Consider the following 223083-nt stretch of genomic DNA (forward strand, 5'->3'; position numbering starts at 1 on the left):
GGCGTCGAAACTGCGCTGGAAGTGAAGGTTGGAGGATGAATGCATGAGGTGATCACGGATCTCGTGCCACGCGAAGGACATTGGACGCCTGCCTTGCGGCCAGGCGTCCGGCGCCTTCTCGTGGCCAGGTCAGGACGTCGCGCGTCTCTGCGATTTCAGGGGATTGGGTGAATGCGCGCGTCAGCGCGCGGGCGCGGTCGCGTTGTTCAGCGTGCCGCAGCCGCGGCAGGTGGCCTGAACCGGGAAGCCCACGAGATACTCGTGCCCCCGCGCGAAGCGCAGGTGCATGCGGCCGTCCCGGCAGACGCCGAGCAGCTTGTCACAGCGCGTGCAGCGCCATTCCGAGTTGTGGTTGGTGGGCTTGGTCTTCGCGGTGCCGGACCAGCTCGTCGGGGCTGCCTGGCGCGAGGGGAAGGGAGTCGGCATGGAAGTGCTCCTCTGATCGATGGAGCACTCCCATTGGCCTGAGGAATCGGAGCCCGTCAGACCCCCCAATCGGAGCCGGATCGGAGCCAGCTGTCAGATTGCGATCTCCCACGGCCCCTTGGCGCCAAGACTTCTCAGAAAGTTCGCCTTCAGCTTGTCCCACAGCGGCTGCTTGAAGATGTTCGACAGGGACTGGTCTTCAGCGATTCCCTTGACAAGATCCTTGGTCGACATCGGCGTCGGGCCGTTGTTGTGGGCATCGACCAGCCGCTGGATGATCTGGATGCGGTTTTCGCCCTTGATGTCGATGGTGCCTTTCCCTGGCACGAAGAGGGTCGCGATATCATCGCCGCTACGGGTGAGTCCGACCGTCATGCCTCCACGGGCCAATATCCGATGTCGCCGGAACACGGACCGGAGCTTGTCTGCGACCAACGCGATTTCGGCTTGCTTGGTGTCGATCTGATCAACAAGTGGCGTCAGAACATTGGCCGCCAGGCACGGTCCAGGAGCGGTGCCGGCCTGCAGAACCAGTCCAATACCGAGGTTGTGGCGCGCCCGAAGTTCCGTATCGACGGCAGACCGGACCCTCTCCCGGTCGAGACCACGCGCAAGGTAGATCGGAACATCGCCGCCATCGATACTGAGCGTTCCAAGGTAGAGGAGATGATCGGTCAGCTTCTCGATGGCGGGCGCATCGAGCGCCTTTTCGAGACTTTCCTTCAGGTGTTGCGCGACCCAGCCGTCACGCACCCGATAGATCCTGTAGCGATCCGGGTTGCCCGCAGACGTCGCCTGTCCCTCAGTGACCTTGAGGTCGGCCACCTTACGGTCTTCTTCCTCCGCATCTCCCTTCTCGATACGAACGACCACTTCGGCTGCCACCGGGCCGACCTCGTCTTCATCGTCGATCAGGTCGTCGCCTTCCCAGCCGGCCGGCACGAGGAAGCCCAGATCGTTCAGCAGGCCAGGATCGACACCGCGAGATTGGAGCCATGCGCCGGTGACCCTGTCAGCTCCGATATCCCATATGGCCAGCAAGGCGGGCATGACAGCCATGCTCTCCTCATCGCCCGGTGCACGGCCATCACGGAGGATGTTCCAGTGTCTGAGCAAGCGATGCCCCAGAACGCGCTCGAAAGGGTCGTCGATGCTGAGAAGGCTGCTCGTGTTGCGGTCGGTGAGCGTGAAGTTGAGGGTTTGCGCCTCATCTCGTCCCGCGCGGAAATACCGGACCGCAATCTCGACGAAGCGGATTGCGAGCGCCCGCTCGAAGATCCTCGGAAGGCCCGGATGGCTGTCGATGATCTCTGAGATGTCCTGGTCGATCGTGGTGGAAAGCGAGAGGCGGTTGGCGAGATTGCCGATGCTGATGTCAGCGCGGATCACCTGCGCGCGGTCGATCACCACGTCGTCAAGTTCCGGCGGTTCAAGATCGAGCCCCTGCAGGAACTGCGAAATGTCGTAGGCCTGAAAGTCGACGGGCTGGTTGGAGTAAGTCTGCTCGAGGGCAGTCTCGATGAAGCGTTCGGCAACTGTGTGCCTGAGCTTTCGGTTGCCTGCGCGGACATGGACCCGCCCAGTCGATGGCGTATAGACGATCATCGCCTCTCCAGGCGGGCGGAAATAGATGCTCGACCGATTGCCATCGTCATCGATCTCCCGAACGCTCGTGGGGGGATCGGGATGGAACAGCAGGTACATCTCCGCCGCCGGTTCATCGCCGTCCTCGGGGATGTCGAACTTGTCGATGCTGTAGCCGTCGCCGCGATCGAGACGCTTGTTGAGGTCGACCAGAAGCTCGTCGAGCAATGCACTGCCGGCGTCGGGGCCCCCATCGACCGAAGGCTCGGCCATGAAGGTCTGGTAGTGCTTGTCGTAGCGCCGGTAGAGACGCAGGTGCAGGCTGTTCTCCGCCGCTTCAAACAAGCCGTGTTCGTTGGCGTAAGCCCACAGGCTTCGCGCGAGCTTGTCCCGCCGGTTCAGAAGTTCCTTGGCGCGCTCGGGTTCGAGCGTGGTCTTGGCGAGACCTTCGAGGACATACTCGCCACGGTCGCTTGCGATTGTGACGATCCGGGCAGCTTCAGCTTCGAGAGGCCCCAGCCGGTCCTTCTTTTCCTGGGGCAGCATATTTCTGGCAACCGACGGACCGTCCGGATTCTCGGGGTCGAACCTGTAGGGCCCAAGCCAGCTCAGCCTCTCGAAAGCCTTGCTCTTGAGGAATCCGGACAGCAGTTCCGGCTCTGCATCGTCGAATAGCCGAGAAAGATTGGGGCAAGTTCTGGCCGGGGCGCGTACCATATAAATCTCCGAAAATACTGAGCTGAACTATAGATCGCGACCGTAGTGCCTAGCTCGGGGCTCGACACCGCGACGTCGCCTCAGGGGGCCGAGTTGACTAACACCACCCTCCCGGGCCGAGAGAATCGTTAGGGCAAGATTCACGCGCGCGTCCTCGATCAGCGCCGAAATACGGGGACCGATCGGGCTTGCTTTGCACGGCATGAACTCACCTCATCGAACAACTGCTCTCGCTTGATTCAACTCCCGATGATCATGGACAAATCCGTGATCGGCAAGCCCTGATGTTCCCTTCCTGTTCGCATTCACTCATCTCGTTCAGCTGAGATGTCCCGTCGGGGGCGGCTGGGTGGCTTTTGATCGGTAACGACACCACCGAACACGGCTGCCGAGACATGAAACGCCCGAACCCGCTCCCTCCCGACCAGATGACCGCCTCCGAGCGCCGCGCCGAACTCTGCGGCCTGCTGGCGCTCGGGCTGGTTCGGCTGCTCGGGCAGGATGGACGCGAAGTATCTGACAATACTGGAGAACGTTGCCTACACTATCCCGACGACCAATGCCGTCATGCAACTCCAACTCACCGGAGAAACGCATGACGAAGCCCGATCCCATCCCCGCGCGCCTGGCCGCGCTGAAGTCCATGTCCGTCACCCAGTTGAAGGCGGAGTGGCAGACGATCTTTGCCACGGCGGCGCCAAACAATAGTCGGGCGTTCCTCGAGAGCCGGTTGGCCTACCGCATCCAGGAACTGACTTATGGCGGTCCTGATCGCGAAACCCGGCGCATGCTGGACCTGCTAGCCGACGAGGTCGGCGGCACCCTGACACGCAAGAGCCAGATCGCCGATCCTCGCAATCCCGTGGTCGGCACGAGGCTGATCCGAGAATGGAACGGGGTAGAGCACACGATCACGGTCTTGCGGGACGGATTCGAGTGGCAAGGGCGACCGTACAAATCCTTGTCCGCGATTGCGCGGGCGATCACCGGGACGCGCTGGAATGGCTACCGCTTCTTCGGGTTGCGCGAACGAAAGCGGGGGAATGATTGATGGATCAGCGTCCAAATCCCGTCCGCCGCCAGCGCTGCGCTATCTACACGCGCAAGTCGTCCGAGGAAGGGCTGGAGCAGGAGTTCAACAGCCTGCACGCCCAACGAGAGGCCTGCGAGGCCTACATCGCCAGCCAACGCTCCGAGGGCTGGGTGCTGGTCCGCGATCAGTATGACGACGGCGGCATCTCGGGCGGGACGCTGGAACGGCCCGGCCTCAAGCAGCTTCTGGCCGACATTGAGGACGGCCTGATCGATGTGGTGGTCGTCTACAAGATCGACCGCCTGTCGAGGTCGCTGATGGACTTCTCGAAGCTGGTCGAGGTCTTCGACCGCAACGGCGTGACTTTCGTGTCGGTCACGCAGTCCTTCAACACCACCACGTCCATGGGGCGCCTGACGCTGAATATCCTGCTCAGCTTCGCGCAGTTCGAGCGCGAGGTCACGGCCGAGCGCATCCGGGACAAGGTCCGCGCCTCCCGCATGAAGGGCATGTGGATGGGCGGCTATGTCCCGCTCGGGTACGATGTGAAGGACCGCAAGCTCGTGGTGAATGAAGACGAGGCTGCCACCGTGCGGGGCATCTTCGAGAGGTTCGTCGAGGTCGGATCAGCGACCGTGCTGGCCCGCGAACTGCGCCGCAAAGGGCTCCGCAACAAGCAGGGCACCTTGGTCGACAAGGGATACCTCTACAGGGTGCTGATGAACCGCGTCTATCGCGGCGAGGCGGTCCACAAGGGCAAGGCCTATCCCGGCGAGCATCAGGCCATCATCGACGAGCAGCTGTGGGATCAGGTCCATGCAATCTTGCGGCAGAATCCGCGAAAGCGCGCCAACAACACCCGCGCGCAGGCGCCAGCGCTGCTCAAGGGGCTGATCTTCACGGCCACGGGCTCCGCCATGACCCCGAGCAGCACGAAGAAGGGCGCGCGGCGATACCGGTACTACGTCTCGATGGACGTCATCAAAAACCGCGAACCCAGCGATGAAGGCATCCCGCGCCGTCTTCCTGCCGACCTCGTGGAAGCGGCCGTGGTGACCGAGTTGCGGCGGGTGATGCGCGCGCCCTCGATCACGGCGCAGGTCATCGCCCACTTGGCGCGCGAGGGTCACGTCTTCGCCGAGGCCGACGTGATCTCCGCGCTGCAGACGTTCGATGACGTCTGGGCCCAGCTGTTCCCTGCGGAGCAGACCCGGATCGTACAGTTGCTGGTGCGCCGGGTCACCGTCACGTCCGAGGGGCTGGTGATCGATGTCCGGACCGACGGCGTCTCGGGCGTCATGCGCGACATGATGGCGCCACGAAAGAAGGTGGCGGCGGAATGATGAAACCCGACGAGTCCATCCAGATCTTCGTGCCGCTCAAGGTTCGCAAGCAGAACGGGCGGCCGAAGATCATGCCGCCCGCCACCTATCTGCCCAGCGAAGACCGAACGCAGGATCCGCATATCCTGCGCGCCATTGGTCGGGCGTGGGGCTGGCGGCGGCGGATGGAGGCTGGCGAATTCAACACGGTCACCGATCTGGCGAAAGCCGTGGGGCTTGCCGAACGCCATGTCAGCCGACAGCTGCGGCTCGCCTATCTCGCGCCAGGTGTCCTCAAGCGACTGGTCTACAAGCGCGAGGTGCCCGCCGTGACCCTGTTGAAACTGACCGACGTCGCGGCCCTGCCATGGCACGAACAGCCGGGGCAGGTGTTCGACTGAGCCTCAGTGAAAGCTCGCCTGAAACGTCGTCGCGGACAGCGAGACATGCGCGTCCAGCGGCGGGTGCAGTTCGAATGCCTTCGGCTCGCGTGAGAAATTCCACAGCCGGAACAGGCGCCATTCCGACCGGCGCTCCTCGGCCACGGCCAGCTCGTTGCGGGTGATGTGGAAGGGCGTGCGCTCCCATCCGTTCGTCGTCTTGACCTCGATCAGCCGCGGGAACCCGTCCGGAGCGAAACTCGCAATGTCGTAGCCCGCGCCGTCGCCATCCTCCTCCGACACCCAGCGCACCTTGCGCGCCAGATCGTCACGTCCTGCCGTCCGCAATGCCGCGCGCTCATGCGCCAACAAATGCTCCTCGCCCGCGCGCCCGAGGGCCCGGTTGCGCTCGTCCCGGCCCGCCACGTCGAACTTGCGGGCGATGTGCAGCATCTGCTCAAGTTCTTGCGGCGGCGGCTGGTTCGACAGCGTCGGCGGCGGACCCACCCAGATCTGCGCCGCCTCGCGCAAACCGCCTGCGGGTTGCAGGCCAGGTTGGCGCCCGAGCCAGGCCGGGTTCAGCGCCAGCCACCGCGCCACGGCATCCACCAAGGTCATCTGGAAGTTGAACGCGGGCTTGTAACCGGGGATCCAGTCCTCGCCGAGCCCCTTCAGCACCGCGCTGATATTCTGGTGCTTGAACTCGACGGACCCCTCGGACCGGTCGTTCAGGAGCGGGAGGAGTGCGCGGCGGTGTTCAGCCTTGCTGTAGCGGCGCCCGGAGATGTCATCGGCCAGCATCGCGAAGTAATCCGCGACGATGAGGTCATTCTCTTCATCCGTCCAGGGCCCGTTCGACATTGCGCCAGGCTATGGGCGCGAAGTCTGTTTGTCATCAGAGACTTCCGGCAGGGATCTTGCTGCTGTCGCCGGCCCATGCACCAGCGCACCGGCCCGGTTGATCGGCCGCCACGGGGCCGTCCTTCTGACCGCCCTGCGCCTTCGTGTCGGTCTCCGTCACCGGATTATCTCGCGAACGGGGCGACCCCATGAACCCGGCAACCCATTGGAAATGCGAGGATGTTTTGCGCCGTCCTGTGGCCGTCGAGGGGCGCTCGAAGAGAGACGCAGGCCATTCGGAGACCCATTCTACGTCAAGCGCCCGGTCTCCGAAGGGCGGACGGCCCTGCCAACGCCCTTTGAAACAAAAAGAAAAAAGGCCCCAATCGGGGCCCTTGGACGGATTCAGCATTTGAGTGTGGCGGATGGGGTGGGATTCGAACCCACGGTACGGTCTCCCGCACGCCGGTTTTCAAGACCGGTGCCTTAAACCACTCGGCCACCCATCCGTCGCGCCCGTAAACCAGAAAGGCGCGCCGGGATCAATTTGAAAATGAAATTGCTAAAAACTGCGAACACAAGGGGAACAGGCGCTTTTCAATCCGCCCGGCCGGGTTTAATGTCGCGTCCATGACAACATGGATCGAAGATGAGGCGGAAGCCTTCGCACCGGAGCGTCGTCCACTGTCGCAGCAGGCGATGGCGCCGCGGCCGACCGACTACCTGGACGGGCTCAATCCAGACCAGTTGGCGGCTGTTGAGGCGCTCGACGGACCGGTTCTCGTGCTTGCGGGAGCAGGAACCGGGAAGACCCGGGCGCTCACGACGCGGATTGCGCATCTTCTGAACACCGGGCGCGCCCGACCGAACCAGATCCTCGCGGTAACCTTTACCAACAAGGCCGCGCGCGAGATGAAGACCCGCGTCGGGCAGACGGTGGGCGGCGTGGTGGAGGGCATTCCCTGGCTCGGGACCTTTCACTCCCTGTCCGTCAAAATTTTGCGGCGCCATGCCGAAATGGCCGGGTTGAAATCCAACTTTACGATCCTCGACACCGATGACCAGCTTCGCCTCCTGAAGCAGCTGATCGTGGCGGAGGGCATCGACGAGAAGCGATGGCCGCCCAGGCTTCTTGCCTCGCTGATCGACGGCTGGAAAAACCGGGCGCTGACCCCGGAGAAGGTTCCGGCCTCCGAGGCCGCAGCCTTCAACAACCGTGGTACCGAGCTCTACGCCATGTATCAGCAGCGGCTGCTGACGCTGAATGCCTGTGATTTTGGTGACCTGCTCGTGCATGTGGTTGGCATATTTCAGGCGTTTCCGGAGGTTCTCGAAAAGTATCAGGACTGGTTCCGCTACATCCTCGTGGACGAATACCAGGATACCAATGTGGCCCAGTATCTCTGGCTGCGGCTTTTGGCGGGCGGGCATAAAAACATCTGCTGTGTGGGCGATGACGACCAGTCGATCTACGGCTGGCGAGGCGCAGAGGTTGGCAACATCCTACGGTTCGAAAAGGATTTTCCGGGCGCGAAGGTAATCCGTCTGGAGCAGAATTACCGGTCGACCCCGCATATCCTGGCCGCAGCTTCCGGAGTGATATCCAGCAATGAAAAGAGGCTTGGCAAAACACTCTGGACCGATCTGAACGCGGGCGAAAAGGTGCGTCTGATCGGCCACTGGGACGGAGACGAGGAAGCCCGGTGGATCGGCGAGAAAATCGAGGCGCTGGAGAGAGGCACACGCGGGTCCGATCCGGTGTCCCCCGATGGCATTGCCATTCTGGTGCGGGCATCCTTCCTGATGCGGGCCTTTGAGGACCGGTTCCTGACGATCGGCCTGCCCTATCGGGTCATAGGTGGACCCCGGTTCTACGAGCGCCTCGAAATCAGGGACGCAATGGCCTACTTCCGGGTAGCGGTCAGCCCGGATGACAGCCTGGCGTTTGAGCGCATCGTGAACAAGCCCAAACGCGGATTGGGTGACAAGGCGGTTCAGACAATCAACAATGTGGCACGGCAGCACGGCGTCGGCCTGCTTGAGGCCGCACGGATGATCGTTGAGGAAGGCGGCCTGGCCACGCGGGCGCGCAACGCCCTGAAGTCAATGGTCGACGGGTTCGATCGCTGGGGCGCACTCGTCCGCGCCGGGGAAATTCCCCACACGGATATAGCGGAACAGATTCTGGACGAGAGCGGCTACACGGACATGTGGAAAGCCGACAAGTCGCCCGACGCCGCCGGACGTCTCGAAAACCTCAAGGAGTTGATCAAGGCTCTGGACGAGTTTGAGAATTTGCAGGGATTTCTGGAGCATGTCAGCCTCGTCATGGACAACGAACAGGATGACGGCGCTCCCAAGGTATCGATTATGACCCTCCACGCGGCCAAGGGGCTGGAGTTTCCCTGCGTTTTTCTGCCTGGCTGGGAAGACGGCCTGTTTCCCTCCCAGCGGTCCATGGACGAGAGCGGCCTGAAGGGCCTCGAGGAGGAACGCCGGCTGGCCTATGTGGGCATCACCCGGGCCGAGAGACTGTGCACCATTTCTTTCGTTGCCAACCGCCGGGTCTATAATCAGTGGCAGTCCCAGATGCCGTCCCGGTTTATTGACGAACTGCCGGAGGAGCATGTCGAGGTCCTGACGCCACCGGGCCTCTACGGCGGTGGCTTCGGCGCGGCGGCCGTGTCCTCCCGACCAACCGGCCCCAGCCTTGCCGATGCGGCAGCCAAAGCGGACGCCTACAATTCACCGGGCTGGAAACGGATGCAGGCCCGGGCCGGAAACCGGCCGGTTTCCCAGCCAAAGGAGACCCGCAACACGGTCATTGACGCCGAGGCACTGCCAGCGTTCGAAGTCGGCACGCGCATCTTCCACCAGAAATTCGGATACGGCACCGTCACCGACATAGAGGGCGACAAACTTCTGATCGATTTCGAAAAAGCCGGCCCAAAACACGTGGTCTCACGGTTCGTGACGGCAGCGGACGACGTGCCGTTCTAGAACAGCGATCAACATCGACGCATGGGACTCGATTGCCGTCAGGCTCTTTCAGCCGCGGCCCTGCGACCGTTGCGTTTTACGGTACGCTTCGCCGCCGCTGATGCCCGGATCTGACCCCTTAGGGTGGTTCGCATCCAAAGCAACCCAGGCAAATTCAGGGCAAACGCGGACCGGAACACAAGAAAATCGATGATCTCCAGCGCAAGCCCGCGATCAATCCAAACGAGATCCTCCAGAAGAAAGTCCTTTTTGGCCACCGGCTTGGCACCACGGCGCTCCAAACGGGCGTAGTCGAAATCCGGAAATTCGATCCCGTATTCATCGCGAAGCCACAGCGGATCGTCACGACTGAAGTCCACCAGGTCAGCGACGCCTGGTTTCAAACGCGGTTTCCCGGCCTCTAAAATACTGTCGGCCTTTGCCAAAGCCCTGATGAGCAGCTTGGTATCGGGGGTAAATATGTCATCGCGGCTTGCGTGGAAACGCGCCCTGTAGCGCGCCAGAATGTCCATGGACTCGGCACTTAGCGATTCGTTGACAAACTGCCCACGGTCGAGACTGTCCGCAGCTACATCAAAGTCACTCAAATAATGATGGCAGAAGTCATCGACCACACTGCCGTTCACCATCGAGTTTCTGTCAAACAGATGAACGGTCACCGGCCTTCCCGTACACTGTGACCACCCGTTGAGCACGCTACGATAGGATGGAGCACGGGGTTTTTTGATCCTGTGCGATCCCTTGAATTTCTGTTGAAGCGCGGAAAGAAAATGCTCCGAAGGCTTCCGCAGCCATGCAACAAGCTCAGGGTCCGGGCCAAGTTTGCTCAGGACGTCCCGCACCCGGGCATACCTGCCTCCATCGATCCGGCGGAACAGGGATTCGCTCGAATAGATCACGCAATCCGGTTGATGTCGTGCGACCTGTTCCTGATATCCAGCAATTTGCGTATCCAGGCACCTTGACATGCTTTTCCGCCTGAACAGCCCCCGGTTGCGCATGTACCGTGGCATCCCGTCATCCTCCAGCAAGGACGCTGCCAGTAATGCGTGATTGGTGAATGGCCCGGGAAAATCATTTCGGGGATACAGGATCGAATGGCCGAGCAGATATTCTCGCGACCGGTACAAAGCGGTCTGCAGAGCAGTCGTTCCTGTTTTCGGCATACCGATGTGAATGATTGATTTCATTGCAACCCGACACGAATTCCCCACATCACAACATGCAATGCGAATGAGCCCACGTTCAAGCAGGATCGAAAGTAAGGGTCTTAGCCCTAAAACGCAGCCACCGCGGAAATCATGACGGTATTGCCTTTAATGCGGTTTTTGGCCTCAACATCGTAAAGCCACTTCCCAATCACGCTGACCGGTGTATCGCCGACCGTGAAGGATTTCATGATCGCCGGGCCAATACCCACTGAGCGGCCGCGGAAACCATTGGCGGGCACCGCGCCGGGATCGCCCTCGTCATCGGTGATCTGCTCAAACCAGTAACCGTTGAGCGCGATGGCTGTCGTAGGAGAGATATGACGTCCGGCCAGCCAGTCGAGCTGAAACTCCGCTCCACTGGTATAGTTGGTCTCCGGGTTTTCCATGTTCCAGGTCATTCCAACCGTGGTCGAAAACTCCCAGCCCAGGTCCTGGTCGAGGTACGTGTATGACACGGTCGGGTTCACCGACCAGTAGTTCCGGCCCAGATTAACACTCCGCTCCGCATCGTAGTCGCCCCAGGGGGCAAACACGCCCAGATCAAACGTCGTGTTGTGCCGGTCCTGCGACCAGTTCAGGCGCACGGGAACCAGATAGGGATCGCACCAGCCGTCAATGTCGCTGGACATGTCCATGTCACCGAGCGGCGTCGACACCAGCGCGTCGACTTCCATCCCGAACGTATAGGGCAGAACGAGTGCCGCGCCGTAGCGGGCCCCAAATATCTCGGCATCCGAGTAGTAGCCGACCTTCAGAAGATTGAGCCAGATTTCCTGATCCGCCTCGGCGGTGGCGACACTGTTCATGCCAATCGCATCGGCATCGCCGTCGAACAGAAAAAGGTCGTTTCGAACGATCACGCTCTTGTTCGTTGGCCATTTGGCAACGAGAAAGTCCCCGTAACTACCGGGAAAATAGTGGCTGCTGCCCCCCTCGCCCGCTTCGGCCCTGGGAAGTATTGCGATCATGGCGCCCAGAACAACTGCTGCGGGTTTTAGGGAGAAGTTCATGCGATCCTCTGGCAGTTGGGCTCTGGACTGTTTTCAACCAGTGCGCAGTGTTTGTCGTTTCCCGGTTGCCGCGGTGAACAACCTATGCGATTAAGTCGCTCAAATACGCGACAAATGCAATGTTTTCGGTTGTATTAGCGTTAAAATAATCCCGCCTGCGTTGTATTGAGGCCATACCCCGCCGCCTGCCTCAAAATGCAACAGGCTATGAAATTCCCCAATCGCTCCCACTCCTGTCCCGCTGCGCAACTCGGGGCTTGAACGCGGTTGGCGTCCGCACCAGGTTAGCGGTGTGGAAGCTATTTCCGTTTCCGGATAACCGGCGGAAAACTCATACGAAGACAGACAGGGCGGGAACAAACGTGAGATTGAACTGGAAACAACAACCTGGAAGCCAGGGATTTTTTGCGGTCACGGCACTTGTCGTCGCTGCGGCAAGTCTGGCAGCGGCGTCACCCGCCTTCGCACAGTCCAAGGTACGCTGCTACGGCGTGGCCCTCGCCGGAGAAAACGAGGGGCTGGACGATCGCAGGGACGAGGGCTCCAGCACGGTTGATTACCAGGGCAATGCCTGGGTCATGGAAGATCCCGCAAAATGCGTGCGGATTGCCCTGCCCGTGCAGCCTGACGGCACCCCACGGCGCGGCGCGCTCGAACCGCTCGAACGGGATCAGGGCTCCTGAAGCGGAACGGTCAGCCTAGCGAAGATTGAGGCAGGACACTGGATCCTGGGTTTTTCGGCCCAGCACGAAGGCATCGTCACGACTTGCATCCTGTGCCCGCGCAAACATGTTAAGCGCGGGACTGAAGGGTGAACGGGCCTCCTCACCGGACATGGACTGGGCCTCTCCTAAGACCTCACCGTAGAACCCGTCGGGCACGTGCCCCAGACGCCCCTGCGCCTGCCCGGCCCAGACGCCGGCAAGACAGTCGGCCTGCAGCATGTTGGCGCGGTTTTCCTCGCTGCTGTTCCTGCCGGACAGAAGCGAATCCTGAACATGGCGGGCATAGACACGGGCCACAACCAGCGCGGTTCCCATCTCGCCACGCTCCTCAAGCTCACCGCGCAGACCGCTCATGAACACAAGATCGAACCCGGCCGTGTTGTCCAGAGGACAGTAAAATGGTCCCGAAGCCGGCACGGCCCCCGCACATGGCGAAGGCTGAACGTTGGAATAGAGAATCTGCTCCGGCCGTTTGAGCGGCTCAAGACCCTGTTTATCAAACCACCGCGCCCAGCTGCGCTCATTGTCATCAAACACGACGCCGATATAGCGCCCGACCGATTCCGCCTGCCCCGCCGAAAGCTCCTGCATGGGTTCAACTTCCAGCGCACGGAAAAAGAATCCCGCGGCACCAATGCCCAACGCAACCGCGGCCGTCAGAATGACAAGCAGCCGCGACGATCTTCGGTTCGACAACCCGCGAATGCCGGGCATATCAGTCATGTGGCAACTCTCTCAATTTGCGACCGGTGCAGACCGGAAACAGGGGATTCTGCTTCTTGACGAACACCGCCGGACGTGGTCGTACCAAGGCATTATCCGGACAAGGTGTGAATGAATTGCTACGCGGACTGTATAACTGGACGATTTCGCTCGCCGCCACGCCATACGCCTTGTGGGCACTGGCCATTGTCAGCTTCATCGAGAGCTCGGTCTTTCCGATCCCGCCGGATGTCCTGCTGATCCCGCTCATAATCGCGAGGCCCCACCGGGCCTGGCTCATCGCCGGGATATGCACCATCTCCTCGGTTCTCGGCGGAGCATTCGGCTACTACATCGGCTACGGTCTCTTTGAACAGGTCGGCCGGCCCGTGCTGGAATTTTACGGCAAGGACGCCCGATTTGCGGAGTTTTCAGCAACTTACAATGAATGGGGCGCCTGGGCGGTTCTCGTCGCGGGTGTCACTCCCTTCCCGTACAAGGTCATCACGATCCTGTCCGGCAGCACCGGGCTGAACTTTGGCGTCTTCATGGTTGCAAGCCTGATCGCCCGCGGCCTGCGTTTCTTCGTCATTGCAGCTTTGCTCTGGAAATTCGGGGAACCCATTCGTGATTTCATCGAGCGTAGGCTCGGTCTTATGTTCACCCTCTTCGTCATCGCGTTGATCGGCGGGTTCGCAGTTCTGGGGTTTATCCATTGAACGGGTTTCAGCGAAGAAGTCTCGGCGCCGCTATTGGCTCCCTCATACTGCTGCTCGGAGCCTTTGCGTTTCAGTATATCGGCGGTATGGCCCCCTGTCCTCTGTGCATCACGCAGCGCTGGCCCCATGCGGTGGCAATAGCCCTTGCGGTGCTGATCGTTCTTCTCCCCGTGCGCTTTTTCGCCCTGCTCGGCGCGGGCGCGATGTTTGTTGGCGCAGGCGTCGCGGCCTGGCACACCGGGATAGAGCGTGGCTGGTGGAAAGGCCCGGAAAGCTGCACCGCTCCGGATGCGTCCAACCTGAGCTCCGGAGAGCTGCTCGACCGTCTGATGCAGACACCACCGGTCCTCTGCGACCAGATCGCGTGGGAGATGTTCGGCCTGTCCATGGCGAGCTGGAACGGTCTGGCCAGCCTGATCCTCGGGTTTCTGTGGCTTCGGGCCTACGCCTCGAGTTCCGCATCCCAGTAAAGGAAGTCCATCCAGCTCTCGTGCAGATGGTTCGGAGGAAATTTCCGACCCACATTCTGCAGGAAATCCGGCGTCGGACGCACCGGCTTGCGGTTCAGGCTCATACCCGCCTGACGCAGGGTTTTAGACGCCTTGTGCAGATTGCACGGACCACAGGCCGCAACCACGTTTTCCCATGTGGTGCGACCACCACGGCTGCGCGGGATCACGTGATCGAAGGTCAACTGGTCCTTCGCACCGCAGTACTGACAGGTGAACTCATCGCGCAAAAACAGGTTGAAACGTGTGAAAGCCGTTGATTTTGCGGGTTTAACAAATTCTTTCAGCACAACCACGGAGGGGATTTTGATCTCCGTCGAGGGCGAATGCACCGCGGTGTCATATTCGGCCAGCACCATGACCCGGTCGAGGTACTTGGCCTTGACCGCCTCCTGCCACGTCCAGAGCGACAGCGGCAGATAGGAAAGTGGTCTGTAATCCGCGTTCAGAACAAGCGCGGGATGATCCCTGAGACCAGCGGGCTGTCGGATCAGCCCAGGGGTATTGGAGCTCTGAAGCATGTGTACTCCCGTAGCAGGGGCGGGATCGGGACACACAGCCTGGATGGTTTTACCGTCCTGCCCATAAATCCACTATATCTCGCCTTCCGTACCAAACAAGCCCCTGGATAGGGGCGCAATTTGAAATTATCGCAACGCTATTCGACGCGATGCACAATTTTATGACAAACAGCGCACTTTAGCCCCCTATCCTGGCAACTCAATACCCAGCTTCATCGCGCAGAACTGAAGAGCCAAACCCAGCCCGTCCGGGGCAATTCCGTGCGCCGTGCCTTTTGAAATGTGGGTGTAGGTCTCGACCTCCAGCCTGGTCAGCGCATCCGCCGCCTCCGGCAGGCTGGACACCGGCACCACCGGGTCCGCATCGCCATGGATCAACAGAACCGGCGGCTTCGACACGATTTCAGCCGCGAGGTTTTCCGGATTCAGAAGCCGTCCGGAAAACCCGATCACACCAGCAAAGGGTTTGGCCCGGCGCGGTGCCACATGCAGCGACATCATCGTGCCCTGACTGAACCCGAGAAGAATGGTCCGTTCCGGCGGCATCCCCGCCGCCTCGACCCCGTCAAGATAGCCGTTCAACAGATCAAAGGATTTCGCTGCTGACGCCGCCGCATCAGCCGGGTTCGATCCATCCATGTGCGGTATCGGAAACCACTGATACCCCATGGGATTGTTCACGCAGCGTTCCGGCGCATTCGGCGCAACAAACCGCGTGTTCGGCATGTGTGGGGCCAAAGGCTCCGCAAGACCAATCAAATCATTGCCGTCAGCCCCATATCCGTGGAGCAGGATGACCAGGCTGTCCTCCTGCCCGGACGCCGCCGCCCGCTCCGGTCCCGTGAGTTCCGTCATCGTATTCCTTCCCGTTTGTGTTCAATATGGTACCAGGCCCAAAGCAGCCGCGCGGCCACCGATCGCCATGGCGACCAGGCAAGGCTCATTTCCCGCAGCACCTTCTCGGTCGGCCGCCCGTCGAGGTCAAAAAGACTGCGCGCCGCCTGCTGCAGCGCCAGATCCCCCGGTGCGAAAACATCCGCGCGACCAAGGCTGAACATGGCGTAAATCTCCGCCGTCCAGACCCCGACCCCCTTGATCCGCACCAGCGTCGCGATGACCTCCTCAGTCGGCAGGTCCCGCAACCCGTCAAAATCCACACCGCTTTCCGCAATGGCTCTGGCATAGGCGATTTTCTGACGCGACAGTCCGCAGCTCCGCAGGTCATCATCCGTGCAGTCCCGAACCGCTCCCGCGCTCGTTGCCCCCATCGCCTCGACCCGGCCCCAGATCGACCGCGCCGAAGCGGTCGACACCTGTTGACTGACAATCGCGGAAAAAAGCTCGGCAAACCCGTCCGGTTTCCGTCGCAGGGGCAGAGGCCCGGTACGTTCAAGCGCCATCGCAAACCGCGGATCAAGACGGGCCAGCCAGGCGGCACCTTCCGCCACATCCGCGTCCGTCTCAATGATCCGTCCTGGCAACGCATTCTCCCTGCTGCCCTGCAGCAAATGCGGAAACCCCACGGATGGCAAGGGTTTCGGACGGAATTGTAATGCACACAATTGAATATCTTGGAAAACCCGTTCCCCGGGGATAGAAGCGGCTCATGACCACTGCCGATCTGCCCTCTCCCGGTCAACGGAACACCGCCATCCGCAATGTCTGGGTGCTTGCAGCCGCGCAGATGCTGCTCGGCAGTCAAATGCCAATCAACTTCATTCTCGGCGGTCTCGCGGGACAGATTCTCAGCCCGGTTCTGTGCTTTGCCACTCTGCCCATCACCCTGATCGTATTCGGCTCGATGGCCTCGGCCCCGGTCATATCATCCGTGATGCAGAAATACGGCCGCCGGGCCGGCTTCCTGATCGGCGCCGCCGGTGGCGCGACCGGGTCCTGTCTGTGTGCCCTTGCCCTCTGGGTCGGATCGTTTTGGCTGCTTCTGGCCGGGTCGCTCCTGAGCGGCCTCTACATGTCAGCACAGGGCTTTTACCGCTTTGCCGCGACCGACGGTGTGGATGACGCCTTCAGGCCCAAAGCCATTTCATGGGTCATGGCCGCCGGACTGGCCTCCGCCATCATCGGGCCACAGCTCGTCAAACTCACCACGGATGCCCTGGCCCCGGTTCCCTTCGCCGGCGCTTACCTTGCGGCCGCCGGTCTCAACGTGGTCGGCGCAGGTCTCTTTTTCCTTCTGCACAGCCCCAAACCACCCCGCCCCACGGCCGACAGTCCTAGGGCGCGCGGCTATCTGGAGCTTATCCGCACCCCACATATCGCGGTCGCCATGATATGCGGAATGGTGGCCTACGCACTGATGAACCTGGTCATGACCTCGACGCCGCTTGCGATTGTGGGCTGCGGATTTGGCACCTCCGACGCTGCCGATGTCGTCAGCGCTCACGTTTTGGCCATGTTCGCACCCTCCTTCTTCACCGGGCACCTCATCAACCGGTTCGGTGTCGAACGCATCATCGCGGTGGGTCTCGTGATCCTCATGGGGGCTGGCATCGTAGGACTTTCCGGCGTGGAACTGTCGGATTTCTTCATCGCCCTTGTCCTGCTCGGAATAGGCTGGAATTTCGGCTATATCGGCGCAACGTCCCTTCTGACGGCGCACCACCGTCCCGAGGAGCGTGGAAGGGTTCAGGGCATGAACGACTTCTTCGTATTCGGCTGCGTCGGCATCGCCTCCCTCACTTCCGGCGGCCTGATGAACTGTTCCGGCGGCAACGCGCAGACCGGCTGGCAGGCTGTGAATCTGGCGATGATTCCAATGCTTACACTGGCCGGCGCCTCACTGGTCTGGCTGGCCATTCGGGTAAAGCAGTCGCGGGTCTAAACCCCTCCAAGGGTCACCAGCGACCGCTCGCGACCGTCCACAACAGCCCCACGCGGGCGCGAAACTCCGAGACCTCCAGCCCCTCGGTCATCACCGCATCGGGCTTCGCCACGGCCATCGACAGCCGTTTTTCCGCAAGCCATCCAGGCGCGAGCGCGGCAATGGCCGTGTCTGGAACCACCCCACGCTTGACCCGCGCCCGCCGGATCGCCTCACGCCCCGACGCCGCCAGATCACCAATCGACACGGAGCTCGGCAGCGGGTTGCGCTGGCGGTTCTCCAGTTCCGGAAGAGCCCGCAAAAACGCCGCCACCCCTGCACCCCAGGCAAAATCGCGCACCGTCAGCAACGCCTCATCCGACGCCCCAAGATGGCTCGCGGCCAACACCATCAAATGCCCATAACTGCGGTGAACGTAGCGGTCGACATTACTTCGGTCGTCCAGCGTCTCCACACCCGCATCGACGAGGCGCGCCTTGATCATCTCCTGCACCAGAGCTTTGGGAAGGTCCGCATCCCGGATCACCCGCGCGAGCGGCTCCACCACCTCATGCCGTCGGGGGGTATTTCCGGCGTAAATTTCCTCAACCGCATCCGTCCACCATTGCAGCCGGATCTGCGCCAGCATTTCCTCCGACGCGACCCAGGGCGCGCGGGCGATCTCCAGGTTGAAGCCATAAAGCGCAAGCAGCCCGGCACGTTTGTCCTCCGGCGCGGCCGCGACGGTCCGCCACCGGTCCGGATCGCCCCGCTCGACCAGAGCCTCATAGTCGGTTTCGCTCATTCGGCCGGGATGGATTTTGGCCTGCCCAGAGCCGGGGCCCCGTCGTGGACCAGTTTCCACACAACGGCATCCTGAAGTGCCTGGAAACTCGCATCGACAATATTGGCCGACACACCCACCGTGGACCAGCGCCGGCCACTGCCCTCCTCGCTGTCGATCAGAACACGGGTCACCGCATCCGTGCCGCTGCCGGTAATACGAACCCGGAAATCCACCAGCTTCATGTCATCAATATGGCTCTGATACGGCCCCAGATCCTTGGCCAAAGCACGGTACAGCGCATTGACCGGTCCCTGATCCGCGCCCGAAACCGGGTCATGGCTCTCGGAGACATTCATGGCCCGCTCGTCCCCGAAACGCGCCGCCACCACGGCCTCGGACACCGTCACCATCTGCCCCAGGGCGTTCTCCCGCCGCTCAACCATCACGCGGTAGCGTTCCACATGGAAAAACTGCGGCAGCCGGTCCAGCAGGTGCAGCGCCAGAAGCTCAAAACTGGCCGAAGCCTCGTCATAGGCGTAGCCGTGATCCTCGCGCTCCTTCACCTGAGCCAGGATTGCGGCAAGGCGCTCATCGCCAGGCGCCACCTCAATGCCCGCCTCCATCAGACGCTTGCGCAGGTTCGACTGCCCGGCCTGGTTCGACATCGGCACGATACGCTCATTGCCGACCACCCCTGGCGGCACATGCTCATAGGTACGTGGATCCTTGAGAATGGCCGAGGCGTGCAAACCCGCCTTATGGGCAAATGCCGAGGCCCCCACATAAGGCGCCGCCGGGTTCGGGACGCGGTTCAGAATACCGTCCAGCGTGCGCGACAGCTTGGTCAACTCACCGAGGCGTTCCCGGCTTACCCCAATCTCATATTTCGAGGCATAGGGCTCCTTTAGAAGCAGCGTCGGAATCAGGCTGACCAGGTTGGCATTGCCACACCGCTCGCCCAGTCCGTTCAACGTCCCCTGAACCTGCCGCGCCCCGGCATCCACGGCAGCCAGAGAATTGGCTACGGCATTTTCCGTGTCATTGTGGGTGTGAATGCCAACATGGTCGCCGGGAATTCCAGCCGCAATGACCGCCGCCGTCACCTCCGCCACCTCATGCGGCAGGGTACCACCATTGGTGTCACACAAAACCACCCAGCGCGCGCCAGCCTCATACGCCGCCTTCAGGCACTCAAGCGCATAGCCCGGATTGGCGCGGTATCCGTCGAAGAAATGTTCCGCATCGAACAGCGCCTCACGGCCAAGGCTGACGAGGTGCGCCACGGAGTCGCGGATGTTGGTGAGGTTTTCCTCCAGCGGAATGCCCAGCGCCGTCTCAACGTGAAACTCATGGCACTTGCCAACGATGCAAACCGCCGGCGTGCCCGCATTGACCACACCCGCCAGCACGTCATCATTCGCAGCCGACCGCCCCGACCGCTTGGTCATGCCAAAGGCGGCAAATGTCGCCCGCTCCAGCCTTGGCGCTTTTTCAAAAAACGTGCTGTCGGTCGGATTGGCTCCGGGCCAGCCACCCTCGACATAATCAATTCCCAGCGCATCCAATGCAGTCGCCAGGACGGTTTTGTCCTCAGCCGTAAAATCCACACCCTGCGTCTGCTGTCCGTCGCGGAGTGTCGTGTCGTATATGTAAAGGCGTTCGCGGGTCACAACGGCAACCTCCGGTCATTAACCCCGACCAGGGTCGCCTGAGCGCGGCGGCTCTTTCGCGTTCCTGACGCGCACTCACACAACCTAAAGGCGATTATATCCGCGGATATATTTCCTCGAACCGTTGAAAATCCAGCCGGATTCAATTCCATCCACATCACAGGCCCTCCAGTTTTGAGAGGTCGAATTTGGGACCGAGGTCCCAAACCGGTCCCTCCGGCGTGTCCTTGACTACCACTCCAGCGGCCGCAAACCCGTCGCGCAGGGCGTCGGCGCGTGCGAAATCCCGGTCGGACCGTGCTTGCGTCCGAGCAGCCAATAGCTCCTCAATACGCGCGGCAACGGCGTCTCCGGCGTCCGGCGCAGCGGCCCACTCCCCGAGCGTTTCATCAAGAATCCCCAGGAGACCGGCGGACGCCTTGAGATCCGCCGCATTGCCACCCGCCGCGAGGCGGTGCAGTTCGGCCATGGCTCCGGGCGTGTTCAGGTCATCACCCAGTGCATCGAGCACCGCAGGTGCGACATTCCCGGCGGCCACACCATCCGTCATCTTGCGCCATTTGCGCAGGGTTGCCTCGGCATCGACCGCCTTCCTCGCCGTCCAGTCCATCGGCTTCGAGTAGTGCGTACCGAGGAACACGAAACGGATCACCTCACCCGGAATGCCCTGATCCAGCAGGTCGCGAACGGTGAAGAAATTGCCCAGCGACTTGGACATTTTCCGGCCCTCGACCTGAAGCATCTCGTTGTGGAGCCAGACATTGGCAAAACCGCCCTCCGGATGCGCGCAGCGGGACTGGGCGCATTCGTTTTCGTGGTGCGGGAATGTCAGGTCGTTGCCACCCCCGTGAATGTCGAAACTCTCCCCGAGCAGGTCGAACGCCATGGCGGAGCATTCGATATGCCACCCCGGACGGCCATGGCCCCACGGGCTGTCCCAGCCGGGCTGATCACCGGTTGAGGGCTTCCACAGCACAAAATCCATCGGGTCGCGTTTGTAGGGGGCCACCTCCACCCGCGCACCGGCCTTCATGTCATCAAGCGACCGGCGGGCAAGTGAGCCGTAGTTGCCATCGGACGTGACATCGAACAGCACATGGCCCTCCGCCTCATAGGCGTGGCCGCGCTCGATCAGGGTTTCAATCATCGCAATCATCTGCGGAATGTATTCCGTCGCCCGTGGCATATGCGTCGGCGTCAATGCGCCCAGCGCGCCCATATCGTCGAGATACCACTGGATCGTCTCGTCCGTGATGTCGCGGATCGGCCGCCCGGTCTCGGCCGCACGCGTGTTGATCTTGTCGTCAACGTCGGTGAAATTGCGCACATAGGTGACGTGATCCGCGCCGTAGACATGGCGCAGCAGACGAAACAGCACATCGAAAACCACAACAGGACGCGCATTGCCCAGGTGGGCGCGGTCATAAACCGTTGGTCCGCAGACATACATGCGCACATCGCTGGGATCGATGGGACTGAACGCGTCCTTGCGGCGGGTTCTGGTGTTCTGAAACCTGATCTTTGTCATGTGTCCTACATCCGGCTTGCGCGCGGCGGGCTATCACATGTGTCCGGGGATGGGAATGCAGAAGCGCGCCGCGTGACTGGTGTCAGCAGCAAATAATGGAAATCGCGCGAGTGGTCTGCCTGTTCATGCCAAAGCTTATGGGCCAAAGCCGCATGGCAATCAAGTCTCCCGTGAGGCCTTGCCGCTTGCCAAACCGGCGGCGGTTGGCGAAGGTCGCGTCCAAACAACCGGGGGACACAACCATGCGCCACGATCCAGGACCCGTATTCCGCGCCCTGCACAAACCGGGCAATCCCTTCATTCTCGCGAACGCCTGGGATGTGGGATCGGCGCGGGTGCTTGCCGGTCTCGGGGCGGAGGCCATTGGAACCACCTCCGCCGGGTTTGCCTTCACGCGGGGTCTGCCGGATGGCGCCCGCATTTCTCTTGAGGAGGCGCTCATTCACTCCGCCGACCTTGTGGCCGCCACGAACCTGCCCGTGAGCGGGGACCTGGAGAACGGATATGCGGACGCACCGGATGGCGTGGCCCAAACCGTCAGGCTCGCCTGCGAGGCCGGTCTGGCCGGTGCCTCGATCGAGGATATCCGCCTGCCCGGCGCGGAGGCCTATGACTTCGACCTCGCGGTTGAGCGTATCAAAGCCGCCGCGGCGGAGGCGCGGGCCCTGCCGCGGGATTTCGTTCTTTTGGCCCGGGCGGATGGTGTAATGACCGGCGCCTATGACCTTGATGAGGCCATTCGGCGCATTCAGGCGTTTGAGGCGGCCGGAGCCGATGCGGTCTATATTCCCGTCCTGCCCGACGCGGCGGCAGTGAAACGCGTCTGCTCCAGCGTTTCGGTGCCGGTCAACGTGCTGGCGGTGGAGGCCGTTGCGCAGATGGGCCGCGACGCGATTGCGGAGGCCGGGGCCGCCCGCATCAGCCTCGGCTCGGCGCTCGCCCGCGCAACCCACAGCGTGCTGGTCTCGGCGGCGACCGCCATGCTTGAGACCGGCAGTTTTGGAGAAATGTCCGACACCGTTCCGGGGTCACGGATTGATGAACTCCTCAAACGCGGTGTGCGCGGCTGAGCACTCAAAAATCAGGGATTTCTTCTGGTCACTGCACCCGTTTGGGTGCAACATTTGGCCGACCCAATCATTACCGGAAGCACCATGCCTGTTATCAACAGTATTGCTGACAATGCCACCGCCATCGCGGAATTGCGGCGGGATCTGCACATGCATCCCGAGATCATGTTCGAAACCCACCGCACCAGCGCGCTGGTGGCGGAGAAGCTGCGGGAATTCGGCTGCGATGAGGTGGTAACCGGCCTGGGCCGAACCGGCGTTGTGGGGGTTATCCGTGGCCGGGAAACAGGCTCGGGGCGCGTGATTGGAATGCGTGCCGATCTGGATGCCCTGCCCATAGTTGAGGAAACGGGCCTTAAACACGCGTCGAAAACGCCCGGTGCGATGCATGCCTGCGGACATGATGGCCATACCTCGATGCTGCTGGCCGCGGCTGAATACCTCTGCGCCACGCGGAATTTCGACGGCACGGCCATCGTGATTTTCCAGCCCGCCGAGGAAGGTGGTGGCGGTGGCCGGGAAATGGTTGAGGACGGGCTGATGGAGCGGTTTGGCATCCAGGAGGTTTATGGGATGCACAACATGCCCGGACTTCCGGTCGGCAGTTTTGCCACCCGTGAGGGTTCGATCATGGCAGCGTCCGACGATTTCACCATCCATGTGCGCGGGAAAGGCGGCCATGGTGCCCTGCCCCATCTCTGCGTTGACACGACGCTGATCGCCAGCCACATCATCATCGCACTCCAAAGCGTCGTATCGCGCAACACAGATCCGATGCAGTGCGCCGTGGTCTCCGTCACCAATATCTCGACCGACAGCACCGCCACCAACGTCATCGCGGAAAACGTGGAAATGAGCGGCACGGCCCGGAGTCACGACCCGGAGGTCAAGAAGATGCTGGAAAAGCGCATCGTCGAGATCGCAAAGACCACCGCCGCGGCATTCGGGGCTGAGGCCACGGTCGAATACCGGCACGGCTATCCCGCCACGGTCAACACGCCCGATCAGACCCGGTTTGCCGTGGACGTGGCCTCTGAAATCTCGGGCGCTGCGAATGTGGAGCCGAATTTCCCCGCGGGCATGGGCTCGGAGGATTTCTCCTTCATGCTGAACGAGCGGCCCGGCACCATGATCTTCATCGGCAACGGCGACAGTGCAGCCTGGCACCATCCGAAGTTCGACTTCAACGACAACGCCATTCCCTATGGCGCGTCCTACTGGTCACGACTCATAGAAAGATCAATGCCAGCGGGAAGTTAGGGCTGGTCTTCGTCCTGGATGCGCCATTCGGGAAGATTGACAAACGAGTTCTTCAGCGCCTCGCTCCAGGCATCCGACATGGCCGAGAAGTTGGGATCACCCGGCTCAATCCGCTCGCAATAGCCAACCAGGTGCTGGTCGCGCGGGATCACCGCGAGATCGAGCGGCATGCCAACCGAGAGGTTCGAGCGCAGTGTGGAATCCATCGACAGGAGCGCAGCCTTGCGGCCGTCCTCCAGCGTCGTCTCGGGTGTTACAACCCTGTCGAGGATCGGTTTGCCGTATTTGTGTTCACCGATCTGAAGGAATGGCGTGTCGGCGGTGGCCTCGATGAAATTGCCTTCGGGATAGACGAGGAACAGGCGCATCTGACCGCCCCGCCGCTGACCCGCGAGCAGGATCGTGGCCGATGCGGACTGGTTCATGCTGCCCATCAGGCCGCCGATAGAGACGCTGACCTCGTTGAGGGTTTTGCCAACGATCTCTGCCGCGGCGAGCATGCTGGGCGCCTTCATGACGCACTGGTCCGGGGAGGCGTCGGGATCCTCCATGCGGTGGCGCAGTTTAGCCATCACGGTCTGTGTCACCGACAGGCTTCCGGCCGTCAGCATGACGATGGCCCGCTCGCCCGGATCCTCGAACACATACATCTTCTTGTAGGTGGAGATGTTGTCTATACCAGCGTTTGTACGCGTGTCGGACAGCATAACCACCCCCGCGTTAAGGAGCAGACCAACACAGTACGTCATACGCCAATTTTCTCCGGAACCACTACTGCTGTGCGGACACCATGACCGAAACGTCCATGGCTTCCCCACCTCCTCCACGCGATACACCACGAATCGGGGCGGCTTCAATAGAATCCCGCCCCGAGCTCAGACGAATGTAGCGGTCGTCGGGGCAGCATTCATTGGCGGGGTCAAAGCCGATCCAGCCCAGACCGTCGATAAACAGCTCCGCCCAGCCGTGGCTGGCCTCCTCCGGCGCGCCATCGGCCCCGGACAGAAGGTACCCCGTCACGTAGCGGGCCGGCATACCGGCGAGGTGGGCCATGACAATCATCGCATGGGCATGGTCCTGACAGACGCCTTCGCCCTTTTCCAGTGCCTCGCTCGCCGTGGACTGCGCATCCGTGGCCCCCGGCGTGTATTTGATCGAGGCCGTCACGGCGGCGGCGATGGCATGGGCGCGGGCCAGGTGATCGCTTCCGCTGATATCGGCGACCGCGTCCTCCAGAAGGTCTTCGAACTGACGGGAGGACTGGGTCAGGGATGTCGGCTGAAGAAACACCCGTGGCGAGGTGATCTCGCGGTGGTTCTTCAGAATGCCTGAGGTGTCATTGGTCTCAACAACACCGGTCACGACGATCTCGATCCGTTCGACCGGGCCTTCCACGGTCATTGTGGAGATGTGGTTGCCCGAGCCGTCCACGAAATCCGCACCGAATTCAGCACCTTCCGCCGCAATGTCCCATTCGATCACCCTCTGGGAGGCGGAATCGGACGGCGTCAGACGGTGACACTGGGTTACGAACCGCATCGGAGCGTCAAATTCGTAGACGGTCGAATGTCTCACGTTAAGACGCATTACTGTACCCCAAAGAGATAGCTGTCGGCGACGCTCTGACCGAGGGTCGCGTTGTCGTTGATGAACCGGGTCAGAAACTCGTGCAGGCCTTCCTCAATGACATGATCAAGCGTCGTGGTGGACAGTTCGGTCAGCATTTTCTGAAGGTTGCGGCACGCGGGCGATTCCGAGCCGTAGGCAGCGGAGAGTCGGTCCAGATGCAGTCCAACCCGGTTGGCGCTGAACAGGAGCGACCGCGGGCAGGCCCGATTGAAAATCAGAAAATCGGTGATTTTGCGCGGGCTGTATTCGCTGCCATAGGACCAGTGGAAAGACCGGAAGACCGAAAGCGACCGCAGAAGCGTCGACCACTGATAGGTGTCCACACCGCCCCCGACCGTGTCCGTGGTCGGCAGGAGGATATAGTATTTCACGTCCAGAATACGCGCGGTGTTGTCGCCCCGCTCGATATAGGCGCCGAGATTGTAGAAATCGTAGCCATCATTCTGAAGATGAGTGCCTTCGGTTTCCCCGCGGAAGAGCGCGCTCTGACGTTTGGTCCAGTCGCACAGTTCCGGCAAAGCCAGTTCCGAGCGTGGGGTCCGTTCGAGTTCCCGCAGTTCCAAATATGCGGAATTGAGCGCATCCCACATACTGGTGGTCAGCGCGGTCCGGACCGCCCGGCCGTTCTGCCGGGCGTTTTCCAGACAGGATATAATGCTCGACCCGTTGTCGCGGTCGAAAAACATCCAGGATTCCACATCCCGCTGCTTCACCTCGCCGCTGCCGTATTTGTCGCGGAAGCCGGCGGATGATCCGGCCGCCACAACGAGGGATTCCCATTCGTTGCGGTTGCCCGCGCCCGTCGAGGGCATAAGCGACATCCGGTATCCGACCTCAAGCAGCCGGGCCATCGTTTCCGAGCGTTCCATGTAACGCCCGATCCAAAACAAGTTCTCTGCCGTGCGGCTGAGCATGTTACCCCCTCAATCCGCCAGTACCCAGGTGTCCTTGACCCCGCCGCCCTGACTGGAATTCACCACCAGCGAGCCTTCGGTCAGCGCGACACGCGTCAGGCCGCCTGGCGCCAGATGCACCTCCTTGCCAACGAGGCAGTAGGGGCGCAGGTCCACGTGCCGCGGCGCGATGCCCTCGTCGACGAATGTCGGACAGGTGGACAGCGCAAGCGTCGGCTGGGCGATAAATTCCTCGGGTTTCGCGCGAATGCGGTCGGCGTAGTTGCTGACCTCCTCCGCCGTGGACCTCGGCCCCACCAGCATTCCGTAACCGCCCGAGCCGTGCACCTCCTTGACCACGAGGTCCTTGAGGTTCTCTAGGACGTATTTGCAGTCGTCGGGATCCGCACATTTGTAGGTCTGGACGTTGTTCAGGATGGGCTGCTCGCCGAGGTAGAACCGGATCATCTCCGGAACGTAGATATAGACCGCCTTGTCGTCGGCCACGCCCGCACCTGGTGCCGAGGCAATGGCCACGCCGCCCGAACGGTATACGTTCATGAGGCCCGGAACACCAAGCATGGAATCCGGCCGGAAACACAGGGGATCAATGAAGCTGTCGTCAATGCGGCGATAGATCACATCAACCTTTTGCGGGCCCTGGGTGGTCCGCATGTAAACAAAATCACCCTTAACAAAAAGATCCTGACCCTCGACCAGTTCGATACCCATCTGGTCCGCGAGGAAGGAATGCTCGTAATAGGCGCTGTTGAACGAACCCGGCGACAACAGAACGCTGACCGGATCCCCCTCGGTCTTGCGCGGTGCAACGGAGGCCAGTGTGCGTCGGAGCAGATTCGGATAGTTGTCCACGGGTGCGATACGCGCGGTCCGGAAAAGCTCCGGGAACATGCGCATCATGATCTCGCGGTTTTCCAGCATGTAGCTGACACCCGACGGTGTGCGGCAGTTGTCCTCAAGAACAAAAAACTCACCCGGGCCGGTACGCACGAGGTCGATGCCCACGATGTGACTGTAAACGCCGGCCGGGGGATCAATTCCCACCACCGCGTTCTCATAGGCCTCATTGCGGTAAACCAGATCGGCCGGGATAATTCCCGCGCGGATGATTTCGCCGCGATGGTAGACGTCGTGCAGAAACGCATTGAGCGCGCGCGCCCTCTGCTTCACGCCCCTTTCGAGTTTCCGCCACTCCGGTTCGGTGAACACCCGGGGCATCATGTCGAACGGGATCAGACGTTCCGTGTCCCCGCCCTCGCCGTAGACGGCGAATGTGATGCCGATGCGCCGAAAAAGGGCCTCGGCCTCTTTTTTCTTCTGGAGCAGCACCTCGGGTGGTGTGTTCTTTACCCACTGGTCGAGCTTTTCGTATGCCGGGCGTATGGCATCGCCGTCATACATTTCGTTGAAGTTTCGAATCCGCCTTCCCCCTGACTTTGTCGCGAGTTCAGTAAATTTGCTCGGAGCATACATTGCAATACGCGGTCAGCGGGAAAAAGTTCCGAATCCGGCAATGATCAAAAAACAGGCAGAGATTTCGTTAACGATGGCAGGCAGTGCAGCTGTCGGATTTAAACCGGTTTGAGGGAATGCCGGTTTGCATCCTGAGACCTGTTGTGGTTAGATTTTTGTCAAATGGGCCTAACGTCCAGACATTAAACAGGGAATCAGCATGACAGCCAACAGTGGCAACGACGCCTTTGTGGTATTTGATCATGTTCAGAAGAGCTACGACGGTGAAACCCTCGTCGTAAAGGACCTTAATCTCCAGATCGGAAAAGGTGAGTTTTTGACCATGCTGGGCCCGTCGGGCTCGGGAAAAACGACCTGTCTGATGATGCTTGCGGGGTTTGAGACCGCGACGCATGGCGAGATCCTTCTGAACGGACGGCCCATAAACAACATTCCACCGCATCAGCGCGGTATCGGCATGGTGTTCCAGAGCTACGCCCTCTTTCCTCACATGACGGTTGAGGAAAACCTCGCCTTCCCCCTCGAGGTGCGCGGAATGAGTGCCGCGACACGCGAGGAAAAGGTCAAACGGGCTCTTGAGATGGTTCAGATGGGTGAGTTCGGCTCCCGCCGTCCGGCCCAGATGTCGGGCGGGCAGCAGCAGCGCATCGCCCTGGCCCGCGCCCTGGTGTTCGAGCCGGATCTCGTTCTGATGGATGAGCCGCTTGGCGCGCTCGATAAACAGCTTCGCGAGCATATGCAGTATGAGATCAAGCATCTGCACGAGCGGCTTGGCATCACCGTTGTCTACGTGACCCACGACCAGTCCGAGGCCCTTACCATGTCGGACCGAGTGGCGGTGTTTAATGACGGGATCATCAAACAGCTTGCCACGCCGCAGGACCTCTATGAGCGCCCCGACAACAGCTTCGTGGCGCAGTTTATCGGTGAAAACAACAAACTGCCCGCCAAGGTGGAATCGCGCGAGGGCGATATCGTCACTGTTGCCCTGCCGTCGGGCAAAGCCTGCCAGGCGCTTGCCGTCAACTGCGGCGGCACGGGATCTGACACGCTTCTGTCCATCCGGCCTGAGCGGGTGAGAATCGGCGCGGCCGAGGACGTAAATTCGACCGAGGGCAAAGTCCTCGAACTGATTTACCTCGGCGACCACATCCGGTGTCGGCTGAATGTGCACGGGAACGAGGAATTCGTGGTAAAGGTGCCTAACTCCTCCGACGCGGGCCAGCTTTCGGTGGGGGAAACCACCCGCGTCACGTGGGCGCCCGAGGATGCCCGCGCGCTGGACATGCTGTAAATCTGGACCTGAATAGTCCCGACCGGAGTTTGGCGGGCCACCGGCCGCCACTCCAGAACAACCAAACTGAATAACCAACTGCGGAGATGATACCAAAAATGTTGAAATCCACCCTCCTACTGACGACCGCCCTGACCGGTCTTGCCATGGCGGCAAAGGCTGACATCACGGTCATGTCCTGGGGCGGCTCTTATGCCGTTTCGCAGGTAGAGGCCTACCACAAGCCGTTCACTGCGGAGACCGGCATCGGCGTAAACTCCGTGGATGCGGACAACCCGGCAACCCCGATCAAGGCGCAGGTTGAGGCTGGCAACGTGACCATCGACGTGGCTGACGTTGAGTATTCCGACGCGATCCGTCTGTGTGACGAGGGCCTTCTGGAGGAACTTGACACCTCGATGCTGCCCCCCGCCCCGGATGGAACCCCGGCCGAGGAAGACTTTATTGAGGGTGCGCTGACCGACTGTGCGGTGGCAAACATCGTCTGGTCCACCATCTATGCCTACAACACCGAGAACGTCGACGGCACGCCGACCACCATGGCGGATTTCTTCGACCTTGAGGCATTCCCGGGCAAGCGCGGCCTGCGCAAGACGGCGAAAGCCAACCTCGAAATGGCGCTGATCGCGGATGGCGTTCCCGCTGAGGAGGTTTATGACCTGCTCGAAACCGATGAGGGAGTGGACCGCGCGTTCGCCAAGCTCGAAACCATCAAGGACGACGTGGTCTGGTGGGAAGCCGGCGCGCAGCCGCCGCAGCTTCTGGCCGATGGTGAGGTCGTGATGTCCACCGCCTATAACGGCCGTATCTTCAATGCCGCCGTTGCCGAGGATCAGCCGCTTGAGGTTGTCTGGGACGGTCAGATCCTCGATTTCGACCTCTTTGTGATCCCGAAAGGTGCACCGAACCTTGAGGAAGCGAAACAGTTCATCGCCTTTGCGACCGACACCGAGCGGCTTGCCGCACAGGCCAGCTGGATCTCCTACGGTCCCGCGCGTCTGTCCTCCGGCCCGCTCGTTGGTCTCTATTCCGACGGCGAGACCGAAATGGCGCCGCACATGCCCACGGCTGAAGCCAATCTGAGCAATGCCCTGGTCAACGATTTCGAGTTCTGGGCTGACCGTGACACCGATCTGAACGAGCGTTTCAACGCCTGGCTCGCCAACTGATCACCTGACTGCCATGTGGAGCCCGGCCGGGCTCCACATATCGCCCGACCGAGCGGAGAGAGATACGGATGGCAAACCTGGCGGACGCGCGGGGCAACGGCCCGGCACCCACACTGACCACCGCGGATGGCAAGCCGCTCCGCGAGGCGCTGGCAAAAGCGGAACGGCACGCACGCAACCGCGCGTTTTTCCTCGTACTTCCCCTGCTCCTCTTCATTCTCATCACTTTCGTGGCCCCCATCGCGCAGATGCTGCACCGGTCGGTCCACAACCCCGCTTTTTCCGACAACATGCCCAATCTTGTGGCTTGGTTTGAGGAAAACCCCGAAGGCACCAGCCCTGATGAGGGCGGGTGGGATGCCCTGGCGCAGGACCTGATCCTCGCCCGAGAGAACAAGACCGCCGGCCTCGTCGGCACCCGCGTCAACTATGAACTCTCCGGCACGCGGTCGCTGTTTACCAAAGGCGCACGCAATGCCCGCAAGCTTGAACCGCCCTACAGGGAAGCCATTCTCGACCTCGACGAGGACTGGGCCGACCCGGCTCTGTGGCAGGTCATGCGCGGCGCGTCGTCGGCCTACACGTTCAATTTCTACTACGCGGCCGTGGACAAGACCCTCGATCAGGACGGCAATATTGTTGATGTGGACGAAAACCGGAAGGTTTACGTCAAACTCTTCACCCGCACGCTGATCCTGTCGCTGCTGATCACCTTCCTGACATTCATTCTGGCCTATCCGATCGCGCATCTACTCGCGACCCTGCCGCTGCGGTATTCCAACCTGCTGATGATCTTCGTGCTGCTGCCCTTCTGGACATCACTCCTTGTCCGTACCACCGCCTGGATCGTGCTGCTGCAAAGCCAGGGTGTGGTGAACGACTCGCTCGTCGCGACGGGCATTATTGATGACGAGAGCCGCATCCAGATGATCTACAACCAGACGGGTACGATCATTGCCATGACGCATATCCTCCTGCCCTTCATGGTGCTGCCGCTTTATTCGGTAATGCGGCCAATCAACCCGTCCTATGTCCGCGCGGCCCGTTCGCTGGGCGCCACAAGCTGGACCGCGTTCCGGCGGATCTATTTCCCGCAGACGATCCCAGGCATTGGTGCGGGCGCCCTGCTGGTCTTCATTCTGGCGGTTGGGTACTACATCACGCCCGCACTTGTTGGCGGCTCGGACGGTCAGCTGATCTCGAACCTGATCGCGTTCCACATGACCAATTCGCTCAACTGGTCCATGGCCGCGGCGCTTGCGACCATTCTGCTGACCGGCATTCTGTTGCTTTACTGGCTCTATGATCGGCTGGTAGGTATCGATAATCTGAAACTGGGGTGAACCGACATGGCTCTACCATCACATGCATCCACCCTGGAGAAGGTCTGGCACTACGCCTATCTGGTGATCTGCGGCCTGATCTTCCTGTTTCTGATTGCCCCGATCCTGATCGTCATACCGCTCAGCTTTAACGCCGAGCCCTATTTCACCTTCACGGAGAAAATGCTGGCGCTGGACCCCACCGGGTATTCGGCGCGCTGGTATGACCTTCTCCTGACCTTTGGCATGGAGAACCCCGATGGGCCGCGCACCGGCAGCTGGTGGGCGGATGTCTGGAGCAACGCGCACTGGGTCAATGCCGCGAAGAACTCGATCATTATCGGCTTTTTCTCCACGATCCTCGCCACCTGTCTCGGCACCATCGCGGCACTTGGTCTGTCGCGTCCGGAAATGCCGTATCGCCGGGCGATCATGGCGGTTCTGATCTCACCCATGATCGTGCCGATCATCATCACCGCTACCGGCCTGTTTTTCTTCTATTCGATGACCGGCCTGGCCAATTCCTATTTCGGGATCATCCTGGCCCACGCGACACTCGGCATTCCCTTTGTCATAATTACGGTGACCGCCACGCTGGTTGGGTTTGACCACTCCCTCACCCGGGCCGCCGCCAGTCTGGGCGCGACACCGACCCGGACCTTTTTCCGTGTGATCATGCCGTTGATCCTGCCCGGCGTGATCTCCGGGGCGCTTTTTGCGTTCGTGACATCCTTTGATGAGGTGGTCGTCGTGCTCTTCGTGGCGGCCCATGACCAGCAGACCATTCCGCGCCAGATGTGGAACGGCATCCGCGAGCAGATCAGCCCGGCCATTCTGTCCGTGGCGACAATCCTCGTGATCATTTCGATCCTGCTCCTTACGACAGTGGAACTGCTGCGCCGCCGGTCGGAGAAACTGCGGGGCGTAAGCCCGGGATGACCGCGATCACGGCAGGCCCCGTGGTCGAGGGGTCCATCCCGCATGATCACGACGTAAACGAGGACGGCGAACTGATCGCCTGCGTGGTCTGTGACGCCCTACATACCGTGCCGACCATTCCACCGAAGGCGGCCCTGCGATGCGTCAGGTGCGGCAACGTCCTGCTGCGCTCCCCGGGCCCGGCGCTCGACCGCATTCTTGCCAGCGCCTTCACCACCGTGATCCTCGTTGTATCCGCGCTGTTTTTCCCGTTCCTTCAGATTTCGGCCAGCGGCTTCACCAGCGCCACGACCCTTGTCGAGACGGCTTTCGCCTTCAAGGGAGGGCTGACAACGCCGCTTACGTTCGTTCTGATTTTCACCATCATCGTCCTGCCGATCATCCGGGCACTGGCCCTGACCTGGGCGGTCATGCCGATCCGCCTGAACCTGCGCCCCCTTCCCCAGACCAAGGCCGCGTTCCGGCTCGCCAACCTGCTCCGGCCTTGGTCTATGATCGAAGTGTTTATCGTTGGCGTCGTTGTTGCCCTTGTCAAAATCGGTGGAATGGCCAAGGTGGGTCTGGGTTTGGCATTCTGGGAACTGCTGCTGATCCTGATAATCGTGATCCTTGAGGCCACCAGCCTCTGTGAAAAGACCATATGGCGCATTCTGGAACGGAAAAGCAGGTACTGACAGCCCGCGATGCGGGCCTGCTGGGCTGTGGCACCTGCGGGCGCGTTTCACCAAAAGGCACCACGGTCTGCCCGCGTTGCGAGACGCCGCTCCATTCCCGCAGACCCGGAAGCATCGAGAAGGTCTGGGCCTGGTGGTTGGCAGGCATTTTCGCATATATCCCGGCCAATTTATACCCGATGCTCCGCACAAGCTTTCTCGGACGGGAGCAGGATTCCACCATTGTCGGCGGCGTTATTGACCTGATCCATCACGGCTCCTTTCTGATCGCGGCCATAGTTTTTTTTGCCAGTGTAATCATCCCGGTGAGCAAATTTTTTGCCGTCGGCTACCTCGCCTGGACGGTAAAGGGTCGCGCCCATATCAGTGAGCACCAGCGCACTGTTCTCTACGAGGTTGTGGAGTTCGTGGGACGCTGGTCGATGATCGACGTCTTTGTGGTGGCGGTCCTGGCCGCGCTGGTCAATCTGGGCTTTGTTGTGAACTTCAAACCCGGGATCGCGGCGTTCTTTTTTGCGCTTTCAGTTGCCTTTACAATGATATCCGCGCTATCGCTGGACCCCAGACTTATCTGGGACAACAGCACAGGAGATGGTGCGTCTGATGAATGACACCACCCCCTCGGAACCGGTTATCGAAGCACCCAAACGCCGGTGGCTGCCAAAGTTTTCCCTGACCTGGGTCATCCCTCTCGCCGCTCTGGCGCTTTCCCTGTCCGTTGGTTGGCGCACCTATAACGAACGCGGGCCGCTCATCACCATCCTGTTCGAGAGCGCATCGGGCATCAAACCGCTCGAAACCGAACTGCGGTTTCGCGACATGACCGTGGGCACCGTTGAGACGGTGGAGTTTACCGACGACCTGTCCGAGGTTGCCGTGGGTGTGCGCCTCGACAAGGAGGTTGCGGAGTTTGTCGATGACGGGGCCGAGTTCTGGCTTGTCAGCGCGCGGGTCGGTCCGGCCGGGATTTCCGGCCTCGAAACCGTTCTGAGCGGTGCCTATATAGAAGCGTCCTGGGACCACATCAAAGGCCCGCGGCAAAGTGCCTTCACCGCTTTGGAAAAACCAAAACTGACCGCGGTCGATGAGGTTGGAACGCCGATCACGATCAGGGCGCCCGATGGCGGCTCGATCGCCGTGGGCGCGCCGGTGCTCTTCAAACAGATCCCCGTGGGACGCATCGAAAGCGTGGAACTCGACGAGAGTGGCGATGTGATCATCTCCGCTTTCGTCGATGCGCCGCATGATCTTCGCCTGACCAGCTACTCCCGGTTCTGGAACGCCTCCGGATTTTCCATTGAGCTTGGAGCAACCGGGGCTTCGTTCAACGTCGAAAGCCTCGCGGCGCTCGTTCAGGGGGGCGTGTCCTTTGACACGTTGACCTCCGGCGGTGAACTGATCGAACCCAATCACGAATTCTCCCTCTACCAGTCCGAGCGCGAGGCCCGCACCAGTGTGGTCAGCGAAGTTGAACAGGACGATCCCGTCCGCCTGACGGCGGTGTTTGATGGCTCCCTCGCGGGGCTCGAGGCCGGTGCGGCGGTGAAATTCCGCGGGCTCCGCGTGGGTGAGGTCACTGGGTTGAATGCGAGGGTCACGGAGACTGAGGAAGGCCCCAGCGTCGTTCTCGAAACCGCGTTCTACATCCTGCCCTCTCGCATTGGTTTCATCGACGAGGAAGGCTCCTATGAGCAAACCCTCGACCTCCTCGAAAGCGCCGTCAGCCGCGGCCTGCGCGCGCGGCTCGCCGGGTCGGGTCTCCTGAGCCAGAAGCTGGAGATCGAACTCATTGAGGCCACGGACGCCCCCGAGGCGGAGTTTGACCGGACCAGCGAGCCCTGGCCCACCGTGCCGACGGTCGAGACAGAAACCGCCGACATTGTGACATCCGCCGAAGGCATCATGACGCGCGTGTCCAACCTCCCGGTTGAGGAGATCATGGCGTCGGTGGCCACGCTGCTGAACAACGTAAACACACTGATTGAGAGCGACGAGATCCAGTCCGCCCCGGAAAACATAGGGCTTATGATTGCCGATCTGCGCGAGATCACCAGCGGCGACGACCTGCAGAACGCTCCTGCGGATGTGGCGGCCATTCTGGCCTCCGTGCGTGAAATCGTCGACCAGGTCGCGGAGCAGGAACTGGCTGGCAAACTTGCCGTCGCCGTTGAGAACGCCAGCGCCGCCATCAGCCAGTTCGATCAGACGATGGAGCAAAACCTGCCCGGTCTCATGAGCGAGATCGAGGGTCTGACTAGTCGGGTCGCCGACCTGCCGCTTGAGGACCTGGTGGCATCGGCCACGGACCTTGTGGGTAGCGTTGACGCCGTGGTGCGCAGTGATGACGTGGCCAACTTGCCGATTGAGGTTACGGCCGCGGTCTCGGAAGTTCGGATGATTCTTGAGGAAATCCGCACCGGTGGCGCGCTCGACAACGCCAATGCCACGCTTCTTTCCGTGCGCACCCTCACCGAAGAAATCGCCGCCGCGCGGATCACGGAGTCGCTGGATCGCATCGTGGTGGAGACGGAAAACACGCTCGCCAACATCTCCGTGGCGTCCAATGACATGCCCGAGCTGGTGAACTCGCTCACAGATCTGTCCCGGAGGGCGTCAGAACTGCCGCTGGATGAACTCGTTGCCTCGACCACGGCGCTGATCGAAACCTTCGACGCGCTGGTGGGCAGCGAGGAGTTTGCCATGCTGCCGAGCAGTCTGGCGGGCGCGTTGACGGAGCTTCGCGCGGTGATGGCCGATCTGCGGGAGGGCGGCGCGGTTGAAAATCTCAACACAACACTCGCCTCAGCCGACGAGGCCGCAGCGGCGATCACGCAGGCCGCCAACGATCTCCCGGCTCTTGTGGCCAGTTTCAACCAGGTGGCGCGCCGAGCGGATGCCGCACTTGCCACGCTCGGTCCAGATTCAGAGATCAACCGCGAAACCCTGATCCTGCTGCGTGAGGTGCGCGACGCCGCGCGGTCGGTCAACAATCTTGCGGTCGCACTGGAACGCCGGCCCAATTCGGTCCTGTTCGGGAGGTAGAGATGCGCAAATTCATGAAACTTGCGGGAGTGCCGTTGCTGGCCCTCGTGGCAGCCTGCAGCAGCCCGGAATACTATCTCCTGCCCCCTCCAACCGAAGCGCCGACCAAACTCGCCTCGCCCGTGCGCACGATCAGCGTCTCGGAAATCAGCCTGCCAAGCTATGCCGAAGCCATCGAAATGGCGGTCGTCACCGACCAGGGTGCGGTCGAGCTTGACAGTTCAGCAAGCTGGGCTGACACCCCCCGCCGTGGCCTGACGAGGCATCTGGTGGCGGCGCTCGGCACCCGCCTCACCGCCCAGGTCGGCGCGGAACCCTGGCCGGGCCTGGACCGTCCAGGGCTTCAGGTGTCAGTGCTGACCGACCGTCTGATTGGAAATGAGTCGGGAAGTCTCGAGTTCTCCGGCCAGTACATCGTGACCGACCCGGACTCCGGGCGCATTTTTGCGTCCGAGCGGTTCGACATTCGCACGGCCGTGCCGGTATCGGGATTTGAGGGGATCGCGGCCGCCCATGCCCGCGCGGTTGAACTTCTCGCGGACGACATCGCGGCCCGGATCAGCGGCACCCCGCGCCCCGCGACCTAAAGTTTCACATCCGTTGGCAATCGGTTAAGCCCAACCATTTAGCATTGCGCCCCGTCGGAATGCAGGGGACGAATTGCCATGCAAACAGTCTGGAGACGCGCACCGTTGGGCGCAGGCCTGGTTACTGGCCTGAAGCTGATGTTTTCGGGCGTGCCCGCTCACGCGGATTTTCAGACTGATTTTCTGGCCGCCGCGAACGAATATCGCGCGACCGGCACCACGTGCCCTGGCGTCACCGGGACCGGCGCGCCGCTGGAGCCAAACATCCTGCTGAACGCCGCCGCAACATTGTTCGCGGAGGCTCTGGCGGAAGAAAAAACCACACCGGATGACGCCCTGCGTTTCACCCGGGAGACCGGCTACGTACACTGGCGCGTGACCGGCGGAATGGTGCAGACGCGGCTGCGCGAACCCACCGGGTCTTTCGTCGCCCGGGCCCATGTCGGGGACGAGACCAGCTGCCGAAACCTGCTTGCAACCGACCTGTCAGAGATCGGCGTCGCGACCTTCAGAGGGGCGGACGCGACCACGTTTGTGTTCATCGCGGCCAGACCGTTTCGCCGTGACAGGCTGGAGGCATATCGGCAGGAATTTGTGGATCACATCAACGCAATGCGCGAGGCGGGTGCGACCTGTTTCGGCGTCGCCATGCCCCCGCAACCGCCGATCCTCCTGAGCCCCGACCTGAACAAAGCCGCGCAGGCACACAGCGATGACATGGCAAGGACGGAAAGCATCCCTCCCGATCTCCCTAGCGTGCAGGACGGGCTTAACACCAAGCAAAGGTTCGAGGCCACCGGGTGCGAAGGACAGCACCTGTCTGAAACCGTCATGCCCAACGCAACCGATCCCGAAAGGACGCTGCTCTCAATGACCGGTCCCTATGGCATCGCGACGCCGGAACAGTGCCACGCCATCATGGCAACCGCACCGCATCTGGGCATCGGCCTCGCCCAGCCAGCGGAACGCGCGGCATCAGAGGCCGGACGCGGACCATGGCTCACAATCACCACCGCGGAACTGGATGAGCGATGCGCCGCAAGAGCCGAAGCTGCCGTTACACCCGAAATAGCGACGGTGGAGTTCGACCCTGGCACAGACTACCGGATCACCAATGCCGGGCTGAAAGCGCCCTTCGTCCTCAGTGCGCAATCGACGAAACGCGAAGTCACGGGAGGCAAACAGAACGCGGCGTTTCTAGACACGCCCTCGCTCGACCGCGCCCAGAGATGGCGGCTCTCCGCAACAAGTGAGAGCGAAGGCTCCAAGGCCCCAGCCTACACCATGACCTCCGGCTACCGGGGCAAAGGCCTGAACCTGACCGCTACGACCGGCGAGAATCCATTTTCTCTGACGAAAGCAGCGGACCAGGACGCCAGTGAATTTGCACGAGCCTCCCAGCACTGGTCCTTCGACCCGGTGGCTGGCATGCCCGACACTTACATGATCACGAATTCCGGCAGGAAAGGCATATACCTCGCGGCCACCCCGGACGGTCACCTGACATTTACGGAAACGGGTTTCGGAAATGTGCTGGCCTACTGGCGCGTGGTCTCCGACAGCTAGAGAACGGTCTTGCGCGCGATCAGGGCCGCGCCGATCGTGCCGTCATCGAGGTAATCCAGCTCACCACCAATCGGCACGCCCTGGGCGAGGGACGTGACGCGAACACCCAGCGGACCAAGCTGGTCAGAGATGTAATGCGCTGTCGTCTGCCCGTCGATTGTCGCGTTGAGCGCGAGGATGACCTCCTGCGTCTGCTCCGCCACGACCCGTTCCGCAAGATCGGGGATGCGCAGGGTTTCCGGGCCAATGCCGTCCAGCGCGGACATCACCCCGCCCAGCACGTGATAGCGCCCCCGATAGGCGCCGCCCCGCTCCATCGCCCACAGATCCGCGACGCTTTCCACAACGCAAATTTCGCCATTGGCCCGCGCCGGATCGAGACAGATCGAACACGTGCCGGAGGTGGAAATGTTGCCGCAGGTGTCGCATTCACGGACCGTCTGCGCAACCTCAACGAGCGCCTTGCTCAAGGGATCCATCAGCGCGGACCGCTTGCGGATCATGGTCAGAACGGCCCGCCGGGCCGAGCGTGGCCCAAGCCCAGGCAGCCGGGCCATAAGCCCGATCAGCCGCTCCACCGGAGCGTCATCATCGTGTCCGTTCATTCGGGTCCGGCCGTTCGGATCAGAACGGCAGCTTCATGCCCGCGGGCAGATCCAGTCCCTCGGCAACTTTGCCCATCTCTTCCTGAGCCGCGGCGGACGCCCGGGCCTGGGCATCCTTAATGCCGGCCACGATCAAGTCCTCAACGACCTCGCGCTGCTCCGGATCGAAAAGGGACGGATCGATGCTCAGACCGCGCACCTCACCCTTGGCGGAGGCCGTGACCTTGACAAGGCCCGCACCGCTTTCGCCAACGACCTCAATGCTGTCGAGGCCGCTCTGGACCTCTTCCATGCGGGTCTGCATTTCCTTTGCCTGCTTCATGAGCTTGCCCATGTCGCCAAGTCCGCCCAAACCTTTCAGCATGGTTCAGTCCTCCTCAGAGAAGGGATCAAACGGATCCCAGTCATCGTCATCATCCACATCAATACTGTCATCGGCCGCAGCCCCTGGCGCATTGCCGGCATCCGCGACCCCGTCAGCGCCATGCGCGCGTATAGCGCTGATCGACGCCCCTGGAAAGGCCTCGAGCACCGCACTCACCAGAGGGTGAGACCGGACCTGCGACATCAGGTTCGCCTCGTCGCTTTCGCGCCGTTCCCGGATGCTCGGGGCACCGCCCTGCCCAACCACCGAAACAACCCAGCGCACGCCCGTCCACTGGGACATTTTCTGGCCGATCCGCGCGGCAAGATCCGGCGCGGCCCCATCGGCAGGTTCAAACTCAATACGCCCCGGCGAATAGGAGACGAGCTTCACCCCGTCCTCAATCTGCACCAGAAGCTGCATGTCCCGGTTGGCCCGCACGAGTGCGACAACGTCCTCAAACTCTGCGAACCGGGCCAGAGCCTCGACAGTTTGCGTCTGTGCGGCCTGGGTCGGCGCCGGTTGTGGCTGCTGCACGGGGCGGGCCTGCACCGCAGCACCGGCTGTGGCACCATTGCCGGAAGGACCATCAGTCACACGCCCGCCACCGCCGCCCGGTCCGCCGCCACCCGGCACGGGATCACGGCTCAGCCTACGGATCAGGGCCTCGGGGCTGGGCAGTTCGGCCACATGCGTAAGCCGGATGATCGCCATTTCCGCCGCCATCATGGCATTGGGCGCCGCCGTCACCTCATCCATTGCCTTGAGCAGCATCTGCCACATGCGGGTGAGTTTCGGAATCGTCAACTTCTCTGCAAACTGCAGCCCCCGCGCCCGTTCATCGGGTCCAATGGTCGGATCTTCCGCCGCCTCGGGTGTGATGAGAATCATTGAGACCCAGTGCGTCACCTCCGAGAGATCGCGCAACACTGCCAGGGGGTCGGCCCCGGAGGCATACTGGCTGCCAAGCTCATCCAGGGCAGCCTTCACGTCGCCCGTCATCACATGCTCGAACAGATCGAGAATGCGCCCCCGGTCGGCGAGCCCCATCATGGCGCGCACCTGATCGACACCGGTCTCGCCGCCACCGTGGGCAATCGCCTGGTCAAGCAGGCTCGTCGCGTCACGGGCGGAACCCTCAGCCGCGCGCACGATCAGTTCCAGGGCCTCTCGGGTGATGTTGGCTTTTTCCGATGTGGCGATCTTCTCGAGAAGACCGATCATCTGATCCGGCTCAATCCGGCGCAGGTCAAACCTTTGACAACGGGACAGGACGGTCACCGGCACCTTACGGATTTCGGTGGTCGCGAAGATAAACTTCACATGCGCCGGCGGCTCCTCAAGTGTTTTGAGGAGCGCGTTGAAGGCCGAGGTGCTGAGCATGTGCACCTCGTCGATGATGTAGACCTTGTAACGCGCGGACGTTGCCGAATAGGCAACGGAATCAATGATCTCGCGAATATCACCCACGCCGGTACGGCTGGCCGCGTCCATCTCCAGAACGTCCACATGACGCCCTTCGGAAATTGCCACGCAGGCCTCGCACTCCCCGCAGGGTGTAATCGTCGGCCCTCCATTGCCGTCCTTGCCGGTACAGTTCAGTCCCTTCGCGACAATCCGCGCCGTTGTGGTTTTACCCACGCCGCGCACGCCGGTGAGCACGAAGGCATGCGCAATCCGGTCGGCCTCAAACGCATTGCGCAGCGTACGAACCATCGCCTCCTGTCCGATCAGATCGGCGAAGGTTTCCGGCCGGTATTTGCGGGCCAAAACGCGATAGGCGGTTTCGGTGGATGTATCTGTCAAGGCGGTATGGCGATCCTGATTCAGTCGGGGGCACTCTAGGCTCCGGCGACCCTGGCGGCAAGAGACGCTTCCCCCGCGTCTTGCGCGAAGCCCCTGGTCGATCTAACATGTCCGTGCCTTGCGGGAAGGCACCCTGATCCGCGGAAAGTGCCAGGCACATCCCCACATGAACGGAATGCCATACTGGTTTTTCCTGTGCCCGAGCTGGCGGATCCCGGGCCCTGTCAGGAGAAAACCATGTCAGATCCCATCGAAAACCTGCGCCGCCAGGCCAAACGGCTCCGCAAGTCCTGGGAGAACAGCGACCCTGAGGCCATTGCCCGGCTTGAGGCCGTTCTTTCACCAGCCAAACGTGAAAACCCGCAGCACGCGGAGTTTCTGCATGTCATCGCCCGCGAACGGAATTTCACCAGCTGGCCGGCGCTCAAGGCGGCCGCGGAAACCGAGGGACTCGACAGGGCGGAGAAGCAGCAGCGGCTGAAAATCGCGCTGTTCCATGGCCAAAACCACGTGGTTCGTGCCCTTCTCGACCAGACCCCGGATCTCGCGCGCGGCATTCTGGGCCTCGAAATTGCCCTCTACGACCTGCCGACCGTCGAGGCGGCCATCGCCAATGACCCGGCATGCGCGACCCGCAAACTCGGCCCGCGCACTCCCATCCTGCATCTCTGTTTCTCGCGCTACATCCACATCGCACCGGAAAAGAAACGGGACATGCTCCGGATTGCCGAACTGCTGGTGGCAAACGGCGCAGACGTAAATGACGGGTTCGAGCAGGAGCCCGGGTCGGGATATCTCCTGCCCGCGCTATACGGGGCGCTGGGACACGCCAACAACCTGGCACTGGCCGAATGGCTGCTGGACCACGGCGCGAGCCCGAATGATGAGGAATCGCTCTATCACTCCACCGAACTCGGTCATCACGATGGCCTGCGACTTCTGCTGAAGCATGGCGCAGCCACCAAGGGCACCAACGCGCTAATCCGAATGCTCGATTTCGACGATCTCGAGGGCGCACGCATTCTGCTCGAACATGGCGCCGACCCGAACGAGGTCGCGCACGAGCACTCAAGTGGCGAGCCCATCCCCATCATTCCGTCGCTCCACCAGGCCGCACGCCGTGGTCGTGACGGTCGCTTCGCGGACCTGCTTCTCGACTTCGGCGCTGATGCCACGGTTGAGTGGCAGGCATACACCCCCTGGGCCGTGGCACGGATCTATGGCAACGCCGCTTTTGCCGACGCCCTGACCGCCCGCGGATACGAGTCTGACCTCAGCGCGGAGGACCAGGTTCTGGCCGACTGCGCCGCGCTGGTCAAAACCGGGGAACGTGTTGAGTTTTCGTCCCTGCCGAAGGAATCGCGGCTGCTTCTGACCCGGATCGCTTCCATGCCCGGACGGGTCGATCACGCAAAGGCACTTATCGCGGCCGGTTTCGACCCCGATTATCCCGACGAGATGGGCCTGCCGCCCCTGCATCTGGCCGGATGGGCGGGCCGGTCCGACATGCTGCGCTATCTGCTCACGCTGGGACCGGACCTCAGCCACAAAAACGGCTATGGCGGAAATGCTTTGGAAACCGTGGTCCACGGCTCGGAGAACGCTCCGCGCGATGCCGAAACGGACCACGCGGAGTGCATTCGCCTGTTGATCGGGGCCGGCGCGCAGCCGACCCCGCTGCTTATTGAAAACGCGGGAGATCCGGAAATATCCGAACTTCTGCGTCAGCTGGCCTCCGAGACGGCGTGAAACCGGCTTGGGCGGGCGCGGTCTACCGCCCGCCTTTTCGGCTTCGCGACTCCATTTTTGCCTCCCGATAGATCCGGCCAAGCTGACGGGAGTGCCGCCGCTTCTCCGCGATGGACGCCGAGTTGCGGTTGTCCTCCGCCTTCAGCTTGCGCCAGCGCTCCAGCCGGTCCGGGTCCAGTTCGCCCGCGTCAATCGCCGCCTGCACCGCGCAGCCGGGTTCGACGCTATGGGCGCAGTCACCGAATCGGCACGACGCGCCCAACTCCTCGATATCCCCGAACACGGCCGCGACACCCTCCTCGACGTCCAGAAGCCGCACGGCCCGCATTCCCGGCATGTCGATCAGCCAGCCACCCGCGTCCATCTTCTGCATCAGACGCACGGTCGTGGTGTGACGCCCCCGCGCGTCGTCTTCCCGAATGCCCTGCGTTTCCTGGTTTCCACCGGTCAGGGCGTTCGACAGGGTCGATTTCCCCACACCCGACGACCCGGCGAAGGCAACCGTCTGGCCCCGGCCGCACCAGGGTATCAACCGCTCCACCGCTGACGGATCGCGGGCGTTTACGACCTCGCTGATCAGATCGGGCGAAAGCCCCCGCAAACGGTCCCGGTACGCATCCGAATCGTCGCACATGTCGGCTTTGGTCAGCACCACCACGGGCTGCACATGGGCCTGCATTGCCAGAGCCATGTACCGCTCCAGACGGGCAATATTAAAATCGGCGTTGCACGACGAGACGATGAACAGCGTATCCACATTGGCCGCGATCAACTGCGCATCCCGTGCCGTTCCCGCACCACGCCTCTGAAGCAGCGTCTGCCGCTCGAGCAGACGCTCAAGCCGCAGGGGATCCCGGTTCAGGAGAACCCAGTCTCCAACGGCGAGCCGATCGCTGGACAGGTCTGGTCCGGTATCCACGCGCCGCTCGCCGCCCGCGCTGATTACATCAACGCTGCTGCGGTGGACGGAAATGATCCGGGCGGGATCGAGGGATTCGATTTCATCAATGTCGAGTTGCGACTGATAGGAGGGCGACCATCCGAGGTCGCGAAGTATGTCTGACTGAAGTGTCATTGTTCTGCCATCACTGTTCCCGACAGCACGGGAACGAAACAGGGAAACCGGATTGCGGCCAAACGCGCGCAAAACGGCGGATATGGATGGACTTTTCGGAATTCACGGGAGCGCACTCCCGTTAAGGGGATCTACCGGCCCATCCTGGGGGCGACGAACACATTCATAAAAAACGCCTCCAGTTGCCGGTTTCGATCAGTGAGAGGTTGAACAACGACCCAAGCGGGGCTCGTTACGGCTGCTTCCTTCCGGACCTGACCGGGTTGGCGAGGCGCCTGCCCGCGCCAACCTCTCAACGTGGTGTATATGCACTGGCTAACGGCTTTTCAAGTCCCCGCATCACACCGTCAGGCCGCCTTGCCCGCGCCATCGGGATTGGGCTATGCGGGATCTTCCAACAGCCTGGGAGCCGGAAATGAAAAATGCGGAAGCGGTAACATTTGCCGGCGGCACACTCGATCGCGCGGCTTGGTTCCGGTCCAGTCGTGAGAAACTGCGTGAACTGTGGGAGCGCACCGATGCCCGCTGCCTGGCGCTCTGGCAAAGCCAGGTACTGCTCGACGTGTCCGGCGATTGGAGCCTCGGCTGGCTTCCAACCGGCAACACCGTTTTCGAAGGCAGGCTTTCCGATGCGATTTTTCTGGGCCTTGAGGACGGCGCGCCGCGCTTTGCGCTGAAAATCCCCGATTGGGACGGCGCGCAAACCTCCGATGCCCCGCCGCCCTTTCTCGACGCGTCGCGGCACGTCCATCCGGAGCTTGGGAACGGCTACGAATTCCGCGAGCTGCGGGCGATCATGGCGGATATTTCGCCCCGCGATGCCGGTAATGCGGCGGCCGCACGGGGCATCTACGCCTGGCACGAAAAGCACATGTTCTGCGCCAATTGCGGTGCGGCCTCAGACATGGACGACGCGGGCTGGCGCCGCACCTGCCCGTCCTGTTCCGCGCAGCACTTCCCCCGGACCGATCCGGTAGTCATCATGCTGATCCTGCATGGAAACTCGGTTCTTATGGGTCGGTCGCCGCATTGGCCGGAAGGCATGTATTCCCTGCTTGCGGGCTTCATGGAGCCTGGCGAATCCATTGAGGCCGCCGTGCGCCGTGAGGTCTGGGAGGAGGCCGGCGTTCCGGTGGGCGAGGTCGGCTACCTCGCCAGTCAGCCCTGGCCCTTCCCATCCAGCCTGATGATCGGCTGCCAGGGTGAGGCTCTTTCGACCGACATCACCCTTGATCCGGTCGAGCTTGAGGACGCAATCTGGGTCAGCCGCGAAAAAATGCTCGCGGCCATCGACGGGCGCGTTCCGGGTCTGAAACCGGCCCGCAAAGGCTCAATCGCGCGTTTTCTGATAGAGAGATGGCTGGGCGACGCGCTCGACTGAACGGCCGCCCGCTTTCGGTCACTCAACCGTAATATTCACGACATCCGACATGACGGGGTTGTCATGAGGCACGTGGTTCATATCACCGAGCAGCAGCTGCAACGTGTGCTCACCGGGTTCCAGTTCAATTTCCACCTCGGTCTGCCCGCCACCAAAATGCCGCACATTGTCATCCGCCGGCAGTGTCTCGGTAAAGTCGAGGTCGTCAGGCGAAATGTCGATCAGCAGATGATGATGCCCGGTATTTTCAGCATCGGTTCCCGCGGGAGCCACACCCATGCCCGAGAGCCCAAAAACCACTTTAAACGGATTGGACACCGTCTCGCCGTCAGTCGGTGAAATGATATACGCTTTCGCATTCGCGGGCGCGGAAGACTGCTGGGCATGGGCCAAACCGCCTCCTGCAAACACCAGAGCGGATGCGACGATAGCTGTAAGTTTCAAGGTATTCCCTCCCCACTGTTCCGTCCGGCACGTGCCGGACACAGCCAATGGTAGATCAATACCGCGGAACTTCAATACTTTAGCGACGGCATGTCGGACCGGCGGAACTGGTCCACCGGATACACGCCCAGGATCTGAAGTTTCGTGGTGAAGAACTCAAGTTCCTCCAGCGCATTCGCCACGCTGCGGTCGTCCGGGTGTCCCTCAATGTCCGCATAGAACTGCGTCGCCGTGAAATGGCCGTCGACCATGTAGCTTTCCAGCTTGATCATGTTGACGCCATTTGTCGCGAACCCGCCCATCGCCTTGTAGAGAGCGGCGGGCAGGTTGCGCACACGGAACACGAATGTCGTCAGCACATCCCCCTGCGGCGCACGTTTCGGCTCCGGCGACATGACAAGGAAACGCGTGGTGTTGTGCGACTGGTCCTCGATATGGCGGGCCAGCACCTCCAGACCGTAGATCTCGGCCGACAGCTCCGACGCCAGCGCCGCCGTCGCGGGATTGCCCGCCTCCGCCACGGCCATTGCCGCGCCGGCCGTATCGGCGGCGGTCTCCTGGGCGATTCCGTTTTCCTTGAGGAACGACCGGCACTGCCCGAGAAGGACGGTGTGGCTCATGGCGGTTTTGATGTCGGACAGGCCCGCGCCGGGAACGGCAAGCAGGTTGATATGCACCCGCACGAACTGCTCGCCAATGATGTGAAGCCCGGAATCGGGCAACAGCGAGTGAATATCCGCTACCCGGCCATAGGTGGAGTTCTCCACCGGCAGCATGGCCAGATCCGCCCTCCCCTCGTGAACCGCGGCGATTGCGCCCTCAAAGGAATGACACGCCACCGCTTCCCAGTCCGGAAAACCTTCCCGGCATGCCTGATGGGAATAGGAGCCCGGAACTCCCTGATAGGATATGCGGCCGGTTGACGTGGTCATTTTGTGTCGTCCCTTACTGTCAGGCCTGTGGCTCTACAGCGTTTCGGCGTCGTCCGGAATCACAATTATCCGTCTTGCGCTCTGTCCAACGGCAAATTGCGACAGTTTTCCAGTTCCGAAACCGGAAACGCCCCAGGACGCGCGCCCACGAAATCAACTCGACTGAATTCATGTCGAAATAAGCCCATTCCGGCGGGAGCTTCACTTTCTCTGGATTTTTCCGACACATGGCCCCGGCGAATGCGTTCAGCGGCTTGCACCGGGTATCCGTTTGCGGATAGAAGGACCGGGACAGGAACGATGGCCGCCGGCCCGGTAACAGAGGTGTGTCTTACCCATGAACACGATGGAAATCAACAAACTGGTGGCGGGCGTCTGTGGCAGCCTTCTTGCTTTCCTGCTCATCTCCATGCTGGCCCATTCCATCTACGACACCCATTCCGATGAGGTCGCCTACTCCATCGAGGTTGAGGAAACCGGTGGTGAAGAAGCCGTAGAGGAAGAGGTCGATATCGCAGCCGTCATGGCCGAAGCCGACGCCGCATCCGGCGAAAAGGTCTTCCGCAAATGCGCAGCCTGCCACAAGCTTGACGGCTCCGACGGCGTTGGTCCGCACCTCAATGGTGTCGTGAACCGCGAAATCGCTTCGGTCGGCGGCTTCAACTACTCCGGCGCACTGACATCGCTTGAGGGCAACTGGGACGCGGAACAGCTCTACGGCTTCCTCGAGGACCCGAAAGGCTATGCACCCGGCACGGCCATGGCATTCGCCGGCCTGAAAAAGTCCAGCGACCGTGCCGACGTAATCGCCTACCTCGAATCCAATCCCTGATATATGCCGATCCGGGCGTGATCACGAACGTTCACGCCCGCCTCACGATTTGATGCATCCTGCACGTGCAATTGAAGCTTGCCGCTCGCTCAATCCTAACTAAACTCGGCTGAACGAAATCCGCTGAATTTAGGAGCAAAGATGCACCTGGACCAAGGCTTACGGGCCCCGACCACCTCCCCCGGAAAATCGCTCCGCTCCCTCAGCCTCTCAGCGGCCGTGGCGTTTGGCGTCGGTCTGTTGACGCTGGGCGGGATTGCCAGTGCCGAGGAGGTAACCACATCACACGGGTACTCCACCTTCGGGGAACTGAAATACGGTCCGGATTTCGAGCATTTCGACTACGTCAACCCGGACGCGCCAAAGGGCGGCATCCACCACACCTGGGACCTGGGCAGCTTTGATTCCCTGACGCCCTACACCGAGAAGGGCAACTACCCGACCGGCGCCTGGGCCGTCTTCGAGGGCCTGATGACCGGCACTCTCGACAGCCTCGATGAACTCTACGGCCTGATCGCTGAGAGCATCACCTACCCCGAGGACAGACAGTGGGTCAGCTTCAAGATGCGGCCCGAAGCCACCTTTGCCGATGGCACCCCCATCACGGCCGATGACGTTGTCTTCACCGTCGACGCCATGCAGAACCGGGGCCAGCTGCGCTACCGCGTCTATTTCGGCGAAATCGAAAAGGTCGAGGCGCTTGGCCCGCATGAGGTGAAATTCACCTTTGCCGAAGGAGCGGCGGTGCGCGACCTGATACCGCTGGTGGCCGGAATGGGCATCTTCTCCGAGAAATACTTCGAGGATCGCGACTTCTCCGAAAGCTCAATGGACCCGCCACTGGGTTCCGGTCCCTACCAGGTCGACAGTGTCGCGGCCGGCCGCTACGTGGTGTACAAACGAAATGAGGATTATTGGGGCAAGGACCTGCCGGTGAATGTCGGACGGCACAATTTCGACCGTTTCCGCATCGACTACTATTCCGACCAGGCTGCCGCGTTTGAGGCATTCAAGGCGGGTGAATACACCTTCCGCGGCGAGGTAAACGCCGACCGCTGGATCACCCAATACAACTTCCCGGCCGTTCGCAACGGTGATGCGGTCCAGGCGGAAATTCCCGCCCGCACGGCCCCGAACGCCGGTGGCATGTTCTTCAACCTGCGCCGCGACACCTTCGCCGACCCGCGTGTGCGGGAGGCCATCATTACCATGTTCAACTTCGAATGGATCAACGAGACCATGTTCCACGGAGTTGAAACACGGGCTTCAAGCTTCTGGGAACGCACGGACATGCGCGCTGAGGGCGTGCCCTCGCCGGAAGAACGAGCCGTTCTGGAGCCGCTGCTTGATGAACTGCCCGACGGGATCGGCGACATCCTCAACGATCCGGTTGTCGAGCCCTACAAGGGCCGGAACGGTAATCTGCGCGACCGTGGCCGCCAGCGTCAGGCACTGCGCCTGCTCACCGAGGCCGGATACACCCAGGAGAACGGCCAGCTTATCGGCCCGGACGGCAACCAGCTGAAGTTTGAAATGATGTTCGGCAGCCCCGACGCCGAACAGTACCTTTCGCCCTTCGCCCAGCAGCTTCAGGGTATCGGCATTGACGCCTCCCTGACCCTGGTGGACAGCGCCCAGTGGCGCGAACGGGCTGAGACCTACGATTTCGACGCCATGCACGTCTTCATCCCCGTGAGCGACACTCCGGGCAATGAGCTGCGCGACACGTTCGGTACCGCGAACGCCAATGTGGGCGGTTCGCTCAACGTACCCGGTGTTGCCAGCCCAGGTATCGACAAACTGATCGCCCAGATCGAAAAGGCGGATACCCGTGAGGAACTGACGATCAAGGTCCGCGCTCTTGACCGCGTCCTGCGGGCCATGCATCTGCGCATCCCCTACTGGGTCCGTCCCAGTTCCTGGATTGCCTATTACGACTATTACCAGCAGCCCGACACGCTGCCCGAGTATGGCGCGGGCGTGGGCTCGATCTGGTGGGCAGATGAGGCGCGCTACGAGGAACTGAAGTCCGAGGGAGCGATCCGCTAGCATGGGAGCCTACATCCTTCGCAGGCTGCTCCTGATCATACCCACCCTGTTCGGCATTCTGCTGGTGAACTTCGTGCTGGTCCAGTTCATGCCGGGCGGACCGGTGGAACAGGTGCTGGCCCAGCTTCAGCAGGAAACCGGAACCCTCGACCGCATCACCGGTGGTGGCGGCGGCACCACCGCGGCCGCTGAGGCGGGCTCCGGCGACTATCAGGGCGCGAAGGGTCTGCCGCCCGATTTCATCGAGGATCTGGAGCGCCAGTTCGGGTTCGACAAACCTCCGGCGGAACGCTTTTTCCTGATGCTGAAAAACTACCTGATGTTCGATTTCGGGGAGAGTTATTTCCGGTCGATCTCCGTAGTGGACCTCGTCATTGAAAAAATGCCGGTCTCCATCTCACTCGGCCTTTGGTCAACGCTGATCGCCTATGCGGTCTCCATCCCGCTCGGCATCCGCAAGGCCATCATGGACGGCACCCGGTTCGACACCTGGACCAGCGGTCTGATCATTGTGGCCTATGCCATTCCGGGCTTTCTCTTCGCCATTCTGCTGCTCGTTCTCTTCGCGGGTGGCTCGTATTTCCGCATCTTCCCCCTGCGCGGTCTGACATCTGAGAACTTTTCGGACATGACGCTGATACAGCAGATCGGGGACTATTTCTGGCACATCACCCTGCCGGTTCTGGCCTCGACCATCAGTGCCTTTGCGACCCTGACACTGCTGACGAAAAACTCGTTCCTCGATGAGATCAAGAAACAGTACGTTATGACCGCCCGCGCCAAGGGTCTGAAGGAAAGCCGGGTACTCTATGGCCATGTTTTCCGCAACGCGATGCTGATCATCATCGCGGGCTTCCCCGCCCTGTTCATTTCCGTCTTCTTCGGCGGCAGCCTGATCATCGAGACGATTTTCTCCCTCGACGGTCTTGGGCGGCTTGGCTACGAGAGCGCGATCCAGCGGGATTATCCGGTGGTATTCGGCATTCTCTACGTCTTCGGCCTCATGGGGCTGATTGTCGGGATCATTTCCGACCTGATGTATGTCTGGGTCGACCCACGCATTGACTTCGAGAGCAGGGAAACCTGATGAAACTCAACGCGCTACAGCAAAGGCGTCTGGCCACGTTCCGGGCCAACCGGCGGGCAACCTGGTCGCTGCGGATTTTCCTCGCCCTGTTCGTCGTCACCCTGTTTGCCGAGTTCGTCGCCAACGACAAACCGCTGCTCGTGAAATTTCAGGACAGCTATTTCGTCCCGGTGCTGAACTTCTACTCCGAGGCGGATTTCGGCGGTGAGTTTCAGACCGAGGCCGAATACCACTCCCCGGAGGTCCCCTGCCTGATCAAAAGCGGCGGCATGGAGGTCTGTCTCGATTACCCGGAGGAAATCCTGGAGGAGATTGAGACCAGCGGGACCGTTGATGGTGTGGCGGTGGAGCAGCCCGGCTGGGTGATCTGGCCCCTTGTGCCCTACAGCTACAACACCATCAATTACGACGTGACCAGCGCCCCCTCCCCGCCAGACCGTCATCACTGGCTCGGAACCGATGACCAGACCCGGGACGTGGTGGCCCGCGTGATTTATGGCTTCCGCATATCGGTGCTGTTTGCGCTCGTCGTGACCCTGATCTCCAGCATTGTGGGCATCATAGCCGGTGCCACCCAGGGCTATTTTGGCGGGTGGGTTGATCTGTTCTTCCAGCGGATCGTGGAGATTTGGAGCAACATGCCCAGTCTCTATATCCTGATCATTCTAAGCGCGATTTTCACCATGAGTTTCTCGCTCCTGACCTTTCTGATCGCCCTGTTCAGCTGGACGGCACTCGTGGGCGTGGTCCGTGCGGAATTCCTGCGCGCCCGTAATTTCGAGTATGTTCGCGCCGCCCGCGCGCTTGGGGTAAGTGACGTGGTCATCATGTACCGCCACCTTCTGCCCAACGCGATGGTCGCGACCCTGACCCTGCTGCCTTTTCTGATCACCGGCGCGATCAGCACGCTGGCCTCGCTCGACTATCTAGGTCTCGGCCTGCCGCCCTCCTATCCCTCGCTCGGGGAACTGGCACTTCAGGGCAAAAACCGGCTGAACGCGCCATGGCTGGGCTTCACCGCCTTTTTCACCTTCGCGATCATGCTGTCGCTGCTGGTGTTTATCTTTGAGGGTGTCCGCGACGCGTTCGACCCCAGAAAGACATTCCGATGAACGCGCCCGCCGAAAAGCCCGAACCGGCCAGGCCGATCCTCAAGGTTGACGATCTGAACGTCAAATTCGTTCAGGGCGGCAATGTCACCCATGCGGTCCGGGACGTGAGCTTCGAGCTCTATCCCGGCGAAACCCTCGCCATCGTGGGCGAGAGCGGTTCGGGCAAATCCGTCACGGCCATGTCCACCGTGCGTCTGCTCGGTGACAATGCCGATGTCAGCGGCAGCATCCACTACCGCGACACCGACATGGCCAACGCCAATGAGCGCACCCTGCGCGGCGTTCGCGGCAACGACATCAGCTTCATCTTTCAGGAGCCGATGACGAGCCTCAACCCGCTCCACACCATCTCCCGCCAGCTTGAGGAGAGCCTTGCCCTCCACCAGGGCCTGGCCGGGGAAGCGGCCCGGGCACGGATCCTTGAGCTTCTGAACGAGGTCGGCATACGTGACCCGGAATCCCGCCTCAACGCCTACCCGCACCAGCTGTCCGGCGGACAGCGGCAGCGTGTGATGATCGCCATGGCACTGGCCAACGGCCCGGACATTCTCATCGCGGACGAACCGACCACGGCCCTCGACGTGACCATCGAGGTCCAGATCCTCAAACTCCTGGCCGAGATCCAGAAACAGAAGAGCATGGGCATGCTCTTCATCACCCATGACCTCGGTATCGTGCGCCGCATCTCCGACCGGGTGGCGGTAATGAAGGACGGCGCAATCGTGGAAACTGGTCCCACGGCCGATATCTTCGACAACCCGCAGCACGACTACACCAAGATGCTGCTCGCCGCCGAACCAACCGGCACGCCCGACCCCGTCCCGGACAACGCGGAAACCATTGTCGCGACCGACAGCCTCAAGGTCTGGTTCCCCATCAAAACCGGTTTCCTGCGCCGCGTGACCGGCCACGTCAAAGCCGTGAACAGCGCGGACGTGTCGGTGCGGGCGGGCGAAACCCTTGGCATCGTGGGCGAAAGCGGTTCGGGGAAAACCACGCTTGCGCTCGCGATCATGCGTCTGATCTCGTCGGACGGCCCGATCAGCTTCATTGGGCAGGATATTCAGGGCTGGAAACACCGCGAGCTGCGCAGCGTCCGCAAGGACATGCAGATGGTCTTCCAGGACCCCTTCGGCTCTCTCTCACCGCGCATGACGATTGAGCAGATCGTGGCGGAGGGCCTGTGGGTGCATGGAGGGACCGGCAACACCCGCGACCGTGTGGCCGACATTCTGCGCGAGGTCGGCCTCAACCCTGACATGATGGACCGGTATCCGCACGAGTTTTCAGGTGGCCAGCGCCAGCGCATCGCCGTGGCCCGCGCCATGATCCTGCAGCCCAAACTCGTGCTGCTCGATGAGCCAACCTCGGCGCTCGACATGACGGTTCAGGTTCAGATCGTCGACCTGCTGCGAAACCTGCAGAAGAAATACGGCCTCGCCTATATCTTCATCAGCCACGACCTGCGCGTGGTGCGCGCCCTGTCCCACAAGGTCATGGTCATGCAGCAGGGCGACGTGGTGGAAGCCGGTGATGCGGCCTCGGTCTTTGACAGCCCCGAGACGGAATACACCCGCACCCTGATGGCTGCGGCCTTTGGCACGGACCTGATCTAGGCTCAGCCACCCTCCGGCACGATGGCGGCCCGGTAGAGGTGCCATGTGGCGTGGCCCAGCACGGGCAGGATCACAATGAGCCCGAGGAATGCCGGGATCGACCCGATGGCGAGCAGTGCCGCCACGGTGAAACCCCATGCCAGAATGGGCCGCGGATTGCGCATGGTCACGCGAATGGATGTCACCACCGCCGCCGAAACGCCCACATTGCGGTCGAGCAGCAGGGGAAACGACACCACGCTGATTGCCAGCACAATGCCCGCGAAAATCGCCCCGGCCCCCATGCCCACAATGGTCATGGTCCATCCCGCGCCGGTCGTGAGCGTATCCATTATGAAGGCGGCCAGCGACTCCGGCGCCTCCGGCCCGAGCGTCATCGAATAGACCCCATGCGCCACGATCATCCAGAGAAAAAACAGAAGAAACAGAAACAGCCCCAGCACGAAGATCGCGCCAAAGGACGGCGAGCGTACAACCCCAAAGGCGTCGCGCCAGCTGACCTCACGGCCAAGTTCCCTCTGGCGGCTCATCTCGTAAAGCCCGGATGCCGCGACCGGCCCGATCAGGGCAAAACCGGACATGATCGGAAACAGCAGCGGCAACACGTTGCGGTCAAATGCGCTCCAGACCAGAAACAGCCCAATCATCGGATAAAGAATTGCCAGCCCCATCACGTCCGATCGGCAATGGGTAAAATCATTCAGCCCCTGTTCCAGCGCCTTTTGGATGTCCTCCATCTCCAAATCTCGAATTTTGGGCAGTGCCTGCTCGAATTTCCCGCCATCCGTGCGCACGGCATCCGTTATTGAGACCAGGTGATTGCCTGCGGATAAGGTCCTGTTGGCCAGCCAAACAACGGGGTTCCAGACGGTGTCAGCCATCGTAATCCTCCCTTTTTTGCGGATGCCGAAAAGGGTCTCCGGACGCGCGACCGGAGACGGACGGCAACCTGCGGTAGGATCAGGCTAACACAGGTCGCGCAATAATACTGTAACAATTACGAAATTTTCTGCTCCACCGGCGACCTGACGACCACCCGGCTCCGCACGGTCCAGTGCTCAAGGATCCAGATCAGATCCCGTTTGGCAAAAGCGATACAGCCCTCGGTCGGGTGCCGCGGTTTGCGCCAGACATGCAGAAAAATAGCACTCCCCGCACCGGGCACCGCCGGATTCCGGTTGAAATCCAGTACGCCAATCAGGTCGTACAGCGGATCCGACCGCCGCAGGGCCTCATGCCCAAACCGGTGCGGCCGCAGGATTTTACGGTTATAGGCCGGATCGCGCGGATCATCCGACCACCCGTCCCTCACCCCGATCGCATCCCCGGCGAGCGGAAATGCGCAGCGGTCGTGCCGCATGTAAAGCTCCTCAAGGTTGCGAACCCCGATGGGCGTAATTCCGTCGCCCTCGCCTTTTTTCTGGCCGATACCGCCACGCCCGATGGCACAGGGCAACCGGCGCCCCATGAACCAGGCCCCCCACGGATCAACGGTAAGGTCCTCAAATCTCACAGAAGATGCCCGCTCTTCGCAGCTTTGGTCCTCAGATAGGCGTCGTTATGGGCCGTGCGCCCGACCTGCAACGGCACCCGCTCCACAACGGTGATACCGCAGTCGTTCATACGATCGACTTTGCCGGGATTGTTTGTCATCAGCCGCACGGACGAAAACCCAAGACGCCGCAGGATGCTCGCGCCGATGCGGAAGTCCCGCTCATCATCCTCGAAGCCGAGGCGATGATTGGACTCCACCGTGTCAAACCCCTGATCCTGCAGGGAATAAGCGCGCATCTTGTTTGCCAGACCGATGCCCCGCCCCTCCTGGTTCAGATAGAGCAGAACACCACTGCCCTCCTCGCCGATGCGTTGCAGTGCCGCGCGCAACTGCGGCCCGCAATCGCATTTGAGCGACCCCATCAGGTCCCCGGTGAAGCACGCGGAATGCAACCGGCTCAGGACCGGCTCCGACCGGTCCGGCGCCCCGATTTCGATGGCGTAGTGCTCCTCGCCACCATCCATAGGGCGGAACACCCGCACCCTGGAGTTTTCCGCCACACCCAGAGGCACCCGTGCCGAGGAAATTTCCATCAGCTCCACCGCCGGATCGTCCTGAGGAAAATCCCCCGCCCGCACCAGGCTCAGTCCACCCTGATCGGCCAGCATCCTCGCCTCTGCCGCGTCCAGGGTCACCACAACCACGGCCGGCAGAAGATGCGCCAGCTTGCACAGACCCACGGCCTCGCGGTGCAGCGTCGCGTCATCGCCGCGCAGGGACATGTACGGCCCCTTCATGGGGTAGTTCAGATCCAGCGACGGATCGGCCGAGGCCCAGATCCAGTCGACCTCCACATCCCCCGGCACGGAAACCCGCGCAATATCACCATCATAGGCGGCGATTTTAAGAGTACCGGCCCGTCTCGCCGTCAGGGCAAGCGTAACATCCCCCAACTGCCGCAGATCGGCCAGGCGCGCGGCACTCAGCGTCTCGGCCGCCACGACAACGGCCGCATCGGGACCATGGCCGAGGAACACCACCGGGGCTCCGACGCGGAGATCCGCCCGGGCGCGGGCCAGCCGTTCAGCGGGTGCCAGTTGCAGGCTCATTGCGTTTCTCTCCTGATCCGGGGCCGGTTCTCGTAGCCCCTGGCGGCGGGTATTGAAACAATCCGGGCGTTTGGAACACGGTCTCGTGAAGAATGAACCACTCGGGTTGTCCGCAACGTAATTACCAACAGCTATGCAGGAAATTAAGGAGAACCGGCATGAGTGCAGTAAAAAAGATTCTGATGGTTGATGATGATGCGGACCTTCGGGAAGCTCTGGCCGACCAGCTTGTCCTGACGGAGGAATTCGACGTCTTTGAGGCCGGGAACGGGGCTGAGGGGTTGGCGCGGGCCAAGGAACAGCTTTACGACATGGTCATTCTGGACGTGGGTCTTCCGGATATGGACGGTCGGGAGCTGTGCCGGCTTCTGCGGAAACAGGGTGTGAAATGCCCGGTGTTGATGCTGACGGGCCATGTGACCGACAGCGACCAGATCATGGGTCTGGACGCGGGCGCAAACGACTATATCGCCAAGCCCTTCAAATTGCCCGTACTTTTAGCCCGCATCCGCTCGCAGCTGCGCCAGCATGAGCAGTCGGAGGACGCGGTTTTCACCGTGGGACCCTACTCGTTCCGACCGGCGGCGAAGCTTTTGCTGGATGAGCAGGAGAAAAAAATCCGGCTGACGGAGAAGGAAACCAATATTCTGAAGTTCCTCTACCGCGCCAACAGTGACGTGGTGGCCCGTGATGTTCTGCTGCATGAGGTGTGGGGGTACAACGCCGGGGTGACGACGCATACGCTGGAAACGCATATCTACCGGCTGCGTCAGAAGATCGAGCCGGATCCGTCCAATGCGAAAATTCTCGTTACGGAACAAGGGGGTTACAGGCTCGTCGCCTGACCTGGGGGTTTTTGCGGTTGCCCGAAATGGCGGGTGCGTTATGACTTCGGCAGTGTAACTGCCGAGGTCAAAATGTCCGTTTCCATCTGCACCTGGAACATCAATTCCGTCCGTCTGCGCGAGGGGATCGTGCTCCAGCTGTTGCGGGAGGAAAACCCGGATGTCCTTTGTTTACAGGAACTTAAGTCGCCGGAGGAGAAGGTGCCGCTCGACGGGTTTCGGGCGCTGGGGTATGAGCACTTCGCGATCCACGGGCAGAAGGGCTATAACGGCGTAGGCATCATCTCGAAACTTCCGCTAAGTGACGTAAATAAAAGGGATTTTTGCGCCAAGGGGGACGCGCGGCATATTGCGGCGACGCTGCCCAACGGGGTGCGGATCCACAATTACTACATCCCGGCGGGGGGTGACATTCCGGACCGCGCGGTGAATGAAAAATTCGGACACAAGCTTGATTTCATTGGAGAAATGCAGGCCTGGTTCGAATCCGAGGCCCCGGAAAAATCGGTTCTGGTCGGAGACCTCAACATCGCCCCGCAGGAGGATGATGTTTGGAGCCACAAGCAGCTTCTGAAAGTGGTGTCACATACGCCTATCGAGGTGGAATCATTGACAAAAATGCAAAATTCCGGGGGCTGGATGGACGTTACCAGGAAGGATATTCCGGAGGGAAAGGTCTATTCCTGGTGGTCGTACCGGGCGCGGGACTGGGACGCGGCGGATAAGGGGCGGAGGCTCGATCATATCTGGTCGACCGCTGATATCATTGGGAAATTTGGCGGCAGCCGCATCGCGCGGCACGTGCGGGGCTGGGAGAAGCCCAGTGACCACGCACCGGTTTTTGCGGAGCTTTCGCTGTGAAAAGTGTCCCAAACGGTGCCGAAAGTGGCACAGAACTGCAGGAAAGTGGCACAGATTGTGAGTCAAATGGCACAGATTGCACGGGGTTTGGCCTGAAATGTGCCCAAATGGATGGGATTGGGCGCATTACGCTGGCCCGTCCGGAGACCCACAACGCGCTCGACCAGGATGCGATGCGGGCCCTGACCACGACCCTCAACACCTGGCAAAATTCCGGGCTGCGGGCCCTGATCCTGACCGGTGAGGGGAAGAGCTTTTGCGCCGGGGCGTCGCTGGGGGATGTGGCGGGATCGGACTGGGCGGAGAACCCGCTGACGACACTTTGCGACACGCTGGAGACGTTCCCGGCGCCGACGGTTGCGGCGCTGAATGGCGGGGTCTATGGAGGGGGTGTGGAAATTGCGCTGGCCTGCGATTTTCGGATCGGGGTGCGGGGCATGAAGGCGTTCGTGCCGCCCGCGAAACTCGGCATCCACTATGAGCCCGCGGGCATCCGCCGGGCGATGGACCGGCTGGGCGCGCAGGTGACGCGGCGGATGTTTTTGCTGGCCGATACGTTTTCCGATGAGGATTTGGCCCGGGTCGGGTTTCTGGACGACCTGGTGGCGGGGGAAGAACTCGGGGGGGCGGCGGAGACGCTCGCCACCCGGATTGCCGGGCTGGCCCCGCTGGCCGTTCAGGGCATGAAACGCACGATTGTGGAACTGTCCCGGGGGACGCTCGACGAGGCGGCGGCCCGGGAACGGGTGGTGGCGTGTTTTGCGTCCGAGGACCACCAGGAGGGCCTGGCGGCGTTTCGGGAGAAGCGGGAGGCGGTGTTCAAGGGGGGGTAGGGATTTTCGTCGAATTCGAAATTATTTATCTACCTACAAATTTGTGCATACAATAAACGGGCATAATTTCAGTACTTACTATTCTTTACCTACGAACCACCTCATGCTCGACAATTGAACGTAACAACTCACAAAGCTCCACTCTGTTCGCATTCGATGATGCGGACTGAAGCAGTTTGTCGAAATTGAGTGCAAGCCCTACGTTTCTTCGTGGATTGAGAAGTAAACAATCGGTCCAAACGGTGGCGTTGCGCTCAATCGCATTCGCGTATTTCAAAAGCCAATAAACAAGTACCTGACGAAAATCACCCGCCACAAAATTTCGATCCGTGTGCTTCACCTCAACGAGAACAGACCCGACCGAAAAGTCACCAGCCCCCGAAGCAATCCATCCCATACCAGGAATGGGGGGATTTTTTTCAACTTGGTTTAACTTCCCCTCGGATATCCGAAGCAACATTTCGACAAGGTTGTTCGCAGCATGGTTCGCAATTTTTTGATCTATTTCCTCAATAACGTCGGGCTCTCGCGCAGCGTAATGCCTACGCTGGCGCTCTATCGCTATTGAAATACATTGTGGCCATGCTGGATCGGTTTGACCGTCAAGGAGCAGTTCAGCGCGTGCAACTGCCAACTCAAAAAGCATAGCATTTTGAAGCGAACTTTGACCGATCAACTCTTCCGAAACCGCTTCTAATTTTTTGTATCGAAAGGCACCCCGATTCAGTGCAGCTACCAATCCTCCACTGAGCCGTGGGAACAAAATATCTACGATTCCGGGAATATCGCGTGCCACCGTCCTTGGGTCACGACGGGGAAGTCTATCGAGCGCCAACGTTGTTCCCCCTTTGTTTGGTCCAATCTTGAAAACTCTTCGCGAATGTTAGCTCGTTTTCATTCTCGAAGCCCAATCTCCATGATTGTGAGAGTGACCCTTCCAACTGTTTTCGCGCATGCTTCCCCTCGTCTCCGAACCTAGCCGTGGAAAGCCAAAACATCCTTTGTTCATCGGCAGTCAAATTCTGCCATTTATTGCGCAATTGATTAAATGCCTGACGGTCACCCCAGTTGGTCCAACAGTCGATGCAAAATCGCCGAACCATGGAAGAATTGTTATTGAACGTCTGTTTAACGAACGCCCCACGTCGCGCTGTCCGAGAAAACCGAATGGCACGCAAAAAATGCAATAGATTGGCTTCTGGAGTGAGCAAGTGTGGGGACGAGTCTATCAATCTGTCCAGTAACTTATCTATCTGCTCGTGAAAATCGGAGAATTCAGGTTTTGATCTGACCGCATACACACCACGCATGATTTTAGACCAAGAGGCACGGAAAGAGTCCAAATTCCTCGGGTCAAGCAGCGTTTTACAAAGTTGAGCCGCTACATTCGGTTCTTGAAATTTCAATGCTCGACTAATCTGCATAACAACAAAATTGTCGGGCTCGGACTTATCCTTTTCGAGATCAATAAGAAACTGAATATCTATATCTTTGAATGACTCTTTTAATTTTTCGTATTCAACATTAGCCGTGTCTGAATAAGGGTCAAAATGCAAGTCTAGCTCCCTGAGTTCCGCACTTGCATCTTCACCCTCGCCTAATTGGGCAGCCACGTAATCGGCGTAATGTCTCGCACTCAATGTACTGGTTTTTGTACGGTTCAAAGAAAGGCCATAGTCGGCGAGAGCATGTGACAGTACTGAAAGTGCCTCATATGCTTTCTGTCTAGAGTCGCAAATCAGCGTGAAATCATCAACGTACCGGTGCCAAACCAAACCCGCATCAGACAAAGCAACGTCGATCGGTGTCATCATAGTTTCGGCGAGAATACGAGCACACTGACCACCCACGGGCAGTCCGAACGAGCGACCCGCTGCGAGTTTGTTTAGAATTCGGTCAATTTGCAGAGCGACCGTAGAATTCGCAGGCCCCAAGTCCTTAATCACATTTTCCAAACGATGATGGTAAATGTGTTCATAAAAACTGGATATATCAGTCTGAACTACGACACATTCTTCTTTTTCCAATGCCTTTTCGGCTAAAGTTGCTTCCTTGTAAGTCCGCCAAGACCGTTTTCGATCAAAAAAGGCAGGATCTTCAGTTCCCAACCGATAGGAATGAGCTCTGTCGCTGCGAATAGGCTCATTGGCCTCAGCTACAGCGAGACCAAGTCCATTCAGATATAAGTTCCAGAATGGATGGATTTGTGTCGTGATTCTAAACCCATTAGAACCTGTCGGAGCCAGAAGTCGTTCATAGACTACCGTCATTCCGTTTAGGAATTTTACTGCATCACCGAAGCCTTTATTATTGATCTCTTCAAATAGATTAATGCAGATAGTAGCTAGATCTTCAGCCATATCACGGATGAAACTGGCATCTATATCATAAGGAAGAGTATCGTTTTCTCCGCTATGACCGATTTCCCTAGCCGCTCGCAAAAAGTGTCGATGCAAAACTTGCATACCCCCCCCTCTAATCAAAAAAATCTTTCCAATAACGAGTTGAACTCTACATTTTTTCAACCTAAAGCGGCAACAGTCCAATTTCACTTAGTTGAACAAAGCTAGCATGTTCCGGGGGAATTGGACAAATGACTCCAAAGAAAAATACGGGCTCACCCCGTCACCACCACATTCCCTCTCTTGCGGCCCGTCTCCATGTAGCGGTGGGCCTCGGGGAGGTCGCTTAAGGCCCATGTGCGGTCCATGACGGGGGTCAGTTTGTCTCCGGCGTGAAGGTCGAGGAGGTGGTCTAGCATGGAGCGGAGGGTGTCGGGTTTGAGCAGGCCGGTGGCGGAGAAGCGGGCTTTGCGGGTGCCGAAGAGCGCCGTGCGGGCCATGGCGGTGAGCAGGCCGAGGGTCAGGACGGGGTTCACGTAGCGGCCGGTGCGGGTGAGAGCGCGGGCGGCCTGCCCGTATGAGCTGGTGCCGATGGTGTCGAAGATGACGTCCCAGCGGTCGGGGCCTTTGGTGAAGTCCTCGGAAGTGTAGTCGATGACGTGGGTGGCGCCGAGGGAGGCCACGAGGCCCGCGTTGCGGGGGCTGGTGGTGGCGGTGACCTCGGCGCCCATGGAGGCTGCGATTTGGATTGCCGCGCTGCCGAGGCTGCCGGAGCCTGCGAGGATCAGGACTTTTTCGCCCGCCCGGAGTTCGGCCAGATTTTCGAGGAAATTCAGCGATGTCAGGGGTCCGTCGGTCATGGTGGCGGCTTCCTCATGGCTGAGGGTTTTGGGTTTGGGCATGAGGGTGCCGGTCTCATCGAGCGCGATGTGGCTGGCGTTGGCGCCGAAGCTGAGGCCCGCCTCGCCAAAGACCTCGTCTCCGACGCGGAAGCGGGTGGTGTTGGGGCCCAGCGCGAGCACGGTGCCGGAGAAGCCGGTGCCGCTGAGGTTCTGGCGGGGGCGGCGGAGGCCGAGGAAGGGGCGCGCCCAGAGCGGTTTGCCCGCGCGCATCATGCCGTCCGCGCGGGTGACGGCTGAGGCGTGGATGCGGATGAGGATCTCATTCGGGCCTGGCTCCGGGACGGGCAGTGTGACGGGTTGGAGGCGGTCGGGGCCGCCGTAGCGGGTGATCTGCCAGGCGGTGCGTGTGGCGGTCATGGCGGGGTCCTTTGGGTGTTTTGGTTTGACGGGGTGGATCTACTGCGTCATTTTCGTTCCGCATAGTGACGAAAACGGACATGAGTGGTTTGAAAATGAACCGGATATGATGGACTGGAAGGCCCTGCCCGCCTTTCTGGCCGTGGCGCGTCAGGGGTCGTTGCGGGCCGGTGCGGAGCAGGTGGGCGGCACGCATGCGACGGTGCGGCGGCAGGTCGAGGCGCTGGAGGCGGGTCTGGGCGTGCAGCTCTTTCGGCGCAGTGCCGAGGGGCTGAGCCTGACGTCGGCGGGGCGGACGCTGTTGCCGCAGGCTTTGGAGGCGGAGGCCGCGCTGCTCAAGGGGTTCAATGCCGTGCAGGGGCTGGACCGGGAGGCGACGGGGCGCATTCGCGTGTCAGCCGATCCGATGACGGCGCATTTCCTGCTGGCGCCGGTGCTGGCGGAGTTTTCGGGGCTCTATCCGGAGATCGATATTGATCTGACGCTGTCCTATTCGGTGGAGTCGATCGAGAAGCTGGAGACGGATGTGTCGGTGCGGCACATGGGGCGGGTGGATGAGGATGTGGTGGGGCGCAAGCTCTTTCCCCTGCCCATCGGGATATACGCCTCGCGGGGCTATGTGGACCGGAATTTGGAGCGGGCGGGGCCGCGTGGGGCGGGGCTGGAGTGGATCGGCTATGGGCCGGTGCCGGAGCTGGAGGCGCTCATTCGCCGCTCGCGGTTTCCCGAGGCGCGGGTGCGGCATACGGTGGCGGACCCGGAGATGCACATGCATCTGGCCCGCGCCGGGGCCGGCATGAGCTTTCTGGCGTCCTGGGTGGGGTCGGTGTTCCCGGAGCTGCAGCGGGTGCCAGGGACGGTGCCGGACGAGACGCGGTCGACCTGGGTGCTGCTGCACCAGGATTTGCGGCGGGTCAGGCGGGTGCGGCTGTTTGTGGATTACCTGTGTGCGGCTCTCTTGGAGCGGCGGGCGGAGGTGGTTGGGGGGTGAGGTGGCGCTACCGTTTGGCCCAGCATTGCGTGACAAACGGTTTGTTCCGGACGAGCGCCCATAGAACGGTGCACATGGTTCCGATTGTGACGAGGAAGATCCCGTAGCTGTGGATGAGATCATCCGGGCGGGCGGACAGGATCTGGATGCCGATGGCCCCCATGAAGGTGGCGCTGAACTGGATGAGGGCGGCGGCCGAGCCGGTGTCGCGTGCCTGCTGTTCGAGCATCAGGTTCGCGCCGGGAACACGTACCACGATCACGGCGATTGTGTTCAGGGCGGCCACCGCTGCGAAAAGCCAGGGGGACAGGGCGCCCACCGTCAGCATGGCCACCCCGGCCAGGACGATGGTGGCGAAGCAGAACTGGATGACGGTCTGGACCCTGATCAGGCTGGACAGCCGCAGGTACAGGACCGGCCCCAGAGTGGCGCAGGCCGCGTTGAAGGCGAAGATGAAGCTGAATTCCTGCTCGGTCATGCCGAACCCGTCGACGTAGACGTAAGCCGCGATCCCAAGGAATGACAGAAGACACATGGGGGCGGAGGCAAAGATCAGCAGCAGCAGGGCAAATCTGGGGTTGGCGAGGACGACACCCAGCCTGAGCCAGGATTTATGGATCGGGCCGGTCGATTTTTCAGCGAGCGTCTCGCGGTAGAAGAGCACAAGGCCGAATGTGAACGTTGCGAAGACGGCCAGGGCCACGAACATCATGTGCCAGGACGCGATTTTGAGCAGGAAGGCTCCGAGGACCGGAGCCACCATTGGGGCGATGATGATGAGCGACATCATCACGGCCATCACGCGCTCCCTCTCCCGCCCGTCGAACTGGTCCTTGACGATGGTGGTCCCGGTGACCGCCACGCCCCCGCCGGCGAGGCCCTGGAGTACGCGGAAGCCGATGAGGAATTCTATTTCCGAGGACAGGGCGCAAAGGACGCTGGCGACGATGTAAAGGATGAGGGTGACCAGCAGGATTGGTTTGCGGCCGGTCCGCTCGCTCAGCGGTCCCCAGAAGAGGATGCCGACTGCGAAGGCAACCATGTAGGCGGCAAGGGTCAGGTTGACCATGCCCTGTGTGGTGGCAAACGTCTCGGCCATGTGCGGCAGCGCCGGAAGATAGAGGTCCATCGTCAGTGGCGGGAAGGCGCCGAGGGAGATCAGAAGGAAGATTGTTCCCCGTCTTCCCAGCGCGGGCTGTGCGATGTTCATTATGCCTGGACCTGTTCTGCGTGATGGCGTCCCGCGTCGGGTTTTGCGGGATGCCCGTCACATGTGGGCACGTTTCATCACATCCGGCCGGATCATTCCAGATGTGGCGAGGGGTCATTGTTCCCAGGTGTGTGAGCGGAGGTGTTGGTTAGGTCCTGGCACGGAACAGAGGGGCCCTGGCCCCGCCGTGCCTGCGTGGGTTAGATCCAACGCCGTACCCGGCGTTTGTACTCCAGGTATTCCTCCCCAAAAATCTTCTCCAGCGCGCGTTCCTCGGGGAGGATCTGGGTGCGGGTGAGGATGGCGCAGAAGGCGAGGACGCCAGGGATGGTCCAGAGGGTGCCCCAGGAGAGGCCGAGGCCGGCGAGGCAGGTGGCGATGCCGAGGTAGATGGGGTTGCGGGAATAGCGGAAGAGCCCGTCGGTGACGAGGGTGGTGGCGGCGTCGAGCTCGGTCGGGTCGAAGGTGGTGTCGGCCTTCAGGAAGCGCTTTAGGGACTGAAGTGCGAGGAGGAAGCCCGCGACGATGAGGGCGGTGGCGGCGAAACGCTGGCCGGGGAAGCTGAAGGAGTAGATCGGCGCGAAGCGTTGCAGGATCCATATGGCCACGGCCACATAGGCGGCGATGAAGGGCGGGTTGAGCGGGGTGAGGTGGACGCCGGGCTTCACGGGGATCTAGCCTGCGGCCCGCGCGGCTTCCACCGCCGGGAGGGTGATGGCGAAGATGGTGCCGTCGGTGTCGGAGACCTCAAGCTGCAACTCGCCGCCATGGCCACGGATTATCTCGGCCGCGATGACAAGGCCGAGCCCGGTGCCGCCCTGGCGGGCGCCGCCCTCAAAAGGTTTGAACAGGTGCTCGCGGGCCTTTGGTGGCAGGCCGGGGCCGGTGTCGCAGACGCGGATGAAGGCCATGCCGTCGGAGCGGTGGCCGGTGACGGTGACCGTGCCGCCCTCCCCCGTACCCTGGATGGCCTGAACGGCGTTGCGCACGAGGTTTGAGAGCACGCGGAAGAGCTGCTCGGGGTCGACATAGAGGTGCAGGTCGTCGGGCACCTCGCTGACGATGGAGATGGAATTGCCGGCGCTGGACTGGCGTTCGTTGTCCACGACCTCCCCGACCAGCGGCGCCAGGGGCACGCGTTCAAGCACCGGCTCGGGTTCCTCAGCCTTGCCGAAGGTCAGGGTGCGTTCGCAGAGCGCCACGGCGCGGTCGAGGGAATTCACGAGTTTTGGCGCGGTGCGGCGGACGCGGGGGTCCTGGCTCGCGTCGATGCCATCGGTCAGGATCTGCGCCGTGCTGAGAATGTTGCGCAGGTCGTGGCTGATTTTGGCCACCGCACTGCCCAGCGCCGCGAGGCGTTCCTTCTGACGCAGGGAGGCCGTGAGGCGGACCTCAAGGTCATGGAGCGCGCTTTCGGCCTCGCGGAACTCAAGCGTGGAGGAGCTGGGCGAGATGATGCGCGTGGTGTCCTCCGGGCTGTCGCGGTAGGCGAGCATGTGGTTGACGACGCGCTTGATCGGGCGGACCATCAGGCGGCGGACCACGAAGAACAGCAGTGTGGCCGTGGCGAGCGAGATCAGCAGCGAGACCTGGAACACGCGGGTGCCGTAGTCGAGCATGGCCGCGCGCAGGTCCTGTTCGTCCACGTCGATTTCCACGCCGCCCTCGCTGCCGCTGCGGGTGACGCCGGAGACGTGGATGACGCGGTCTTCCGAGCTCAGGAACACGCGCATGGCGTCGGTGATCAGTTCCAGCGGCCGGGCGGTGGAGATGTCGAAATGGTCGATGACCTCAAGCGGCATGTTGCCCGCGAGCACAAGTTCGCGCACCCCGTCCCGCCGGAGGATTACGCTGCGCACTCCGGCCGTCTCAAGGAGTTCGACCTCCAGGTCCTGGGAGACCGCGCCCTCGGGCGTGCCAAGCGTGGCCAGGGCCGCAAGCTGGGCCAGATCGAGTTTGTTTTGGAGGTAGTCCTGGCGAAAGCGGGCGACCGAGGGCACAAATATCAGAACCTCGACGATCATCACGAAAAGTACCGTCAAGACAAGGAAACGCCCTGAAAGGGTGTTCAAAACCATATGGGCCCCTGATCACATATCCGTGCATGAGAGTAGGTATCCGGGGGCCGAATAACAAGGAGGCGCGGTGATTCCAGGCGGTTTCCCGACGATTTCAACGGGTTTTCGGGCGTGTTTGGTGTTGGGGGATGTTTGGGTTTGGCGTGGGGCGTGGTGGTGTGCGTGGATGTCCGGGTGTGTTTGGGGGGCTGGAGGGGGTGCGGCCGTGGCGACACTGGAGCTCAACCCATGGGTGATTCTGGTGGTGGATTGGAGATGGTGGGCCTGTCCCAACGTATAAGCCCGATTGGTGAGGGGAGCGCGGACCTCGGGGGGCGTGATAGCGCCTCCCGTGGGGGAGGTCGGCGCTGCCCGGCGTAAACGCCGGGCGTGAGGGTTGAGATGGGAGAGCCAGAACCAGGGCACATCCGAAATGGGAAGTCTCAAACGGGATAAACCCGCGCCGGGAGGGAGGGCCCGGCGCGGGCATGTGGGGGGTCAGGGGAGTTTCTGGACCAGACCCACGACCTTCTTCACCCATTTGTTCTCGAAGAGACGCGGGGTGTAGTACTGGCCGCCGGCGCGTTTGGAGACCTCCATGAGCGTCGGATAGGGTGCGACCATGCCGGCGACCGCGCCGATTTTCAGTTTTGAGGAAATCGCAAGCGACCACAGGCTGATCTGCTCGCCCGCCTGGGGGCCGACGATGCCGGCACCGACCGGGCGGCCCTTCACCACCATGACCTTGACGAGACCGGCGCTGACGCCCTCGGCGCGGGCGCGGTCGTTTTCGGCGAACTGAAAGCGCAGAACCTCCAGCGCGTCGCCGTGCTCTTCCCTCGCCTGGGCTTCGGTGAGGCCGATCTGGGCGATCTCCGGGTCGGTATAGGTGGCGTGCGGGATGTTGGTGTCGGACGCCTTCGCGGGCAGGCCGAACAGGGCGGAGCGGATGACGATGCCCGCGTGGTACCCCGCGAGGTGGGTGAACTGTTTGCCCCCCGCCACGTCGCCGATGGCGTAGATCTTGCGGTTGCTGGTTTTCAGCGAGGCGTCAACGATTACGCCCGCGCGGTTGGTTTCCACTCCGGCCGCATCGAGGTTGAGCGTGCCGGTATTGGGTTTGCGGCCCACGGCAACGAGGATGTGGGAGCCGGTGAACTCGCGGCCGTCGGAGGTCGACACGGTGATGTCGTCGCCCGCCTTCCGGACCTGCTCCACGGCGGCGTTTTCCACGATCTCGACACCTTCGGCGCGGATGGCCGAAAGGGCCACGGCAGCAAGTTCGGGGTCGTCCTTGCCGAGGACTGTCGCGCCCTCGATGACGGTAACCTCGCAGCCGAGACGGCGGTGGGCCTGGGCCATTTCCATGCCGATGGGGCCGCCACCAACGACGATCAGGTGACGCGGGCGTTCGCGCAGGTCGAAAATCGTCTCATTGGTGTAGTGGGGCACGTCCTCGAGGCCCGGGATCGGCGGCACGAAGGGGCTGGAGCCGGTGGCGATGACGAAGCGGCGGGCCTGTATGGTTTTGCCGCCCGCCTGAAGTTCGCTCGGCGAGGTGAATTTGCCCCAGTCCTGGATGACCTGGACGCCGAGGGATTCAAACCGCTCGACCGAATCGTGGGGCTCTATGCCCGCTATGACGCTGCGGACGTGGTCCTTTGCGGCGGCGAAGTTGATCTCCGGGTCGACCGGCGTGATGCCAAAGGGCGCGCCGGTGGTCATGGCATGGGCGTGTTTTGCAGCAGCGATCAGCGCCTTGGAAGGAACGCAGCCGTAGTTGAGGCAGTCGCCGCCCATTTTGCCGCCCTCGACGAGGACAACGGAGGCGCCCATCTGGACCGCACCGGCGGCGACGGAGAGACCGCCGGAGCCACCACCAATGACGCAGAGGTCCACTTTGATATGATCGGTCATTATTTCACACTCCGTTTGCCGCGCAGGGCCTTGACGACGATGGGCATGGCCGCGAGGGCGGCAAGGCCGAGAATGGGGCCGAGGATCATCGGCTCAAAGATGATGCCAAGGTTGGGCGTCTCGTTACGGGCGAACACCTCGCCCAGACCCGCGCCGATCCAGGAATAGACCATGGTGCCGGGGATGATGCCGAAGAAGGTGGTGATCATGTAGGTCCGGAGCTTTACGCCAAGGAAGGCGGGAGCGAGGTTCGCGACAAAGAAGGGAATCGCCGGGACCAGACGCATCAGAAAGAGGTAGCTGACCTCGTTTTCGCGCAGGCCGCGTTCCATGCGGGCCAGGGTGCCCTTCCCGCCCTCAGCGGTCAATTTGGCGTAAAGCGCGTCACCGAGACCAAACCGGGCGGCCAGGAAGATGATGGTGGCGCCGATGGTGGCCGCGAGAACCGTCAGGCCGCCGCCGATGAGGGTGCCGAAGAGAAATCCGCCCGTGAGCGTCATTATAAGTGCGCCGGGCAGCGAAAACGCCACGACAATCACATAGGCGAGCGTGTAGGCGAGAATCGCCGGGAGGTAGTTGGCGTCGCGCCATGCGATCAGGGCCTCGCGGTTGTCCCGCAGGGTCTCGAAATTCAGGAAATCACGCAGATACCAGCCTCCGCCGATGGCTATGGCGGCAATGAGGAGGATCGGAATGACCCGTTTGGGCGAAAATCCGGTGCGGGTGTCGGTCATAATGCTCATTTCTTCTACCAGTTGTGTTTGATCTCACCGCTGCCTTACGGTTTCAAACAGGATCGGTTACACTGATCACGGCCCGTTGATGGTATCGGGGCAAATGTTTCAATCCGGTCAGGAAAAGTGCCTGGGCGGAATTGACTTCCCCGTTCCGGTCGGGTTATGAGCCGGCTTCGAATTCAGTACGTCGTGCACGAAGCGAGCGTGTGGCGGCGTTTTCCGGTGACCTGGGCCATTTCGGGCCGGTCGCGGGTAAGATCAGGAGACGCCAACATGAAACGCACTTTTCAGCCCAGCAACCTCGTCCGCAAGCGCCGTCACGGATTCCGTGCACGCATGGCCACCAAAGCCGGACGCACCATCATCAACCGCCGTCGCGCCCAGGGCCGGAAGCGCCTGTCGGCCTGAGGCCATGGTGCCGTACCGGAGGCTCTGACGCATCCGGACCGGAGGTTGATCGTGAGACAGCGGATCGCCAGCCCATCCATTTCGGGACGGGCTGGTTTTTTGCGTTTGGGGTGTGGGGAGTCTCGCGTGGGAAAGGACAGTCATCCCGCTCGACGGTCGCGCCCACACGCTAATTTCACGCGACCCAAAAGAACAACGCGTTTTCCTGTGCCCCGTTGCGTGTGGCGCGATGGTCCCGCAACAATCCCCGGCGTGTCGGCACGACACGCCATGCCCGACTTTCCCCACGGGAGGGCATCCCCGGCTCCGGCCTTTGCTCCGTGGTTTCGGGAGTTTACGCGACGCGCGCTGAACAGGTGGGTCGGAGCCCTCCCAAAGTCGGTCATGGCGCGTCCTGCCTCAGGTCAGGGCAGAGGGTGGAGATGTGTAAATTCCGTAGCACCATGGGAGAGGTTGGCCGACTGATGGACGCGACAGACGCACCTGGGCGCCCTGCCCTTACCACTCTTCTCAAACGCTCCGATTTTCTGGCGGCAGCCAGGGCGCCGCGGCAGGCGCGGGACGGGTTTATTCTTCAGGCACGGGAGCGGCGGCAGGATGAGAAGGCCGAGGGCATCCGGGTCGGGTATACCTGCTCCAAAAAAGTTGGAAACGCGGTCAAACGCAACCGGGCCAAGCGCCGACTGCGCGAGATTGCGCGGCTGGAACTGCCCGAACACGGGCGCGACGGCTGGGACTATGTGCTGATCGGGCGGCGGGACGCGACGGCGGCGCTGGATTTCGACCGGCTGCGCGGGGATCTGGTCTCGGCGGTGGCGGCGCTGCACAAACGGCGGCGGTCGTGACGCCGTTCGCCTGGGTCCTCAGTCTGCCGGTTCGGTTTTACCGGCTGGTCTTCTCGCCCCATGTGGGCCACGGCTGCAGGTTTCAGCCAACCTGTTCGGCCTATGCCCTGGAGGCCCTGGAACTGCATGGCGGATTTAGGGGCGGCTGGCTCACGCTCCGGCGGATCCTGCGGTGTCACCCCTGGGGCGGATCCGGGGTGGATAATGTGCCGGTGCCACAGGACGGGACCAAACAGGAATAGCGGGGCAGCCCGCCCCGCCTCAGGCCTCGCGGTTCATCAGGGTTGGCAGCTCAACGGGGCGGCGGCCTTTTTTGTTACGGAAGCGGTAGCGGGCCTGGTATTCGCGGCGCTGTTTGGTGATCTCGTAGAGCACGATGCCGGAGCAGGTGCCGAGATTGAGGCTTTCGATCATGCCGAACATGGGGATTGCCACGCATAGTTCGCTGCGGGCCACGGCCTCGGGGCTGATGCCGCGGGTCTCGTTGCCGAACCAGACGGCCAGTTTCGACTGTGTGGTGAAATCCCCCTCGTGCAGATAGGCGTTGTTGGCGCCCTTCACATGCGGTGAGGTCACGATGGAGGTGAAGTTTTTGCGCTCCAGGTGGTCGAAACATTCAGCGGTGCTGTCGAAGCGTTTGACGAAGGTCCATTTGATGGCGGAGACGGAACGTTTGGTCAGGGAACGGCGCTCGCGCATCTCCTGCCAGTCGTCAGGCAGTCTTTTTCCGGGGTCGACGACATAGACCTTTTCGACGCCCAGCGCGTTTGCGTTGCGTATCACGGAAGCGATATTCCGGAAATCGCCCGGATCCTCAATGACGGCGACCAGGTGTTTGCACCGGAACGCCCTGATCGCCTCGGCGCGCTTTCGCACGGAGGGTTTGGATTTCTTTTTCGTATCGTCGCTGTCCATGATCGGTAAGGTAGCATCCGTTTCGCATTTGAGAAGCCAAAATTCAGTGCTGCAATCTGCCCACTTGCCCAAATGGCACCGGTGCGGATAAACCGCCCGCATGTTGGACACATCTGAAATTCATCCGCTCTTTGACGGCGCGCCGGACACGACGCGGTTCAAAAAGCTGCGCAAGCGGATCATCCGCAACACCCGCGAGGCCATTGACCAATATGGCATGGTGCGGGAGGGGGATAAATGGCTGGTGTGTCTGTCCGGCGGCAAGGACAGCTATACCCTTCTTGCGGCCCTGACCGAGCTGCAGTGGCGCGGGGTGTTGCCGGTGGAAATCCTCGCCTGCAACCTGGACCAGGGGCAGCCGGGGTTTCCGGCGACGGTTTTGCCGGAGTTTCTGGAACAGCGGGGGGTGCCGCACCGGATCGAGTATGCGGACACCTATTCGATTGTGAAGGAGAAGATCCCCTCGACAAGGACCTTCTGTGCGCTGTGCTCAAGACTGCGGCGGGGCAATCTCTACCGGATCGCTCGGGAGGAGGGCTGCCAGGCGATTGTGCTGGGGCACCACCGCGAGGACATTATCGAGACGTTCCTTTTGAACCTGTTTCACGGGGGCAAGCTGGCGGCGATGCCGCCGAAGCTTCTGAATGATGTGGGCGATCTATATGTGCACCGCCCGCTCGCGCTGGTGGCGGAGGAGGACTGCGCGGCGTTTGCGGATGCCCTGAACTATCCGATCATCCCCTGCGACCTCTGCGGCAGTCAGGACGGGCTGCAGCGGCAGCAGATCAAGGGCATGCTGAACGAGTGGGAAAAACGCAGTCCCGGACGCAAGCAGAAGATCCTCAGCGCCCTGATGAACGCGAACCCCAGCCACCTGCTCGACAGCGGGCTTTTCGACTTCGCGGGCCTTTGAGAAACGTTTAAATCGATAAAATGCCTGATAGATTCAGGGCATGACCGGGCCGGAATCCGTCCGGCTTTAACGAATGATCGGTGTCGTTCTGCTACGCAGTCGACATGAGCGAGGAATTCAAGAGATCCAACCTTCCAGCGCCGGACCGCATCTTCATGCAGGTCACCGGCATCTTCATGATTTTTGGATTCGTGCTGCTGGTTGTGTCGCACGCGATGCTGTACCGTGTCATGCATTCCTCGGAAGTGGCCGATGAACTGACGCGCGCGAGCACGGCGGAGGCGACGGCGGCGCGCAAGGCCGTGTCCACGCTTGAGAAGATGAGCATTCTGCCCCCGGGTGTGTACCGCGACAATGCGCGCACGACATTTGCCTGGGACCTGGAAAATTTCATTGCCCTGCGGGAGCTGCGCCTCGATGCGGGACGTGACACCAATCCGCGCCATACCCAGCTTGAGCCGCTTTATGAGCGGGCGGAGGAGCTGGGCGCGTCAGTCGTGGACCAGACCGGCTGGGACAATGAGAATATCCTGAAGCTGAAAACGCTGCTGACCGATCACATGCTGCCGGTTCTGGACTTGATCTCCATTGAGCACCGGGCGCAGGCGATGCGGGTTGAGCAGATGTCCCGCTGGCTTGTGGGTGGATCGCTGGCGGTTATCGCCCTGAACTGCATCGGTTTTGCCTTTCTGATCGTCCGGCCCGCGCGGCGGCGGATCAATGGCTGGGTGGCCGAGACCACCGAGGTGGAGAAGGAAAACCAGTTCAAGCTGCTGCATGACAGTCTGACGGGCATGCCCAATGCGGCCTATCTGCACGCCTATCTGACCCGGCTGGTCGATGCGTCGGAGCGTGGCAACATGGAATCGGCGGTCATTCGGGTAAGCTTTGATCGGTTTAACGTGCTGCGCGAGACCCTGGGCATCCGGGTTGCCAATGAGGTCATGCGCATTGCCGCGCGGCGGGTGCAGCAGTCCCTGCGCGCCGGGGATTTTGCGGCCCATCCCGGACATGACAGCTTTATCGTGGTCACGACCGACCTGGAGGATGCCGGCGCGGTGGCGACGATAGCCGGGCGGCTGCAGGCGATCCTGATGAAACCCTACTCCATCGGCGGCGCGCCGCGGCGGATCAGCTGTTCGATGGGTGTGACGCTGTTCTCGGACGATCAGCCGGATGCGGACCAGATCCTGTCCAATGCGGCGATTGCACTAGCGGATGCACGGTCCGAGGGTGCGGGGCTGATTCGCTATTTCAACGCGAAACAGCGCGAGGAGGTCGAGCGGCGCGAGACGCTTTATGCCGAACTGACCCATGCGCTGGACAATGACGAGATTGTGGCCTTCTTCCAGCCGCAGATCGATCTGGTCACCCATGAGCTGTGCGGGTTTGAGGCGCTGGTGCGCTGGCATCATCCGAAACACGGCCTGCTGGGACCAGCGGCGTTCCTGGATTTCGCGGAGCAGGTGGACCTGACCGAGCGCCTGGGTGAGGTGGTTCTGTCGCGGTCGATGGAAGCCATCCGGGCCTGGGACATGGCGGGGCTGCATGTGCCGAAAGTGGGCGTGAACTTCGCTCTGGCGCAGCTGCGCAACCCGCGTCTGATTGAGAAGATCAAGTGGGAGGTCGAGCGTTTTGACCTCGATCCCTCCCGTCTGGCCATCGAGGTTCTGGAAACCGTTCTCATTAAAAGCGATCAGGACATGGTCGTGCGCAACCTGCGGGGCCTGGCGTCGGCTGGATTTGGCATTGAACTGGACGATTTCGGCACCGGACACGCCTCGATCTCGAACCTGCGCCGTTTCATGGTGAACCGGATCAAGATCGACCGCAGCTTCGTGTTCGGCATTGAGACCAGCGAGGAGCAGCAGCAGCTGACCGCATCGATGGTGGCCATGGCCCGCGCGCTTGGCATCGAGGTGCTGGCCGAGGGTGTGGAAACCGATGACGCGCTGGCGATGCTGCGCCGTCTGGGCTGCAACTTCTGTCAGGGTTACCTGATCGCGAAGCCCATGTCACAGGCCGACACCTTTGACTGGCTGAAGGCCCACGGCACCCGCCGGAAGTCCCCGGAACGGGACGAGCGGGCTTAAGCAGCCTGCCGAAAACACCTTGACCTTTTGGACCTGCCCCTGTTGAACCCTGACTGAATTTTTGGGATTTCTGACCGGAGCGGTCCTTATGGACGAACAGAACAAAAACCTCATTCTCGCGACCGTGCTGAGTTTCGTGGTCCTGATGGTGTGGTTCATACTGTTTCCACCACCCGAGGACACCGGCACGCCAACCGCGCCGACCGAGGTCGTGCAAACCCAGGACGGGATCACCGTACCCGCCGCCGAGGAGGGTGAGGCCGGAGCACCGAGCCTGTCACCGACCGTTGCGCAGTCGCGCGAGCAGGCCCTGGCCAAATCCGAGCGGGTTGAGATCGAGACCGAGCATCTGACCGGGTCGCTGTCGCTGACCGGTGGGCGTATCGACGATCTGTCCTTTACGCAGTATTTTGAGACACTTGCGCCCGACAGCCCGATGGTCACGCAGTTCATGCCGGCCGGTACGTCCGATGCGTATTATGCTCTCTTTGGCTGGACCCCGGCTGCGGGAAGCGTGCCGTTTGACCAGCTGCCCGGGCCGTCCACGCCCTGGTCGGTTGAGAGCGGTGAGGTTTTGACCGCCGACACGCCGGTGACCCTCGTTTGGGACAATGGGAACGGCCTGGTGTTCCGCCGGATCATCTCCATCGACGAGAACTACATGTTCACGGTGGAGCAGACGGTTGAGAACAACACCGGCTCCGAGGTGCGTCTGGCGCCCTATGGCATTATCGCGCGTCACGGCGAACCGACTGACCTGAAAGGCTTTTACATCCTTCATGAGGGTGTGGTGATGTCCACCGATGGTGAGCTGGCCGAGATTGACTATGACGATGTTGTCGATCTGCCGGTTGATGCCAATGAGCGCGCCGCCGTCGAGAAGAAAACCGTCGTGGAAAACGGCTGGATCGGGTTCACCGACCATTACTGGATGGCGACGCTGGTCCCCTCCCCCGGTCAGGCGTTTACCGCCGTGACGAAATACACCCAGGCCACCGACACCTATCAGACCGACGTGCGTCTGCCGGTTGTGGCCGTGGGCCCTGGTGAGACGACATCGTCGAGCACCATGCTGTTCTCCGGTCCGAAGGAATGGGAGACCATCCGCGACTACCAGAACGATCTGGGCATCGAGAAGTTTGTCGATTCGATCGACTGGGGCTGGTTCTTCTTCCTGACCAAGCCGATCTACATGGCGCTGCACTATCTCTATATCCTGTTCGGCAACATGGGCTTCGCCATTATCGGGCTGACCTTCGCCATCAAGGCGCTGCTCTTCCCGCTGGCGTACAAGTCCTATGTGTCCATGTCGCGGATGAAGAAGCTTCAGCCCGAGATGGAGAAGATCAAGGAGACCGCCGGTGACGACCGCATGAAAATGCAGCAGGAGGTCATGGCGCTCTACAAGCGGGAAAAGGTCAATCCGGCCGCGGGCTGTCTGCCCATTTTGTTGCAGATCCCGATCTTCTTCTCGCTCTACAAGGTGATCTTCGTGACGCTTGAGTTGCGCCATCAGCCGTTCATCGGCTGGGTGCATGACCTGAGCGCGCCTGATCCGTCCTCGATCCTGAACCTGTTCGGGCTTCTGCCCTGGGACGCACCTGGACCGGGCAGCATCCTTGCGATCTTCTCGATCGGCGTGTGGCCGGTTCTGATGGGTGTGTCCATGTGGCTTCAGATGCGTCTGAACCCGGCGCCCACGGACAAGACGCAGGCGATGATCTTCAACTGGATGCCGTGGGTATTCATGTTCATGCTGGGTCAGTTCGCGTCCGGACTGGTGATCTACTGGGTTGCCAACAACTGCATCACCTTCACGCAGCAGTATCTGATCATGCGCAGCCAGGGCGTTAAGCCGGATATTCTGGGCAATATCCGGGGCAAGACCCAGGCGGACAGCAAGTAGGTCATGGAGGCGCGGGTCACCCATATCTGGCGCCATCCCATCAAGGGCGTCGGGGCGGAGGCCCTGCTCTCCTCGGAATTTGTCGCGGGCAATACCATGCCCTACGACCGGGTCTGGGCGGTTGCCCATGAGGCCTCGAAAGCCCCGGCGGGGAGCAGTGACTGGGTTCACTGCAACAACTTCATCCGTGGAGCTAAATCGCCGGGGCTGATGGCTGTGAAAGCGAAAATGACCGGGCCGGAGGGGCTGATTGAGTTGAGCCATCCGGATGCGGGCAGCATCACGGTCAATCCAGGCGATATTGGCGATGCAACGCGGATGGTGGCCTGGGTCACGCCGCTTTGCGACCCGAACCGCGCCCTGCCCTCCCATGTGGTGCGGGCCGGCACGCGGGGCATGACGGACAGCAAAATCCGCTCTGTTTCCATCCTGAACAACGCGAGCCTCGCGGCCCTGTCGAAAGTGGCCGGGCGGGACCTGGCGCAGGAGCGGTTTCGCGGCAATATCTGGCTCGACGGGCTGGAGCCGTGGCAGGAGTTTGACCTGCTCGACAAAAAACTGCGGATTGGTGGTGCGACATTTGTGGTGCGCGAGCGGATCACCCGCTGCACGGCCACGGGCGTAGATCCGGAAACCGGTGAGCCGGATACGGATACACTGCGGCTGTTGCAGGAGAACTGGGGGCATCGCGACTTCGGGGTCTATGCGGAAGTCGTTGGGGACGGTATAGCATCGGTGAACGATGTGGCGGTACTGGCATGAACGGACCTGACCCGGACAACCCGCATCCCCTGGAGGGACACCCCAGGGTTGGTTTCCTGCGCCCGTTTGCGGAAGGCCGCAGCAATGTCGAGGTCGGGCACTACACCTATTACGACGACCCCGAGGGGCCGGAGCATTTCTTTGAGCGGAATGTTCTGCATCACTATGATTTTGTCGGCGACAGGCTGGTGATCGGGTCGTTCTGTGCCTTTGCGACCGGGGTGCGGTTCTTCATGAACGGGGCCAATCACGCGATGGGCGGGTTTTCGACCTATCCGTTCAACATCTTCGGCAATGGCTGGGAGGAAGGGTTCGATCCCGCCACCTGGGTCGAGGGCAACCGGGGCGATACGGTTGTCGGCAGTGATGTCTGGATCGGCGGCGACACGCTGATCATGCCGGGTGTGACCATCGGGCATGGCGCGATTGTTGCGGCGCGTAGCGTCGTGACCTCGGATGTGCCGCCCTATGCGGTTGTGGGCGGCAATCCGGCGCAGGTAATCCGGATGCGGTACAACGCGGAAACCATTGAGTGCCTGCTGCGCGTGGCGTGGTGGGACTGGCCCGTGGGGCGGATTACGGAAAATCTCGACGTCATTCGCGGGTCGGATCTGGAAAAAATTGCCGGGGCGGCACAATGAAAATGACGTTTACCCTCGCCGCGGAACCGGACCGGCCGGAAGCGGAGGCCGGGCGGCTGCTGTTTGCCGGGCCGGTGGATTTCGTGAAGGGCGTGGTGGCGATGGACGGCCTGCCCTCTGCCGACCGGGTTGAGGTCTGTTTTGCGGGCCGGTCGAATGTGGGCAAATCGAGCCTGATCAATGCGCTGACGGGCCGGAAGGCTCTGGCCCGTTCGTCGAACACGCCAGGACGTACGCAGGAGATCAACTATTTCGCACTCGGCGAGGAGCGGTATCTGGTGGACCTGCCGGGCTATGGTTTCGCTGAGGCGCCGAAGGACGTGGTGCGCAAGTGGCAGGAGCTGATGAAGGATTATCTGTCGGGGCGTGCGAGCCTGCGGCGGGTGTTTCTGCTCATCGACGCGCGGCACGGGGCGAAAGCGGTGGACGAGGAGATCATGTCCCTGCTCGACCGCTCGGCCGTGACATTTCAGGCGGTGCTGACCAAGGCTGACAAACCCAAGGCCGGGGCGCTGCGCGACAATATCGAACAGGTCAAACGGGTTTTGGCAAAACACACGGCGGCGCATCCGGAGATCGTGGTGACGTCCTCGGAGAAGGGTGACGGTATTGCCACGCTGCGGGCGATTGTTGCGGGGATTGTCTAGGGCGGGGGATTGACGCGGGAGGAGCGTATGAGCGGGGAAACTCTTGAGGAGCGACTGGCGCGGGCGGAAGGCCGCATTGAGGTGCTGCTGGAGCAGCAGAACCCGCCACCGAAGTCGATTTGGGACCGGATTTTCAGCCTCGATACCCTGCGAAACCTAATCTATCTCGTCGGTTTTCCAGCGGCACTTCTGGTCGCATGGCAGGAATTTGACAAGGAAATACTCAGCGCCCAGGCTGCCCGGGACTTGGAGCGAAAAAATCTGGCGCTGGAACGGCTGGACCAACTCCAGGAGATCAACACCGAGATCTACCGTCTTCAGTCCGGAGGCGCAGATGACCAGGCTTTCGCTATCATTGAAGGAAAACGGGGCCAGATCGCACGTCTGACGGACAGTGTTTACACGGCGTGGAACGATCAACGGGACATGTTCAGCCGGTATGATCTCAACGCCCTAGCGGAGGCTCTCTTGGTTCAAAAGCGTACTGACGAAGCCTTGGAGGTCGCAAATCTTGTCGCGACTGAGGGGCTTGGGCCGATAGACAGGATTGATCAAGAGATCCTGAAGGCGCGCATTTTGTTTTCTGAAGGACCAGCGCAGGATCTGGAAGCGGCTCGGCTACGGTTAAGTGAAGCGATGCCGATATTTGACGACATTAACCGTTGGGAAGAACGTCAACAGATGGACGAAAAGATACTCTATGTGCGTCTTGCCAATGAGAAAATGCTGGATTCGGATTGCGGAATGCTTATGGCCTTGGCGGAGGCGCTGAACGAGGTTCACACTGCGAACGCCGAAATAGGTCGGGATTTCGGAACACCTGTCGGCAATACCCTAGCAGAAGTAGGCTACAAATGCGGATGACCAGTTTCTCCGCCGCCCAGCCTAATCGCCAGGCGGCGGGGGATGAAGAGCGCCGGTTTCCTAGCTCGCGCCTTTTTCAACACCAGTGAGTTTGTGAAGCTCGGCAACGGTGTCGTGGTCGAGTTTGAGGGCTTCGGCCAGGTTCGAGACGTAGTCGACCTCTTCCTGGGTGTCGATTTTGATGGCGAGCAGCGTGGCGGCGTAGACCTCGGCGGCCTGGGCCTCGGAGCGGACGTCGCGGACGAGATCGTCGATGGTCGACGGTGTGTTGATCTCGTTCATCACGAACTGTTTTTCCTCCTCGGTCACCTCGTCGGAGCCGATCTTGCCCATGATGGCCTGAAGCTCGTCGCGGTCGATTTTGCCGTCGACCTTGGCCGCCGCGATCATGGCGCGCAGGGCGAGTTTCTCAGCCGCGGGTGAGGTCACCTCGTCGAACATGCTCTCGTCAAATTCGATGGCGGGCGGGGCGGTCTGCACGTCACCGACAGCCGGTTCCGGCGCGCGCTGTGCCTGCTGCTGGCGGGAGTTGTTGAGCGCGGTCATGGCGAGGGTGCCGAGCACGGCGAGCGCCCCGCCCTTGGCCGCGCCACCAAGGCCACCGCCCAGAAGCGCGCCGGCCACGGCGCCGATGCCGCCGACCTGGGCGTTGGAGAGGTTGCCCACCTGTTTCTGGCCCGCGTACTGTTTGGCCATGTCGAGCATTCCGCCGGAGCCGCCCGTGCGCCCCAGGGCGTTCTGGACCTGGCCGAAGATGGCATCGAGACCGCCGCCACCGCTGGTGCTCAGGTTGTTGGTGGTCTGGTCCAGACGGCTGCGCGTCGGTGATGAACCTCCCATGCCCTGTTGCAGGATCTGTCCAAGAATGTTGCCGAATGCCATTACGGCCTCCCCCAATTGATTTCCGTAATTCAGTATGTGGGACGGTAGCAGAACGCTTTCCACCCTCCAACGCCATAGTTTCGTCACATTTATGCGGGTCGGCCGGAGGGTGCGGCCACGTCGCAAATACGCGCTGAGCGGTCGGAGCGACCGGCACGGGGGGGCGGGAAACGGTGCAGGCTGCGGTCAGCTTTGGCGGTTGAGTCGGTCGGTTTTCAAGGGGACCTCAAATGAAACATGTGCGTGGACTGGTCGTTGGTGGCGGAGCGATTGGTGCCTCGGTGGCCTATCATCTGGCGAAGGCGGGCTGGTCCGACGTGGTTCTGCTGGAACGGGACGAGCTGACCTCCGGGTCCACGTGGCATGCGGCGGGTCTGCTACCGCTTTTCAACATGAGCTATGCCACCAGCCACATTCACGACTATTCGGTGAAATTCTACAAAACCCTGGAAGAGGAAACGGGTCTGAATGCCGGGTTTTCGGTCGTGGGCAATCTGCGGATGGCGCAGAGCCAGGCGCGGATGGATGAGTACCAGCTTTACGCCACCACCGCCGAGTCCGTGGGTATTCCCTATGAGTGGCTGTCAGCCGATGAGATCAAACAGCGCTGGCCACTGGTACGGACCGAAGACCTGATCGGGGCGCTGTATCACCCCACGGACGGCTACATTAACCCTGCCGATGTCACCATGGCGATGGCCAAGGGCGCGCGGCAGAGGGGTGTGGAGATCATCCGCAAGCGTCAGGTCGACAGCTATGAGTGGACCGGCGACGCCTGGATCGTGCGCGGGCGGATCATGGTGGAGAAAGGCGGCAACCTGGTGGCCTCGGACGAGACGTTTGAGATTTCAGCCGAGCATGTGGTGACGGCCACCGGCAACCATGCCCAGCGCACGGCGCAGCTTCTCGGGCTGAAAATCCCGGCGATCCCGGTGGAGCACCAGTTCATTGTGACCGAACCGGACCCCGCGCTGGTCGAGTACCGCAAAACCCATGGCGAGCATCCGGTTCTGCGGGATGCGGATGCCAAATGGTATGTGCGCGAGGAGCGCGGCGGCTGGATTTTGGGGCCGTATGAGAAAAACGCCCCTGCCCGGTTTGAGTATGGCGTGCCGGACAGTTTCCGCGCGGATCTGTTCCCGCTCGATCTGGAGAGGATCGAGGAGGAGTACATGTCGTTTATCCACCGGATTCCCTCGTCCGAGGAGGTGGGGCTGAAAGACGATTTCAACGGGCCGATCTGTTACACGCCGGATGGCAACCCGCTGGTGGGACCGGCGCCGGGGCTCACAAACATGTGGCTGGCGGAAGGGTTTTCCTTTGGCATCACGGCGGCCGGAGGCACGGGGCATTACCTGGCGCAGATGATGGCGGAGGGTGAGGCCGAAATTGATATGGCGAGCCTCGATCCCAAGCGGTTCGGGCCGTGGATGACCACGGAATATGCGGCGCGCAAGAACGAGGAATGCTACGACCACGTCTATATCCTGCACCACCCGGATGAGGAGCGTCCGGCCTGTCGGCCGTTGCGGACGGCGCCGTGTTATGACCGGATGAAGGCGGCGGGGGCGCAGTTTGGCTGCGTCAATGGCTGGGAGCGGCCGAATTATTTTGCGCCCGATGGGTTCAGCGACCATGACAGCCGGTCGTTCCGGCGCGGGGGCTGGTGGGAATATGCGAAGGCGGAAGCCGAGGCGATCCGGGAGGGCGTGGGTCTGATCGATGCGTCGGCCTTTACCAAGCACCGGATCAGCGGGCCGGGGGCGACGGCGTTCCTCGACTGGTTCACGACCAACAAGCTGCCGAAGGTGGGGCGGATCAACCTGACCTATGCGCTGACGGAGACCGGGACGACGCGGTCGGAATATACCATCGTGCGGCTGGCGGAGGATGATTATTACCTAGTGTCGGCGGGGGCCTGGGCGGCCTATGACGAGGATTTCCTTTACAAGGCGATCATGGAGAAGGAGCCGGAGTTCGGGCGCATCAACGAGCAGGACGTGACGACCCAGTGGGGTGTGTTTGCCGTTGCGGGGCCGAAGTCGCGGGAATTGCTGAACGCACTGGTGTGTGATGCGGAGCCGGGCACGGTTTTGTCGAACAAGCGGTTTCCGTGGCTGTCGATGCGGAACATTGAGCTGAAGATGTGCCCGGTCATGGCGCTGCGGGTGGCGTATACGGGCGAGCTGGGTTGGGAGCTGCACCATCCGATGGAGATGCAGAACTACCTGCTCGACCGGCTGATGGAGGTGGGCGAGCCCCTGGGGCTGAAGCTGGTGGGCGCGCGGGCGCAGAACTGGCTGCGGCAGGAGAAATCGTACCGGGCGTTTGGCACGGAACTGGGCCGGGATGCCACGCCGCTGGAGGCCGGGCTCGACCGGTTTGTGGATCTGTCAAAGGAGTTCCACGGGAAGGCGGCGATGGAGACGATCGGCGTGCGGTTCAGATGCGTGACGGTGCTGGTGGACGGGCCGGAGGATGCGGACCCGTGGGGGCGCGAGGCGCTTTACGTGGGCGATGAGAAGGTCGGGCGTCTGACCTCCGGCGGGTATTCGGTGGCGTTTGGGAAGAGCATTGGCATGGGTTATGTGCGGCCGGATCTGGCGGTTGAGGGCACGAATCTGAAGGTGCGGATGCAGGACCGGCTGTGGGACGCGGTCGTGACGGAGGACAGTCCGTATGATCCGAAGAACGCGACGATCCGTATTGATGGGTAGTTCTTTCTCTTTTCTCCGGCGACTGACGCCCTGGCTTCGGCCAGGGCTTTTTTTTGCGGTGTGTGAAAGCGGTCGATTCTCGGCGGGTTTGAGCGGGGATCCCCGCTCCGGGATGTGTGACTTGCCGCGAGATGCGTGAAATGTATGGTGCCGGGAAAACGCAACATGACTTTTGAGGTGGAATTATGCGCAGACTTGGTTCGATTACGGTTATTATGGCGCTCATGGCCGGGCAGGCCTTTGGGCAGACGCTGGACCGCATCCGGGAGACCGGGGAGATGAAACTCGGGTTCCGGACCGATGCGGCGCCGATTTCGTATCTGGATGAGGACGGTGAACCGGCCGGATATTCGCCGCGGGTCTGTGCCGGTGTGGCCGAGGATGTCGCCGCGCAACTCGGGTTGGAGGAGTTGAACGCGACCTTCTATCCGGTGGATGTTGAGGACCGGTTCGACGCGGTAGCGAATGGCGAGATTGACCTGCTTTGCGGGGCCGCGACGATTACCCTTGAGCGGATGGAGCAGGTGAGCTTTTCCACGCCGACTTATGTGGACGGGGCGGCGGTTCTGCTGCCAGCAGGTGAGGTTGCCGATCTGACGGCCATGGCGGAGAAAAAGATCGGCGTTCGCGCGGGTACGACGACTGAGACGTCGCTGGAACGCTCGCTGGAGGCCATGAACCTGACGGCGGATGTGACGGCGTTTGCCTCCCATGACGAGGGTCTGGCGGCAATGGAAGCGGGCGAGATTGGAGCGTATTTCGCGGACCAGTCGATCCTGTTTTCCATGCTGTTCAAGAGCGACGCGGCCGAGGGGCTTGAGGTCTCGGACCAGACGCTGACCATTGAAAAGCAGGGCCTCGCGTTCGCGCGGGGTGATGTGGACTTCCAGATTGCAGTGGACCGGGCGATTTCGGGTCTTTACGCCAGCGGTCAGATGGAGCGGATTTTCATTGAGACCATGCCGGGTGCGACGCCGGGTCTGGCGCTGCGGGCGATGCATCTGATCGCGCCGACCATTCCCTGATCCCGCGTTTCGCGCTTATTGCCAAGGTCGGGCGGTTTTGCCAGATTGTGCGGATTGGGGGGATCCGACATGAACGACCTTGGCCGCAACGCCGCAAACTATGCTGCCCTGACGCCGATCACTCTGCTGCGCAAGGCGGCGGCGGTGTATCCCGATCATCCCGCCGTGGTCTATGGCGGGATCCGGCGAAGCTGGGCCGAGACGGCCACGCGGTGCCGGAAACTGGCCTCGGCGCTTCAGAAGGCGGGGCTGAAAGTGGGCGAAACCGTGTCGGTTCTCGCGACGAATACGCCGGAGCTTTACGAGGCGCATTTTGGGGTGCCGATGGCCGGCGGGGTGCTGAATGCCATCAACTGCCGCCTCGATGCAAAGACGGTTGCCTATATTCTCGACCATTGTGAGGCGCGGTTTCTGATCACGGACCGGGAGTTTTCCGATACGGCGAAGGCGGCGCTGGAGATGGCCGAGGGCAGCCCGGTGGTGATTGATATTGACGATCCGGCGGCGGACGGCGGAGAGCTGCTGGGGGATCTGGACTACGAGGCGTTTCTGGAGACTGGCGACGCGGATTTTCCGTGGGCCGTGCCGGAGGACGAGTGGGACGCGATTTCGGTCAATTACACATCCGGGACCACGGGAAACCCGAAAGGCGTCGTTTATCACCATCGCGGCGCGTTCATGAATGCGATCGGGAACACGCTGGAATGGGACATGGGGCGGCATCCGGTGTATCTCTGGACGCTGCCGATGTTTCACTGCAATGGCTGGTGCTTTCCGTGGACGATCGCGGCGAAAGCCGGGACGAATGTGTGCTGTCGCAAGGTGACGGCGAAGGCGATTTACGACGCGATTGCGGATGAGGGCGTGGATCACCTCTGCGGTGCGCCGATTGTGCTCGGTTTTATGATCCATGCGGATGAGACGGAGGTGCGGGAGTTTCCGCACCGTTGCCGTGTCATGACTGCGGCGTCACCGCCGCCTGCGAGTGTGTTGCAGGAAATGGCGGCGCGGGGCTTTGACGTGACGCATGTCTATGGACTGACGGAGGTCTATGGCCCCGCGATTGCCTGCGCCTGGAACCGGGAGTGGGATGCGCTTGATGCGGAGGAGCAGGCGCGGCTGAAATCGCGGCAGGGTGTGGCGTATCTGTTGCAGGAGGATGCGATGGTGGCCGATCCGGAGACGCTTGAGCCGGTGCCGCGCGATGGAGAGACGCTGGGCGAGGTGTTCATGCGCGGGAACATAACCATGAAGGGGTATCTGAAGAACCCAGAGGCCACGGCGGAGGCGTTTGCCGGGGGGTGGTTTCACACCGGTGATCTGGGCGTGATGCATCCGGACGGGTATATTGAGCTGAAGGACCGCTCGAAGGACATCATTATTTCGGGCGGCGAGAACATCTCCTCCATAGAGGTGGAGAACGTTCTTATGGCCCATCCGGCGGTGGCCGTGGCGGCAGTTGTGGCGAAGCCGCATGAGAAATGGGGCGAGACACCGTGCGCGTTTGTTGAACTGGCCAAAGGGCAGACGGTGACGGGTGAGGATCTGATCGCCTGGTGCCGGGACCGGCTGGCGCACTTCAAGGCGCCGAAACACGTGGTGTTTCAAATGATCGAGCGGACCTCGACCGGAAAAATCCAGAAGGGTCCGCTGCGCGATCTGGCGAAGACGGTCAGTAGTTGAGGATCGCCTCGGAGAAGCGGGCAGTGTCCACGTTGCCACCGGTTGCCACGGCGATGACGGTGTCGCCCTCGATCTGATCGCGACGGAACAGGGCTGCGGCGAGGCCCGCGGCTCCGCCGGGTTCCACGACGATTTTGAGATGGCGGAAGGCGAGTGCGACGGCCCGCATGGCTTCCTCATCGGTGATGGTCAGGCCGGGTCCGGCCAAACGGCTGAGGATAGGAAAAGTCAATTCGCCGGGGCATGGCGTCAGGATCGCGTCGCAGACGGAGCCGGAGAGACGCTCATTGCTTTCGCGTTTGCCTGAGACAAGCGAGCGGGCGACATCGTCGAAACCTACCGGTTCCGAGGTCCGAACGCGAAGATGCCGCGCTTCGGCCTCGAGGGCCAAGGCAATACCGGAGGCAAGGCCACCACCGCCGGCGCAGACGATCACATCCGTTGGGCCAAGCTCCAGGCCTTTGGTCTGTTCGGCGATCTCAAGCCCCACGGTCCCCTGCCCCGCGATCACGTCGGGCTGGTCGTAGGGGCGCACGAGGGTCAGGCCGCGCTCCGCTGAGAGGGCCGCGCCAATGTCCTCGCGGCTTTCGGTTTCGCGGTCATAGGTAACGACCTCGGCGCCATATGATTTGGTGCCGTCGATTTTCGACTGCGGCGCGTCGGCGGGCATGATGATGACGGCGGGCACGCCAAAAGCCTGGGCTGCACGGGCCACGCCCTGGGCGTGGTTGCCGGAGGAATAGGCAAGGATGCCACGGGCGCGGGTTTCCGGGTCCATCGCGGAGATGGCGGACCAGCCGCCACGGGCTTTGAAGGAGCCGGTATACTGGAGGCACTCGGCCTTCACGAGCAGGCGGCGTCCGGCAACGGCGTCGAGCGCGGGGGAGGACAGAACCGGGGTTTTCAGGATCTTGCCCGCCGCACGGGTGCGGGCGGCGCGGATACGGTCGATATCAGTCATTTTTTCAGGCTTCCAAGAAAGCGGCGCAGCAGTTCCACGCATTCAGGCTCGTCCAGAAACGGAATGTGACCGCGTCCGGGAACGGAGGCATACATCATGTCCGGGCGGCGAGCGCGCATCTCGTCCGCGGTGGCCTGGCTAAGGATGTCGGAGTTTTCGCCGTGGATGAGCGCGAGGGGCAGGCCCTCGAAGGCATCAAAGAGGGGCCAGGTGTCGGGAAGTTCGCCGGCCTCCTCCATCGCGCCGAGGAAGGCGTCGCGCAGTTTGCGGTCGTAACGCAGACGGATGCCGTCCTCCGCGTCGTACCAGTTGTTGGAGAAGAACCAGTTCCAGCGATCCGCGCCGACGCCGGGAAAGCGGGCCTGGCGGTTGAGCGAGGCGGCCAGGGCGGCGGAGGCTACGGTTTTGTATTTGGGGGTGACGCCGAGATAGCCCGCGATCTCATCAAGCCCCTCGCGTTCGATCACAGGGCCGATATCCACGAGGACCACGCCCTCCAGCACCTGTTTGGCGGTGGCGGCAAGGACCATGGCGACGATGCCGCCGCGGGAGGTGCCAATGATGGTGGTTTTTTCGAGACCGAGATGGGCGAGAAGCTCCACCACGTCGCGGGCCTCTACGGCCGGGTGGTAGTTCTGAAAATTCTCGTCGTAAGCGGATTCGCCGCGGCCCCGGAAATCGAGCCGGATGATGCGGTAGTCGCGGGAAAACTGTTCCGCGAAGAGGTCGAAATCGCGGCTGTTGCGGGTGAGGCCAGGCAGGCAGAGAACCGGCTGGCCCTTTCCTTCGTCCTCATAGGCGAGGGAGAGGCCGTCGGAGGTGGTGAAGCGTTTCATGCTTTCTCCGCCAGTTCGGGGATGCCGGAGAGTTCCGACAGGATCCATTCGGGTTTCCAGGGCAGGCGGTCAACCGGCTCGCTGGCGCGGTTCACCCAGGCGGTGCGAAAGCCGTAGCCGGACGCCGCGGCGGCATCCCAGCCATTGGAGGAGACGAACAGAACCTCGTTTCGTTCGACACCGAAGCGTTTGCCCACAAGGTCGTAAACGGAGCTGTCGGGTTTGAAGATGCCGACGCTTTCCACCGAGAGCACATCGTCGAGGAACTCACCGACATTTGCGCTCTGCACCGCTCCGTCGAGCATGTCGGGGGAGCCGTTGGAGAGGATGGCGGTGGAGAGGCCGTTCTCTTTGAGGGTGGCGAGCATCTGCGGCACCTCCGGGTAGGCGTCGAGTTCCCAGTAAAGCGCCAGAAGGTTTTCGCGGATGTCCGGGTCGCTGATGCCGGATGCTTCCAGAGCCCAGTCCAGGCCCTCGCCGGTGACGGTCCAGAAATCAGTGTGGGCGCCGGTGATGGCGCGCAGCCAGCTGTACTGAAGCTGTTTCAGTCGCCAGTCGCGGGCAACGGTTTGCCAGACGGCGCGAAAGGCCCCGTTGCCGGGGGCCTCCGCGAAGGCCCGCGCGGCAGCGGACACATCGAATAACGTGCCGTAGGCGTCGAAAACTGCAACCCTGATCAAGTCGTCCCCCGTCGAAACGGGCGGACGGCGGCGGTGTGCCAGTCCGAAGACGCCCGGTTTAGCGTGTCAGTCCGTGTAGCGGCTCAGTGCAAGTGTGGCATTGGTGCCGCCGAACCCGAAACTGTTCGACAGGATCGTGTCCAGGCCGGCATTGTCCACCCGCTCTGTGACAATTTCCGACGCTTTCAGGGCCGGGTCAAGCTCGCTGACATTGGCCGATGCGGCGATGAAATCGTCGCGGAGCATGATGAGGCCGTAAATGGCTTCCTGCACACCTGTCGCGCCCAGCGAGTGGCCGGTGAGCGATTTGGTGGAGGAGATCACGGGTGTGTTGCCCTCGCCGAAGACGCGGCGCACGGCCTCGACCTCGACGACGTCGCCCGCCGGTGTGGAGGTGCCGTGGGCGTTAATGTAGCCGACCTTGCGCTCGCCAATCGTGGACAGGGCCAGTTTCATGCTGCGCTCGCCGCCCTCGCCGCTGGGTGCAACCATGTCATGGCCGTCGGAAGTGGCGCCGTAGCCGGTGACCTCGGCGTAGATTTTCGCACCGCGGGCCCTGGCGTGCTCCAGTTCCTCAAGCACGACAACACCGCCACCACCGGCAATGACGAAACCGTCACGGGCGGCGTCAAAGGCGCGGGAGGCCTGTTCCGGCGTGTCATTGTATTTCGAGCTCATTGCGCCCATTGCGTCGAAGAGGCAGGAAAGCGTCCAGTCCAGTTCCTCGCCTCCGCCGGCGAAGACGATGTCCTGTTTGCCGAGCTGGATCTGCTCGACGCCGTTGCCGATGCAGTGGGCTGAGGTCGAACAGGCGGAGGTGATGGAGTAGTTCACGCCCTTGATTTTGAACGGCGTCGCGAGACAGGCCGAGTTGGTGGACGACATGCCGCGCGTCACCATGAAGGGGCCCATGCGTTTGGGGGAGCCCTTCTCGATCACGATCTGATGTGCGTTGAACAGGTTGCGCGTGGACGGGCCGCCCGAACCCATGACGAGGCCGGTGCGCTCGTTGGAGATGTCTTTCTCCTCAAGACCGCTGTCCTCGATCGCCTGGGTCATGGCGATATAGTTGAACGCGGCCCCGTCGCCCATGAAACGCAGTTGGCGTTTGTCGATGTGCTCGGACACGTCAATGTCGGGTTTGCCCTGGACCTGACTGCGGAACCCGTGTTCGGCATGGTCGGGTGCGAAGGAGATGCCGGAGCGGCTTTCCTTCAGGGATTTGGTGACCTCATCAACATCGGTGCCAATGGAGGACACGATACCGATACCGGTAATTACGACTCGGCGCATGGGTATGCCCCCTTTTTAATCCTGGAACAGGCCGACTTTCATGTCGGTGGTGGTGTAGATCGTCTCGCCGTCGGCTTTCATGATGCCGTTGGCCATGCCAAGCTTGAGCTTGCGGTCAATGACCCGGGTGAAGTTTACCGTATATTCCACCAGTTTTACATCCGGCGTGACCATGCCGGTGAACTTGACCTCGCCAACGCCCAGCGCACGGCCCTTGCCCTGCATTCCGCGCCAGCCAAGGTTGAAGCCGGTCAACTGCCAGAGGGCGTCGAGGCCGAGGCAGCCAGGCATGACCGGATCGCCGAGGAAGTGGCACTCAAAAAACCACAGGTCGGGTTTGATGTCGAATTCCGCCACGACGTGACCCTTGCCGTCCGGGCCGCCATCGGCCGAGATTTCGGTGACGCGGTCCATCATGAGCATGGGCGGAGCGGGAAGCTGCGGGTTGCCGGGTCCGAACATTTCGCCCCGGGCACAGGCCATCAGCCCGTCATAGTCAATGCTTGTTGGCCTGTCGGACATGCGATTTCTTCCCCAATCCGGTCGTTGCGTGGTTATCATCGTCTAGTAACATCCGCACCAAATGGGGCGCAAGTGCCAGAGGCACCACCAATTTTTAATGACAGCGCGAAAGCCAACTGGAATTTACCCTGAAAACCGCTATAAGGGGGCAACACGAAATTCAGGTCTCAAGGCATGACTGTTCAGTCTACCAAAACCGAAGACATGGCACGGGGCCGCGCCGAACACTGGCTGGCTTCGGGCGGTTTGCGTCCCACGCGTCAGCGCATTGCGCTTGCCGAACTGCTGATCGGTGACGGAAACAACCGCCACGTGACCGCCGAAAGTCTCCATGACGCGGCCGGTCTGCGGGATGTGTCCGTTTCGCTTGCCACCGTTTACAACACCCTGCGCGCGTTTTGCGATGCCGGGCTGATGAACGAGATCACGGTTGACGGGTCGCGGTCGTATTTCGACACGCGCGTTGACGATCATCCCCACTACTTCTGGGAGGATGAGAGCACGCTGACCGATGCGCCCAACCACGCGATAAAACTCGCCTCAAGCCCGGTTATTCCCGAAGGCGCGGAGCTGTCGCGGGTGGATGTGGTGATCCGGCTGAAGGGCCGCCCGGAGTAAATCCGAAGGCTTCAGTCGATGACCTCGCCCGGGTCGATGCCCCAGAGCGCCTCGCGGCGGAGCCAGCCTTCCACACCCTGTGCCGACACCTCGCACCAGTCCGGGCCACATTCGCGCAGCCGCAGGACCGCGCCGGGCTCGGCATTGGCGAGGATTTCGGCACCGTCCTCCGGATCGTCCAGAACCGTCACGAGGCCGTCGCCCTGAACGAGACCGGTCCGCACGTTCGACAGGAGGGATTTGTGCATCCAGCCGCCCTGCCCCTCGAAATCCTCGACGCGGCGCCAGTTGTCGTATTCGGCGGTGATGCGCAGGGGCAGACCCTGGCGGACGTATTCCCAGTCGATCTTTTGGTCCCGGCTCGGGCCGCGGCGGGCGCGGGCGCGATCACCGCGAATCGACACGTATCGGGGGAGCGGCAGCAGCGAGTCCGGGCCAATCGTCGGCGCCTCCTGCGCCGGAGCGCGGAGCGGTGTGCCGATCGCACATGCAACCAGCACCAAAAAGGCGGGGACTGCTCTGGTGACGCGGAACGTCATTTTTTTACTGCTCTCAACCCGATGCCGGATAGTGTCTGGATTTACCGGACCTGCCCATGCCATTAGTGATGAAGAGTAACCAAAATCCGAACACAGAGAAACAGGAATCATCATGTCCACAAAGCCTGTGAGCGTTTTTGTAACGCGCCGCCTTCCCCAACCCGTGGAAGCAAGGATGCAGGAGCTGTTCGACGTGAAATTCAATCCGTCCGACAAACCGATGTCGGCATCGGATCTGGGGGCGGCGATGGCGCAGGCGGATGTTCTCGTGCCGACCATTACGGACCGGATTACCGCGAACCAGCTGGCTCAGGCGGGACCGCAGCTGCGGCTGATTGCCAATTATGGCGCGGGTTTTGACCATATCGACGTGGCCAGCGCGCTGCAGCGCGGGATCATGGTGTCGAACACGCCAGGCGTTCTGACTGAGGACACGGCGGATATGGCTATGGCGCTGATCCTGGCGGTGCCGCGGCGCCTGGCAGAGGGTGAGCGGCTTTTGCACAGCGGTGAATGGAAAGGCTGGAGCCCGACGGCGCTTATGGGGCACCGGATCGCGGGCAAGCGGCTTGGCATTCTGGGCTTTGGCCGGATTGGCCGGGCGGTGGCGCGACGGGCCGCGGCGTTCGGGATGGAAATCCATTACCACAACCGCCGGCGCATCAATGAGGAGGTTGAACAGGACCTCGGCGCGACCTGGTGGGAAAGCCTCGACCAGATGCTGGCGCGGATTGATATTCTGTCGATCAACGTGCCGCATACGCCCTCGACCTTCCATTTGATGAACGCGCGGCGGCTGAAACTGATGAAGCCCAGCGCCTATATCGTAAACACGGCGCGCGGTGAGGTGATCGACGAGAATGCGCTCACGCGGATGCTGCACGCGGGCGAACTCGCGGGTGCGGGGCTCGATGTGTATGAGCACGGGGCGGACATCAACCCGCGCCTGACCGAACTGCCCAACGTGATGCTGCTGCCGCATATGGGGTCGGCCACGGAAGAGGGCCGGATCGAGATGGGCGAGAAAGTGATCATCAACATCAAGACCTTCGCGGATGGCCACCGGCCACCGGATCAGGTCGTGCCGGCGATGCTCTGACACCAGGGTATCGCCACCCGACCAAAAACGTCGTGAAACTGCGAAAAAGAATCGGCCCAGGCGTGGTTTGCGCCTGTTTGCCGGGTGTGCGCGGCGCCGGGAATTGAGGTTAATACACTCAAATTGAACGAAACTTTCGACGCTGTTTACGAAAAGGAGTGATAAATCTTTGGCGTAGCGCCGGTCCATGCTAATTTTGCCCTGGGGTTGAATTGGGGACGTGAATGCTTCGTTTTTTTATTGTTTTGATCGTCAGTCAGTTTTTTGCGGTTCAGGTGGCGTCCGCCGATGAGGCCGTGCTCTATGAGCCGTTCGAGGAGACGGAATTTCAGGCCCCGGAGAAACGGATTTTGCAGTTGGCCCTGGCCCTGTCCGGCGAACATGACGGGCGTGTGGACGGTGTCTGGGACGCGCGGAGCATGGCGGCTCTGGAAGACTACGTTCTCAACGAGTTTGAGGACACGCCCCAGAACCTTCACGTCGCAAACCTCGTCATTGCCTTTCTCGCGGATATGGAGGCCAATGGCTGGACCTGGCGCGAGTTCCCGGAACTTGGCATGTCCATGGCGGTGCCGGAGGCGATTCTGGCCGAGCCGGAGCCGGAGAACCGCGGTCTGCGCTGGTGGAGCCGGACGGGCACGCTGACGCTGCTGACCAATTCGTTTGAGGCGGAACTCGCACGGGCCTGGCACTCGGCGGCGGAGATGGCGAGCGTGGACCCTGACGTTCTGTCGATCGTGCGCGACGATCATCTGCTGGTGACAAGCGGGTATCTGGAAGACGGACGGTCATTCTACACCCGCTCCGACCAGGTCGACGGCCACTGGTCGACGGTCTATCTTGCCAGCGGGCCGGACCAGGCCAACATGCTCAACCTGATCCGCACCAGCATCAGCGCGCGTGATCCGCAGTACTGGGAACTGCCGCGCGGCGGGCATCTGGAATATATCGTGCGGGAAACGCTGGAGGCGTTCGACGGCACGGATGAGGGTGAAGGGTTTGAACTGGCCATTCCTGGCACGGGCTTCCTGCCCGCGGAGCCCGGCACGGACGCGAGCGGAACGGCGTTTTATGTCAACGATAGCATACTGGTCACGGCGCAGCATGTGATCGAGGGCTGCGGGCGGATCAGCCTGGGCGACGGCACGCCGCTGACCCTGCTGGCCCATAACAAGAAACTCGATGTGGCGGCGCTGGCCAGCCCGGTGCAGGCGGATACCTGGCTGTCCCTGACCGACCAGGAACACACGCGCCTGGGTCAGAAGCTGCACGCGGCCGGGTTTCCCTATTACAACATCGCGGGCACCTCGCTGCACCTGACCGGTGGCAACGTCAGTTCGCTGGCGGATGTGAATGACGACCGGCGTTTCTTCAGCTTCTCCGCGCCCGTTCAGCCCGGCAACAGCGGCGGGCCGCTGATCGACAATAACGGCGAGGTTATGGGCATTGTGGTGTCCCGCCTGTCGGAGCGGTACATCGCCGAGGCTACCGGCACCCTGCCCCAAAATATCAACTATGCTCTGAACCGCGAGGAGCTTCTGGCCTTCCTGACCGGCCACGACCTGCATCCGCAGCAGGGCCTGCCGGAATTCAGCATGGATGACGGCGCCCCCGAAGGCTTTGAAAAAGCAATCGTTCCGGTGCTGTGCTACTGAGGCGGTGCCGGTTCAGACCGGGCTGCGCGAGACGCCGGACAAACTCCATCTGAACTGAAGGTTACGCCGTCACGCCACGGAGCGGGCCTGGTCCTTTGCGCGGTGGCGGGCGGAGACGGCGGCGCCGAGGGCCTGGAAGAGCGGGCGGGACACGGGGTCTTCCGCGGCTTTCCATTCCGGGTGCCACTGAACGGCCACGGCGAAACCGGGGGCGTCCCTGATGACGATGGCCTCGGGCGTGCCATCGGGTGCGTGGCCCTCGATCACGACGCGGGGGCCGGCATCCTCGATGCCCTGGCCGTGCAGGGAGTTCACCATGATCTCGGTCGATCCGAACAGGTCATGGAACCAGCCGCCCTCGGTAAGGGTGATCGTGTGGCGCAGTTCGAATTTTTCCTCAAGCGTCCCATCGGGAGGCATCCGGTGGTTGAGGCGGCCTGGGATCTCGCGGATCTCCGGATGGAGCGTGCCGCCGAAAGCCACGTTGAATTCCTGAAACCCCCGGCAGATCCCGAAAACCGGCACGCCGCGCGCGACACATTCGCGAATGAGCGGCAGGGTCACGGCATCGCGGTCGGGATCGAAGGTGCCGTGTTTCTCGGTGGGTTTGTGGCCGTAATGGTCGGGATGCACGTTGGGCCGCCCGCCGGTGAACACAAACCCGTCGCAGGCCGAGGTGAGATCGGAGATCGCGCCAACCGAGGGCAGTGCGGGCACCATGAGCGGGATGGCTCCGGTGAGATCGGCCACCGCCTCGATGTTGGAAAGTCCCACGGCCTGAACGGGATATTCATTATTAATCAGACCGGCGTTTCCGATGATACCTATTACAGGGCGCGACATGAACAATATATCGTTGTGATGGACTGGCCTTAAAGATAGGCCTGATCATGGGTACAGTCGAGAGGCTAACAGGTATTTAATGGCCCTGCCCGCCGCAGGAGCCGGATAACACGGGGTAATTTCACAATGAGAACCGACCAGCGCGACCCTGAAATCAGGCTGTCCGACTACCGCGTGCCGGATTATCTGGTGCGGCAGGTTGATCTGACGTTCCGGCTGGCCCCGAAAACGACGGAGGTATTCTCACGGATCACCTTTTATCCCAATCCGGCCCGTGCGAAGGGTCCGGCGGACCTGATTCTGAACGGCAACGGGCTGGAAATAGAGGCCGTTTCGATCAACGGCAGCCCCCTGCCCCGTGAGGCCCTGAGCACCGGGGACGAGACGCTGACGGTGGCGGCGGCCCATGTGCCGCAGGAGGGGTTTGTCTGGGAGGCCACGAACACAATCGCGCCCATCGACAACACCAGCCTCGACGGGCTTTACATGTCCAACGGCATGTACTGCACCCAGTGCGAGGCGCAGGGGTTCCGCAAGATCACCTGGTTCCCGGACCGTCCGGACGTGATGGCGACCTATAAGGTGCGCATCGAGGGCGACGCGCCGGTTCTACTGTCAAACGGCAATCTTGTGGGCCAGGGCGACGGCTGGGCCGAGTGGGAGGACCCGCACCCGAAGCCAAGTTACCTGTTTGCGCTCGTTGCCGGTGAGCTCGAGGCCTTTGAGGACCGGTTCACGACCATGGAGGGGCGTGACGTACTGTTGCAGATCTGGGTGCGGCCTGGCGATCTGGAACGGTGTGAATACGCAATGGATGCGCTGAAACGGTCCATGCGCTGGGACGAGGAAGTGTATGGCCGCGAATACGATCTCGACCGGTTCATGGTCGTGGCCGTGGACGATTTCAACATGGGGGCGATGGAGAACAAGGGGCTGAACATCTTCAACTCCAAGTATGTTCTCGCCTCGCCTGAGACCGCGACGGACACGGATTACGCCAATATCGAGGCGATCATCGCGCATGAGTATTTCCACAATTGGACCGGGAACCGGATCACCTGCCGTGACTGGTTCCAACTTTGTCTGAAGGAGGGGTTGACCGTGTACCGGGATCAGCAGTTCTCCGGTGACATGCGCTCCCATGGGGTGAAGCGGATCGAGGATGTCATCCGTCTGCGCTCGCAGCAGTTCAGCGAGGATGCCGGGCCACTGGCGCATCCGGTGCGGCCGGAGAAGTATATCGAGATCAACAACTTCTATACCGCCACGGTCTACGAGAAAGGCGCGGAGATCATTGGGATGCTGCGCGGTCTGGTGGGTGAGGAGACCTGGAAGACGGCGCTGGATCTCTATTTCGAGCGCCATGACGGTGAGGCCTGCACCATCGAGGACTGGCTGAAAGTGTTTGAGGACGCCTCGGGCCGGGATCTGTCGCATTTTGGCAAATGGTATTCCCAAGCCGGAACGCCGCGCGTGCGGGTTGCGGAAGACTATCAGGACGGCACCTATCGCCTGACGCTGTCCCAGGAAACGCGGCCAACGCCGGGTCAGCCGAACAAGGAACCGCTGGTCATTCCCGTGGCCTATGGCCTCATTGGGCACAACGGCGCGGATATGGAATCCGGGGTTCTGGAGCTTGCGCGCGCGGAAGAGACGTTTGAGTGGACCTTGCCGGAAAAGCCGCGCGCGTCCCTGATGCGCGGGTTTTCGGCGCCGGTGATCCTGGAACAGGGTCTAAGTGCGGCGGAGCGGTCGTTCCATCTGGCCCATGACGTGGACCCGTTCAACCGCTGGGAGGCGGGACATGCGCACGCGCTCGACCTGCTTGGCCGGATGTCGCAGGACGCGGATGTGGAGCCGGAAGCGGAGTATTTGGAGGCTTTGTGCGTCGTGGCGGACGACCCGCAGCCCGATCCGGCCTTCCGGGCTTTGGCGCTTGGCCTGCCGACGGTGCAGAACGTCATTTCCGACATGGCCGCGAATGAAATGGTCCCGGACCCGCTGGCCATCCATGAGGCACGGACGCGGCTGAAAAAGACCATTGCGGAGACTCTTGGGGACCGTCCGGAGCGGATGTATGCGGAAAACGCGGTGGCGGGACCGTATACGCCGGATGCAACGGCGGCCGGGCACCGGGCTTTGCGGGCGCGGTGTCTGGATTTCATTACGGCGCTAGATCCGGAGGCGAAGGCGGCTGCGGAACAGTTTGACGCGGCGGACAACATGACGGAGCGGGTTGGTGCGCTGACGCAGCTTGTGGCGGCGGGGCGCGGTGAGGATGCGCTGGCGCGGTTTTATGAGGACTGGCGGCAGGACCGGCTGGTGATGGACAAGTGGTTTGCGGTCCAGGCCACGGCCACGCCGCCTGAGGCGGCGGTTGCCACGGTTGAAAGGCTGACCGGCCATCCGGATTTCGACTGGAAGAACCCCAACCGGCTGCGCTCGCTTATCGCGTCTTTTGCTGGCGGGAATGCGGCGGGCTTCCACCGGCCGGACGGATCGGGCTACCGGTTGCTGATGGACTGGCTGATCCGGCTTGATCCGGTCAATCCGCAGACAACCGCGCGGCTGACGTCGCTGGTGGGCAACTGGAAGATCTTTGACGGGCAGCGCCAGGCCCTGATCCGGACGGAACTGGAGCGGCTGGCCTCGCTTGACGGGCTCTCAAAGGACACGGCGGAAATGGTCGGGCGGCTGCTGGCCGAAGACTGACGGCAGCGCTCACCGCAGGTCGTCGATCTGCCGCTCGATGGCCTCCACGCGCTCGGCGCTGTTTGGATGGGTGCTGAGCCAGTCGGGCGGTGCGCCGCCCGGGACCGAAAGCCGGTCGAGGAACGTGGCGAGCCCGGCCGGATCATATCCCGCATCCTGGGCCAGGTTCACTCCAAAACGGTCGGCGGCCAGTTCGGCCTCACGGGAATTGGCGAGTGAGAGGATGAGGTTGCCCTCCAGCAGTATGTCTTCGATGACCGGGCCGGTGTCGCCGGCGAGGAAGGCCACGAGGACGAAGATGCCGAGGGAGCGGTAAACACTGCGCAGGCCGTGCTGCTCCACCACATGGCCGATTTCATGGGCGAGAACCCCGGCGAGGATGTCCCGCTGGCCGAAACGCCGGACGAAGTCGTCGGTGATGATGACCGTGCCGCCGGGCAGCGCGAAAGCGTTCGCGCCAATCGCGGGCATGCCGCGAAACTCAAGACTGTAACCGGTGGCCGCGCGGTCCTCTTCGGGTAGAGCGTCGACCAGGGCGGTGAAAATGCGATCGACCTCCTCCTGTTCAAGGCGTGGAAGTTCCGTGGGTTCGGCCATGACATAGTCGACGGAGGTCACGATGCCCCGGTCCATTTCCTCAACCAGCGCGGCCGGTGTCAGCCAGACCGCAAGTGCCACGAGAATGTCGAGCCCGTAGCGGTAAAGCAGCCATGCCGAGACGAGCACGGCCCCCACGATCACGGCCAGGTGCGGACCCCAGGTCTCCATGCGCTCCTGCAACACCGCCCCGGCATGGGTGGCAAGCTGGCTGATCGCGTGGCTGTCGCTGGTGTCGAAAACGGTGCCATCGGGGAAGGACACGCGGCGGGAGACCGGGTTGGTGGGGGGATCGACCTTTACCGCGGGCAGCGGCGCGCTGGTGATGATGGCACCGGAGGAATCGAGCACCTCAAGGGTTGTCGCTTCGGGTGCCGGGTGATTGCGGATCACGAGGCTGGCGTTCTCATGCGGCCGCGACTTCCCGGCCTCGAACGCGCGGCCCGTGGCAAGTTTTGTGGGTTTGGGGGTGTCGGCAGTCACTCGTCCGACCCTAGAACGCGACACCCAGATCCACGCCCTCAAGGTCGGTGAAGGCGTCACCAACCGCGGAGTTTGCGGCCTGCTGCGTTCCGACAAACTCGTCCACGGAGCCTTTGGGTACGGCATATGTATGGTCGGCGAGGTAGCGGGCCATACGGATCTGGGCCCAGGGGATCATCAGGCCTAGTGTACAGACAATCGCGACCACGTTGCTCATGACGATCCAGATGACCTCACGGGCGCGGATGTCGGAACGAAACCGGTGTTTGCCGTCCAATTCCGCCGCGTTCAGCACCGCGTTGCGCACCATGACGCCGTAGACGGTGAAAGCCGGAACTATGATGAGAAAGAAGAAACCGTAAACCGTCAGGACCTGTAGCACCTCGCGCCAGGCGGAGGGCACGGCCAGGTCGGGACTGGGCGTCGCCAGGTTGCTGTCTAGTTCGCTCACCACAATGACGCCGGCGGCGCCAAGCAGGACAATGGCGGAAATGGCGGCCGCAACCCAGAGGATGGCCTTCAGCAGCGCCACGTAGAACGGCTTTACGCCACTTTCCATTGAAAATTCGGCGGTTCCGAGCCTGTGGTTTTCGGTGATGAATTCCTGCTTGGCCTGGGTCACGAACGGATAGGTCGTAAACAACGTGAGCGCGGATAGAAGCGGGTACATGACGAAGACCAGGAAGGCCGACCAGGTCCGGCCGGTGAAGGCGAACCGCACGTTGGACCAGCTCGACATGCGGGCATTGAACGCCAGTGACCGCGTGATCAGCCACGGGATGGCAAAGACCAGCACGGCCGTCAGCAGCAGGGCCAGAGCGGGAATCGCCGAAAGGAACGAATAAAGAAAGAAACCCACAACCACGATGATGCGACCGATCAGAATCTGTTTGCCCGTGGCATGGTAGTCAAAATTCCGGTCGACGACCCAGGTGTTCTGGTAAAAATACCGCTTTCGGCGGACCTTCGCCCATGCCGAATAGATCCCCAGCGTCACAATACTGAGCAGAAGATTCACAATCCAGATCCCGAACCACTCGCGCGCAGTTCCAGTAAACCTGAAGTCTTTCAGCCCGGTGTCGCCCTGGGTGTCATTTTCCATAATCCGTTCCAAATTAAAGACATAAAATAATGGAGTATCCTATCGGGAAACATGCAAAAGACCAGTCCTTCGACGTCACTTTGATTAATCGCATTTTTTATGGAACAATTCGGCGGGCCGTGCGTTTGTCCGGTCATGTCTGATTTTACATTTGAGACCCGGGGGTGTGAAATGTCAGTCGTCAAACCTTCACAAACCTGACAGAATTCGGTCAGAAACGAAATCTAGCAACGCGCCATGAGAGACATCATAGATCAGCTTATTGAGGAACGTGCGGGCTGGCTGAGCCGAAGCGGTACGGGAGTTGCCGTCGCGCGTAACGTTCTGCGCCAGATGCTGGGCTATGAACGCACGGTTCGCATCGGTGAGCGGCTGGCCGCCATGCCAGGCACCGAGGTGATGGACACCGCCACACGGATGTTTACCCGCAATGTCGAGGCCACGGGGCTTGAAAACCTGCCGACAAGCGGCGCGTTTATCATTACGGCGAACCATCCCACGGGCATTGCGGACGGGCTTGCGCTCTACAATGCCATTGCGCCGCAGCGGCCCGACCTGTTTTTCTTTGCCAATTCCGACGCGCTGCGCGTGTTTCCGCAGCTTGACCGCTACCTGGCCCCCGTTGAGTGGCGCAAGGACAAGCGTGGGCACCGACAGAATCGCGAGACCATGATTTATGCCCATCGGGCATTTAAGGAGGGTCGTCCCTGCATCCTGTTCCCCTCGGGGCGACTTGCGAAGCGGCGCGGGCTGCGGCTGCATGAGCGGCCGTGGATGCCGTCCTGTGCGATGCTGGCGCGGAAGTTTGAGCTGCCCATCGTGCCGCTGCACATTACCGCGCGCAATTCGCTGCAGTTCTATCTGTTTGACATGATTCACCCGACCCTGCGGGACATTACGCTGTTCCACGAGGTTCTGAACAAAACCCGCCAGCCCTATCGCATCAAGATCGGAGAGCCGATTGATCCAGCGACCCTGCCATCGGGATCGGTGGAGGCCACGGAGGTTTTGCGGGACGCGACGCTCTCGCTTGGCGGTGAAGTCAGTGGCACGCAGAAGCTGTTGCGCCCCTCGTCCGGCAAGCGGCGGTCGCGACTTCGGCCTGGCCGGGTCGGGGTTTAATCCAACCGCGCCTTTTGCTGGACGCCGGTGGCCCCGGCATGTATGCAATCCACGCTTTTAAACGATGGATGGACGCATGGCCGAGCTTGCCTACAAAGAGCCCGCACCGAAGCTGATTGCCGGTGCGAAGGAGGACTGGGAACTCGTGATCGGGATGGAGGTCCATGCCCAGGTCAGTTCCAAATCCAAACTGTTTTCCGGAGCCTCGACCGAGTTCGGCTCCGACCCCAATACAAATGTGAGTCTGGTGGACGCCGCCATGCCCGGAATGCTGCCCGTGGTGAACGGGTTCTGCATCGAGCAGGCCGTGCGCACGGGCCTGGGGCTGAAGGCGAAAATCAACCTGTTTTCGCGGTTTGACCGGAAGAATTATTTCTATCCCGACTTGCCGCAGGGCTACCAGATCAGCCAGCTTTACCACCCCATTGTGGGCGAGGGCGAGGTTCTGGTGGACATGTCGCCGGGCATCGCGCGCAAGGTGCGGATCGAGCGCATTCACCTGGAGCAGGACGCGGGCAAGTCGATCCACGATCTCGACCCGTCCCTGAGCTTTGTCGACCTGAACCGGACGGGCGTTGCCCTGATGGAGATTGTATCCCGCCCGGACATCCGTGGACCGGAGGAAGCCGCGGAATACGTGCGCAAGCTGCGCCAGATCCTGCGCTATCTCGGCACCTGTGACGGGAACATGCAGGAAGGCTCCATGCGGGCGGACGTGAACGTGAGTGTCTGCCGTCCCGGGGATTACGAGAAATACCAGGCGACCCAGGATTTCTCGCATCTTGGTACGCGCTGCGAAATCAAGAACATGAACTCCATGCGCTTCATCCAGCAGGCTATTGATTTCGAGGCGCGGCGGCAGATCGCCATCCTGGAGGATGGCGGCAAGGTGGAGCAGGAAACCCGGCTCTACGACCCGAACAAGGGCGAAACCCGCTCCATGCGGTCGAAGGAGGAAGCGCATGACTACCGCTACTTCCCCGACCCAGATCTCCTGCCCGTCGAATTCGAGCAGGCCTGGGTGGATCAGATTGCCGCGAACCTGCCGGAAATGCCGGACGCAAAGAAAGCGCGGTTTGTGACCGAGTTTGGCATGACCGAGTATGACGCGGGCGTGTTGACGGCGGAAACCGCCTCCGCCGCGTATTTTGAAGCGGTGGCCGAGGGCCGCGACGGCAAGCAGGCGGCGAACTGGGTCATCAACGAGCTGTTTGGCCGGCTGAACAAGGAAGGCCACGGCATCAAGGACAGCCCGATCAACCCCACACAGCTTGGCGGTCTGATCGATCTGATTGCAAAGGGTGACATCTCGGGTAAGATCGCCAAGGAAGTCTTTGAGATCCTTTGGACCGAAGGCGGTGACCCGGCGGAGATCGTCGAGGCCCGTGGCATGAAGCAGGTCACGGATATGGACGCGATCGAGGCGATCGTCGATGAGATCCTCGCCGCCAATCCGGACAAGGTCACGCAGGCCCAGGAAAAGCCGTCCATGGCGGGCTGGTTCGTGGGTCAGGTCATGAAGGCGTCCCAGGGCAAGGCCAATCCAAAGGCCGTGAACGAACTGGTGCGGAGCAAACTCAACATCTCCTGACGGGATGCGGAAGGACTGGAATGGCGTATTTCGACTACAAGGTGGTCCCGGCACCACACCGGAGCAAAAAGGCCAAGGGAATCAGTGATCCTGCGGAACTGTTTGCGCTGACCCTGACCGATGCCATCAACGAGCACGCGCGGGATGGCTGGGAATACCTGCGGGCCGAGAACATGGCGACCCAGACCCCGCGCGGCTTCCTGAAACGCGCGACCGAGGAAAGCGTTGCCGTGCTGGTGTTCCGGCGGGAGCGTGCGGGGCTCGATCCGCAGCTTGAGGCGAGCCCGATGGCGCGCAACGTGCGGACGGAGAGTTTCTCCGCGCCATATGAACCGGCCGTGGAGGATGAACTGGACGGGGAAGAGCCCGCGCCATCGCACGGCAGTTACACCGACCGCGTGCAGGAGGCGGGTGTGCGCCGCCGGCAGCCGCCGGTGTCCTCGACCGAGACGCCCTCACCCCTGCGGCCCTCGCCCAAGCTGGGGCCCGTCACGCGGGACTGACGCCCCGGGGATTTCAGGTGCCAGAGAGATCGAGGGACAGGGCGTGGATGCGGTCCTGCAGTTCGGCCTCAAGCACTCTGTGAACCGACCGGCTGCGCTGAACCCTTGAAAGTTCGTTCAGTGCTGCCGATTTCATGACGATGCGAAAGTGGGTTTCACCGCCCTCACGCCAGCCGCCGTGGCCACGGTGCTGTTCGCTTTCGTCGATAATTTCGAGGTAATCCGGCGCAAAAGCCTCTGTAAGTTTTTGCTCCAGTGTGTCATACACACGCGCCCTGTTTTTGTTCATCTGCCCATCCGGTCAATCTGCGGGCTTGGCCAGCCCGATCAAACGTTTAATCTGTCCCGCCTGGGTATCCAAGTACGAAAGGATTCGGAATAATCATGCGGAAAAGTTCCCCCTTCGATTTCGACATATCCGTTTCCGCAGACAAGAAGCGGAGAGCCCGCGCCCGCGGCCGGTCCGGCGCCATTGAGACGTCCAGTCATAAATGCGCGCATCCCGACTGCGAGGAGGCGGGCAAGTTCCGCGCGCCGCGGTCCCCGGATCACCTGGACGAGTTTCTGTGGTTCTGTAAGAAACATATTCGCGAGTACAATCTGAAATGGAATTTCTTTGAAACCAGTTCGGATGCCGACCTGGAGAAGCAGTTTGCCTCAGACCGGGTCTGGGAGCGCTCGACAAAGCCGTTTGCCGAATCCGTAAACCAGCACAAAACCCATCAGCATACCGAGGGCCGCGCCTGGCAGCGGTTTGGCCTGGATGATCCGATGGAACTGCTTGGCGAAATGGGCACGATGAACCCGGGCAACGATCCGTCAAGGGGTCGTCCGCGCCGACGTCTGCCCGCAACCGAACGCCGGGCGCTGGATATTCTGGAGGCGAACGACGCCCAGACCAAGCCGGAGATCCGCAAGCTCTACAAAGCGCTGGTCAAGGACCTGCACCCGGACATGAACGGCGGGCGGCGTGACGACGAGGCGCGCCTGAACGAGGTTGTCTGGGCCTGGGACCAGATCAAGAGCAGTCGCAACTTCCGCGACTGACCGGGAACCCGGTCAGAGACCGAATTCGGAAAAGGGAATGTAGCGGACCCGGTCACCGGGTCTGACCTCCCGTGCGCCGTCCTCAAGCTCCACCAGCCCCTGCGCCCAGGACAGCCCGGACACCCGGCCCGAGCCCTCGGACGGGAACACCTCGACATGACCATCCGGACCGATACGCGCCCGGAGAAACTCGCGGCGGCCCGGTTTCTTGTTTTTTGAAAACCCGGCGGGGAGCATGTAGCCCTGCGGCGTCAGCCAGTCCGCCCCGCCCAGACGAAACAGCGCGGGCCGGGCGAAAATCAGCGCACAGACAAAGGCCGCCACCGGATTCCCTGGAAGGCCGAAGACTGGAAACCCGCTCCACATGCCCAGCGCCAGCGGGCGGCCGGGTTTGACGGCAATGCGCCAGGTGTTCAGGCTGCCGCGTTCGCGGAGGGTTTTGGAAACGTGATCCTCATCGCCCTGTGACGCGCCGCCGCTGGTTAAAACCGCGTCAGTGGTGTCAATGGCGCAGTCCAGCGCCTCCGCCACCAGCGCCCCGTCATCGCGCACATGGCCCAGATCGACAGGCTCCATGTTCCAGGCACGCACAAGATCCATGAGCATCGGGCGGTTGGCGTCAAAGGTCATGTGCGGTTTCGCATGCCGACCCGCCGGCACGACCTCATCTCCGGTCGACAGAACCCCGACACGGAGCCGCCGCCTGACACGGACCTGGGCGATCCCCGTGGCGACACCCGCACCGATTTCCGTTGAGCGGATGATCGTGCCCGCCGGGAAAATGCCCTCGCCCGCTTTTTTGTCCTCACCGGCCGCGCGGGTGTTCGAGCCAGGCTTAACGCGTCCGGGGATATGGACGTGGCCATCGGCTACGGTCACGTCCTCCTCCAGCACCACGGTATCGACACCGGGGGGCACCAGCGCGCCCGTGAGGATGCGGATGGCCGAGCCTGGCGGCACGGTGCCGCGGAACGGCACACCGGCGGCGGCGCGTCCTTCCACGAGTGGCAGGGTGAAACTGTTGGCGCGGGGGTCTAAAGCCTCATGGGCAAATCCGTAGCCATCGACGGCGGAATTCGCACCGGGCGGATGGCTGCGGAGGGCCAGCACATCCCGCGTGGCGATGCGCCCGCCCGCCTCGGACAGAGGTATGATTTCCTCGTCCTCAATGGGTGTGATCGCATCCCGCAGGCAGGAAAGCGCGTCATCCACCGGAACCCAGTCAACGCCGGGAGGAAGGGCAAAACAGTCATTGCGCAGGTTCATTGCAGCCCCACATGCGCGAGAATGAAATCGGTGATGCCACTGACATCGTTCAGGTCCAGCACCGGCACGCCGGGGTCGGGCAACGGGCCGTCCGAGGCGATGGCGCGAATGGCCGGATCGGAGGGCGCGATGGGAGCCTGGGCGGTTTCCGCGCGGCGGGCCTCAATCTTGTCGTGGGGCCAGGTTTTGTAGCCCTCAACGATGACGATATCCACCGGCTGAAGCTGAGCGAGCAGGTCATCAAGCCCCGGCTCCGCCGCGTCGCGAAGTTCCGTCATCAGCGCCCAGCGGTTGGAGGATGCCACGAGGACCTGCCGCGCGCCCGCCTCACGGTGGCGATAGCTGTCGCGGCCAGGCTGGTCGACATCAAAGCCGTGATGGGCGTGTTTGACGGTGGAGACGGAGAAACCGCGCGCCGCAATTTCGGCCACGACTTTTTCCACCAGGGTGGTCTTGCCGGAGTTTTTCCATCCGGTGATGCCAAATACCTTCACGCCCCCTCCGCATCGAGCATTTCGCCGGCTTTAGCCAGGTCGTCGGGAGTATTAATGTTGAAAAACGGATCGGTCGAGCGGTCATGGAAAATCGCACGGGCGCAGCCATGGGGTTCCGTCCAGGCCACGACCTTGCGCAGACCGCCCTCCAGCGCCTGTCGCAGGTCGTCGCGCAGATCGACGGGCCAGAGACCAAAGGTCGGGTGCCGGTCCAGACGGTCGCCCTCCCCCGGGGTCATGGCCATGGCAAGCGGACTTTCATCCGCGACCCTGGCGGTGCGCAGGGCAATTACGTAATCGGTTGGGAAAAACGGCGTGTCGGCGGCGGCGGTGACGATGTGATCCGCGCCCTGCCCCGCGGCCCAGTCCATCCCGGCCAGCACACCCGCGAGAGGCCCGGCGTAGCCCTCGATGCTGTCAGGGAAAACCGGCAGGCCAAAGTCGGCAAAACGTGCGGCATCGCCATTTGCGTTCAGACCCAGCAGGTCCACCTGCGGCCGAAGCCGGTCGATGACGTGGCCCAGAATGGGACGGCCGCCCAGGGGCAGCAGGCATTTGTCGCCACCGCCCATGCGGCGCGAGAGCCCACCGGCGAGGATCACACCGGCGATCATTCGTCCGGCCCCGCGGATTTGCGCCGGGATTTAGCGGGTTCATCCGCCACCGATGCTAAGTCGGCATCGCGCACAATGCGCTCGGCGCCCGAGAGGCAGACGTAACGCCGCCCGCGCATGCGGCCCACAAGCGTGAGCCCCACCTGACGGGCGATTTCGACGCCCCAGGCGGTGAAACCGGAACGGCTGACCAGGGCGGGGATACCCATCAGCGCGGTTTTGATGACCATCTCCGATGTCAGGCGACCGGTGGTGTAGAGCAGCTTGTCCGCCGTCTTGACGCCTTCCAGCACGGTCCAGCCCGCGATTTTGTCGACGGCGTTGTGGCGGCCCACATCCTCCATATAGACGAGCGGCCGGTTGCCTCGGCAGAGCACCGTGCCGTGGATCGCTCCGGCCTCGAGGTAGAGACTCGGTGTGGTGTTGATCTCCTTTGCCAGGGAATAGAGGTCGGAGGTGCGGATGGTCGCTTCGGGCAGCGTCAGGCCCTGAAGCCCCTCCATCACATCGCCAAAAACCGTGCCAACGGCGCAGCCCGACGTTCGGGTTTTGCGGCTGAGTTTTTCCTCGTAATCCGTGGCGCGTTCGGTGCGCACGACGACCGTCTCGACCTCCTCATCGAAATCGATGCCGGTGATCACGTCGTCGGGCAGCAGCATGCCCTGATTGCGCAGATAGCCAACGGCCAGGTATTCCGGGTGGTCGCCGATGGTCATGGCGGTAACGATTTCCTGCCGGTTTAGGTAGATCGTCAGGGGCCGTTCCTCGACCACACGCAGGGAGACCTCCTCCCCCTCATGGCTGATGCCGGTGACCTCGCGGGTCAGTTTTGAACTGGCGGGTTCCGGAGCAATCAGATACCGGTTGTCCATCACAATGAGCCGTTTTTCCATTCGAACAGAGACGGCAAGATAACCAGGACAGACGCCCGGTAACAGGGCAAAGGACAGCTGGAACAATGCGATCGACAACCGACCGGTCAGCCTTCTTTTCCGGGTTGCGGGCCTGCGCGCCCTTTATCCTCGTGGTGGTTCCTTTCGGCATGCTCTTCGGCGTTCTGGCCAGTGAGGCCGGGTGGGATCTGGTGCAGATTCTGGCGATGGGTTTCCTCGTCATCGCGGGCGCGTCGCAGTTTGCGGCGCTGCAGCTCATTGGCGAACAGGCGCCGTTTCTGATCATTCTGGCCACGTCGCTTGCCGTGAACCTGCGCATGGCCATGTATTCAGCCTCAATCGCGCCGCATATTGGACCGGCCCCGCTGTGGCAGAGGGCGCTGGCCGCCTACATGCTGACCGACCAGACTTACGGCGTTGCCATCAACCACTACACCATGCACCCGAATGAGCCAGTGACGCGCAAGGTGGCTTATTTCTTCGGGGCGATCACCGCGATCTGTCCCGCCTGGTATGCCTCAACCCTGGCGGGGGCCGTTGTGGGTCAGGCGATCCCGGAAGAGTTTGCGCTCGATTTCGCCATACCGATTACCTTTATCGCGCTCTTTGCACCCGCGTTGCGCAGTCTGCCGCATCTGGTGGCGGCGGTCGTGTCGATTGTCGTGGCGCTCAACCTGGCTTGGATGCCCTATAACCTCTGGATGCTGGTCGCGGCGGCGGTTGCCATGGTGGCGGGTGCGCTGACCGAGGTCTGGCTGGAAAGGCGGGCGGCATGAATGACACCCTGATCTGGTCCGTTATTGTCGCGCTTGGGATCGGCACCTATCTGATCCGGTTTTCCTTCATCGGGATCATTGGCGACCGGGAACTGCCCTCATGGATTTTACGCCTGTTGCGCTATGTGCCGGTGGCGGTGATGCCGGCTCTGGTCGCGCCTCTGGTGGTCTGGCCTGAGGCCACGGGGGGTGAGCCGGATCTGCCGCGCATTCTGGCGGCCTCCGCGGCCCTGGTGGTGGGCGCGTGGCGGCGCGATGCGCTGGCCTCGATCATCGCGGGAATGGCGGTGCTGTACCTGGCGCTGTGGCTGCTGGGCTAGGAATTATCAAAGCGGCAGGGCGGTGGTCTCAACAACCGTGCGCAGGGCGAAACTGGAATGCATCTGCGCCACACCGGGCAGGCGCGCGAGATGCTGACGGTGGATGCGGGCGAAGTCCTCGCTGTCCCGGGCCACGACCTTGAGCAGGTAATCCGCCGTCCCGGCCATGAGGTGACACTGAAGCACGTCGGGCACCCGGGCAACGGCCTTCTCGAACGCGTCGAGGATCTCGTCGGACTGGCCGGACAGCGTGATTTCCACGAAAACGGTGGTGCGGCGGTCAACGGAGCGGGCGTCGAGCAGAGCCACATACTGGCGGATGATGCCGCTTTTCTCCAGGCGCTGAACCCTGCGGTGGCAGGCGGAGGGGGACAGGGCGACCTCGTCGGAAAGCTCCTGGTTGGATATGCGACCCCTCTGCTGAAGCAGGTTGAGAATTCGGCAATCCAGCACATCCAAAGCCATTGGCACAATTTTCCCGCGTAAATTTGGCAATCATCGAAGATTCTTCACACACGCTTACGTTCCGGGACAGGTTTTCGCAAACACTTCCTGCTTTGCCCGCGTTACCGTGAAATATCGAACCTTTTTCAACAGGAGAGACTCAATGCGCATTGGCTGCCCCAGAGAGATCAAAAACCAGGAATACCGCGTCGGCATGACCCCGGCCGCGGCACGGGACGCGGTCGCTGCAGGGCATGAGGTGGTGATCGAAGCCGGTGCGGGTGTCGGAGCGGGCTTTGCCGACGAGGATTACACCGCCGCGGGCGCGTCCATTCTCGACACGGCCGAAGAGGTTTTCGAGACGGCGGAAATGGTCGTGAAGGTCAAGGAACCCCAGGCGGAGGAGCGCGCGCGGCTTCGCGAGGGGCAGATCCTGTTCACCTATCTCCATTTGGCGGCCGACCGGCCCCAGACCGAGGATCTGATGAAAAGCGGCGTCACCGCCATTGCCTATGAGACGGTCACGGACCGGGCGGGCGGTCTGCCGCTGCTTGCGCCGATGTCCGAGGTCGCGGGGCGCCTCGCGCCGCAGGTTGGGGCCTGGACCCTGCAAAAGGCAAATGGCGGCCGCGGTGTCCTGATGGGCGGCGTGCCGGGGGTTGGCCCGGCGAAAGTGGCGGTGATTGGCGGCGGCGTCGTCGGCACCCATGCGGCCCGGATCGCGGCGGGCATGGGCGCGGAGGTGACGGTGCTCGACAAGTCCCTGCCCCGGATGCGCTATCTCGACGACGTGTTTGGCTCGACCTTCCGGGTGCGCTATGCGTCGGGCGAAAACACCGAGGAACTGGTGGCGGAAAGCGACATGGTGATCGGGGCGGTTCTTATCCCTGGCGCGGCGGCCCCGAAACTCGTCACGCGCGAACAGCTCGGCTCCATGAAGCCCGGCGCCGCGATTGTTGACGTGGCGATCGACCAGGGCGGATGCTTCGAGACCTCAAAAGCCACGACCCATGACGATCCGATCTATGAAGTGGACGGGATCATGCATTACTGCGTGGCGAATATGCCGGGCGCGGTGGCGCGGACGTCGACGATTGCTCTGGGGAATGCGACGATGCCGTTCATGCTGGCCATTGCCAACAAGGGCTGGAAGCAGGCCTGCGCGGATGATCCGCATCTGCTGGCCGGTCTGAACACCCATGCGGGGCATCTGACCTATGAAGCGGTCGGTCGGGCGCTCGACATCGAGGTCAGCGCGCCCGCCGATATGGTGGGATAAGCCCTACGGCGTCAGGACGGGGCCTGCTGGTTTTTCATCAGGTCCCGGATTTCGGCCAGAAGCTGCTCGGAGCTTGGGGCATCGGGCTCCTTGGGTTCCGGCTCGGTGACCTCTTCCATGGCCATTTCCTTCATCCGGTTCACACCCTTGACCAGAAGGAACACAACCCAGGCGATGATGAGGAACTTGATCACGGCATTGATGAAGTTGCCGTACATGAACGAGGCGGCATTGTCGCCCTCACCGAAACGGATCATGTGGCTGGAAAAATCAACGCCCCCGGTGAACAGACCGATCAGCGGGTTCACCAGATCATCGACCAGCGAAGTCACAATCGCCGTGAACGCGGCCCCCATGATGATACCCACGGCCATGTCCATGACATTGCCCCGCGCGATGAAATCCTTGAATTCCTTGAGCATGCTTTCAAACCCTCCTGCAGAAATGCTCTTTTCCGGTCAGCCGGGAAGCTGACCGGTCTCAACATAAACCAGCATCTGAACAACCTGCTCCGGGGTTTCCGCAACGGCGAGTGCCGCGGCATCGACTTCCTTGAGCGCATGCTGGTGGTCGGGCCCGTGCAGTACGATCAGCGACTTGCCCAGAGCCGCCGCCATTCCGGCGTCAAAGGCCGCATTCCACTGTTTGTATTTCTCGCCAAAGCGCACAACGACCACATCCGCGTCGGCTATGCCCTTGCGGGTGCGGATGGCGTTAAGTTTGGCACCCTTGTGATCGTGCCAGAACTTGTCCGACTCACCCCCCAGGATCGCAACACCGCAGTCGTCGGATGCGTCGTGATCCGTAACGGGTGCTGAAAAACTGACGTCGAGACCGGCGGCTTTCACACCGGCCTCAATCTCGTCACGCCAGTCGGTATGAATTTCGCCGGAAAGATAAACTTTCAATGTCACGACGGCCCCCTTTTTACTGTCGCAATACTCCGCCGGTAGATTTTTCGACCGCGGACACCACCTTTTTGGAAATGTCACCAATTTCCGCATCGGTCAACGTTGCGGAGACCGGTTGCAGCCGGATGGAGACGGCCAGCGATTTTTTGCCCGTTCCCATCTGGGCCTCGGCCCGCTCGCCGGAGAAAACGTCAAACACGGACGCATCGGCAATCAGCTTCTTGTCCGCACCGCGCACGGCTTTCAGCACGTCCTCCGCCTCGACCTGGGCATCCAGAACGAACGCAAAATCACGCTCGACCGGTTGCAGGTCATGCAGGCTCAAAGCTTGGCGGGTCGCACCGCTCTGACGGGGGAACGGAATGGATTCGAAGAACACGGTGAAACCAACCGCCGGTCCCTTCACATCCATGGCGTTCAGAACGCGCGGATGGATCTCACCGAAAATCGCCAGCACGTTTTTGGGACCAAGACACAGCATCGCGTGCCGACCCGGGTGCCACCACTCGCGGGCATCACGGCGGGTCATGAGTTTCGCTGGCGCGCCCAGACGGGACAGAACCGCCTCCACATCCGCCTTGGCGTCATAGAGATCAACGGGACGGCGGGCGCCATGTGGGTCGCGCGGTCCGGTGTGACCGGTCAGAAGGCCGGACGCCAACAGATGCTGCTCCCCCGGCTCGCCACCGTGGAACGCATAGCCGACCTCAAACAGCGCCAGGTCGGAATAGCCACGGGCCTGATTGCGGGCCGCGGCCTGCAAAAGACCGGGCAGAAGCGCGGGGCGCATGTGGCTCATCTCGCTGGAGATCGGGTTTTCCAGCCGCATGTTGTCCTCACCGCCCCCGAACAGCGCCGCGGAGGCCTGGTCGATGAAGCTGTAGGTCACGCATTCATTGTAGCCCAGCGCCGCGATCTGGCGACGGGCGGCGAATTCGCGTTTCTGCATCGGGGTCTGGACCTGGCCCGCCACGCCCGCGGGGCGCTTCATCGGCTGGCTTTCCAGCTGGCTCAGCGAGACGACGCGGGAGACCTCCTCCACGAGATCGGCCTCGCCCTGTACGTCCGGACGCCAGCCGGGAACGGCCACATCGAGCGTGTCACCGGCGTCGGTCACGCCAAATCCAAGCGCGGTCAGGATGCGGGTCTGCTCGTCCCGGGCCACATCCATGCCCACCAGTTCCGACACACGGGCCGGACGCAGGGAATAGCTGCGCGAATGGTCGGGCACGTCACCGGCCACGAAAATGTCGCTGGGCTCGCCACCGCAGAGATCGAGGATCATCTTGGTCGCGAGTTCCATGCCGTGCTGCGTGAAGGCCGGGTCGATGCCCCGCTCAAACCGGTAACGCGCGTCGGAATTGATGCGTAGACGCCGACCGGTGCGGGCGGTGCGGGTCGGATCGAACCAGGCGGCCTCGACAAAGACGTTGGTCGTCTCATCGGTGCAACTCGACGCCAGACCACCCATGATGCCGCCGATCCCCTCGGGGCCGTTATCGTCGCAGACCAGCGTCTCGGAACCGTCGAAGGTGTATTCCTTTTCGTCCAGCGCCACGAGTTTTTCACCCGGGCGGGCCAGACGCACGGTGATCGCGCCATGAACCTTGTCCGCGTCAAACACGTGCAGCGGGCGCGCGCGGTCGTAGGTCAGGTAGTTGGTGATGTCCACAAGCGCGGAAATCGGGCGCAAACCGATGGCCTTCAGCCGGTCCTGGAGCCACTGGGGCGAGGGTCCGTTTTTGACGTTGCGAATGAGACGCCCCGTGAAAAGCGGACAGGCCTCGGTCGCCACATCAGGCGCGAGATAGACGGGTTTCGGACAGGGTTCGTTGCCCTTGACCGGCTCAATCTCGGGCGTGATGACCTTGCCCAAACCACGGGCCGCCAGGTCGCGGGCAATACCGGCTACGCCCAGCGCATCGGGGCGGTTCGGCGTAATCGCAATCTCGATCACCGGATCGGAGGGGAACAGGTCCAGGTACTTCTGACCGACCTCAGCCGAGGGGTCGAGTTCGATGATGCCGTCATGCTCGTCGGACAGTTCCATCTCCCGCTCGGACAGCATCATGCCGAAGCTCTCGATGCCGCGGATCTTGCCGACCTTGATGGTGGTATCAATGCCGGGGATGTAGTCGCCGGGCGAGGCGATGACGACCTTGATGCCGGCCCGTGCGTTGGGCGCGCCACAGATGATCTGCTTCTCACCATCCGCCGTCGCAACACGGCAAACCCGCAGCCGGTCCGCATCCGGGTGCTGTTCGGCCTCAAGCACGTGACCCACGGTAAACGGTGCCAGTGCCTCGGAGGGATCGGTGACGCCCTCCACCTCCATGCCAAGATCGGTCAGCGCATCCGTGATCGTCTCAAGATCAGCGGTGGTGTCCAGATGCTCTTTGAGCCAGCCAAGCGTGAATTTCATGTCGGAGTCCCGGTGTGACGTCGGTGCAGTGTTGAGACCAGGCCTGCGTGCCTGGGAAGAAAGGCGGCCGGAGCGGTGTTAAACACCGCCGCGCAGCGTGGGCACGTCAAGCGCGCCAAATCCATAGTGGCGCAGCCAGCGCAGGTCGCTGTCGAAGAAGGCGCGCAGGTCGGGGATGCCGTATTTCAGCATCGCGATCCGGTCGATGCCCATGCCAAAGGCAAAGCCCTGCCATTCATTGGGATCAACGCCCGCGGCCTTCAAGACCTTGGGGTGAACCATGCCTGAGCCGAGCACCTCGAGCCAGTCATCGCCCTGCCCCACCCGGACCTGGCCGTCGACCCATTCGCACTGGATGTCGACCTCCGCCGAGGGTTCCGTGAACGGGAAATAGGACGAGCGGAACCGGGTTTTGACGGAAGTTCCAAAGAACGCGGAGAAAAACTCCTCCAGGACCCATTTCAGGTTCGCCATGTTGATGTCGCGGTCGATGGCCAGGCCCTCGATCTGGTGGAACATCGGTGTGTGGGTCTGGTCATAATCGGACCGGTAGACGCGTCCGGGTGCAATCACGCGGCAGGGTGTGCCGTGGGCCTCCAGATGGCGGATCTGCACCGGCGAGGTGTGGGTGCGCAGCACGTTCGGTGCGGCGTTGGAGCCTTCGGCCCGGGCCATGTAGAACGTGTCCATCTCCTGACGGGCGGGATGCTCGGGGGAGATGTTCAGCGCATCGAAATTGTAGAAATCGGTCTCGATCTGCGGGCCTTCGGCGACGGAGAAACCAAGGTCGGCAAAGATCGTCGTGACCTCCTCGGTCACCTGGGAAATGGGATGTACGCTGCCCTGGCGGGAGGGGCGCGCGCCGAGCGTTACATCCGCCCATTCGGTCGCGAGCCGGGCGTCGAGGGCGGCGGCGGCCAGCCGGTCCTTTGCTTCCGTGATCGCGTCATTCAGGGTGTTTTTGAGCGCGTTGAGCGCCGGTCCGGCCGTTTTGCGTTCCTCCGGCGACATCTTGCCCAGCGAGCGCATCAGCAGGGAGACCTCTCCCTTTTTGCCGAGAGCCGCGAGACGCACGTTCTCGAGCGTTGCCTCGTCCGCCGCGCCGCCGATTTCATTCAGATACCTGTCGCGAAGGTCGGCTATCCCGTCCATGTCCGCATCCCGTTTAAGTCAAATTTCCGCGCAGACGCCTATCACAAGCCCCGTCAATTGCAAGCGGATCACCCTTTGGGACGTTGACATTATGATATCCCGCACCAAAATCACGGTTTAACCCGAATTCATACGGACACCCTCATGCAACCAAACCCCTACGCGGCCCTTGGCGTGTCAAGGGATGCCAGTCAGGAAGAGATCAAGAAAGCCTACCGGAAGATCGCCAAGGAATCCCACCCGGACCTGAAGCCCGACGACCCGAAGGCAGAGGCGAGATTCAAAGCCGCAACAGTCGCTTACGAGATTTTGGGAGACAAGGACACGCGGGCCAGATTTGACCGGGGCGAGATCGACGAGACCGGCCAGGAAAAGGGGCAGCAGCGGTTCTATCGCCAGCACTCGGGTCGCGAGGGCTCCGCCTTTTCGCGCGGTGCTGGGCCGGAGGATGTGGGGGACTTCTCCGACCTGTTCCGCGAGATGTTCGGGCAGACGCGCCAGTGGGGTGGCGGGCGTCAGGCCCAGGCGAAAGGTCAGGACCGCAAGCTGAACATGACGGTCGGTTTTCTCGACGCGGTTCTCGGCGGAACGCGGCGGCTGACACTGCCGGGGGGTGGGACGCTGGACGTCAAAATTCCGCAGGGTCTGACTGACGGGCAGACCATCCGGTTGCGGGGCAAGGGGTCGCCGGGCGTGGCCGGAGGGTCGCCGGGGGATGCTCTGATCACGGTGGCGGTGTCGAAGCATCCGGTGTTCCGCCGGGAGGGCGAGGACATCCATGTGGAGCTGCCCATCCGGCTCGATGAGGCGGTGCTGGGCGCGAAGGTGGAGGTGCCGACGGTAACGGGCAAGGTCGCCCTGAACATCCCGCCCCGGGCCAGCAGCGGTCAGGTCCTGCGGCTCCGTGGACGGGGTGTGGCGAAGGGCGACAAAAAGGGCGACCAGCTGGTGTCGCTTAAAATCGTTTTACCTGACGAGGCGGATGAGGATCTCACCAGGGTCATGGAAAAATGGCGCGAAACGAAGACCTGGAACCCGCGCCAGGACATGTGAGAAAATCACCATGCCGCAACGCAAAACGCCCCGGACATCCGGGGCGTTTTTTCGTTTCCGAAAACCGGTTGAGGCTTACGCCAGAGCGGCCTTGGCCTGGTCCACGATGGAGTTGAACGCATCGGGTTCATGCACGGCCAGATCGGCCAGAACCTTGCGGTCGACCTCGATACCGGCAGTGCTCAGACCGTTGATAAATTTGGAATAAGTCAGCTCGGCATCATGGGCGCGGACAGCGGCATTGATGCGCTGGATCCAGAGCGCACGGAAGTTGCGCTTGCGGACCTTGCGGTCGCGGGTCGCATACTGCTGCGCCTTGTCGACGGCCTGTTTTGCGGTGCGGAAGTTCGTCGAACGGGCGCCGTAGTAACCGGAGGCCTGTTTGATGACTTTACGGTGACGGGCGTGGGTTTTCACACCACCTTTTACGCGTGACATGTTTCAGGCCTCCTTAGCGGCTGTAGGGCATGTAGGATTTAACGATCTTCGCATCCGCATCGGACAGGGTCGTGGTGCCCCGTGCCTGACGGATGAACTTGTTGGACCGTTTAATCATGCCGTGCCGCTTGCCGGCCTGGGCGGCCAGTACGCGGCCGGAAGCCGTTACCTTGAAACGCTTTTTCGCGCTCGACTTTGTCTTCATCTTGGGCATTTCCAGCTCCTTGTCAGGATTGGTGTTGAGGCACGACTCGGCAGCCCTTTTGAGCCGGCGCGCCAGTGAAGCGTGGCTTATAGGGGGGCCACCCCGCCCGGTCAAGTACCCTGTGCGGCCCGTGCGAAACAGGTCATTTGAGTGTCCCAATTGGCCAGGCAGGTGGCGCAGATCTGCAAAGATTTGGCACAGATTGTGAATCAAATGGCACAGATTGCACGGGGTTTTTCCAAAACGGGGGGTTTTTGGGTGGGGTTTTGCGGTGAATGGTGCGGCCGGGGGCCATGGGTCTGTAGGCGCTAGAACAGGTCGAACCACCGCTTCTGGAGAGTCGTTCGAGAGCGGTTTGGATGGGTGGCGACGCTGCGGATTAAGCGGCCAATCGATGAACGTCAGCTTTAGCTCACGACGCTTCTCTACCCATCGCTTGGGAGGGACGGAACTGGTCGAGCGGGTGTAGCGGCACGCGCTAAACACTCTCGGCGAACCCGTCTTTGCGGACGATGCAGGGCACCAGCGCGGTCTTGTTCATGCGCTTCTGCTTTACGAGCAGCTCCAGCGCCCGGAACCGCCGCCTGCCGGCGGGGATCGTGTACATGCCGGTCTCGGCGCCGCTGTCGTCCAGCACGGGCCGCACGGTGATGGAGCTGAGCAGCGTCCGCCGCGCGATGTCCTCGGCCAGTTCCTCGATCGACACGCCCGCCTTGACGTGGCGCACGTTCGACTGGCTGAGCATCAGCTTGCCCAAAGGGAATGTCGCGCGAGGCGCTGAGGGTGATCTTCTGTTGCTTGGTCATCGGGGTTCTCCACGACGGGCCAGCCGGGAGCCACTCTCTCGACCTCCAAACCCGTCACGGAAAACCCGGCACCCCTCTCACTCTAGTAACCGTGCAATCATTCATTACGGGCCGGAGCACGCCGCCGTCGCGGCACACCTAGAAAGGTTGCTTGGGCTGAGACAGAAATGGCAAGTTGCGCGCGTTTACTTGATCATGGATCCTTGGCAACGCCATCGGTGTATCCAGAGGAAACCCAACATGACCAACCAAGTCAGAACAATTGCACGAATGATGGCATTCTGCGCTTTAGGCTTGGTTGTATTGATATGGTACTCACCCGCCGATTGGCTGGCTCGCGTTCTTTTTGAAAGTGGCAAGGTAGACGCTTCCGACTATATTCTTGGGAGACGATTTCTTTTTGACTTCACTTCCACTTTGTGGATGACAATGTTGGCTGCTGCCCTCTTGTTCGGGCGAGCAGTTATTTCTCCGATCGAACAGCGACCTCCACATGCAACGATAGCATTTCGGCTGATTGACGTTGCTTGGTATCTTGGAGCAGCAACAGCTGCAGCCATTGCCTTCGCACAAATTGAAATAGAGAGTGCTGCACCCAACGCGGAGCGAACGCGGGAACTTCAGAATCAAACTCAGGAAAGGTTGTTCTTGGTTCACAAGGAGGCTTTCGCTTATTGCGCTAACGATCTCCCGGAGATTTCTTTGTCTGAAGCCTCCCGAGGCGTACGTTTGGCATACGATCTGATTCCACGATTCTGCGCAGAACAAGATTGGGAAAGTTCTGGGGGACCGCTTTTTCACGAGGTCCCCATCGAAACAACCTGCGAAGGCGTCGCCATCGAACTACCTCCCTTCATGAGAGGCCGAGGTTACCGTCAAGCACGTAGCGAGAGGCTGGGAATAGATGATGGCCTTCTATCCATGCCTGAGGTTTTTGAAGCAGTAAGCCGTGTGCGAGAGTTTTGTTATCTTGCGAAGCGACTGGATGAAAACGCCCGATTGTTCCGAATCTATTCAGCTTTGGAGCGCACCAGTCAAACTATCAGTCAAACTGAGCAAGCAGCTAGCTACATTCGATTTGTTGCAGTGCTCATTGGGCTGAGACTATTTCGTGCAATTGTCGAGAGTTTGGATGAAGTGAGGCGCGCTCGCAGGAGGATCAAGTCGAATTGAGTGCTGGCTAAACTGCAGCCTTCTCCAACAGCGCCTTAGCCTTCCCCTCCATCACCAGCCGCGCATCCTGCTGCGGCTTCGACCGGTCCGTCGCCGTGATCCTCTGCACGAGGTCGAACACGATCTCGGGCGGGCGGCCTTCTTCGGCCAGAACCGTCTCGACGATCCGCCCCGTCTCCGCCTTCGAAAACCCGCGCTTGCGCAGGAAGTCCTCACGATCCTCGTCCGACCGCGCGACGATCTTCTCGCGCGCGGCTCGGATGCCGTCGATGAAGGGCGCAGGCGAGGACTCGGCGAAGCGGCTCAGCGCCGGGGCGGCCTCGTGGGCGAAGCGGGAGGCGGCGTATTTCGAATGCCGGATGGTGATCTCCTGGAAGTCCTCGGCGCCCCACAGGTTTCGGTTCTGGCAGACGGCGCGGAGGTAGAAGCTGGCGATGCCGAGCGTCTTGGCGCCCACCTCGGAATTCCAGCAATAGAACCCACGGAAGTAGAGGTCGGGCGAACCATCGGGCAGCAGCCCCGCCTCGATCGGGTTCAGGTCATCGACCAGGAACAGAAACACGTCGCGGTCGGAGGCGTAGGGCGTCGTCGTCTCCTTCGTCACATCCACGCGCGGATTGTAGATGCCGGTCGACCAGTCGAGCACGCCCGGCACCTTCCGGTGCTCGTCGCCCGTGCCGTTTTCGGCAATGCGTTTCAGTACCGGGCATTCGCTGCGCCGCGTCATATCGGTAGTTTGGCCCCGACGCCATCATTGCGCTCCGAGACCGTTTCGCGGTTGCAGAGCAATCAGCCCCATATTCCAACCCGTTAACCGTTAGCGGGGAGCCGTGACTGCGTCGGGCCGGGGGTGGCGTGCGGGACGCCGGGGTGGCGCGGTTTTATGGTGGAGTGTGCTTCTTTCGGTTGATCGTGGGGGCGAAGTTGACGGGCGCCGGCCCTTTGGGTCCGGACCGGCGCAGGCGCGGCGGGGCTGAAGCCCCTTTGTTCCGTGCCTGGGTGGTTTTTGCGATGGGGTCGATTTGAAATCCCTCCCCCGTTGCGCCCCCGCCCAAACCCGCGAACGCTGAACCGGCGCGGGCGGTGTGTTATGAATTTTGACAGGCGCGGGATGTATGACTGGCCCCCTTTGGGGCTCCGTCCGGGGATTTGCGGGCGGAGCGGGATGCGGATTTCAGACATATCGGGCGTTTATTATGACACCAGCCAGGAACAAATTTGTGCTTGAACGGCACTGGCCCCGGACCCTGCGGGATTACGGGGTGGAGGGGACCGATCTTCTGGCCCATGCGGGGTTGAGCCCTGGGCTGTTTTCGGAAGGGGATGTGCGGCTGACACAGGACGCCTATTTCCGGCTGTGGCGGAGTTTTGAGGGGTTTGTGGATGAGCCGGCCTTTCCCGTGCTGCTGGGGCGGCAGGTGGAATACGTGCCGTTTGATCCGTTGGTTTTCGCCTGGATCAGCTGCCGCAACATTGAGGAGGGGCTGCACCGGATGGCGCGGTTTTATCCGGTGCGCGGGCCGATGCGGCTGGTGGTGACCGGGCTTGAGGACGGGGTTCGGGCGGAGATTGCGGGGCTTAAGGACAATCCGCCGGGCTCGCTCATTGCCACTGAGCTGGTGACGGTGACGCATCTGGCGCGGATGGCGACGCGGTTTACTTTTGCGCCGCGGCGCGTGGTGTCGCATGTGGCGGTGCCCGATCCAACCATGTTCGAGATTTATTTCGGCGTGCCGGTTGAGGAAGGCGAGGTCAGCGGCATCGAGTTTGATCGCGAGGATGCGGCGCGGCCTTTCCTGACGGCAGGGCATCCGATGTGGCGAAAGTTCGATCCGGGGCTGCGACCGCGTCTGTCGGAGCTGCGCAGCGGGACGGAGATGGGGCCGAAGGTGCGGTCGATCATCGCCGCCGGGCTGGCCGCGGGGCGCGACACGGTTGAGGAGGTGGCGGAGGTTTTGTCCCTGCCCGTCCGGTCGGTGCACCGCAAACTGCGCTCCGAGGGCAGCCAGTTTCGCGAGGAACTGCTGGCGGTGCGGCAGGGATTTGCGCGGCATTACCTGGAGAAAACGGAGTTGCGGATGGATGAGATTGCCAATCTGCTGAACTTTTCCGGCAGTGCGGGTTTTGTGCGCGCCTTCACCGGCTGGACCGGCCTGTCACCGGAGGCGGTGCGGGCGCAGGCCCAGGCGGGGGACCGTATTGAGGATGGCGGGGAATAGCCGCGTGGCACGGGGCAAAAATTTTCCCCGTGCCACGGCCCCCTCTGCCGTGCTAGGCGGGCCAAATGAACAGAGCACCATCCCAGCAGGAAATCCTCGATTTTCTCCGTGAAAACCCCACCCGAAGCGGCAAGCGGGAGATCTCCCGTGCGTTCGGTCTGAAAGGGGCTGCGAAAATTGAGCTGAAACAGACGCTTGCGCAAATGGCGCGGGACGGGCTGATTGAAAAGCATCGGCGCAGGGTGCGTCCGGCGGGGGAACTGCCACCGGTGCTGGTGCTCAAGGTTGTGGGTGCGGATGCGGATGGCGATCTGTGGGCGGAGCCCGCGCAGTGGGAGGATGAGACCCCGCCGCCGCGCATTCTGCTGCTCGCGAGCGCCAAGCACACGGCGCCTGGCCCCGGTGACCGGGTGCTGGGGCGTCTGACGGAGAGTGAGGGCGACGGGCCGAAAACCGCGAAGATCATCCGGCGGATTGGCAGTGGTCCGAGGCGGATCCTGGGGATTTTCCGGGAGACCGGCGACGGCGGCCGCATTGAGAATATCGACAAGAAATCCGACCGGGACTGGGCCGTGGCGCCTGGGGCTACCGGGGGAGCCAGGGATGGCGAACTGGTGGAGGCCGAGCAGGCGGGACCGGCGCGTGGTCACGGGCTGCCACGGGCGCAGGTTATCGAACGGCTGGGCGATCCGATGGCGCCGCGGTCGTTCTCGCTCGTGGCGATCCATCAGCATGGCATTCCGGTTGAGTTTTCCGAGGGGGCGCTGGAGGAAGCGGAGGCGGCGGAGCCTGCGGCACTGGGCGAGCGCGAGGATCTGCGGGAGCTGCCGCTCATTACCATTGACCCGGAGGATGCGCGGGATCACGACGATGCGGTTTATGCGCATGCGGATGACGATCCGGCCAATCCCGGCGGTCATGTGGTCTGGGTGGCAATCGCCGATGTGGCCCATTATGTGCGGCCGGGATCGAAGCTTGATGCGGAGGCGCTGAAGCGGGGGAATTCGACCTATTTCCCCGACCGGGTTGTGCCGATGCTGCCCGACCGGCTGTCGGGGGATCTGTGTTCGCTGCATGAGAATGTGGACCGGGCGTGTATTGCGGTGCGCATGGTGCTCGACCGGGACGGAACCAAGATCAGCCACCGGTTTACGCGGGGCATGATGCGGTCCCATGCCAGCCTCACCTATACCGAGGCGCAGAACGCGGCGGATGGCAAACCGGATGCGGCGGCTGAGGCGCTGGCCGACACGGTGATCCGGCCGCTCTGGGCGGCATGGGAAGCGGCGCACTCGGCCCGCGAGCGCCGGGAGCCGCTGGATCTTGATCTGCCCGAACGTAAAATCGTGCTGTCGGATGAGGGCAAGGTGACCTCGGTGGCATTTCGCGACCGCATTGACGCGCATCGGGTGATTGAGGAGTTCATGATCCTCGCCAATGTGGCGGCGGCCGAGGCGCTGGAAGGCAAACGCATTGGGTTGCTTTATCGTGTGCATGAGGAACCCAACGCGGAAAAGCTCGACGCGCTGCGGGAGACCGCCGCGACGGTGGGTCAGACTTTGGCCAAGGGACAGGTTCTGAAAACGGCGCATCTCAACCGGTTGCTGAACGGGGTGGCCGGGACGGAGTTTGCGGAGATGATCAATCTCAGCGTGCTGCGGTCGATGACCCAGGCCTATTACGCGCCGGAGAATTTCGGGCATTTTGGTCTGAACCTGCCGAAATATGGTCATTTCACCTCGCCGATCCGGCGGTATGCAGACCTGGTGGTGCACCGGGCGCTGATCCGCGCTCATGGCTGGGGCCGCGACGGGCTGACGCCGGAGGAGGAGGAAAATCTCGTCGAGACGGGCGAGCACATCTCCAACACTGAACGCCGCTCGATGCTGGCGGAACGGGATACCAATGACCGGTATTTGGCCGCGTATCTGGCGGATCGTGTGGGCTCGGAGTTTGAGGGCACGATCTCGGGCGTGGCGCGGTTCGGGCTGTTTATCCGGCTTGATGAGACCGGGGCGGACGGGCTCATTCCGATCTCGGCCATCGGGACGGAATATTTCACCTGGGACGCGGAGCAGAACACGCTCACGGGGGAGAAATCCCGCCGGGTTCTGGGGCTGGGGCAGCAGGTTGTGGTGCGTCTGCAGGAGGCCATGCCGATCACGGGCGGGCTGCTGTTTGAACTACTTGAGGTTGAGGGGCGCAAAATGCCGACACCGCCTTCGGGGCGGGGGCGCGGCACGCCCCGGCGCAGGGTCGTGCGGGCCAGGAAAAAAAGGGCGGTGGACGCAAAACGTGACCGGCGAAAACGCCGCTGAGGGGATCATTCCTCTTTCAATCCGATTCCCCCATGGGTAGAATCAGGCGGCAGCACACCGAAGCGGAGACCACCTTTGAGGCCCCTATCTTTCAGCGCCGCCATCCTGTCCCTGATCATTGGAGGCTGTGGTGTTCAGGCAAATTCCACACCCGACAGCGGGCCCTCGCCCATGCACCGTTCGGTGAGCCCGCAGCCGGGCGATTTTGTCGCCTGGCGCGACGGTTTCCGCAGCCGTGCCATCGCCCAGGGCATTGCGCCCGCGACCTTTGACGCGGCATTTCGCGGTGTGGGTGTGAACCAGCAGGTCGTGGACCTCGACAGCCGACAGGCGGAGTTTACCAAGCCGATCTGGGAATACCTCGACACGGCCGTATCCGATGATCGCGTGGCGAACGGGCGCGCGAAACAGCGGGATCTGAATTCCATCATGGCGGCGATTGAAAACCGCTATGGGGTGGATTCGCAGACCGTGCTGGCGATCTGGGGCATGGAGACGAATTACGGCACGTTCCGGGGCGACATTCCGGTGATCGAGTCACTCGCCACGCTCGCATATGAGGGAAGGCGCAGGTCCTTTGCCGAGGAACAGCTTATTGCCGCGCTGCGTATCATTCAGGCGGGTGACATCACGCCAGACCGGATGCGCGGGTCCTGGGCGGGGGCGATGGGGCATACGCAGTTTATCCCGACGAGTTACCTGTCCACCGCCGTGGATTTCACGGGCGACGGGCGCCGCGATGTCTGGTCCGAGGATCCGACCGATGCGCTGGCCTCCGCCGCGAACTACCTGGCCGATGCGGGCTGGCAGTATGGCCAACCCTGGGGGCTGGAGGTGCGTCTGCCGCAGGGGTTCAACTGGGGCAGTGTTGACCAGTCGAACCGGCGTCCGGTGACCGACTGGACCAGCCGTGGCGTAACGCTTCTGTCCGGAGCGCCCCTGCCCGATTACGGGACCGGGGCGATCATTGCGCCGGCGGGTGTGAATGGTCCGGCGTTTATCGTGTACCAGAATTTCTACGTCATCAAACGCTACAACAACTCCACCTCCTATGCGGTTGGTGTGGGGCATCTGGGCGACCGGATTGCGGGGGGCGGTCCCTTTGTGCAATCCTGGCCGCGGGGTGACCGCAATCTGAGCCGGACGGAGAAGATGGATCTGCAGGAAAAACTGACCGCGGCCGGGTATGACACCGGCGGCACGGACGGAATAATCGGGCCGGATACGGCGGCTGCGATCCGGCGGTTCCAGGCTGACAATGGCATGACGCCGGACGGATACCCGTCCTCCCGCGTGTTGCAGGCGCTGCGCTAGGATGGCGGACCGGGCCCCAAAGCTGGCCGTTTTGATCGACGCCGACAATGCCTCGCCCAGGGTAGCCGACGGGCTGTTTGAGGAAGTTGCCAAGATCGGAGAGGCGAGCCTGCGCCGGATCTATGGCGACTTTTCCTCCGGCAATTCGCGCGGGTGGAGCAGCATCCTGTCCCGCCACGCGCTGTTGCCGCAGCATCAGCCGGCCTACACGACGGGCAAAAATTCCTCGGATATTGCGCTGGTGATTGATGCGATGGACCTGCTGCATTCGGGGCGGTTTGACGGGTTCTGCCTCGTGTCCTCGGACAGCGATTTTACACGGCTGGCGGCCCGCATCCGGGAACAGGGGCTGGATGTGTATGGCATAGGCGAGGCGAAAACGCCGGAGAGTTTCCGGCAGGCCTGTACGCGGTTCATCTTCTCGGAAAACTTCGCCAGCGTAGACAAGGAGACCGAAGGGTCGGGCAAATCCGCGAAACAGCCACTGTCGAAGGCCACGGACCTCATTGGCAAGGCGCTGGATCAGTTGGACGAGGATGCGGATGGCTGGTTCAACCTCGGTACGGTGGGGCAGCGGCTCAACAACCTTTCGCCGGAATTTGACACGCGGACCTTCGGGCATACCAAGCTGATCGACCTGATCACCGCGACGAAGAAATACGAGGTCAGCCGGGGCGACGGCTACGTGCGGATGCGGCCACAGAAACCGAAAGCCGCGGCAAAACCGGTCCGCAAGCGGACCAGAAGCACCGCCAAGGCGAAGAAAAAAGAGGACGCGGAATAGCGGCCTCACTCCACGGAATAGGCTTTCAAAAAGGCCCGGACGGCCATATCGGCTTTTTCGTCCAGTTCCTCCTCGGAATAGTGTTTAACGACGCCAAAGAGCGATTTGTAGAACACTTCCGCAGAGCATAATGCAAAAAACTGGTAGGCTGCGGCATTCGCATCCGGCACCGAGATTTCGCCGCGTTCGGCGGCAGCCCGTAATACCGGGGCAAGCCAGCGGCGGCCCTTGTCAGGGCCGGATTCAAAGAAGTTGATGCCGTATTCAGGTACGCGGGCGGATTCCGCCACGGCGGCGCGGAACATGCCCTGCATGAAGGGCGAGGTCAGGAGGCGGACGTGTTTCCTGGCATGGGCGCGCAGGAGTTCCTCAAGGGGGAGGTCGACGCTCCCCTGCTCCATCATATCCGCGTGGCGTTTGAAGTCCCGGCGCACGATCTCATTGAAAATGGCCGATTTGTCCGGGAAGTAGCGGTACATGGTGGCTTTGGAAATCCCGGCCTCGCGGGCGATGTCATCGACACTGGCCCCGCCAAACCCCTTTTCCAGAAAGACCTGGCGCGCGCCCTCAATAAGCTGTTCCAGCTTTTTGCGCGCACGCTCACCCATCTCACCGTCGGCGACGGCCACAGGGCAGATCGGTTTGTCTTCCGATGACTGCATTGTCCCTGACTGATCCTTTTTTGAACTCACGCTACGTGGGGCAATAACGCTTGTCCACAACCCTGCGACGCAGTACCTCAATAAAATGTGAACTGAACTGTTTCGTTTAGTCTTGCGCGACAAGTGATGCGATCCTATATCGAAATTAGAAACGAAACGGTTTCGTTTCAAAACATGAGTTGGAGAACAGCAATGACCAATTTTGCCAAATCCCTTGCCGTCGCCGGACTTCTCACCGTCACCGCCGCAGGTGCCGTATCCGCAACCACGCTGGGCGATCTTCGCGCCAGTGGTCAGATGTCTGAAGGTGCTTTCACCCAGCTGATCGCCGGAACGGATCTGACGGAAGCCGAAGCTTCCAACATGACCCTGGATGAGGTTGTTGCCGAGCGTTGGCAGGACGACTGAAAGACCTGGTTCGTCACACACCCGGACCAGACCTGCCTGGGCGGCCCCCCGCCCGGGCGTTCAGCCGCCCCAGTCCGAGCTTCGCATTTCTTCCAGCCGTGACACCGTGCGCTGGAATTCAAACGCACCGGCCCCATCGGTATAGAGCCGGTCCGGCTCGGCGGCGGCTGAACAGATAAACAGGATGCCCGCCTCATAGAGCGCATCCACCAGCGTCACAAACCGCTTGGCCTCGTTGTTGTTGGCCCGCGAAAGCGCTGGAATCCCTTCCAAAATCAGAACCCGCGCCTTCCGTGCCAGCGCCAGGTAATCCGCCGCGCCCAGGGGTTGACCGCAAAGCTCGTCGAAGGACATGCGCGCCACGCCCCGCACGAAACGGGGCACGGTGAAGACGCGGCCGTGGACCTCGATCTCCAGCGGCTCACCGGGGCCGGAGGCGTGTTTTTCCCAGGCCGCGTCAATTGCCTTTTCAGTCTCCGCGTCCAGCGGTGTGAAATAGACCTGCTCACCGCGGGCGCGGGCCAGGCGGTGATCCACGGGGCTTTCGAGCTTGTGGATGTCGAGACGTTTTTTGATGATCTCGATGAAGGGCAGAAACAGATGCCGGTTGAGCCCGTCCTTGTAGAGGTCGTCGGGATGCCGGTTGGAAGTAGTCACGACCACGACGCCGCGTTCAAACAGCTGTTCGAACAGGCGCCCGACCAGCATGGCGTCGGTAATGTCGGTGATCTGCATCTCGTCGAAGCACAGGAGCGTGGCGCTTTTGGCCACGTTCTCCGCCACAACCTTTACGGGATCGTCGCCTTTGCCACTTTTTCGGGCCGCGTTGATCTGTTCGTGCATCTCCTGCATGAAGGAATGGAAATGGACCCGGCGGCGCGGCTCGATGGTGGCGCTCTCATGGAAAAGGTCCATCAGCATCGATTTGCCGCGCCCTACCCCACCATAGAGATAGAGGCCAGGAACCGGCTCCTGCACGATGGTTTCGCGGCCCCAGCCGAAGAGACCGCGGCCGACCCGTTTTGGCTGGGACGGATTGTAGTCGCGCAGGCGGGACCACAGGAGTTGGAGCTTCTCCACGGCAAGTCGTTGTGCGGGATCGGCGTTCAGCTCGCCGCTGGCGACCATCGCACGGTATTTGACCAAAGGCCCCTGGCTCATGCGCGTGCCCTCCTGCGGCAGCGTCGGTTTGTCATATGCCCGGGGGAAACCACCCCGGCGCTATTCCACAAAATGCAGGTTGATGCGGCGGTTGTTTCGCCCCTTTTTCTCAACCTTGCCAATCCGCACCGGTCCTATTTCCGCCGTGGTCCGGACATGCGTGCCGCCACAGGGCTGAAGGTCCACCGGCTGATCCCCGGCGCCGATGCGCACCAGCCGCACGCGGCCCTGGCCGGTGGGTGGTTTTACGGACATGGTTTTTACCATCTCCGGGCGCGCGGCCATTTCCCCGTCGGAGATCCATTCATCCGTGACCGGGTGATCCGCCGTGATCATGTCGTTGAGACGCGCGGCCGCGCCCTCAAGGTCTTCGGGTGCGTCGGGCATGTCGAAATCGAGCCGGCCCTTGTCGGGTGTGATGGTGCCGCCGGTGACACCGAACGGGAACACGACGGAGAGCAGGTGCAGCGCGGTGTGCATCCGCATCAGGCGCAGACGCCGGTCGAAATCCAGCACCACGCGCACCCGTTCACCGACCTCCGGCAGGGCCGTGCCTTCCGCGACCTGGTGCAGCGTGCGGGCGCGGTCGCGTTCGGGGTGGATGGTGCCGGTAATGGCAACCTCCGTACCGTCGGCGCGCTGGCAGGTGCCGGTGTCCCCGGCCTGGCCGCCGGAGGTTGCGTAGAACACGGTCCGGTCCAGCTCGAACCCCTGGCCGTCCACCACCTCCGTCACCACCGCATCACATTCGGTTGCATAGGCGTCATCACGGTACAGGCAGTCGACCACGGTCTGGTTCTCCTCTCAAATCCTCCTGATCCCTACCAGCCTGCAACCCGGACGCAAGCGTCAAAAGGAAATTGACCAAAGCCCGGCAATCGGCGAGTGTCCGCGCCTGAATTTCAGGACATTAACATGCATAAAACTTCCGCGCCCCTGTTCACGCCCGTGCTTGTTGCCGCCAGCCTTATCCTGCTGGTGGCGTTCGGTATCCGTGCGAGTTTTGGACTGTTTCAGATCCCGATTGCCGAGCAGTTCAACTGGCCGCGGGCGGAATTTTCCATGGCCATTGCGATCCAGAACCTGGCCTGGGGCTTTGGTCAGCCGATTTTTGCCGCGATTGGTGAGAAATTCGGGGACCGGCGCGCGATTATTCTGGGTGCGATTGCCTATGCGGGGGGTCTGGCCCTTTCGGCCTGGGCCACGACGCCGCTGGGGCATCAGCTTTTGAATATCGTGATTGGTTTTGGCATCGCGGGCACGGGCTTTGGTGTGATCCTGGCGGTTGTAGGGCGTGCGGCGTCGGACGAGAACCGCTCCATGGCACTTGGCATCGCCACGGCCATCGGTTCGGCGGGGCAGTTTGCCGGGCCGCTGATCGCGGATGTTCTGCTGCGGTTCATGGACTGGTCCGGGGTTTTCCTCGTGTTTGCCGTTGTGGTGCTGGCGACCATTCTGCTGACGCCCATTCTGCGTGGGATTGAAAAGCCGTCGTCGGGGGATGATGGGGTTTCGATGATGAGCGCACTGAAGGAGGCGCTGAAGGATCCGAGTTTTACGTTCATTTTCCTCGGGTTTTTCTCCTGCGGGTATCAGCTTGGATTTGTGACGGCGCATTTCCCGGCCTTCATCACGGAGGTCTGCGGGCCGGTGGCGCCGGGGGGTATTCTGGACGGGCTGGGTATCAGCACGACCTCGGCCGTGGGGGCGCTGTCCATTGGGCTTATTGGAATTGCCAATATCGGTGGCACGCTGATGGCGGGGTATGTGGGCAAATACATAAACCGGAAATACGTGCTGTCGCTGGTGTATCTGGGCCGGACCATTGCCGCGACGCTGTTTATCATGACGCCGATGACACCCACGACGGTGATCGTGTTTTCGCTGGTGATGGGGTCGCTGTGGCTTGCGACCGTGCCCCTGACCAGTGGTCTGATCGCGCAGATCTATGGCGTGAAATACATGGGCACGCTCTATGGCATCGTGTTTTTCAGCCACCAGGTTGGAAGCTTCATGGGTGTCTGGCTGGGCGGGGAGCTTTATGACGTCTCCGGCACCTACAACCTCGTCTGGTGGGTTGGCATCGGGGTTGGGGCGTTTTCGGCGCTTATCCACCTGCCGGTGCGGAACACGCCGCTGCGCATGGCGGCGGTGTAGGGGTCAGGCGTCGGCCTTCTTCTCCGTCTCCTCCACCGGGGGGCCGGAGAGAAGCCTGGAGAGCCAGGCGAGGCCCTCGACCTCGTCTGAGATTACCTTGATCATCACCAGAATCGGCACGGCCAGCAGCGCGCCGGGTATACCCCAGAGCCAGGACCAGAAAATCACCGCGAGGAACACGGAGACCGCGTTCAGCCTCAATCGCATTCCGAGCAAAACTGGGGTAACGAACTGTGCCTCCAAAGTGGTCAGAAGCTGGTAGAGCGCGGGCGCCAGAAAGGCGTAGGACAGGCTCTCAAACGTCACGATCGAGAAGGCCGCGACGCCGAAGGTTCCGATCAGCCCCCCGACATAGGGAAGGAAGTTCAGAAAGAACCCGGCGACCGCCCAGGCCGGTGCATACGGCATGCCGACGAGGTACATCGCGATGCCGATGGACAGGCCCAGACCGGCATTGATAAGCGTGATGGTGAAGAGGTAGTGCGACATGCTGCGCTCGATCACCATGATGATGGCCGAGGCGTCGGTTGGCTGACCGCGCGACCGGCGGCCAACGGCGGCGGTTCCGGCCTGGGGCAGACCGCCCGAACCCAGCAGGAACACCGCGAGCACCATGCCCACGGCGAGCGATGTGGTGAAACTGGCGAAGGTGCTGACGGCGGTGGTCAAAAGTCCGGGCTGATCCACCACCACGGCACGGGGCTCCCCGCCCTCCTCAGCCGAGACGACCATCTCCTCGACCTGTTCCGAGGCCTGGCGCACATGCTCAAACGACTCAATAATGGCCCGTAGTTTGCCGCGCAGTTCCGCCATGATCACGGGGATTTCGTCAAACCAGATGGTGACCGCCCCGCTGAAGAAATAAACCGCCGCGGCGATAATCCCGAACAGCGAGAAGATGATCAGCACCGCCGCCACCGGGGGCGGACACCCCACCCGCGAACAGGCCCGCACGGTTGGGCCGAGGGTGAGGGCCAACATCAGGCCCAGGACGACGGGAAGGATAATATCCTTGGCAAAATAAGCGGTTGCGAGCGCCATAAGGACGAGCATGCCGCACAAAAGGCGGTTTGTGGTTCTCAACTCATCCATAATCGGTGCGCCCCCGCGGTGTGATTATTGTTGCCTGAATTCAGGTCTGCCACGAAAACCGGTGGCCCCATACAAAAAAAGCCGGGCCCAAAGGCCCGGCCAAGTCAAGGGAGGTCAGTAATTACCCGTCGTATTCCGGCTGGTTTTCCAGTGCTTCCTCGGTGCTGTCGACATAGACGCGGAAGTCGCTGCCGTCATCGGGACGCATGATTGTCAGCTCGTCCATCGTCAGTGCCACGGCTTTTTCACCAAGGCCCAGGAAGCCACCGACTTCAATTACGGCACGGTCGATCTGGCCGTCATCGGTCAGCAGAAGCTCGCCAATCTCGCCTACTTCCTCATCGTTGACGCCGTATACGGCCGCGCCGGTCAGGTCGTCAGCGGTCAGTTCCTCGGCTTTAGCGGCCTCGTAACCATCCATCGAGATTTCCGGTGCTGTCATCATTTCGCGGTCACCCTCAGCCATGGTCGGAGCGGCGGGATCAACCATTTCACCGTCGGTTGCAGGCTCTGCTGCCGGTTCCATTGCAGAGTCCTGCTCGATGAGCGGCTCGCCAGCGGAGTCGGTTGTGTCTGTCTGGGCGTAAGCGAAACCGCCAAGAAGAAGTGCGCTTGCGGCTGTCGTCGTAATCATCAGATTTCTCATTTTCTGCCCTTTCTCTCTCTGTTTTGCCGGGATCCGTTGTCCCGGCCCCGTCATGTCCTACAAACACGTGAGCGGCGAAAAAGGTTCCCGGGGTGCATAAAAATTTTGCACGTTAAAAACCCGCCCTGATTGAACCGGCCGCGCGCGGTCGCGCGGGAACGGACACGACCATCGAGCGTGTGCGGCTTGTGCCATATCAAGGCGGCGGGGCGGGAATCGTGTCATGCAGGTCCAGCAAGGCAGGAGGTAGGCATGACCCTGACAGACGAACAGATCCGGCTCATCAAGGACAGCATTCCGAAGGTCCGCGAGCATCTCAAACCCGCATCCACCGATTTTTACGAGACCCTGTTTTCCATTGACCCTGGGCTTCGTCCGATGTTCCGCGAGGATCTTGCGGGCCAGGGGATGAAGTTCTTCTCGACCCTGAACACCATTGCGTTTCTGCTCGACGATCCGGAATCGCTGGACAACGAGTTGAACGGGCTTGCGGCCTCCCACAGCGCACTCGGGGTGCGGCGGGAGCATTTCGAGCCGATGGGCTCGGCCCTGATGATCACGATGGGGGAAACCCTGGGTCCCGATTTCACGCCGGAACTGCGCGACGCGTGGCGGGCGGCGTTTGCGGAAATCCGGGACCGGATGGTGGTGCTGGCCGACGCCTGACCGAAGCTAGTCCGTGGAGCGGCCACCGCCGGCCATGTGTGCCTCACCGCGTTCGCGGGCGAGGCGGATCTGGCGCTGACGCTCGCGGAACCGTTCCTTCGCAACCCCGTCATACTCATCGACGCAGGCCGGGCAGGACACGCCCTCCTCAAACACCTCCGAGGCCTCATCCCCGGCCGAGATCGGCCGGCCGCAGGCGTGGCAGAGGCGGTAGTCACCCTGGACCAGCCCGTGCCCGACGGAGACGCGCCCGTCAAAGACGTAGCACTGCCCGTCCCAGAGGCTTTCCTCTTCCGGCACCTCCTCGAGGTATTTCAGGATACCGCCCTTGAGGTGATAGACGTCCTCGACGCCCTCATTCATCAGGTAGTTGGTCGATTTCTCACAGCGAATGCCGCCGGTGCAGAACATTGCGACCTTCCGCCCCGCGAACCGCTCCTTATTGGCCTGCCACCAGTCGGGAAATTCGCCGAAGGATTTGGTGTTGGGATCAACCGCGCCCTTGAAGGTTCCGATGCCGACCTCGTAGTCGTTGCGGGTGTCGATCACCACCACGTCATTGCCGCGGATCAGCGCGTTCCAGTCCTTCGGCTCCACATAGGTGCCGACATGCGCGGTCGGGTCGACGCTGGGCTGGCCGAGGGTGACGATCTCCTTCTTGAGCCGCACCTTCATGCGGGCGAAGGGCATCAGGTCGGCGGAACTTTCCTTCCACTCCAGGTCCGCGCAGCCCGGCAAACCGCGCAGATGCGCCAGAACCGCATCGATCCCCGCGCGGGTTCCGGCGATGGTGCCGTTCACGCCCTCATGGGCCAGCAGGAGGGTTCCGCGTACGCCCTCGGCGTCGCAAAGTGCGCGCAGCGGCCCCCGGATGGCCTCCGGGTCCTCAAACGGCGTGAATTTATAGAGTGCGGCAACAACGATGTCTGACATGGCACGCCCATTACCAACACGCGGGCGCTCTGCCAAGCACCCCTGAATTCGCGGTTCTCATGTGGGTCGTGCCGTGTAATGATCGGAAACCGACCATACGGGGAGAGCAGGCTTGAAACAGGAAACCATCAGCACCAGGGATGACGGCGATACCGGTTTTCGCCATGTCGTGGTGATTGGCGCCTCCGCCGGGGGTGTTGAGACGCTGTGCGACCTGGTGCCGCTGATCCCGCCGACGCTGACGGCACCGGTGGTGATTGCGCTGCACACCCGCCCGCCGAGCCGCCTGGGGCAGATCCTGCAGCGTGAGGCCAGGGCGCCGGTTGTGACGGTCACCGAGAGCCTGCTGATGCGACCGGGGCATATCTATACCTTCACCGCCGAGGCGCAGCCGTTTTTCCACGGCAACCGCATCATGCTGGAGGAATATGGCGACCGCAGGGGCTTCCGTCCGTCCATCGACGTGCTGTTTGCCTCCCTTGCGGATGTGTATGGGGAACACGGGATCGGCGTGGTTCTGTCGGGGACCATGCATGACGGCACGCTGGGGGCGCAGATCCTCGACACGGTGGACGCCAAAATGCTGGTCCAGTCGCCGGATGAGGCTCTGTTCAGTGCCATGCCGGAAAACGTGATCCGCGACGACCACCCCGACGCCATCCTGAGCATCGACCGCATTGCGGAGCGGCTGATTGAACTGGCGGGGGAAACGACCCCGGCCCGGGTCAACGTTTGAGCGAAAACTCCGCACTGTCCCCGGCGCCACGTTCCGCCGTGAACCGGATTGTGTCGCCCGCCGCCGACACGGTCTGGCAGTCCCAAACGATTTCGCGGGAGCCCCAGGTCATCTCGCGACAGAAATAGTCGCCATCCCACTGCCACCGGCCCTGGATGTCGTCAAAGGCACCCGTGCCGCTGATCCGCCCGTCGCCGGTGACGGTCAGCTTGACCAAAGGCCGCGTCAGAAGCGCGCCCTCCACGACCTCGCGAAACTTCGCCTCCGTCTCGATCCGCACCAGCTGCGCCATCCCCGGCCCCGCCTGGAACGCCATCAAGGCTGCCAAAACGCACATGGTTTTTTTCATCGGTAACCTCCCGTTGTTGGGAGAATACGCTCAACCCTCCGAACTGGATCACCTTTTCCGTTCGGAGCAACGATGTCAGCAGATCATTGGGAGATCACCCACACCTGATATCCCTGTGGCTTTCGTTTAGGATTAGGGCCTGCCCATCGATTCGGTTCCCGGAATAGTCATAGACCTGGAAAGACAGATAAGCCGACAGCATCGCGGGATCGAAGCGCAAGGCCAATGCCCGGCCCGATCTCGGGTCAGAAAACGGGAAGGCCTGCGTGACCGTTGCTGTGTAGTCTCCGATTGCGGTGTTACCCCCGCGTATGAAACGGTCTCCATCACGGTAAACGATTGTGGCAGTTTCGGGCGCATCGGTTACGCTCAATCCTTCGTCACCGGCCATTTCAATCCTGATTTCCGCGACACCTCCGCTGTCGTACGCGCTGATCAGCAGGCTCAGTGGGTATCGCCTGGTGAGATGGTAGTTGATGGGCCAGTTGAAATCTCCCCGCCCGAAGATGATCGGCCTTTCCCCGTCATCGCACTGTCTGGTATCGATTTCCCGATCCGGATCGTTCGTTAGCAGAACAAACATGCGACCGTCGTTGATCTGCAACGTAACCTCGGGCCGCTCCATGTCACTACCGGGATCAGGTATGGTTGTCTCGCAACCAGCCGCTGCAACGAAAGTAAGTAAAAGTATGGAACAATGCTTCATCGAAAACTCTCTTTTTCTGTCGAAAGTTTTGGATAGTTTCTAAACTATACATGAAAATCGCCAGAAGGTCAATTATTTGGGCCTTTCGGGCGGAACCATCCCCACCCCTTGACCCCTCCCGCAAAACCCACTATGCCCCGCGGCGATACCCGGAGTCCGTGAACACTCCGGTCCCGTGGTTTGCGGGATCGCCGTCGGTCAGCGCGTTGCGCCCACCGGCGTTTTTCTGGTTTTGCGCATGGGTGCCCCCATGCGTCGCGGCAAATGGAGACGCGCATGTTTGAAAATCTGTCCGACAGGCTTTCCGGCGTCTTCGGAAACCTCACCAAGCAGGGTGCGCTGAGCGACGAGGACATTTCGCTGGCGCTGCGCGAGGTGCGTGTGGCTCTGCTGGAGGCGGATGTGTCGCTGCCGGTGGCCCGGGACTTCATTAAAACCGTTGGTGAGGCCGCCAAGGGCCAGGCCGTCACCAAATCGGTCACCCCGGGTCAGCAGGTCGTCAAGATCGTCCATGACGCGCTGATCGCGATGCTGGCCGGTGACGATGCCAATGCCGGTGCGCTCAAAATCGACAGCCCGCCCGCCCCGATCCTGATGGTCGGTCTGCAGGGGTCGGGTAAGACGACCACCACCGCCAAACTCGCCAAGCGTCTGAAGGACCGTGAGCACAAGCGCGTGCTGATGGCCTCGCTCGACACCCGCCGCCCCGCCGCGATGGAGCAGCTGGCGGTTCTGGGTACGCAGATCGGCGTCGATACCCTGCCGATCATTCCCGGTCAGGATGCGGTGTCCATCGCTAAACGCGCCAAGCAGCAGGCGACGCTGGGCGGCTATGACGTGGTCATGCTCGACACGGCGGGTCGTCTGCACGTGGATGACGAGCTGATGGCCGAGGTTGAGGCGGTGCGGGACGCCGCCAAACCCCATGAGAGCATTCTGGTGGTCGATGGCCTCACCGGTCAGGACGCGGTCAACGTGGCCGAGCAGTTCGACGGACGTGTGGGCATTTCCGGCGTGGTTCTGACCCGTATGGACGGCGACGGACGCGGCGGTGCGGCCCTGTCCATGCGCGCGGTCACCGGCAAGCCGATCAAGTTCGTCGGTCTTGGCGAGAAAATGGATGCGCTGGAGGAATTCCACCCCGAACGCGTCGCTGGTCGCATTCTCGGCATGGGCGACATCGTGTCGCTGGTGGAAAAAGCCCAGGAAACGGTGGAGCAGGAAGCCGCCGAGCGCATGATGAAGCGGTTCCAGAAGGGTCAGTTCAACATGAACGACCTGAAGAGCCAGCTTGAACAGATGATGAAAATGGGCGGCATGCAGGGCGTGATGGGCATGCTGCCTGGCATGGGCAAGATGCAGAAGCAGATGGAGGGCGCGGGTCTCGACGACACCATGCTGCGCCGTCAGATCGCGCTCATCAACTCCATGACCAAACGCGAACGCCGCAATCCGCAGATCCTCCAGGCCAGCCGCAAGAAGCGCATTGCCGCCGGTGCGGGCATGGAGGTGTCGGAGCTCAACAAACTTCTGAAAATGCACCGCCAGATGGCGGATGTGATGAAGAAGATGGGCGGCAAGAAGGGTCTCAAGGGCCTGATGCGCGGCGGTCTTGGCGGGTTGATGGGCAAGGGTGGCGGCATGCCTCCCGGTGGAATGCCAGGCGGGATGCCCGGTGGCATGCCTGGTCCGGGCGCCCTGCCCCCTGGCATGAGCCTGCCCCCTGGCCTCGGCGGACTGGGGAAAAAGAAATGATCATGATCGCACCCGTATCCCGTTGGTGGCGCGCATGAGTGACGTCGTCGAGAAAGCCGCCGAAATCCTCGCAGGCCACCGCAACAGCATCGACCGGCTGGACGCGATCCTCGTGTTCACGCTGGCCGAGCGGTTCAAGCACACCCAGGCCGTTGGCGTGCTGAAGGCCGAGCATGAGCTGCCCCCGTCCGACCCGTCGCGGGAGGCGCGGCAGATCGAACGGCTCGAACGGCTGGCGGCGGAAGCGGATCTCGACCCGGATTTCGCCAAAAAATTCCTGAACTTCATCATCTCGGAAGTCATCAGGCACCACGAACACATCAGTGAAAACGGGCACACGCCCAAAAACCGGACATGAACAGGAGACAACACCCATGGCCATGAAAATCAGACTCGCCCGCGGCGGTTCCAAGAAACGCCCGTTCTATTCGATCGTAGCCGCCGACAGCCGTATGCCGCGCGACGGCCGTTTCATCGAGAAACTGGGCACCTACAACCCGCTTCTCGCCAAGGACAACGAAGGCCGCATCGTGATGAACGCCGAGCGTGTTCAGTACTGGCTCGACCAGGGCGCACAGCCGACCGACCGCGTGAGCCGTTTCCTCGAGTCCGCCGGTGTTCTTGACAAGAAAACCCGCAACAACCCGAAATCCGGCACGCCGGGCAAAGCCGCCCAGGAACGCGCCAAGGAAAAAGCCGACAAGCTGGCTGCCGCCTCCGAGGCTCCCGCTGAGGAAGCAACCGAGGAAGCCGCAGCGGAATAATCCGCTGTTCCGGGGGATGGCCCGCCCTTCCCCGGGGTCTGACCTGATCGCGGCCCCTCTCACCCGTCCTGCCCTTCTGGCGGTTTCAAACGGAGTGACGGGGCCGTGGAAACCATAAGCCCGGTGCCCGCCCATGCCCGCTGACAAATCCCTCGTCTGTCTTGGTGCCATTGCCGGTGCCTGGGGTGTGCGCGGCGACGTGCGACTGAAAAGCTTCTGCGCCGATCCCGCCTCCATCGCGGAGTATGCCCCGCTGACCAGCGAGGACGGCCGCAGTTTCGACATCCGCATCGTCAAGGCCATCAAGGGCGCGTTCGCGGCCCGGCTCTCGGGTGTGACCACCCGCGAGGAGGCTGAGGAGCTGAAAGGCACGCGCCTCTATGCCCCCCGCGCGCGCCTGCCGGAGCCGGAAGAGGACGAGTTCTATCACGCCGACCTCATCGGGTTGACGGCCATCGACACCGGCGGCACGGAAATCGGGCGTGTAGGCGCGGTGATGGATCACGGCGCGGGCGATATCCTGGAAATTCGCATTCCGGGCCAGAACGCGCTGCTGATCCCCTTCACTCTCGCGACCGTGCCTACGGTGGACATTGCGGGCGGACGCATCGTGATCGACCCGCCGGCGGAGATTTTGGGCGACCGGGATGACTGACGCCGCCTGGACCGCCAAAGTCCTCACGCTTTTCCCCGACATGTTCCCCGGCCCGCTTGGCGCATCGCTGACCGGACGGGCGCTGGAGGACGGGCACTGGAACCTCGAAACCTCCTGCATCCGCGACTTTGCCACGGACAAACACCGCAGCGTCGATGACACGCCATCGGGCGGCGGCGCGGGCATGGTTCTGCGCCCGGATGTGGCGGCGGCGGCAATTGATGCGGCGGAAAGCGGACACTGCCGCGAGGACTGGCCCGTGATTTACCTCTCGCCGCGGGGCAAGCCTTTCGACCAGGCCGATGCGGCGGCTCTGTCGCGCGGCAAGGGGGTTACGCTTTTTTGCGGGCGATTTGAGGGACTTGACGAGCGGGTTATTACGTCACGCGGGCTTCGCGAGGTCTCGCTCGGCGACTTTGTGATGACGGGTGGGGAAATTGCGGCAATGGCCTTGATTGATGCCTGCGTTCGCCTTATACCGCGCGTCCTGGGCAATCCTGAGTCGTCGGTCGAGGAATCATTCTCCTCCGGCCTTTTGGAGCACCCTCAATATACCCGCCCGACCACTTGGGAAGGTCACACGATACCCGAGGTACTCCTCTCGGGACATCATGGCCGGATTGCCGAATGGCGGCAAACCCAGGCGGAAAGGCTGACCAAGGAACGTCGTCCAGATCTCTGGCGGGCCTATGTGGGCGAAAGCGGCCCGCATATGCGGCACCCGGCAGGAGAGGCAGAGCAATCGGACGCGCAGACCACCGCCGGTAAAGGCGGGCAGTAGAAGGACGAGACCGATGAACATCATCGAAACGCTCGAGGCCGAACAGATTGCGGAGCTCGGCAAGGACATTCCGGATTTTTCTTCCGGCGACACGATCCGCGTGGGCTACAAGGTGACCGAGGGCACCCGTACCCGTGTGCAGGCCTATGAGGGCGTCTGCATCAGCCGCAACGGCGGCGACGGTATCGGCGCGGCATTCACCGTTCGCAAAATCTCCTTTGGTGAGGGCGTCGAGCGCGTATTTCCGCTCCACTCGCCAAACATCGAAAGCATCACCGTGGTCCGTCGCGGCCAGGTCCGTCGCGCCAAGCTCTATTACCTGCGTGAGCGTCGCGGTAAATCGGCCCGTATCGCTGAGAAAACCAACTACCGGCCGAAAAAAGAGAAGGCCTGAGGAGAGCTCCGATGAAAAAAGACATCCATCCCGACTATCACACCATCGAGGTCAAGCTCCTCAACGGCGAAACCTACACCACGAAATCCACCTGGGGTTCCGAGGGTGACGTGCTGAACCTGGAGATCGATCCCAGCGTTCACCCCGCATGGACCGGCGGCTCCGCCCGACTGATGGACACCGGTGGCCGGGTCTCCAAATTCAAGAAGAAATACGAGGGTCTTGGCTTCTGAGCCTTCCCCGAATCATCTGATTCAACTAGATATGGTGGCGTGTTCCCAACGGGGATGCGCCATTTTGATTCTTAGCGCAGGTTTCGCGGTATGGCACATGTCATCGTCATGGGTAACGAGAAAGGCGGCTCCGGCAAGTCCACCACGGCCATGCACCTGATCACCGCCCTCGTTCGCGATGGATACCGCGTGGGCGCGCTGGATTTCGATCTGCGGCAGAAAAGCCTGTTCCGCTATCTCGACAACCGCACCAATTATATGGAGCGTCATGGCATCGAACTGCCCATGCCGGTCCAGATCGAACTCGCCGCCAGCACGAATGACAGCCGCGAACAGGCGGAGGCGGAGGATGAGGCGCTGTTCGACCAGGCCATGGCCGAGTTGAGCGCGGAATGCGCCTATATCGTCATCGACTGCCCCGGTTCATTCACTCCCTACTCGCGGTTTGCCCATGCGCGTGCCGACACGCTCATCACCCCGATGAATGACAGCCTGGTGGATTTTGACATGCTCGCCCGGCTCGATCCGGCGGATGGCAAGATTCTTGGGCCATCGCTCTATTCGGAGATGGTCTGGAACGCGCGGCAGAAACGTGCCGCCTCCGGCCGCAAGCCGATGGACTGGGTGGTTTTGCGCAACCGGATGTCGACCATTGACGCCAAGAACAAACGCCGGGTCGGGGCCGCGCTCAAGGATCTCGCCGCGCGTATTGGGTTCCGCTTGGTTGCGGGGTTCTCCGAGCGGGTGATCTTCCGCGAAATGTTTCTCTCGGGCCTGACCCTGCTGGACCTGCGCCCGGATGATCCCCAGGCCATGTCCATGTCGAACATTGCCGCCCGTCAGGAGGTTCGCGAACTCATGCGCTCCCTTGGCCTCGCCGAGCCGGCCGATTCGGGTGAGAAACAGGCCGCCAACGCCTGACCCGGCCACACCGCTAAATTTTTTCGCCGGATATTTGAGCAACCGCTCAGTAAGTTGCCTGCTTGCATCACATGCAACTCTAAGTAGTATTGAAGATACGTATACCGCTTGTATGGTAGTGCAAAATTTCTAGAATGTTATTTTAAAGGTTTAAACGAATCCGACGGGTTCAGAGCTGACGGAAAGGGAGCATGAACGAACCTTAACGAACATCCTGACACATGGGCGCCGCGCGCACGCCCGCTTTCGACATCAGGTTACACCAACAGGAACGACACGATGGACTGCAATACCATCCAGGAAAATCGCCAGAAATCTGCTGGCTCAGCGCCACAAAACACCCGCGACACGCGCATGCTCCCGGCACAGGGGACACGCTCGGGTTTCCGCCTCGGGCTTCTGGAGGGGGAACTCGGCAACCCGGAAAAACTCTTCAAACTGGCGTTCGGCGATTACGGAGGCTCCGACGCATGCCGATGAGGCGGGTCCTGCTTGACACGCCCGTCTGGGTATCCTCCTTCGCGCATCTGGGCAGCCTCTCGGAGGTCGCGGTCCGGGTCATCTCCAACGCCGAAACGGTTTACGTCAGCCAGATCAGCGTCATGGACCTCGGCCAGAAAATCCGGCTTGGCCACTGGCCGGAAATGCACCCGGTCGTTCACCGCCTCGCCGACATTCCCGAGGAACAGGGTGCACAGACGGCAAAGTTCTCCCCTGAAATTTTCCGATACGCCAGCAACCCAGAATGGGCGCATATCGATCCCTTTGATCGCCTGATAGCGGCAACCGCCGAGTTTAACGACATGCTGCTTGTGACCAGACGCGCGGTATTCTCTGATCTCCCCAACCTGCGCCATATCTGGTAGCGGCGCCACGCTCCCCTCCCCCTGAACACAAAAAAAACCGGGCCGGCGCTGTGCCGACCCGGTTTTCTTTTGTCTGGTTGAGGGCTGTTGCCTCAGGTGCCCGGTGCGATGGGCACGCAGTCGGAACTTAGACGCGCAAGTTCCTCACAGGCCGACACGGCCGCCGCCTGGGACAGGCCCACGAACTGGGCGCGGAACACCCGCACGCCGTCGAGATTCGCGGTCTCGATCCGGCGCAGGCCGCCGCTCAGATGCGGCACGTCCTTGAGCGCGGTGGTCAGAAGCTGACGCTCAGCATCGCCCTTGGCCCGGAAAGCGCCCAGCTGCACGCCCCAGTCATTGCCACCCGTGGAGGTGTTGGACGTGGTGCCCATGGCCAGCTGCACCGTGCGTTTGATCTGCTCCGGCCGCTGGGGCGGCGTGTCATCAATAATGGCGGTGGAGGCCGCACCGGAGGCAAAGGTCGAGGCGGATCCGGCATCAGGCGCGGGCGGGGTTCCCCCCATGGCCGCGGGACGCGGCGCGGGGCGACCCATCAGGCGGGCAAAGTTCAAAAGACCGGCCTGCTCCTTGGAGGCGGCCAGCTCGGCATTCACCTCGGCGATTGCGGCGGCGATACCGGCATTGTTGCGGGCCACCGTGTTGGCCACACCCATCGACCGCGGCATGGGCCGCATGGTCAGGGCCGCAACGGCAATTGGTGTCTGCGACGCGGCGGCCACAACGGTTGTCGGCGATCTTAGCGGCGCGGGCGGAATTACCCGGGCAGTCCGCGGCATCCGGTCAAAGCCCAGATCCATTAGACGGGCGACCTCAGCATTGCGCGTCGCGCTGGAGCGTCCGCCCATCACGGCCACGATCACCCGCTTGTCGCCGCGCTTTGCGGAGGACACCAGGTTGAATCCGGCGGCACGGGTATATCCGGTCTTGATGCCGTCAGCGCCAGGATAGTCGGACAGAAGCCGGCGGTTGGTGTTGCGCACGGTCTTGATCCCGGCCGAAGTCGACTGACGGCTGAACAGGTTGTAATACTGCGGGAAATCATAAAAAAGCCGACGGCCCAGGTTCGCCATGTCCCGCGCGGTGGACATGTGCCCGGTGGCGGTGAGACCATGTGCGTTGCGGAACGAGGTGTTCGTCATGCCCATCGCCTTGGCATAGGCGTTCATGCGCTTGATAAACTCGGCCTCCGATCCGGCCACGGCCTCGCCCAGGGCGGTCGCGGCGTCATTGGCCGATTTCACGGCAGCCGCGCGAATCAGGTAGCGCAGTTCGATCGTCTGACCGGTACGCAGCCCCAGTTTAGACGGCGGCTCGGCGCTTGCATTGCTCGAAATACGAACTTTCTGGTTCAAGGAAAGCCGGCCCTTCTGGACCTCATCGAACACGATATAAAGGGTCATCATCTTGGTAAGAGACGCCGGGTGAACCCGGGTATCCGCATGCCTGGAATGAAGAACCTTGCCGGTTCTGGCATCCATGACGAGCGCCGCGTACTGGGCCGCCTGGGCCGTAGCGGCAAAAAACGCCAAACATATCAAGAGGAACAACCCGCGGGAAACGGTTTGGTACATCACTGCCTCCGGCGCATTTCGCGCCCATGCCTCAAATTTATCGCAAACACTACACGGCGAATGCTTTATTTTGATTTAATGTAACACGCTCATCGCGACTGGCAAACAGATTCCGGCGGAAAGCCAAACGGCGTGACATTTCCTTCAAAAAATGTTTGTTGCACTGCACAAAACAGCCTTGACGCAACGCAGCAAAGACCCTAGTTGTCTGTCATCGAAACAACGTCCCTATGGAGGAACTGCAATGACTGCTCGCACGACCAAGACTGCCGCCGCCGCAAAAAAAGAAGCTGCTTCCACCGTGGAAGATGCTACCGCAAAAGTTGAAAACTTCGTAGCCGAGACCCAGAAAACCGCTTCCGAGCAGTTTGAAAAAATGTCCAAAGGCTTCGAAGACCTGACTGCATTCAGCCAGGAAAACGTTGAAGCAATGGTCAAGTCTTCCGAAATCGCCGCCAAGGCTGCCGAAGGCATCACTTCCGAGATGAGCGCCTACTCGAAAAAAGCCTATGACGACGGTGTTGCTGCCGCTCAGGATCTGGCAAGCGCGAAGACCGTTTCCGAACTGTTTGAAAAGCAGTCCGCTTTTGCCCAGTCCGCTTTTGAAGGCTTCGTAAGCCAGGCAACCAAGATGAACGAAATCTACGTTGCAGCTGCGAAAGACATCACGGCTCCGCTCGGCGCACGCGTTACCGCCGCCACCGAGACCATGAAGTCCTACACGGCCTGATATACGGCCCGACCGCTTAAGGTACTCTCCTCCCTTTGTGCCTGGCGCTCAAGCCGCGAGCCCTGGAACCCGCCGGTTCCAGGGCGTTTTTGTATGGGGTGAATCACCCAGGCCGCACCGGCCCCGGCCTGCGGGGTTGAACCGCGGCACCGGGGTTCACAGTTAACCCTGACGGAATTTTGTGCCGTTCAGGCGGGATTATCCGTGAACCGCCCCGCCGGGGACCCTTTTCGCGCGGCGGGATTTTCATGTATAACCCCGTGAACGACACCTGATCGCTCAGGACGGAACTCATGGCTGCAGACAAAACAAACCCCGATGGGGACACCGGCGTAATTACCAAAACGCGCCCGAAAACCGAACGGCCACCGCTCTACAAGGTGATGCTGCTCAATGACGACTATACGCCGATGGAATTTGTCATCGTCGTGCTGGAGCGGTTTTTCGGCATCAGCCATCAGCAGGCTGTTGACATTATGCTGACCGTACACCGCAAGGGCCTGGCCGTTGTAGGTGTCTTTTCCTATGAGATTGCCGAAACCAAGGTCACCCAGGTCATGGATTTCTCCCGCCGGAACCAGCACCCGCTTCAGTGCACCATGGAAAGGGAATAGGCGGAACGCCTGAAACCCGATGTCCAAAACCGACCGTCTGTCCCTTGCCGTTGACGCCGGCGAACTTCGCCTGCCCGAGACCGGCTCCACAGTGTTTCTGCGCGCCGAACCCGCCGGGTTCCTGACGCGCGACCTGCCAGTTCTGTGCGAGCAGTCCTTTCGCCCCACCCATGACCGCCTCGCAGATGAGGGGCTGAACGTCAGCCCGCGGGTCGAGACCGAGGACGCGGGTCTTGTGATCGTCAACGCCACCCGCAGCCGCGCTGAGAACCTTGGCAACGTGGCCCGTGGCCTCGCCATGCTCCGCTCCGGCGGCACGCTCGCGGTCAACGGCAACAAGACGGATGGCATCGACAGCCTGGTGCGCCAGGTCGGCAAGGCCCTGCCCGCCGCCAGCACCTGGGTCAAGGCCCATGGCCGTGTCTCCTTCTTCGAACGTCCCGGCGCCCTGCCGGCGGAGGCCGAGGACTGGACCGCCGGGGCCGCGCCCGCGAAGAATGAGGAAGGTTTCTGGACCATGGCCGGTGTGTTTTCCCCCGCCGGGTCGGATCCGGGCAGCCACCGTCTGGTGGAAGCTTTCGACAAGCGGGTGCGTGGCCGTGTTGCCGATCTCGGCGCGGGCTGGGGCTGGCTCTCGGCACTTGCGCTGCATACCTGCGACAAGATCACCGGTATTGACCTCTATGAGGCTGAACGCCGCGCGCTGGACTGTGCCGAGCGCAATGTGGCCGATCCGCGTGCAGGGTTTCACTGGGCCGATGTGCCTTCGCTGCCGCGCATGACGGAGCCTTATGACACGGTGATCTGCAACCCGCCCTTCCATCAGGGTCGGGCTGCGGAGCCCGATCTGGGGGCCGCCTTCATCGCCACCGCCGCGCGCATCATGAAACCCGCCGCGACGCTGTTCATGGTCGCCAACCGGCAGCTGCCCTACGAGGCCGCGCTCGACGCGAACTTTGGCCACTGGAAGCAGCTCTCCGCCGACCGGAACTTCAAGGTGATCCTCGCCGCCCGGCCGAAGCGCAGGAGCGGGCGGTAGTGGATATGCCACTGCGACGCATCCGCGCCAAACCAGGGGCGGCGCTGCCCGGCGTAAACACCGGGCGGAACAGCTGACATGACACCGGCCCACACTTTATCCGCAAGGAGCCCCAAATGACCGACCCGGTCCAGCTGACCGCCGACCTGATCCGCTGCCCCTCCGTCACACCCGAGGAGGGCGGCGCCATCCAGCTGCTGGAAAAGCTCCTGTCAGAGGCCGGTTTCCGCACCCAGCGCCCCGACCGCAACGGTATCGCCAACCTCTATGCCGTCTGGGGCGAAAGCGGCCAAACGCTTGGCTTTAACGGCCATACCGATGTCGTGCCGACCGGTGACGAAAACGCCTGGGACCACCCGCCTTTTGCCGCGGAAATCCGCGACGGCATTATGTTCGGCCGCGGCGCCCAGGACATGAAATCCGCCGACGCGGCGTTCGTGGCCGCGGCCATCGACTTTGTCACAAACACCCCTCCCGAGGGCCGCATCGCCATCGCCATCACCGGCGATGAGGAAGGCGACGGCGTGGACGGAACAAAGGCTATCCTCGACTGGATGGAAGAGGCGGGCGAAAAAATCGACCACTGCATCGTGGGCGAGCCGACCTGCCCAGCCAACATGGGTGAAATGATCAAAATCGGCCGTCGCGGGTCGATCACGGCCTACCTGACCGCCACCGGCACCCAGGGCCATTCCGCCTACCCCCACAAGGCGAACAATCCGATCCCGGCCATGGTCCACCTGCTCGACCGGTTCGCCAGCATGGAGCTTGATCAGGGCACCGATCATTTCGACCCGTCTACGCTGGCCATCACCAGCGTCGATGTGGGCAACAGGGCCAACAACGTAATCCCCGCCGAAATCCGCGCGATGATGAACATCCGCTTCAATGACCGGCACAGTTCAGACAGCCTCTCGGAAATGATCCGCGCAGAGGCCGCCCTCGTCTCAGGCAAATTTGGCGTTGAAATCGACGTCAGGTTCCGCGTCACCGGCGAAAGCTTCATCACCGAGCCGGGCCCCTTCGTGGAGCTTGTCGCCAAGGCGGTCGAGGCCGTCACGGGTGTGACGCCCGAGCTGTCCACCACCGGCGGCACGTCGGACGCGCGCTACATCAAATACCACTGCCCGGTTGTGGAGTTCGGCCTTGTCGGCAACACCATGCACCAGATCAATGAGCGCGTCCCGGTCGATGAGATCACCGCCCTGCGTGACGTGTACGCCCGCGTGCTGAAGGACTATTTCAGCGGCTGATCCGGCCGAAATGGCAAGGGGCGACACACGCCGCCCCGGATATCCTCAAACCGGCTGGCCCTCAAACGCGTCGGTTTCGGCATCGGCGACCGCCGGTCCGGGTGAGCCACCCACAAAGGCCATGCCCGCACCGCGGTCGGCCAGATCAGTGTCGGGCGCAAACCCGTCCACCCTGGCCCGGACCCGCAGACGCGCCCGCACGGTTTCCGCGTCGGATGGCACAGCGGCATCGTCGCGCACCTCCTGCCAGAGCAACGCGGCGACACCGGCCACATGCGGACAGGCCATGGAAGTGCCGTTCAGGGTTTTCAGCCCGCCACCCGACGCTGCTGAGAGAATATTGACGCCAGGCCCGGTAATCGTCGCGTCGGTGTTGGAGAAATAGGCGATCCGGTATCCGTCCCGCCCCTGCCCGGCGGCGGCCACCGAAATCACGTCCTCGGCCGCAGCCGGGAGACTGGCCGACACCTCAAAATTGGGATTGTCATTGCGGCGGCTTTCATTGCCCGCCGCGGCCACCACCACGGAACTGTTGCCCAGCATCGCCCGCGCCTGAACCACCTCCATCAGCGCGTCAAACATGCGCAGGTTCTCACGATAGCCCACCAAGGCAGCAGAGGTCGCCACATCCAGCGGCCAGCCATTGTTCACGAGCCATGCCACGAAGCCGGGAAAATCGAAGCCCAGCGACATGGAGATCACGTCCGCCTCCTCACGGGCGGCCCATTCAATGGCGTCGAAGATCATTTTCGAGCTGCCACCGCCATCATTGCCCAGCACCTTGCCGATCAGAACATCCGTCACGCCCGGCGCCACGCCAATCCGGGTGCCCTCCACGTCGCGGCCAAAGATCGTGCCCGCACAATGCGTGCCATGCCCGTTCAGATCGCCATCGCCGTCGCCGGAAAAGTCCCGCTGGGTGAAAGTCACACCCGCAAACGCCTTATGCCCCGCATCCACGCCGGTATCGAGCACCGCAACCCGCGTTCCCGCGCCGGTCAGCGCGCTGTTCGAGGCCCCAACCGCGTCAATGCCCCAGGCTGTTGTCGCGTCCGCGAGGCCCATATCGGCCAGGGGCGCGATCAGACGGGTGGGCATGTCCGGCGCAATGGCCCGCACGGTCGGATCCCGCGCGATCTCCTGACGGCCATTGGCATCAAGTGTCTCGAACTCGATCGTCGCCTCAGCCTCGGTTTCCGAACTGAAATGGCGCGTCACGCCAAAGGAGCCGACGCCCGGAAACTCCTCATCCGCCGGGTTCGGCATACGCAGAACGATATGTGTATTTTGCATGATGAACTCACTCCCGAAATAAATTATCTGAAATCCGGCCCGCTCCAAATCTGCGCGACCGCGTCGGGACCATACCACAAAATCGGCTCATAATGTAGTCGCGATCCGATTATGGTCGCCGGCCTGCATGGACAGTGCCCCACGCCCGCGCTAAGCGCACGGGCCTCAAGGCAGATGTGAGGGAGCACAGCTATTGCCCGAACCGGAGGTTCTGTCCGTATTCCTGCTCGCGGCCGTGGCTCTGGGGCTCGCGCCCGGCCCGGACAACATTTTCGTGCTGACCCAGTCGGCCCTCTACGGCCGCCCCGCCGGGTTCGCGGTGACCTTGGGTCTTTGCACGGGACTTTTGGTCCACACCACCGCTGTCGCCCTGGGTGTCGCGGCCATCGTCGCGACCTCGGCCATGGCTTTCACCGCCATCAAGCTGATCGGAGCCGCGTATCTTCTGTACCTCGCCTGGCAGGCCGTGAAAGCAGGCAGCACGCGGATGGCGGACCAGGGCGGCACGCAGCCCGGGCTGTCCCGGCTCTACCGCCGTGGCATCGTGATGAACATCACCAACCCCAAGGTCGCGATATTCTTCCTCGCCTTCCTGCCCCAGTTCGCGGACCCCGCGGCCGGGCCGCTTGCGCCGCAGCTCATGGTGCTTGGCGGGTTTTTCATCCTGGCAACCGTGGTGGTGTTTGGCGGCATCGCCCTTTGCGCGGGTTTTCTCGGCGAGCATCTGAAACACTCGCCGCGGGCGCAGGTGATCCTCAACCGTATTGCGGCTGTGGTCTTTGCCGGTCTGGCGGCCCGTCTGCTGGTGACCGAACGCTGACCGGCCGCCCGCGGGATCAGGTATTGAAGAGGAAGTGCAGGACGTCGCCGTCCTTAACCTGGTAAGCCTTGCCCTCAGCGCGCAGCTTGCCCGCCTCGCGCGCCGCCTGTTCCCCGCCCAGAGCCACGAAATCGTCATAGGCCACGGTCTCGGCCCGGATGAAACCGCGCTCAAAATCGCCATGGATCACGCCCGCCGCCTGTGGCGCCGTCGCGCCTACCGGAATGGTCCAGGCCCGCGCCTCTTTCGGCCCAACGGTGAAATAGGTCTGAAGGCCGAGCAGGGCATGGCCCGCCGTAATGATGCGGTCGAGCCCGGATTCCTCCAGCCCGAGTGATTCCAGGAACTCGTCCCGCTCCGCGTCGTCGAGCTGGGCGATCTCCTCCTCAATGGCCGCCGAGATCACGACACTCGCAGCCCCCGTGGCCTCCGCCATTTTGGCAACCGCGGCCGAGTACTCATTGCCCTCCGCCGCCGCGTCCTCGTCCACGTTGCAAACATAAAGCACGGGCTTTGAGGTCAGAAGCTGCAACAACCGCCAGTTCCGCGCGTCTTCCGCAGACACCTCAACCGACCGGGCCGGCTTACCGTTTTCCAGCGCGTCCCTGGCCATCAGCAGGAGCCGGTTCTGGTCCTGCGCGTCGCGGTCATTGCCTTTGAGCTTGCGCACCAAACCGGCAATCCGCTTCTCGACGCTTTCCAGATCCGCGAGCATCAGCTCGGTCTCGATGGTCTCGGCATCCGCGACCGGATCAACGCGCCCGTCCACATGGGTGACGTCGTCATCCTCGAAACAGCGCAGGACATGGGCAATCGCGTCGCATTCGCGGATATTGGCCAGGAACTGGTTGCCAAGCCCCTCACCTTTCGAGGCTCCCTTCACCAGCCCGGCAATGTCCACGAAGGTCATGCGGGTGGGAATGATCTGTTTTGAACTGGCAATCGCGGCCAGTTTGTCGAGCCGGGCATCCGGCACGTTCACGTCGCCCACATTCGGCTCAATCGTGCAGAACGGAAAATTCGCCGCCTGCGCCGCCGCCGTCCGCGTCAGCGCGTTAAACAGCGTCGATTTTCCCACATTCGGCAGCCCAACAATACCGGTCTTAAAGCCCATCCGAGCCTCCAATTTCGCGTTTGGCGCATCTAGGGCAGGCAGGGCATGGGGGTCAAGTGTGGCGGGGGGCCGCGCGACGCTTCAGCGAGCCACCATTGGCACGGAATCAAGGGGTGCAACCCCGCCGTGCCAGCGCCGGTCCGGCCCAATGGGCCGGCGCTCCGTCGACGGTCCCGCGCCGCTGAACCAAAGACAGTCCACGGCACCATAAAACCGCGCCGTACAGCCCGCGGCAGCGCCACCCCCCGGCCCGGCGCTGGCACGGCTCATCGCAACCGCCATTTAACGCGGAAAGCATATGCCAACACCCCCTACCTCCCCGCTTGATTCTCCCCCCTTCCTGGGTCAAACACATGCCCGGACATCGGGTGAGGACACATGACACGTATCGACCGCAAATTCGCGCAACTGGCCCATGACGGCAAAAAGGCCTTCGTGGCATTCGTCATGGCCGGCGACCCGGACTACGACCGCTCGCTTGAGGTCATCAAGGGGCTGCCCGGCGCGGGCGTCGACGTGATCGAGCTTGGCATGCCCTTCACCGACCCCATGGCCGACGGCCCCGCCATCCAGCTTGCGGGTCAGCGTGCACTGAAAGCCGGCATGAACATGGACCGCACCCTGGAAATGGTGCGTGCCTTCCGCGAAACCGACGACACCACCCCCATCGTGCTCATGGGCTATTACAACCCGGTCTACGCCAGGGGCGTCGACAAATTCCTCGCCGATGCAACCGCCGCGGGCGTCGACGGCCTGATCATCGTGGACCTGCCGCCGGAGGAGGATGACGAGCTTTGCATCCCCGCCACCCGCGAGGGCATCAATTTCATCCGCCTCGCCACACCGACCACGGATGACAAACGCCTGCCCAAGGTGCTCACCAACACCACCGGCTTCGTCTACTACGTCTCCATCACCGGCATCACCGGCGCGGCGGAGGCAAATGCCGCGAAGGTCCAGCCCGAGGTTTCCCGCATCAAGACCGCCACCGACCTGCCTGTCTGCGTGGGCTTTGGCATCAAAACGCCCGAAGGCGCCCGCGCCATGGCCGAGGTGGCCGACGGTGTTGTGGTGGGCTCCGCCATCGTGCAAAAACTGGCGGAAGGTGCGGATGCCGGATCCGTTCTTGAATTTGTTGAGGGTCTCAGCAGCGCGGTTCACTCGGTCTGACGACACGCCGCCCCCGCGCCGCGGACCCACCAGACCAGCGGAGGAAACACCGTGTTTTCAAACCGGACGGGCCTCAGCGGCGCAAAAATCCTGCTTCTTGCCATTCTGGTGGGCCTGGCCGGGCTCATCATCTTCAAACGCCTCCAGGACCTGCTGCCGCCTGACAGCCTGACCTTCGCCGCCGGGCGCGAGGACAGCGCGTATTACCAGCTGGCACAGCGCTACCGGACAGCCCTCGCCAGGGACGGGGTCGAGGTCAGTATCATCGACACCGCCGGATCGGTTGAGAACGCCGACCTTCTCGGCCGTGGCGAGGCCGACGTGGCCTTCCTCCAGGGTGGCATCCCACTCACCGGCAACACCGAAAACCTTGAGGCCATCGCCGCGACCTTCCTCGAACCCCTGTGGATTTTCCACCGGGGCATGCTGATCAACCCGTCCGACCCCATCAACTGGGACACGCTCAACGTAGCAGTGGGCGAGGATGGCAGCGGCACGCGCTATGTGGTCGACGCGCTGGTCTCAGCCATGGACACGCGCCTGATCACCGAAAACGCCCTGCCCATCGGCGGCAGCGCGGCGGTGGATGCCCTGCGCACCGGCGAGGCGGATGTGGCGCTTTTCGTCGCTCCGGTCAGTGCACCCTACCTTCAGGATCTGTTCAGCCGCCACGATACCCCGCCCATCGCGGTGCGCGACGGCGAGGCCCTGGTCCGGCAGCTGCCATTCGTACAGCTGGCCAAAATTCCCCGCTCCGGCCTTGATTATGCCGCCGTCCATCCCGCTCAGGACATCGAGCTCATCGCCATGATCGGCCGGCTGGTGGCCCAGGCCGACCTGCACCCGGCCCTCGTTGACCGGCTGGTGAACGCCGCGCGCACCATCCATGCCGACCGCGACCTGATCACAGACAAAAACCAGTTCCCCAACACCACCGGCCTGAACATGGCCGTCAACGCCCAGGCCGCCAACCTGCTCTCCGGTCCACCCAGCGGGCTCTACAACTACCTGCCCTGGTGGGTCGTGGCCCAGATCAACAGCTTCGCGCTCCTGCTCCTGCCGCTCTTCGTGATCCTGGTGCCGCTCATGCGCATCCTGCCTGGCATCTACCGCTGGCGGATGCATTCCCGCGTCTACCGCCGCTACCCCGAACTGCTCGACATCGAACACGACGCCCTGCGCAACATGAAGGGCGCCGACCTCGACAGCCTGGAGACCCGCCTCCTCGACATCGAACGCGAGGTCGTGAACCTCAAACTCCCCGTTCGCTACCAGGAATACGCCTATACCATGCGCATGCATATCGACCTGGTGCGGCAGAGGTTGGCAGCCATACGGGAGTTGCGCAAAGGGGAGTGAGCGCCGCTCACCCGCCCTCCGGCGTCACCTTGCCCGCAAACTCCGTCCGCACCACCGAGCGCAGAATGGTGCGGAGGTGGTTGATGCCCGCGTTCTTGCCCGAGGAGCGGCGCCGCACGAGGCCCACGGACCGGGTGAACCGCCCCTGGCGGAACGGCCGTACGGCGATGGTCGTGTCCCGGCCCTCCACCTCCGACGCGACATAGAGCAGCGGCAGAAACGTCGCCCCCATCGCCATGCCCACCATCTGGCGCAGCGCGTCGAGACTGGTCCCCTCGTAGTCGCGCTGAAGCCCCGCCCCGACCTCGCCGCAGAGCGCACTGATCTGGTCGTGCAGCACATAAGCGGGCCCGAGACTGAGCATCACCAGCCCCTCGATATCCGCGTCCACAATGCCCTGCTTCCCGGCCAGCGGATGATCGACCGGAACCGCCAGGGCCAGCGGTTCGCGATAGAGCCGGTCCACCACCAGGTCATGCCCCGACACGGGCAACTGCGTCAGAATGACGTCATGTTCTCCCAGTTCCAGTTCAGCGAGCAGGTCACGCGGTGTCGTCTCACGCACATAGAGTTTCAGCTCCGGATGCGCCTGGTGCAATGCGCCCACAACCTGCGGCAGAAGATAGGGGCCTATCGTTGGCGTCGTCCCCAGCCGAATGGTCCCCGACGCCCCCGCCTGCAGGGAGACCGACACATCCACCAGGTCCTGAACCTGGGCCACAATCTCCCCGGCCCGCTCCCGCACCTCACGCCCGGCCGGGGTCAGCCGAAACGGCCCCCGCCCCCGTTCATACAGGCGCAGGTTGAGAAGCTCCTCCAGATTGGAAATCTGAACGCTGAGCGACGGCTGCGCGATGCCAAGCTGCCGCGCCGCGCGCCCAAAATGCCCGGTATCGGCCAAAGCCACGAAGTATCTAAGCTGTTTGAGGCTCGGTAACGCCTTCATCCGCCGCCGCATCCCTTCCGCAACTTCAATAGGAAACTTCTATCGAAATAAGGAATTTCATTGTCTTTTTCAAACCCCCGAAATCCCCAAATTCAGGGGACGGGAGCCGTGACCGCCTGGACCTTCCAGGCCGCCCCAGGCCCCCGCAACCTCAGGGACCCGACCAGGGCCGGATCAAAACAAGGAGAAACTGCAATGAATGCCATACCGACCCCCCAAAACCTGTCTCTCGCCGCACGCGCCTCGCTGCTGAACATGCGCAAAAAGCGTCTCGAACGCGATATTGCCACCGAGATGGGCCGGCCGCTTCCCTGCAACATCGAACTCGGACGCCTGAAACGCTCGAAACTGCGCCTGAAGGATGAAATCGCCTCGATCGACGGCGTGCTCAGTACCCTGCAGCGCGTCGGCCCCGGGCACCGGTTGGGCTGACCACCCTCCGCGCCCCGTGGCGGAACTTCCCCCGCTTCTGACCGTTGAATGTGACAGACGGGATCCGCCACAAAACCAACGCCGACAGGGGGCGCAAACACATGAACCACCACCGCCAGTCCGACCTGATCAGCTGGAGCCGCCGCCATGTCGAGATGACCTCCCTCGTTTTGATGGGCATCATCGTGGCCGCGGGCTGGGCCCTGGCCGAACTGGTGGACGAGGTTGTGGAGGGGTCAACCCGCAACCTCGACCGCGACATACTGCTGCTCCTGCGCACCCCGGGGGACCTCTCAAACCCGATCGGTCCGCCATGGCTGGAGGAAATGGGCCGCGACTTCACCGCCTTGGGCGGCGTCGCGGTTCTGACCCTCACCACGGTCGTCGTGGCCGTGTTCTTCCTGCTGCGCCACCGCTGGACATCCATGCTCTACATTCTTGTGGCCGTCGGCGGCGGCATCCTGATCAGCGGCTTCGCCAAGGAGTTCTTCGACCGCCCGAGGCCCGATCTCGTCCCCCACGGCTCGATTGTCCACACCGCCAGCTTCCCGTCGGGCCATTCCATGATGGCCGCCGTAACCTATCTGTCGCTGGGCGTACTGATCGCGCGGGTTCAGCCCAGACGCATGCTGAAAATCTACACCCTCGCCGTCGCCGTTCTGCTCGCGGTCTGCGTCGGCGTCAGCCGGGTCTTTATGGGCGTTCACTGGCCCACGGATGTGGCCGCCGGCTGGCTCGCGGGCGGCGCCTGGGCCATGATCTGCCTGCTCGTCGCCCGAAACCTTGCCCGCCACGGCCATGTCGAAACCGAAGTCCTGGACGACACACCCTGACCCCGGCCTCCCTGTCCGCTTGGGCGCCGATCACAACTGTCCCAACCGCCCCAAAAAAAAACCCAACGGCGGTGAATAGTTTGTAAGGTCGAAAGCGTTCGAAACGCGCGAACACGGTACCGCCGAAGGTTAGCCGCAATGGCACGCCGTTTCGCCGACAGAGGGGAGAGACGCATGAAATCACGGTTTGCTTCGGTCATTGGGCTCGTTGCACTGATCGCCTCGGCGCCCGCCGACCCGGTATCAGCGCAGGAGACAAAACCCAACATCCTCGTCATCTGGGGCGATGACGTGGGCTACGATAATATCAGCGCCTACAATCTCGGCATGATGGGTTACAAGACACCCAATATCGACCGCATCGCCGAGGAGGGCGCGCTGTTCACCGACTACTACGCCCAGCAAAGTTGCACGGCTGGACGCGCCGCCTTCATCCTGGGCCAGCATCCGTTCCGGACCGGCCTTCTAACCATCGGCATGCCCGGCTCCGACCACGGCATCCCGGAATGGACGCCGACCATTGCCTCGCTGCTGAAAAACCATGACTACGCCACGGGACAGTTCGGCAAAAACCACCTCGGCGACCAGGACCAGCATCTCCCGACCAATCACGGTTTCGACGAGTTCTTTGGCAACCTCTATCACCTCAATGCCGAGGAGGAGCCGGAAACCTATTACTATCCCGATGACCCCGAATTCCGTGAGAATTTCGGTCCACGCGGCGTGATCCGGGCAAGTGCCGACGGCAGCGTCGAGGATACCGGGCCGATGACCCGCAAACGCATGGAAACCGCCGACCAGGAGTTTATCGCCTCCGCGTTTGACTTCATGGACCGGGCAGTGGCCGAGGACCGGCCGTTTTTCGTGTGGCTCAACACCACGCGGATGCATGTCCACACCCGCCTGACCCCCGGTCTGGAAGGCAGGAGCGGCGTGAGCATCTACGCCGATGGCATGCTGGAACATGATGACCACGTGGGCATGGCGCTCGACAAACTCGACGAGCTGGGCATCGCGGACAACACCATCGTTTTCTATTCCAGCGACAACGGGGCGGAGACCTTTACCTGGCCCGATGGCGGCACGACCCGCTTCAAGGAGGGGAAAGGCACCACCTGGGAAGGCGGCATGCGTGTGCCCGCCGTGGTCCGCTGGCCGGGCGTCATTGAGCCCGGCACCATCTACAACGACATCATGTCGCATGAGGACTGGATGCCAACGCTGCTCGCCGGAGTGGGTGAGCCCGACATCGTGGAAAAACTGAAAGAGGGCCACACCGCCAACGGGAAGGAGTTCCGCGTGCATCCCGACGGCTACAACTTCCTGCCCTATTTCCGGGGCGAGGTCGACGAGGGTCCGCGCGAGGAGATCATGTATTTCGGCCAGGGCGGGGAGCTGAACGCCATCCGCTGGAAGGACTGGAAGCTGAGTTTCGCCCTGCTGGAAGGCAACATGGCCACGGCGGTCCGCGACGTTCCGGCCTGGCCCGAGATCGTGAACCTGCGCGCTGATCCGTTTGAGAGCGCACCCGACGAGTCCGAGATGTACATGCGCTGGATGATCGACAACATGTGGCTCTTCGTGCCGGTCGCGGCGAAGGCCGAGGAGTTCCTCCTGTCGATCCCCGACTACCCGTTCCAGATCGGCCAGACTTTCAACCTGGCGAACGTAAGTTACCGGACGTTCCAGGAACAGGGCGTGTTGGAACAGCTGCGCCGCCTTGAGGGCCTGGGTCAGCAGTAACCCACAGACAAGTACACGAACCGGTATGGGGCGGTCATCCGCCCCGTACCCAGCCACAACATGCAGGTCGCCGAAAGGAACCCATAAAAGTGCCATTCCTCTCATGCACCCGCCGGATGTCCTACGCCCTGGCCGTCAGTCTCACATTCGCCGCGCCTGGCCTGGCACAGCAGGGCGGTTCCCATACCCCGCCCCGGCTCATCCTTCAGATCACCGTTGACCAGCTGCGCGGTGATCTGCTCGACCGCTACGCAAGGAACCTCGGGGAAGACGGGTTCCGGCGGCTTCTCAATACCGGCGTTCATTTCACCAACGCCCATCACCGCCATGCCAATACCGAGACCATCGTAGGCCACACCACGCTCGCCACCGGGACCGACCCCGCCATCCACGGCATGGTCGCCAACCTCTGGTTCGACCGGATCGCTGGCGAACAGGTCTATAACGTTCAGGATGCGGACTTTCCCCTGGTGGGCGCGCAGGGCGTCGATGCGGGTACCGAAATCGACCCCACCCAGCGCGCCGCGTCCACCGACGGGCGTTCACCACGCAACATCATCACCTCCACCATCTCCGACGAAATCGCACTTCATTACGGGCCGGATGCCAAAATTTTCGGTGTCTCCATCAAGGACCGCGGCGCCATATCCATGGCCGGGCATGCCGGCACCGCCTACTGGTTCTCCAAATCGGAAGGGCGGTTTGTTACCAGCACCTTCTACCGCGACGACTATCCCGGATGGGTGGCCGACTGGATTGCTTCGGGAAAGGTCGCCAGCTATGCCGGGCAGCTCTGGGACCTGTCCGAGCCAGCCGAAACTTACCTTTTCGGCGGCCGCGACGACCAGCCGTGGGAAACCGTCGCCCCGCCCTGGATGACGGATTTCCCCGGTTTCGGCAGCACCTTCCCCCATGCCTGGGGCGACATTGACGACAGGTATTTCACCACCCGTCTCACACTGAGCCCCGCCGGAGACGAAATCACCGCCGATTTCGCCAGGGCGATCATCGATGCGGAGGGGCTGGGTCAGGACAGCATACCGGACTACCTCTCGGTCAGCTTCTCCTCGACCGACTACGTGGGCCATCTTTTCACGCCCTCCAGCCTTGAAGCCGAGGACAACCTTATGAGACTGGACGAAACCCTTGCCGATCTGCTTGCACATGTGGACATGCGTATCGGCCTCGACAATACCCTTGTTGTCCTGTCATCGGATCATGGCGCCCCGGAGCATCCAGGCTACCTTGCAACGCTCGGTATTGAAGCGGGCACGTTCGACTTCGACCGGGTCGACACGGAGCCAGGCTTTGTCCGCCTGACGGCCGAATTCGGGGAAAGCCGGGACCTGATCCGCAATTTCTCGAACCCGTATCTTTATCTCGACACCGAAGAGATTTTGGCGCGTGGTCTCGATCAGGCCACAGTGGAACGCGCGGTATCCGCGGAACTTGAGCGCCTGCCGGGAATTGCCCACGCCATCCCGGCAACCGCCCTGCGCGACGGTGCGATACCGCCGGGCCGGATACCGGAGGCCGTCCTCGCGAACTTCCACCCCGACCGCTCGGGCGATATTTACATTGTGTTTGAGCCGCACTGGTTTATTGCGGATTTCGACGGATTGCGGGTCGCTTCGGCCCATGGCTCGCCCTGGACCTACGACACCCACGTTCCGATCATCATCGCAGGCCCGGGCATCGAACGCGCCCGTGTTGCCCGTCGCGTGGAAACCGTCGATCTTGCCCCAACGATTGCGGCCATTCTGGGAACGAAACCGCCCTCGGGCGCGCTGGGAGAGCCGCTTGTGGAGGCACTCAGGTAACGGCCGCTACCAGTCGACGTTGAATTTTCGCACCACGGCCTGGATATCATCGTCCGACAGGCCCCTGGGCTGCATCCCGCGGGTCAGAAGCGCGAGTTTGGCCGTTTCCTCCAGCTCCTCCATGGCAAACACCGCGGCCATGAGGTCCTTCCCCGCCACCACCGGCCCGTGATTGGCCAGCAGCACGGCAGAGCGTTCACCCGCAAGACCCCTCACCGCATCGCCCATGGCCGGATCACCCGGCAGGAAAAACGGCAGCAGCTTCACCTTCCCTACCCGCATGATCGTGTAGGGCGTAAGCGGTGGCAGCACGCTGTCCGGGTCGGTTTCCGGCAGCATGGACAGAGCCACGGAATGGGTCGAATGCAGATGCACCACCGCCCCCGTCCCTTCCCGCGTCTCGTAGAACGCGGAATGCAGCGGCGTTTCCTTCGTCGGCGCATCGCCCGAGACGTGGCGAAAATCCTGGTCCAAAAGGCTCAGCCGCGCCGGATCGAGAAACCCCATCGCCTGGCCGGTCGGCGTCACGAGCACACTTCCGTCCGACAGCCGCGCCGAAATGTTCCCCGAGGCGCCACAGGTCAGCCCCCGGTCGAACATGGATTTCGCGAGGGTACAGATGTCCTCGCGCAGTTTCGCTTCCTCGCTCAACGCCCCGTCTCCATCAGCGACAGTGTCTCCGCGAAAAATGCCGGCCCGCCAAAGTTCCCCGATTTCAGCGCCAGGGCGAGATCGCCGCTGCGCATCAGCGGCACGCCCGCCGCCGCCCGCGGCCCGATCTGCAACTCCCGCGCGCCAAGCCCACGCACAACCGCGCCGGAGGTCTCACCCCCCGCCACCACAAGCCGCCTTACCCCCCGGGCCGCCAGCCGCCTGGCAAGTGCGGCAAACAACCCCTCGATGGCTCCGGCGACCTTCTCCGTGCCAAAGGTTTCCTGCGCCGCCCTCACCACATCCGGATCGGCCGATGAATACACCAGCGGCGCCACATCCTGCGCCAGAACCCAGTCGGCAATCGCATCGGGATCATACGCGCCCTCAACCGCCTGCCGCGCCTCGATCTGCCGCGCCGGCGCCTTTTGCAGATACTCCGCCACCTGCGCCCGTGTCGCCCGGCTGCACGACCCTGAAATGACCGCCCCCGGCCCGTCCACCGGCTCCCAGGTCGGCGTGCTCGCCTCAAACCCGTAATTCCCCGGCAGGCCCAGCGCGATACCCGATCCACCACAGAGCAGAGGCAAACCGGCCGCCGCCCCGCCGATTCTTATGAGGTCCTCATCGGCAATCGCATCAACCACCACATGGGCGTCACCAGCCAAAGCCTCAACAATCGCCGCGTCCCCCTGCCGCACGGTTGCGGCCGGTACATGCGCAATGACCCGTTTGGACTGCGCACCCAAAACCCGGCGAATATCCGCGTCACGCATGGGCGTCAGCGGATGGTCCTCCATCCCGCTCTCATTGAGCAAACGGTCACCGACAAAGAGATGCCCCATATAGACGCTGCGCCCGTTCTCCGGAAACGCCGGGCAGACGATCACCGGACCGGCCCCGACGCGGGCGGCCAGGGCATCCAGAACCGGGCCAATATTGCCCCGCTCGGTGCTATCGAAGGTCGAGCAGACCTTGAGGATGATCTGCTCCGCACCCTGCGCGAGAAGCCAGTCACAGGCCGCCATCGACGCCTCAATCGCCTCATCCACCGGGGCCGTGCGTGATTTCAGCGCCACCACCCCGGCCCCCAGGTCCGGATCAGCGGACCCGGACGGAATACCAATAAACTGCGCCACGGGCATCCCCGCCTCCGCGAGGGTCAGTGCGATATCGGACGCGCCGGTAAAATCGTCTGCAATCACTCCAATCCTCACGACCGCGCACCCTTCACCGGACCCGCATCCAGCCGGTGGATGTGCCCGGCCAGTTCACTGGGGAAATACTCCCGCACCAGCGGATCATGCCCCGGCACGATCAGCCTGGGCGACGAGGCGAGACGCTCCAGCGTGGCGAACCCGTCGAGCATGTTCTGAAGGTCCACCACGATCGGAAAGGGTTTGCGCGCCTGAAAATTCTCATAGAAATGCGCCGCATCCGAGGCGAGCACCAGCCACCCGGCCCGCGTCCGCACCCGCACGCACTGCAACCCGCGGCTGTGGCCCCCGATGCAGTGCACCGTCACGCCCTCCGCAACCTCTGCATCGCCCTCGTGGAAAATCACCTTGCCGGAATAGAGCCGTTTGATCGCCTCACAGACATGCCCGGCGGTAAACGGCATGCGCAACGTGTCGTGGCACATGCACGGCCCGGTCGCATAGGCCATCTCCGCGGTCTGAAGGTGCAGCGTCGCATTGGCAAACAGGTGCAGCCCACCGGCATGATCGTAGTGCAGATGGGTGACAATCACCTGGGACACGTCCTCCGGCCGGATCCCGAACGGCGCCAGGGCCGCGACCGGATCGAGACGGATGGGCCGCCCGCGCGCCGTGGCCTCGGCGTCGTCATAGCCCGTATCGACCAGGATCACCTCGCTCCCTCGCCGCAGCAGCCACATGAAATAGTCCATCGCATGGGGCGCGTCGTGGTTGTCATCAAAGATAAAACTGTCGGCACGGGTCCGCGCGTTCCGGTCCGCGTATTTTATCGCGAAAACCTCCCACTCACTCACGACACGACCTCCCCATATGTACGCACCTCCTTGTCGGCCACCATCCGCGCCACCTGACCGTCAAATGCCCTGAAATGCGGACTGGCCAGATGTGCGTCAAAGGCCGCCCGGTCGATGTAAAGCTCATAGAGAAACACCTCATCGGGCCGCCCCGCATCCGTGCAGACGTCAAACCGGTGACAGCCCTCCTCCTCCGCCAGCGAGACACGCGCGTTTTCCCGCATCGCCGGCAGGAACGAGGCCATCTCACCCTCCCTGATCCGAAACAGCACAACAACCGCAAACATCACGCAAATCTCCCACGCAGTTTCCCAAACGCCCTCTTCACGGTCGGCACCTGGCTCAAAATCAGCGCCAGATTCAGCGCCAGCAAAACGGCCGCAACCGGACGGGACCCGAAGACCGAGAGATCCCCACCCGAAATCAGCAGCGACCGGCGGAACGTCTCGTCAAAAAGCCCACCAAGTATGACGCCAATCACCAGAGGCGCGATGGGATATTTCATCAGGTTCATGAAATAGGCGACAAATCCCACGCCCAGCATCAGGTAAAGGTCATTGATCCCGCCGCCCACACTGAACGATCCAATGGTCGTCAGAACCATGACAATGGGCAGAAAAACCACCTGGGGGATGCGCAGGATTTTCATGAAAATCCGCGCCGTAAACAGCCCCATGATAAACATCGTGACCGAGGCCAGCACCATGATCGCCACCACCCGCAGGATGATCGCGGGATCAATCGTCGGGCCAGGAATGATGTTGTTGATCTTGAACGCGCCCATCAGCGCCGCCGCTGGCGGAGAGCCCGGAATACCCAGCACCAGAAGCGGGATCAGCGCCCCGCCAATACAGGCGTTGTTCGCCGTCTCCGATGACAGCAGCCCTTCCAGAGATCCCTTGCCGAATTTGTCGCCCTCCCGGCTCACGGTCTTGCCGACGCCATAGCTGACCCAGCCGGCCACGTCCTCGCCGACACCGGGCAGCGCACCGACACCCGTGCCAATCACGCCCGAGCGGGCAATGGTGGGCAGATACCGCCGGATCGCGGCCATGTTGGGCAGAATGCGGCCCTTCAACTGGACCATCTGTCCCAGTTCCATGTGGCGCATCCCCTCGATGATCTGCGGCACCGCAAACGCACCCATCAGCACCGGCACCACCTGAAACCCGCTGAGCATGTAGGACCACCCAAACGTGTAGCGCGGCTCGCTGAGCAGCGGATCAAGCCCCACCATGGCCATGGCAAGGCCAATCAGCCCCGAAATCCAGCCCTTGATGACCAGGTCCTCGGACATCAGCGTTCCCGACAGAAGAATGCCAAACAGCGCCAGCAGGGCTTTCTCCGGACTCGCGATGTTTTTCGAGAGCAAAAGCAGCAGCCAGACAAAAACCAGCAGCGCAAGGGTCCCGATCAGCGTGCCAATAAAACTCGCAGTGGTCGTCAGGCCCAACGCCTCACCGCCGCGTCCCGCCTTGGCGAGGGGATAGCCGTCCATCGCCGTCGCCGCACTCGCCGCCGTTCCTGGAATGTTAAGCAGGATCGACGGGTACGACCCGCCATAAATCGCGCCGACATAAGCCCCGAGCAGCGCAATGAGCGAATAGTCGAGCGGGATCTTGTTCCCGAAAAACCCCGTAAGGATCGTCACCGCCAGCGTCGCCGTCAGCCCAGGCAGCGCCCCGAAGGTGATGCCCAGAAACACCGACACCACCAGATAAATATAGGTCAGCGGATCAACGACCAGCGCCAGAAACGCCCCGCCAAAACCCGAGAGCTGTGTCAGAAGGAACTCCATCTCAGGACCTCCACAGCGGGCGAAGGGTCACGTAGTAGTGGTACTCGATCTGCTTGAAGACCAGCCCACCCCGGTTTGGCACGTTCTGCCGAAAGCCAAACGCCATGGCACAGACCAGCAGAACCGGCGCGACCACCGCAATCACCGGTACGGCCCGCAACACCCGGTCGCCCCGCCCGATGAACAGCATGTACCCGGTCAGGATCACCCAGACCACCAGGGTAAGCCAGTCATCGTCATGCGCGGCCCATTCGGCCTGCGGCAAATGCCGCGCGAACGCATACCCGCCACAGAGCGCCAGCGCACAGGCCGACAGAACCATCCGCCCCCGGTGCCCGCCATGAAATCCAAATGTCAGGGCCGTAATCAACAGCCCGCTGCACAGAACGAAATCCACCCGTGGCACCAGGCCCGCGACATAGAAAAACAGAATGATGCCAATGGTCGTGAACCGCAGCGCCTCATCCGCGTCCCAGCCGATCCCCACGGCCGACAGCGCCTGTTGGGCGCCACCCGCGCGAACGGAAATGACCAGCAGCGCAATGGACAGAACAAACAGCGCCAGAAAAATTCCCAGGGGCACGATGGCTGCGGAATTGTACCACGCGGCGGAACTCACCCCCGCCCGGTTCCCGCCCCAGAGCGGTATGTCCATCGTCCGCCAAAGAAAAAACACTGACAGCGCCATCAGTGCCAAAGCGCCCCAGAAATCGCGGGTACGCAGGGTTTGCGTCTCGTCGTCCATCGCCCAGCCCCATGCAGTCGTCGGTTGGCCGGGCGCGGGCAAAAACCCGCACCCGACCGGTCAGGTGTCGCGGATCAGGGCCGCTCGATACCGAGGCTGGCCGGGTCAACCTCGGTCGCGCCAAGCTCCTGAAGGGTGTAGGCAAAGTTGCTTTCCAGCGTCGAGAAGATCTCCTGCGCCTCCTCGCCATAGGCGCCACTCACGGTGTAGTTGTTGGTCTCGGCCCATTCGGCGACCACATCCGAGGCAATCGCCTGCTCAAACGCCTCGCCAAGCACGCCCTTCACCTCGTCCGAGGCGCTGTCATGCACGGCAAAACCAATCGCCTGCATCAGCGGCAGGTACTGGTCCAGCCCGTCATAGATATCGAACGCCGACGGCACGGTGGTCCCGGCGATCTCGGCACTGTCCGGGGTCAGCATCGCGAGCGGCTTGAGCTGCCCGCCCTCGATCAGCGCGGCCTGCTCGGCCAGAGAGGTCACGACAAGCTGAACCTCACCGGCAATCGCGGCCTCCTGACCGGGTGCGGAGCCCTGATAGGGCACAAACAGAAATTCTGCCCCGGCACCGTTCTGAATGGCCAGCAGATTCAGGTGATGGATTGACCCCGCGCCGGAGGCGGCAGCCGGAATGGTCCCCGGATCAGCCTTCGCGGCATCCACAAGTTCCTCAAGCGTATTGTACGGGCTGTCAGCCGGCACCGAAATCAGATCCGGCGAGCCGCCAACAATAAACGGATGCCAGTAGTCAAACTTTTTGTCCCAGCCCCCCTGAACGGCGGCGGTGACATTGGATTCGGACAGGCCGACCAGGGTGTAGCCGTCATCGGGCTGGTTCATCACATAGACGAGGCCGTTCGACCCGGCGACACCACCCGTCTGGTTAATGACATTGATGGACACCGGCAGGTGCTTTTCCATCTCGGCCATGATCATGCGGTTGATGCTGTCCGTTCCGCCACCGGCGCCCCAGACCACGGCGGTCGTGATGTCGCGGAAGGGATATTCCTGCGCGGCGGCGGCCCCGCCCGCCCCGGCGGCCAGCACGGCTGCGGTGATCAGCTTTACAGCTCCTGAAGTCATTTTTTCGGTCCTCCCATGGATCTCGCATTCCCTTGTTGCATTTATTTGCGTATGCATTAAAAAATGCTTTGTCAACTTTTCGATTGGACAAGTCGGAAAAATCGTCCACACCAACTCGAGGAAAAGAGGCCCGGGAATGAACAAGACCTTCAGCATTGCGGTGTTTAGCGGCGACGGCATCGGCCCTGAAATCACGGCCCCCACGCTCGATATCCTTGAGCGCATGGCCGCGGCTTCGGATGGCTACGACCTGCGGTTTACCGACGCGCCCGCCGGTGCCTCTCATTATGCCCAAACCGGTGAATCACTGCCCGAAGCCTCCATGGACATTGCCCGCGCATCCGATGCCATCCTGCTCTCGGCCATGGGCCTGCCGGACGTGCGCTACCCGGACGGCACCGAAATCTCGCCCCAGATCGAGCTGCGCAAGGCGCTGACGCTCTTTGCCGGCATCCGCCCCGTCACGGTCAAACCTGGCCAGAAAACGCCGCTGAACCTGCCCGCCGACCGCGGCATTGATTTCGTCCTCGTCCGCGAGAGCACCGAAGGTCTCTTCCACACCCAGGGCTGCGGCGAGGTCACGAAGGACGAGGCCCGCGAGACCCTGCTCATCACCCGTGAGATCTCGGAAAAACTCTTCCGCTTCACCTTCGACCTCGCCGCCACGCGCAAAAAGACCGGTCGCGGACCGGGCCGGGTCACCTGCGTCGACAAGGCCAATGTCTTCCGCGCCTTCGCGTTCTTCCGCGAAATGTTCGATGCCGAGGCCGCCAAACACCCCGACCTTATCGCCGACCACGCCTATGTGGACGCAACTGCGCTGTGGATGGTTCAGAAACCCTGGGATTTCGACGTTCTGGTAACCGAGAACATGTTCGGCGACATCCTCTCCGACCTCGGCGCGGGCCTGATGGGCGGCCTTGGGCTCGCCCCCTCCGCCGATATCGGCCTCGAAAACGCCGTTTTCCAGCCCTGCCACGGCTCCGCGCCCGACATCGCGGGCCAGGGGCTTGCCAACCCGCTGGCCATGATCCTCTCCGCCGCCATGATGCTCGACTGGCTGGGTCTGCGCCATGACAATGACGCGATGGTCCAGGACGGCGCCCGCCTGCGCGAGGCCGTGGAGGACGTGGTCGCCCGTGGAGAGGTCCTGACCCGTGACATCGGCGGCACCGCCGGCACCAAAGAGGCCGCAAACGCCGTACTCGAAACCCTCTTCGTCTCATGAGTGCCAGTACCGGCATCAGGGTCGCCTGCGTCGGCGCGGGCTATTTCAGTCAGTTCCACTACGGAAGCTGGGCCAGAATGGACCGGGCCACCCCGGTTGGCGCGTGCGACCACGACGCAGCGAAAGCCGGGGCCACCGGCCTCCCCGCCTATACCGACCCCGCCCGAATGATCGCGGAGCAGTCCCCCGACCTGCTCGACATCATCCTGCCCCCGGCGGCCCATGCGGACACCATCCGAACCGCCCTGGCTCACGGCATCAAATGGATCATCTGCCAGAAACCCTTCTGCATCGATCTCGATGAGGCCCGCGCCATCACCGCAGAGGCCGAAGCCGCCGGGGCCACCATCATCGTGCACGAAAACTTTCGTTTTCAGCCCTGGTACCGCACCATCCGGGAGGCACTCGACCGCGGCGATATCGGCCAAACGCTCCAGGTCACCTTCCGCATGCGCCCCGGCGACGGCCAGGGACCGGAGGCCTATCTGGCCCGCCAGCCCTATTTCCAGAAGATGGAACGCTTTCTCGTCCACGAAACCGCCGTCCACTGGGTCGACACCTTCCGCTATCTGCTCGGCGATCCGGTAAGCGTTTATGCCGACCTGCGCCGCATCAATCCGCACATCGCGGGCGAGGACGCCGGTTACATCCTCTTTGACCACCCCAACGGCGCGCGCGCGCTTTACGACGGCAACCGGCATCTCGACCACAACGCCGACAATCTCCGCCGCACCATGGGCGAGGCCCTGTTTGAGGGCACCGAAGGTACCATCACCCTGCACGGCAGCGGCGCCGTCGAACTGCGCCGCTTCGGCAGCGACACCGCCAAAACCCTGCTCCCCCCCGACGACTGGGACGGGTTTGGCGGCGACTGTGTCCACGCCCTGCAAACCCATGTGGTCGCGGGCATTCTGGACGGCGCCCCGCTGGAAAACCTCGCCCGCGACTATCTGACAGTTGAACGGATTGAGGCGGCAATTTACGATTCCGCCAGCAGGGGCTGCAAACTGGCCCTTCAGGAGTAGCCTCGCCCATGCCGGACAAATCCCTTTCCAGTTCCCAGCGGGCCGTACAGGAATTGCGGTCACGGATATTCTCCGGAGAGCTCGCCGCCGGCTCCGACCACCTGGAATCCGAGCTTGCCGACCTGCTGGAAATGTCCCGCACCCCCGTTCGCGAGGCCGTGCTGACACTGGGCAGCCAGGGGCTACTGGAACTGCGCCCGCGCAAGGGTGTCCGCATCCTGCCACTTTCGCCCGAGGACATGGCCGAGGTCTACGACGTCCTGACCGAGCTTGAGAGCCACGCCGCTGAACGCGCGGCTTCCGCCAACTACGGCGAGGCTGATTTGGCAGAACTCGCCCAGGCCATCGACGACATGGACGCGGCCATCGCGAAATCCGATCTCGACGCCTGGGCCGAGGCCGATGACCGTTTCCACAGCGAACTGGTCCGTCTCGGCCGCAACAGCCGCATCGAGGCCATCGTAGCCATGATGAGCGACCAGGTCCGCCGCGCCCGCACCACCACGCTCTTCATGCGCCCCCTGCCCACCAAGTCGAACGAGGACCACCGCGCCGTCTACCAGGCAATCCGCGACGGCAACCCGGACACCGCCCGAACCATCCACCGCAAGCACCGCCAGCACGCCAAGGCCATCCTGGTAGAGCTTCTGGGCAAACACCGCCTGCGCTACCTCTGATCCCGCCCACACGGAACACCAACCCGACCTGCCGCGTTGGCTTCCCAGGCGCGCTCCATCCAAACGGTGACGGCTGCGGGCACTTTACGCACAAGGGGATTTGAGCATGGATTGGATGGAAATGTTTTTTCAGGGCTGGAACGGGATCGTCCGCGCGGTCATCGTCGGCACCCTGGCCTACATGTTTCTCGTCGTCTCACTGAGGGTCTCGGGCAAGCGCACCCTGGCGAAACTCAACGCCTTCGACCTCGTGATAACCGTGGCCTTCGGCTCCACCCTCGCCTCAATCCTGCTCAGCAAGGACATCGCCCTGGCCGAAGGCGCGGCCGCCCTCATTCTGCTCATCCTCCTGCAATACGGCGTCACGGCCCTGTCCGTCCGGTCCAAAACCTTCGCCCGCGCCGTGCGTTCTGAGCCCACGCTGCTCCTGCGCGACGGCGAGCCCCTGCACCAGGCCATGCGAAAATCACGGGTGACGCAGGAGGAACTGGAAACCGTCATCCGCACCGAGGGCCGCCGGGGTTTTGAGGACGTTTCCGCCGTCATTCTCGAATCCGACGGCTCCTTCTCCGTGGTCGACGGCACCGGCAAAGGCCGCGCTGAACATTCAGGTGCCGGGACATAAACCGCCCCTCAGCCGCCCTTGCGCCAGGCCGCCGGGGTCTGGCCGTACACGCGCTGAAACTCGCGATAGAAATTCGACCGGGTCAGAAACCCCGACCGCGTCACGATCTCCGACACGCTCGCATCCGTTTCGCGCAGAAGCGTCGCCGCATGGCGCACCCGAAACCCGTTCACATACTGCGACACGTTCATCCCCTCGCCCCGGTTGATTGCCGCCGACAGGGTCTTTTCCGGGACATGCAGCCGCCGCGCCAGCCGCTGCACCGTCAGGTCCGGGTCGAGATACAGCTCACTCTCCTCCAGCATCTCCCGCGCCGCCCGCAAAACCCCGTCATCCGGCGCCTCCGCCGGCACCGCCTCCACCTGCGGCCGCTCCACCACCAGCCGTGGCAGCGCAAACAGCACCGCGCCAAACAGCAGGATCAGCGGCACCGACCCCCAGGAAATCAGCGTCCGCACATGTCGCCCGCCCGACAGCGCAAAATCGGCCGCAATCGCCACATCCATCACCAGAACGAACGCCATCAGCCCCGCCCCGCGCAGCATCCAGTTCGACAGCCCCCGCGACAGGCCCAGCCGCGCATGCACCAGATGATCGCTCCCCTTCCGCCACAGCAGAACCAGCGCCCCGATGTAAAACGCAAACAGAGCCCCGATCACCCAGTCCACCGCGACAGGCCGCCACAGCGTCAGCAGAACCAGCCCCGCCGCCACCGCCAAATGCCAGCGCGCCAGCCGCCTGAACCGCTCCGGGCCTTCCGCCAGCGCCAGAAATCCCAGATACATAACCGGCCCCACCAGCAGCGGCAAAACCCGCTGCACGCCCACGAACAGGTCGATCCCGTAGCCAAAGCGCAGCCCGACCAGAAACGCCTCCAGCGCGAACAACGCAAAGAGCAGCGCAAAAAACACCCGCGACGCCCGCACGCCCGTATCGAGCCGCCAGACCACCACGGCCAGCGCCGCGCAGAGCAGAAACGTCAGGAACGGCAGGGGCAAAGACACCAGATTTCCACTGTCAGCCTGTCCCATATCGCGCCTTTCCTGTCCTGTATCGGGATCGAGGACAGGACAAACCGTCTCCCCCCGTTGTTTCAGCCCCGCTCATACGCAACCTGAACCGCAACGAACAGCCCCGAACCCGGAGACACCGATGCGACACCTTCTGCACGCCACCCTGCTCGCAGCCCTCACTACCACGGCCCAGGCCGACCCCTGGCAAACCGGCCTCGCGCCCCTGATCATCGCCCATGACACCCGCCCGCTCGAAGGCTTCGTCTGGTACCCTACCGATGGCACCGCTGGCGCCGACACCCATCTCGGCAACCCGGTCTGGCAGGGCATCACGGCCATTGAGGGTGCCGACCCCATCAATGACCCTCTGCCCCTCGTCGTCCTCTCCCACGGCATGTATGGCAACGCCCGCAACCAGGCGTGGCTCGCGGCGGAGCTTGCCCGCCAGGGCTACGCCGTCGCCGCTATCGACCATCCGGGCAGTTCCACCTGGTCCCGCGACCCGGATCTCAGCCGCCAGCTTTGGGAGCGCCCCCGCGACGTCACCCGCGTGATCGACCACCTCACCGGGCAGGACGCCACGCTCGCCATCGACCCCGACCGCATCTACATGGCCGGACATTCGCTTGGCGGCTTCACCGCCATAGCCCTCGCGGGCGGCCGCTGGGACAGCGACGGCTTCGACGCCTTCTGCACGGTTCAGCCCGACGACCTCGTCTGCGGCATCATGGACCGCTGGCACATCGCCCAAACACCGGAGGACCAGGCAGAGATGGAAGCCGACCTCTCCGACCCGCGCATCCGGGCCTTTGCCGTGCTCGACCCCGGCGGCGTCCAGACCTTCTCCACCGCGAGCCTCAATGCCATCGACCGCCCCATGCTCGTCTACGGCGCGCCCGACGACATCATGGGCCTGAACCTCGACGTCGAGGCCCGCGCCATCGCCGCCGCCCTGCCCGCGGACACCTCAACCTATCTGGAACCGGACGGCCTCGCCCATTTCGACTTTCTCGGCGTCTGCACCCCGAACGCCGTTGAGATCCTGAAGGAGGAGGATCCGGGCGAGGAATATGTTTGCGACCGCGGCCATGACGAGCGCATCGTGGAACATGCGCGGATTGCGGAAACCATTGCCGGCTTTTTCCCGAAACAGTGACCCGGGGCCACTTGCGGGGACCCCGGGAAAAGCCTATCTGCGCCGCTGGACATTGGTCCGGAGAAGCGGGGAAGTGCCCCGCGCAACATGAAAGTACGTTACGTTATGAGTGATCTTAAAATGGGGGACCTCGTCGTCCTGCAGGCCGGCTCGATGCGCATGGCCGTTGAGGGCGTCGAAGGCGACATGATTTCCTGCGTCTGGTGCCACGAGGGCCAGATCGGCCGCGACACATTCAACGCCATCCTGCTCCGCAAATGGGAACAGCGCGACGACGACCGCGGCGGCAAACCGGGCCGCGGCGACCGCGACGGCGGCAAGCCCCATCGCGGCGGCGATGACCGCCCCCACCGCGGCAAACCCGGCTGGGACGGCAAACCCCGCGAAAAGAAATTCTTCCGCAAGGAGGGATAATCGCCCGAAGGGCCGGTCAAGCGATCGGCCTTTTTTTCTGACTTGACGTCGCGCCCTCTCGATGAGGGCGTCGCGGACCTCGGGTGGCGCTTTAGCGTCTCCACCCCCTGCCCTGACCCAAGGCACGACGCGCCATGCCCGACTTTGGGAGGGCTTCGACCCGTTTGGCTGGCGCGTGTCGCGTAGACCCGCAGACGAACTGAGCAGGGGCCGACGTCGGGATGCCCTCCCGGGGGGAAAGTCGGGCATGGCGTGTCGTGCCGACACGCCGGGAATGGTGGCAGGACCTGTGCCCAGTGCCCGTCAAGACACTAAAAGGATACTATTTTTGGGCAGAACCAAACCGCTCACTCCAGCGAACTGCGCACATCCCAGGTCTGATACGCGGCCATATCCCCGCTGCACTCCTCCAGGGTCAGTTCCTTGATCTGGTTCACGTCACTGCGCCCCGACCGGGTCGCCTCGCCAACCGTCACGCACAGCTCCGGCGCCGCCGTGGCGGAGATGGTGCCCTCACCGGAAAACTCAAATCCCTGCGCGTCGCTGCCATCACACACGGCCAGTTCCAGTGCACTGCCCGCCTCAAGCGCCGCGGCCTCCATACAGACATCATAGTTGACCATATAGAGCTCGCCCCCGGCAAACCGGTCCGTCTCGAAAGTCTGGTCCCAGCCCAGCGCCCCGCCGGGGCTGTAACAGGTATGTCCCTGAAGTCCGTCCTCGGCCCGCGCCTGCTTCTCCCGCCCACCCGCGATATCAATGCAGTACCCGGCCTGAATATTGTCGAGCATGTCCAGCAGATAGATCTCAACCGTCTCCGCCCGCGCCGTTCCCGGCACTGCCGTCAGCGCACAAATCCCCAAGCAGCCCGCTGCAACCCAACTTCTGGACAACGCCCAATCCTCCGTAAAATCTCACTACGCCTTCAACGGAAGCCGAGTGAATTTCCGTCGATTTTTTTTCGAGGAAATATGGCAAAAACGCGGCTTCGGGGAACCTCAGCTCATCCCTGAAGCTTTGAGCGCCGGTAAAACAGATGTGCAAGCGTCAGGACAGGCACGAAAGACACCGCGCCGAGATAGCGTTCGTACAGACCGTCCACATCCGTGGGCAGAAAGAAAAACACCGGCGCCGACACCACCCAGACAACGCCGCTGGCGATCAGGACCGTACGATAGCGCGGGCTGGCGCGTCCCGCCCCGCGCGCCATGGCAAAGCATATAACGGCGAGGGCTACGCCGAGGGCATAGACCAGATACACATGAATGACCCAGCCGTCGCTGTCAGCATCACCGTATTCGTTGCGTGCGCCGATCAGAAACACCAATAGACCGAAGAGAACGAGCGCGACGATCCCAACGCTCCAGCCCCGGTTGCCCAAATGCACATGCGCGGCCGAGACCGCCAACCCGATCAGCGCCGCCGAAAAGGCGTAGAGGCCAATATCAACAATGAACTCATAGCGCCCCGCGCCGAGATCGCTGATCGTGTCGTCAATCCAGTCATGATCCGGCACCACAATATCCGCGATCAGGATGGACACCGCGAGAGCGGCACACCCAAAAAGCGCGAGGAAACTGAAGAACCGCAAAAGCCCCGGCTGCTCGGTCGTCTCAACATGCATGCCGGAACTGGTCTTCGCTGTCTTTGTCATTGCGGTTCCTCGAGGTTGAAAAACCAACATGCAAAGGGGCGTTTGGTTCCTGTCCCGAGGACGCGGACATTGTTCGAGACCTGACCGCCCGATCCTACCTGAACCGGTCCGCCAGTTTCTGAAGCATCGTGCGCTCGTCCAACGGCTCCGGTTCCGGCTCGGCCACCGGCGCGGGTTTTTTGGCCGGTTTGGCTTCCGGCGCTTTCGCCTGCTTCTGCGGTTTGTTCGGCGCAAGCCGCCGCGCCACCGCGTTCATGAACCCGGAGTTATCCCCCCGCACCAGATCGTCGGCCCCTTCCGATATCCCGTCCAGCATCGGCTCCAGCCAGTCATTGTCGTATTTCGAAAAATCGCCCAGCACGTAATTCGACACCAGCCGTTTGTCGCCCGGATGCCCGATCCCGATCCGCACCCGCGAAAACCCCGGTCCCAGATGCGCGTCAATCGACCGCAGCCCGTTATGCCCCGCATGACCACCGCCGGTCTTGATCCGCAATTTGCCCGGTGCCAGGTCAAGCTCATCGTGAAACACGATGACGTCGCCAAGCTCCAGCTTGTAGAATTTCATCGCCGCCTGCACCGCATCCCCGGACAGGTTCATGTAGGTCTCCGGCTTTTGCAGCAGAACCTTTTCCCCGCCCAGGCGGCCCTCGGAAATGACGCCGTTGAACTTGCTCCGCCACGGACCAAATCCATGACCGTCCGCAATGGCATCGACGGCCATGAAACCAACATTGTGCCGGTTGGCCGCATATTTCGCACCAGGGTTCCCAAGACCAACGAGAAGCTTCACGAAACGTCTCCTTTCCGTGCAATCTGCGCCATTTGACTCACAATCTGTGCCATCTGACTCTCAATCTGTGCCAAATTCATGCTCATCTGTGCCAAATGAGTCACCGGATGCGCCACCTCAAAAGCAAAACGCGCCACGATTTCCCGTAGCGCGTTCCGTATTTCATCACGTTCGAGGCGGAAATTATTCCTCGGAAGCCTCTGCGGTTTCTTCCGCTGCCTCAGCCTCATCACCGGCTTCCTCATCGTCCTCGGAGCGCAGGCTCGAAGGTGCCTGGATGTTGCCGATAACGAAGTCACGGTCGATGGTCGGACGAGTGCCTTTCGGCAGGTCAACCTCGGAAATGTGAATGGTATCACCCACTTCCTTGCCGGCCAGGTCCACGGTGAGGTGGTCGGGGATGTTGCCTGCGGTCACGCGAAGCTCAACCTCGTTGCGCACAATGGTCAGAACGCCGCCACGCTTGATGCCCGGGCAGGTTTCCTCGTTGATGAACTCAACGGGAATCATCAGGCTCACACGGGACTTGTCACCCAGACGCAGAAAATCCACATGCGTCGGCAGGTCCTTTACAACGTCACGCTGCACACCACGGCAGATCACGTGGTTCTTCTCGCCATCAACAATCACGTCGATCAGGGTCGAGAGAAACTTGCCCGCGTGCAGACGCTTCAGCAACTCATTGAATTTAACGTTGATTTTGATGGGCTCTTTGTTGCCACCATAAATCACGCCTGGGACCAGACCTGCTTTGCGTGCCCGTCGAGCGGCCCCCTTGCCGCTTTCGGTGCGCGCCGTAGCGTCGAGAACCGGTGTCTCTTTTGCCATTGGCTTTTTCCTTTTTTCAGTGTCAGGTGGCCTTCCTCCAAGGGTGTAGGGCCACGAATGCGCGCGTCTATATGACCCCGCCCGGAATGTGAAGCCTTAATTGCGCTCCCGACCCGCTTGTGGTCCGGTCGGGTGTGACTATAGTGCCGAAAAAACAGTAGCCTGAAGCGAAAGTCCTTCCATGTCCGCACCCCGCGTTGCCCTGCTAGTGACATGTCTTGTTGACATGTTTCGCCCCTCCGTTGGTTTCGCAACGGTAAAACTGCTGGAGGACGCTGGCTGCACCGTCGAGGTTCCGCAGCGCCAGACCTGCTGTGGCCAGCCCGCCTGGAATTCGGGCGACCGGGAGCACGCAAAGGCACTGGCCGCGCAGGTTATCGAGGAATTTGAAGGATTTGACTACGTTGTCGCCCCCTCCGGCTCCTGCGCCGCGACGGTGGTCAAGGACTATGCGGAGATGTTTAAGGGCGATGAGGCCATGGTCGCCCGCGCGAAGGCACTCGCCGCGAAAACCCATGAAATCACGTCCTTTTTGACCGATGTGCTCGGCATCAGCGATGTAAAACAGGCCCTGACGACCTCCGTGACATATCACGACAGTTGCTCCGGCCTGCGCAGCCTTGGCGTCTCCGAACAGCCCCGCAAGCTTCTGGGGTCGGTTGAGGGGCTGGAACTGCGGGAAATGGTTGAGAACGATGTCTGCTGCGGTTTCGGTGGCACGTTCTGCGTCAAGTTTCCCGACGTCTCAAACTCAATGGTTTCCGACAAAACCCGCAACATTGCGGATACCGGTGCGGACATGGTACTGGCCGGCGATCTCGGCTGTCTGATGAACATGGCCGGCAAGGCCAGCCGCGAGGGACGCACCTTTAAGGCCCGGCATGTGGTTGAAATCCTTGCTGGAGACACCAAAACCCCTGCCATCGGAGAGGACAAATGAGCGGACACGTCCCGACCTCCTCGGCCTTCAAAAGCAACTCCCAGGAGGCGCTGGTCAACCGCAACCTCCAGGCCGCCCTGCGCGGGTCCCGAGGGAATTTCATCGCCAAACGCGCCGCTGCGCGGGCAAATGTCCCCGAGTTTGATGACATCCGGGATCAGGCGCGGGACATGAAGAACCATGTTCTTGCCAATCTCGACCTCTATCTGGAGGCCTACGAGAAAAAGGTCACGGAAGCGGGCGGGCATGTTCACTGGGCCGAAACCGCCGAGGACGCGCGGCGGATCGTTCTTGATATCTGTCGGAAATCAAACGCGAAAACCGTGAACAAGGGCAAGACGATGATCTCCGAGGAATGCGGGATCAACGACCATCTTGCCGAACATGGCATCAAGCCCGTCGAAACGGATCTCGGCGAATACATCATCCAGCTGCGCGGCGAAATCCCCAGCCATATCATCGCCCCCGCCGTACATGTCACCGTGCCGGAGATTGAGGAGGCCTTCCGCAAGCATCACGCACACCTGCCTCCGGACCGTGACCTCTCGGAACTTGCCAGCCTTCAGGCCGAGGCCCGTGCGGAGCTGCGGGCCAAGTATTTTGAGGCCGAGGTCGGCATTACCGGTGCAAACATGCTCATCGCGGAGACCGGACAGTCGGTGATCGTGACGAACGAGGGCAACGGCGACCTGTCGCAGTCGCTGCCCAAAGTTCATATCGTCATGGCATCACTGGAGAAAATCGTCCCAACGCTCGAGGACAGCGCCACACTCCTGCGTCTTTTGGCGCGATCGGCCACGGGTCAGGAAATGTCTGTCTACACGACATTTTCCAGCGGACCCAAACGCAGCGAGGACCCGGACGGGCCGGAGGAATACCACGTCGTTCTGCTCGACAACGGCCGGTCGAACATGATCGGCACCGAGTTCGAGGAAATGCTCCGCTGCATCCGCTGCGGCGCCTGCATGAATCACTGCCCAGTCTACCAGAGCGTCGGCGGCCATGCCTATGGCTGGGTCTATCCAGGGCCGATGGGCGCCGTTCTGACGCCCTCACTCATTGGGGTGGAGGAAGGCGGCCAGCTGCCCAACGCATCTACCTTCTGCGGGCGTTGCGAGGCCGTGTGCCCCATGCGGATCCCTCTGCCAAAGATGATGCGAAGCTGGCGTGAACGGGAATTTGAAAAGAACCTCACCCCGTCGGCCACCCGCTACGGACTCGGCGTCTGGGCCTGGGCCGCGCAGCGCCCCTGGGCCTACCGGCTTGCGGCACGTATTGCCAACCGTTCGCTGGGGATCACGGGCAAATCAAAATTCTCAAAATTGCCACTGGCGGGCGGCTGGACGAAGTTCCGTGACTTCCCCGCTCCGCAGGGCGGCACCTTCATGGACCAGTGGAAGGCAGGCAAACGATGAGCGCCCGAGACACCATCCTAGCCCGCGTCCGTGACGCGGCGCTGGCCCGCCCGGAAGCCGCAACCGACCGCGAGGCTCAGGTGGCTGAGCGGATGATTACCGGTCCCAAAGGCATCGTGCCCCATCAGGGCCAGGCCACGGGGCCGCAGAAACTGCGCCAGTTTCTTGAGAAACTTGAAGCGAACGACACCACCGTCACACGGGTCTCCAGCGAGGACGAGATTGCCCATGCCGTTGCGCGGGAATTGCGCAAGCGCAACCTGCCCGCCGCAATTCGGATGGGCGAGGACCCGATGTTCCACGCACAGGACTGGGGGTCACTGGATGTCTCACGCGGTCCGGGGCGGCTGGAAGAGCCCGTCACGCTGAGCCGGGCGCAGTTTGCCATCGCGGAGACCGGTACACTGGTCCTGACCTCCGGGCCAGACAACCCGGTGACGCTGACCTTCCTCGGCGAAACGCATTTTGTGGTTCTGCGCACCGAGGATCTGCGGTCCGGATTCGAGGACATGTGGGGCGACTTCCGCAAACGGGGACTGGACCCGCGGACAGTCAACATGGTCAGCGGACCGTCACGGTCTGCGGATATTGGTCAGGTGCTGCAACTCGGCGCCCACGGGCCGGTTGCGCTGCACCTGTTCATGGTGGGCTGAGGCGGCGCGTTCCGGCCGCAAGGGCCGGAATACGCTTAGATATCAACACCCAGGGCTTCGGCGACGGTAAAGATGTCCTTGTCGCCGCGGCCGCACATGTTCATGACCATGATGTGGTCCTTCGGCAGGTCCGGCGCGATTTTGGTCACATGGGCGAGTGCATGGGACGGCTCAAGCGCCGGGATGATGCCCTCAGTCACGCAGCACAGCTTGAACGCCTCAAGCGCCTCCTTGTCCGTCACGCTGACATATTCCACGCGGCCAATGTCGTGGAGCCATGAATGCTCTGGACCTATGCCGGGATAGTCGAGGCCAGCTGAGATGGAATGGCCCTCAATGATCTGGCCGTCCGCGTCCTGCAACAGATAGGTGCGGTTGCCGTGCAAAACGCCCGGGCGACCACCGGTCAGGGACGCGGCGTGCTCCATGCGGTCGTCAACGCCATGTCCGCCGGCCTCAACGCCGACGATGCGCACGTCGGTGTCATCGAGGAACGGGTGGAACAGGCCCATGGCGTTTGAGCCACCGCCGATGCAGGCGACAAGCGAGTCCGGCAGACGGCCTTCCCGCTCCTGCATCTGTTCGCGGACTTCCTTGCCGATGATGGACTGGAAGTCACGCACCAGCGCGGGATAGGGATGCGGCCCGGCGACCGTACCGATGCAGTAGAAGGTCTCGTCCACATTGGTGACCCAGTCGCGCATGGCCTCGTTCATGGCGTCCTTCAGCGTCGCGGCACCGGCCTTCACGGCCACGACCTCGGCCCCGAGGAGCTTCATGCGGAATACGTTGGGCTTCTGGCGCTCTACATCCGTGGCGCCCATGAAGACCACGCATTTCAGGCCAAACCGGGCGCAAACGGTTGCCGTGGCCACGCCATGCTGACCGGCGCCGGTTTCCGCGATGATCCGGGTTTTGCCCATGCGACGGGCGAGCAGGATCTGGCCCAGCACGTTGTTGATCTTGTGCGCGCCGGTGTGGTTCAACTCGTCGCGCTTGAGGTAGATCTTAGCCCCGCCCAGGTGCTCCGTCAGGCGTTCGGCGTGGTAGAGCGGGCTGGGGCGACCAACATAGTGTTTCCACAGATCGTCCATCTCGGCCCAGAAGGTTGGGTCGCTTTTGGCCTTTTCGTACTCGGCCTCAAGGTCGAGGATCAGCGGCATGAGCGTCTCTGAGACGAAGCGTCCGCCGAAATCACCGAAACGGCCCCGCTCGTCAGGACCGGCACGAAGGGAGTTTGGAGTATTGACGTTCATGGATCGTACCGCCTTTTGGAATGGCTCATGCCTGGTTGGGCCGTTGTAAACAGGCCGCAACGGCACGTCGAGAGGGAACCGGTCAGGAGGCGGCGTTGGCCTGCTTCACAAATGACCGGATGAGGTCATGGTCCTTGTACCCTGCCCGGCTCTCAACGCCGGAGGACACATCGACCTGGGTCGCGCCGGTGAACCGGATGGCCTCGCCCACGTTTTCGGGATTGAGACCACCGGCGAGCAGCCAGGGCACCGTCCATTTCCGCTGCTGGATGAGGCTCCAGTCGAAGGCCTGACCATTGCCGCCGGGACGGTCCGCGTTGGGCTCGGGGCGCGCATCGACCAGAACCATGTCGGACACTTCGCTATAGGCATCCAGCGCCTCGAGGTCCTCATGGGTCGCAACGCCCACGGCCTTCATCACGGGCAATTCGAAGCGCTCCCGCACCTCACGCACGCGGTCAGGGCTCTCATGGCCGTGCAGCTGGATCATGTTTAGCGGAATTGCCTCGAGGATCGCGGCCAGGTCCTCGTCGCTCGCATCCACGGTCAGCCCCACTCCCAGAATGTCGCCAGTCAGGGCCGGGGCGATCCAGGCGGCATCACCGAGCGTGATGTTGCGGGGGGATTTCGGGAAGAAGACGAAGCCCACATAGGTGGCACCCGCCTCCGCCGCGACCCGGACATCGGCGCGGGTTCTAAGACCGCAGATCTTGATTTTCATGAGTGTGCGTCAGTTCCCAAGGATGGCAAGCACGTCGTCCTTGGGCTTGTTGACCTCCCGACGCAGGCCTTCCATCTCACGCTTGAGGTTGTCGGCCTCGCGGATCTTCTGGGAGGCCAGGCGGCGGTGTTTGTATTCGCGCAGGTACTCGAAGAGGTAGCCGATCACGAGACCGATCACGATCGAGCAGAGGATCACCACGAAAAGCGGAACCTCAAAACGCATTCCCGGCATCAGGTGGTCGAGCGCCGACGGCAGCATGTTGAGCGTTACAAGCTCACGGTTGGCAACCGACAGTACCACGATCGCCAGAAGGATGACCGCGAGGATAATGATTTTTACAGTCCGCATACGCGCCCCCAGAGTTCAGTGCCGCGAAACTATTCCTCGTTGAGGCGTTCGCGAAGCAGTTTACCAGTCTTGAAAAAAGGAACAAATTTTTCCTCAACCTCGACGGCATCCCCGGTGCGGGGGTTGCGTCCCTGCCGGGCGTCGCGCCTTTTGACGGAGAACGCGCCAAAGCCGCGCAGCTCAACACGGTGACCATCCGCCATGGCCTCAATAATTTCATCAAAGATGGTACCCACGATACGCTCAACGTCACGTTGATACAGGTGCGGGTTTTCTTCGGCAATCTTCTGAATCAGTTCGGATTTGATCATCGCCGTCCCTATTGAATCGTTGTCAGTGTTTTTTCCGCTAACACCAGGAATTCAGATTTCCTTATGCGGGCATATTGGCAGGATTCACTGACCGATGGAATAGAGCATTAAGTCACCCTGGCGGGAAATTTCCGAAAGAAATGTCTTGCTGATGCCGATTCTGCCCAATAATCGACCCAGAAGCGGTTCATCTTGCTCAATTTTCCAATCGTAGACCGGAAGGGAGCCGACGCCCGGCTGCTGCGAATCGAGCCAGGCCAGGGCCTCGGACTCGCCGCCGAGTTCATCCACAAGGCCATTTGCCACCGCAAGACGTCCGGTGAAAATCCCACCATTGGCGACTTCCGAAAGCTCCGCCCCGGACAGGTCACGACGTTCGCCAACAAGGTCGCGGAACCAGATGAAACTCTCGGCGACCAGCGCCTCGTCACGGGCCCGGGCCGCGGGATTTGTTGGACGCCACGGCGAGGGTTCGGCCTTGAGTTCAGATGATCTGACCGTTTCCACCTCAATGCCGAGGCGGTCCAGAACATTGGTCAGGTCCGGGTATTCCATGATGACGCCGATGGAGCCGGTGACGGTGTTGCCGCGGGCAACGATGTGGTCGGCCGCGATGGCGGCAACGTAGCCGCCGGATGCCGCGACCTCGCTCATGACGGCGACCACGGGCCGGTCCTCGGCGATTTTGCGGATGGAGGCGAACAGCGACTCGGACCCGGCGGTTGTGCCGCCTGGGGAGTTGATGCGGAGGATCACGGCTTTGGCGTCCTGGTCACGCGCCAGGTCGCTCAACAGGTCATCGCGCTCGATGCTGTCGGAGATTATGCCGTTGATCTGATAGCGGGCCACATGCTCACGGCTGCCGCGGAAACTGTCGGAAAAGGCAAAAAAGGAAATAACGATGGCCAGAAGGACCGCAACGAAGAAGCCCTTCCAAAATGCGGAGCGGCGCCACTTCCGGCGCCGCTCCTCGTAGAAATCACGCTCAATGGCGTTCATGGTTGGATCAGTCGTCCTGCTGCTTCAGGGCCGCACCAAGGATGTCACCGAGGGACGCGCCGGAATCGGAGGAACCGTACTGTTCAACGGCCTCTTTTTCCTCTGCAATCTCACGGGCCTTGATGGACAGGCCGAGACGGCGGGATTTCGGATCGATGTTGGTAACCCGTGCATCGACCTTGTTACCAACCGTGAAGCGCTCAGGGCGCTGCTCGGAGCGGTCGCGGGACAGGTCGGAGCGGCGGATGAAGCTCTTCATGCCGTCGTACTCAACCTCGATACCACCGTCCTCGATTGCGGTCACGGTTACGGTCACAATGTCACCGCGCTTGACGCCCTCAACGGCATCGGCAAACGGATCGCCGTCAACAGCCTTGATGGAGAGCGAGATGCGCTCCTTCTCGATGTCGACGTCGGTGACAACAGCGTTGACCATGTCACCCTTGCGGAAATCCTGGATGGCTTCCTCGCCCGGACGGTCCCAGTCGATGTCGCTGAGGTGAACCATGCCGTCGATGTCGCCCTCGAGACCAACGAACAGACCGAATTCGGTGATGTTCTTGACCTCACCCTCAACCGGCGTGCCGTTCGGGTGCGTGGCGGCAAAGGTTTCCCACGGATTGCCCTGGGTCTGTTTCAGACCAAGGCTGACACGGCGTTTGGCGGTGTCGATTTCCAGGACGATGACTTCAACTTCCTGGCTGGTGGAAACGATTTTGCCCGGATGGACGTTTTTCTTGGTCCAGGACATCTCGGAGACGTGGACGAGACCCTCAACGCCCGGCTCAAGCTCAACAAACGCACCGTAGTCGGTGATGTTGGTAACGCGACCGGTGTGGCGGCTGCCCAGCGGGAACTTGGCTTCAACAGCGTTCCAGGGATCGTCCTGAAGCTGCTTCATGCCGAGCGAAATACGCTGCGTGTCCTTGTTGATCTTGATGACCTGTACCTTGACGGTTTCGCCAATATTCAGGATCTCGGACGGGTGGTTGACCCGGCGCCATGCCATGTCGGTAACGTGCAGAAGACCGTCAACACCGCCCAGGTCAACGAACGCACCGTATTCGGTGATGTTCTTGACCACACCGTCGATGGTGTTGCCTTCCTGGAGCTTGCCGATAACCTCGGCGCGCTGTTCGGCACGGCTTTCCTCGAGAACAGCACGGCGGGACACAACGATGTTGCCACGACGGCGGTCCATTTTCAGAACCTGGAACGGCTGCGGCATGTGCATCAGGGGGCCGGCGTCGCGCACGGGACGCACATCCACCTGGGAGCCGGGAAGGAACGCAACCGCGCCACCCAGATCGACGGTGAAACCACCCTTGACGCGACCGAAGATTGCACCCTCGACGCGCTCTTCCTTCTCGAATGCCTTCTCGAGACGGTCCCAAGCGGCCTCACGGCGGGCCTTGTCACGGCTCAGAACGGCTTCGCCACGGGCATTCTCGACACGGTCGAGGTAAACCTCAACGGTGTCGCCCACCTCAATCTCGGGGGCTTTGCCGGGGGCGCTGAATTCCTTAAGGTCGACGCGGCCTTCCATTTTGTAGCCTACGTCGATGATGGCCTGTCCTGCTTCGATGGCAAGGACGGTGCCTTTGACGACGGAACCCTCGTCGGGGGTAACAAGCTCGAAGCTCTCATTCAGAAGAGCTTCAAAATCTTCCATTGTTGCCGTACCTGGCATATAGTTCTCCAAAGTTCATGTTTCTGGCCGGGCGGTTGATTCCACCGGTCTTTCACGGAAATGAACCTGCAAAAACAGCGCCTTGCGGCTGAGACGCTGTCTCAAACCATCAAAGGCGCTCGTTAATCCAGGCTGTCGCCTGCTCGACGGCCGCGTCTATAGACAATTTTGTCGTATCCAGCAAGTGGGCGTCGCCGGCCGCAACCATGGGGGCGGTATCCCGCCCGGCATCCCTTGCGTCGCGGGCCTGGAGGTCGGCCAGAACCTGCTCAAAACTCTGTCCGTTATTGAGTTCCGCATGGCGGCGGGCAGCCCGGACCTCGTCCGACGCGGTGACGAAAAGCTTCACATCCGCATCCGGGCAAATCACCGTGCCGATGTCTCGACCGTCCAGTACCGCACCACCCTCGCGACGGGCGAAGGCGCGCTGAAATTCGAGCAGGGCCTCACGAACTTCCGGCAATGCGGCAACCTTGGAAGCGGCCTGACCGGCACGGGAGGTGCGGAGATCGTCGCGGTCCATGTCGTCTTCGGTCAGGCGCCGGGCTATTTCCACCGCCCAGTGGGGGTCAAGCACACCCTGTCCGTCATGGAGGGCGATGACACCAACCGCACGGTAGAGAAGCCCGGTGTCGAGATAGCGAAATCCAAAATCGTTTGACAGACGACGTGAAATCGTACCCTTACCCGCAGCCGCCGGTCCGTCCACCGCAACGGTAAATTTCATGCCATCCTCCCTGCTTTGGTATCGAGAAATACGGTCCCAGGTGGTTGCATGCAAACGGATTTCCCCTTGAGCGGGCCGATGCGGGCGAACCTTCCAAATTTTAAACCGGCTGCACAGGCAAAAGGCACTCGCGAAAACGTGAGGTTCAGGCCTGCGCCGGGACGGCGTCGACGATCTCAGCGCCAAGACCGCGCATCAGGTTCACAAAATCCGGGAAGCTGGTGGTGATCGGGTTGCCATCGTCGACGGTCACCCGGTCGCGGGTACTCAGGCTCAGGCAGAGGAACGACATGGCGATGCGGTGATCGAGACGGCTTTCCACCGTGGCGCCGCCCGCAACACCGCCCGGCCCCTGGCCGTGGACGATCATAAAGTCGGGTCCCTCCTCGACGGTCACGCCGCAGGCCTCGAGGCCGCGGGCCATGGCGTCGATGCGATCGGATTCCTTGACGCGCAGCTCCTTCACGCCACGCATGACGGTTTTTCCTTCGGCATTGGCGGCCAGAACCGTCAGGATCGGATATTCGTCGATCATGGAGGCGGCGCGCTCCGGCGGAACCTCGACGCCCTTGAGTGCCGAGAACCGCACGATCAGGTCAGCGACGGGCTCGCCGCCTTCCTCACGGGAGTTGGAAAACTCAATGTCCGCGCCCATTTCGCGCACGGTGTCATAGAAGCCGGAACGTGTGGGATTGAGGCTGACGCCTGGCACCGTGATTTCCGAGCCCTCAACCAGCAGGGCGGCCGCTACCGGGAACGCGGCAGAGCTGGGATCACGCGGCACGGAGACGGTCTGCGCCGTCAGTTCGGGCTGGCCGGTCAGGGTGATGACGTTGCCCTCGTCTGTCCGCTCGGTCGAAATGGTCGCCCCAAAGCCCGCGAGCATCCGTTCGGTGTGATCGCGTGTCGCCTCCCGCTCGGTCACGACAGTTGTTCCCGGCGCATTCAGGGCGGCCAACAACACTGCCGATTTGACCTGAGCCGAAGGCATTGGTGTTGTATATTTAACAGGTACGGGATTGGCCGCGCCTACAACGGTCAGGGGAAGTTTGCCACCGCGACGGCCCCAGGACCGGGTGCCGAAGAGTTCCAGCGGATCGGTGATGCGACCCATTGGGCGGCTGCGCAGGCTTGCGTCACCTGTGAAGGTCGCGGAAATGTCGCAGGTGGCCATCGCGCCCATGATGAGCCGCACGCCCGTGCCCGAATTGCCGCAGTCGATGACCTGATCCGGTTCGCGAAACCCGCCGACGCCCACGCCATGGACGGACCACTCACCCTCGCCCTTGCGCTCGACCTGGGCCCCGAACGCCTGCATGGCGCGCCCGGTGTCCAGAACGTCATCGCCCTCCAGCAGACCGGTGATTTTGGTCTCACCGATTGAGAGAGCGCCGAGGATCAGCGACCGGTGGGAAATCGACTTGTCGCCGGGAACGGTTGCGATGCCGGAAAGACCACGGGTGGCGCGGGCGAAAACGGGTTTGGGCTCTCCATGTGACGACACGGTCATTCCTTTCGGTAAATTCGGCGAAGTCTTTAGAGTATCCCGGTTCGCTGGTCCACCAGGGCTGATAACCGTTCGCGCTATTTCCGAATGAATGTCAGATAATGCGGACTGCGACCGGCCGCGAGCGCCTTCGCCTCATACCGCGTGCCGGGCCAGTCGGACCAGGCGACGCTCCAGTCGGGTTTTTTCGGCGTAGCGATGTCAAACGCCTCATGGGCCTCGACCACCTCCAGCGCGTGCTCGACATATTGCGGGATGTCCGTGGCGAGGCGCAGATGCGTCCCCGGTTTCATCACGCGTTGAAGCCCATCGAGATTGCCGGGGTTGATGAACCGGCGCCCCGCATGGCGGGATTTGGGCCAGGGGTCGGGGTAGAGCACAAACACGCGGTCGAGACTGTTTTGGGGCAGCAGTTCGATCATGTCCCGCGCATCGCTGGGATGGACCCGAACATTTGAAAGCCCCTGGGCGTCGATCTTGGCAAGCAGTTTTGCCACACCGTTCACGTAGGGCTCGCACCCGATCATGCCGACATCAGGGTTCTTCGAAGCCTGGTGCGCCAGATGCTCGCCGCCGCCGAAGCCGATCTCAAGCCAGACAGGACGTGCGTCACCGAAAAGAGCAGTAAGGTCCACCGGATGACGGTCGGGGTCCTCGGGGCCGGCCACCCCGGGGATGTTCACCCGGGGGAGCAGTTCCCCAATCAGCCGCTCCTGCGACGGTTTCAGCGCTTTGCCCTTGCGGCGGCCATACAGTTTGCGCCGTATCCACGGCTGCTCCCCGGCGGGGGTCTCTTCAGTCATGTTCTGGTCCGGTCAGATCCTGGTCAGGCGCCTATACAGCCGCCTTCAGCGCATCTGTCAAATCGGTCCGCTCCCAGGAGAAGCCGCCATCCGCATCCGGCTCACGTCCGAAATGGCCGTAAGCTGCGGTGCGCTGGTAAATCGGGCGGTTCAGGCCGAGATGGGTCCGGATACCATGCGGGCTGAGATCCATCACGCTGGACACGGCTTTTTCGATCACCTCTTCCGGCACGGTGCCGGTGCCGAACGTGTCCGCATAGATCGACAGCGGCCGGGCCACGCCGATCGCGTAGGAGACCTGCAGAACGCATTTCTTCGCCAGACCGGCGGCGACGATGTTTTTCGCGAGATAACGGGCGGCATAGGCTGCGGAGCGGTCAACCTTGGTGGGGTCCTTGCCGGAGAATGCACCGCCGCCATGCGGGGCCGCGCCGCCGTAAGTGTCCACGATGATCTTGCGGCCGGTCAGACCGGCATCGCCATCCGGACCACCGATTACGAACTTGCCCGTGGGGTTCACGTGCCAGATCGTATCGTCGGTCAGCCACCCCTCAGGCAGAACGGAACGGACATAAGGTTCAACCATCTCGCGCACGTCGGCGGACGTCATGTTGCCGTCGAGGTGCTGGGTTGAGAGAACGAGCGAGGACACGGAGACCGGGCGGCCATCCACATACTGCAGGGAAAGCTGCGTCTTGGCATCGGGGCCAAGACGGCGCTCCTTGCGGCTTTTGCGCGCCTCGGCGAGGCTGCGCAAAATGGCATGGGAGTAATGGATCGGTGCAGGCATAAGCGCCGGGGTTTCATCGGTCGCGAAACCAAACATGATGCCCTGGTCGCCGGCGCCCTCCTCCTTGTTCTCGGAGGCGTCGACGCCCTGCGCAATCTGTTCGGACTGACCATGCAGCAGGTTCAGGACGGAAAGGGTTTCCCAGTGGAAACCTTTCTGCGCGTAGCCGATGTCACGGACACAGTCGCGGACGATCTGCTCAACCTTACTTAGAATCCCTGGTGCACCCCGGACCTCACCGCCAACGACGACCCGGTCAGTGGTCGCGAAGGTCTCACAGGCCACGCGGGCCTCCGGATCCTCAGTTAGAAAGGCGTCAAGAACAGCATCTGAAATGCGGTCACAGACTTTATCCGGGTGGCCCTCGGACACCGATTCAGACGTAAAGAGGTAATTTCCCCGACTGCTCATGATCAGCACCTGTCGTCAAAAGAGTTATTTGTTCAGGTGCTTCCCTACGACAGTGCAACGTAAGTGGTCAACGGCCGAAGGGACGGCCCTTACGCTGTTCAGCAGACAGGGAGCGAACCAGAGCCAGAACCGATGCACGTGTGACACTGTCGGTGATCACGGAGAACGCATCCGTCAGAACCCGGATCTCGTCCGAATTCGCCGCGACGGCCTGAACCGGCGTGCCCGCATCCTGGGTGCCTTCGGACGCAATACCCTCGAAGAAGTATTCCGGACCTACACCGAGAAACAGCGCGATCTGGTACAGACGGCCCGCGCCAATCCGGTTCGATCCCTTCTCGTATTTCTGGATCTGGGAGAAAGTAACTCCAAGATGACGGCCAAGACGGCCCTGACTGATTTTGAGGGACTCACGACGGGCACGCATTCTTTGCCCGACATGCTTATCCACTATATTCGCAAATGAGGTAACAGACACTCTTCAACCCACCTAGTACTCTATACAATCTGAAAATCCCCCCGGTCTTACTGCCCGGTTTAATCCCGATACTGGAAATCAGGATCCTCAGTTACTCCTGAAACGAGTTATTGTCTTTCGCGGATGGAAACGCCACCAATAACTTTTAGTAGAGTTAACATAAAAATTGAGACAACTACGACAATCGCCGGCAAATCACCGAAGCGGGAATAGGGTGTTGGTGGGAGAGAATTTGGCAGATCGGCGTCAATGGAGCCAAATTCCCCTAAATTTAAAGAACTTATGACACGCCCCCGGGCGTCAATAATCGCGGAGATACCCGTGTTGGCCGCCCGCGCCATTGGCAGACCCTGTTCAATAGAGCGAACACGGGCCTGATCAAAATGCTGTTGTGGTCCTGAATATTTTCCAAACCAGCCGTCGTTGGTGACCTGAATTAACCACTCCGGGCGAATCCCCGGTGCCCGCATTTCATGCGGAAAGACCGCCTCGTAGCAGATAAGGGGCAGAAAACTTGGCAAATTTTCCGTCTCAAGAGCCTCCGGACCGGGCCCGGCCGAGAAGCCCGTTCCGGTTAATCCGGTAATGCCGAGACGCCCGACAAGATGGCCAAGCGGCATGTATTCACCGAATGGCACAAGATGATGTTTGTCGTAATCCGCAATTACTTCGCCATCCGGCCCAAGAACGGCCAGCGAATTAAACCATCTGTTTCCAGCATCAGTCCGCTCCAGCCGCCGTATGCCGAGTATGACCTCGGCACCGTCCCCTGCCGCGTCGGTGATCAGTGTTTGGTATTGGGGCTGCTCGCCGAGCAGGAACGGGACCGCCGTCTCGGGCCAGATTACCACGTCAGGGGCACGTTCCGCCGGTTTGCGGGTTTCACTGAGCAGGCGTTCGAAAAAGACCGGCTGGTACTCCGGAAGCCATTTCAAATGCTGCGCGGCATTGGGTTGCACTATGCGCACGCGGAGGGGCTCCGTGCGTTCCGGAAGTGGCTGATTGAGCTGCCAGATACCGAAACCAAAAAATGCCGCGATCAAGGCAACCGCAACCGTGCCGGTCCGAAGGCTTGAATGCCCGAGCATAAGACCGGCCAGCAGCGTGAGAAAACCAAGGCCGTGCGAGCCGATGACCGAGACGACCAGAATGGCGGGCGTCTCCACCCAAATATAGGCCAGGAGACCCCAGGGAAATCCGGTCAGAATATGGGCGCGCGCAAATTCAGTGGCGGTCCAGCAGCAGACCAGCAGGAGCGTGGGCGACCTGCCTGGAACGGAAAGGTGCCGGGCAAAACCAAATGCAATCGCCCAGAACAGAGCGAGACCGCCGGTCATGCCGATCAGGGCAAGAGGCGCCATCCAACCGTGGATTTCGGGCTGAACCATGAAAGGTTCAACCAGCCAGTTCAGCAGAACGCAGAAATATCCGAGGCCCACCAGCCATCCGACCCGCGCGGCACCACGCGGCCCGGTCGCGCCCTCAAGGCGCCATAGAATGACCGGAAGGGCCAGGACCGGGAGCCAGAATTGTGACACGGGCGCATGCCCGAGCGCCAGAACCATACCGGCCAGCAGGGAGCACAACACCCCCCGCCAGCCCGTCAGGTCGCGGATCCGCGCCCGAATCCCTGTCATCCGGGGCGCATCTATTCGGCGGCTTTGGCGATCGTGCCGGTGGAATGATCCGTCTTGATGCTGACCCGCAAACGTTTGATCCGTCGCGCATCCGCGTCGAGAATTTCGAACTCGTGGCCGTCCTCGTGGATCACGATCTCGCCCCTCTCCGGCACGCGACCGGCGATGCGGAACACGAGACCACCGAGGGTGTCGACCTCCTCATCCTTGTCGGGCATGGCGAGCGCCAGTCCGGTTTCGGCCTCGAAATCATCAAGCTCCATCCGCGACGCGGCAACGTAGGTGTTGGGGCTTTCCTGAATCAGGAGGCTGCTCTCGTCCTCGTCATGCTCGTCGGCAATCTCACCAACAATCTGTTCCAGCAGATCCTCAATGGTGACAAGACCGTCAACGCCACCGTATTCGTCAATCACCAGCGCCATGTGAATTCGGGCGATCTGCATTTTGTGCAGCAGAACACCGATTGGCATGGAGGGCGGAACATACAGCAGCGGGCGGGCGAGCGTGCGAAGGTCGAAATCATCCGTCGGCTTCCCAAAACCGTAGCGGAGCGCGAAATCCTTCAGATGCACAAGGCCAATGGGCTGGTCGAGATTCTCGGAATAAATCGGCAACCGGCTCCAGGTGTTCGTCTGGAACACCTCCAGAAGCTCATCTATTCCCGATTCAACCGGTACGGCGACAATGTCGGCGCGGGGAACACTCACGTCGTTGACCTTGAGCGACCGCATGTTTTGCAGGTTCACCAGCATGTCCTGGGCCCGCAGGGACTCCGTGGCGTTGGACACCTGAACCGCATTAGGTTCGCGTTCCTCATCACCGGCATTCGAAAACCCGAAGAGGCGCGAAATCATGGACGTTTTGCCAGGACTTTCAGGGTCCGGTTCGTCGGCGCCAGCAACGTTATCGGTGTTGCCCCCGCTAGATTGTTCTTCCATTTCTCCTGTCCAAAAAGATCACGGTCGCTAACCGCGTAGTCTCAATATGGGTTCGCGATATCCAAGGTTGCAAGAATATTCGCCTCAATTCTTTCCATTTCGTAAGCTTCAGCGTCCTCAACATGGTCGAAACCGAGTAAATGCATGATTCCGTGCACAATAAGATGGCTGACATGGCCCTCGAACCTCTTACCGCCGTCCCGTGCCTCCCGTTCACACGTATCGAAGGAAATGGCAATGTCTCCCAGAAAAACCAGACCCGTAGGATCACTGCGCGGAATGTCGCCTTCAAACGCGGGCCATGACAGGACATTGGTTTCGGCATCCTTTCCGCGAAACTCGCCGTTGAGCGTTCGGATGCGCGCGTCGTCGCAGGCCAGAAGACTGATCTCATGCCCCATGGGATCGCGCCCCATTTCCGTCAGGGTCGCAACCGCCGCACGGTCGGCCAGATCCTCAAGGCCCACCGCCTCCCAGCGGCTGTCCTCGACAACCAGATCTACGGGGCCGGTGTCAGCAGGGCTCATGGCATTCAGCTGTCGTAGGGCCTGGCCGTCTCGTAGGCGCGAATGATCTTCGCGACCATCGGATGGCGCACCACGTCCTCGGCCGAGAAACGGGTGAAGCCGATGCCCTTCACGTCACGCAGGACACGCTCGGCCTCGACGAGGCCCGACATGACGCCACGCGGGAGGTCAATCTGGGTCGTGTCGCCGGTAATCACCATGCGGCCGCCCTCCCCCAAACGGGTCAGGAACATTTTCATCTGCATGGTCGTGGCATTCTGCGCCTCGTCAAGCACGACAGCCGCATTGGACAGGGTACGCCCGCGCATGAACGCGAGGGGCGCGATCTCAATCTCGCGGTCCTCGATCATCTTCTGCACCTGCTTGGGCGGGAAGAAATCGTTCAGCGCATCGTAGAGCGGCTGCATGTAGGGATCGACCTTGTCCTTCATGTCGCCGGGCAGAAACCCCAGACGCTCGCCCGCCTCAACCGCGGGGCGGGACAGAATGATTCGATCCACCCGACCCTCAATGAACATCGAGGCGGCCGCGGCAACGGCAAGGTAGGTTTTGCCTGTACCCGCGGGCCCAAGCCCGAAGACAAGCTCGTTCCGAAACAGGTTCCGAACATACTGCTTCTGGGCGGATGTTCTCGGCTCGACGATTTTGCGACGGGTCCGGATTTCCATCTTCTCGCCGCCGAACATTTCCATCTGCGGATCGGCGAGCTGTTTTCGGTCGACCTCTCCGGGTGCGGGGGAATCGCTTCCCATGCGAATCGCGGCGTCAATCTCTCCGGACGACACGGTGCGACCGGCCTCGAGACGCGCATAGAGATTACGCAGCACGCGCTCCGCATCCTGCCGCTCGGGCTCGTCGCCGTGGATGGCCAAATGGTTGCCGCGCCGGTGGATCGCGATGCCCAGCCGTTCCTCGATCTGCACGATGTTTCGGTCCAGTTCGCCACACAGATCGATCAACAGACGATTATCGGGGAACTCAAGAATACTGTCGGACTGGGCGGCACCACCGCCCGTCGGATCCAGATTGTCGATAGGCAAAGGCCCTCCGGCGAAGAATGGACTTAGTGATGTTTTTAGACTGCCCCAGACATGGGCTTCGTGCAAGGTTGTTGGCCGCCAATTTCAGCCAACGAGTTCACCCGACAGGGAATTTGGTGCCGAGGCCGTAATCCGTACATCGACAATCGACCCGGCCAGAGATTTTGGAGCGTCAAGATGCACTGCCGTCAAATACGGCGATTTGCCCGTCATCTGCCCCGGATTGCGTCCAGGTTTTTCCAGCAGCACCGGCAGGGTGCGCCCAACGAGATTTTCCTGGAACTCCACCTGATACTGTTTGATGAGTGCCTGAAGCCTCTGCAAACGCTCGGATTTCACGTCCTGTGGTACATCCTCGCGCCCGGCGGCGGGTGTGCCTGGCCGCGGCGAGTAGATGAAGGAATAGGCGTGGGCGTATCGGACCTGTTCAACAATTCGCAATGTCGCCTCGAAATCCTCGTCCGTCTCGCCAGGAAAGCCGACAATGAAGTCGCCTGAGAACGCCATATCCGGACGGGCCGCGCGAATCCGCTCGATCAGCGCGAGATATTCCGCAGCCGTGTGTTTGCGGTTCATGGCCTTGAGAATGCGGTCGCTGCCCGACTGCACCGGCAGGTGCAGGTAGGGCATGAGTTTTTCCTCACGCGCGTGAGCGTCGATCAGGTCATCGGCCATGTCGTTCGGATGCGAGGTGGTATAGCGAATTCGCTGCAGGCCCTCGATCTTTGACAGCCGGTCCACGAGACCGGCCAAAGTTACGCCATCAACATCGCAATAGGCGTTCACGTTCTGGCCGAGCAGTGTGATTTCGACCACGCCACGCTCAGCCAACTGCCGCGCTTCCTGCTCCACGCGGCCCGCGGGTCGCGAAACCTCGGCCCCGCGGGTGTATGGCACCACGCAGAACGCGCAAAATTTATCGCAGCCTTCCTGAATGGTCAGGAATGCCGTCGGTGATTTGCGCGTCGCGGCCCAGTCGGGGAGATGGTCGAACTTATCCTCTTCCGGAAAATCGGTTTCCAGGGGCCGTTCACCGGCCTGCACCTGTTCCAGCATTTTTGGCAGGCGATGGTAGACCTGCGGGCCGACCACGAGGTCCACGCCCGGTGCGCGGGAGAGAATTTCTTCACCCTCGGCCTGCGCCACGCAGCCGGCGACTCCGATGCGAAGGTCCGGATTGGACTGTTTCAGCGGATTGAGGCGACCCAGTTCCGAGTAGACCTTTTCGGCGGCTTTTTCGCGGATATGGCAGGTATTTAACAGAATCAGGTCCGCGTCCTCGGGCGTTTCCGTGCGGGAATAGCCCTTCGGAGCCAGAGCCGCAGCCATCCGTTCGCTGTCATAGACATTCATCTGACAACCATAGGTTTTAACAAACAGCTTTTTCGCGGACTCGGACATCAGAAACTTTCACAAGCAAAAAGTGCGCGGACCCAGCGGCCGCGCACCTCAATTAACGCTGCGGGCAGTGCCGCGCAAGCAGTGGTCAGGACTTGGCGCGCGGCTTGCGGCCCAGTCCAATCTTTTTGGCCAGTTCCTGACGCTTGGCAGCGTAGTTTGGAGCAACCATCGGATAGTCGGGTTTCAGACCCCACTTGCTCCGGTAATCCTCCGGCGTCATGCCATAGGCCGTCATCAGGTGGCGCTTCAGCATTTTCAGCTTTTTGCCATCCTCAAGACAAATAATGTAATCGTCAGTGACCGATTTGCGCACCGGAACCGACGGGGTCAGCTCCACTGCCTTTTCCTCTTCACCGCAAGCCAGTTCGGACAGTTTGCCGAACACGGCCTCGATAAGATCGGGGACGTCGCCCTGCACCACCGCGTTGTTGCCCACATGGGCAGAAACAATCTCCGCGGTCAGCGCCAGTACTTCGCCACGTTCTATGTTATTTTCTTCGCTCATCACGCCTCTTGTTGACCCGGCCGGTCCCCGGCCCATTCGGTCATCTGGTTTTGGAAACGGCATTACAACCAGTCAATAAACTCGTGCGATCAACTGGAGCCATAGCTGTTATTTATTTTCCCGCTGCGGGAATGGCAAGTACAATACGCAACTTATTAAGACGCATTTTATCTTATACAGTCACAACGCGGTTACCGTTACACAGGCGAAAGGAGGGCATAAATCACGCACACTCCCTTTAAACCTTTAAATGCACAACCCATGGTTACGATAAGCCCGATTTCCACCCACGATAAAGTCCCTGAATAATATAGGCGGATATTTGCTGGTAGTTTTCCAGAATTGCTGTCAAAGCAGGATTTCAAAGCTTAAATGGTTAACAAATCACCAGGCAAACGGCACAACCACCCACAAGTATCGCTGAACGGTCACAAATTACGCATGTCACCGCAACACCGACTCAACATGACGGCCGGGCTGGCCTCCATAGGCACGGCGCTCTTTCTAGTACTGGTGAAGTACTGGGCGGTAAAAACCACCGGATCGCTGTCGATTGGCGCGTCACTGGCCGATTCCCTCATGGACCTGATGATCTCGCTGAACGGTCTTGTCGGAATTTTGTATGCCGCCAAACCTCCCGACGATGATCACCGGTTTGGTCACACGTCGATTGAGGACCTGATCGCTCTGGCGCAGTCGATACTCGTGATGGCCGTGGCAGGGTATATTGCATGGCAGGGATGGCTCGGTTTTTTCTCTCCCCGCTCGCTTGTCGCGGAGAGCACCGGGATCGTCGTAATGGCCATTTCCATCCTGGCGACGGCCCTGCTGATCACCTGGCAGGGCAAGGTTGCGGGGGAGACCGGGTCGAAGATTGTGGCGGCTGACCGACTGCACTACCTGTCCGATCTCGTGCCCGCCATTGGCGCAATGATCGCTCTAGCCGCATCGAGCCTGTTCGGGATCGATTGGCTTGACCCCGTCATTGCCCTGGCGGCGGCAATTTTCCTTCTGTTGAATGCCCGCCGCATCGGGGTCGCCGCTTGGCATTCCCTGATGGACCGGCGGGCCGACATCGACGACATTGAAACGATCCAGAACGTGATCGAGGCTCATCCCAATGTGCTCGGGTTCCACGATCTTAAGACACGGACATCCGGATCACGGGTCTTTGTACAGCTCCACCTGGAGCTCGACGGGGCTCTCAGCCTGAACGAGGCCCATGCCATAAGCGCCTCCGTAAAGCATGGCATCCTCGACGCCATGCCCCAGGCCGATGTGATCATTCATAAGGATCCCGTGACACCCTGATCAGGCGCCGGTCAGGCCACGCTGCTTCAGAAGAGCCTCCACTCCAGGCATCTTGCCACGGAAATCCATATAGAGTTCATCGGCTTCGCGGGAGCCGCCAGCGCTGTAGATGTTGCGTTCGAGCTTTTCCGCCGTGTCCGCGTCAAAGACATCGCCGGTTTCCCGAAAGGCTGCAAACGCGTCCGCGTCCATAACCTCCGACCACATGTAGGAGTAATATCCCGACGAATACCCGTCACCGGAGAATACATGCTGAAAATGCGGCGTGGCATGGCGCATGACAATGGCCTCCGGCATTCCCAGATCGGCCAGAATCTTCTCCTGCGTCGCCATTGGCTCCCCGTCAAACGGCCGCGAATGGAAATCAAGATCCACAAGCGCGGAGGACACATACTCCACCGTCGCGAAACCCTGGTCGTAGTTGCCGGCTGCCAGGAGGCGGTCGAGCAGGTCCTTCGGCATCGGCTCTCCCGTCGCGGCATGTCGAGCGTGGGTGTTGAGGACTTCCGGCGCTTCCAACCAGTGCTCGTAGAGCTGGCTCGGCAACTCCACGAAATCGCGCGCTACGCTTGTGCCGGAAATAAACGGATAGGTCACGTCGGAGAGCAGTACATGCAGCGCGTGACCAAACTCATGGAAGAGCGTCCGCGCGTCGTCAAACGTGAGCAGGTCGGGCGAACCAGCGGGCGCCTTGGCGAAATTGCAGACATTGACCGCTATTGGGCGCACGTCCTCATCCAGGCGGCTTTGGCTGCGGAAAGACGAACACCAGGCCCCAGAGCGTTTGGACGACCGGGCGAAGTAGTCGCCAATGAACACGCCCATGTGAGTGGAGCCTTTACGGACCTCCCAGGCGCGGGCATCCGGGTGATAGAGGGGCACGTCCAGCGGTTCGAACGACAGGCCAAACAATCTGTTGGCCACGTCAAACACGGCAGCGATCATGTTGTCGAGTTGGAGATATGGCTTGACCTCATCCTCGTCGAGGTCGTGCTCCTCCTTTTGGCGTTTCGCGGAGTAGTAGCGCCAGTCCCAGGCCGCCAGCGCGTCATTGACGCCATCCGCGTGCAGACGCTCCTCAAGTTTTTCCGCATCGGCCAACGCCTGGGCCCGTGCCTTCGGCCAGACCGCCATCAAAAGATCGCGCACCCCATCCGGGGTTTTCGCCATCTGGTTTTCAAGTTTGAACTCGGAAAAATTGCCGTAACCAAGCAGTTCCGCACGCTCCTGCCGCAGTTTAAGTGTCTCGGTCACGATGGCGAGGTTGTCGGTTTCACCGCCATTCGCTCCACGGGCCACCCAGGCCTCGAAGGCTTTACGGCGCAACTCGCGGTTCGGGGAGTTTTGCAGGAACGGCACGATGAGACTGCGCGACAGCGTTATCACATGGCCATCAATGCCACGGTCGGATGCGGCCTGCGCGGCGTTCGCCACAAGCGAAGCCGGGAGCCCAGCGAGGTCGTCTTCGGACAGTTCCATGTGCCAGGATTTCTCATCGGCCAGGACGTTCTGCGAAAACGATGTGCCAAGGGAAGCCAGTCGCTCCAGCACAGCCGCAAGCCTCTCGCGGTTCTGCCCCTCGAGCTTCGCTCCGGAACGGACAAACATCCTGTGGTAGAGTTCAAGGACCCGCACCTGTTCATCCGACAGGCCAAGCTCCGTGCGCTTTTGGAAGAGGTCATCGACGCGGGCAAACAGTGCCCGGTTCATCATGATTTTGGAGCCAAATGACGCAAGCTCGGGGCTCAGTTCACGCTGCAGAGCTTCGATCTCGTCATTGGAATTCGAGCCTGATAGATTGAAAAATACCGACGCAACCCGGTCGAGGAGCTTTTCAGAACGCTCAAGTGCCTCAATCGTGTTCCCGAAGGTTGGAGCATCGGGATTTTCAGCGATGGCATCGATGTTCTTTTCCGCTTCGGCGATGGCCACATCGAAGGCTGGACGAAAATCCGCGTTCGAGATCCGGTCAAATGGTGGGATACCAAACGGTGTGTCCCAGTCTTCCAGAAGCGGATTGGCCATGTGTGTCCTCTCGGGTTAGATGTCTGCCGAATTTGATAGCGTTGGAGTTATTTGGTCGTGGAGATCAAAAAGTCCAGTTCCGTCACTGCTTTTAATCCGTAACGACGCGGCGCAATAATCGCAAAAGCCGCAAGCTGAAGCTGAAAACCGCCAAAAACCGGCTCCGCCTCCAGATATGGGGACATATTCTCTTGCCCGCGCAATTCCGAGGGTTCATCCTCGATTCATTAATCGGGAGTCGATCATGAATTTGGACCTGCTGAAAGAACTTTGCGAAACCCCTGGCGTACCGGGAAATGAGGACCGGATACGGGACATTATCACGCGAGAGGTGGATGGGCTGTTCGACGAGGTCCGGACCGACCCGATGGGGTCCCTTCTATGCAAACGAAACGCCAGAAAAGGTGACGATCCGACCAAAATCATGCTTCTGTGCCATATGGATGAGATCGGTTTTCTCGTCAGCCATGTATCGGAACAGGGGTTCATCTATCTCAACCCCGTTGGCGGCTTTGATCCGCGCAACCTGTTTTCGAGAAGGGTCATGGTCTGCACCGATACCGGTGACATAAAAGGCGTGATGAACCCCGGTGGACCACCCGTTCACATCGCCTCCCCCGAAGACCGCAAGAAGGTTCCGGAGGTTACACAGTTCTTCGTGGATGTGGGCCTCGGGGATAAAACCCGTGACGTGGTGAAGGTCGGTGACATGGTGGTCATGGACGAGCCCTTCATCGAAATTGGCGACAAAATCGTCAGCAAAGCGCTCGACAACCGTATCGCCTGCTGGCTGGGCATCGAGGCCATACGCGGCCTTGGCAAAACCAAGCACACAAGCGAAATCCACGTGGCCTTTACATGTCAGGAAGAGGTTGGGCTGCGCGGCGCGCGCACCTCATCCTTTGCCATTCGCCCGGATATCGGCATCGGGGTGGACACGACGCTCGCCTGCGACACGCCCGGCGTACCGGAACAGGACCGGACGACGAAACAGGGCGAGGGTTTTGGCCTGCACGTGCGCGACAGTTCCTTCATCGCGGACCGCGAACTGGTTAAGGAATTTGAGGCACTCGCGCTCAAAAAGAACATCCCTTTCCAGCGCACCATGCTTCGCGCGGGCGGACAGGACGGCGCCGCGGCCCAGCAGTCGGCCGCGGGAGCCCGGGCCATCGGGATTGTGGTCGGCACCCGTTACATTCATACGGTTACCGAGATGATCCACAAATCCGATCTGGAGGCCGCAAGGGACATCCTAGTCGCCTATCTCAAGCAGAGCTGACACGGCTAAAACCGGGTCCGTGTGACATAGGGACTGATGAAACCGACCTCGCGGGCAACACCCAGCGCTTGGTCCAAAGCGCCCTGCGACGTAAACGGACCGATGAAAACCCGCCGTCCCAGTTGCATGACACCTTCCGTCCGAACGCCGTAGCCAAGTGTCAGGAATATGGTCTTGGCTTTTGCCGATGTTTCAAGGCCATTGACCACACCGGCCTGAATGGCGGTCGGCGGTATACTGCGCTCATCATTCCGGATGGCGAAACCGTCCTGAATTTCCTCCAGCTGATCGGGCAGCACAAGGTCCTCAAACCGCGTGATACACCCCTCAGTGACGGTTTTTTGGATCTGACGCGAAAGTTGTGGTGGGTGCTCCCACGATTCGGATGCGTAATCGAACCGAAGCTGGGCGGTAGAACGTCCGATCCGTTCCAGCCGCTCGAAATTGGCCAGGCACACTTCCGGATCACGGAACGGACGGGAGTAGCTGCATCCGATAAGAATGGCGGCCAAGGCAGCAAGAAAACAGGCATTCCGTTTCATGGTCAGAACCTTGCCGGATAGGGGGCGACAAAGCCGGCCTGCCGGGCGAGATCCATGGCCTGGTCCAGTTCCTCACGCGTGTCGAAAGGTCCGAGGTAAATTCGGCGGCCAAGCCCGGCAGCGCCGACGGAGCGGGCGCGGATGCCGCGATCGATGAAAAACTGTTTGGCCTGATCATCCACCGCCATGTCGGTCACGACACCGGCATGCACGCTGATTGGACTGATGGGGGTGGCGCCGCTAACAGGCGCCGGGTCGGGAAGCGAAGCCGCACCGGCCAGATCATCCGCATTCGTCAGGCAACCGGCCTGGCGCAGACGGTTCGCCTCAAAGGCCAGTTCCGGCTGCACGGTCATGCGATCGCGAAAACCCGATGGCGTGGACATGGTGTCCTCGACCAGATCGTAGTTCCGGAACAGAAACTCGCAGCCGCCCGTACCCGCCGGAGGCGGTGGCCCGCCCTCTCCGCCGGGTGTCACGGTGCAGGCTCCAAGTCCAATACAGACCATAACGGACGGTATTACGCTGCTCTTCATGGCTCAGGCCTCCTTGTCCTGATGTCACGGGAGTAGTATTCCGCCTCATCGCTGCAAGGGCAACTCGCAATAACGGCATCGGCACAGAACATGAATTTGGGGAACGGTATGGAAAAATCCGGGTCGGACTGGGAAACAAATGTGGCGACGGCCAAAACACTGGCGGAAGCCCTGCCCTACCTGCAGCGCTATGACGGCGAAACGATTGTCGTGAAATTCGGCGGCAACGCCATGAAGGACGACGATACGCTCAGCAACTTCGCCCGGGACATTGTCCTGATGAAACAGTGCAATATCCATCCGATTGTCGTTCACGGCGGCGGGCCGATGATCAATGACATGCTGGAACGGCTGAACATCAAGTCGGAATTCATCGACGGCAAACGCGTCTCCGATGAGCGGGTTGTGGAGATTGCCGAGATGGTTCTGTCCGGCCGGGTCAATAAACGCATAGTTCAGGCCATCAATGACGAGGGCGGCCAGGGTGTCGGCCTGTCCGGAAAGGATGCGAACCTGATGATCTGCGAAAAGGACATCCGCACCGATATCCGCGACGGCAAGGAGGTTGGCATCGACCTCGGTTTTGTTGGCAAACCGGTAGAGATCAACCCGGGTATCCTTGAGGAATTTCTGCATTCCGACTTCATCCCCGTGGTCGCGCCGATAGGGATGGGGCGCGAGGGTGAGACCTATAACGTCAATGGCGACACCGCCGCCGGTGCAATTGCCGCCGGGCTCAAGGCCGCGCGGTTCCTGCTGCTGACGGATGTGGCGGGTGTGAAGGATTCCGATGGGAATGTCCTGACACACCTCACGGCGGATGACGTGCGGACCCTCACCTCAACCGGTGTGATTTCCGGCGGCATGATTCCCAAGACCCAAACCGCACTCGCCGCCATTGAGGGTGGTGTTCGGGCGGTGGTGATTTTGGACGGGCGCACGCCCCATGCCACGCTGCTGGAGCTGTTTACGGAACATGGCGCCGGGACCCTGATCAGGGGAAGTTGAACCCGCGTGTATTGACCTGGCCCCGTTCTTGGGGACTTTGACAGGATGGAAAACGAAGCTGTCATTCGTCTGGGTGTGTTTCTGGGACTGTTTGTCATTCTGGCATCGGTGGAGACCTTTGCTCCCCGGCGGCCCCGCAAACAGACCAGGGCGCGGCGCTGGTTCACAAACTGGGGCATCGTCATTTTGGACAGCCTGACGCTCCGCCTGATGGCTTTTGCCCTGCCACTCCTGGCGGTAGGGGCAGCGCTTGACGCATCGGCGCGCGGCTGGGGGCTGTTCAACGCGCTCGACTGGCCGCAGGCGGTTGAGGTTCTGATCTGTGTGCTCGCCCTGGATCTCGCCATCTGGGCACAGCATCTGGCAACGCACAAGATACCGCTGCTCTGGCGTCTGCATCAGGTGCATCATGCGGATGTGGATATCGACGTGACCAGCGCGATCCGGTTTCACCCCATTGAAATCGCTTTGTCGATGCTGCTGAAAATCGGGCTTGTCTACCTTTTGGGCGCGTCGGCGCTGGCCGTCATTCTTTTTGAGATCATGCTCAATGGTATGGCCATGTTCAATCATTCGAACATTAAACTGCCCGACCGCGTGGACCGGGTGCTGCGCCAGGTGGTGGTGACGCCGGACATGCACCGCGTTCACCACTCGGTTCATCGCGACGAGCACGACAGCAATTACGGATTTTCGCTCTCGATCTGGGACCGCATGTTCCGCACCTACATACCGCAGCCGCGCGAGGGGCATGAAGGGATGAAGACCGGCCTGCGTTGGCAGGATGACCGGCCGGGCCGTTTGGGCTGGTCCCTCATGCTGCCGTTCCGGTCAAAATGAATCTGACGGAAATTACGGAAGCCGCGAACAATAGCGGGCTCGATGTGCTCGGCGTTTTTCATGTGCGGGATGATGACCCCGTTCCAGAGGGTTCAAAGAGTATGGTCATGCTCGGGCCAAACGGACGTGAATTCTGGGATGTCTTTAGCGCCTCGGCGGAATACCTGGACGGTCAGGCGGACCCGGTGGACAGATGGTCCCTGCGCGTCATCGGAGGGCTGGCGGACAACCTCGGGGGCAGCGCTCTTTTTCCCTTTGGGGGCCCGCCCTGGCTTCCGTTCATTTCCTGGGCACAACGGGCCGGAGCCTGGTCATCGCCGGTCGGGCTCCTTGTCCATCACCGCTACGGGCTCTTCGTCTCCTATCGCGGGGCCCTCGCGTTACCTTACGAAATCGACATTCCGGCTGAGCCCGTCCGACCGTGCGACACCTGCGGGAAGCCCTGTCTGACCGCCTGTCCCGTTTCGGCATTAACGGAGGACGGTTATGACACTGAGGCCTGCCACGCCTGGCTCGATCAGCCGGAGGGACACGATTGCATGTCGAGGGGCTGCGCCGTGCGCCGCGCCTGTCCGGTCGGACAATATCGACGGCAGGACGCACAATCAGCCTTCCACATGGCCGCATTTCATGGCACGGAAGGCACATGAAACGTCTTATTCTCGTACGACATGCCAAGTCGAGCTGGGTCAATCCCGACCAGCGCGACATCGACCGCCCGCTGAACAAACGTGGTGTCCGCAGTGCCGGCCTGATCGGCCGCTGGCTGAAGAAAAAAGGCCACCTGCCCCAGAATGCGGTGGTTTCGTCAGCGCAGAGGACACGCCAGACGTGGGATGGCATTACGGCTGAGATCGGCGAGGTTCCGGCGGAATATTCACCGGAACTCTACCACTGCACCGCGGAAAAAATTCTTGAGCACCTGCGCGGGCAAACAGCTGACACGGTTCTGCTTCTGGCCCATCAGCCTGGGATAGGGGATTTCGCCCAGCGCGCCCTGCCCGAGCATCCCAAAGACGGGGAGTTCCATCGTTATCCAACCGGAGCAACGTCCATCATCGATTTCGATGTGAAGAACTGGTCGAAAATCGATTGGGAAAGTGGCGTTCTTGTCGACTTCATCTATCCGCGGGCGCTCGATAAATCGCGTTAGGGCAACAGGGGTTTCATGAAACCTCCCAAAACCTGTGACACCCTGATCATCGGCGCCGGGGCGGCTGGAATGATGTGCGCGGCCCATGCGGCGGCACGCGGCGCCCACGTGGCCCTGATCGATCATGCCAAATCGCCTGGAGAGAAGATCCGTATCTCCGGCGGGGGGAGGTGTAATTTCACCAACCTGAACTGTGGGCCAGGCAATTTTATCTCCCGCAACCGCCACTTCGCCAAATCGGCGCTGCGCCGGTATACCCAACACGATTTTGTGGCTCTTGTTCGCGACTACGGCATTGCCTTCCACGAGAAGAAACTCGGCCAGCTTTTTTGCGACAGTTCCGCGAGGGACATCATCTCCATGCTGCGCCAGGAGATGGAAAAAACCGGCGCGCAACTCATCCTGAACTGTCCCGTGCAGGACGTGCAGCGCAGTGGCGACGGCTGGGCAGTATCCACGGGACAGGGGCAAATCACCTGCCGGCATCTGGTGATCGCGACGGGAGGCAAATCCATTCCCAAAATGGGCGCAACGGATTTCGGTTACCGGATTGCGACGAAGTTCGGGCTGGATATCGTGCCCACGGCAGCGGGGCTCGTGCCTCTCACATTCGGGCCTGATTTTCTCGACAGTTTCAAACCACTAGCCGGTGTGGCGCTCGACGCGCGTGCCAGTAGTGGCCGGACCGCGTTTGAAGAAGCGGTCTTATTCACCCACCGCGGGCTTTCCGGCCCGGCGATTCTGCAGATCTCCTCATATTGGCACGAAGGCGATCCGGTTCAGATCGATCTCCTGCCCGGCCATGACGCCTTCGAACTCTTGCGTCGCGACCGGCAGGCCCAAGGAGGCAAGACGCTTTCGAATGTCCTTGCCCGGCATCTGCCCAACCGCCTGGCCGCACATCTTGGGGAAGGCCACGGCCGTATCGGCGACCTCGGCAACGACCGTTTGCGCGTGATTGCGGACGATCTGAACCGCTGGGTTATCCGGCCCACGGGTTCGGAAGGCTACCGCACCGCCGAGGTTACCCTGGGCGGCGTCGACACGAGGGGGCTCAATTCAAACACAATGGAAGCGACCTCTGTCCCCAATCTCTATTTCATCGGAGAGGTTGTGGATGTGACCGGCTGGCTCGGTGGTTACAACTTCCAGTGGGCCTGGTCCTCCGGCTGGGCGGCGGGCACGGCCATCGCTGAAAAGTGCCAAGCCGCGCTGTAGAAATCCTGAGAGATCTGGCCGAAAAACAACCTTTGAAAACATGATGCTTTACGGCATAAGCACGGCACCCTGAATTGAGGACCAGAAAATGCACGATATACGCGCAATTCGCGAGACACCGGACGCATTCGATGCGGCTTTGAGACGACTGGGCGCACAGCCCATGTCCGAAACAATTCTGTCTCTGGACGAATCGCGCCGGTCCAAAATCCGGGCGGCGGAACAGGCACTTGCCGACCGCAACGCCGCGTCAAAGCAGGTGGGTGCCGCCAAAGCCCGTGGGGACGAGGATGAGTTCCAGCGGCTGCGTGCCATCGTTCAGGACAGCAAGACGGAAATCGCCCGCCTGGAGGAAGAGGCAAAGACCGAGGACACACGGCTGAACGAGCTGCTCATGGGCCTGCCCAACCTGCCGATGGATGATGTTCCGGACGGTGAGGACGAAAACGACAACGTGGAAATCCACCGCTGGGGCAACCCGCGCAATTTCGATTTCGATCCGGTGGAGCATTTTGAAATCCCAGGCGCAAAGCCCGGTTTCGATTTCGACGCCGCGGGCCGCCTTTCGGGGAGCCGGTTCGTGGTTTTGAAAGGCGCAATGATCCGTCTGCACCGCGCGCTCGCACAGTTCATGCTCGACACCCATGTTGACACTCATGGTCTGACTGAGGTCTGGACACCCGTGCTCGTGCGCGAGGAGGCGATGTACGGCACCGGACAGCTGCCAAAATTTGGCGAGGACAGCTATCAGACCACCAATGGCTGGTGGCTGATTCCGACGTCCGAGGTCACGCTGACCAATCTCGTAGCGGGCCAGACCCTCGAGAATGCACAGCTGCCAATGCGCATGACCGCGCACAGCCAGTGTTTCCGCTCGGAAGCGGGCAGCGCCGGCCGCGATACAGCCGGGATGCTGCGTCAGCATCAGTTCGAGAAGGTCGAAATGGTTTCGATCACGCGGCCGGAGGACAGCCGCGCGGAACTCGACCGGATGACGGAATGCGCCCAGGCCATTCTGGAGGCACTTGAACTGCCCTTCCGAACGGTGGTTCTTGCCACGGGCGACATGGGTTTCGGATCACGGCGGACCCACGACATTGAGGTCTGGCTGCCCGGACAGAACACCTATCGCGAGATCAGTTCCTGCTCCGTCTGCGGCGATTTTCAGGCCCGGCGCATGAACGCCCGTTTCCGCCGCGAGGAAGGTGCAAAACCGGAATTCGTTCATACACTCAACGGCTCCGGCGTTGCGGTCGGTCGCTGTTTGATTGCGGTTCTGGAAAATGGCCAGCAGGCGGATGGTTCGATCACGCTGCCTGCGGCGCTACACCGCTATCTCGGTGGCAAGACCGGCATTGACGCGGATGGCAACCTGATCTGAACAGACGCTCCGGGGCGGGCGACAGGACATGGCGCCGTCCGCCCTCGTCAAACAAGCTTGGGCGGGATCGGCACCGGTCCGCGCCGGATCAGCCATTGAGCAAGCACCAGGTTCGGCAGCCAGCACAACCAGGCAACCCAGTTTGACGCCTCGGCATATGTCATTCCGAACCCGAAAAAGAAAACCGGCAGCATCAACCGGAGGGTCACTGCCGCAAATGTGAGCGCGAAGGAACGAATCATCCATTTGCGATGTTCGCTGAAGTTGCGCGCCCGTGCCTGAAATATGCCAAACGCCGTCGTTGCCAGCCAAGCCAGGGCAAGCGTCCCGAAACCGAGCGCGGCAACAGGCCGGTCCGCGGCGCCCCCCACTGACAGCACCAGGCCACCCACACCTCCGGCCAGAACCGCAAATCCGTAAAAGCGCCCGTTCCAGCGGTGCAGCCAGGGGCGGCCCGACCGAAGTTTTGGGAAAAACTGCATCGCCCCGGTCGCCAGCGCCACCGGTGCGGCAACCACATGAGCGGCAAAGGCCGTCCTGCGCAGATCAATATGCCCGATCATGTCCGGGAACGCTCCCGACAGTCCAAGTACCACAAACCTGTAGGAAACCAGCGCCACCAGAAAACTGAGCGCAGCCATAAGTCGCATGGGGAACAGCGCGGATTTCATTGTCGAACCTCCATAACTTGACAGCGTCAATATTGGATTTACTTGACACTGTCAAGTTTTTTGGAGAAACGGGCTTATGACCGCACCAACCGACAAAAAAACGCATCATCACGGAGATCTCCGACGCGCCCTCGTGAAAGCCGGCATGGAACTGATCCGGGAAAAGGGCCGCGCAGGCCTGAGCCTTCGGGCCTGCGCGGCACGGGTTGGCGTGTCCCACGCGGCGCCAAAACACCATTTCGGCAACCTGTCAGGCCTGCTCGGCGCCATCGCGCTTCAGGGCTTCGAGGATTTCTCGCAAACCATGGTGGAAGCGCGGGAAAAGGCCAGCGGCAATCCCCGCGACCGCCTGATTGCAATCGCGCACGGATACGAAGCGTTTGCGGAGGAAAACCCGGACCTGCTTCAGCTCATGTTCAGCGGCGAGGTCACGTTTCCCGACACGCCACGTCTGCAACCTCCGGCCTTTGACGTTCTGGTGGAAACCTGTGCCCCGTTTGAACCGGTATCCGACGCACCCTACAGCACCGAGATCATGATCTGGTCCCTTATCCACGGGCTGGTGATGCTCGGTCGGGGTCGCGGTTTTTCGCCCGCGAAATTGCCAGGCGGCAGACCCTCGTTCGCCGATATTCTGCCCGATCTGAAATTGCGCGATCCTGAAAGTCGAAACTGAAAAATCAGACCGCCGGAGCCAGTTCTTTCAGATCCGACAGCACTTCGGCGGCCATATCAAACGACCGCACCCGCGCCTCATGATCGTGAACCATGCCCGTAACCATCAGTTCATCCGGCTGATACCGCTCGACAATCCTTCGAAGCTGATCCCTGACCGTCGCCTTTGACCCTGTTGCCGAACAGGACAGAGCGTGGTTGACCTGTTCCAACACCATCGGCGGCACCTCTTCGGTCACGTCGTCAACAGGTTTTGGCAGCGGTCCGGGATTGCCCGTTCGCAGGCGCGAAAACGCGAGGATCTGGGAAGAGCGCAACCGGTTCGCCTCAGCGTCGGTCTCCGCCGCGCAGACGCCAGCCGCGACCATCAGATACGGCCGCGACAGTGTCTTGGACGGGCGAAATGTCGTGCGATACATGGTTATGGCCTGCTCCAGCATCGCCGGTGCAAAATGCGACGCAAACGCGTAGGGCAAACCGAGATAGGCCGCCAACTGCGCTCCGTAGAGGCTCGATCCCAGGATCCACACCGGCACATGCGTCCCGGTGCCGGGAACAGCACGCACCGGACCGGGGTCATCCCCGAAGTACTCCATCAATTCCTGGACATCCTGCGGGAACGTGTCTTCCTGGGACAGGTTGCGACGCAGCGCACGGGCGGTCGGCATATCAGTTCCCGGAGCCCTGCCCAGACCAAGATCAATGCGTCCGGGGTAAAGCGTGGCCAGCGTCCCGAACTGTTCCGCGATCATCAAGGGCGCATGGTTTGGCAGCATGATGCCACCGGCGCCGACCCGCATGGTCCTCGTGGCACCGGCCACGTGACCGATCACAACGGATGTCGCGGCACTGGCGATGCCAGGCATATTGTGATGTTCCGCCAGCCAGTAGCGGTGATAGCCCGCCACTTCAGCCGCACGGGCAAGATCGACCGTGTTTGACAATGCGTCGGACGCGGTGCCGCCCTCCGGGATGGGGGACAGGTCAAGTAATGAAAAATGCTGCATTGAATGCCTCCGTTGAGAGGCACCTATGCATTCCGCGGTCCGGGGCCAAGGCTGCGACCCCGGAAACTTCACACGCTACTCGGCGGTCGGATACAGGGCCTCATAAATCGGCTCGAGCGTTTCGGACTTGAAGAGTGACGAGACGCTGGTGCCGTTGGCGATATTCAGAATGGCCTGCCCGAAGAAAGGCGCCATGGGAACGATGCGGATGTTCTTGGCCTTTTTGACCGCCTCGGTCGGCTGGATCGAATCGGTGATCACCAAGCTCTTCATGCTGGACTTGGTCACGCGCTCAACCGCTGGACCGGACAGAACTCCGTGGGTGATGTAGGAATGAACCTCCGCCGCACCCTGGGATTTCAGCAGGTCGGCGGCCTTCACCAGAGTGCCGGCCGTATCGCAAATGTCGTCAACGATGATACAGATGCGGTCCTTCACCTCACCAATGACAGTCATGGAATCTACCACGCCCGGTGCGGAGCGGCGTTTGTCCACGATGGCAAGGTCCGCATCAATACGCTCGGCAAGTTCACGGGCACGGGCCACGCCGCCAACGTCGGGCGAGACAACGGTTATCCGCTTGAGATCCTTGAAGTGGTGACGGATATCCAACGCGAAAACCGGAGAGGCGTAGAGGTTGTCCACCGGAACATCGAAGAAGCCCTGAATCTGCGCGGCGTGCAGATCCATGGTCAGAATGCGTTCAATGCCGGCCTGGGTCAGCAGGTTTGCCACCAGTTTCGCGCTGATCGGTGTACGGGCCTTTGTACGGCGATCCTGGCGGGCATAGCCGAAATACGGGATAACTGCGGTGATGCGATAGGCTGACGAGCGGCGCAGGGCGTCGCACATGATCAGCAGTTCCATCAGGTTGTCATTCGCCGGGTTCGAGGTCGACTGAATAATGAACATGTCCTCACCACGGACATTTTCATAGACCTCAACGAAGATCTCGGCGTCGTTGAACCTTTCCACCCGCGTATCGACCAAAGAGACGGGTTCGCCCCGGTGGATCGAAATGCGCCGGGCTATTCCCTTGGCCAGCGGCTGGTTGGAATTTCCCGCGATGAGCTTGGGCCGGAAGAGCTGGTGCATGGATGGCGGACCTTTGGCAGTTGCGCTCTGGAGTTGCCAGGTGGGGTATCAGGGGAATCGGGCCTTGCAAAGCCCCTGAATACCCAGAACATTGCCTGCAACTTCATTCAGGAGCCCTCCATGACCGAGATCGACTATTATTACTTTCCACTGTCACCCTACTGCTACGCTGCGGGCCTCGGCCTTGAGGAAATTGCGGCGCGGCATGGTGCAAAGATCAATTACCGCCCGTTCAATCTGATCCGCCTGTTTCAAGAAACCGGGACGGCGATGCCAAAAGACAGGCCCATTGCGCGGCAGAAATACCGCCTGAAAGACATTGCACGCTCCGCGAAAATGGCCGGTCTGCCGGTGAACGTTCAGCCCGCGCACTGGCCGACCAATCCGGTACCGGTCAGCAGCGCCATTATCGTTGCGGACAGTGTAGGCGGAGGCGATACGGGGAAACTGTGCCACGGTTTTTGCCGGGCCGTTTGGGCGGAGGAAAAGAACATCGCGGATGAGGAAGTGGTCGCCTCATGCCTTGAGGCTGCGGGATTTGACGCCAATCAGGATCCGGCCGCACTTGAGGCCGCTTCAAAGACCATTGAGGCAAATACGGATGAAGCCCTGAAAAACCACGTGTTCGGTGCGCCCACGTATATCGTCGGGGATGAACTGTTTTGGGGGAACGACCGCCTGGCGTTCCTCGATGCCCATCTGGCGGAATTGAAGGCCGGTTAAAAGCTCACCCGAAATCCTCGATGACGTGGTCCTCCCAGTCATCCTCGTCGACCTCATACTCCGGCACGGTTTTTGCGGGCAGAGATTTGCCCGCCCGTGCCACCGAATTGCGGTCCCCTGAGATTAACGGATGCCACGGTTCCAGGTCGTGGCCATCAAACACCAGACGATAGGCGCAGGTGTGCGGCATCCACTGCAGCACCTCCTCCATATTGTCACGGGTCAGCACAACGCAGCCTGCCACAAGCTGACGACGCAGCGGGTAGTTTCCACACCGGCACGCACCAGTATCGAGGAGCCGGCAGGAGATATTGGTGTAATGCACTTCACCGCTGTCCTCATCCTCGAGTTTCACAAGACAGCATTTTGCGCATCCGTCGCACAGCGCCTCCCACTCCCGACGCGGAAGCTCATCAAGTGGGTACCGCCGCCAGAATTCGGGCCGCAAACCAGTGCGGTCTATTGGATCGCTGTCATCCTGACGCGTCATGGTAAAAAGGGCGTTGTGGTGGCGCGCGCCTTTTGCACGTCGAGTGCCATCTGGGATTTCAGTGCCTCGACATCATCAAACTTCCATTCCGAACGCTGGTAGTCCACCAGTGCTACGGAAACGAGTTCGCCGTAGAGGTCACCACTGAAATCCAGCAGATAAACCTCAATGTTTGGTGCGTTTTTCCCAAAGGTGGGTCGTTCGCCAAAGGAGGCCGCACCGGCATAGGTGCCGGCGTGCGGACCGGTCAGAACATCGACGAGAACGCTATATACGCCATATTTCGGTATGTGGAGACCGTCTGGATCGAGGTTGATGGTGGGATACCCGAGGTTGCGGCCACGTTTGTCACCGTGCTGAACCTGACCCTCCATCCGGTGCCAGTGGCCAAGGATACGGCGGGCGGTCGCCGGGTCGCCATCAGCCAGCGCGTTGCGAATGGCTGTAGAGGAATAATCCCCCTCCCCGTCTGAGACCAGTGGAGCGACCGTGACGTCAAAGCCTAACTTCGCCCCTGCCGTCTTCAGAAAATCGACATCTCCCGTGCGACCCTTGCCGAACCGGAAATCCGCACCGGCAACCAGATGCACAATGCCCAGCGCAGCAACGAGAATATCCTCTACGAACTCGTCCGCCGTTAGACTGGCAAGATCGGCATTGAAGGGAATTTCATAGAGCTGTTCGACCCCAAGCTTCTCAAGACGCCTCGCGCGAACATCGGCCGTCATAAGGCGAAACGGCGGTGCGTCCTTTTGGAAAAAGCTGCGCGGATGCGGCTCAAACGTCACGACCCCGAACGGAGCGTCGTGGCTGACGGCCGCGGCGCGGGCGAGAGCCAGTACGGACTGATGGCCGAGGTGAACACCGTCAAAGTTGCCGATTGCGACCGCAGTTCCGCGGTCGTCCCCGGACAGGTTTCTGTAGTCAAGCTGTCGTTTCATTGCCCTTATCGGGCCGGAACGACCCTTCAGTCTGCGGCCTTGGCCGGTGCGAGAACCAGGGCATCGCCCTTTAAAACCACCGTATCGCCCACGCGGCATTTGCATTCAAGGGTAACCCTGCTGCGGCGGTGGTCAATTTCCGCAACGGTAACCGTGGCCTCAACCCGGTCATTTGGCCTGACGGGAGCGAAGAAGGTCAGGTTCTGCTTGAGATAGATCGTACCGTGGCCCGGCAACTGCTGACCAATGATGGCGGAAATCAGCCCGGCGGTGAGCATTCCGTGGGCGATGCGGCCGCCGAAGATCGTGCCGCTCGCGTACTCATCACACATGTGCACCGGGTTATGGTCGGAGGACAGATCCGCGAACATGCCAATCTCGCGGTCAGTAATGGATTTCACGAGCCGGCGGCTCATACCAACCGTTAGATCCTCAATATATATCGTGCCAACTGGCAGATCCCGACATTCACCGTCCAACATCTCCGTATCCAATCATCCGTTACGCATTGCACTGCAATATTCTGTAGGGCAGTGGAATTTCAAAATCAATACCCTCGCGCAACTTATATCATAAAATGACTCAGTTTGGATAACTTTATTGCTTTCCAGTATCGAGAATTGTCTTAAGTGGGGCACCAACGCTGGCACCTAATAGCCGGGAACGACATAACCCAATGGTTTTATGCATAAAAAGAAAACGCCCCTCAGGGAGGGGCGCGAAACTTTCTTAGCCGAAATTTTCAAGAGTTTCCGCTTAAACCGAACGGAAATCCGGGCCGAAGGGGATTAATCCTCTTCCCAGCCCTCATAAATTGCCTTCTCATTGCACACTGCAACACGAAGAATGTTGGTCGAACCAGGCGTACTGAACGGCACACCGGCCATGATCACGATGCGTTCGCTCTCGGTCGCGAATCCGTCGCGCCGGGCGGACCGGGCGGCGTTCACAACCGCTTCCTTAAAGCGGCCGACAACATCCGTTACGACGCAGTGCAGCCCCCAGGACAGGCTGAGCCGCCGTGCGGTTCCAGCCAGCGGTGTCAGGGCAATAATGGGCACACGCGGACGCTCACGGGCCGCAAGCAACGCTGTGGTGCCGGTTTCAGTAAAGCAGCAGATCGCCTTGATGTTAGTGGCTTCCGCGACCTCCCGGGCCGCGGACGTAATCGCATCGGCAACGCTTTCGCGGTGCGGGGTACGGGACGCCTCGATCACCTGACGGTAAATGTCATCGCTCTCCACGGACAGGGCCACGCTGTCCATCGTGGTGACCGCTTCGACCGGATAACTGCCCGCCGCACTTTCGGCCGACAGCATAACGGCGTCGGCGCCCTCGTAGATCGCGGCCGCAACGTCGGCAACCTCGGCCCGTGTTGGAACCGGGCTCTCGATCATGCTTTCCATCATCTGGGTCGCGACGATCACCGGCTTACCCATGGAGCGGGCGCTGCGGATCAGACGCTTCTGGATCGGCGGCAGACTGGTAACGGGCAGTTCCACGCCGAGGTCACCACGGGCAACCATGATGCCGTCGGAGGCCCGCAGGATTTCGCCGTAAGCGTCGACCGCAGCGGGCTTTTCGATTTTCGACAGGATCGCGGCGCGGCCTTTGGCAAGCTCCCGTGCCTGCTGAACATCCGCGGCGCGTTGCACAAAGCTCAGCGCCAGCCAGTCCACGCCGAGTTCACAAACGAACTCCAAATCGCTGATGTCCTTCGGCGAAAGGGCCGCCAGTGGCAGAACCACGTCAGGGACATTGACGCCCTTGCGGTTGGAAATTTCACCGCCGACCAACACCTCGGTTGTCGCGTGGTTCTCGGAACAGTCTGTCACCTTCAGGCGGATTTTGCCGTCATTGACAAGCAAGGTCGACCCCGGCTTCAGGGCCTGGAAGATTTCCGGATGCGGAAGGCATACGCGGGTTTCGTCACCTTCCACATCATCCAGGTCGAACCGAAATGAAGCACCCTCCTCCAGCATTTCGCTGCCGTTCTTGAAAACGCCGCAGCGAAGTTTCGGCCCCTGAAGGTCTGCCAGAATACAGATCGGCCGCCCGACCTCCTCCTCAACCTCGCGGATGGTCGCGTGGCGTTTGGCGATCTCTTCCTGTGAACCGTGGCTCATGTTGAGGCGGAACACGTCCGCGCCCGCGAGGAAGAGTGCCTTCACCATCTCCCGGGATTCCGACGCCGGTCCGAGGGTTGCTACGATCTTCAGATTTCGCTGCCTGCGTAGTGGTGCCATGTCCTGCCCCTGCAAAATTCGCTAAGTGCAGTTAACGGGATTCGGCCCTGTGCGCAAACCCAATATGTTCAGTATGATCAAATTCGAAAACCAAAACGAACATTTTCGCAACCGCACATCGAACCGACAAACCAGTTGTCAGACGCATGGGAATACACACCAAAAGGCAGCATTACTTCCTTCTAAGACCACCCAGGCAGATGAAACCGACAGCTTAACCGGCTGTTCGACTGAAGCGCCGTAGCAGCTTGCATCTGGTGCAGCGCGGCAAAAGGCCATATATCCGCGCCATGCCAGATGATTTGAGACCGAATCTCCGCGAGGAGCCGTATGAAGTCGTTAATGGAGATGTACGCTCCGGAACGCTTATCCTGTGTGACCACGCCTCGAACATCGTGCCACAGGACGTGAACGGTGGTACGCTTGGCCTGCCGGACGCGGATATGAACAGGCATATTGCCTGGGATATCGGAGCGGCCGATGTGTCGGTTGAGTTGGCCCGGCTGATGAACGCCCCTGCAATCCTGTCGCGGTTTTCGCGGCTGGTGATCGATCCCAACCGGGGCGAGGACGATCCGACGCTGGTGATGCGGCTTTATGACGGCACGATCATCCCCGGCAACCGTTATGTTAAGCCCGAGGATGTGGAATATCGGCTGAACCGGTTCCACCGCCCCTATCATGACGAGGTCACGCGTCTGATCGACCGGGCCGAGGAGTTTCACCCGCAGCCCGCACTGATATCCGTTCACTCCTATACGCCCCAGCTGAAAGGCCGCGGATTGCGCCCATGGCATGTGGGCGTGCTTTGGGACGCGGATGGACGAATTGCCGAACCGCTCATTGAAAGACTTCGTCGGGAGGACGATCTTTGTATTGGGGACAATCAGCCATATTCGGGTCAGCTGAAGGGCGATACCATGAGCCGCCACGGAACCGATCGCGGTTTTCCCCATGTTTTGATTGAGCTGCGCCACGATCTCATCGACACGGCTTCAACCCAGAAGGCCTGGGCCGCAAGACTGGCACCGATTTTGGGAACGATCATTGATGAGACGCGGGCAAGGGAGAGCGAAAATGGATAAACAGACCGAAATCGAACTTGAGGCCGCCGCATTCCGCGCGCTGCGGGACCACCTGCGTGAGCGGACCGATGTTCAGAATATCGATATGATGAACCTCGCGGGCTTTTGCCGGAACTGTCTGAGCCGCTGGTATCAGGAAGCCGCAAACGCCAGGGACATCGATATGGACAAGGCGCAGGCGCGCGAGATCGTCTACGGCATGCCCTTTGACGAATGGCGCGACAAACATCAAACGGAAGCCCCAGACGAGGCGAAAGCAAAGTTCGCGGATACCCATTCCTGATTTAAAAACGCCGGGCCACCTGCCCGGCGCTTTCATTTTGTGCGGACTGTTACCGCAAGAAACCCATTGCGTATTTGGGTGACAGTTTGGCCTCCGCCAAAAACCGGTCCAGCTGTTTCGGGTCGGGGCCCGAAGTGGGAGTGGTTTCCGTTTCCTCCGCGGCCAGGCCACCGGTGACAAATATCGCATCGAGGGACTCACCCATCGCACCCGTTATGTCCGTGAATATACCGTCCCCGATGCAGACAATATCCGTCCCATCCCGGTCCATTCCCTTTTCGTTTTCCAGACGCCGCCGGGCCAGATCATAAATGGGGGCGTGAGGTTTACCGAAGTAGTAACTCTGTCCGCCCGCCTCGGTATAGGCCGCCGCAATGGCTCCCGCGCAATAGATCCGGGTCTCACCCACATCGACGATAACATCCGGATTGGCGCAGAGAAGTTTCAGACCTTTGTTTACGCCATAGAGGATGGTGGCCCGGTAATCCTCCGGGGTTTCGGACCGGTCATCGAAAAGCCCGGTGCAGACGATACCTTCGGCCTCGTCCAGCGGAACGAGTCCCACATCAAATGGTTTGCCGTTCTCATCCTCGAAAAAGACGAGATCCTTCTCAGGACCAACGTGATAGACCTTGCGACCCACAAAACCATCGGCCATGGCGGTCTGCGCGGCATCCCCGGACGTGACGATCAGGTCCCAGCATTCGCGTGAGGCACCGAGGCGGTCGATCTGCGTTCGGACCGAGCGCCAGGGACGCGGGGCATTGGTGAGAAGGACCACCCTGCCTCCGCCCGAGCGAAATTTTTCAAGCGCCGCAACAGCATCGGGAAATGCGGCTTTGCCATTATGCAGGCAGCCCCACAGGTCGCAGAAGAGTACGTTGTACCCCGGATCGACCTCATCAAGGGATTGAATTATCTGGGTCATTGCGGCTCCGGCAAAAGTTGGTTACAACGCGCCCGCCTCTAGCGGAAAACACGCCGAACATAAAGTCCGGTCGCTAAAATTTCCCCGAAGCTTTCCCTTGACTCGTCGAGACCCCCTTCATAAATATGCCTTGTTAGCACTCCACCAAGTGGAGTGCTAAAGGGAAAACGCAAACCGTTCCGTGAGGGAACGGAAAGCAACAAGGAGCAACTCCGAAATGCAATTTACGCCTCTGCATGACCGTGTACTGGTACGTCGCATTGAAAGCGAGGAGACCACCAAAGGTGGCCTTATCATCCCCGACAGCGCGAAGGAAAAGCCTTCCGAGGGTGAAATCGTTGCCGTTGGCGAAGGCGCACGCAAGGACTCCGGCGAGCTCATCGCAATGTCCGTCAAGGCTGGCGACCGCATCCTGTTCGGCAAATGGTCCGGCACCGAAGTCAAGATCGACGGTGAAGACCTGCTGATCATGAAGGAAAGCGACATCCTGGGCATTCTGTCCGCGTCCGCCGCTGCCGCTGCCGCCTGATCGACCGAACACACCAGACAAGTTTTTAGGGAGTTTCCCACATGAGTGCTAAACAGCTCAAATTTGATACCGACGCCCGCAACCGTATGCTGAAGGGTGTTGACCTTCTGGCAGACGCCGTGAAGGTGACCCTGGGCCCGAAAGGCCGCAACGTCGTTATCGACAAGTCCTTCGGCGCACCGCGCATCACCAAGGACGGCGTAACCGTAGCCAAGGAAATCGAACTGGAAGACAAGTTCGAAAACATGGGTGCACAGATGGTTCGCGAAGTCGCGTCCCGCACCAATGACGAAGCTGGCGACGGCACCACTACCGCGACCGTTCTGGCTCAGGCCATCGTTCGCGAAGGCATGAAGTCCGTTGCGGCCGGCATGAACCCGATGGACCTCAAGCGCGGCATCGAGCAGGCCGTGAACATCGTTGTTGAGGAAATCAAGTCCAAGGCACGTTCGGTTTCCGGTACCGACGAAGTCGCACAGGTCGGCACCATCTCCGCCAACGGCGAGAAGGAAATCGGCGACCAGATCGCGGACGCGATGCAGAAAGTTGGCAACGAGGGTGTTATCACCGTCGAAGAAAACAAAGGTTTCGAAACCGAAACCGAAGTTGTTGAAGGCATGCAGTTCGACCGCGGTTATCTGTCGCCTTACTTCATCACCAACGCCGACAAAATGATCGCAGATCTGGAAGACTGCTATATCCTGCTGCACGAGAAGAAACTCTCATCACTGCAGCCGATGGTTCCGCTTCTGGAAACCGTTATCCAGTCCGGCAAACCGCTGCTGATCATTGCTGAGGATGTTGACGGCGAAGCCCTCGCAACCCTCGTCGTGAACAAACTGCGCGGCGGTCTGAAAATCGCAGCGGTTAAAGCACCTGGCTTCGGCGACCGCCGCAAAGCCATGTTGCAGGACATCGCTGTTCTGACCGGTGGTCAGGTTATCTCCGAAGATCTCGGCATGAAGCTTGAAAATGTCGGTCTCGACATGCTCGGCACCGCACGCAAGATTACAATCACCAAAGACGAAACCACGATCGTTGACGGTGTTGGCGAGAAAGCCGAGATTGAGGCACGCGTTGCCCAGATCCGTCAGCAGATCGAGGAAACCTCTTCCGACTACGACCGTGAGAAACTCCAGGAGCGTCTCGCAAAACTGGCCGGTGGCGTTGCCGTGATCCGCGTTGGCGGTGCATCCGAAGTGGAAGTAAAAGAGCGCAAGGACCGAGTTGACGACGCTCTGAACGCAACCCGCGCCGCCGTACAGGAAGGCGTTGTTGTGGGTGGTGGCGTTGCCCTTGTACAGGCCTCCAAGAAACTGGCCGACCTGACCGGCGCAAACTCCGACCAGACTGCAGGCATCAGCATCGTTCGCCGCGCTCTGCAGGCTCCGCTGCGTCAGATCGCCGAGAACGCCGGTGTTGACGGTGCCGTAGTTGCCGGCAAGATCATCGAATCCACTGATGACGCATTCGGCTTCAACGCTCAGACCGAAGAATATGGCGACATGTTCTCCTTCGGCGTAATCGACCCGGCCAAGGTTGTCCGCACCGCTCTGCAGGATGCTGCATCGGTTGCCGGTCTGCTCATCACCACCGAAGCAATGATCGCCGACAAACCGGAGCCCAAAGGCGCTGCCGGTGGCGGCGGAATGCCGGACATGGGTGGAATGGGCGGCATGGGCGGCATGATGTAAGCCGACCCATACGGTCAATTATAAGGAACGGGGGCCTTCGGGCTCCCGTTTTTTTTGCGCTTTTTCCCAACCGTAGAATCTGTTTCGAATTCTATGCACTTGACCCTTCCTACTCGCAAATCGGGGAGCCCTAAGCGGTTCGGTCATTGTTGAGGATGTCGATTGAACCATCCCAGCCGGCACGGAATTTCTTGACGTAACATCGACGACGGGTCAGTTTCGGCGTAACAAATTAGTTGCCGAGAAAATCCGGGAGAGACCAATGGGCAAGCGGGACGATCTGATTGAAATGTATGCGTCCGAACTAAAGGACAAATGCGGCGTAAGCGCCGATATGGATCTGCTCAAGAAGGTCGTGATCGGACTTGGGCCGTCGATCTATAACGCTGACGCAGCCACGGTCGCCGCGTCCCAAAAATCGGAACTCAACACCATCCGCAACAACTTTCTCATGAAGAAGCTGGGCCTGTCAGACGGTCCGGAACTCGATGCGGGAATTAATGCGGCGATTGAGACCTACGGCAAATCCAACCGGAACAAGTACCGGGCGGTGATCTACTATCTCCTCACCAAACACTTCGGCAAGGAAAACGTCTACGGCTGAACCGGTCAGGTCCGTGGCGTGATGCGGTTGACGTGCCCCATTTTGCGCCCGGGCCGCGCCTCGGCCTTGCCATAGAGATGGACCGCCGCGCCGGTAAGTGCCGGAGCAGTGAACACGTCATCCCCCAGCAGGTTCAGCATCTCCGCATTTGAATGACGCTGTCCGTCGCCGAGCGGCCAGCCGCAGACGGCACGGATGTGATTTTCAAACTGGTCTGTCAGACAGGCGTCCTGGGTCCAGTGACCGGAATTGTGGACACGCGGCGCGAACTCGTTGACGATCAGACCCTGATTTGTGGCGAACATTTCCACACCGATCACACCAACATAATCAAGCGCATTGAGGACGCGACCAGCAGTGAGCACCGCGTCCTGGGCGAGGCTTGCGCTGATATTCGCAGGCACCGTGGTGGTGTGGAGAATGCCGTCGCGGTGGACATTTTCACCGGGATCGTAAGCGCTGACCTCCCCCGCAAGCGACCGGGCGGCAATGACGGAAATCTCGCGGTCAAAATCGACAAAACCTTCCAGCACCGAAGGGGCGCCGTTGACAGCCTCCCACGCGCCGGCAGCGTCCTCAGCCGATTTGATGCGGGCCTGACCTTTGCCGTCGTAGCCGAAGCGACGGGTCTTAAGGATCGCGGGTGTACCGATCTCAGCAATGGCCTCCCGGAGGTCATCGAGGCTGGAGACGTTCCGGAACGGCGCGGGACGCAGGCCCATACCGGCAAGGAACTCCTTCTCGGCAATACGGTCCTGGGCGACCTCGAGGGCGCGGCGGCCAGGTCTCACGGGCACGATCGGTTCCAGAACGTCCACGGCAGAGAGTTCGACGTTCTCGAATTCGTAGGTCACGACGTCGACGGAGCGGGCGAACGCCTCCAGTGCGGCCAAATCGTCGTAGCCCGCTTGCGTCACCTTGTCCGCCACATGAGCGGCGGGCGGGTTTGCTCCTGGCTCGAAAATGTGGGTTGTCATTCCAAGGCGGGAGGCCGCGACCGAAAGCATACGGCCCAGTTGTCCGCCGCCGAGTATGCCTACGCGGCTGCCGGTGGGAAGTGCGTCAGTCACGGGTCGGCTCCTCCGCAATGCTTTCGGTCTGCGCGGCACGCCATGCGTCGAGACGTTCGGCCAGTGTCGGATCGTTTACCGCAATCACGGCTGCCGCCGACAGCGCCGCATTTCCAGCGCCAGCCGGCCCGATGGCGAAGGTGGCGACCGGAATACCCTTGGGCATCTGAACAATCGAGAGCAGGGAATCCAGTCCGGAGAGAGCCTTGGAACGCACCGGCACACCGAATACAGGTATGCGGGTTTTTGAGGCCAGCATACCGGGCAGATGGGCGGCTCCGCCTGCCCCTGCGATAATAACGTTCACGCCTCGCTGCGCCGCCGTTTCAGCGTAGGAAAACATGCGGTCCGGTGTGCGGTGAGCGGAAATGATTTTGGTCTCATAGGGGACTTCCAGCGCCTCAAGAATGTCCACGGCAACGGCCATGGTTTCCCAGTCGGACTGGCTGCCCATTACGACGCCTACCAAAGGTTTGTTCATTTCGTGGACGCTCCTCACCGCCAAAAAGGCGCTATACAATCAGGAGCGTATGGGTGCAATCCGGGTTCAGGCAATGATGTCGGGGAAAATCTCGTCTTGGATACGCTGAATCTCGTCCTTCAACGCCAGTTTGCGCTTTTTCAGCCGACGCACGGCAAGCGGGTCGGCCCGCCCTTCCGTATCCAGTGCGGCGATCGCCTCGTCCAGGTCACGGTGTTCGCGCTGAAGCATGTCCAGCCGAATGCGCAATACGTCCGCGCGCTGCATCGTGGGAGGATTGTTCATGTGCATGATCCTGGCAATACCGCGTGAAGTATAACGATCATTTAATGCGCGGCAACGGTGGCAGCCCGGTTGAAGACCTTGTTTTTTGGGGACATCAATACCATCTTTAATGCAGTTGGTCGCCGTAAGGGGCCATCAAAACAGAGTCGCTTTTGCAAGGACTTGGATGAATGACCAAGGTAACTTTCGCCTCCCATCCCTATTTGCTGGGTTTTGAGAATCTCGACCGGCTGGTCGAACGGACGGTCAAAACCGGCAATGAGGGCTACCCTCCGTATAATATCGAACAGAGGGATGAGGCGACGTATCGCGTCACGCTCGCCGTGGCCGGATTTGCCGAAGAAGATCTGACCATTACCGTCGAATCGAACCAGCTGGTGATCCGTGGTCGCCAGAAGGACGACGAGGGTGAACGGATATTTCTGCACCGGGGAATCGCAGGCAGACAGTTTCAGCGCAGTTTCGTTCTCGCCGATGGCGTGGACGTGACGGGAGCGCATCTTGAAAACGGCCTCCTGCACGTCGAACTCAAAAGGGTAGAGCCTGAGAGCATCGTCCAGACAATCAAGATCAACGGCAAGAGCAGTTGACAGTCAGGAGGTCAAAATGACTGATTACCCGAGCTTTCCCGATAAGGGAGACAAATCGATCGTTTACGTTCGCGACGTCAAGGCAACCGATCTGCCGCAGGAAATCCGCGACCAGATAGGCGGCTTGGCCAAAGTGTACGCCGTTCATGCCGAATCCGGAGAGGTTCTGGCACTGGTCGGTGACAGAGATCAGGCGTTCGTCATGGCACGACGCAACGAATTTTCACCGGTAAGCGTTCACTGATACAAAAAAAGGGCAGGAAAAACTCCTGCCCTTTTTTGTGCCGGACTACTCGGCGGCGACTTCATCGACCGGCTCTTCCAGCGATGCGAGAAATCTTTCCGCCTCCAGAGCGGCCATGCAGCCCATACCGGCGGATGTGACCGCCTGACGGAAGATGTGGTCGGTAATGTCTCCGGCCGCAAACACGCCGTCGATGCTGGTCGAGGTGGAATCGGGCTTCGTGTAGACGTAGCCGCCATTGTGCGTTTCCAGCTGATCAACGACGAGCTCGGACGCCGGGGCGTGACCGATGGCCACGAAAACACCCGTACAGGGCAGCTCCGAGACCGTGCCGTCGCGAACATCACGCACCTTCACACCCGTCACGCCGCGGGGATTGTCGCTGCCGACGACCTCTTCCAGCGTGTGGTGCCAGAGGGTTTCGATCCTGGGGTGCTTGAGAAGGCGGTTCTGAAGGATTTTCTCGGCACGCAGTTCGTCGCGGCGATGAATCAGCGTCACCTTGCTGGCGAAGTTTGTCAGGAACAGCGCTTCCTCAACAGCAGTATTGCCGCCACCAATGACGACGATTTCCTGACCACGAAAGAAAAAGCCGTCACAGGTTGCACATGCGGATACGCCAAATCCCTTGAAAGTTTCCTCGGACGGCAGACCAAGCCATTTGGCCTGTGCGCCGGTCGCGAGAATGACCGCGTCGGCGGTATAGGTCGTGCCGCTTTCGCCCTTCGCTGTGAAAGGTCGGGATGACAGGTTCAGTGAGCCAATGTGATCGCCAATGATTTCGGTCCCGGCGGCACGGGCGTGCTCTTCCATGCGGACCATGAGTTCGGGCCCCTGAACCTCGGTATCGCCGGGCCAGTTTTCGACCTCTGTAGTGATGGTCAGCTGGCCGCCCGGCTGAATGCCCTGAACCAGAATCGGTTCCAGCATTGCACGCGTCCCATAGACGGCGGCGGTATATCCGGCCGGACCGGACCCGATGATGAGAAGTCTGGTGTGACGAGTTTCCGACATGGACCTGAAGCCTTTTGGTGAAGTGAACGGTCTATATAGGCGTCTGTTGTCCGGGTGTGAAGCAGGCTTGCTGCAATTTGCAGCCGTTTCATATTAAGTGATCTGCGCGAAATATTATTGCGTTTCCGCACGCACGATTATAACCAACAGGGAGATGACGTATGGATATCACTGAGTATGCCCACCTTCAAGCTTGATCCCATTGACCGGAAAATCCTCGCGGAACTGCAGGGGGATGGACGGATGACCAATGTTGAACTGTCGCGCAGGGTTGGGATATCAGCCCCGCCCTGTCTGCGACGTGTCCGGACACTGGAGGAGCAGGGATTCATTCGCGGATACCATGCGGATGTGGATGCCCGGGAGCTTGGGTTTGAGGTACAGGTTTTTGCCATGGTTGGCCTTTCAAGCCAGGCGGAGTGCGACCTGTCGGCATTTGAGAAACGCGCCAATTCCTGGCCGCTCGTGCGGGAATGCCACATGCTCAATGGTGAGATTGATTTCATACTGAAATGCGTGGCACCCGACCTGTCAACATTTCAGAATTTCCTGACACACGACCTGACCTCCGCGCCAAACGTCGCAAGTGTGAAGACCAGCCTTGTGATACGCTGTGCAAAGGACACCCCTGGCATTCCCTTTGAGGTGTATGACGCGCGCGTTTCCGACGCGCAGGAATAGTCCCTAGAGAACGATGGCGGATATCAGGCGGCCGTAATCGGGCTGCTTGAGATGCGTCGAGCGGCGGTAAGAATAAAATCGGTCCGGCTCGGCATAGGTGCAGGCTCCGATCCAAATGGCGTCATCAACTCCAGCCGTTCGCAGTTTCGCAACCACGAAAGATGGCAGGTCGAACTGATAGTGGCCGTCACGTCCATTGACGAAAAACATGGAATAGGCCGGATTTTCTTCGAGGAAGGTCTCCATAAACTCCTGGCTGACTTCGTAGTTGCGCTGGCTGATGGTGGGACCGACCGCGGCCTGTATGCCGTCCCGGTTGGCGCCCAGCGCGACCATCGCATCGATGGTGTTGTCCGTGACGCCATCAAGAGCACCGCGCCATCCGGCGTGTGCAGCCCCAATTACGCCGTTATCGGGATCAGCCAGCAAAACCGGCGCGCAGTCTGCGGTCAGGACTGAGAGGGCAATACCGGGTTCGTCTGTTACGATGGCGTCGGCCCTGGGGCGGACGGGAAAATTGTCCGGGTCGACGGTCACGACTGTTGAAGAGTGAATCTGATGCAGGGACAGAAGATTTGTGGAGTGGACCCGCATGGCCTCCGCCACCATGGACCGATTCAGGGAGACGACACCGCTTTGGTCACCCGACCCATATCCGCAGTTCAGCCCGGAATATATACCGGAGGACGCCCCTCCGCGCCGGGTGAAGAAGCCGTGCCGGATGTTGCCCAGGCTTTCGCCGGTTAAAATTTCCAGTGTCATGTGCTAAAATCCAGGCGGCGCCGGTGCCGCGTTTGGCGTGAGTCCCATTACCTGAAAATGGTTCCCCATTTCATCCGGGTGGGTCAAGCGGCGATGCGCGGTGACAATGGAATTGTGTGCCTCGCCGCATTGTTTGGCTGCGAGAGCCTGGGCTCGGGCCGTAATGCCGAGACGCTCAAGAAACACTCCCTGGGGGACGGGGCCGTGAATTTTTGCGCCGGTAGCCATATCCGCCAATCCCTTGAAGCGGACATGAGCGGTGATGTCGGCCTGCCCAGGGGCAAAGAGCGGGTCCGTCGGGGCATGACCTGCAAGGGCCTGTAAGGTGTCGCCCGTGCCGTCCCACGTACCGTAATCAACGATCAGTGCGCCGCCACCGGAATTCGCGATCCGTTCCGAGAGTTTGAACATGATCCGTTCTCCTGCGGGACAGACTTCAACAATGGTCCCATCGGCTGCGTGGGGGAAACGCGCGTTGAGGCGAGATTCCGTTTTTGGCTCAGACCACGTGAGTTGGAGGCCGCCATCTCTTAGGAAAACGAGACGTTCACGCCAGAGCGCATCCGTGCGCTGGAACTGATGAACCGGCAGCGCGTCAAAGAACTCGTTGGCCACGAGGAATGCTGGGCCGCTTGGCAGATCGTCCAGTGATCCGCACCAAGTGATGTCGTGGCCCTTCAGCGTCTCAGCCTGAATGTCACGAAGGGTTGGACTGATCTCGATCAGATGGATGTGCGCGCCCTCGAGGAACCTGGGCAGAATCGCGGCAACGCGTAGGATGTCGCGCATGAGCGTACCCCGGCCTGGGCCGGCTTCGGCGAGAACGAATGGAGTTGGTCGCCCGTGATCCACCCAGGTCTGCATCAGCCAGGCGCCCAGCATCTCGCCAAACATCTGGCTGATTTCCGGAGAGGTGGTGAAATCGCCACGCACCCCCAGCGGGTCGCGGGTCATGTAGTAGCCATGCTCGGGATGTCCAAGACAATGGCTCATGTACTCGGCCATACTGATCGGCCCGCTGGTTGCTATTTTTGATCTGATCAGTTCGGCCAGAACGGTCATGCCCGGCGTCCCGTCCAGATCAGAACAATTATCCCGGCAAACAGCATCGGTAAGGACAGAACCTGCCCCATTGTCAGCCCCCAATCCGCGCCAAAACGAATGACATGACCAAACGGGTTCTCGGCCGAAATGTACTGGGCGTCGGCCCGCCGATAGGCTTCAACGATGACGCGGGAAAGACCATAGCCCGCAAGGAATATGCCGATAACGCGACCTGGTTTCGTGAGTGCACCACGTCGAATCGCCCAAAGGATGACGAGGAAAAGGACTGCGCCCTCCAGCCCCGCCTCATAAAGCTGGGACGGGTGACGGGCGCAGGGGCCAATCCACGTATCCGGGCATGAGCCCGCGGCCTCGCCAGGGAAAACAACTCCCCAGGGAACGGTCGTTGGACGCCCCCAAAGTTCCGCGTTGATGAAGTTGGCGATACGTCCAAAAAAAAGTCCAATCGGAGCCGCGGCGGCCACGGCGTCGCCAATGCGAATAGCGTTTAGGCCCCGCACCAGGGCGAACAGCAGGATACCCGCTACGACCCCCAGAAAACCGCCATGGAACGACATGCCCCCGTTCCACACCGCAAGGATCTCTCCGGGATTCGCAAGGTAGTAGCCAGGCTGATAGAACAGCACGTAACCCAGACGCCCACCAAGAATGACACCGAGGATCATCCA

General features: G+C 61.5%; 229 protein-coding genes, 1 tRNA gene, 1 other RNA gene and 2 pseudogenes (2 of these 233 only partly in view). 112 read left to right on the top strand and 121 right to left on the bottom strand.

Features of this window, described 5'->3' with window-relative positions:
* From ACP15P_RS07515 to ACP15P_RS07525, 3 genes are all read right to left on the bottom strand, one after another.
* A protein-coding gene (locus ACP15P_RS07515) for an RNA polymerase sigma factor (protein ID WP_160786219.1) crosses the window boundary here: on the bottom strand, positions 1 to 81 show its start. It extends 642 nt beyond the left edge of the window; only the first 81 of its 723 coding nucleotides appear in the window; it begins with the start codon at positions 79 to 81; the stop codon falls past the left edge of the window.
* A 99-nt stretch (positions 82 to 180) separates the two neighbouring features.
* Positions 181 to 426 (bottom strand): hypothetical protein, encoded by a 246-nt coding sequence (locus ACP15P_RS07520; RefSeq protein WP_036732858.1) that lies wholly within the window; start codon positions 424 to 426, stop codon positions 181 to 183.
* A gap of 93 nt (positions 427 to 519) precedes the next feature.
* Positions 520 to 2727 (bottom strand): hypothetical protein, encoded by a 2208-nt coding sequence (locus ACP15P_RS07525; protein ID WP_160786218.1) that lies wholly within the window; start codon positions 2725 to 2727, stop codon positions 520 to 522.
* Positions 2728 to 3322: 595 nt separating this feature from the next.
* Here ACP15P_RS07525 and ACP15P_RS07530 point away from each other — a divergent pair.
* Genes ACP15P_RS07530 through ACP15P_RS07540 form a run of 3 tightly spaced genes read left to right on the top strand, consistent with a single transcriptional unit; the run spans position 3323 to position 5483 of the window.
* Entirely contained in the window at positions 3323 to 3778 is a 456-nt protein-coding gene (locus ACP15P_RS07530) for a DUF2924 domain-containing protein (RefSeq protein WP_036732847.1), read from the top strand.
* Positions 3778 to 5103: a recombinase family protein gene (locus ACP15P_RS07535; protein WP_160786217.1), complete on the top strand. Its 1326-nt coding sequence runs from the start codon at positions 3778 to 3780 to the stop codon at positions 5101 to 5103. Before ACP15P_RS07530 ends, ACP15P_RS07535 begins: the two co-directional genes overlap by 1 nt.
* Positions 5100 to 5483: a hypothetical protein gene (locus tag ACP15P_RS07540; protein WP_160786216.1), complete on the top strand. Its 384-nt coding sequence runs from the start codon at positions 5100 to 5102 to the stop codon at positions 5481 to 5483. The genes ACP15P_RS07535 and ACP15P_RS07540 overlap by 4 nt, the downstream gene beginning before the upstream one ends.
* 3 nt (positions 5484 to 5486) lie before the next feature.
* Here ACP15P_RS07540 and ACP15P_RS07545 read toward each other — a convergent pair whose 3' ends face one another.
* Both ACP15P_RS07545 and ACP15P_RS07550 read right to left on the bottom strand, forming a co-directional pair.
* Positions 5487 to 6323, bottom strand: coding sequence for a protein NO VEIN domain-containing protein (locus tag ACP15P_RS07545; RefSeq protein ID WP_160786215.1), 837 nt, complete (start codon positions 6321 to 6323; stop codon positions 5487 to 5489).
* Positions 6324 to 6721: 398 nt separating this feature from the next.
* Positions 6722 to 6811: transfer RNA gene (locus ACP15P_RS07550), tRNA-Ser, on the bottom strand.
* A gap of 121 nt (positions 6812 to 6932) precedes the next feature.
* Here ACP15P_RS07550 and ACP15P_RS07555 point away from each other — a divergent pair.
* Entirely contained in the window at positions 6933 to 9302 is a 2370-nt protein-coding gene (locus ACP15P_RS07555; RefSeq protein WP_424927855.1) for an ATP-dependent helicase, read from the top strand.
* 38 nt (positions 9303 to 9340) lie between these two features.
* Here the strand turns inward: ACP15P_RS07555 and ACP15P_RS07560 are convergent, their stop codons facing one another.
* Positions 9341 to 10492 (bottom strand): hypothetical protein, encoded by a 1152-nt coding sequence (locus ACP15P_RS07560; RefSeq protein ID WP_424927856.1) that lies wholly within the window; start codon positions 10490 to 10492, stop codon positions 9341 to 9343.
* Between the two features lie 86 nt (positions 10493 to 10578).
* Positions 10579 to 11523 carry a SphA family protein gene (locus ACP15P_RS07565; protein ID WP_424927857.1) on the bottom strand — a complete coding sequence of 315 codons (945 nt, stop codon included), beginning with the start codon at positions 11521 to 11523 and terminating at the stop codon, positions 10579 to 10581.
* A gap of 368 nt (positions 11524 to 11891) precedes the next feature.
* Here ACP15P_RS07565 and bufA1 point away from each other — a divergent pair, with 368 nt between their 5' ends.
* A complete protein-coding gene (gene bufA1 / locus ACP15P_RS07570; RefSeq protein WP_424927858.1) occupies positions 11892 to 12206 on the top strand; it encodes a BufA1 family periplasmic bufferin-type metallophore in 315 nt (104 codons plus the stop codon).
* Positions 12207 to 12221: 15 nt separating this feature from the next.
* On the opposite strand, the gene ACP15P_RS07575 is transcribed toward bufA1, so the two are convergent.
* Positions 12222 to 12971: a neutral zinc metallopeptidase gene (locus tag ACP15P_RS07575; protein ID WP_424927859.1), complete on the bottom strand. Its 750-nt coding sequence runs from the start codon at positions 12969 to 12971 to the stop codon at positions 12222 to 12224.
* A gap of 116 nt (positions 12972 to 13087) precedes the next feature.
* On the opposite strand from ACP15P_RS07575, the gene ACP15P_RS07580 reads away from it, so the two are divergent.
* Positions 13088 to 13669: a YqaA family protein gene (locus ACP15P_RS07580; protein WP_424927860.1), complete on the top strand. Its 582-nt coding sequence runs from the start codon at positions 13088 to 13090 to the stop codon at positions 13667 to 13669.
* Positions 13666 to 14139 (top strand): disulfide bond formation protein B, encoded by a 474-nt coding sequence (locus ACP15P_RS07585; RefSeq protein ID WP_424927861.1) that lies wholly within the window; start codon positions 13666 to 13668, stop codon positions 14137 to 14139. Before ACP15P_RS07580 ends, ACP15P_RS07585 begins: the two co-directional genes overlap by 4 nt.
* Here ACP15P_RS07585 and ACP15P_RS07590 read toward each other — a convergent pair.
* The 3 genes from ACP15P_RS07590 to ACP15P_RS07600 all read right to left on the bottom strand — a co-directional run bounded on the left by ACP15P_RS07590 (position 14112) and on the right by ACP15P_RS07600 (position 16180).
* Complete coding sequence (locus ACP15P_RS07590; RefSeq protein WP_424927862.1) at positions 14112 to 14699, bottom strand: HNH endonuclease; 588 nt, start codon at positions 14697 to 14699, stop codon at positions 14112 to 14114. The two genes, ACP15P_RS07585 and ACP15P_RS07590, sit on opposite strands and share 28 nt — an antisense overlap.
* A gap of 186 nt (positions 14700 to 14885) precedes the next feature.
* Positions 14886 to 15554 carry an alpha/beta hydrolase gene (locus tag ACP15P_RS07595; protein WP_424927863.1) on the bottom strand — a complete coding sequence of 223 codons (669 nt, stop codon included), beginning with the start codon at positions 15552 to 15554 and terminating at the stop codon, positions 14886 to 14888.
* Entirely contained in the window at positions 15551 to 16180 is a 630-nt protein-coding gene (locus ACP15P_RS07600) for a DNA-3-methyladenine glycosylase family protein (protein WP_424927864.1), read from the bottom strand. Before ACP15P_RS07600 ends, ACP15P_RS07595 begins: the two co-directional genes overlap by 4 nt.
* Positions 16181 to 16305: 125 nt before the next feature.
* On the opposite strand from ACP15P_RS07600, the gene ACP15P_RS07605 reads away from it, so the two are divergent.
* Complete coding sequence (locus ACP15P_RS07605; RefSeq protein ID WP_424927865.1) at positions 16306 to 17538, top strand: MFS transporter; 1233 nt, start codon at positions 16306 to 16308, stop codon at positions 17536 to 17538.
* Between the two features lie 13 nt (positions 17539 to 17551).
* On the opposite strand, the gene ACP15P_RS07610 is transcribed toward ACP15P_RS07605, so the two are convergent.
* The 3 genes from ACP15P_RS07610 to cysS form a co-directional block, all read right to left on the bottom strand.
* On the bottom strand, positions 17552 to 18322 hold the full coding sequence (locus ACP15P_RS07610; protein WP_424927866.1) for a squalene/phytoene synthase family protein: 771 nt from the start codon (positions 18320 to 18322) through the stop codon (positions 17552 to 17554).
* Positions 18319 to 19974: a citramalate synthase gene (gene cimA, locus ACP15P_RS07615; RefSeq protein ID WP_424927867.1), complete on the bottom strand. Its 1656-nt coding sequence runs from the start codon at positions 19972 to 19974 to the stop codon at positions 18319 to 18321. Before cimA ends, ACP15P_RS07610 begins: the two co-directional genes overlap by 4 nt.
* A 157-nt stretch (positions 19975 to 20131) precedes the next feature.
* Entirely contained in the window at positions 20132 to 21502 is a 1371-nt protein-coding gene (cysS, locus tag ACP15P_RS07620; RefSeq protein WP_424927868.1) for a cysteine--tRNA ligase, read from the bottom strand.
* Between the two features lie 242 nt (positions 21503 to 21744).
* On the opposite strand from cysS, the gene ACP15P_RS07625 reads away from it, so the two are divergent.
* Positions 21745 to 22572 (top strand): isocitrate lyase/PEP mutase family protein, encoded by an 828-nt coding sequence (locus ACP15P_RS07625; RefSeq protein ID WP_424927869.1) that lies wholly within the window; start codon positions 21745 to 21747, stop codon positions 22570 to 22572.
* A gap of 84 nt (positions 22573 to 22656) precedes the next feature.
* Positions 22657 to 23832 (top strand): M20 aminoacylase family protein, encoded by a 1176-nt coding sequence (locus ACP15P_RS07630; protein ID WP_424927870.1) that lies wholly within the window; start codon positions 22657 to 22659, stop codon positions 23830 to 23832.
* Here ACP15P_RS07630 and ACP15P_RS07635 read toward each other — a convergent pair.
* The 4 genes from ACP15P_RS07635 to ACP15P_RS07650 are packed head-to-tail and all read right to left on the bottom strand — an operon-like array spanning position 23829 to position 27776.
* A complete protein-coding gene (locus tag ACP15P_RS07635) occupies positions 23829 to 24581 on the bottom strand; it encodes a proteasome-type protease (protein ID WP_424927871.1) in 753 nt (250 codons plus the stop codon). The two genes, ACP15P_RS07630 and ACP15P_RS07635, sit on opposite strands and share 4 nt — an antisense overlap.
* A gap of 22 nt (positions 24582 to 24603) precedes the next feature.
* A complete protein-coding gene (locus tag ACP15P_RS07640) occupies positions 24604 to 25419 on the bottom strand; it encodes a transglutaminase family protein (RefSeq protein WP_424927872.1) in 816 nt (271 codons plus the stop codon).
* Positions 25419 to 26375, bottom strand: coding sequence for an alpha-E domain-containing protein (locus ACP15P_RS07645; protein ID WP_424927873.1), 957 nt, complete (start codon positions 26373 to 26375; stop codon positions 25419 to 25421). The genes ACP15P_RS07640 and ACP15P_RS07645 overlap by 1 nt, the downstream gene beginning before the upstream one ends.
* Positions 26376 to 26384: 9 nt before the next feature.
* Entirely contained in the window at positions 26385 to 27776 is a 1392-nt protein-coding gene (locus ACP15P_RS07650; RefSeq protein WP_424927874.1) for a circularly permuted type 2 ATP-grasp protein, read from the bottom strand.
* 271 nt (positions 27777 to 28047) lie between these two features.
* Here ACP15P_RS07650 and ACP15P_RS07655 point away from each other — a divergent pair, with 271 nt between their 5' ends.
* The 9 genes from ACP15P_RS07655 to ACP15P_RS07695 all read left to right on the top strand — a co-directional run bounded on the left by ACP15P_RS07655 (position 28048) and on the right by ACP15P_RS07695 (position 38441).
* Positions 28048 to 29142 carry an ABC transporter ATP-binding protein gene (locus ACP15P_RS07655; RefSeq protein ID WP_424927875.1) on the top strand — a complete coding sequence of 365 codons (1095 nt, stop codon included), beginning with the start codon at positions 28048 to 28050 and terminating at the stop codon, positions 29140 to 29142.
* A gap of 98 nt (positions 29143 to 29240) precedes the next feature.
* The gene (locus tag ACP15P_RS07660) at positions 29241 to 30311 is read left to right on the top strand and encodes an ABC transporter substrate-binding protein (protein ID WP_424927876.1); all 1071 of its coding nucleotides are present in this window, start codon (positions 29241 to 29243) and stop codon (positions 30309 to 30311) included.
* 77 nt (positions 30312 to 30388) lie between these two features.
* Entirely contained in the window at positions 30389 to 31654 is a 1266-nt protein-coding gene (locus ACP15P_RS07665) for an ABC transporter permease (protein ID WP_424928127.1), read from the top strand.
* A gap of 6 nt (positions 31655 to 31660) precedes the next feature.
* Positions 31661 to 32572, top strand: coding sequence for an ABC transporter permease (locus ACP15P_RS07670; RefSeq protein WP_424927877.1), 912 nt, complete (start codon positions 31661 to 31663; stop codon positions 32570 to 32572).
* Positions 32569 to 33246 carry a paraquat-inducible protein A gene (locus ACP15P_RS07675; RefSeq protein WP_424927878.1) on the top strand — a complete coding sequence of 226 codons (678 nt, stop codon included), beginning with the start codon at positions 32569 to 32571 and terminating at the stop codon, positions 33244 to 33246. The genes ACP15P_RS07670 and ACP15P_RS07675 overlap by 4 nt, the downstream gene beginning before the upstream one ends.
* A complete protein-coding gene (locus tag ACP15P_RS07680) occupies positions 33213 to 33857 on the top strand; it encodes a paraquat-inducible protein A (RefSeq protein ID WP_424927879.1) in 645 nt (214 codons plus the stop codon). The genes ACP15P_RS07675 and ACP15P_RS07680 overlap by 34 nt, the downstream gene beginning before the upstream one ends.
* Positions 33850 to 36288, top strand: a complete 2439-nt coding sequence (locus ACP15P_RS07685; RefSeq protein ID WP_424927880.1) for a PqiB family protein — start codon at positions 33850 to 33852, stop codon at positions 36286 to 36288. The genes ACP15P_RS07680 and ACP15P_RS07685 overlap by 8 nt, the downstream gene beginning before the upstream one ends.
* A gap of 2 nt (positions 36289 to 36290) precedes the next feature.
* The gene (locus ACP15P_RS07690; RefSeq protein WP_424927881.1) at positions 36291 to 36875 is read left to right on the top strand and encodes a PqiC family protein; all 585 of its coding nucleotides are present in this window, start codon (positions 36291 to 36293) and stop codon (positions 36873 to 36875) included.
* A 78-nt stretch (positions 36876 to 36953) separates the two neighbouring features.
* Positions 36954 to 38441: a CAP domain-containing protein gene (locus tag ACP15P_RS07695; RefSeq protein ID WP_424927882.1), complete on the top strand. Its 1488-nt coding sequence runs from the start codon at positions 36954 to 36956 to the stop codon at positions 38439 to 38441.
* Here the strand turns inward: ACP15P_RS07695 and recR are convergent.
* From recR to ACP15P_RS07710, 3 genes are read right to left on the bottom strand one after another with little or no spacing between them, the layout of a single operon-like run.
* Positions 38438 to 39046, bottom strand: coding sequence for a recombination mediator RecR (gene recR, locus ACP15P_RS07700; RefSeq protein ID WP_424927883.1), 609 nt, complete (start codon positions 39044 to 39046; stop codon positions 38438 to 38440). The two genes, ACP15P_RS07695 and recR, sit on opposite strands and share 4 nt — an antisense overlap.
* Before the next feature lie 19 nt (positions 39047 to 39065).
* Positions 39066 to 39410, bottom strand: coding sequence for a YbaB/EbfC family nucleoid-associated protein (locus ACP15P_RS07705; protein ID WP_424927884.1), 345 nt, complete (start codon positions 39408 to 39410; stop codon positions 39066 to 39068).
* Positions 39411 to 39413: 3 nt separating this feature from the next.
* Positions 39414 to 41216, bottom strand: a complete 1803-nt coding sequence (locus ACP15P_RS07710; protein ID WP_424927885.1) for a DNA polymerase III subunit gamma/tau — start codon at positions 41214 to 41216, stop codon at positions 39414 to 39416.
* Positions 41217 to 41453: 237 nt separating this feature from the next.
* On the opposite strand from ACP15P_RS07710, the gene ACP15P_RS07715 reads away from it, so the two are divergent.
* The gene (locus tag ACP15P_RS07715; RefSeq protein ID WP_424927886.1) at positions 41454 to 42965 is read left to right on the top strand and encodes an ankyrin repeat domain-containing protein; all 1512 of its coding nucleotides are present in this window, start codon (positions 41454 to 41456) and stop codon (positions 42963 to 42965) included.
* A gap of 22 nt (positions 42966 to 42987) precedes the next feature.
* Here ACP15P_RS07715 and rsgA read toward each other — a convergent pair whose 3' ends face one another.
* Together rsgA and ffs are read right to left on the bottom strand one after the other, a co-directional pair.
* Entirely contained in the window at positions 42988 to 44040 is a 1053-nt protein-coding gene (gene rsgA, locus ACP15P_RS07720) for a ribosome small subunit-dependent GTPase A (protein WP_424927887.1), read from the bottom strand.
* A gap of 197 nt (positions 44041 to 44237) precedes the next feature.
* Positions 44238 to 44334, bottom strand: an RNA gene (gene ffs, locus ACP15P_RS07725) — signal recognition particle sRNA small type.
* 121 nt (positions 44335 to 44455) lie between these two features.
* Here ffs and nudC point away from each other — a divergent pair.
* Complete coding sequence (gene nudC / locus ACP15P_RS07730; protein WP_424927888.1) at positions 44456 to 45421, top strand: NAD(+) diphosphatase; 966 nt, start codon at positions 44456 to 44458, stop codon at positions 45419 to 45421.
* Between the two features lie 18 nt (positions 45422 to 45439).
* Here nudC and ACP15P_RS07735 read toward each other — a convergent pair whose 3' ends face one another.
* Together ACP15P_RS07735 and ACP15P_RS07740 are read right to left on the bottom strand one after the other, a co-directional pair.
* On the bottom strand, positions 45440 to 45865 hold the full coding sequence (locus tag ACP15P_RS07735) for a DUF4399 domain-containing protein (protein ID WP_424927889.1): 426 nt from the start codon (positions 45863 to 45865) through the stop codon (positions 45440 to 45442).
* Positions 45866 to 45936: 71 nt separating this feature from the next.
* Entirely contained in the window at positions 45937 to 46797 is an 861-nt protein-coding gene (locus ACP15P_RS07740; protein WP_424927890.1) for a prephenate dehydratase, read from the bottom strand.
* A gap of 337 nt (positions 46798 to 47134) precedes the next feature.
* On the opposite strand from ACP15P_RS07740, the gene ACP15P_RS07745 reads away from it, so the two are divergent.
* The 5 genes from ACP15P_RS07745 to ACP15P_RS07765 all read left to right on the top strand — a co-directional run bounded on the left by ACP15P_RS07745 (position 47135) and on the right by ACP15P_RS07765 (position 53493).
* Positions 47135 to 47629 carry a c-type cytochrome gene (locus ACP15P_RS07745; protein WP_424927891.1) on the top strand — a complete coding sequence of 165 codons (495 nt, stop codon included), beginning with the start codon at positions 47135 to 47137 and terminating at the stop codon, positions 47627 to 47629.
* Between the two features lie 141 nt (positions 47630 to 47770).
* Positions 47771 to 49678 (top strand): extracellular solute-binding protein, encoded by a 1908-nt coding sequence (locus ACP15P_RS07750; protein ID WP_424927892.1) that lies wholly within the window; start codon positions 47771 to 47773, stop codon positions 49676 to 49678.
* Position 49679: 1 nt separating this feature from the next.
* Complete coding sequence (locus tag ACP15P_RS07755; protein ID WP_424927893.1) at positions 49680 to 50765, top strand: microcin C ABC transporter permease YejB; 1086 nt, start codon at positions 49680 to 49682, stop codon at positions 50763 to 50765.
* Complete coding sequence (locus ACP15P_RS07760; RefSeq protein ID WP_424927894.1) at positions 50765 to 51877, top strand: ABC transporter permease; 1113 nt, start codon at positions 50765 to 50767, stop codon at positions 51875 to 51877. Before ACP15P_RS07755 ends, ACP15P_RS07760 begins: the two co-directional genes overlap by 1 nt.
* The gene (locus tag ACP15P_RS07765; RefSeq protein WP_424927895.1) at positions 51874 to 53493 is read left to right on the top strand and encodes an ABC transporter ATP-binding protein; all 1620 of its coding nucleotides are present in this window, start codon (positions 51874 to 51876) and stop codon (positions 53491 to 53493) included. Before ACP15P_RS07760 ends, ACP15P_RS07765 begins: the two co-directional genes overlap by 4 nt.
* A 2-nt stretch (positions 53494 to 53495) precedes the next feature.
* Here ACP15P_RS07765 and ACP15P_RS07770 read toward each other — a convergent pair whose 3' ends face one another.
* The 3 genes from ACP15P_RS07770 to ribA all read right to left on the bottom strand — a co-directional run bounded on the left by ACP15P_RS07770 (position 53496) and on the right by ribA (position 56097).
* The gene (locus ACP15P_RS07770; protein ID WP_424927896.1) at positions 53496 to 54374 is read right to left on the bottom strand and encodes a DUF2189 domain-containing protein; all 879 of its coding nucleotides are present in this window, start codon (positions 54372 to 54374) and stop codon (positions 53496 to 53498) included.
* Positions 54375 to 54490: 116 nt separating this feature from the next.
* Positions 54491 to 54961 carry a L,D-transpeptidase family protein gene (locus ACP15P_RS07775; protein ID WP_424928128.1) on the bottom strand — a complete coding sequence of 157 codons (471 nt, stop codon included), beginning with the start codon at positions 54959 to 54961 and terminating at the stop codon, positions 54491 to 54493.
* A 41-nt stretch (positions 54962 to 55002) separates the two neighbouring features.
* Positions 55003 to 56097, bottom strand: coding sequence for a GTP cyclohydrolase II (ribA, locus tag ACP15P_RS07780; protein WP_424927897.1), 1095 nt, complete (start codon positions 56095 to 56097; stop codon positions 55003 to 55005).
* 158 nt (positions 56098 to 56255) lie between these two features.
* Between ribA and ACP15P_RS07785 the strand changes: the two genes are divergently transcribed.
* From ACP15P_RS07785 to ACP15P_RS07795, 3 genes are all read left to right on the top strand, one after another.
* On the top strand, positions 56256 to 56942 hold the full coding sequence (locus tag ACP15P_RS07785) for a response regulator transcription factor (protein ID WP_424927898.1): 687 nt from the start codon (positions 56256 to 56258) through the stop codon (positions 56940 to 56942).
* 72 nt (positions 56943 to 57014) lie between these two features.
* On the top strand, positions 57015 to 57803 hold the full coding sequence (gene xth / locus ACP15P_RS07790) for an exodeoxyribonuclease III (protein ID WP_424927899.1): 789 nt from the start codon (positions 57015 to 57017) through the stop codon (positions 57801 to 57803).
* Between the two features lie 107 nt (positions 57804 to 57910).
* Positions 57911 to 58636, top strand: coding sequence for an enoyl-CoA hydratase/isomerase family protein (locus ACP15P_RS07795; protein ID WP_424927900.1), 726 nt, complete (start codon positions 57911 to 57913; stop codon positions 58634 to 58636).
* 85 nt (positions 58637 to 58721) lie between these two features.
* On the opposite strand, the gene ACP15P_RS07800 is transcribed toward ACP15P_RS07795, so the two are convergent.
* The 3 genes from ACP15P_RS07800 to ACP15P_RS07810 all read right to left on the bottom strand — a co-directional run bounded on the left by ACP15P_RS07800 (position 58722) and on the right by ACP15P_RS07810 (position 62237).
* Complete coding sequence (locus tag ACP15P_RS07800; RefSeq protein ID WP_424927901.1) at positions 58722 to 59432, bottom strand: hypothetical protein; 711 nt, start codon at positions 59430 to 59432, stop codon at positions 58722 to 58724.
* 25 nt (positions 59433 to 59457) lie between these two features.
* On the bottom strand, positions 59458 to 61101 hold the full coding sequence (locus ACP15P_RS07805) for an RNA-directed DNA polymerase (RefSeq protein ID WP_424927902.1): 1644 nt from the start codon (positions 61099 to 61101) through the stop codon (positions 59458 to 59460).
* 152 nt (positions 61102 to 61253) lie between these two features.
* Entirely contained in the window at positions 61254 to 62237 is a 984-nt protein-coding gene (locus tag ACP15P_RS07810) for an NAD(P)-dependent alcohol dehydrogenase (RefSeq protein WP_424927903.1), read from the bottom strand.
* A 106-nt stretch (positions 62238 to 62343) separates the two neighbouring features.
* Between ACP15P_RS07810 and ACP15P_RS07815 the strand changes: the two genes are divergently transcribed.
* Positions 62344 to 63228, top strand: a complete 885-nt coding sequence (locus ACP15P_RS07815; protein ID WP_424927904.1) for a LysR family transcriptional regulator — start codon at positions 62344 to 62346, stop codon at positions 63226 to 63228.
* Between the two features lie 7 nt (positions 63229 to 63235).
* Here the strand turns inward: ACP15P_RS07815 and ACP15P_RS07820 are convergent, their stop codons facing one another.
* From ACP15P_RS07820 to ACP15P_RS07840, 5 genes are all read right to left on the bottom strand, one after another.
* A complete protein-coding gene (locus tag ACP15P_RS07820) occupies positions 63236 to 64438 on the bottom strand; it encodes a multidrug effflux MFS transporter (RefSeq protein WP_424927905.1) in 1203 nt (400 codons plus the stop codon).
* A 200-nt stretch (positions 64439 to 64638) separates the two neighbouring features.
* Positions 64639 to 65106, bottom strand: a complete 468-nt coding sequence (locus ACP15P_RS07825; protein ID WP_424927906.1) for a methyltransferase family protein — start codon at positions 65104 to 65106, stop codon at positions 64639 to 64641.
* A 6-nt stretch (positions 65107 to 65112) separates the two neighbouring features.
* The gene (locus ACP15P_RS07830) at positions 65113 to 66480 is read right to left on the bottom strand and encodes a sensor histidine kinase (RefSeq protein ID WP_424927907.1); all 1368 of its coding nucleotides are present in this window, start codon (positions 66478 to 66480) and stop codon (positions 65113 to 65115) included.
* A 513-nt stretch (positions 66481 to 66993) separates the two neighbouring features.
* On the bottom strand, positions 66994 to 68412 hold the full coding sequence (locus ACP15P_RS07835) for a dihydrolipoyl dehydrogenase family protein (protein WP_424927908.1): 1419 nt from the start codon (positions 68410 to 68412) through the stop codon (positions 66994 to 66996).
* Positions 68412 to 69155, bottom strand: a complete 744-nt coding sequence (locus tag ACP15P_RS07840) for a TVP38/TMEM64 family protein (protein WP_424927909.1) — start codon at positions 69153 to 69155, stop codon at positions 68412 to 68414. Before ACP15P_RS07840 ends, ACP15P_RS07835 begins: the two co-directional genes overlap by 1 nt.
* A gap of 267 nt (positions 69156 to 69422) precedes the next feature.
* Here ACP15P_RS07840 and rpmH point away from each other — a divergent pair, with 267 nt between their 5' ends.
* The 3 genes from rpmH (at position 69423) to yidD (ending at position 70644) form a co-directional block, all read left to right on the top strand.
* A complete protein-coding gene (gene rpmH, locus ACP15P_RS07845) occupies positions 69423 to 69557 on the top strand; it encodes a 50S ribosomal protein L34 (RefSeq protein WP_424927910.1) in 135 nt (44 codons plus the stop codon).
* Between the two features lie 464 nt (positions 69558 to 70021).
* Positions 70022 to 70402, top strand: coding sequence for a ribonuclease P protein component (rnpA, locus tag ACP15P_RS07850; protein ID WP_424927911.1), 381 nt, complete (start codon positions 70022 to 70024; stop codon positions 70400 to 70402).
* On the top strand, positions 70399 to 70644 hold the full coding sequence (gene yidD, locus ACP15P_RS07855; RefSeq protein WP_424927912.1) for a membrane protein insertion efficiency factor YidD: 246 nt from the start codon (positions 70399 to 70401) through the stop codon (positions 70642 to 70644). The genes rnpA and yidD overlap by 4 nt, the downstream gene beginning before the upstream one ends.
* A 19-nt stretch (positions 70645 to 70663) precedes the next feature.
* Here yidD and ACP15P_RS07860 read toward each other — a convergent pair whose 3' ends face one another.
* Positions 70664 to 71317: a TrmH family RNA methyltransferase gene (locus ACP15P_RS07860; RefSeq protein WP_424927913.1), complete on the bottom strand. Its 654-nt coding sequence runs from the start codon at positions 71315 to 71317 to the stop codon at positions 70664 to 70666.
* 100 nt (positions 71318 to 71417) lie between these two features.
* Here ACP15P_RS07860 and ttcA point away from each other — a divergent pair, with 100 nt between their 5' ends.
* From ttcA to ACP15P_RS07895, 7 genes are all read left to right on the top strand, one after another.
* Positions 71418 to 72230 carry a tRNA 2-thiocytidine(32) synthetase TtcA gene (gene ttcA, locus ACP15P_RS07865; RefSeq protein WP_424927914.1) on the top strand — a complete coding sequence of 271 codons (813 nt, stop codon included), beginning with the start codon at positions 71418 to 71420 and terminating at the stop codon, positions 72228 to 72230.
* A gap of 104 nt (positions 72231 to 72334) precedes the next feature.
* Positions 72335 to 74323, top strand: a complete 1989-nt coding sequence (locus tag ACP15P_RS07870) for a putative bifunctional diguanylate cyclase/phosphodiesterase (RefSeq protein WP_424927915.1) — start codon at positions 72335 to 72337, stop codon at positions 74321 to 74323.
* Between the two features lie 88 nt (positions 74324 to 74411).
* The gene (gene yidC / locus ACP15P_RS07875) at positions 74412 to 76229 is read left to right on the top strand and encodes a membrane protein insertase YidC (protein WP_424927916.1); all 1818 of its coding nucleotides are present in this window, start codon (positions 74412 to 74414) and stop codon (positions 76227 to 76229) included.
* 3 nt (positions 76230 to 76232) lie between these two features.
* On the top strand, positions 76233 to 76991 hold the full coding sequence (locus ACP15P_RS07880; protein ID WP_424927917.1) for an MOSC domain-containing protein: 759 nt from the start codon (positions 76233 to 76235) through the stop codon (positions 76989 to 76991).
* Complete coding sequence (locus tag ACP15P_RS07885; protein ID WP_424927918.1) at positions 76988 to 77632, top strand: CatB-related O-acetyltransferase; 645 nt, start codon at positions 76988 to 76990, stop codon at positions 77630 to 77632. The genes ACP15P_RS07880 and ACP15P_RS07885 overlap by 4 nt, the downstream gene beginning before the upstream one ends.
* Positions 77629 to 78279 (top strand): ribosome biogenesis GTP-binding protein YihA/YsxC, encoded by a 651-nt coding sequence (gene yihA, locus ACP15P_RS07890; protein WP_424927919.1) that lies wholly within the window; start codon positions 77629 to 77631, stop codon positions 78277 to 78279. Before ACP15P_RS07885 ends, yihA begins: the two co-directional genes overlap by 4 nt.
* 27 nt (positions 78280 to 78306) lie before the next feature.
* Positions 78307 to 79143, top strand: a complete 837-nt coding sequence (locus tag ACP15P_RS07895) for a hypothetical protein (protein ID WP_424927920.1) — start codon at positions 78307 to 78309, stop codon at positions 79141 to 79143.
* Positions 79144 to 79203: 60 nt separating this feature from the next.
* Here ACP15P_RS07895 and ACP15P_RS07900 read toward each other — a convergent pair whose 3' ends face one another.
* Positions 79204 to 80025, bottom strand: a complete 822-nt coding sequence (locus ACP15P_RS07900) for a tellurite resistance TerB family protein (RefSeq protein WP_424927921.1) — start codon at positions 80023 to 80025, stop codon at positions 79204 to 79206.
* Between the two features lie 230 nt (positions 80026 to 80255).
* Here ACP15P_RS07900 and ACP15P_RS07905 point away from each other — a divergent pair, with 230 nt between their 5' ends.
* The 3 genes from ACP15P_RS07905 (at position 80256) to ACP15P_RS07915 (ending at position 85450) form a co-directional block, all read left to right on the top strand.
* Complete coding sequence (locus tag ACP15P_RS07905) at positions 80256 to 82742, top strand: GcvT family protein (protein ID WP_424927922.1); 2487 nt, start codon at positions 80256 to 80258, stop codon at positions 82740 to 82742.
* A 185-nt stretch (positions 82743 to 82927) separates the two neighbouring features.
* The gene (locus ACP15P_RS07910; RefSeq protein ID WP_424927923.1) at positions 82928 to 83767 is read left to right on the top strand and encodes an amino acid ABC transporter substrate-binding protein; all 840 of its coding nucleotides are present in this window, start codon (positions 82928 to 82930) and stop codon (positions 83765 to 83767) included.
* Between the two features lie 69 nt (positions 83768 to 83836).
* The gene (locus ACP15P_RS07915; protein ID WP_424927924.1) at positions 83837 to 85450 is read left to right on the top strand and encodes an acyl-CoA synthetase; all 1614 of its coding nucleotides are present in this window, start codon (positions 83837 to 83839) and stop codon (positions 85448 to 85450) included.
* Here ACP15P_RS07915 and ACP15P_RS07920 read toward each other — a convergent pair.
* The 5 genes from ACP15P_RS07920 to fabA form a co-directional block, all read right to left on the bottom strand.
* A complete protein-coding gene (locus ACP15P_RS07920) occupies positions 85440 to 86411 on the bottom strand; it encodes a threonine ammonia-lyase (RefSeq protein ID WP_424927925.1) in 972 nt (323 codons plus the stop codon). The two genes, ACP15P_RS07915 and ACP15P_RS07920, sit on opposite strands and share 11 nt — an antisense overlap.
* The gene (locus ACP15P_RS07925; protein ID WP_424927926.1) at positions 86408 to 87247 is read right to left on the bottom strand and encodes an alpha/beta fold hydrolase; all 840 of its coding nucleotides are present in this window, start codon (positions 87245 to 87247) and stop codon (positions 86408 to 86410) included. Before ACP15P_RS07925 ends, ACP15P_RS07920 begins: the two co-directional genes overlap by 4 nt.
* Entirely contained in the window at positions 87244 to 87927 is a 684-nt protein-coding gene (locus tag ACP15P_RS07930; RefSeq protein ID WP_424927927.1) for a haloacid dehalogenase type II, read from the bottom strand. Before ACP15P_RS07930 ends, ACP15P_RS07925 begins: the two co-directional genes overlap by 4 nt.
* Before the next feature lie 66 nt (positions 87928 to 87993).
* On the bottom strand, positions 87994 to 89220 hold the full coding sequence (gene fabB / locus ACP15P_RS07935) for a beta-ketoacyl-ACP synthase I (protein WP_424927928.1): 1227 nt from the start codon (positions 89218 to 89220) through the stop codon (positions 87994 to 87996).
* 15 nt (positions 89221 to 89235) lie between these two features.
* On the bottom strand, positions 89236 to 89742 hold the full coding sequence (gene fabA / locus ACP15P_RS07940; RefSeq protein WP_424927929.1) for a bifunctional 3-hydroxydecanoyl-ACP dehydratase/trans-2-decenoyl-ACP isomerase: 507 nt from the start codon (positions 89740 to 89742) through the stop codon (positions 89236 to 89238).
* 174 nt (positions 89743 to 89916) lie between these two features.
* Here fabA and irr point away from each other — a divergent pair, with 174 nt between their 5' ends.
* Positions 89917 to 90360 (top strand): Fur family transcriptional regulator Irr, encoded by a 444-nt coding sequence (gene irr, locus ACP15P_RS07945; protein ID WP_424927930.1) that lies wholly within the window; start codon positions 89917 to 89919, stop codon positions 90358 to 90360.
* Positions 90361 to 90371: 11 nt separating this feature from the next.
* Here irr and ACP15P_RS07950 read toward each other — a convergent pair whose 3' ends face one another.
* Positions 90372 to 90899, bottom strand: a complete 528-nt coding sequence (locus ACP15P_RS07950; RefSeq protein ID WP_424927931.1) for an SH3 domain-containing protein — start codon at positions 90897 to 90899, stop codon at positions 90372 to 90374.
* A 112-nt stretch (positions 90900 to 91011) separates the two neighbouring features.
* Between ACP15P_RS07950 and ACP15P_RS07955 the strand changes: the two genes are divergently transcribed.
* On the top strand, positions 91012 to 91998 hold the full coding sequence (locus ACP15P_RS07955; protein ID WP_424927932.1) for a 2-hydroxyacid dehydrogenase: 987 nt from the start codon (positions 91012 to 91014) through the stop codon (positions 91996 to 91998).
* A gap of 224 nt (positions 91999 to 92222) precedes the next feature.
* Positions 92223 to 93653 (top strand): S1 family peptidase, encoded by a 1431-nt coding sequence (locus tag ACP15P_RS07960; RefSeq protein WP_424927933.1) that lies wholly within the window; start codon positions 92223 to 92225, stop codon positions 93651 to 93653.
* A gap of 69 nt (positions 93654 to 93722) precedes the next feature.
* Here the strand turns inward: ACP15P_RS07960 and ACP15P_RS07965 are convergent, their stop codons facing one another.
* A complete protein-coding gene (locus ACP15P_RS07965) occupies positions 93723 to 94496 on the bottom strand; it encodes a gamma-glutamyl-gamma-aminobutyrate hydrolase family protein (protein ID WP_424927934.1) in 774 nt (257 codons plus the stop codon).
* Positions 94497 to 94622: 126 nt separating this feature from the next.
* On the opposite strand from ACP15P_RS07965, the gene pepN reads away from it, so the two are divergent.
* Positions 94623 to 97208 carry an aminopeptidase N gene (gene pepN, locus ACP15P_RS07970; RefSeq protein ID WP_424927935.1) on the top strand — a complete coding sequence of 862 codons (2586 nt, stop codon included), beginning with the start codon at positions 94623 to 94625 and terminating at the stop codon, positions 97206 to 97208.
* Positions 97209 to 97217: 9 nt separating this feature from the next.
* Here the strand turns inward: pepN and ACP15P_RS07975 are convergent, their stop codons facing one another.
* Complete coding sequence (locus ACP15P_RS07975; RefSeq protein ID WP_424927936.1) at positions 97218 to 98288, bottom strand: M48 family metallopeptidase; 1071 nt, start codon at positions 98286 to 98288, stop codon at positions 97218 to 97220.
* Positions 98289 to 98298: 10 nt separating this feature from the next.
* Positions 98299 to 99390: a YjgN family protein gene (locus tag ACP15P_RS07980; RefSeq protein ID WP_424927937.1), complete on the bottom strand. Its 1092-nt coding sequence runs from the start codon at positions 99388 to 99390 to the stop codon at positions 98299 to 98301.
* A gap of 237 nt (positions 99391 to 99627) precedes the next feature.
* Here ACP15P_RS07980 and ACP15P_RS07985 point away from each other — a divergent pair, with 237 nt between their 5' ends.
* The 3 genes from ACP15P_RS07985 to ACP15P_RS07995 all read left to right on the top strand — a co-directional run bounded on the left by ACP15P_RS07985 (position 99628) and on the right by ACP15P_RS07995 (position 102606).
* Positions 99628 to 100512, top strand: a complete 885-nt coding sequence (locus ACP15P_RS07985; RefSeq protein ID WP_424927938.1) for a lysophospholipid acyltransferase family protein — start codon at positions 99628 to 99630, stop codon at positions 100510 to 100512.
* Between the two features lie 76 nt (positions 100513 to 100588).
* The gene (gatB, locus tag ACP15P_RS07990) at positions 100589 to 102103 is read left to right on the top strand and encodes an Asp-tRNA(Asn)/Glu-tRNA(Gln) amidotransferase subunit GatB (RefSeq protein WP_424927939.1); all 1515 of its coding nucleotides are present in this window, start codon (positions 100589 to 100591) and stop codon (positions 102101 to 102103) included.
* 20 nt (positions 102104 to 102123) lie between these two features.
* Positions 102124 to 102606: a DUF4177 domain-containing protein gene (locus ACP15P_RS07995; protein ID WP_424927940.1), complete on the top strand. Its 483-nt coding sequence runs from the start codon at positions 102124 to 102126 to the stop codon at positions 102604 to 102606.
* A gap of 13 nt (positions 102607 to 102619) precedes the next feature.
* Here ACP15P_RS07995 and ACP15P_RS08000 read toward each other — a convergent pair whose 3' ends face one another.
* On the bottom strand, positions 102620 to 102895 hold the full coding sequence (locus tag ACP15P_RS08000; RefSeq protein ID WP_424927941.1) for a BolA family protein: 276 nt from the start codon (positions 102893 to 102895) through the stop codon (positions 102620 to 102622).
* Between the two features lie 95 nt (positions 102896 to 102990).
* Here ACP15P_RS08000 and ACP15P_RS08005 point away from each other — a divergent pair, with 95 nt between their 5' ends.
* Positions 102991 to 103653 (top strand): DnaJ domain-containing protein, encoded by a 663-nt coding sequence (locus ACP15P_RS08005; RefSeq protein ID WP_424927942.1) that lies wholly within the window; start codon positions 102991 to 102993, stop codon positions 103651 to 103653.
* 12 nt (positions 103654 to 103665) lie between these two features.
* Here the strand turns inward: ACP15P_RS08005 and ACP15P_RS08010 are convergent, their stop codons facing one another.
* The 4 genes from ACP15P_RS08010 to ACP15P_RS08025 are packed head-to-tail and all read right to left on the bottom strand — an operon-like array spanning position 103666 to position 106920.
* Positions 103666 to 104919: a molybdopterin-binding protein gene (locus ACP15P_RS08010; RefSeq protein ID WP_424927943.1), complete on the bottom strand. Its 1254-nt coding sequence runs from the start codon at positions 104917 to 104919 to the stop codon at positions 103666 to 103668.
* Positions 104916 to 105413, bottom strand: coding sequence for a molybdopterin-guanine dinucleotide biosynthesis protein B (mobB, locus tag ACP15P_RS08015; RefSeq protein ID WP_424927944.1), 498 nt, complete (start codon positions 105411 to 105413; stop codon positions 104916 to 104918). The genes ACP15P_RS08010 and mobB overlap by 4 nt, the downstream gene beginning before the upstream one ends.
* Positions 105410 to 106027, bottom strand: coding sequence for a molybdenum cofactor guanylyltransferase MobA (mobA, locus tag ACP15P_RS08020; RefSeq protein ID WP_424927945.1), 618 nt, complete (start codon positions 106025 to 106027; stop codon positions 105410 to 105412). Before mobA ends, mobB begins: the two co-directional genes overlap by 4 nt.
* Positions 106024 to 106920: a formate dehydrogenase accessory sulfurtransferase FdhD gene (locus ACP15P_RS08025; RefSeq protein ID WP_424927946.1), complete on the bottom strand. Its 897-nt coding sequence runs from the start codon at positions 106918 to 106920 to the stop codon at positions 106024 to 106026. Before ACP15P_RS08025 ends, mobA begins: the two co-directional genes overlap by 4 nt.
* Positions 106921 to 106985: 65 nt before the next feature.
* On the opposite strand from ACP15P_RS08025, the gene ACP15P_RS08030 reads away from it, so the two are divergent.
* On the top strand, positions 106986 to 107696 hold the full coding sequence (locus ACP15P_RS08030) for an AzlC family ABC transporter permease (RefSeq protein WP_424927947.1): 711 nt from the start codon (positions 106986 to 106988) through the stop codon (positions 107694 to 107696).
* Complete coding sequence (locus tag ACP15P_RS08035) at positions 107693 to 108016, top strand: AzlD domain-containing protein (protein WP_424927948.1); 324 nt, start codon at positions 107693 to 107695, stop codon at positions 108014 to 108016. Before ACP15P_RS08030 ends, ACP15P_RS08035 begins: the two co-directional genes overlap by 4 nt.
* Before the next feature lie 6 nt (positions 108017 to 108022).
* On the opposite strand, the gene ACP15P_RS08040 is transcribed toward ACP15P_RS08035, so the two are convergent.
* A complete protein-coding gene (locus tag ACP15P_RS08040; RefSeq protein ID WP_424927949.1) occupies positions 108023 to 108481 on the bottom strand; it encodes an Lrp/AsnC family transcriptional regulator in 459 nt (152 codons plus the stop codon).
* Positions 108482 to 108623: 142 nt separating this feature from the next.
* Here ACP15P_RS08040 and ald point away from each other — a divergent pair, with 142 nt between their 5' ends.
* The gene (ald, locus tag ACP15P_RS08045) at positions 108624 to 109739 is read left to right on the top strand and encodes an alanine dehydrogenase (protein ID WP_424927950.1); all 1116 of its coding nucleotides are present in this window, start codon (positions 108624 to 108626) and stop codon (positions 109737 to 109739) included.
* 11 nt (positions 109740 to 109750) lie between these two features.
* Here the strand turns inward: ald and mscL are convergent, their stop codons facing one another.
* From mscL to pheS, 4 genes are all read right to left on the bottom strand, one after another.
* Positions 109751 to 110161: a large-conductance mechanosensitive channel protein MscL gene (gene mscL / locus ACP15P_RS08050; protein WP_424927951.1), complete on the bottom strand. Its 411-nt coding sequence runs from the start codon at positions 110159 to 110161 to the stop codon at positions 109751 to 109753.
* 36 nt (positions 110162 to 110197) lie between these two features.
* Positions 110198 to 110653, bottom strand: coding sequence for a YtoQ family protein (locus ACP15P_RS08055; protein ID WP_424927952.1), 456 nt, complete (start codon positions 110651 to 110653; stop codon positions 110198 to 110200).
* Between the two features lie 13 nt (positions 110654 to 110666).
* On the bottom strand, positions 110667 to 113072 hold the full coding sequence (pheT, locus tag ACP15P_RS08060) for a phenylalanine--tRNA ligase subunit beta (protein WP_424927953.1): 2406 nt from the start codon (positions 113070 to 113072) through the stop codon (positions 110667 to 110669).
* Positions 113073 to 113150: 78 nt separating this feature from the next.
* On the bottom strand, positions 113151 to 114215 hold the full coding sequence (gene pheS / locus ACP15P_RS08065; protein WP_481736472.1) for a phenylalanine--tRNA ligase subunit alpha: 1065 nt from the start codon (positions 114213 to 114215) through the stop codon (positions 113151 to 113153).
* 153 nt (positions 114216 to 114368) lie between these two features.
* On the opposite strand from pheS, the gene ACP15P_RS08070 reads away from it, so the two are divergent.
* Positions 114369 to 115277, top strand: a complete 909-nt coding sequence (locus ACP15P_RS08070; RefSeq protein WP_424927955.1) for a DnaJ C-terminal domain-containing protein — start codon at positions 114369 to 114371, stop codon at positions 115275 to 115277.
* A 75-nt stretch (positions 115278 to 115352) separates the two neighbouring features.
* Here the strand turns inward: ACP15P_RS08070 and rplT are convergent, their stop codons facing one another.
* From rplT to ACP15P_RS08085, 3 genes and pseudogenes are all read right to left on the bottom strand, one after another.
* Positions 115353 to 115715 (bottom strand): 50S ribosomal protein L20, encoded by a 363-nt coding sequence (rplT, locus tag ACP15P_RS08075; protein ID WP_424927956.1) that lies wholly within the window; start codon positions 115713 to 115715, stop codon positions 115353 to 115355.
* A 13-nt stretch (positions 115716 to 115728) separates the two neighbouring features.
* Entirely contained in the window at positions 115729 to 115929 is a 201-nt protein-coding gene (gene rpmI, locus ACP15P_RS08080; protein ID WP_424927957.1) for a 50S ribosomal protein L35, read from the bottom strand.
* Positions 115930 to 116401: 472 nt separating this feature from the next.
* Positions 116402 to 116726 (bottom strand): annotated as a pseudogene (locus ACP15P_RS08085) (ParB/Srx family N-terminal domain-containing protein); the annotation flags it as partial.
* A gap of 240 nt (positions 116727 to 116966) precedes the next feature.
* Between ACP15P_RS08085 and ACP15P_RS08090 the strand changes: the two are divergent.
* Entirely contained in the window at positions 116967 to 117899 is a 933-nt protein-coding gene (locus tag ACP15P_RS08090; RefSeq protein WP_424927958.1) for a hypothetical protein, read from the top strand.
* A 7-nt stretch (positions 117900 to 117906) separates the two neighbouring features.
* Here the strand turns inward: ACP15P_RS08090 and ACP15P_RS08095 are convergent.
* Positions 117907 to 118599: pseudogene (locus ACP15P_RS08095) on the bottom strand (DUF932 domain-containing protein); the annotation flags it as partial.
* A 496-nt stretch (positions 118600 to 119095) separates the two neighbouring features.
* Between ACP15P_RS08095 and ACP15P_RS08100 the strand changes: the two are divergent.
* From ACP15P_RS08100 to ACP15P_RS08115, 4 genes are all read left to right on the top strand, one after another.
* Positions 119096 to 120118, top strand: a complete 1023-nt coding sequence (locus tag ACP15P_RS08100) for an AraC family transcriptional regulator (protein WP_424927959.1) — start codon at positions 119096 to 119098, stop codon at positions 120116 to 120118.
* 65 nt (positions 120119 to 120183) lie between these two features.
* A complete protein-coding gene (gene rnr, locus ACP15P_RS08105; RefSeq protein ID WP_424927960.1) occupies positions 120184 to 122436 on the top strand; it encodes a ribonuclease R in 2253 nt (750 codons plus the stop codon).
* Between the two features lie 75 nt (positions 122437 to 122511).
* The gene (locus ACP15P_RS08110; protein ID WP_424927961.1) at positions 122512 to 123750 is read left to right on the top strand and encodes a lytic murein transglycosylase; all 1239 of its coding nucleotides are present in this window, start codon (positions 122512 to 122514) and stop codon (positions 123748 to 123750) included.
* A gap of 1 nt (position 123751) precedes the next feature.
* The gene (locus tag ACP15P_RS08115; protein ID WP_424927962.1) at positions 123752 to 124534 is read left to right on the top strand and encodes an NYN domain-containing protein; all 783 of its coding nucleotides are present in this window, start codon (positions 123752 to 123754) and stop codon (positions 124532 to 124534) included.
* A 5-nt stretch (positions 124535 to 124539) separates the two neighbouring features.
* On the opposite strand, the gene ACP15P_RS08120 is transcribed toward ACP15P_RS08115, so the two are convergent.
* Positions 124540 to 125196 (bottom strand): TetR/AcrR family transcriptional regulator, encoded by a 657-nt coding sequence (locus ACP15P_RS08120; protein WP_424927963.1) that lies wholly within the window; start codon positions 125194 to 125196, stop codon positions 124540 to 124542.
* A 192-nt stretch (positions 125197 to 125388) separates the two neighbouring features.
* Here ACP15P_RS08120 and ACP15P_RS08125 point away from each other — a divergent pair, with 192 nt between their 5' ends.
* Positions 125389 to 125604 carry a hypothetical protein gene (locus ACP15P_RS08125; RefSeq protein WP_424927964.1) on the top strand — a complete coding sequence of 72 codons (216 nt, stop codon included), beginning with the start codon at positions 125389 to 125391 and terminating at the stop codon, positions 125602 to 125604.
* Between the two features lie 60 nt (positions 125605 to 125664).
* Here ACP15P_RS08125 and zapE read toward each other — a convergent pair whose 3' ends face one another.
* Both zapE and ACP15P_RS08135 read right to left on the bottom strand, forming a co-directional pair.
* Positions 125665 to 126765 carry a cell division protein ZapE gene (gene zapE / locus ACP15P_RS08130; RefSeq protein ID WP_424927965.1) on the bottom strand — a complete coding sequence of 367 codons (1101 nt, stop codon included), beginning with the start codon at positions 126763 to 126765 and terminating at the stop codon, positions 125665 to 125667.
* A 60-nt stretch (positions 126766 to 126825) separates the two neighbouring features.
* Positions 126826 to 127554 (bottom strand): alanyl-tRNA editing protein, encoded by a 729-nt coding sequence (locus ACP15P_RS08135; RefSeq protein ID WP_424927966.1) that lies wholly within the window; start codon positions 127552 to 127554, stop codon positions 126826 to 126828.
* Positions 127555 to 127680: 126 nt separating this feature from the next.
* Between ACP15P_RS08135 and ACP15P_RS08140 the strand changes: the two genes are divergently transcribed.
* Positions 127681 to 128922, top strand: coding sequence for an MFS transporter (locus ACP15P_RS08140; protein WP_424927967.1), 1242 nt, complete (start codon positions 127681 to 127683; stop codon positions 128920 to 128922).
* 3 nt (positions 128923 to 128925) lie between these two features.
* On the opposite strand, the gene ACP15P_RS08145 is transcribed toward ACP15P_RS08140, so the two are convergent.
* Together ACP15P_RS08145 and ACP15P_RS08150 are read right to left on the bottom strand one after the other, a co-directional pair.
* The gene (locus ACP15P_RS08145) at positions 128926 to 130014 is read right to left on the bottom strand and encodes an AI-2E family transporter (RefSeq protein WP_424927968.1); all 1089 of its coding nucleotides are present in this window, start codon (positions 130012 to 130014) and stop codon (positions 128926 to 128928) included.
* A gap of 121 nt (positions 130015 to 130135) precedes the next feature.
* Positions 130136 to 130648, bottom strand: a complete 513-nt coding sequence (locus tag ACP15P_RS08150; protein ID WP_424927969.1) for a PRC-barrel domain-containing protein — start codon at positions 130646 to 130648, stop codon at positions 130136 to 130138.
* Positions 130649 to 130912: 264 nt separating this feature from the next.
* On the opposite strand from ACP15P_RS08150, the gene ACP15P_RS08155 reads away from it, so the two are divergent.
* The gene (locus tag ACP15P_RS08155; protein ID WP_424927970.1) at positions 130913 to 131326 is read left to right on the top strand and encodes a globin domain-containing protein; all 414 of its coding nucleotides are present in this window, start codon (positions 130913 to 130915) and stop codon (positions 131324 to 131326) included.
* Positions 131327 to 131332: 6 nt separating this feature from the next.
* Here the strand turns inward: ACP15P_RS08155 and trhO are convergent, their stop codons facing one another.
* Positions 131333 to 132259, bottom strand: coding sequence for an oxygen-dependent tRNA uridine(34) hydroxylase TrhO (gene trhO / locus ACP15P_RS08160; RefSeq protein ID WP_424927971.1), 927 nt, complete (start codon positions 132257 to 132259; stop codon positions 131333 to 131335).
* A gap of 112 nt (positions 132260 to 132371) precedes the next feature.
* On the opposite strand from trhO, the gene ACP15P_RS08165 reads away from it, so the two are divergent.
* Positions 132372 to 132995, top strand: coding sequence for a chemotaxis protein CheB (locus ACP15P_RS08165; RefSeq protein WP_424927972.1), 624 nt, complete (start codon positions 132372 to 132374; stop codon positions 132993 to 132995).
* Here the strand turns inward: ACP15P_RS08165 and ACP15P_RS08170 are convergent.
* Complete coding sequence (locus tag ACP15P_RS08170) at positions 132985 to 133344, bottom strand: dihydrodipicolinate reductase (RefSeq protein ID WP_424927973.1); 360 nt, start codon at positions 133342 to 133344, stop codon at positions 132985 to 132987. The genes ACP15P_RS08165 and ACP15P_RS08170 overlap by 11 nt on opposite strands.
* Positions 133345 to 133438: 94 nt before the next feature.
* Positions 133439 to 133969, bottom strand: coding sequence for a hypothetical protein (locus ACP15P_RS08175; RefSeq protein WP_424927974.1), 531 nt, complete (start codon positions 133967 to 133969; stop codon positions 133439 to 133441).
* Between the two features lie 357 nt (positions 133970 to 134326).
* Here ACP15P_RS08175 and ffh point away from each other — a divergent pair, with 357 nt between their 5' ends.
* From ffh to ACP15P_RS08225, 10 genes are all read left to right on the top strand, one after another.
* A complete protein-coding gene (ffh, locus tag ACP15P_RS08180; RefSeq protein ID WP_424927975.1) occupies positions 134327 to 135805 on the top strand; it encodes a signal recognition particle protein in 1479 nt (492 codons plus the stop codon).
* 34 nt (positions 135806 to 135839) lie between these two features.
* Entirely contained in the window at positions 135840 to 136163 is a 324-nt protein-coding gene (locus ACP15P_RS08185; RefSeq protein ID WP_424927976.1) for a chorismate mutase, read from the top strand.
* A 16-nt stretch (positions 136164 to 136179) separates the two neighbouring features.
* Complete coding sequence (gene rpsP, locus ACP15P_RS08190; protein ID WP_424927977.1) at positions 136180 to 136569, top strand: 30S ribosomal protein S16; 390 nt, start codon at positions 136180 to 136182, stop codon at positions 136567 to 136569.
* 133 nt (positions 136570 to 136702) lie between these two features.
* Complete coding sequence (rimM, locus tag ACP15P_RS08195) at positions 136703 to 137224, top strand: ribosome maturation factor RimM (protein WP_424927978.1); 522 nt, start codon at positions 136703 to 136705, stop codon at positions 137222 to 137224.
* Positions 137217 to 138005 carry a tRNA (guanosine(37)-N1)-methyltransferase TrmD gene (trmD, locus tag ACP15P_RS08200; protein WP_424927979.1) on the top strand — a complete coding sequence of 263 codons (789 nt, stop codon included), beginning with the start codon at positions 137217 to 137219 and terminating at the stop codon, positions 138003 to 138005. Before rimM ends, trmD begins: the two co-directional genes overlap by 8 nt.
* 13 nt (positions 138006 to 138018) lie before the next feature.
* A complete protein-coding gene (gene rplS / locus ACP15P_RS08205; RefSeq protein WP_424927980.1) occupies positions 138019 to 138399 on the top strand; it encodes a 50S ribosomal protein L19 in 381 nt (126 codons plus the stop codon).
* Positions 138400 to 138410: 11 nt separating this feature from the next.
* Positions 138411 to 138632, top strand: coding sequence for a 50S ribosomal protein L31 (gene rpmE, locus ACP15P_RS08210; RefSeq protein ID WP_424927981.1), 222 nt, complete (start codon positions 138411 to 138413; stop codon positions 138630 to 138632).
* 90 nt (positions 138633 to 138722) lie between these two features.
* Positions 138723 to 139553 carry a division plane positioning ATPase MipZ gene (locus ACP15P_RS08215; protein ID WP_424927982.1) on the top strand — a complete coding sequence of 277 codons (831 nt, stop codon included), beginning with the start codon at positions 138723 to 138725 and terminating at the stop codon, positions 139551 to 139553.
* Between the two features lie 279 nt (positions 139554 to 139832).
* Positions 139833 to 140033, top strand: coding sequence for a hypothetical protein (locus tag ACP15P_RS08220; RefSeq protein ID WP_424927983.1), 201 nt, complete (start codon positions 139833 to 139835; stop codon positions 140031 to 140033).
* Positions 140024 to 140419 carry a type II toxin-antitoxin system VapC family toxin gene (locus ACP15P_RS08225; protein ID WP_424927984.1) on the top strand — a complete coding sequence of 132 codons (396 nt, stop codon included), beginning with the start codon at positions 140024 to 140026 and terminating at the stop codon, positions 140417 to 140419. Before ACP15P_RS08220 ends, ACP15P_RS08225 begins: the two co-directional genes overlap by 10 nt.
* A gap of 92 nt (positions 140420 to 140511) precedes the next feature.
* On the opposite strand, the gene ACP15P_RS08230 is transcribed toward ACP15P_RS08225, so the two are convergent.
* Positions 140512 to 141993: a serine hydrolase gene (locus ACP15P_RS08230; RefSeq protein WP_424927985.1), complete on the bottom strand. Its 1482-nt coding sequence runs from the start codon at positions 141991 to 141993 to the stop codon at positions 140512 to 140514.
* Positions 141994 to 142237: 244 nt separating this feature from the next.
* Between ACP15P_RS08230 and ACP15P_RS08235 the strand changes: the two genes are divergently transcribed.
* The 4 genes from ACP15P_RS08235 to dapE all read left to right on the top strand — a co-directional run bounded on the left by ACP15P_RS08235 (position 142238) and on the right by dapE (position 145629).
* Positions 142238 to 142723 (top strand): phasin family protein, encoded by a 486-nt coding sequence (locus ACP15P_RS08235; protein ID WP_424927986.1) that lies wholly within the window; start codon positions 142238 to 142240, stop codon positions 142721 to 142723.
* A 293-nt stretch (positions 142724 to 143016) separates the two neighbouring features.
* Positions 143017 to 143337, top strand: coding sequence for an ATP-dependent Clp protease adapter ClpS (gene clpS / locus ACP15P_RS08240; RefSeq protein ID WP_424927987.1), 321 nt, complete (start codon positions 143017 to 143019; stop codon positions 143335 to 143337).
* A 19-nt stretch (positions 143338 to 143356) separates the two neighbouring features.
* Entirely contained in the window at positions 143357 to 144376 is a 1020-nt protein-coding gene (locus ACP15P_RS08245) for a class I SAM-dependent methyltransferase (protein ID WP_424927988.1), read from the top strand.
* Positions 144377 to 144492: 116 nt separating this feature from the next.
* Complete coding sequence (dapE, locus tag ACP15P_RS08250; RefSeq protein WP_424927989.1) at positions 144493 to 145629, top strand: succinyl-diaminopimelate desuccinylase; 1137 nt, start codon at positions 144493 to 144495, stop codon at positions 145627 to 145629.
* A gap of 45 nt (positions 145630 to 145674) precedes the next feature.
* Here dapE and ACP15P_RS08255 read toward each other — a convergent pair whose 3' ends face one another.
* Complete coding sequence (locus ACP15P_RS08255) at positions 145675 to 146922, bottom strand: S8 family peptidase (RefSeq protein ID WP_424927990.1); 1248 nt, start codon at positions 146920 to 146922, stop codon at positions 145675 to 145677.
* A gap of 193 nt (positions 146923 to 147115) precedes the next feature.
* Here ACP15P_RS08255 and ACP15P_RS08260 point away from each other — a divergent pair, with 193 nt between their 5' ends.
* Complete coding sequence (locus tag ACP15P_RS08260; RefSeq protein ID WP_424927991.1) at positions 147116 to 147742, top strand: LysE family translocator; 627 nt, start codon at positions 147116 to 147118, stop codon at positions 147740 to 147742.
* A 16-nt stretch (positions 147743 to 147758) separates the two neighbouring features.
* On the opposite strand, the gene ychF is transcribed toward ACP15P_RS08260, so the two are convergent.
* The gene (ychF, locus tag ACP15P_RS08265; RefSeq protein ID WP_424927992.1) at positions 147759 to 148856 is read right to left on the bottom strand and encodes a redox-regulated ATPase YchF; all 1098 of its coding nucleotides are present in this window, start codon (positions 148854 to 148856) and stop codon (positions 147759 to 147761) included.
* Positions 148857 to 149234: 378 nt separating this feature from the next.
* On the opposite strand from ychF, the gene trpA reads away from it, so the two are divergent.
* Together trpA and ACP15P_RS08275 are read left to right on the top strand one after the other, a co-directional pair.
* Complete coding sequence (gene trpA / locus ACP15P_RS08270; protein WP_424927993.1) at positions 149235 to 150026, top strand: tryptophan synthase subunit alpha; 792 nt, start codon at positions 149235 to 149237, stop codon at positions 150024 to 150026.
* 51 nt (positions 150027 to 150077) lie between these two features.
* A complete protein-coding gene (locus ACP15P_RS08275; protein ID WP_424927994.1) occupies positions 150078 to 151385 on the top strand; it encodes a TAXI family TRAP transporter solute-binding subunit in 1308 nt (435 codons plus the stop codon).
* Between the two features lie 7 nt (positions 151386 to 151392).
* On the opposite strand, the gene ACP15P_RS08280 is transcribed toward ACP15P_RS08275, so the two are convergent.
* Positions 151393 to 152331, bottom strand: a complete 939-nt coding sequence (locus ACP15P_RS08280) for a hydrogen peroxide-inducible genes activator (protein WP_424927995.1) — start codon at positions 152329 to 152331, stop codon at positions 151393 to 151395.
* A 195-nt stretch (positions 152332 to 152526) separates the two neighbouring features.
* Here ACP15P_RS08280 and ACP15P_RS08285 point away from each other — a divergent pair, with 195 nt between their 5' ends.
* From ACP15P_RS08285 to ACP15P_RS08300, 4 genes are all read left to right on the top strand, one after another.
* A complete protein-coding gene (locus ACP15P_RS08285) occupies positions 152527 to 152763 on the top strand; it encodes a YdcH family protein (protein ID WP_424927996.1) in 237 nt (78 codons plus the stop codon).
* Positions 152764 to 152864: 101 nt separating this feature from the next.
* Positions 152865 to 153596 (top strand): phosphatase PAP2 family protein, encoded by a 732-nt coding sequence (locus ACP15P_RS08290; RefSeq protein WP_424927997.1) that lies wholly within the window; start codon positions 152865 to 152867, stop codon positions 153594 to 153596.
* A 174-nt stretch (positions 153597 to 153770) separates the two neighbouring features.
* Positions 153771 to 155339 (top strand): arylsulfatase, encoded by a 1569-nt coding sequence (locus tag ACP15P_RS08295; protein ID WP_424927998.1) that lies wholly within the window; start codon positions 153771 to 153773, stop codon positions 155337 to 155339.
* Between the two features lie 89 nt (positions 155340 to 155428).
* On the top strand, positions 155429 to 157159 hold the full coding sequence (locus ACP15P_RS08300) for an alkaline phosphatase family protein (RefSeq protein ID WP_424927999.1): 1731 nt from the start codon (positions 155429 to 155431) through the stop codon (positions 157157 to 157159).
* A gap of 6 nt (positions 157160 to 157165) precedes the next feature.
* Here the strand turns inward: ACP15P_RS08300 and otnC are convergent, their stop codons facing one another.
* The 7 genes from otnC to ACP15P_RS08335 form a co-directional block, all read right to left on the bottom strand.
* Positions 157166 to 157810: a 3-oxo-tetronate 4-phosphate decarboxylase gene (gene otnC, locus ACP15P_RS08305; RefSeq protein ID WP_424928000.1), complete on the bottom strand. Its 645-nt coding sequence runs from the start codon at positions 157808 to 157810 to the stop codon at positions 157166 to 157168.
* Entirely contained in the window at positions 157807 to 159015 is a 1209-nt protein-coding gene (gene otnK / locus ACP15P_RS08310) for a 3-oxo-tetronate kinase (RefSeq protein ID WP_424928001.1), read from the bottom strand. The genes otnC and otnK overlap by 4 nt, the downstream gene beginning before the upstream one ends.
* An 8-nt stretch (positions 159016 to 159023) precedes the next feature.
* The gene (locus ACP15P_RS08315) at positions 159024 to 159821 is read right to left on the bottom strand and encodes an N-acyl homoserine lactonase family protein (protein ID WP_424928002.1); all 798 of its coding nucleotides are present in this window, start codon (positions 159819 to 159821) and stop codon (positions 159024 to 159026) included.
* Positions 159818 to 160108 carry a putative quinol monooxygenase gene (locus ACP15P_RS08320; RefSeq protein WP_424928003.1) on the bottom strand — a complete coding sequence of 97 codons (291 nt, stop codon included), beginning with the start codon at positions 160106 to 160108 and terminating at the stop codon, positions 159818 to 159820. The genes ACP15P_RS08315 and ACP15P_RS08320 overlap by 4 nt, the downstream gene beginning before the upstream one ends.
* On the bottom strand, positions 160108 to 161619 hold the full coding sequence (locus ACP15P_RS08325) for a tripartite tricarboxylate transporter permease (RefSeq protein WP_424928004.1): 1512 nt from the start codon (positions 161617 to 161619) through the stop codon (positions 160108 to 160110). The genes ACP15P_RS08320 and ACP15P_RS08325 overlap by 1 nt, the downstream gene beginning before the upstream one ends.
* 1 nt (position 161620) lies before the next feature.
* A complete protein-coding gene (locus tag ACP15P_RS08330; protein WP_424928005.1) occupies positions 161621 to 162364 on the bottom strand; it encodes a hypothetical protein in 744 nt (247 codons plus the stop codon).
* Between the two features lie 74 nt (positions 162365 to 162438).
* Complete coding sequence (locus tag ACP15P_RS08335) at positions 162439 to 163446, bottom strand: tripartite tricarboxylate transporter substrate binding protein (RefSeq protein ID WP_424928006.1); 1008 nt, start codon at positions 163444 to 163446, stop codon at positions 162439 to 162441.
* A 136-nt stretch (positions 163447 to 163582) separates the two neighbouring features.
* Between ACP15P_RS08335 and ACP15P_RS08340 the strand changes: the two genes are divergently transcribed.
* The 4 genes from ACP15P_RS08340 to ACP15P_RS08355 all read left to right on the top strand — a co-directional run bounded on the left by ACP15P_RS08340 (position 163583) and on the right by ACP15P_RS08355 (position 167001).
* Positions 163583 to 164674: an isocitrate/isopropylmalate dehydrogenase family protein gene (locus ACP15P_RS08340; RefSeq protein ID WP_424928007.1), complete on the top strand. Its 1092-nt coding sequence runs from the start codon at positions 163583 to 163585 to the stop codon at positions 164672 to 164674.
* A complete protein-coding gene (locus tag ACP15P_RS08345) occupies positions 164671 to 165699 on the top strand; it encodes a Gfo/Idh/MocA family protein (RefSeq protein ID WP_424928008.1) in 1029 nt (342 codons plus the stop codon). The genes ACP15P_RS08340 and ACP15P_RS08345 overlap by 4 nt, the downstream gene beginning before the upstream one ends.
* 8 nt (positions 165700 to 165707) lie before the next feature.
* A complete protein-coding gene (locus ACP15P_RS08350) occupies positions 165708 to 166376 on the top strand; it encodes a GntR family transcriptional regulator (RefSeq protein ID WP_424928009.1) in 669 nt (222 codons plus the stop codon).
* A 106-nt stretch (positions 166377 to 166482) separates the two neighbouring features.
* A complete protein-coding gene (locus tag ACP15P_RS08355; protein WP_424928010.1) occupies positions 166483 to 167001 on the top strand; it encodes a DUF421 domain-containing protein in 519 nt (172 codons plus the stop codon).
* An 8-nt stretch (positions 167002 to 167009) separates the two neighbouring features.
* Here ACP15P_RS08355 and ACP15P_RS08360 read toward each other — a convergent pair whose 3' ends face one another.
* Positions 167010 to 168032, bottom strand: a complete 1023-nt coding sequence (locus tag ACP15P_RS08360) for a helix-turn-helix domain-containing protein (protein ID WP_424928011.1) — start codon at positions 168030 to 168032, stop codon at positions 167010 to 167012.
* Between the two features lie 121 nt (positions 168033 to 168153).
* On the opposite strand from ACP15P_RS08360, the gene ACP15P_RS08365 reads away from it, so the two are divergent.
* Together ACP15P_RS08365 and ACP15P_RS08370 are read left to right on the top strand one after the other, a co-directional pair.
* Positions 168154 to 169170, top strand: coding sequence for an alpha/beta hydrolase family protein (locus ACP15P_RS08365; protein WP_424928012.1), 1017 nt, complete (start codon positions 168154 to 168156; stop codon positions 169168 to 169170).
* Between the two features lie 87 nt (positions 169171 to 169257).
* On the top strand, positions 169258 to 169584 hold the full coding sequence (locus ACP15P_RS08370) for a hypothetical protein (RefSeq protein ID WP_424928013.1): 327 nt from the start codon (positions 169258 to 169260) through the stop codon (positions 169582 to 169584).
* Between the two features lie 347 nt (positions 169585 to 169931).
* On the opposite strand, the gene ACP15P_RS08375 is transcribed toward ACP15P_RS08370, so the two are convergent.
* The 4 genes from ACP15P_RS08375 to ACP15P_RS08390 all read right to left on the bottom strand — a co-directional run bounded on the left by ACP15P_RS08375 (position 169932) and on the right by ACP15P_RS08390 (position 172859).
* Positions 169932 to 170477, bottom strand: a complete 546-nt coding sequence (locus tag ACP15P_RS08375) for a ricin-type beta-trefoil lectin domain protein (RefSeq protein ID WP_424928014.1) — start codon at positions 170475 to 170477, stop codon at positions 169932 to 169934.
* Positions 170478 to 170587: 110 nt separating this feature from the next.
* Complete coding sequence (locus ACP15P_RS08380; protein ID WP_424928015.1) at positions 170588 to 171238, bottom strand: DUF998 domain-containing protein; 651 nt, start codon at positions 171236 to 171238, stop codon at positions 170588 to 170590.
* A gap of 94 nt (positions 171239 to 171332) precedes the next feature.
* Positions 171333 to 172031 carry an aminoacyl-tRNA hydrolase gene (pth, locus tag ACP15P_RS08385; RefSeq protein WP_424928016.1) on the bottom strand — a complete coding sequence of 233 codons (699 nt, stop codon included), beginning with the start codon at positions 172029 to 172031 and terminating at the stop codon, positions 171333 to 171335.
* A 183-nt stretch (positions 172032 to 172214) separates the two neighbouring features.
* Positions 172215 to 172859, bottom strand: coding sequence for a 50S ribosomal protein L25/general stress protein Ctc (locus ACP15P_RS08390; protein WP_424928017.1), 645 nt, complete (start codon positions 172857 to 172859; stop codon positions 172215 to 172217).
* 181 nt (positions 172860 to 173040) lie between these two features.
* On the opposite strand from ACP15P_RS08390, the gene ACP15P_RS08395 reads away from it, so the two are divergent.
* From ACP15P_RS08395 to ACP15P_RS08405, 3 genes are read left to right on the top strand one after another with little or no spacing between them, the layout of a single operon-like run.
* A complete protein-coding gene (locus ACP15P_RS08395) occupies positions 173041 to 173799 on the top strand; it encodes a (Fe-S)-binding protein (protein WP_424928018.1) in 759 nt (252 codons plus the stop codon).
* Positions 173796 to 175214 (top strand): LutB/LldF family L-lactate oxidation iron-sulfur protein, encoded by a 1419-nt coding sequence (locus ACP15P_RS08400; protein ID WP_424928019.1) that lies wholly within the window; start codon positions 173796 to 173798, stop codon positions 175212 to 175214. The genes ACP15P_RS08395 and ACP15P_RS08400 overlap by 4 nt, the downstream gene beginning before the upstream one ends.
* Complete coding sequence (locus ACP15P_RS08405; RefSeq protein WP_424928020.1) at positions 175211 to 175867, top strand: LutC/YkgG family protein; 657 nt, start codon at positions 175211 to 175213, stop codon at positions 175865 to 175867. Before ACP15P_RS08400 ends, ACP15P_RS08405 begins: the two co-directional genes overlap by 4 nt.
* 35 nt (positions 175868 to 175902) lie before the next feature.
* Here ACP15P_RS08405 and trpB read toward each other — a convergent pair whose 3' ends face one another.
* From trpB to ACP15P_RS08490, 17 genes are all read right to left on the bottom strand, one after another.
* Positions 175903 to 177123, bottom strand: coding sequence for a tryptophan synthase subunit beta (gene trpB / locus ACP15P_RS08410; protein ID WP_424928021.1), 1221 nt, complete (start codon positions 177121 to 177123; stop codon positions 175903 to 175905).
* 82 nt (positions 177124 to 177205) lie between these two features.
* The gene (locus ACP15P_RS08415) at positions 177206 to 177844 is read right to left on the bottom strand and encodes a phosphoribosylanthranilate isomerase (RefSeq protein WP_424928022.1); all 639 of its coding nucleotides are present in this window, start codon (positions 177842 to 177844) and stop codon (positions 177206 to 177208) included.
* A 9-nt stretch (positions 177845 to 177853) separates the two neighbouring features.
* Entirely contained in the window at positions 177854 to 178195 is a 342-nt protein-coding gene (locus ACP15P_RS08420; protein ID WP_424928023.1) for a LapA family protein, read from the bottom strand.
* Positions 178196 to 178224: 29 nt separating this feature from the next.
* The gene (gene ihfB / locus ACP15P_RS08425; protein WP_424928024.1) at positions 178225 to 178506 is read right to left on the bottom strand and encodes an integration host factor subunit beta; all 282 of its coding nucleotides are present in this window, start codon (positions 178504 to 178506) and stop codon (positions 178225 to 178227) included.
* A gap of 84 nt (positions 178507 to 178590) precedes the next feature.
* Entirely contained in the window at positions 178591 to 179505 is a 915-nt protein-coding gene (sppA, locus tag ACP15P_RS08430; RefSeq protein ID WP_424928025.1) for a signal peptide peptidase SppA, read from the bottom strand.
* Between the two features lie 7 nt (positions 179506 to 179512).
* Positions 179513 to 181195 carry a 30S ribosomal protein S1 gene (gene rpsA, locus ACP15P_RS08435; protein WP_424928026.1) on the bottom strand — a complete coding sequence of 561 codons (1683 nt, stop codon included), beginning with the start codon at positions 181193 to 181195 and terminating at the stop codon, positions 179513 to 179515.
* A gap of 109 nt (positions 181196 to 181304) precedes the next feature.
* Complete coding sequence (gene cmk, locus ACP15P_RS08440) at positions 181305 to 181922, bottom strand: (d)CMP kinase (protein WP_424928027.1); 618 nt, start codon at positions 181920 to 181922, stop codon at positions 181305 to 181307.
* A 145-nt stretch (positions 181923 to 182067) separates the two neighbouring features.
* Entirely contained in the window at positions 182068 to 183426 is a 1359-nt protein-coding gene (gene aroA, locus ACP15P_RS08445) for a 3-phosphoshikimate 1-carboxyvinyltransferase (protein WP_424928028.1), read from the bottom strand.
* Between the two features lie 80 nt (positions 183427 to 183506).
* Positions 183507 to 184232 (bottom strand): tRNA (guanosine(46)-N7)-methyltransferase TrmB, encoded by a 726-nt coding sequence (trmB, locus tag ACP15P_RS08450; RefSeq protein WP_424928029.1) that lies wholly within the window; start codon positions 184230 to 184232, stop codon positions 183507 to 183509.
* 31 nt (positions 184233 to 184263) lie between these two features.
* Positions 184264 to 185433: a methionine adenosyltransferase gene (gene metK, locus ACP15P_RS08455; protein ID WP_424928030.1), complete on the bottom strand. Its 1170-nt coding sequence runs from the start codon at positions 185431 to 185433 to the stop codon at positions 184264 to 184266.
* A gap of 67 nt (positions 185434 to 185500) precedes the next feature.
* Entirely contained in the window at positions 185501 to 185860 is a 360-nt protein-coding gene (locus ACP15P_RS08460) for a helix-turn-helix domain-containing protein (RefSeq protein WP_424928031.1), read from the bottom strand.
* Between the two features lie 158 nt (positions 185861 to 186018).
* A complete protein-coding gene (gene lnt, locus ACP15P_RS08465) occupies positions 186019 to 187548 on the bottom strand; it encodes an apolipoprotein N-acyltransferase (RefSeq protein WP_424928032.1) in 1530 nt (509 codons plus the stop codon).
* 11 nt (positions 187549 to 187559) lie between these two features.
* Positions 187560 to 188486: a hemolysin family protein gene (locus ACP15P_RS08470; protein WP_424928033.1), complete on the bottom strand. Its 927-nt coding sequence runs from the start codon at positions 188484 to 188486 to the stop codon at positions 187560 to 187562.
* Between the two features lie 41 nt (positions 188487 to 188527).
* Positions 188528 to 189013 carry an rRNA maturation RNase YbeY gene (ybeY, locus tag ACP15P_RS08475; RefSeq protein WP_424928034.1) on the bottom strand — a complete coding sequence of 162 codons (486 nt, stop codon included), beginning with the start codon at positions 189011 to 189013 and terminating at the stop codon, positions 188528 to 188530.
* A gap of 5 nt (positions 189014 to 189018) precedes the next feature.
* Positions 189019 to 190053 carry a PhoH family protein gene (locus tag ACP15P_RS08480; RefSeq protein WP_424928035.1) on the bottom strand — a complete coding sequence of 345 codons (1035 nt, stop codon included), beginning with the start codon at positions 190051 to 190053 and terminating at the stop codon, positions 189019 to 189021.
* A gap of 84 nt (positions 190054 to 190137) precedes the next feature.
* On the bottom strand, positions 190138 to 191454 hold the full coding sequence (miaB, locus tag ACP15P_RS08485; protein ID WP_424928036.1) for a tRNA (N6-isopentenyl adenosine(37)-C2)-methylthiotransferase MiaB: 1317 nt from the start codon (positions 191452 to 191454) through the stop codon (positions 190138 to 190140).
* Between the two features lie 85 nt (positions 191455 to 191539).
* On the bottom strand, positions 191540 to 191959 hold the full coding sequence (locus ACP15P_RS08490; protein WP_424928037.1) for a Ros/MucR family transcriptional regulator: 420 nt from the start codon (positions 191957 to 191959) through the stop codon (positions 191540 to 191542).
* Positions 191960 to 192400: 441 nt separating this feature from the next.
* On the opposite strand from ACP15P_RS08490, the gene ACP15P_RS08495 reads away from it, so the two are divergent.
* Positions 192401 to 193270, top strand: a complete 870-nt coding sequence (locus tag ACP15P_RS08495) for a cation diffusion facilitator family transporter (protein WP_424928038.1) — start codon at positions 192401 to 192403, stop codon at positions 193268 to 193270.
* On the opposite strand, the gene ACP15P_RS08500 is transcribed toward ACP15P_RS08495, so the two are convergent.
* Together ACP15P_RS08500 and ACP15P_RS08505 are read right to left on the bottom strand one after the other, a co-directional pair.
* Positions 193271 to 195295, bottom strand: coding sequence for a M3 family metallopeptidase (locus tag ACP15P_RS08500; RefSeq protein ID WP_424928039.1), 2025 nt, complete (start codon positions 195293 to 195295; stop codon positions 193271 to 193273).
* 47 nt (positions 195296 to 195342) lie between these two features.
* Positions 195343 to 195480, bottom strand: a complete 138-nt coding sequence (locus ACP15P_RS08505; protein ID WP_424928040.1) for a hypothetical protein — start codon at positions 195478 to 195480, stop codon at positions 195343 to 195345.
* A 59-nt stretch (positions 195481 to 195539) separates the two neighbouring features.
* On the opposite strand from ACP15P_RS08505, the gene ACP15P_RS08510 reads away from it, so the two are divergent.
* A complete protein-coding gene (locus tag ACP15P_RS08510) occupies positions 195540 to 196574 on the top strand; it encodes a M42 family metallopeptidase (RefSeq protein WP_424928041.1) in 1035 nt (344 codons plus the stop codon).
* A 5-nt stretch (positions 196575 to 196579) separates the two neighbouring features.
* On the opposite strand, the gene ACP15P_RS08515 is transcribed toward ACP15P_RS08510, so the two are convergent.
* Together ACP15P_RS08515 and ACP15P_RS08520 are read right to left on the bottom strand one after the other, a co-directional pair.
* Positions 196580 to 197116, bottom strand: a complete 537-nt coding sequence (locus ACP15P_RS08515) for a hypothetical protein (protein WP_424928042.1) — start codon at positions 197114 to 197116, stop codon at positions 196580 to 196582.
* A gap of 2 nt (positions 197117 to 197118) precedes the next feature.
* Positions 197119 to 197652: an SPOR domain-containing protein gene (locus tag ACP15P_RS08520; protein WP_424928043.1), complete on the bottom strand. Its 534-nt coding sequence runs from the start codon at positions 197650 to 197652 to the stop codon at positions 197119 to 197121.
* A 108-nt stretch (positions 197653 to 197760) separates the two neighbouring features.
* Here ACP15P_RS08520 and argB point away from each other — a divergent pair, with 108 nt between their 5' ends.
* From argB to serS, 6 genes are all read left to right on the top strand, one after another.
* Complete coding sequence (gene argB, locus ACP15P_RS08525) at positions 197761 to 198660, top strand: acetylglutamate kinase (protein WP_424928044.1); 900 nt, start codon at positions 197761 to 197763, stop codon at positions 198658 to 198660.
* Positions 198661 to 198705: 45 nt separating this feature from the next.
* Positions 198706 to 199500 carry a sterol desaturase family protein gene (locus ACP15P_RS08530; protein WP_424928045.1) on the top strand — a complete coding sequence of 265 codons (795 nt, stop codon included), beginning with the start codon at positions 198706 to 198708 and terminating at the stop codon, positions 199498 to 199500.
* Complete coding sequence (locus tag ACP15P_RS08535; RefSeq protein ID WP_424928046.1) at positions 199497 to 200150, top strand: ferredoxin; 654 nt, start codon at positions 199497 to 199499, stop codon at positions 200148 to 200150. Before ACP15P_RS08530 ends, ACP15P_RS08535 begins: the two co-directional genes overlap by 4 nt.
* Positions 200147 to 200653: a SixA phosphatase family protein gene (locus ACP15P_RS08540; protein ID WP_424928047.1), complete on the top strand. Its 507-nt coding sequence runs from the start codon at positions 200147 to 200149 to the stop codon at positions 200651 to 200653. The genes ACP15P_RS08535 and ACP15P_RS08540 overlap by 4 nt, the downstream gene beginning before the upstream one ends.
* Before the next feature lie 15 nt (positions 200654 to 200668).
* The gene (locus ACP15P_RS08545; RefSeq protein WP_424928048.1) at positions 200669 to 201871 is read left to right on the top strand and encodes a BaiN/RdsA family NAD(P)/FAD-dependent oxidoreductase; all 1203 of its coding nucleotides are present in this window, start codon (positions 200669 to 200671) and stop codon (positions 201869 to 201871) included.
* Positions 201872 to 201959: 88 nt separating this feature from the next.
* Positions 201960 to 203252, top strand: coding sequence for a serine--tRNA ligase (gene serS / locus ACP15P_RS08550; protein ID WP_424928049.1), 1293 nt, complete (start codon positions 201960 to 201962; stop codon positions 203250 to 203252).
* Between the two features lie 47 nt (positions 203253 to 203299).
* Here serS and ACP15P_RS08555 read toward each other — a convergent pair whose 3' ends face one another.
* Positions 203300 to 203923 carry a DUF2306 domain-containing protein gene (locus ACP15P_RS08555; protein WP_424928050.1) on the bottom strand — a complete coding sequence of 208 codons (624 nt, stop codon included), beginning with the start codon at positions 203921 to 203923 and terminating at the stop codon, positions 203300 to 203302.
* Positions 203924 to 203999: 76 nt separating this feature from the next.
* Here ACP15P_RS08555 and ACP15P_RS08560 point away from each other — a divergent pair, with 76 nt between their 5' ends.
* Complete coding sequence (locus ACP15P_RS08560) at positions 204000 to 204599, top strand: TetR/AcrR family transcriptional regulator (RefSeq protein ID WP_424928051.1); 600 nt, start codon at positions 204000 to 204002, stop codon at positions 204597 to 204599.
* 4 nt (positions 204600 to 204603) lie between these two features.
* Here the strand turns inward: ACP15P_RS08560 and ACP15P_RS08565 are convergent, their stop codons facing one another.
* Together ACP15P_RS08565 and ACP15P_RS08570 are read right to left on the bottom strand one after the other, a co-directional pair.
* Positions 204604 to 205605 (bottom strand): LLM class flavin-dependent oxidoreductase, encoded by a 1002-nt coding sequence (locus ACP15P_RS08565; RefSeq protein WP_424928052.1) that lies wholly within the window; start codon positions 205603 to 205605, stop codon positions 204604 to 204606.
* Positions 205606 to 205680: 75 nt separating this feature from the next.
* A complete protein-coding gene (locus ACP15P_RS08570; RefSeq protein WP_424928053.1) occupies positions 205681 to 206700 on the bottom strand; it encodes a ribose-phosphate pyrophosphokinase in 1020 nt (339 codons plus the stop codon).
* A gap of 120 nt (positions 206701 to 206820) precedes the next feature.
* Between ACP15P_RS08570 and ACP15P_RS08575 the strand changes: the two genes are divergently transcribed.
* Complete coding sequence (locus ACP15P_RS08575; protein WP_424928054.1) at positions 206821 to 207423, top strand: 2-hydroxychromene-2-carboxylate isomerase; 603 nt, start codon at positions 206821 to 206823, stop codon at positions 207421 to 207423.
* Positions 207424 to 207427: 4 nt separating this feature from the next.
* Here the strand turns inward: ACP15P_RS08575 and ACP15P_RS08580 are convergent, their stop codons facing one another.
* The 4 genes from ACP15P_RS08580 to pyk form a co-directional block, all read right to left on the bottom strand.
* Entirely contained in the window at positions 207428 to 207913 is a 486-nt protein-coding gene (locus ACP15P_RS08580) for a YcgN family cysteine cluster protein (RefSeq protein WP_424928055.1), read from the bottom strand.
* The gene (locus ACP15P_RS08585; RefSeq protein ID WP_424928056.1) at positions 207910 to 208854 is read right to left on the bottom strand and encodes a bifunctional riboflavin kinase/FAD synthetase; all 945 of its coding nucleotides are present in this window, start codon (positions 208852 to 208854) and stop codon (positions 207910 to 207912) included. Before ACP15P_RS08585 ends, ACP15P_RS08580 begins: the two co-directional genes overlap by 4 nt.
* A 26-nt stretch (positions 208855 to 208880) precedes the next feature.
* Complete coding sequence (locus ACP15P_RS08590; protein WP_424928057.1) at positions 208881 to 209336, bottom strand: MaoC family dehydratase; 456 nt, start codon at positions 209334 to 209336, stop codon at positions 208881 to 208883.
* Between the two features lie 306 nt (positions 209337 to 209642).
* On the bottom strand, positions 209643 to 211100 hold the full coding sequence (pyk, locus tag ACP15P_RS08595; RefSeq protein WP_424928058.1) for a pyruvate kinase: 1458 nt from the start codon (positions 211098 to 211100) through the stop codon (positions 209643 to 209645).
* Positions 211101 to 211402: 302 nt separating this feature from the next.
* On the opposite strand from pyk, the gene ACP15P_RS08600 reads away from it, so the two are divergent.
* Positions 211403 to 212185, top strand: a complete 783-nt coding sequence (locus ACP15P_RS08600; protein ID WP_424928059.1) for an N-formylglutamate amidohydrolase — start codon at positions 211403 to 211405, stop codon at positions 212183 to 212185.
* A complete protein-coding gene (locus ACP15P_RS08605; protein ID WP_424928060.1) occupies positions 212178 to 212468 on the top strand; it encodes a DUF1244 domain-containing protein in 291 nt (96 codons plus the stop codon). The genes ACP15P_RS08600 and ACP15P_RS08605 overlap by 8 nt, the downstream gene beginning before the upstream one ends.
* Positions 212469 to 212517: 49 nt before the next feature.
* Here the strand turns inward: ACP15P_RS08605 and ACP15P_RS08610 are convergent, their stop codons facing one another.
* Positions 212518 to 213396, bottom strand: a complete 879-nt coding sequence (locus ACP15P_RS08610; RefSeq protein ID WP_424928061.1) for a TIGR01459 family HAD-type hydrolase — start codon at positions 213394 to 213396, stop codon at positions 212518 to 212520.
* Positions 213397 to 213613: 217 nt separating this feature from the next.
* Here ACP15P_RS08610 and groES point away from each other — a divergent pair, with 217 nt between their 5' ends.
* The 3 genes from groES (at position 213614) to ACP15P_RS08625 (ending at position 216223) form a co-directional block, all read left to right on the top strand.
* Positions 213614 to 213925 (top strand): co-chaperone GroES, encoded by a 312-nt coding sequence (groES, locus tag ACP15P_RS08615; protein WP_424928062.1) that lies wholly within the window; start codon positions 213614 to 213616, stop codon positions 213923 to 213925.
* Positions 213926 to 213966: 41 nt separating this feature from the next.
* Positions 213967 to 215619 (top strand): chaperonin GroEL, encoded by a 1653-nt coding sequence (gene groL, locus ACP15P_RS08620; protein WP_424928063.1) that lies wholly within the window; start codon positions 213967 to 213969, stop codon positions 215617 to 215619.
* Between the two features lie 262 nt (positions 215620 to 215881).
* Positions 215882 to 216223: a DUF2853 family protein gene (locus ACP15P_RS08625; protein ID WP_424928064.1), complete on the top strand. Its 342-nt coding sequence runs from the start codon at positions 215882 to 215884 to the stop codon at positions 216221 to 216223.
* 5 nt (positions 216224 to 216228) lie between these two features.
* Here ACP15P_RS08625 and ACP15P_RS08630 read toward each other — a convergent pair whose 3' ends face one another.
* The 3 genes from ACP15P_RS08630 to ACP15P_RS08640 form a co-directional block, all read right to left on the bottom strand.
* Complete coding sequence (locus ACP15P_RS08630; RefSeq protein ID WP_424928065.1) at positions 216229 to 217293, bottom strand: 5-(carboxyamino)imidazole ribonucleotide synthase; 1065 nt, start codon at positions 217291 to 217293, stop codon at positions 216229 to 216231.
* Positions 217286 to 217774: a 5-(carboxyamino)imidazole ribonucleotide mutase gene (purE, locus tag ACP15P_RS08635; RefSeq protein ID WP_424928066.1), complete on the bottom strand. Its 489-nt coding sequence runs from the start codon at positions 217772 to 217774 to the stop codon at positions 217286 to 217288. Before purE ends, ACP15P_RS08630 begins: the two co-directional genes overlap by 8 nt.
* Positions 217775 to 217840: 66 nt before the next feature.
* Complete coding sequence (locus ACP15P_RS08640; RefSeq protein WP_424928067.1) at positions 217841 to 218059, bottom strand: YdcH family protein; 219 nt, start codon at positions 218057 to 218059, stop codon at positions 217841 to 217843.
* Between the two features lie 170 nt (positions 218060 to 218229).
* Between ACP15P_RS08640 and ACP15P_RS08645 the strand changes: the two genes are divergently transcribed.
* Together ACP15P_RS08645 and ACP15P_RS08650 are read left to right on the top strand one after the other, a co-directional pair.
* Complete coding sequence (locus tag ACP15P_RS08645; protein ID WP_424928068.1) at positions 218230 to 218649, top strand: Hsp20 family protein; 420 nt, start codon at positions 218230 to 218232, stop codon at positions 218647 to 218649.
* Between the two features lie 16 nt (positions 218650 to 218665).
* Entirely contained in the window at positions 218666 to 218893 is a 228-nt protein-coding gene (locus ACP15P_RS08650; protein ID WP_424928069.1) for a DUF1150 family protein, read from the top strand.
* Positions 218894 to 218938: 45 nt separating this feature from the next.
* Here the strand turns inward: ACP15P_RS08650 and trxB are convergent, their stop codons facing one another.
* Positions 218939 to 219907, bottom strand: a complete 969-nt coding sequence (trxB, locus tag ACP15P_RS08655; RefSeq protein ID WP_424928070.1) for a thioredoxin-disulfide reductase — start codon at positions 219905 to 219907, stop codon at positions 218939 to 218941.
* 177 nt (positions 219908 to 220084) lie between these two features.
* Here trxB and ACP15P_RS08660 point away from each other — a divergent pair, with 177 nt between their 5' ends.
* On the top strand, positions 220085 to 220588 hold the full coding sequence (locus tag ACP15P_RS08660; RefSeq protein ID WP_424928071.1) for an Lrp/AsnC family transcriptional regulator: 504 nt from the start codon (positions 220085 to 220087) through the stop codon (positions 220586 to 220588).
* A gap of 3 nt (positions 220589 to 220591) precedes the next feature.
* Here the strand turns inward: ACP15P_RS08660 and pgeF are convergent, their stop codons facing one another.
* The 3 genes in view from pgeF to lgt are tightly spaced (at most 3 nt apart) and all read right to left on the bottom strand, a layout consistent with a single transcriptional unit that may run on beyond the window.
* The gene (gene pgeF, locus ACP15P_RS08665) at positions 220592 to 221350 is read right to left on the bottom strand and encodes a peptidoglycan editing factor PgeF (RefSeq protein ID WP_424928072.1); all 759 of its coding nucleotides are present in this window, start codon (positions 221348 to 221350) and stop codon (positions 220592 to 220594) included.
* A gap of 3 nt (positions 221351 to 221353) precedes the next feature.
* Complete coding sequence (locus tag ACP15P_RS08670; protein WP_424928073.1) at positions 221354 to 222412, bottom strand: class I SAM-dependent methyltransferase; 1059 nt, start codon at positions 222410 to 222412, stop codon at positions 221354 to 221356.
* Positions 222409 to 223083 carry the 3' portion of a prolipoprotein diacylglyceryl transferase gene (lgt, locus tag ACP15P_RS08675; protein ID WP_424928074.1) on the bottom strand. 201 nt of this gene lie beyond the right edge of the window, so 675 of the gene's 876 nt are visible here — the last part of the coding sequence; its start codon lies off the right edge, out of view; its stop codon occupies positions 222409 to 222411. The genes ACP15P_RS08670 and lgt overlap by 4 nt, the downstream gene beginning before the upstream one ends.

It is taken from the genome of Amaricoccus tamworthensis, assembly GCF_049800875.1.
Classification (GTDB): domain Bacteria; phylum Pseudomonadota; class Alphaproteobacteria; order Rhodobacterales; family Rhodobacteraceae; genus Amaricoccus; species Amaricoccus tamworthensis.

What these genes read in the sequence shown, in the direction of transcription:
- gatB (WP_424927939.1), top strand. Translation starts at nt 100,589, where the DNA reads ATGGCCGAGCTTGCCTACAAAGAGCCCGCACCGAAGCTGATTGCCGGT.
- rimM (WP_424927978.1), top strand. Translation starts at nt 136,703, where the DNA reads ATGCCCGCTGACAAATCCCTCGTCTGTCTTGGTGCCATTGCCGGTGCC.
- rpsA (WP_424928026.1), bottom strand. Translation starts at nt 181,195, where the DNA reads ATGCCAGGTACGGCAACAATGGAAGATTTTGAAGCTCTTCTGAATGAG.
- ACP15P_RS08570 (WP_424928053.1), bottom strand. Translation starts at nt 206,700, where the DNA reads ATGCACCAGCTCTTCCGGCCCAAGCTCATCGCGGGAAATTCCAACCAG.
- ACP15P_RS07805 (WP_424927902.1), bottom strand. Translation starts at nt 61,101, where the DNA reads ATGCAAGTTTTGCATCGACACTTTTTGCGAGCGGCTAGGGAAATCGGT.
- ACP15P_RS08650 (WP_424928069.1), top strand. Translation starts at nt 218,666, where the DNA reads ATGACTGATTACCCGAGCTTTCCCGATAAGGGAGACAAATCGATCGTT.
- ACP15P_RS07810 (WP_424927903.1), bottom strand. Translation starts at nt 62,237, where the DNA reads ATGACCGCCACACGCACCGCCTGGCAGATCACCCGCTACGGCGGCCCC.
- ACP15P_RS08535 (WP_424928046.1), top strand. Translation starts at nt 199,497, where the DNA reads ATGAATCTGACGGAAATTACGGAAGCCGCGAACAATAGCGGGCTCGAT.
- ACP15P_RS08215 (WP_424927982.1), top strand. Translation starts at nt 138,723, where the DNA reads ATGGCACATGTCATCGTCATGGGTAACGAGAAAGGCGGCTCCGGCAAG.
- ACP15P_RS08610 (WP_424928061.1), bottom strand. Translation starts at nt 213,396, where the DNA reads ATGACCCAGATAATTCAATCCCTTGATGAGGTCGATCCGGGGTACAAC.
- ACP15P_RS08170 (WP_424927973.1), bottom strand. Translation starts at nt 133,344, where the DNA reads ATGAAAAAAACCATGTGCGTTTTGGCAGCCTTGATGGCGTTCCAGGCG.
- ACP15P_RS08390 (WP_424928017.1), bottom strand. Translation starts at nt 172,859, where the DNA reads ATGGCAAAAGAGACACCGGTTCTCGACGCTACGGCGCGCACCGAAAGC.
- ACP15P_RS07750 (WP_424927892.1), top strand. Translation starts at nt 47,771, where the DNA reads ATGCACCTGGACCAAGGCTTACGGGCCCCGACCACCTCCCCCGGAAAA.
- pheT (WP_424927953.1), bottom strand. Translation starts at nt 113,072, where the DNA reads ATGAAATTCACGCTTGGCTGGCTCAAAGAGCATCTGGACACCACCGCT.
- ACP15P_RS07955 (WP_424927932.1), top strand. Translation starts at nt 91,012, where the DNA reads ATGTCCACAAAGCCTGTGAGCGTTTTTGTAACGCGCCGCCTTCCCCAA.
- ACP15P_RS08555 (WP_424928050.1), bottom strand. Translation starts at nt 203,923, where the DNA reads ATGAAATCCGCGCTGTTCCCCATGCGACTTATGGCTGCGCTCAGTTTT.
- ffh (WP_424927975.1), top strand. Translation starts at nt 134,327, where the DNA reads ATGTTTGAAAATCTGTCCGACAGGCTTTCCGGCGTCTTCGGAAACCTC.
- ACP15P_RS08360 (WP_424928011.1), bottom strand. Translation starts at nt 168,032, where the DNA reads ATGGGACAGGCTGACAGTGGAAATCTGGTGTCTTTGCCCCTGCCGTTC.
- rsgA (WP_424927887.1), bottom strand. Translation starts at nt 44,040, where the DNA reads ATGACACTTCAGTCAGACATACTTCGCGACCTCGGATGGTCGCCCTCC.
- ACP15P_RS08005 (WP_424927942.1), top strand. Translation starts at nt 102,991, where the DNA reads ATGCGGAAAAGTTCCCCCTTCGATTTCGACATATCCGTTTCCGCAGAC.
- ACP15P_RS07645 (WP_424927873.1), bottom strand. Translation starts at nt 26,375, where the DNA reads ATGCTCAGCCGCACGGCAGAGAACTTGTTTTGGATCGGGCGTTACATG.
- ACP15P_RS08500 (WP_424928039.1), bottom strand. Translation starts at nt 195,295, where the DNA reads ATGGCCAATCCGCTTCTGGAAGACTGGGACACACCGTTTGGTATCCCA.
- ACP15P_RS08415 (WP_424928022.1), bottom strand. Translation starts at nt 177,844, where the DNA reads ATGAAAATCAAGATCTGCGGTCTTAGAACCCGCGCCGATGTCCGGGTC.
- ACP15P_RS08335 (WP_424928006.1), bottom strand. Translation starts at nt 163,446, where the DNA reads ATGACTTCAGGAGCTGTAAAGCTGATCACCGCAGCCGTGCTGGCCGCC.
- ACP15P_RS08010 (WP_424927943.1), bottom strand. Translation starts at nt 104,919, where the DNA reads ATGAACCTGCGCAATGACTGTTTTGCCCTTCCTCCCGGCGTTGACTGG.
- ACP15P_RS07950 (WP_424927931.1), bottom strand. Translation starts at nt 90,899, where the DNA reads ATGACGTTCCGCGTCACCAGAGCAGTCCCCGCCTTTTTGGTGCTGGTT.
- ald (WP_424927950.1), top strand. Translation starts at nt 108,624, where the DNA reads ATGCGCATTGGCTGCCCCAGAGAGATCAAAAACCAGGAATACCGCGTC.
- ACP15P_RS08605 (WP_424928060.1), top strand. Translation starts at nt 212,178, where the DNA reads ATGGATAAACAGACCGAAATCGAACTTGAGGCCGCCGCATTCCGCGCG.
- ACP15P_RS08575 (WP_424928054.1), top strand. Translation starts at nt 206,821, where the DNA reads ATGACCGAGATCGACTATTATTACTTTCCACTGTCACCCTACTGCTAC.
- ACP15P_RS08225 (WP_424927984.1), top strand. Translation starts at nt 140,024, where the DNA reads ATGCCGATGAGGCGGGTCCTGCTTGACACGCCCGTCTGGGTATCCTCC.
- ACP15P_RS07655 (WP_424927875.1), top strand. Translation starts at nt 28,048, where the DNA reads ATGACAGCCAACAGTGGCAACGACGCCTTTGTGGTATTTGATCATGTT.
- ACP15P_RS07880 (WP_424927917.1), top strand. Translation starts at nt 76,233, where the DNA reads ATGGAGGCGCGGGTCACCCATATCTGGCGCCATCCCATCAAGGGCGTC.
- ACP15P_RS08030 (WP_424927947.1), top strand. Translation starts at nt 106,986, where the DNA reads ATGCGATCGACAACCGACCGGTCAGCCTTCTTTTCCGGGTTGCGGGCC.
- ribA (WP_424927897.1), bottom strand. Translation starts at nt 56,097, where the DNA reads ATGAGCCTGCAACTGGCACCCGCTGAACGGCTGGCCCGCGCCCGGGCG.
- ACP15P_RS08140 (WP_424927967.1), top strand. Translation starts at nt 127,681, where the DNA reads ATGCATAAAACTTCCGCGCCCCTGTTCACGCCCGTGCTTGTTGCCGCC.
- ACP15P_RS08420 (WP_424928023.1), bottom strand. Translation starts at nt 178,195, where the DNA reads ATGCGGACTGTAAAAATCATTATCCTCGCGGTCATCCTTCTGGCGATC.
- ACP15P_RS07795 (WP_424927900.1), top strand. Translation starts at nt 57,911, where the DNA reads ATGGATGGGATTGGGCGCATTACGCTGGCCCGTCCGGAGACCCACAAC.
- trmD (WP_424927979.1), top strand. Translation starts at nt 137,217, where the DNA reads ATGACTGACGCCGCCTGGACCGCCAAAGTCCTCACGCTTTTCCCCGAC.
- ACP15P_RS08100 (WP_424927959.1), top strand. Translation starts at nt 119,096, where the DNA reads ATGACACCAGCCAGGAACAAATTTGTGCTTGAACGGCACTGGCCCCGG.
- trpB (WP_424928021.1), bottom strand. Translation starts at nt 177,123, where the DNA reads ATGAACGTCAATACTCCAAACTCCCTTCGTGCCGGTCCTGACGAGCGG.
- ACP15P_RS07635 (WP_424927871.1), bottom strand. Translation starts at nt 24,581, where the DNA reads ATGACGTACTGTGTTGGTCTGCTCCTTAACGCGGGGGTGGTTATGCTG.
- ACP15P_RS08470 (WP_424928033.1), bottom strand. Translation starts at nt 188,486, where the DNA reads ATGGAAGAACAATCTAGCGGGGGCAACACCGATAACGTTGCTGGCGCC.
- sppA (WP_424928025.1), bottom strand. Translation starts at nt 179,505, where the DNA reads ATGAACGCCATTGAGCGTGATTTCTACGAGGAGCGGCGCCGGAAGTGG.
- groL (WP_424928063.1), top strand. Translation starts at nt 213,967, where the DNA reads ATGAGTGCTAAACAGCTCAAATTTGATACCGACGCCCGCAACCGTATG.
- miaB (WP_424928036.1), bottom strand. Translation starts at nt 191,454, where the DNA reads ATGTCCGAGTCCGCGAAAAAGCTGTTTGTTAAAACCTATGGTTGTCAG.
- groES (WP_424928062.1), top strand. Translation starts at nt 213,614, where the DNA reads ATGCAATTTACGCCTCTGCATGACCGTGTACTGGTACGTCGCATTGAA.
- ACP15P_RS07980 (WP_424927937.1), bottom strand. Translation starts at nt 99,390, where the DNA reads ATGGAAAATGACACCCAGGGCGACACCGGGCTGAAAGACTTCAGGTTT.
- yidC (WP_424927916.1), top strand. Translation starts at nt 74,412, where the DNA reads ATGGACGAACAGAACAAAAACCTCATTCTCGCGACCGTGCTGAGTTTC.
- ACP15P_RS07910 (WP_424927923.1), top strand. Translation starts at nt 82,928, where the DNA reads ATGCGCAGACTTGGTTCGATTACGGTTATTATGGCGCTCATGGCCGGG.
- ACP15P_RS08505 (WP_424928040.1), bottom strand. Translation starts at nt 195,480, where the DNA reads ATGTCCCCATATCTGGAGGCGGAGCCGGTTTTTGGCGGTTTTCAGCTT.
- ACP15P_RS08590 (WP_424928057.1), bottom strand. Translation starts at nt 209,336, where the DNA reads ATGTTGGACGGTGAATGTCGGGATCTGCCAGTTGGCACGATATATATT.
- ACP15P_RS08640 (WP_424928067.1), bottom strand. Translation starts at nt 218,059, where the DNA reads ATGAACAATCCTCCCACGATGCAGCGCGCGGACGTATTGCGCATTCGG.
- ACP15P_RS08515 (WP_424928042.1), bottom strand. Translation starts at nt 197,116, where the DNA reads ATGAAACGGAATGCCTGTTTTCTTGCTGCCTTGGCCGCCATTCTTATC.
- ACP15P_RS08365 (WP_424928012.1), top strand. Translation starts at nt 168,154, where the DNA reads ATGCGACACCTTCTGCACGCCACCCTGCTCGCAGCCCTCACTACCACG.
- ACP15P_RS08460 (WP_424928031.1), bottom strand. Translation starts at nt 185,860, where the DNA reads ATGCGTGCCCGTCGTGAGTCCCTCAAAATCAGTCAGGGCCGTCTTGGC.
- ACP15P_RS08325 (WP_424928004.1), bottom strand. Translation starts at nt 161,619, where the DNA reads ATGGAGTTCCTTCTGACACAGCTCTCGGGTTTTGGCGGGGCGTTTCTG.
- ACP15P_RS08235 (WP_424927986.1), top strand. Translation starts at nt 142,238, where the DNA reads ATGACTGCTCGCACGACCAAGACTGCCGCCGCCGCAAAAAAAGAAGCT.
- metK (WP_424928030.1), bottom strand. Translation starts at nt 185,433, where the DNA reads ATGAGCAGTCGGGGAAATTACCTCTTTACGTCTGAATCGGTGTCCGAG.
- rplT (WP_424927956.1), bottom strand. Translation starts at nt 115,715, where the DNA reads ATGTCACGCGTAAAAGGTGGTGTGAAAACCCACGCCCGTCACCGTAAA.
- ACP15P_RS08645 (WP_424928068.1), top strand. Translation starts at nt 218,230, where the DNA reads ATGACCAAGGTAACTTTCGCCTCCCATCCCTATTTGCTGGGTTTTGAG.
- ACP15P_RS07925 (WP_424927926.1), bottom strand. Translation starts at nt 87,247, where the DNA reads ATGAAACGCTTCACCACCTCCGACGGCCTCTCCCTCGCCTATGAGGAC.
- ACP15P_RS07625 (WP_424927869.1), top strand. Translation starts at nt 21,745, where the DNA reads ATGCGCCACGATCCAGGACCCGTATTCCGCGCCCTGCACAAACCGGGC.
- ACP15P_RS08000 (WP_424927941.1), bottom strand. Translation starts at nt 102,895, where the DNA reads ATGAACAAAAACAGGGCGCGTGTGTATGACACACTGGAGCAAAAACTT.
- fabA (WP_424927929.1), bottom strand. Translation starts at nt 89,742, where the DNA reads ATGTCCGACAGGCCAACAAGCATTGACTATGACGGGCTGATGGCCTGT.
- ACP15P_RS07870 (WP_424927915.1), top strand. Translation starts at nt 72,335, where the DNA reads ATGAGCGAGGAATTCAAGAGATCCAACCTTCCAGCGCCGGACCGCATC.
- ACP15P_RS08395 (WP_424928018.1), top strand. Translation starts at nt 173,041, where the DNA reads ATGTCCGCACCCCGCGTTGCCCTGCTAGTGACATGTCTTGTTGACATG.
- ACP15P_RS07565 (WP_424927857.1), bottom strand. Translation starts at nt 11,523, where the DNA reads ATGAACTTCTCCCTAAAACCCGCAGCAGTTGTTCTGGGCGCCATGATC.
- ACP15P_RS07740 (WP_424927890.1), bottom strand. Translation starts at nt 46,797, where the DNA reads ATGACCACGTCAACCGGCCGCATATCCTATCAGGGAGTTCCGGGCTCC.
- ACP15P_RS08350 (WP_424928009.1), top strand. Translation starts at nt 165,708, where the DNA reads ATGCCGGACAAATCCCTTTCCAGTTCCCAGCGGGCCGTACAGGAATTG.
- ACP15P_RS07755 (WP_424927893.1), top strand. Translation starts at nt 49,680, where the DNA reads ATGGGAGCCTACATCCTTCGCAGGCTGCTCCTGATCATACCCACCCTG.
- ACP15P_RS08380 (WP_424928015.1), bottom strand. Translation starts at nt 171,238, where the DNA reads ATGACAAAGACAGCGAAGACCAGTTCCGGCATGCATGTTGAGACGACC.
- ACP15P_RS08540 (WP_424928047.1), top strand. Translation starts at nt 200,147, where the DNA reads ATGAAACGTCTTATTCTCGTACGACATGCCAAGTCGAGCTGGGTCAAT.
- mscL (WP_424927951.1), bottom strand. Translation starts at nt 110,161, where the DNA reads ATGCTCAAGGAATTCAAGGATTTCATCGCGCGGGGCAATGTCATGGAC.
- ACP15P_RS08545 (WP_424928048.1), top strand. Translation starts at nt 200,669, where the DNA reads ATGAAACCTCCCAAAACCTGTGACACCCTGATCATCGGCGCCGGGGCG.
- ACP15P_RS07680 (WP_424927879.1), top strand. Translation starts at nt 33,213, where the DNA reads ATGGCGCATTCTGGAACGGAAAAGCAGGTACTGACAGCCCGCGATGCG.
- ACP15P_RS07965 (WP_424927934.1), bottom strand. Translation starts at nt 94,496, where the DNA reads ATGTCGCGCCCTGTAATAGGTATCATCGGAAACGCCGGTCTGATTAAT.
- rpmE (WP_424927981.1), top strand. Translation starts at nt 138,411, where the DNA reads ATGAAAAAAGACATCCATCCCGACTATCACACCATCGAGGTCAAGCTC.
- ACP15P_RS08585 (WP_424928056.1), bottom strand. Translation starts at nt 208,854, where the DNA reads ATGAAACGACAGCTTGACTACAGAAACCTGTCCGGGGACGACCGCGGA.
- ACP15P_RS08565 (WP_424928052.1), bottom strand. Translation starts at nt 205,605, where the DNA reads ATGCAGCATTTTTCATTACTTGACCTGTCCCCCATCCCGGAGGGCGGC.
- ACP15P_RS08510 (WP_424928041.1), top strand. Translation starts at nt 195,540, where the DNA reads ATGAATTTGGACCTGCTGAAAGAACTTTGCGAAACCCCTGGCGTACCG.
- pepN (WP_424927935.1), top strand. Translation starts at nt 94,623, where the DNA reads ATGAGAACCGACCAGCGCGACCCTGAAATCAGGCTGTCCGACTACCGC.
- ACP15P_RS07745 (WP_424927891.1), top strand. Translation starts at nt 47,135, where the DNA reads ATGAACACGATGGAAATCAACAAACTGGTGGCGGGCGTCTGTGGCAGC.
- ACP15P_RS07905 (WP_424927922.1), top strand. Translation starts at nt 80,256, where the DNA reads ATGAAACATGTGCGTGGACTGGTCGTTGGTGGCGGAGCGATTGGTGCC.
- mobA (WP_424927945.1), bottom strand. Translation starts at nt 106,027, where the DNA reads ATGATCGCCGGTGTGATCCTCGCCGGTGGGCTCTCGCGCCGCATGGGC.
- ACP15P_RS08040 (WP_424927949.1), bottom strand. Translation starts at nt 108,481, where the DNA reads ATGGCTTTGGATGTGCTGGATTGCCGAATTCTCAACCTGCTTCAGCAG.
- clpS (WP_424927987.1), top strand. Translation starts at nt 143,017, where the DNA reads ATGGCTGCAGACAAAACAAACCCCGATGGGGACACCGGCGTAATTACC.
- ACP15P_RS08495 (WP_424928038.1), top strand. Translation starts at nt 192,401, where the DNA reads ATGTCACCGCAACACCGACTCAACATGACGGCCGGGCTGGCCTCCATA.
- ACP15P_RS07650 (WP_424927874.1), bottom strand. Translation starts at nt 27,776, where the DNA reads ATGTATGACGGCGATGCCATACGCCCGGCATACGAAAAGCTCGACCAG.
- ACP15P_RS08670 (WP_424928073.1), bottom strand. Translation starts at nt 222,412, where the DNA reads ATGACCGTTCTGGCCGAACTGATCAGATCAAAAATAGCAACCAGCGGG.
- ACP15P_RS08345 (WP_424928008.1), top strand. Translation starts at nt 164,671, where the DNA reads ATGAGTGCCAGTACCGGCATCAGGGTCGCCTGCGTCGGCGCGGGCTAT.
- ACP15P_RS07575 (WP_424927859.1), bottom strand. Translation starts at nt 12,971, where the DNA reads ATGACTGATATGCCCGGCATTCGCGGGTTGTCGAACCGAAGATCGTCG.
- ACP15P_RS08090 (WP_424927958.1), top strand. Translation starts at nt 116,967, where the DNA reads ATGACCAACCAAGTCAGAACAATTGCACGAATGATGGCATTCTGCGCT.
- ACP15P_RS07785 (WP_424927898.1), top strand. Translation starts at nt 56,256, where the DNA reads ATGAGTGCAGTAAAAAAGATTCTGATGGTTGATGATGATGCGGACCTT.
- rpmH (WP_424927910.1), top strand. Translation starts at nt 69,423, where the DNA reads ATGAAACGCACTTTTCAGCCCAGCAACCTCGTCCGCAAGCGCCGTCAC.
- ACP15P_RS07760 (WP_424927894.1), top strand. Translation starts at nt 50,765, where the DNA reads ATGAAACTCAACGCGCTACAGCAAAGGCGTCTGGCCACGTTCCGGGCC.
- ACP15P_RS07820 (WP_424927905.1), bottom strand. Translation starts at nt 64,438, where the DNA reads ATGAACATCGCACAGCCCGCGCTGGGAAGACGGGGAACAATCTTCCTT.
- ACP15P_RS07885 (WP_424927918.1), top strand. Translation starts at nt 76,988, where the DNA reads ATGAACGGACCTGACCCGGACAACCCGCATCCCCTGGAGGGACACCCC.
- ACP15P_RS08560 (WP_424928051.1), top strand. Translation starts at nt 204,000, where the DNA reads ATGACCGCACCAACCGACAAAAAAACGCATCATCACGGAGATCTCCGA.
- serS (WP_424928049.1), top strand. Translation starts at nt 201,960, where the DNA reads ATGCACGATATACGCGCAATTCGCGAGACACCGGACGCATTCGATGCG.
- ACP15P_RS08150 (WP_424927969.1), bottom strand. Translation starts at nt 130,648, where the DNA reads ATGATTACGACGACAGCCGCAAGCGCACTTCTTCTTGGCGGTTTCGCT.
- ACP15P_RS07675 (WP_424927878.1), top strand. Translation starts at nt 32,569, where the DNA reads ATGACCGCGATCACGGCAGGCCCCGTGGTCGAGGGGTCCATCCCGCAT.
- ACP15P_RS08035 (WP_424927948.1), top strand. Translation starts at nt 107,693, where the DNA reads ATGAATGACACCCTGATCTGGTCCGTTATTGTCGCGCTTGGGATCGGC.
- ACP15P_RS08520 (WP_424928043.1), bottom strand. Translation starts at nt 197,652, where the DNA reads ATGAAGAGCAGCGTAATACCGTCCGTTATGGTCTGTATTGGACTTGGA.
- ACP15P_RS08625 (WP_424928064.1), top strand. Translation starts at nt 215,882, where the DNA reads ATGGGCAAGCGGGACGATCTGATTGAAATGTATGCGTCCGAACTAAAG.
- ACP15P_RS08025 (WP_424927946.1), bottom strand. Translation starts at nt 106,920, where the DNA reads ATGGAAAAACGGCTCATTGTGATGGACAACCGGTATCTGATTGCTCCG.
- zapE (WP_424927965.1), bottom strand. Translation starts at nt 126,765, where the DNA reads ATGAGCCAGGGGCCTTTGGTCAAATACCGTGCGATGGTCGCCAGCGGC.
- trhO (WP_424927971.1), bottom strand. Translation starts at nt 132,259, where the DNA reads ATGTCAGACATCGTTGTTGCCGCACTCTATAAATTCACGCCGTTTGAG.
- ACP15P_RS07770 (WP_424927896.1), bottom strand. Translation starts at nt 54,374, where the DNA reads ATGGCTGACACCGTCTGGAACCCCGTTGTTTGGCTGGCCAACAGGACC.
- rnr (WP_424927960.1), top strand. Translation starts at nt 120,184, where the DNA reads ATGAACAGAGCACCATCCCAGCAGGAAATCCTCGATTTTCTCCGTGAA.
- ACP15P_RS08580 (WP_424928055.1), bottom strand. Translation starts at nt 207,913, where the DNA reads ATGACGCGTCAGGATGACAGCGATCCAATAGACCGCACTGGTTTGCGG.
- ACP15P_RS08115 (WP_424927962.1), top strand. Translation starts at nt 123,752, where the DNA reads ATGGCGGACCGGGCCCCAAAGCTGGCCGTTTTGATCGACGCCGACAAT.
- irr (WP_424927930.1), top strand. Translation starts at nt 89,917, where the DNA reads ATGACTGTTCAGTCTACCAAAACCGAAGACATGGCACGGGGCCGCGCC.
- ACP15P_RS08125 (WP_424927964.1), top strand. Translation starts at nt 125,389, where the DNA reads ATGACCAATTTTGCCAAATCCCTTGCCGTCGCCGGACTTCTCACCGTC.
- trpA (WP_424927993.1), top strand. Translation starts at nt 149,235, where the DNA reads ATGACACGTATCGACCGCAAATTCGCGCAACTGGCCCATGACGGCAAA.
- ACP15P_RS07560 (WP_424927856.1), bottom strand. Translation starts at nt 10,492, where the DNA reads ATGAAATCAATCATTCACATCGGTATGCCGAAAACAGGAACGACTGCT.
- fabB (WP_424927928.1), bottom strand. Translation starts at nt 89,220, where the DNA reads ATGCGCCGAGTCGTAATTACCGGTATCGGTATCGTGTCCTCCATTGGC.
- cmk (WP_424928027.1), bottom strand. Translation starts at nt 181,922, where the DNA reads ATGAAATTTACCGTTGCGGTGGACGGACCGGCGGCTGCGGGTAAGGGT.
- ACP15P_RS08405 (WP_424928020.1), top strand. Translation starts at nt 175,211, where the DNA reads ATGAGCGCCCGAGACACCATCCTAGCCCGCGTCCGTGACGCGGCGCTG.
- ACP15P_RS08145 (WP_424927968.1), bottom strand. Translation starts at nt 130,014, where the DNA reads ATGGATGAGTTGAGAACCACAAACCGCCTTTTGTGCGGCATGCTCGTC.
- purE (WP_424928066.1), bottom strand. Translation starts at nt 217,774, where the DNA reads ATGAACAAACCTTTGGTAGGCGTCGTAATGGGCAGCCAGTCCGACTGG.
- ACP15P_RS08070 (WP_424927955.1), top strand. Translation starts at nt 114,369, where the DNA reads ATGCAACCAAACCCCTACGCGGCCCTTGGCGTGTCAAGGGATGCCAGT.
- ACP15P_RS08185 (WP_424927976.1), top strand. Translation starts at nt 135,840, where the DNA reads ATGAGTGACGTCGTCGAGAAAGCCGCCGAAATCCTCGCAGGCCACCGC.
- ACP15P_RS07995 (WP_424927940.1), top strand. Translation starts at nt 102,124, where the DNA reads ATGGCGTATTTCGACTACAAGGTGGTCCCGGCACCACACCGGAGCAAA.
- ACP15P_RS07920 (WP_424927925.1), bottom strand. Translation starts at nt 86,411, where the DNA reads ATGACTGATATCGACCGTATCCGCGCCGCCCGCACCCGTGCGGCGGGC.
- ACP15P_RS07545 (WP_160786215.1), bottom strand. Translation starts at nt 6,323, where the DNA reads ATGTCGAACGGGCCCTGGACGGATGAAGAGAATGACCTCATCGTCGCG.
- ACP15P_RS08175 (WP_424927974.1), bottom strand. Translation starts at nt 133,969, where the DNA reads ATGGAGCGGCCCGAGGTTACGTTGCAGATCAACGACGGTCGCATGTTT.
- ACP15P_RS07555 (WP_424927855.1), top strand. Translation starts at nt 6,933, where the DNA reads ATGACAACATGGATCGAAGATGAGGCGGAAGCCTTCGCACCGGAGCGT.
- ACP15P_RS08255 (WP_424927990.1), bottom strand. Translation starts at nt 146,922, where the DNA reads ATGCAAAATACACATATCGTTCTGCGTATGCCGAACCCGGCGGATGAG.
- ACP15P_RS07985 (WP_424927938.1), top strand. Translation starts at nt 99,628, where the DNA reads ATGAGAGACATCATAGATCAGCTTATTGAGGAACGTGCGGGCTGGCTG.
- trmB (WP_424928029.1), bottom strand. Translation starts at nt 184,232, where the DNA reads ATGACTGAAGAGACCCCCGCCGGGGAGCAGCCGTGGATACGGCGCAAA.
- ACP15P_RS07860 (WP_424927913.1), bottom strand. Translation starts at nt 71,317, where the DNA reads ATGGACAGCGACGATACGAAAAAGAAATCCAAACCCTCCGTGCGAAAG.
- recR (WP_424927883.1), bottom strand. Translation starts at nt 39,046, where the DNA reads ATGAACGGACACGATGATGACGCTCCGGTGGAGCGGCTGATCGGGCTT.
- ACP15P_RS08280 (WP_424927995.1), bottom strand. Translation starts at nt 152,331, where the DNA reads ATGAAGGCGTTACCGAGCCTCAAACAGCTTAGATACTTCGTGGCTTTG.
- ACP15P_RS08370 (WP_424928013.1), top strand. Translation starts at nt 169,258, where the DNA reads ATGAAAGTACGTTACGTTATGAGTGATCTTAAAATGGGGGACCTCGTC.
- ACP15P_RS07610 (WP_424927866.1), bottom strand. Translation starts at nt 18,322, where the DNA reads ATGAGCGAAACCGACTATGAGGCTCTGGTCGAGCGGGGCGATCCGGAC.
- rpsP (WP_424927977.1), top strand. Translation starts at nt 136,180, where the DNA reads ATGGCCATGAAAATCAGACTCGCCCGCGGCGGTTCCAAGAAACGCCCG.
- xth (WP_424927899.1), top strand. Translation starts at nt 57,015, where the DNA reads ATGTCCGTTTCCATCTGCACCTGGAACATCAATTCCGTCCGTCTGCGC.
- ACP15P_RS08340 (WP_424928007.1), top strand. Translation starts at nt 163,583, where the DNA reads ATGAACAAGACCTTCAGCATTGCGGTGTTTAGCGGCGACGGCATCGGC.
- ihfB (WP_424928024.1), bottom strand. Translation starts at nt 178,506, where the DNA reads ATGATCAAATCCGAACTGATTCAGAAGATTGCCGAAGAAAACCCGCAC.
- ttcA (WP_424927914.1), top strand. Translation starts at nt 71,418, where the DNA reads ATGTTGGACACATCTGAAATTCATCCGCTCTTTGACGGCGCGCCGGAC.
- ACP15P_RS07715 (WP_424927886.1), top strand. Translation starts at nt 41,454, where the DNA reads ATGTCAGATCCCATCGAAAACCTGCGCCGCCAGGCCAAACGGCTCCGC.
- rplS (WP_424927980.1), top strand. Translation starts at nt 138,019, where the DNA reads ATGAACATCATCGAAACGCTCGAGGCCGAACAGATTGCGGAGCTCGGC.
- ACP15P_RS07605 (WP_424927865.1), top strand. Translation starts at nt 16,306, where the DNA reads ATGACCACTGCCGATCTGCCCTCTCCCGGTCAACGGAACACCGCCATC.
- ACP15P_RS08245 (WP_424927988.1), top strand. Translation starts at nt 143,357, where the DNA reads ATGTCCAAAACCGACCGTCTGTCCCTTGCCGTTGACGCCGGCGAACTT.
- ACP15P_RS07630 (WP_424927870.1), top strand. Translation starts at nt 22,657, where the DNA reads ATGCCTGTTATCAACAGTATTGCTGACAATGCCACCGCCATCGCGGAA.
- ACP15P_RS07835 (WP_424927908.1), bottom strand. Translation starts at nt 68,412, where the DNA reads ATGACCGATCATATCAAAGTGGACCTCTGCGTCATTGGTGGTGGCTCC.
- ACP15P_RS07535 (WP_160786217.1), top strand. Translation starts at nt 3,778, where the DNA reads ATGGATCAGCGTCCAAATCCCGTCCGCCGCCAGCGCTGCGCTATCTAC.
- ACP15P_RS07590 (WP_424927862.1), bottom strand. Translation starts at nt 14,699, where the DNA reads ATGCTTCAGAGCTCCAATACCCCTGGGCTGATCCGACAGCCCGCTGGT.
- rpmI (WP_424927957.1), bottom strand. Translation starts at nt 115,929, where the DNA reads ATGCCCAAGATGAAGACAAAGTCGAGCGCGAAAAAGCGTTTCAAGGTA.
- dapE (WP_424927989.1), top strand. Translation starts at nt 144,493, where the DNA reads ATGACCGACCCGGTCCAGCTGACCGCCGACCTGATCCGCTGCCCCTCC.
- ACP15P_RS08290 (WP_424927997.1), top strand. Translation starts at nt 152,865, where the DNA reads ATGAACCACCACCGCCAGTCCGACCTGATCAGCTGGAGCCGCCGCCAT.
- ACP15P_RS08530 (WP_424928045.1), top strand. Translation starts at nt 198,706, where the DNA reads ATGGAAAACGAAGCTGTCATTCGTCTGGGTGTGTTTCTGGGACTGTTT.
- ACP15P_RS07695 (WP_424927882.1), top strand. Translation starts at nt 36,954, where the DNA reads ATGCAAACAGTCTGGAGACGCGCACCGTTGGGCGCAGGCCTGGTTACT.
- yihA (WP_424927919.1), top strand. Translation starts at nt 77,629, where the DNA reads ATGAAAATGACGTTTACCCTCGCCGCGGAACCGGACCGGCCGGAAGCG.
- ACP15P_RS08490 (WP_424928037.1), bottom strand. Translation starts at nt 191,959, where the DNA reads ATGAGCGAAGAAAATAACATAGAACGTGGCGAAGTACTGGCGCTGACC.
- ACP15P_RS07895 (WP_424927920.1), top strand. Translation starts at nt 78,307, where the DNA reads ATGAGCGGGGAAACTCTTGAGGAGCGACTGGCGCGGGCGGAAGGCCGC.
- ACP15P_RS08220 (WP_424927983.1), top strand. Translation starts at nt 139,833, where the DNA reads ATGGACTGCAATACCATCCAGGAAAATCGCCAGAAATCTGCTGGCTCA.
- ACP15P_RS07705 (WP_424927884.1), bottom strand. Translation starts at nt 39,410, where the DNA reads ATGCTGAAAGGTTTGGGCGGACTTGGCGACATGGGCAAGCTCATGAAG.
- argB (WP_424928044.1), top strand. Translation starts at nt 197,761, where the DNA reads ATGGAAAAATCCGGGTCGGACTGGGAAACAAATGTGGCGACGGCCAAA.
- ACP15P_RS07670 (WP_424927877.1), top strand. Translation starts at nt 31,661, where the DNA reads ATGGCTCTACCATCACATGCATCCACCCTGGAGAAGGTCTGGCACTAC.
- ACP15P_RS07815 (WP_424927904.1), top strand. Translation starts at nt 62,344, where the DNA reads ATGATGGACTGGAAGGCCCTGCCCGCCTTTCTGGCCGTGGCGCGTCAG.
- ACP15P_RS07960 (WP_424927933.1), top strand. Translation starts at nt 92,223, where the DNA reads ATGCTTCGTTTTTTTATTGTTTTGATCGTCAGTCAGTTTTTTGCGGTT.
- ACP15P_RS08330 (WP_424928005.1), bottom strand. Translation starts at nt 162,364, where the DNA reads ATGGACGACGAGACGCAAACCCTGCGTACCCGCGATTTCTGGGGCGCT.
- ACP15P_RS07765 (WP_424927895.1), top strand. Translation starts at nt 51,874, where the DNA reads ATGAACGCGCCCGCCGAAAAGCCCGAACCGGCCAGGCCGATCCTCAAG.
- ACP15P_RS08285 (WP_424927996.1), top strand. Translation starts at nt 152,527, where the DNA reads ATGAATGCCATACCGACCCCCCAAAACCTGTCTCTCGCCGCACGCGCC.
- ACP15P_RS07775 (WP_424928128.1), bottom strand. Translation starts at nt 54,961, where the DNA reads ATGGGGCGCCGGTTGCCCTGTGCCATCGGGCGTGGCGGTATCGGCCAG.
- ACP15P_RS08660 (WP_424928071.1), top strand. Translation starts at nt 220,085, where the DNA reads ATGCCCACCTTCAAGCTTGATCCCATTGACCGGAAAATCCTCGCGGAA.
- ACP15P_RS07690 (WP_424927881.1), top strand. Translation starts at nt 36,291, where the DNA reads ATGCGCAAATTCATGAAACTTGCGGGAGTGCCGTTGCTGGCCCTCGTG.
- trxB (WP_424928070.1), bottom strand. Translation starts at nt 219,907, where the DNA reads ATGTCGGAAACTCGTCACACCAGACTTCTCATCATCGGGTCCGGTCCG.
- ACP15P_RS08120 (WP_424927963.1), bottom strand. Translation starts at nt 125,196, where the DNA reads ATGCAGTCATCGGAAGACAAACCGATCTGCCCTGTGGCCGTCGCCGAC.
- ACP15P_RS07640 (WP_424927872.1), bottom strand. Translation starts at nt 25,419, where the DNA reads ATGCGTCTTAACGTGAGACATTCGACCGTCTACGAATTTGACGCTCCG.
- pgeF (WP_424928072.1), bottom strand. Translation starts at nt 221,350, where the DNA reads ATGACACTGGAAATTTTAACCGGCGAAAGCCTGGGCAACATCCGGCAC.
- ychF (WP_424927992.1), bottom strand. Translation starts at nt 148,856, where the DNA reads ATGGGCTTTAAGACCGGTATTGTTGGGCTGCCGAATGTGGGAAAATCG.
- ACP15P_RS07685 (WP_424927880.1), top strand. Translation starts at nt 33,850, where the DNA reads ATGAATGACACCACCCCCTCGGAACCGGTTATCGAAGCACCCAAACGC.
- ACP15P_RS08295 (WP_424927998.1), top strand. Translation starts at nt 153,771, where the DNA reads ATGAAATCACGGTTTGCTTCGGTCATTGGGCTCGTTGCACTGATCGCC.
- ACP15P_RS07595 (WP_424927863.1), bottom strand. Translation starts at nt 15,554, where the DNA reads ATGACGGAACTCACGGGACCGGAGCGGGCGGCGGCGTCCGGGCAGGAG.
- ACP15P_RS08155 (WP_424927970.1), top strand. Translation starts at nt 130,913, where the DNA reads ATGACCCTGACAGACGAACAGATCCGGCTCATCAAGGACAGCATTCCG.
- cysS (WP_424927868.1), bottom strand. Translation starts at nt 21,502, where the DNA reads ATGACAAAGATCAGGTTTCAGAACACCAGAACCCGCCGCAAGGACGCG.
- ACP15P_RS07840 (WP_424927909.1), bottom strand. Translation starts at nt 69,155, where the DNA reads ATGAGCATTATGACCGACACCCGCACCGGATTTTCGCCCAAACGGGTC.
- ACP15P_RS08230 (WP_424927985.1), bottom strand. Translation starts at nt 141,993, where the DNA reads ATGTACCAAACCGTTTCCCGCGGGTTGTTCCTCTTGATATGTTTGGCG.
- nudC (WP_424927888.1), top strand. Translation starts at nt 44,456, where the DNA reads ATGAAAAATGCGGAAGCGGTAACATTTGCCGGCGGCACACTCGATCGC.
- ACP15P_RS07520 (WP_036732858.1), bottom strand. Translation starts at nt 426, where the DNA reads ATGCCGACTCCCTTCCCCTCGCGCCAGGCAGCCCCGACGAGCTGGTCC.
- ACP15P_RS07900 (WP_424927921.1), bottom strand. Translation starts at nt 80,025, where the DNA reads ATGGCATTCGGCAACATTCTTGGACAGATCCTGCAACAGGGCATGGGA.
- ACP15P_RS07660 (WP_424927876.1), top strand. Translation starts at nt 29,241, where the DNA reads ATGTTGAAATCCACCCTCCTACTGACGACCGCCCTGACCGGTCTTGCC.
- ACP15P_RS07530 (WP_036732847.1), top strand. Translation starts at nt 3,323, where the DNA reads ATGACGAAGCCCGATCCCATCCCCGCGCGCCTGGCCGCGCTGAAGTCC.
- ACP15P_RS08320 (WP_424928003.1), bottom strand. Translation starts at nt 160,108, where the DNA reads ATGTTTGCGGTTGTTGTGCTGTTTCGGATCAGGGAGGGTGAGATGGCC.
- pyk (WP_424928058.1), bottom strand. Translation starts at nt 211,100, where the DNA reads ATGGCACCACTACGCAGGCAGCGAAATCTGAAGATCGTAGCAACCCTC.
- ACP15P_RS08400 (WP_424928019.1), top strand. Translation starts at nt 173,796, where the DNA reads ATGAGCGGACACGTCCCGACCTCCTCGGCCTTCAAAAGCAACTCCCAG.
- lnt (WP_424928032.1), bottom strand. Translation starts at nt 187,548, where the DNA reads ATGACAGGGATTCGGGCGCGGATCCGCGACCTGACGGGCTGGCGGGGG.
- ACP15P_RS07915 (WP_424927924.1), top strand. Translation starts at nt 83,837, where the DNA reads ATGAACGACCTTGGCCGCAACGCCGCAAACTATGCTGCCCTGACGCCG.
- ybeY (WP_424928034.1), bottom strand. Translation starts at nt 189,013, where the DNA reads ATGAGCCCTGCTGACACCGGCCCCGTAGATCTGGTTGTCGAGGACAGC.
- rnpA (WP_424927911.1), top strand. Translation starts at nt 70,022, where the DNA reads ATGGACGCGACAGACGCACCTGGGCGCCCTGCCCTTACCACTCTTCTC.
- ACP15P_RS07540 (WP_160786216.1), top strand. Translation starts at nt 5,100, where the DNA reads ATGATGAAACCCGACGAGTCCATCCAGATCTTCGTGCCGCTCAAGGTT.
- ACP15P_RS07525 (WP_160786218.1), bottom strand. Translation starts at nt 2,727, where the DNA reads ATGGTACGCGCCCCGGCCAGAACTTGCCCCAATCTTTCTCGGCTATTC.
- ACP15P_RS08355 (WP_424928010.1), top strand. Translation starts at nt 166,483, where the DNA reads ATGGATTGGATGGAAATGTTTTTTCAGGGCTGGAACGGGATCGTCCGC.